We start from the raw sequence: 230686 nt of genomic DNA, 5'->3' as shown, positions 1-230686 counted from the left end.
GTAGCCGGTGAATGGCACTCGCCCATCCGCATTTTGAATAATATTAAATTCGGAGTGGCGCATACCGACTATGAACACGTCGAACTGGAAGGCGGTATGACCGGCACCCGGTTTACCAATGAAAGTACTAATCTGCGCGTAACTGCTGATCACATAAAAGTTGATGGCTGGCATGGAGTAGTGGGCGTGCAGGGCAGTACCAGTGACTATTCTGCCGTGGGCGCGGAAGCTTTCACTCCGCCCACGGAAACCGACACCCTGGCGCTGTTTCTCGTTGAGCAAAAGCGTTTTGGTAACCTGACCGTGGAAGCAGGTGCCCGAGTCGAAAAAACACAATATTCAGCCGCCGATACGCAGCTTGATCTGAATACCGGACATGCCGAAGAAACGCATCATGATGAACATGAGGCTGACCATGAAGAACACGCTGAAGAGCATAACGAAGTGGCTATGCAATCATTCTCTTTTGACGATTATGATTTTACCTCAACGTCGTTTTCTGCAGGTTTCAACTGGGAATACGAAGACGGTTATGCTGTAGCATTTACTGCTTCGCGAAACGAACGCGCGCCCAGCTTGCAGGAACTGTTTGCCGGCGGTCAGCATCTGGCGACCCAAACCTATGAGGTTGGGCTGGTATACGACCTGGAAGAGGATGGCGACATCGCTAATCAGCTTCAGCCGGTAGCCGAAGAAGTAAGTAATAATCTGGATCTAACGTTCCGCAAATACACCGGTGAGTGGGGGTATACGGTATCGTTTTTCTATAATCAGGCCGACGACTATATTTATCAAAGCGCCACCGGGTTGGTAGCCGGAGCAGGACACGCCGAGCATGAAGAGGAGCATGGCCCGGCAGATGAGCACGGTGACGATCATGACGCTGGTCACGAAGAAGATAGTGAAGGCCATGAAGAAGGTCTGCCGGTATTCAGTTTCAGACAAGCCGATGCCGATATCTACGGTATGGAAGCGCAAATGTACGTCAATCTGGATACCCAGTGGCGCCTGGAAGTATTCGGAGACATGATCCGGGCCAAGCTGGATAATCAGGACTTACCACGAATTCCTCCGCTGCGGGTCGGCTCTACATTGTCTTATGAGCATCAGCAGTTGCGGGCAGACGTCGGATTTACATTTAACGACGAGCAGGACCAGGTGGCACCCTTTGAAACCGTTACTGACAGCTACACGATGGTTAATGCCAGCGTAGAATACGAGATCCTGGGCAACGGTACTGATTGGGTATTTTTCGCCAATGCCGACAATCTGTTTGATGAAGAAGCCAGAGTACATACCTCTTTTTTAAAGGATCAGGCGCCGTTACCTGGCCGTAACCTAACGGTAGGCGTTCGCGCCAGTTTTTAATCGTTAACATGACGCGACACATCCTTTGCAAAACCAATGGGGATGAGTCGCGTCCTCTGGCCTGATACACTAGGCGTAATTGCCATATTTATCAGGAGATTGTCAGTTTGACTCTGGCGCAACTTAAAAACTGGTTTGCTTCGTTCGATTACCCGCATCTTGTATTGGGCTATGGCTCACTGATGAACGCCGACAGCCGCCAACGCTTTTCAGCAATAGAGCACCAGGGGGTAATGGTTACAGTCAATAACTTTTATCGTGCCTGGGTGACACGCAGCTGGCAAGAGCGGCAAACCTATGTGGGGGCGTTGCCAGAAAACGGGGCGAGTCTTAACGCACAGCTTATTCCCACACCACTGAGTCCGGCTCTGGCTGAGCGCGAAAAGGACTATACTTTTACCGACGTTCCCGCTGACACCATTTCCACGGACTTTGACGATGACGCACATGATTATCTTATATCCAGGCTGGCAGATAAGCAGCTTTGGATATGTCAGACCTTTGATGTGCATGTGGCTGACCCGCAGTTTCCTGTATCCCAGACTTACATTGATACCTGTCTGGCAGGTTGCCTGAGTCACGGTGGATTGGCGCAGGCTGAAGCATTTATCCGCCTGACCCGCCACTGGCCGACGGATATACGCGCTGATCGCAGCGAACCTTTTTACCCACGGCCCGGACGCCTGAGTAAGGAGGAACTGCGCCAGATCGATACGTTGCTGGCGGAGTGGACAAATGGGTGAAATGACACTGTTCTGCGGTCGTCTCAAGCTCCGGCTGGCTGACCAGCACGATGTGCGCTGGGTGTATGAGTTAAACAATGATCCGCTATGGGTACGCTATATCGGAAACCGCTCAGTACATTCGATAGCGGACGCCCGACGCTATATCGACAATGCGCTTAGTCATTTTGAGCGATGGGGATACGGGCTGTGGGTAATAGAACGTCGTGATACCGGTAAAGCACAGGGCATGTGCGGATTGATCAACCGGGGCATATTTAGTTCGCCGGATCTTGGTTTTGCGCTGCTCAAAGATGCCCGCGGTAAAGGCTATGCGCAGGAAGCGTCAGCGGCAGTACTGGATTGGGCCGCCAGACATCATCGGTTTCCCTATATCACAGCTATGGCGCACCCTGATAATAACAGTTCACAAAAATTATTAGGCCGGCTGGGGTTCAACCGGCAGGGGATGATCTTTATGCCAAACGTGGCGCGCCAGATTTTATTCCGACGCGATTAATTATCTCAGGAGGCCGGTAACACAGTGGCTTTTTCCAGAACAATAGGTTCAATGGGGCTGTTGGGCTCGCGCAGTCGAAGCTGATATTCGGTTTCCACCTCCATCATCTTATCGACCACTTCCTGACCTTCCACAATCATGCCAAATACGGCGTAGCCCCATTCTTTGCCCGGATCAAGGCTGGGGTTATCATTCACATTGAAAAAGAACTGGCGAGTGGCTGAATGCGGCTCGTTCTGGCGAGCCATAGCAATAGTATAAAGCTCGTTTTTCATGCCATTGCCCGACTCATTGAAGATCTCAGGATAACTAGGCTTCTGATCAAAATCGGTGTTGTATCCGCCCCCCTGAACCACAAAACCGGGTACTACACGGTGAAAAATAGTGCCGTTGTAGCCATTTTTACTCACATAGCGCAGAAAGTTGTTAGTGGTAATTGGAGCGCGGCGGCGGTCCAGTTCGACCACAATTTCACCCATAGTGGTTTCCATTTTAACCCGCGGGTAATAGTTATCCGGCTGAACATTTGAACCATCGTCTTTGCCTTTAGCCAGAGAATGGGTGGTGACAAGCACCAGAAGAAAGAGTAAATAGCGAAACATATCAGCTCCCAGGTTTATCGCTTAGCTGCGCTTAAAATAACGAATTTACGATTACTTGCAAGTACATTCACACCGCCAAAGAGGCGCTTGAGTCTGACATGGTAATCAAGATGGCGGTTCGCTACCACAATCAGATGGCCACCACGGGTGAGCAAATCACGGCTGTCGTGGAACATTTGCCAGGCGATGTGATCAGTAACGGCGTTTTGTTGATGAAATGGCGGGTTGCATAATACTTTGTCTGCGCTGTTGGTTTCATTATTTTGCAGCAGGGTTTCCAGACAGTTACTGGCCACAAAGCGACAGTTTTCCATGGCCTGTGGAAAGCTCGCCTGAACACTGTCATGGGCGCTATCCAATGCCATGAAGGATTCGTCAATAAAGGTGATATTGGCCTGCGGCGCCAGAGCCAGTGCGTTGAGTCCCAGGACGCCATTACCACAGCCTAAATCTACAACGCGTTCATTATTGGTTACATGCATGTGTTCCAGCATCAGTCGGGCCCCGATATCCAGGGACTGGCGGGAAAACACATTAGCGTGGTTAACCAGCGTCAGGGCTTTGCCGTTACTCGCCTTTTCATACCATACTGTTGGATAGGGTGATGTTGGATGTCTGGCCAGCGTCTGGGAATCGGGCTGACAGAATATCAAACGGGATTTTTTCTGTGCCAGGGAAGTCGTGGGCGGACCGATGTATTTTTCAAACAGTGCCAGCACTGAACGAGTGATGGTTTTCACCTTGGCACCGGCGATAATTTGTGTGGCAGGCGAAACCAGCGCACTAAGCTGAATAAGCTGCTCTTCCAAAAGCGCCAGAGTCCGGGGAATTTTCAGTATTACCAGTTCCGGATTGACTGGCAAGGTTTGTAAGCGCTGGTGTGCTCTGACTGGAATAGTTATCAGGTTATCGTTATCGTGTTGTGTAGCAATATTGTTCGCGCTTAAATTGGCAGATAATGAGCAGTGAGAAATCCAGGAGTCACTGAACCAGGCGGGTTGCTGGTCGGCAAACCAACTACCCAGCGCTCCGAAATCATCATTGAGAATGGTACATTTTCCTGTGCAGATGGGTCCGTAAGACTGCTCCACATGCTCAATAATCAGCTCGTCAGCACTGTCCCATGCCTGCAGACTTTTGTGCTGGTGTTTAACCGGATATCTGGCCAGATATAACTGACGATCCAACATTGAAAAGGTGGTGTTCATAACATCTAATTCTGTTGAAGTGGAGAAAGACTGATGCAACCTGATTTGTTTAATAACAGCGGCGGCGCACAGCCACAGGTCCTGCCCCTGCCTGATGCCGATGTGACCTATTACCCGCAATGGCTGGAGGCAGAAAAGGCAAGCGTTATCGAGCAACAGTTAAAGGACGAATTACACTGGCATCAGGATACCATCAAAATTTATGGCAGGCTGGTAAAAATTCCCAGATTGCAGGCGTGGCACGGTGATCATCGGGCAACATATTCTTACTCTGGTCTGGCCATGACGCCACAGCCATGGACATCTGCGCTGGGTGAGCTTAAAGACCAGCTTGCCGGGCATTGCCATACTTCATTTAACAGCGTGTTGGCTAACTGGTACAGGGACGGGCAGGACAGCATGGGTATGCACGCTGACGATGAGCCGGAACTCGGGCCTGAGCCGGTTATTGCCTCGTTAACGTTTGGTCAGGCTCGGCCTTTTATATTTAAGCATCAAACCACCAGAGCACGCAGTAAAGTAGTGCTAGAACACGGCAGTCTTCTGGTGATGCGTGGTCGGACTCAGCAGCATTACCACCACGGGATTGCAAAGACGACACAGCAGATCGGTGATAGAATTAATCTGACATTCCGGCATATTTTTTTTGACACAGGCAATCAATAATGCAAGTGAAATCTTTTATAGAGCAACAACTAACCGATAATCTGACGCCGGTTTTTCTTGAGGTGTTGGATGAAAGTCATATGCACAATGTTCCGGCCGGGGCGCAAAGCCATTTCAAAGTAACCATTGTGAGCGATGCATTTGCCGGAGCGCGTTTGATTGGACGTCACCGCAAAGTCAATGCATTGTTAGCTGAGGCGCTGGAAGGGCCGGTGCATGCGCTGGCACTGCACACCTTTACCCCTGAAGAATGGGAAAAGCGGGGCGGCACCATTACTGCTTCACCGCAATGCCTGGGCGGCGGAAAACAGGACTGATGGCTGCGACACCGAGAGGGTAATGCGGACAATTACTCAACTTGCTTGCGCTGCAGAGATCGTTGCAAGTTCCTGCGCTTATCCATTTTATCTTGATCTTCTGAACGGCACTTGCGCCAGTAATTATTGATATAAAGCTGCTTGTGAGGTACCGCATCATCCCTTTTGAACTGCCGGGTCCCGTGATGGCTATGTTGTCTTTCGTGTGCGCATCGCCATTAGCGACCATATCAATACGTGTAATGCAGCTTCGCCACCGTGAAAGGTAACGCGGTGTGTCACCGGCATCAGTGCGCAGTTATTTATGGCCGTCTTTTTGGGTTGTGCACCCGGCAATTGATACATCAAAGCACGTTAGCGACGGGGAAAGGAGCTGTGTGGCAGTAAGGTTTCTATAGAAGACGGACGCTATCTGTAGTAGTCTATTTCTCAATGACAGATTATTGGTGATAATCTGAGTATTTTCAACGGATTGAAAAGTCGCAGTTTCCCCGCCAAGCAGTTAACTGCTTGGCGGGGAAACTGCGCAGCGGCATAAAATATGGAAAACATCATAAAACATTCTTCCGAACCGGCCCCTTCTACCGGCGAGTCACTGCTTAATACGGGTTACTGGCTGGCATTGTTTCTGTTTATTGTACCCTCTGTTGCCCATTTTTTTGTCGTGCTCGTCGGACTCGCGCTCGTGCCGGCCGATGCACAGTCAACACAAGGGGTAACGCTGGACAAGAGCCCTGTTTACTGGGCAGTTTCAGCGGCAGTAGCTGCAGCGATGCTCTATCCGCTTCTAAAATTTCCTCTGCGAACCAGCGGTTTTGCGACGACTTCCAAGCGTCTGGGATTTACCACAATACGCACCAAACCGCTTTTGCTTTCGCTTCTGGCTACGTGTGTTTATCTGGCAATTGAAACACTGGTCATAACAATTGCGGGCATTGAAGAACCGGCATTTGTTGTTGAGTTAGCCGCGCAGATGGATTCAGTGACGAACATACTGATGCTGTTTCTGGCAACGGTAATAATAGCACCGGTTGTTGAAGAGACTATTTTCAGGGGCGTGGCATTTTACCGGCTCAAACATACGCGGTTGGGTGTCAGTGGCGCGATAATTGTACCGAGTGTTATTTTTGCACTTGTGCATTTACAGTATGAACAACTCAGCGTCTTTGTCCTTCTTTTTCTTTCGGCCATTATGCTTGGTGTGATCAGACACGTTACCAATAATTTGTGGTATTGCATCTGGGTACACATGCTGATGAATTTGGTTGTGTTTAGCGAGCTGGTAACCAGTATATAAGCCAGAGGGTAACTCACAGGCTTATAACAACCCCAGTGCAGTGAGCACGCTAAATGTCACGGCGGTAACAGGCAGTGAAACCAGTGTGGTGACTGCAATAATACTGGCTGCCAGGCGCGGATCGCCGCCAAGATTACGTGCCATGATGTAGCTGGCCGCAGCAGTGGGAGCAATACTTAACAGCATCACAATGCCCAGCTCCATTTGTCGAAATCCCATCAGGTACCCGGCACCGGTAAGAAATGCCGGATAAAGTAAGCATTTACTCACAGTGGTGATGAGAAGATTTTTGCTGTCACCGGAAAAAGAGCGAAATTCCAGGGTGGCACCGGTGCAAATAAGCGCCAGTGGCAGGGTAAGCTGCGCGAAATACTCACCGGTCGATTGCACTACCGCGGGCAGTGGCACCTGAAAGTAAGATAATGGCAACGAGCAGGCAATTGCGACAATTAGCGGGTTTGTCAGTATGCCGCGGATATGCTGGCTTACCGAACGCTGGCCCTCGAGATAAAAATTCAGTACAAACACAGATAGCACATTAAACAAAACGGTGACCCCGCCAAGATACACAGAGGCCACAGCCAGGCCCTGGGAGCCATAGGTATTGGCGCAATATGCCAGACCAATAATACCCATGTTAGCGCGAAATCCGCCTTGTACAACTACACCTCTGGCACTGGCAGGGAAAACAAACATGTGACTGAAGGCCATCAGGGCAAGAAAGTAAACAAACGTACACGCCACGCCCAGCAAAATAAGTCGGGGGTTTGCCGCCTGAGAAAAGTCAGCCTGGGCAATGGCAAGAAACAAAAGCGCGGGCAGAGCCAGATTAAACACCAGCTTTGAACCGGCTTCGATAAAGGCATCATTTAGCATTCGCCGCTGATAAAGAAAATATCCCATCATCAGTAGAATAAGAACCGGGCCAAGGGTATTGGTGATAAATCCGTACATAAAGTGCTGACCAGAAAAAATGCGTAGTCTATCAGATAGATTACGGTAACGGGCTAATCTCTCTGCGGCAGATTATAGTATCCAACTGTAATAAAACAGCAAATGACTTAGAGCATGAAAGCCTATGACGCATAAATTATCATTCAGAAAGCCAAGCACCACGCAATTACTGGGCACAGGGATTGTCTCACTGGCAGCGTTTATTCTGCTTGCTATCTGGGTGTCAGTGGACAATACACCGGCAATAGATAACCTCATCATCACCGGGCTTCGGGTCGATGGGGATCTTAGCGATCCATTGGGTCCTGGCTGGCTGGAAGAAGGTATGCGCGATATTACCGCCATGGGCAGTAACTGGGTACTGTTATATCTTACCGGGTTAGGGGCGCTGCTCCTGTATCTGGTTGGATATAGTAAACTGGCTATCCAGATGGTAGGTGGGATTTTATTAGCGTTAGCCCTGGCGTTTGCCCTAAAATACGGCTTCACGCGACCGCGCCCGGATTTGGTTGGGCACGGCACACGAGTCTTTACCAGTAGTTTCCCCTCCGCTCATGCGATGATGTCCACGGTAACTTACTTTACACTGGCATCCGCCAGTTTACAGATTGTAAGTCTGACGAATGTGCGTCGTTTGTTTTTCATCGTTGCGGGGATTACGACATTCTTAATTGGATTTAGCAGAGTCTATCTGGGTGTACACTGGCCTACTGATATTCTGGCTGGATGGCTGGCTGGTGCTGTCTGGGTGATTATCTGGTATAGGCTTACACTGCACAAAAGTGAGCCGGAAGAGGGCCAGTAAGTCCGGCCATTTTCAATGTATCCGGCGGTGTTAGCGGCGAACAACGTTCAAAAACCAGCCGACAAAAATCGAAATAAGTAGTCCAAAAAATGTAACCAGCCCGGTAACTGCCAACATCGAATCAGCGATATCGGCAATTTTGCCAGTTTTTTCGCTTACCAGCATGCCGGAAGACTGAAAAATAAACAGGGCTGCGACAGAAAGTAATAGTATCGTTGCCGTGGAAGTGAGTGTTGCTCGCCAGAATGCGCGTGGAGCGTGCCAGTGAATGACACCTGCAACCAATACTGATAAGCCTGTGAGTAAGTAAGGTACCACGGGAATTCCCCCCAAATATGCGTAGCGAATTGCGCTGAGAACACCTCAGTGCAACAAACAGACGCCGGCTGTTTAAAGGCATTAGTGTGCCCGCTTGACGCAACGTATGCAACATTTCCAACCTTTCCATAGTGTCATGCAGCCACCGCTTGACGCAGGTTTTGAGGTATCCACTTTGCAGCCTCGGCTTTAACATTCTGTTAAAAGACTTTAATAAAAACGGGTGCTAAAATTCCGGCTGTTTTTTTAATCACTTACTTCATGGACAGTCATGTTTGATCTTATCAATAACCAGGATAGCAACGTGAAAAACGATGTGCTTTCGGGGATCACAGTGGCATTGGCACTGGTGCCCGAAGCCGTTGCTTTTGCGTTTGTTGCCGGCGTTGAGCCAATGATAGGCCTGTATGCCGCCTTTATGATGGGGCTGATTACTTCAGCCATAGGCGGTCGCCCTGGCATGATCTCTGGTGCTACGGGAGCGATGGCCGTAGTGACCGTTGCGCTGGTGGCAGAGCACGGGGTGCAGTATCTGTTTGCTGCGGTGGTACTGGCTGGAGTGCTACAAATTTTATGCGGTATCTTCCGGCTCGGTAAGTTCATTCGGTTGGTGCCATACCCGGTAATGTTGGGGTTTGTTAACGGTCTGGCCATCGTGATTTTTTTGGCGCAGCTGGGCCAGTTTAAAGTACAAAATGCTGTAGGCGAGTGGCAATGGATGGAAGGCACCATGCTTTATATAATGCTGGGTTTGGTCGGCCTTACCATGGCGATTATTTATCTGCTGCCTAAACTGACAAAAGCTGTACCCGCTTCCCTCGTCGCCATTATCACTGTGACAGTATTGGTGCATTCGCTGGGTCTTGAGGCGCGGACTGTGATTGATTTTGTGCGCGATATTTTACCTGCCGACCAGAAAGCGGGCGCCACACTGGCCGGTGAGCTGCCCAGTTTTGCTATTCCCATGGTGCCGCTTAGCTGGGAAACCCTGATGATTGTTCTGCCGACCTCGGTCATTCTTTGTCTGGTGGGGTTAATTGAGTCTCTGCTTACATTAACGCTGATAGATGAAATGACAGACACCCGCGGCCGCGGCAACCGTGAGTGCGTGGGGCAGGGTGTGGCCAACAGTGTTAATGGCTTTTTTGGCGGCATGGGAGGCTGCGCGATGATTGGTCAGAGCATGATTAATATCAACTCCGGCGGGCGCGGCCGCTTGTCCGGTATTACCGCCGCGCTGGTCTTACTTGGCTTTATTCTGTTTGCCGCCCCCCTGATTGAAATGATCCCGTTGGCTGCCCTGGTCGGTGTTATGTTCGTTGTAGTCATCGCCACTTTTGAATGGGCCTCATTTCGAATTGTCCGCGGTGTAAACAAAGAGGATGCCTTTGTGTTGTTTCTGGTCACGGCGGTTACCGTGATCGCTGACCTGGCAGTAGCAGTGGTCGTGGGAGTGATCGTTTCTGCATTGGTTTTTGCATGGAAACATGCCCGCCATATCGCTGCGAATACCCACATCGATAACGACGGCTGGAAGGTGTATGAATTGGATGGCCCGCTCTTTTTCGGTTCAATCAGTCATTTTAAAGATCTGTTTGATGTAACCGGCGACCCGCAGGATGTTGTGATTGATTTCAACCAGAGCCGTATCTGGGATTCCTCCGGTATTGATGCTTTAGATACGCTGGCTGATAAATACGAGCAGCAGGGCAAAAAGCTGCATATTCGCCATATCAGCAGCGACTGTCGGGGCTTGCTGAAAAAAGCCAATAAGTTTGTTGAAATCAATGTGGTGGAAGACCCACGCTACAAGGTGGCTGCTGACGAGCTGGGTTAAACGCCCGGTATATATCAGGCCCGTTCCGATAATATCGGCACGGGCTTTTTTCTATCTGTTTAAGCAGGGTAACTGCTGCTAAAGTGGTTATTTGTTCTGCCTGAGAATAAGTGTGCATCATGTCCGACATCTTTAGTCAGTATATTAAAATTATCGGTAAAGGTCAGAAAGGGGGCCGCAGTCTGACCCGGGACGAAGCGTATGCCGCCATGAAAATGGTACTCGCCGGCAAGGTCACCGGCGAGCAACGCGGTGCTTTTCTGATGCTGCTGCGAACACGCGAAGAGACCCCGGATGAAATTGCAGGGTTTCTGGATGCCTGTCGAGAGCTTATTACGCCAGCGGTGAAACATCTGCCAGCAGCTATTGACGTGGGATGTTATGCCGGCAAACGGCGACAGTTACCCTGGTATCTGTTGAGCCTGGCCTGCCTGTGCAAAGCTGGCTATCCTGTATTCATGCATGGCGCCCACGAACCGGGTTCAGGGCGCCTCTACGCCAGTTACGTATTGGAAGCGTTGGGCCTGCCGACGGCAAAAAGTGTGTCGGCGGCATCGGCACAACTGCAGAAGCAGCAGGCTACTTATCTTGATCTTAGTTATGTGCTTAAGCCACTGGACGATATCATCAAGCTGCGTGAGGTCTTCGGTTTGCGTTCCTGCGCCAATACGCTGGGTCGGCTGTTAAACCCGACTTTAAGCAAATACAGCGTTCAGGGCGTATTTCACACGGGTCTTGATACTAAACATGCGCGGGTTAATGAAGCATTTACCAGTTACGACTCGTTGTGCTTTCGCGGGGACGGTGGCGACCCGGAAGTCAATCGCGAGCGCGACACCGTATTACATATTACCCGAGCAGGCGCTACCGAGGCGACTACACTGGTTGCTCATGATGACCGCTGGGCGTTAAAAGAGCGGCATATGTCAGCTCAGACCATGCTGTCAGTGTGGGCCAAGAAGCAAGCGCATCGCTATGCTGAACAGTCGGTGGTCGGCACCCTGACCGCGTTGCTGATGCTTTGTGAAAGCATTGAGGAAGACGCTGCCCGGGAGCAGGCTCAGACACTCTGGCAACATCGCGATTCACGTATGTTGCCTTTTCAATGACCCAGATTGATTCTGATCTTGGCTTCGTGTGTTTACTTATCAAGCTTAACAGGGTGGTAGTGTCGATTATTTTTCAGACCTGCCCTTCAGCTTTATCTGAACCAGGAGAACGCGATGCAAAATATACATTTAAGAGATGGTCGATCCATTCCGCAGGTAGGGTTTGGAACGGCGGCCATCGGGGAAATGCACCAGGATGATGGTTATGTAAAAGACACCATTTTAAAAGCCATTGACGCCGGTTACCGGCATATTGATACCGCATCCTTTTATGGCAATGAACGAAGTGTCGGGCAGGCCATTGCTGAATCAAAATTGCAAAGGGAGCAGTTTTTTATTACAACCAAGGTGTGGGACACCCAGCAGGGGTATCAATCCACGCTTACCGCAATGGAGGAAAGTCTGGAGCGTCTGCAAATGGACTATGTCGATTTATATCTGGTGCACTGGCCCTATCCTGAAAAAACCCGTCCCACCTGGCAGGCGATGGAGAAGTTACACGCCGAAGGTCTGGCTAAATCGCTGGGGTTATCCAACTTCAGAAAGCAGGACATACAGCAGCTTTTTGAGTTCGCAGAGATAAAGCCTGTGTACAATCAGATTGAATTGCATCCGTACCTGACCCAAAAAACGCTGGTGGAATACTGCGAAAGCAAGGGGATAGCTGTTTCCTGCTGGTCGCCGCTAGGCTCAGGTTCATGGAGCGGCGTAAAAACAGAAGATAAACCTGTGGCTGAACAGGCGATTAAAGAGATGGCAGAAAAGTACGCGGTATCTACCGGGCAGATTATTCTCAAATGGGACATTCAGCAGGGAAGAATTGTTATCCCCAAGTCTGAAAGCGAAAAGCATATTGCCGCAAACCTTGCCCTGGACGGGTTCTCTTTATCCGACGATGAACTCAATACCATCGACAGCCTGAACCGGGACGCCCGCTTTGGTGACGATCCGGATAATGCATGGCAGGCAAATCTCGATCGCCCGGTTCCGTGATAACAGAGGGTCAGCCGCCGGGACTAGTGCGCGGCTGACAACTTTTTTGTTACTTATCTGAGCACCAGTAAGGCGCCACCAATTACCAGCCAGAGTATACACCCGCCTACCAGTATCAGGTTTACCCACTCGCCCAGTGAACGTTTGCTTTTTGAACTGCCGTGATCATGATGGTGGTGATGATTACCCTGTTTAGCCGCCCGCCAGAAATAAATCAGCACACCACTTAAGGTTAGAAAGACCAGGTTCAGAACAAAGCCATAATCAAAGGCAAACATATCGCGCTCACTGATAGCCCCAGAAGAAGACGTATCAGGCAGCATACCAGCAAAGCTAAAACCATAGTGCAGGGTGAGAGAGGTGACCACAAGCGCGGCAAGTAACAGTCCGACGATATAAAAAGCCATTTTCCAGCCGTAATAACGGGCATTGATTCGCAACACGGGGTACACCACAAGATCTGAGAAGATAAAGGCCATCACGCCGGCAAAACTTACGCCTTTATCGAACAGTAACGCGGCCAGGGGAATATTACCCATCGACCCTATGAAGGTAAAAAACGCAGCGAGCGGCCCCACCAGCGTCTGCAGTAAAATCTGCCAGAAGGATAACGGCTCCCCGCTGCCGGTGCCCACAAACAATGACTCAAAAAACGCATTGGGCACAAACGAGGCAATCAGGCCTGCCACTGTGAAGCCGATGAGTACATCTTTCCAAATCATCTGCCATTCCATGACATACTTCATGCCCAGCTTCTGCCAGCCACTTTTCGAGGTGATAAGGCTTTTGAACGATGGTGGGTTGTTGTTCTCGTCACTGCTGTCAGATGATAATTTGTCACGAACCTTTTTAATAAGCTGTTGCGGGCGGGTAAGCCAGACAAATAACCAGACAAAGAGGATTAACAACACCCCGCCAATATATTCTGCCACGACGAACTGCCAACCAAGAAAGATAGCAATAACAAAGCCCAGTTCTATCACCAGGTTGGTGGAGGCGAGCAAAAATGCCATGGCCGGAATAAATCCGGCGCCTTTGGCAAACAGAGCCCTGGTGGTAGCCAGCGCCGCAAAACTGCATGAGCTGGAAATAAACCCGAAAAACGCCCCTAACGAAACGCTTTTAGGGTCACCGCCTTGCATCACTTTTTGCATTTTTTCTCGGGTGACTAAAAGCTGAATCAGGCTGGAAATCACATAACCCAGCGCAAAGGCCCATAGCGCCATCCAGAAAAAACCCAGACTGATTTTCGCGGCCTCAGCCCAGCCAGCTAAAAAGTTATCCATTTCGACACCCAGTCTGTAAAAGTGAAAATAAAATTGCCTGCTATCTGGTTGCTTTTGATTAAGCACATAGCAGGCTGGTTATTATTATTGCTACCGATAAAACAAACAGATAGTTCAGCACTGCCTCGCAGGACGATCTGTCAGTGTTTACACACCACTGGTGGTAACGGGAGTCAGGGGCGTCTTTTTGGGCGTTAGAAAAGACAGTGGGCCATAAATAATTAGCGTATTTATCGTCCACTGCCGGGTGCCACTGGCTGTCCGACGTGACTGATGATAATGCTGTGATTTATGCTGGCGTCAGCCAGCCTTTTTCCTGTGCCAGCTCCAATTGCTGGTTAACATAATCCCAAAGACGCGGTGCGGCGCTGGCCAGAAGGCGATTGCGGTTTAAGATCTTCTCTTTACTTACGCCGTGCCGGGCCCAGCTTCCACCTTTATTTTGCATGTTCTGAAACAGCGGTAGCATTCTGTCCATCGCCTTTGCAAAGCAGGCATCGTGGGTTTCAGCCGCCTCAAATTCCAGCCAGAGGGTCAGGTATTCCTGCGCCTGAGGTTCATCCAGTAGCCCAAACAAACGTTTGGCCGCGGCAAGTTCCTTTAGCTCCTGCTCTGCATGATCCGCCTCATCAGCAAATGCGAACATATCACCGGCATCAATTTCCACCAGATCATGTAACAACAGCATCGTTATAACCCTATCAATATTCACTGGGTGCTCTGCGTAATCTTTCAGCATCAGTGCTGTTACCGCCACATGCCAGGAATGCTCAGCACTATTTTCACGACGGTCTTCTTCATGGGCAAGCAGCATTTGTCGTTTCACTGCTTTTAGTTTATCCAGTTCGTTGATGAACGCTAATTGGGGAAGCGAGATAGACATGACAGACTCCAAACAAAAAACGCGCCCGATGGGCGCGTTACAACTCAAAATAAGGTTAATTTATTTTTGTTCACTTAACCATACAATCAAATCCACGATGTCATCTTCTGACATATCTGAAGTGAACTGCGCCTGATAGCGGCCATTGACAATAAAGTTAGGCACACCGCGTACATATTCACGGTAATTTTCCAGCTCTTTATTATTGCGCTTCATCATGTTGTTAACGCCAAAGCTGTTGGCCAGCTTATCAAATTCAGCGTTATCAACGCCGTTAACTACAAAAATATTGCGCAAGTCTTTGATACCGGTAACGCTGGCACGTTGTTTGTGAATGTAATCAAAAATTGCTGCGTTCATTTCGTCGGGCTGCTTAACAGCACGACCTATCATCATCGCCCGGGTCGCATCGTCCTGCACCGACTTATCAGCAAAACCCATGAAGTTCACGTGAATTTTCTTAAAGTCAGTGTTATCAGAAACCTTAGACTTAATGTCTTTTACCAAAGGTTCAAAATTGTAACAGTGGGGACACCAGAAAGAGAAAAACTCCAGAATTTCCGGTTCATCAGTGGCCGGTTCATCCAGCACTCTGTAATGCTTTCCTTCTTCCCATTTTGCATCTTCTGCGGCACATGCCTGCAACGGAAGCAAAATCGCCATTACAAAAAACAACGCAATTTTTTTCATGCCATATTTCCTTTAAACGTGTCTGTTAGGAAGGTTACCACAGCATTTTGCGTTCGCCTAGTCGGTATCCTTAGCGCTGGTCGCATCATTATGCCTGCCAACTGGCAGGCGCTTTAACCGATGTCATATCACCTACCTTTTGGATAGCTGCCAGACACTGGTTATCATCGTAAATGGGAAATGACAATATGAGTTCGTCAACCCCGGTGCTCTCTACAAAATTCTGTAGCTGGCTTTCAACCTTGTCAGGTGTGCCATTAACGGCATAGCGCAACGTTCGGTTTATGGTTTGCACTTCAGCTTCAGACAAGTGTGCATAAATGTCCTCCACAGGAGCCGGCATAGGCGCGTTAGCACCACGACGCAGATTTGCAAATTGTTGTTGCACTGAGCTGAAATGATAAGCTGCCTGTTCCTCCGTGTCCGCCACCACGGCCATCACCCCTGCTATGATGTACGGTTTGTCTAATTGATCAGAGGGGCGAAAGTTCGTCTTGTAGATATTGATGGCATCAAACAGCGCCTCGGGTGCAAAATGCGATGCAAAGGTAAAGGGCAGGCCGAGTTGCCCGGCCAGCTGGGCTGAATAGAGACTGGAGCCCAGAAGATACAGCGGCACATGGCTACCTGCACCCGGCACGGCGAGAACCTGCGCATCGCCGCTGTCATTACTAAAATAGTGTTGTAACAGCTGAATGTCGGCCGGATAATCACTCACATTGCTGTGCAAGTCCCGCCGCAATGCTTTCGAGGTTTTCTGATCTGTACCCGGGGCTCGCCCCAGCCCCAGATCAATCCGCCCCGGATACAGCGCATCCAGGGTGCCGTATTGCTCCGCTACAACTAAAGGCGAGTGATTAGGCAACATCACCCCGCCAGCCCCTAAACGAATTTTGCTGGTAATGGCACCGAGGTTAGCCAGCAGCGTTGAGGTGGCTGCACTTGCCACACCACGCATGCCATGATGTTCTGCCAGCCATAAGCGCTCGTAGCCACTGTTTTCAGCCAGCGCAGCAATGGCCTGACTTTTAGCCATTGCTTGCTGAACACTTTGGTTGTCGCCTATATGGGCAAGATCTAAAATAGAAAATGGAACGGGGATGGACATTGAGGCCTCCGACAATTCTTCTGGATACAGAACACGGTTGGGGCGCCGGGGCCTTTATACAAGAGTCAGCGACGCCGGATGGTCGCTCAGACACGATGAGTTGTTGCGCGATTAAACCGCTGTGGGCTGAGTTGCAATACGCGGTGCAAGTTGCGACGCTGGCGGCGTCATGGTTCCGGCAATGTCGTATTGTTCATGACAGACAAACTGCCAGGTGTTGTTTGATTGCGTAAAGGTGAAAACCGTTAAGTGAAAAGAGGTTTCAATTTCAATCAGTACGTTGTGGTCTGTATCCACATACCCGTAACCAACAGTGTCATCGCTGAAAGTGACTTTAAGGTAACCCTGTTTTGAAATTGTATCTATTTGCTGAACACGACGTTCGAATTTTTCACAGAATATCGACAGTACTGTGGTAACTTCCTGATTGAGTACAGCAGGACTGTCTGACAACATTTCCAGATCGGCCAGTAAGCGTTTCATGAAAGTACCTCCGGTAAGCGGATGGATATCACTTGCTGACTATAACAAGCGCACATAGCGCATAAAAACAACGTGCCAGATACACGTTTCCTGTAAGGCTATGGGTATACGGTAACATGAACGGCGCACTTTATCAGTGAGTAAGCACTACAAAGTGATTTATCTTTCTTATGTGAGGCCAGTTTAAACGCTACAGTTCACGGCAGCCACGGCATGTAGCGTTATTTAGTGACTAAGTAATTTTACATAGACGTATTTATCCGTAAGCGCCGCGCGAGTTTTTGCCATTTTCACCTAATGTATCCTGCAAAGGGCAAAAGGCCCACTGATCTCTGCCTGCTTGTTTAGCCTCGTACAACGCCTTGTCAGCATGACTGATGAGCATGGGAAAGTCTGTGGCATACTTGTTGTCGGTGACTCCGATACTTACCGTAATCCGGTCATTGTCGGGAGCTGCTGAATAAGGAATGTTGAGCTCACGAATTGCCTGAAGAATGTTGCGGGCAATGTCTGAGGCACTATGTTGCGAGGTTGCTGGCAGGATAACCGCAAATTCTTCACCGCCATAACGGGCGGACAGCCCATCGTGCATTGTAGCGATACGGTCCAGCGCGCCGGCAATGACTTTAAGCGCCATATCGCCAGCCTGATGGCCGTAGGTATCGTTATAATATTTAAAATGATCGACATCTATTAACAGCAGGCTGAGCGGCGTCTGTGACTGGCAGCTTTGCTCCCACAGGGTTAGCAAATAACTATCAAAATACCGCCGGTTGGCAATGTGTGTCAGCCCATCAAGATTGACCAGAGTTTCCAGCCGCTGGTTCGCCTCTATTAACGCCTGCTGTACCTTTTCCAGGGCGCGGCGGGTACTGATACTGGCCAGGGTTTCGCTCACCATTTCGCCAATAAGTCGCATCGATTTGATTTCGTGCTGCGTCCAGGTTCGGGTTGCTGACAAGCAATCGCAGCCAATAAATCCAAATAGCTCATCGTTAACATGTACCGCTACGCAGAGAACCGCGCGGATGCCCTCCCGGATAAACTCTTCGCGCTCTCTCCAGGCCGCTGCTGGTAATTGGGTTACATCGTTAACAATAAAAACGTGTTCCCGCTTAATCATGTTTGCAAAGTACGGTAACTGTTTCAGTGGTACGTGGTGCAATTCCTCCTTAAACGGTGTCACCCCGGCCGCCACCCACTCGTGAGAATTGTCCATAAACATTTTATCTGTTGAGAAACGAAAAATATAACAACGCTGCGCACTGAAGTAATCGCCGAAGGTACCCAGGCTTTGTTCAATTAAGGAGTGAACCTCGTTATCTTTAACATTAATCAGTCGGGTAGATATGGCAGAGAGCATCATGCTAAAGGACGTACTGTCTTCGTTCATGCCTAGAGGCTTACAACTTGGAAGCTGATTCAGGGTAAGCTGCATAACCAGCCATTGTCGGAAACCAAAATTAATCAGTTTGCTTTGCACCTGGCAGTCGAAGCGATAGTTTCCCGTCTGCAGTGTGATGCGCTGACAAATGTTATTAAAGCTTGTCGCAACCTCCAGGGGGCAATGCTTGTAAGTCAGTGCGCCGCCGCTATGAGAGTCATAAAAAAGAAGCGGGCAGGCTGCCCGGCTTGGATAAGAGGTCTGGCTTAACCCTAAATGCTGTTTACATGCCTGAGAAAAATAAATCGTCTCAGCATCAGTTGCCTTGTAGATCAGGCAACCGGGCAGTTGATACAGCATATCTTTATATAAATCTTCCATTAAGCCTGCCAGTCCTTGCCGACAACAGAAATAAGCCCGGCAGTTATAATGATTATTTTGACCGTGGCTAAACTATAGTCAGAAATCTGCGACTTTACCAACACAGGAACGTGCAGCATGACGCTCCTGTGTTTTTGGTGGTGGGGGATGCTGGTAGATTAAAGTTGCCAGTTTACTGACAATACCGCACGTCTTTCCTGTGCAGAGAAACCAACAATATCCTGATAGGTTTCATCCAGCAGGTTATCTACCCGCAATGTTGCCGACCAGCTGTCACTGATGGGATAGGTCAGGTTCACATCCACTATCGTGTAGGCTGACAAATTGACAGTTTGCGCCGTCGCCGGATAAGGCGGATAAAAAATATCCTTACGGGTACCGGTATAGGCTACTTTGGCGTAAAACGACAAGCCGCTGATGGGTAGAGGAGCCAGCACGCTCACCGCTGCCTGGTGATTTGCCCGTCTTAGTTCATCATCGCCAGCCTGCTGTGTATCGATATAACTATAGCTGGAACGCACGGTGAGATCGTTGTGCTGATAAGTAAATTCAGCTTCGACCCCCTCACGTTCACTGTCAGTCTGGCGATTTTCAGCGGTGGTTATGAAGGTTTCAGGGTTGTAAACATAGCCGTTTATTTCATCCTCCAGTTGCGTACTAAAGAAACTCAGCTGCCCTTGCAGTGCAGAAGTGAAAACGGCTCTGGCACCGGCTTCCCATTGCTGACTGGTTTCTGGCTTGAGGTCAGGATTACCCACAAAGGTTTGCGGGTAATAGCCGAACCGCTCTGTGAACGAAGGGGTTTTGACCGCCTGGCTAACACTGGTGAAAACCGAATAAGCATCATTCACCGCCCAATTGACGCCGGCGCGATAACTAAAGGCATTATCAAATTCGGTGTTATTATCAAAGCGTCCGGAAAGTGACAGCACGACGTCGCTGACCAGGGGGCCTCCGATTTCGGCAAACACGCTGGAGGTATGATCCTGTTGCTGTTGATTGGGATCACCAAAATCTGCCAGACCGCGCTGGCTGAATTGACGTGTCAGATACTCAAGCCCTCCGGCAATTTGCCAGTCATGATAGGTATAACGGTTTAGCCAGGTAAGCTGAAAACGCTCGCCGGTGGTGCCGCCGTCGTACCGCTTTGCAGCGACGCTGTCATTTTCATCTTTTCTGTAGCTGCCATGTACAGTGCTGCTATAAGCGCTCTTTTGTGGCGAAAAAATCCAGCCCAGTAACGCATTTATCTGTTTTCCATCGGTCACATTGTCCGCATCAATGGGTAAACCGGTGGTGATTGCGTCAATAGCGTCAAAATCGCTGGCATAATCCACCAGTCTGACATTGGCAGAAACCGTATGGGCATCATCTGCTTGCCAGCGCAAAGAACCGCCGGTGGTGATATTGCGATAACCATCATCTTCGTTGCCGGTGAGGGCAATATTGTCGCCATCAGTATTAAGCCAGTTTGCATAGGCATTAAATTGAAGCGCCCCATCCTGGCCGCCCGCTGATGCTGAGCCGGTAGTGGTGCCCTGTGTACCTGCTCCGACTTTGGCCTGAACACGACTGCCATTATTGAGTGCCGCGGTGGTTGTGATATTTAAAACCCCGGCGACTGCACCGCTTCCCCACAATGCACTTTGGGCGCCGCGCAACAATTCAATGCGGGCAATATTGGCGGCACTTAAATGGGCCAGGTCAATAGTGCTGCCCTGACCGATGTCATTGGCAATGACGCCATCGATCACCACAAGCAGATGATTGGTTTCACTGCCTCTTAAGCGGATTTCAGTGAGCGCGCCACTGCCCCCGGACTGCGCAATGGTGACACCCGGCAACGCCCGCAGCAAATCAGTAAGCTGGAGCGCACCGGAGCGGGCAATCTCCTGCTGTGCAATAACGGTTGAGACGGCGGCCAGTTCAGCGCGGCCCAGGGCCAGGCGTGAACCGGTGACTGTCAGACGTTCTACGTCAGTGGTGGTTGTTTGCGCCGTTGCGCTGGAGAATATGCCGGTCATAGTGAATGCCACCGACACTGAAGTCAGAGTAAGTAAATGTTTTTTCATAGGAGGATTCCGTAACAGCACTCCGCCCGAGTGCAGCTAATCGAGAAACTGGGTCTTAACCAGTTGGCGTATCAGGCCGGTATCCGGGCTTGCTCGCTTTGTATGTACAAAGTCATTTAACGTCTTCCCATGATGAATCACAGTGACTGATCAGCATATGCTGTGTAAATGAAGGTCGTTGACCAGAGCTTACCGTTGCGGGGGCAGCGTCAGAGTTGCACTGACTTCCCGTTTAACCTGTTTAAAAAAACAAGCACCTGAATAACGGCGAAGTATACGCGACAAGCTTATAAAAACAATATAGCGAAGAAAAAACATCAGGCTAACAAAGAGATAGCAATATATCGGGCTGCTTTTCCAATAGTAACCAGAAACAGAAACCAGCCGGGATGAACGCGAATGAGACCGGCAATCAGGGTAAGGGGATCGCCAATAACCGGTACCCACGCAAGACACAGCGACCAGCGTCCCCAGGTGCGAAAACGTTGCTCCGCACGAAAAAGGCTGTCATCGGTGACTTTCAAAAAGCGCTTTATGCCCGGACGGCCCCAATGTCGGCCAATCCAGTAGTTTATCCATGAGCCCGCCACATTGCCGGTTGTCGCCACAATAAGTAAGGGCAGCATGGGGTAATCTGCATAAAGCAGGGCCAGCAAGACCGCTTCTGAGCCTAACGGAAGAATGGTCGCGGCCAGCAATGCACTTAAGAACATGCCGGCAAGACCTGCTCCAGCAAACACTGCTAAATGCCCAGACTAAGCGGTGGCTCCTGCAGCGATGACATTTGCTCTTTGAGCGCTAAAATTTGACCCTCCCAGTATTTATCATCGGCAAACCATGGGAACGCCCGGGGAAACGCCGGATCCTGCCAGCGTCGTGACAGCCACGCCATATACTGGATCATGCGCATTGCGCGTAGCGGCTCAATAAGTGCCAGTTCCCGCTTATCCAGTGAATGAAACTCTTCGTACGCTTCCACCATGACATCCAGCTGAAGCAGCTGCTGCTGACGGTCACCATATAACATCATCCATAAATCCTGAATAGCCGGGCCACTGCGGCAATCGTCCAGATCCACAAACATAGGCCCGTCTCGCCATAAGATGTTGCCCGGATGACAGTCCCCGTGGAGCCTGATTTGACCCACGGGCTTATACAACTTTTCAGTCTGTGCAATCAGGGGCTCAGCAATCGCAAAAAACGCAGATTTAAGATGCTCGGGCAACAGGGCACTTTGCTGTAACTCTTTATAAGGGGTATGTAAAAACGCCTCTGTACTGATGGCAGGACGATAGCTAAATGGCTGAGCCTGACCTACCCGATGCATTCTGCCGATAAAACGACCCATCCACTCGAGCTGGTCAAGATTATCAATTTCGAACTGGCGGCCTCCGACAGAGGGAAATACGGTAAAGCGGAACCCTTTATAAAAATGCAGTGTTTTACCGTCAATTTTAAGAGGGGCCACCAACGGAATATCGGCATCATTTATTTGCCAGGAAAAATCATGTTCTTCCTGAATTTGTTCATTAGTCCAGCGGTCAGGCCGATAAAATTTAACCACAAAACGGCGGTTATCATCAGCCTGAAACTGATAAACCCGGTTTTCATAACTGTTAAGTGCCAGCAGGCCGGATTGCGGGTAAATACCACATGCTTCCAGCGCATCCAGAACCACATCAGGCGTCAGCCCGGTGAAGGTGAAGTCGGTCATACATTCCTATCGGTAAAGAAATTTAGACGGCTCGGTAACCTGAATCTCTTCGCCCTGCGAAGTGATGGTTGAGACGTTAAAACGTATTTCTGTGACCGCATCTTCCAGATTATAGGCATCAGTAGCAACCGAAATCGGTAGTGTCGCCACTTCGCCACCGTCCACCTGCACAGCTTTATTGCCAATCAACTCGTAGGAAGGCAGTCCTTCCACACTTATCTGGTAGGTCCGGGGTTGCTGCGATTTATTCAAAATCTTGAGGGTATAAACATTTTCAATCAGACCCTGATTGGTCTCACGGTACAATGAGTTGCGGTCGCGGATGATATCCACTTCCAGCGGTACCCGATACAACAGATTGGCGGCGAATACCGCGATCATGATGACTAAAACCGCAAAATAGCCGATAAGTTTGGGACGAAAGACTTTTGTGGTGCCACCTGCCAGAGAATCTTCTGAGGCAAAGCGAATCAACCCTTTAGGATAATTCATTTTTTCCATAACGCCATTACAGGCATCTACGCAGGCGCCACAGTTAATACACTCGTATTGCAGGCCATTGCGAATATCAATACCCGTAGGGCAGACCTGCACGCACAGGTTACAATCAATACAATCACCGAGGCCTTTTTCGGCTAACTCTTCATGGGGAATTTTTCGCGGGCGGGGCCCTCTGGCCTCACCCCGTCGCGCATCGTAGGCAACGGTGATAGTGTCCTGATCGAACATGGCAGACTGAAAGCGCGCGTAGGGGCAGATGTGCGTGCACATAATCTCGCGCATGTAGCCTGCATTGCCCCAGGTACAAACAGCAAAAAATAAAATTGAAAATGTTGCCCAGAACCCGGTCTGAAAAGTGAAAAAGTCCATAAACAGTGGCCGTACGGGAGTAAAGTAGCCCACAAATAATATGGCAGTGAGAATCGAGACCGTCCACCAGCTAAACTGTTTCAGTGTCTTTCGCCAGAACTTGTCAACGTCCATGGGGCGCTCGTCGAGTTTCATCCGTTTATTACGGCTGCCTTCAATTTTTTCCTCAAACCAGGTGAAGATATACACCCAGGTGGTCTGCGGACACATAAACCCGCACCAGACTCGGCCGGCAAATGTGGTCACAAAAAACAGGGCAAAGGCTGAAATGATAAAAATGTAGGCAAACAGTGTTAAATCCTGCGGCCACAATGTAAGGGCAAAGAATGAGAACCGCTGCTCTGTAATATCGAGCAAAATCGCCTGACGACCGTTGTACTGAATAAATGGCAATACAGCAAATAGGGCCAGAAAGAACAGACCAAAAAATCGGCGGAATGTCTCCAGTGGTCCTTTCACCGCTCTGACATAAATACGACTGCGCGAAGGGTGGCGTTTTTTATTGGCGCTGTTAGGTTGATGCACTTCAACGCCAGACACATTCTTCACCGGAATTCGATCACTCATGCAAAACCCTTTAACGAAAATTAGCGCGCTTATCATAACAGGGGTTCAAGATAATAGTTTAATGCAGATCAAACAATCAGTGCGAAGAAACTTGCGTTTTTATGCGATGAATGACTTAGCACTGAGAGAGTCGCCGATATTACTGCACGTATAAAAAGTCGACTCATAGGTATGAAAAAACTTATTTTCCCTGACACCAGTTTGTTCTAGGCTTTGGCTGTACTAAGGAGAACTGTATAGTTTATGTTTCGCAAGCTGGTTATCTTCATTGAAATTGCTGCACTGATTCTGATACTGCGTATGAACGCGGTACAAAATCTGTTGAGTGATGTGCAAGAGACTGTCACACAGTGGTTTACCACCATTGAAAAAATACCGGATAATCTGGCACTGCGTGATTTGCGTAAGCAGTCTGATGATATGTACAACACAATGCGTCCATTCCAGCAGACCTACCTCAATGAGATTTTATCCAGTCGTAGTAACGTACAACATTTTTATCAAACGTACTGCCTTAGCGACGATAAAAATCCTTTTATAGAGGGGCAGAACCGCACACGATTTTGCCATCAGCTGACGGATTCTGACTTGCTGAAAAATCAGACTGCCAGAGTCAATAAGCCTTAGCCGCGTCTGCCATACGTCTTTTTGCGCTGCGCTTGATGTAGCCATATCTTTACAGACTGCTAGTGCCGTAAAATCTGATCAATAAATGAACTTGCTAGGTGAATATGGCTCTAACAAACACAATCTCTTTTTGTGTCAATCTGTGTGAGGTATTCACGATGGCAAAGTTTGCAATAGCGATTCTTGGTCTTGCCGGACTGTTTTCAGGCGCTTCTGGTGCAGCGGCGGATGTAAAAGTGACGTGGCAGGAGCCTGAGTCCTATCAGGATATTCGTCCTTCCAATCAGTCGAGATCATCGTTCCGGGAAATGGTTTTTTCCGATATGGAAGCGTTCATTAATGAGCTGGCAACAGCGTTGCCTGATGATCAAACATTTTCAATTACTGTGACGGATATGGACCTGGCCGGTGAAGTATGGCCGGCCAGTTTTCTGGGCGGAGTAGGTGCCGCTGATGTTCGTCTGGTTAAACCCCTGTACATTCCCCGGATGCAGTTTAGTTATGCACTGACCGACGCGCAGGGCGATACGCTGCAAAGCGGTGATGTTAAACTCAAGGATATGGCGTTTATGAATCGGGGAACACGGATAAACCGCCGAACTGAAAACCTGACCTATGAAAAAGCCATGTTCCGCGACTGGTTCGAAAAGACGGTGGAGCAAACCGCTGCAGTGAAGTAAGTCCCAGATATTTTTGTGAATGACATTATCAGTCTGAAATAAGCTTCCGCCTAGTATCCGCGCGGATTTACCCGCCATTTACAGATGCCAAGGTCAAAAAACCGACGTTAATTGTCGGTTTTTTGTCACTTTTTTGTAGCAAATCTTTTATAGTCTTCCTGTACCAAAGGATAGTTTTCACACCAAGCAGGAATGACAATAATGAAAAAATCTACTCTGCTGCCCCTCGTATTGGGCTTATCAGCGCCGGTCAGCGCTGATGTGCTAATTTCACAATACGTCGAAGGTAGCAGCTTTAATAAAGCACTCGAACTTTATAATCACACCTCTGACTCACTTTCTCTGGACGGCTACACCATATCGGTGTATTCCAACGGCAACGCTGATGCCAGTGCGATCATCGACTTGTCTGGCACCGTTGATGCCAACGGGACCTGGGTAGTGGCCAGCAACAAAAGCGATCCAGCCCTTAGCCAGCTTGCCCAGCAACTAACCGGCCAGAACCTGTTTAATGGTGATGATGCCGTGGTACTGACTAAAGATGGTGTCATCATAGACAGCCTCGGTCAGGTCGGATTTCGACCCGATGGCCAATGGGGTACAGATCCGGTCAGTACTAAAGATAATACGCTGATACGTAAAGCGTCAGTGACTACGGGCGATACAAACCCTTACGATGTATTTGTTCCGGCGCAGGAATTCGAAGGGCTGCCTAAAGATGACTATAGTGGACTAGGCGCTCATACCATCGATGCTGATGCAACGCCAGGTGAGGGCGACGATGAGGGCATTCCAGAAGGTGTATGCACCAATTGTCCGGCTCTGGACAAAGTCGCTGACGCAGCTGAATTTGATGCCAGCCAGTACTACGAGCAAGTGCAGGCACAGATTGATGCCGGTTATGATCTGGCCAGTATTCGCGCTACCTTAAGTGAAGTCATAGCCAGCGGGCACCGCCAGCTTACTTACTCACAGGTATGGTCCGCCCTGACCGCTACCGATGAAGACCCGGCAAATCCTGATAATGTTATTTTATTTTATTCTAACCGGTCGATTCCCAAGGCATCGAATGGTTCCGGCGCGGCCTCCAATAATCCGGATAACTGGAATCGGGAACACAGCTGGCCAAAAAGCCATGGATTTAAAAGCTCAGCAAATGAAGCTTATTCAGATATTCAGCATTTACGGCCTACAGATATTTCAGTGAATGCCAGCCGGGGCAATCTGGACTTTGATTTTTCCGATTCTCCGTTAGCTGAAGCGCCGGCCAATCGTGTCGATGGTGATTCTTTTGAGCCACGTGACGGCGTTAAAGGCGATGTCGCGCGGATGATGATGTATATGGATGTGCGCTATGAAGGCATGGGTAACGATGTAACGCCTGACCTGATGCTGGTCAACCGCCTTACCAGTACCGATACGCCGGAACTGGGTAAGCTATGTACATTAATAGAATGGCATAATGCTGATCCGGTGGATGCTACTGAGCTTAACCGCCAGGCTGCTATCTATGAGTATCAGGGTAACCGAAATCCTTTTGTGGATAACCCTGCATGGGTGAGCGACTTCTACGATGCCAGCAGCTGTGATGACAGTGCACCAGAAGAGCCTGTGGAACCCACCCCCCCGGCTGCAGCACCGCTGGTGTTGAGTGCTGTATTCGATGGCCCGTTAAGCGGTGGTGTACCTAAAGGCATTGAGCTTTACGTGGCCCGGGACATGTCTGATCTGAGTGTCTGTGGCGTTGGTTCTGCCAATAATGGCAATGGCAGTAGCGGCGAAGAGTTTATCTTCCCCGCCGTCAGCGCCAATGCTGGTGATTATCTCTATATTGCCAGTGAAACTGATGGTTTCACCAGCTTTTTTGGTTTTGCGCCTGATTACACGTCCGGTGCCATGTCCATCAATGGTGATGATGCAATTGAAGTATTTTGTAACGGCGATCGGGTCGATCTGTACGGCCAAACCGATGTCGATGGCACGGGTCAGGTGTGGGAATATGCCGACAGCTTTGCGTATCGTACCGGTGGTGTACCTGATGGCGAGTTCACTGCTACCGACTGGATGATACCGGGCAAGGACACATTAGATGGTCAGGCCGACAATGCATCAGCTGTAACACCCATACCTGTAGGCTCCTATAGCCTGATGCCGGCGCAGCCATTCTTTTCTGAATATATTGAAGGCAGCAGCTTCAATAAAGCGCTGGAAATTGTGAATACCGGCTCAACCAGTCTATCGCTGACTGACTACGCGGTGCAGATATTTGCCAACGGCAGTGAGACCGGCAATGGTCCTATATCGCTAAGTGGTGACCTGGCACCTGGCGATGTTTTTGTGCTGGCCAATAATCAGGCCGATCCGGCGATAACCGGCGAATCTGATATGCTCTCATCACAGGTGAGCTTCAATGGTGATGATGCAGTCGTGCTGTTACATAACGGCGAAATTATTGATTCGATTGGTCAGATCGGTGTAAAAACTGAATGGGGCAGTGGCGACACCAGCACTAAGGATAATACGCTGCGCCGCATGTTGTCGGTGACAAAAGGTGATGCCAACGCTTACGACGAATTCGATCCTGCACAGCAATGGAACGGGTTCGCCAAAGACACTTTTGACGGGCTGGGTGAATATCAGCAGTCAGACAATGGCGGTAATCCGGGCGAGCCCGGCGAGCCGACTGCCTGCTTTGCGCCAGCAACCATGATTCACACTGTTCAGGGACAAAGCTATGAGTCGCCTCTGGCCGGTCAGGATGTTGAAGTGGAAGCGGTGATTACCCATATCACGCCAGCGTTAAGTGGCTTTTTCATTCAGGAAGAAGATCAGGACGCTGATAACAACCCGGCCACATCTGAAGGTATCTTTGTCTATGCACCGGGTGACAACAGTGACTTGATGGCAGGGGATGTAGTGCGCATTACCGGCAGTGTGTCAGAGCGTTACGGCCGCACGCAACTAAGTGCACAAACGACACCCAAAGTCTGCGGTACCGACACGGTAACACCGGTTGCGCTGACCTTGCCTGTTGCTGATGAAGCAGAGCTGGAAGCTGTTGAAGGTATGCTTATTACCAACCGCGACGAGTGGGTTATCAACAATGTATACAGCTACAGCCAGTACGGTGAAATTACAGTATCCTCAAAACGTCTGTATATCCCCACTCAGCTGTTTTCGCCAGACTCAGAACAAGCCAGCGAACTGGCGACAGCCAACGCGCGCAACAGCCTGATTATTGATGATAACGCTGATGGCAGCAACGCCGCGCAATATCTGATAGGTGGCGTGGGTATTGATCCATACAACCCAATTCGTCTGGGCGATAAAGTAACTCAGGTCCTGGGCGTTATGGATTATGGCTTTTCCAACTATCGGGTGCGGCCATTGCAAAATGTCGATCTCATCCGGGAAAATTTCCGCACGGATTCACCCCAGCTGGATCGTGGCAACCTGACATTGGGTAGCTTCAATGTACTGAACCTGTTTAATGGTAATGGCCAGGGCGAGGGCTTTCCAACATCGCGTGGTGCTGACAATACAGAAGAATATCAGCGTCAACTGGAAAAGATTGTTGCGGCTATGGTGGAAATGGACGCCGATGTGATTGGTCTGATGGAGATTGAAAATGACGGTTTCGGCCCACTGAGTATGATTGCCCAGCTTACCGATGCGTTGAATCAAGCCATGGGGGCTGAGGTTTACACCTATGTGGATGCCGGCGTTGACACTATCGGTACAGACGAAATTACCACTGGCATGTTATATCGCACAGATCGGGTTAAACCAGAAGGGGCGGCGCGGATTCTGACACCACAAAACAGTATCAGCGATGCTGATGGCCCTCTGTTTGCTTCGCGAAACCGTCCATCTTTGGCCCAGAAGTTCAGCCATATTGACTCCACGCGCAGCTTTGTGGTCAGTGTGAATCACCTTAAATCAAAAGGTTCGTCTTGTGGTGCAGGTGATGATGATCCACTGGCAGGCAACTGTGACCTGACTCGCAGCCGTGCAGCTATTGCATTAAATACCTGGCTTGAGGAGCAGTTCCCGGGTGAGTCAAAAGTCATTATGGGGGATCTGAATGCGTACGCTAAAGAAGACCCGATTATGTATTTGACCAATTCAGGTTATATCAACGCACTGGCCAAAGTAGATGGTGATAAGGCGTATACTTACACATTCCGTGGCGAATCCGGCACGCTGGATTATCAATTGATAAGCGGGCCACTGGCCGATGCAATGATTGACGCGACAGCCTGGGCTATAAACGCTGATGAAATGCCGGCTTTCGACTATAACGATGAGTACAAGCCTGAAGCATGGTTAAACACGCTGTTATTCCGTGCTTCTGACCACGATCCGGTTATTACCAGCTTTAACCTTTCGATTATTGGCGATCTTGATGGTGATAACGATGTAGATAATGCTGACTACGCAGCCTTTATTCGTGCCATCATATTTAACCAGCCGCTAAGTCCAGAGCTGGATCTGAATGGCGATGGACGAATCAACTCCCGAGACATCCGTTACTTCCGCAGCCTTTGCACCCGCAAAGCCTGTGCAAAAGAAGATAACGGACCGACTCGTCGCGAGCGCTTCAGTCTGCGTTCTTTATTTAGATAACTCTGCTTTATGTAAAAAGCCAGCCGGTCCCAGACCCGCTGGCTTTTTTATTTCTGCAGCGCTTAGACCATACTATCGAAGGCACCTGTAAGCGCATGCAGATGTGATCTCCATCTGAGCTAACCCGCTAATATTAATACTGAATGATATTTTTGAAACCCGATGCATTAATCATCAGGATAACGAGGTAAAACATGCGATATTTTACTTTAGCACTGGGCATGGTTGCCATATCGGCACAGGCTCAGGATATTTCGGTCAAGTCCCCTGACGGTGATGTAGCGTTGACATTTTCTGATGCCAACGAGTTGGCTGAGTACAAATTGCAGTTTAAAGGCCAGACTTTAATTGATAACAGTAAGCTGGGCTTTACCTTTGAACATGCAAAGCCTATGTATCGTGATTTCACCGTCAGCGAGGTGAGTCGGGATAAACACAATGCCAGTTGGGAGCAACCATGGGGCGAACAGCGGATTATCGACAACCACTACAATGAGCTGGCCGTCAAGTTTACACACATGAACGATGAGCAGCGAACGTTCGTGGTACGTGCTCGTGTCTTCAATGACGGCATCGGATTTAGATATGAGGTTGAAGGCGAAGGCAAGCGCAACATTACTCGTGAGCTTACGCAATTTAATCTGAGCGACCCGGACAATGCGACTGCTTATTGGATTCCCGGACAGGGCAGAGAGCGTTATGAGTATCTTTACCGTGAGACGCCATTACAGGATGTGGATCTGGCGCATACGCCTTTCACTGTAACGTACGAAAATGGCACGCACCTGGCGATCCATGAAGCGGCACTTGTGGACTATGCAGGGATGAGCCTGCAACGTCAGGAACAAGGCCGGATGGAGGCCAGGCTGGCGCCGCGTGCCGACGGAACCCTGGTGCATAAAGACGGTCGTTTTACGAGCCCATGGCGCACCGTAACAGTGGGAGAAGAGGCGGTTGATCTGATCAACTCTTACATCGCACTGAACTTAAATGAGCCAAATAAATTAGGCAGTGTTGACTGGGTCAACCCCGGCAAATACATCGGTATCTGGTGGGGTATGCACATCGGGAAATATTCATGGGGGTCAGGTGACAAGCATGGCGCCACCACTGAGCGGGTCAAGGAGTATATGGATTTTGCCGCCGAGTATGGCTTTGATGGGGTGCTGGTTGAAGGCTGGAATCAGGGTTGGGATGGTAACTGGATTGAAAACTCGCAAATTTTCAGCTTTACCGAAAGTTATCCGGATTTTGACCTTAAAGCTGTAACTGAATATGGCGAACAAAAAGGTGTAAAGCTTATCGGGCACCATGAAACGTCCGGCGGCATTACCAATTATGAAAAACAGATGGAAGAAGGATTCAGGCTGTACCAGGAGCATGGCGTGGAGCAAATTAAAACCGGCTATGTTGCGTTTGGTCAAAATCTCAAACGCCGGGATGATAATGGCGTCATGCGCTATGAATTTACAGACAGCCAGCCTGTAGTAAACCACTTTTTGAAGAATGTGCGCACAGCGGCTGACTATAAGCTGGCGATAAATACCCACGAATCAGTGAAAGATACCGGCCTGCGCCGTACTTATCCCAACTGGATTTCCCGGGAAAGTGCGCGCGGCCAGGAATATAATTCCGGCGTAGGCGCGCCGAATCCGGCAAGTCATATTCCCACATTGTCTTTTACCCGTATGCTGGCAGGTCCTATGGACTTTACGCCGGGTATCTTTAATTTTGATTACACCCGGCCCGATGTGCCGGACAACGATACTGCAGACTTTGTGCGTCGTCCTAAATCGACTCTGACCCGCCAGCTTGCTCAATATGTGGTTCTTTATAGCCCTATACAAATGGCCGCTGATCTGCCTGAAAATTATCTGCAGCACAAAAAAGCGTTCCGGTTTATCCAGGATGTTCCTACAGACTGGGAGCGCACTGAAGCGTTGCAGGGAGAAGTGGGTGATTATGTGGTTATTGCCAGACAGGCAAAACAATACCGTAATTATTCAGGCGATGACTGGTATCTGGGAGCTATTACTAACGAGGAACCCAGAAAGGTGTCGGTAAAGCTGGACTTTCTGACGCCAGGTCAACGGTATGAAGCACAAATTTATGAGGATAGCGCCAAGACCCATTGGAACGATAACCCCTATGCTATGAATATCGAAACCAAAACGGTTACAGCTAAGGATAATCTCACGCTGAATCTGGCAGCTGCCGGAGGCGCCGCGGTTCGATTTAAAGCATTGGATAAGTAGCTTTTAACCCGCAGATATCTGCTCGCAGGCTATGTTGGGCCAGTAGGCAGATATAAAAACACCGCAAAAAAAGCCCCGGTCAGTGTGATGAGCGGGGCTTTTTTTACGACCATGCCGGGTTATTCATTAACTAACCCGGTTTTCATTATTACAGATAATCAAACTCACTGTCTGCTATAGCTAATACTGAAGCTTTGCCGGCCTTCATTGCTATCTTATGGGCATCACGACGGGGTAAAATCCGGGCGATATAAAAGTCGCGGGACTTTCCTTTGGCACTGGCAATAGTCTGATTTTCACTGCGGGTGGCAGTATCTGCCATGCTGTACCACAGTACTCCAATCAGTGAGTACGCAGTATAGGCCAGGTAATCACAGGCTGCACTGGCCACATCGGTAGGGTCAAGACGCAGACAATCTGCAGAGCTGGCCCGCCAATCGTCCAACAGGGCCTGTGCCTGAGACTGCATATCCGTATTCTGAATTGCGCTGACCAGCTTGCCGAATTCAACGTAGGTGGTTTCCATCATTTCACCTTTGTCCCGGGTCAGCTTGCGACCAATTAAGTCCAGCGCCTGAATGCCATTGGTTCCTTCGTAAAGTTGCGCAATGCGGACATCTCGCGTTAGCTGCTCCATGCCCCATTCACGAATATAGCCGTGGCCACCCAGCACCTGCACTCCCAGGTTACTGGCTTCAAGACCCATGTCTGTCATAAAGGCTTTACATACCGGCGTTAAAAACTGGAGTACCTGCGCGGCCATCGCTTTGTCTTCGTCACTGCCAAGTCGCTCTATATCCATGTATTTCGCATATAGCGCCGCTAATGCCCGACATCCTTCTGTCTGGGTTTTCTGGGTTAGCAGCATGCGCGCCACATCCGGCTGAAAAACAATTGGATCAGCTTTTCCGTCAGGGTTTTGTATACCCTGCGGAGCGCGAGACTGCACACGCTCACGGGCATAGTCCAGCGCCCCCTGAAAAGATGCTTCGGCGGCTCCCAAGCCTTCCAGACCAACTTGGAAGCGCGCATCGTTCATCATGGTGAACATACAGGCGAGGCCTTTATTAGCTTCACCAACCAGCCAACCAGTGGCGCCGTCGTAATTCATCACGCAGGTAGGGCTGCCTTTTATGCCCATTTTGTGTTCAATACTGCCCACCGAAAGTGCGTTTGCTTCACCCGGTTCATTGTTTTCATCCAACAAAAACTTAGGAACCAGAAACAGGCTAATGCCTTTCACACCAGAAGGTGCGTCGGGTAATCTGGCCAGTACCATATGAATGATATTACTGGTCCACTCATGATCGCCGCCGGTAATGAAGATCTTATTCCCGGTAATTTTATAACTGCCATCTTCCTGGGGTTCTGCTTTAGTATTTAACAACGCCAGATCAGTACCGGCGTGAGGTTCGGTGAGGTTCATGGTACCGGTCCATTCCCCGCTGATCAGCTTAGCCAGATATTTTGATTTGAGATCGTCAGTGGCATGACGTGTTACAGCAAGCACTGCGCTTTCAGTCAGCATACTGGTTAATCGCCAACTCAGGTTTGCCGAATGCAGCATTTCATGTACCGGCACGGCCATCGTGTAAGGTAATTCCTGGCCGCCGTATTCTGCCGCGCCAAGCATACTGTTCCACCCGTTAGCAATGTATTCCTGATAGGCCTGGGCAAATCCGTCGGGGGTAGTAACTTTTCCATTTTCCAGCTTACAACCCTGTTCGTCGCCGGTACGATTAAGCGGGGCGATCACATCTTCAGCAAACTTTGCACCCTGCGCAATTACCTCATTGGCCAGTTCAAAATCAAAGTCACTGATACCTAATTGTTGATAATGGCTGTCTAACGCAAGCCATTCTTTAAGCAGAAACTGATAATCTGCCATCGGGGCCCGATACTGAGGCATACCCCCTCCTATTAATTTAAACGGGTGTTTGAATTTTTATTATACGCAGAAAAAAGACAGCGCCAAGCAGTGCATAAGGATTTGTAAAAAATTTAACCTGATGTAAGCATCGTAAGTGAATAGTGAGGTGTGCCCTAAAACACCGTCATGCCCCAGCTACGCCTACACAATTACCGGCTTAATTTTGCATGGGGATATCGGATTCCCAGCGAAAACCTACACCGCCACTTTGCCAGATACCATCGCCACCCGGGTGGGGGCCATATATATCCACGTCCACCGGCAGCCCCAGCCGTGGCTTGAGCACATCACGGCCTTTCACTGTGCTGCGGTGCATAATTCTTAGTCCCTGTTGGTCAGCTGGTAAGTGGGCTTCAGGTGCCGCTCGATGGGCCACGGCAAGATTATCGATGAACAGACAATCCCCTTGCTGATATTCATAGGTTACAGCAAAGTCCTGGCTGAACCCGGCGTTAAGTAATTGATTATAAGCCCTGCACAATGCGGTAAGTTCCTGGGCATTCAACAAGCGAAAACCGTCCGTCTCTGAAACCTGCTCAAGAACGGCGCCTGTCATGCCCAGATGCAGCCATACGCATTCTCTGCCTGTTAATGGATGCTGGTGCACCAGAGGATGCACAACACCACTACTGGAGTTAACCGAGGCCAGGCGCCGCCAGTATTGTTTAGTTTCTTCAGGCAGCGTAGCAAAGGCTGCCCCCTGATGAGCAAAACTGGTGCCGCCGCCGCGTTCTGCAGGACGGATGATATGGTAACCGGAATGCGAAAAGGTTTCGGGAATGAAGCTGCCATCATTATGCCACTGGGGACCTACACCGGGAATGCCGATTTTTGGGTCGTTAGATAAGCGAAAAATATCGCGGTTTTGGCCCGGTGTAGCCGGATGCACACCGTGGGTGCTATGGATTTCTTTACCGCCCCACCAACAACTGGCTGCTAAAAATTCTTCAGGCTGTAAATCCTGTTGCTGTTTGAACACCACAAAGCCGCGTTCAGCCATGATAGTTTCCAGTACTTCAATGACCTGGTTACCGGGCGGCGAGGCGGCTAAATCAATGCCGCAAACTTCTGCGCCTATGGGTTCGAGTAGGTTTAGCTGGACACCAGTATCTGTAAGTATTTTGAGACTGGCGGCATCCGGGGTCCAAAGAGCAGTGGAGGCCATGATGTTCTCCTGATGAGCTTGACATTAACTGTCACCCTACCATGCAATTACGGCGTGAAAAAAGCGCAGAGAGTATGTCGGGGCCGAACTCTAAGTATGGCAGTTATCATCACAATTACAGCGTGAACAGTCATTGGTTAATCTGAAAATCAGACATCGAAACGAACCGGTATGGACTATGACGGCGTCATAGCAAGGCATACTCACGCTATTGCTGCTGGAAATTAAAGGTGCCCGAAGGGACACAGGTAAGGTTGAGGATGCTTATAAAAAAAATTTGTACTTTTTTTGGGGGGAGTGTACAGCGATACCTTTGCAAAAAACTGTCAGGGTGCAGGGCGGACAATGGGATGTTCGTATTATTGTCCTTTAAAACATTCATGCAGGGCCTTGCATCCTAGTTTCAATACCTGATGTTGCAATTCACATAAAGGAAGTAGTAAATATTTAGTATGTAGCTGGCACGCGTCGTGCTTCATATTAATTATATTGAATTACTCTTTAAGCAAACAACGGAGTTGATAATGCGTAACTTAACTAAACTATTTGCCATTTCCAGTATCGCTTTAGCACTGACCGCCTGCGATGTGGACAAAACAGAAGAAGGCGAAATGCCGGATGTGGATGTTGATGGTGGTGAAATGCCTGAATACGAAGTGGTAAAAGAAGAAGAGGGCGAGATGCCTGATGTCGACGTGGAAGGTGGTGAAGCGCCTGAATATGACGTAGACACTGCTGATGTCGAGGTAGGAACTGAAGAGGAAGAAGTGTCCGTACCCGATGTCGATGTGGATGTTGATACAGAAACTGAGGAAGTTACCGTACCAAGCGTTGATGTAGAGATGCCTGAAGACGATGATGATAAATAAGATATTTTAATTAAAAAAACAGCCCACGGGCTGTTTTTTTATGTACGTATTTACGTTAAGAGCCTGTAAATTTTTCTGCCAGCTGTAAATTGCTCACGTTTTAAGCTTTATGCAAAACACCTAACAACTGGCTTTTTTAGTAACTATTTCCGACCTGTCCTGGTAAATTTCTGTATTTTACTGCTTCTTTTGCCGCGAAAATAGTCTGACAGATCAGGGGCAACTTCCGCTGGCCCAACTTTCACCGTCAATGGAAAACAGAGTGCTGGTTCCCCATGTCGAACCACTTAATGCTTCATCTGATCCTGTGGCGAAATAATCGGGAGAATAATAATAGCCAGTACTGTAAGCGCGACCGGCTACCTTGTGATAGTAATTTGCCGTGGTGTAGGTTGCGCACGCATCATTATCACCATCGCTGTCAGAACCGCCCGAGCCACTGCCTGAACCACTACACGCCTGGACCGGACCGGCGCAGCTGTTATCGTCGTCCTGCCACTGGCATTGAGCACCTGATGCAGTAACTTCATTAAGCTTAAATGCAGAGGAGTTATATTCTAAATAGCAGTTAGCATAGTTGGTATAGTTTAGCCGTCCAGCTGTGATGTGGGCATCCAGAGTAGCTGTGACCCCGGCATCAACGGTAAAGGTCAAAACCTCTTCAGAGGTCAGGTCAGTAGCGTCCCTGGCGGTGATGGTGACACTTTGTTGGCCACCAGGAAGCTCACAGGCCGATGCTGAAAGTAATGTACCTGATATTTCAGCAGAAACTGTGCCTGTACTGAAAGCAGCGTCCACCGCAATCGCATTCTGGTTCACATCAACAACCTCGCCCTCAATGACCGCGCACTGGCCGCTGACGACCACCTGGATATTACGCAATTGCGGAGGGGTATCGGGTGGAGCCGGACCAATTCGTACTGAATCTGAGACAGTTGGTGATGTTGCTCCTTCATTGTCTGTTGCACTGATCTTTACAAAGTAAAGCGCATCAGGCAACACAGTCGAGGTGAGGGTGAACATATTGTTGTTGATGGCTTGCGTCTCATACTGATAAATATTGTCGGCATCGTCGCGCAGCTGCACGAACACGGTATCTACGCTGCCGTCAGCATCACTGACCTGTCCTGAGACTGTAATTTGCCCGTTATTTGCCGATAACCCGACATCACTAATTACTGGCGCATTGTTACGATTTACCCGGGCATTGTTATTAGCAAAATAGTCACCCAAATACATCGCATAGTTAATTCCGCTGCCATTGATATAAGATCCCGAAGCGCCCTGACCGCCTGACCATGCATGGTCAACCCCGTTTAGCCACAGCATCGAAACACGCCCGTTTTGCCACAAATACTCCTGTGCCGTGCGTGCACCATTGCCAATGGTGGTTGAGCCGGTTAACTCACCTACATTGTAAACACTGGCCATGCCTTCAGCATTTTGTCGGTTATAACACTGGTCAACGGTGGTATCTGCATCGCCATGGGCGATGGAAGCAATTTGCGTGGTAAGATCCCCACTATAGCTGCCCGCGTATTGCTGACAGCGCTGAGCAACATTTGCATACTCACAGCTGCCTATAGCACCACTGGAACTGGTTCCGATACTTGGCCCGGCGCTTACCCCCATGCCGGCAAAGATATCCGGCGCAAGACAAGCGGTTGTGTTGGCAAAAGCAGCGCCCGAGGACAACCCGGCAATATAGACCTGACTGTCGTCGATGCTATAACTACTGTCAGTACGCAAAGCAGTGGCCAGAGAAATCAGGTTTTTATAATCACCGGCACTGCGGGATTTGCTACCCTGCCAGTATGACCAACAGCTAAATCCTGCTTTGTTCATGGCATCGGGCACAGCGACCACCATGCCGTGAGCTTCTGCAGCTTCTTCCAGATTTGCCGTCAGATAAGCGTCAATTGACTGGGTACACCCATGCAGAACAATGAGTAATGAGCGGCCGTCGCCCACCGGCGACTCGCTATCCGGTGTGTAAATATGAACTCGGTTGAATCCACCTAGCGACTGGTTGTTTTGCCAGCTGCCAGCATGGGTTAAGGGTGTCATAAGCGCAAGACTGATTAAAAGCAAAAAGCGGAGGGAACATTTCATCAGACATTCTCATTGTTTAAAAAATGTTAAATTATTGTTCATTATTTAGTCTGATCTGGCTGTAGTACTTTCGTACTGTGGCTGCGGCCTGAATATCAATAAGGCAGGTAACGCGCAATGCTTTTGATAATTCCCCGCTGGTTGTCACCGGTCAGCGGGGACTATGATACCGGCTGAGTCCGGCGCCGGGCTTGCGCAATACTAATTGGAAGAGCTGTAGATTCCGGCTTCTGAAAGCACCGGCGCAGCATTGCAGGTAATATCGCCACATTCGGTAGAACCGTTCGTTGTAAGTATCTTTTAATGAGGGCCAGGCTTTAGTGAAAGCATCAAGCCAGCTCATCAGTGTTCGATCGTAATCTGGTCCAAAGTTATGTACATCCTCAATGACAAAGTAAGGTTCGCAAGCCTGACTGATTTGGGTAAGTGAAGGAATGGCACCGTTGGGGAAAATATATTTGTGGATCCAGGGGTCGGTACCCAGTCTTGATGCCATTTTGCCAATAGTATGGAGCACAAATACGCCCTCAGTAGGCATAAGAGCGTGGGCCTGTTTCAGGTACGTGTCATAATTTTTCTGGCCAACATGTTCAAACATGCCGATAGACACCAGTTTGTCGAACTGGCCCTGTAAACTGCGATAGTCCTGAAGCCGAATGTCTACAGGCAACCCATCGCAGCGCGTCCGCGCAAGCTTCTGCTGCTCTTTGGAAATCGTAACACCGGTGACATGAGCCTGATATTCCCGAGCCGCATACTGCGCGAAGCTGCCCCAGCCGCAACCTATATCGAGGACTTTGTCCCCGGGCTGAAGGTCTATTTTACGACATACCAGACCCAGCTTATTCAGCTGAGCCTGGTGCAGATTGTCGGTGTTGTGCCAGTAACCACATGAATAACACATGGTGGGGTCCAACATTGCCCGATATAATTCGTTCCCCGCATCATAATGACGTTCTCCTACCTCAAAAGCCCGACTCACTGACTGCAGGTTAAGCAGCCTGGCCATCAGCCAGTGCTTTAGCGCAACCCACCGGCCGTTAAATTGTTTTTCTACCTGCTGGTCCATTAGCTTGGCAAAAAACACATCTAACTGCTCACAATCCCACCAACCATCCATATAGCTTTCGCCGGCACCAAGAGACCCCTCAATGCGAATACGCTCGTAAAATGCGGTGTTGTGGACTTGCGGATCCCAGAGGTTGGGTCCGTTCACCGTTATGCCGGCAGTCTGCAGGTGTCGGTTGAGCCACGACGGCACAGCAGCAGTAGAAGATGAACAAGAAGCCGCAGTACGTGAATGTTTTTCAAATTTATTATCGGCCTGAATAGACTCTGGCATAACCCGCTCCCGTGTTGAAATTCAAAGTAAAAATGAACAACTACACCGCTTAAAAAAGGCTAGGACAGTGTTGGAAGAAAAGCAATCCGACCGCCCACCTCTCTGCCCACGATGTCGAGTATGAAAACAGGGCGTAAGGAGCCGTATGAAAATTGAGTGCAAGTGTGTTAGCAGATGGTTTGGCGGCGATAGCCGTTGCTTGCATTTTAATAGAGGGTTGGTCATCCTTGAAACATATTTACTATTTGAAGGTTTACACATGTCATATGTATCACCTGTTTGCGTAGTAACTGGCGGCAGCCAGGGCATTGGCCTGGCGGTGAGTGAAAAAATGTCAGCCAATGGCTATCAGGTTTTTAATCTTGATTTGGAAGACTTTGCGCGGCCGGTGGAAAATGGTCAGTGGCTCAAATGTGATGTGGCGCAGGTGGAGCAGGTCAGACAAAGTATTACTTTGATACGAGAACAAACCTCACGTATAGATGCGCTGATATCTAATGCCGGAATTCACTTTTCCGGGACTATCGAGCAAACCAGTGAAGCTGATCTTGACCGGGTTTTTGCCATTAACGTCAAAGGCGCTTATGCGATAGTGCAGGCGGTATTACCCGTAATGCGGGCACAGCAAAGCGGATCTATTGTAATAATGGGGTCAGATCAGTCGCTGGTGGGAAAGCCAGGCTCCTTTGCTTATAATTTGTCTAAAGCTGCTCTGGCCTCGATGGTCAAAACCACGGCGCTGGACTATGCCGGCGATAATATTCGCGCCAATGCGGTATGCCCCGGCACTATAGAAACGCCATTGTTTCACAAAGCCATTGATCGCTACGTACAGAAATCCGGGGCTGACAAAGCAGAGGTCTATGCTGATGAAGCGGCTCAGCAGCCGCTCGGGCGACTTGGTCAACCAGAAGAAGTGGCTGAACTGGTGTTGTTTCTGGCTGGCGATAAGGCATCGTTTATTACTGGCAGTCTGCAAGTTATTGATGGCGGGTACACCGCACGCTGATGCCTAAGTTGATTGATACCCATGTGCATCTGTTTGATACCGAACGCGGCCAATATGAGTGGTTACAGCCAAACAATCCGCCGCACTGGCCTGATAAACATTTAATCAATCGTTCCTTTTCACCACACGATCTGGCATTGCCCACGTCCATTTCACTAAACGGGATTGTTCATATTGAAGCGGGGTTTGATAACCAAAAACCGTGGCGGGAGATTGAGTTAGTTGAACAAACAGTGAGATTGCCGCTTCGGACCGTGGCCGGCGGTGATATTACCGCCGACGACTTTTCTCACACCCTGGATAAACTGGCCAGATTCAACAGCGTTTGCGGTATACGCCATATTCTGGATGAGCAGGCGGTCGCTGTTCTTAGTCATCCACGTGCGTTGACAAATATGCAGCTGCTGACCAGCAAAAACTGGCATTTTGAGGCCCAGTTTTCGGTTAGTGACAGTCAGGCAACACAGTGTTTGCTCAGACTGCTAAATAAAACCGGGGCGAGATGTATAATTAATCACGCTGGCTTTATGCCCGGCGAGACGGTTAACGCCTCTGTCTGGCGCAAGAATCTGCTGTGTCTGGCAGAAAATCCGAATGTGGCAATCAAAGCATCCGGGTGGGAAATGATGGGTGCATCGCGGGCATGGCAAAGCGAGCAGGTAGTCGGCATCATCGAAAAACTTATGCTTATTTTTGGTACCCAGCGCGTCATGCTGGGAAGTAATTTCCCGCTGTGTTTGTTTGAGGCCGACTATAACACGTACTGGCAGTGCCTGGAGGACGCTATACCCGCCTTAGATAAACAGGCTCTAATGTTCGACAATGCTCTGCAATGGTATGGATTTACGTTGAACAGCGCCGATTAAAATCCTGTAACAACCAAAAACTGTCTTCTGCGTAATAATTGTATTATCAGCAGAGGCAGCATTATGTACAAACGTGGTTTACTTACTTTGATCCTGGGGCTTTTTCTTACCGGCTGTTCCAGTGGCGACTGGCGCACCGCAAGTCGGGAACCGGCCGGTATTGCCCCGGATCCATCGCAGACCTCAGAAGCTGTGATTGAAGTGTATGCCGCTGATGCCTTTAGCTGGAAAGGCTGGTTTGCGGTGCATACCTGGATCGCCACCAAAGCGCCTGACGCAAAGGAATATACCGTATACGAAGTGGTGGGCTGGCGCACCGATCGCGGCTTGCCAGCGCTTAAGTCCTATCGCACTGCCACACCTGACCGGTTTTGGTACGGTGCAAAGCCTGAAAAAATATTGTCTTTGAACGGTGAAAAAGCGGCGTCGCTTATTCCTGATATCGAGCAGGCAGTGAATAACTATCCATGGGCCGATGAGTATAACGTGTTTCCCGGTCCTAACAGCAATACGTTCCCGGCGTGGGTGGCCCGTAAAGTGCCCGAACTGGGACTGGAAATGCCGTTTCGGGCTATTGGCAGCGGCTATGCAGAGAAATAACAAAGGGAGCAATCACTCCCTTTATTAGCCGGAAAACCGTCATTTCAGTGACGTAATAGTCATATGTGGTGAGCGATAAACGATGTCATCGTTAAGCTCGATGCCCAAACCGGGTTCATCTGAGACACTGATATACCCGTTTTTAGGCTGGGGATCCTGAACACACAACTCGCGGTTCCAGCTCTTGGTGGCGTAGGTGTGATGTTCATGTATCAGAAAGTTCGGGATCGCTGTTTCCAGATGCAGACTGGCAGCGGTTGCCACAGGGCCGCCACACACATGAGCCTGAATTCTCACATCATAAATATCCGCATAATCGCAGACCTTTTTGGTTTCAGTGAACCCGCCGCAAAGACCAATATCTGGCTGCAACACATCGAGCGACTGATCTTCCAGGTAAGGCCGAATATCCCAGCGGTTATACAATCTTTCACCACCGGCAATAGGCACATTAACGCGTTTGGCAACCTTATCGTGAAGCTTTGCATTGAGATAATTGACCGGCTCTTCATAAAACAGGCAGCCAATCTCCTCAACAATATCAGCCAGTTGAATAGCGGTAGAAGCGCCAAGCAGGCTATGACATTCAAAGATGATATCGCCTTCGTCGCCCATGGCATCACGTATCGCCTGTAAGCGGGCGCGAAACAGTTTCATTTCAGCTTTAGTGAACAGCTTGGTGCGATCAAAGTGTGTATTGCCATCTTTATCGTACACAATAGGATCGACTTTGACCGCGTTGTAACCTTCAGCCATGGCTTTTTCTGCTGCAAGACCATAGGCTTCGGGCGCATTAAGCTTGGTTATTTCTTTATCCCAGTCAAATTGTAACTGGCTGGCATAACAACGCAGTTTGTCATTGGTTTTGCCTCCCAGCAGCTGATACACCGGAACGCCCAGAGCCCTGGCGCGGATATCCCAAAGCGCTGTATCTATTGCACTCATCGCAGCATAGATAACCGGGCCGCCGCCCAACCCCCAGAAGCTCTCGCGCAGCATTCTGCTCCACAGATGTTCGGTATTAAAGGGGTTCCAGCCGATGAGCATCGCTTCGGCAATTTCCTTTATCATATGTGCTGCAGCGCTATGACCTAAATCATAAGCGAGCCCAGCTTCGCCCACACCCGTGATGCCCTCGTCAGTGTAAATTCTGACAAAAACGGGGTTCCACGGTGGACGTTCGGGACATTCAATATCAAAAATTTCTACTTTAGTTATCTTCATTTATTTCCCTGTTTATTTGTATCTTACTCGCAAAACCCCGGATCCAGGCGCCATACTTTGCGTAGCATGGCCGGCCAGGCTTTCTGCCCGCCAGTCTGGCCTGAGTGAACCTTACTGGCCTGTTCGTAGATTCCGTCAACGATGGATTGTGGAATAGAAATAATATTCCGGCCTGAATTCATCAGCTCTATTTGTATTTCACAGGCGCGTTGCAAGTCATAGAATCGCATAAATGCATCACCTACCGTACTGCCAAGCGTTAGCCCGCCATGATTGGGCAGTAACATATGATTGGTATTTCCCAGATTGGACTGCAACCGCGCTCTTTCATCGTCATTCACCGCCAGTCCCTCGTAATCGTGATAGCTCAAAGAGGGTAATGAGAACAGCGAATACTGGCTCCACGGCTGTAAGCCATCTTCCAGGGAGGCTACCGTGATCGTGGCTTTGGTGTGCAGATGTATGATGCATTTCGCATCACTGCGCGCTTCGTGAATGGCACTGTGAATAGTAAAGCCTGCCGGATTAATCGCATGGGGCGTGTCATCATGAATGTTGCCGTGTAAATCGACTTTAACCAGATTGGATGCCGTCACCTCTTCAAAAGTAAGCCCGAAGGCGTTAACCAGATAAAATTCTGTGTCTGGCACTTTCGCTGAAATGTGAGTGTAAATTAAATCACCCCATCCCATATCGGCAACCAGACGATAACAGGCGGCGAGATCAACACGGGTTTGCCATTCGGCATCGCTGACTTTGCCCTTGAGGCTGAATGACTCTAGCTCAAACACTTGTGCACTCTCTCTTTCAAAATAGCAGGCGTTTAAAACTACCAGACCGGCTTCTGCTTCACAATGAAGGAATATTTACTTATGGGCAAGGGGGCATGCAGGGCATGAATAATGAGCGGTATGCGAGGCGAAAAAATAGCATAAAAGAAAAGGGCGCAGTAATAGCTGCGCCCTGTAAGGTATTATTTTGCTTGTGCTTCTGTGGTAATACGCAATGTCACCTCATCAGAAACGTTAGGTACATATTTGTCGATGCCAAACTCCGAGCGCATTATCGTGGTCGTCGCATCAAAACCAATGGCTTGTTTCTCAGTCATCGGGTGTTGACCCTGTTTATTTAACGTAACGTCAAAAGTCGCCGGCTTGGTGGTGCCTTTGATGGTCAGGTCGCCATGAACCTTAAATTGGTCTGTGCCGGTTTCTTCTACTTTTGTGCTTTTAAAGGTAGCTTCAGGATACTCATCAACATTGAAATATTCTTCATTCATAAATTCGTTGGTGAGCTTTTTCACATAAGAATCGACAGTTTCTACCGGAATTGTCACATTGATGCTGGATGCGCTGACATTTTCATCGTCAAATGTAATCATGCCAGATGCATCGTCAAATGTGGCAGTAGGATTGGAAAACCCAAAATGGCTCCAGGAAGCAATAACACTGGTATGATCGGGATCAATTTTATAGGTAACAGGTTCAGCAATTGCAGCTGGCGCGACTAGCGCTGTAAAAACAACAGCAGACAAAATGGGTTTGTTTAAACGTTTCATTCAAATGGTTCCTTATCGGTGTTTGACACATATCATCTATTGATAGGGATAGAGTAGCGTTAAAGTTCAGCTACACCTGTCTCATCATTTGAAACGAAGCGTTTGATTTAAACGAACTTAATCAGCACTTTTCAGTAACCAGACATTGATTCTGGCAGAATCGACGCTTTTGAGACCGCCGTCAATATTGCTGTCCTGCACACAATCCAGCGCATAACTTGCCCTGTACAGGCTTTTGACTTCCTCAGCGGGCACGCTAAACGGCGGCCCGTCCATTTGCGACTGGTCATAATCGAAGGTAATGAGAAGTTGCGGCGCTTGTTGGGTAAGGTTCATAAGATGCTGAGCATATCTGATACGTACTTCATAAGGCAGCGCGACAAGTGCCGCACGGTCATAAATACCGTCGATTCTGCCTGTGTGATGCGAGGTCACACTAAAAATATCACCGACAAACACTTGAATGCCTGGGGCAGTATAGGTTTTCCCCAGATCGGTATCTTCCACAGCGGGGCTATAATCCAGCGCTTCGAACAGTTGTTTAACGGCCAGTTCACTTAACTCTGCGCCTACTACTTTATAGCCCTGGGTGAGCAGCCAGTGAATATCGCGGGTTTTGCCACACAACGGGACAAGAATGCGACTGCCTTTGGGCAGACCTAAGCCATGGAAGTGTCGGGTTAATCCGGGATTATAATCAGCTTCGTGAAAACCAATTTCATTGTCTTTCCACTTCTGATGCCAAAACTGTGCGTCCATGATGCGCTCCTGTATCACAACAAATAACGAGCATACCGCGATTTGCATTCCGGCAGAAGGGGGCGTTTAACAGGAAAATAACTTATAGATAAATTGCAGGTACTGCCTTTAAACCTGCAATGCAAAGAGCAGAAAAAGACTTATTTGTTACGGGGTTTCATCTCCTGTAACAGCATGGTGCCCATAACGGTTCGGTATTCAGCCCGATCTCCGCTTTCACTTTCCATTTTTTCCATGCTTTTCTTGGCCCATTCCATATACTCGCCGCGGCGTTTTTCATTTTCGTCTTCAGACGCCCACTCTGTAAATTCCTGAACGATATAAATATCAGGTTCATCGGAACGTGCATGCATGTTGTAAAGTACAGTATAGCTTTGCAGCCATTCTTTGGAGACCGCAAACTCCATATTTTTGCGCCATTCACTGGCTAACCATTTACTGTATTTGAGGCTTGCCCCATCAGCTGTTTTTATCCCCGTAACTTCCCAGTAGTTACCGCCAATGAAAGGGGGTTCGTGGTCATCAGCATAGGTATTTTGAATAGTTAAAAAACTAAAGACACAAAATAATACACCTCCAATCAATTGTTTTTTCATCGTGTTGCCCTCGTTGGTATCTGCAAAATAGCAGGTTGCTTTAGAACCCTAGACGCAGAACACTGAATTGTCTATTTTTTAATCAGGTGTAAAGTTATTTAAATAGAAAGGGAATGGCAAGACAGATGCCCAGTAATACAAAACTCCAGCAAACCAACCCACCAAGGACAGTGTTGCTGGCGCCTTTTATACTTGGCAAGACGGTGGTGGAGGAGCCTGGTTTCACGGCTGTTATGCTTAGCGCCACCAGAACCGTAACGCTAAACCCAATGGCATTCCACCAGAACCAGAACAAGGGCGCATCCAGTAACCACAGCAAAACATTGGTCAATACGCCAGTGGTCAGGCCGATATTTACCGCCAATGCAGAAGTGCTGCGAGTATGTATTCCCAGCAAAAACGTGGCTAGCACAGGGCCATAAAACACCGAGCCAATTTTGTTTATAGCTTCAATAACAGTAGGCGCGATATCGCCTGCATAAGCTGACAACAGCAGCGTTACAATACCCCAGCCAATACCTGCCAATCGCGCCTGACGTACATATTCCTGGTCAGATAAACGGCGTCCCTTCAGTCTGTTTATATCTTCTACTGAAACTGCAGCCAGACTGTTAATTGCAGAACTCAGGGATGACATAGCTGCAGCCATTATGGCGACCACCAAAAAACCCACCAGCCCACTGGGCAGATATTCCACAATAAATATCGGCATCATCCAGTCAGGTTTTCCTTCAGGAATCTGATTCATCAACTGTTGGTTGTTTAGGAAGAGGGTACCGATGACCAGACCAGTGGCGCAGTACAACAGGGTTATAGGGAAGCGTAAAAGCGCTACCGCCGCCAGCATTTTTCGCAGGTCGGTAAGACTACGTGTTGATAGTGACCGTTGAGCCTCCGACTGATCGCAGCCATAATAGGAGGCATAAAGAATTACCCCGCCAAATAGCATAGGCAGTAAGCCAAAATCAGCACCGCCAAGGCCTGCAGAGTCAGTGTTTATCGCAAGCAACCTGTCAGGTTGTACAGCAGCCATCACGTTACTGATGCCTCCGGCAGCATCCAGCGCCACAAATAAACACAGTGCCGCGCCGCTGACAATAAGCAACATCTGCAGAGCGTCGCCATATACAACGGCTTTCATGCCACCCATGGCGGAATAAATGAGTGTAATTACGCCAATCAGAGCAATCGCATGAAATTGTTCAAGGCCAATGGTCCCTTGTAAAATCAGGGAAATAGCGTAAATCATGATGGCGGTGGCAAATGAGCGGCTGAGCTGGAATACAAAACTGATAAGAAGACGGGTGGAGCGTGTGAAACGGCGCTCAAGGTAATCATACACGCTGACTACCCCTGCCTTGTGGAGTGATGGTAATAAGCGCCATAACATAAGCGCAACCGCGGCAGGCAACGCCAATTCATAAGAAAGCCAGATCAGTCCGCCGCTATCACGCAAACCTACAAATGCGGGTGCAGAAATAAAGCTGATAGCAGATAGTTGGGTAGCCATCACGGACAAAGCAATCGCGGGCCAGGACAACGTGCGCCCGGCTAAAAAATAATCCTTACCATCACCATGTCGGCGATATGCGGCGCCCAATAAAAGCATTCCCGCTAAATACGCCGCAATTATAATGTAGTCAAGTGTGGTCACACCCAATCATCCCTGAAGAGTTAGCGGCCTGTACCCCACAATAAATTGTCAGGCCGCTTCATAATACCGTTTTCAATAACGAACCCATTTGCCCGGTCACTGGCAACCAACACCGGGCCGTCCAGGTCCACAAATTGCGCGCTGCCAGCGAGCAGGTAAGCCGGTGCCATAGCAAGTGACGAGGCCACCATACAACCAACCATAATATCCAACTCATGATGTCTGGCGGCTTTTAACAATGAGCACGCCTCGGTAAGCCCCCCGGTTTTATCCAGTTTAATATTAATGGCCTGATACTTACCCACTAACGCTTTTAACGACGCGGTGGTATGGCATGATTCGTCAGCGCAAAGTGGCACCGGACACTGATAAGTGGCCAGGGCATCGTCTTCGCCAGCGGGTAAGGGTTGCTCAATCAATGCCACATTTAGTCTGGCCAGGGCAGGGGCTACCTGCTCAAGCAGTGGCATTGTCCAGCCTTCATTGGCATCAATTATAAAATGACTGTCTGGGCATACTTCGCTGATAGCGGTAACTTTGTCAATGACATCTTCCGGGTCAAGTTTGATTTTAATCAGCTCAGTCTTGCTAAAAGCTTTAGCATCCTGACACATCTTTTGCGTGGAACCCACACTCACAGTCTGAGCGGTGACACATGATTTTATTTCCTGCAGACCAATCAGTTTAGCCACAGGCTGGCTTTCAATCTTTGCTTTGAGATCCCACAATGCACAATCAAGTGCGTTACGTGCAGCACATGCTGGTAGTGTGGCATTGAGCCTGCGATGATCATCAATATGTTTGATTGCTGAGCGGGCACACTGAATTTTTTTCAATGTATCTTCAATACTCTGGCCATACCTTGCGTAAGGTACCGACTCGCCCCAACCGGTATATTCGCCATTGGTAACAGATACAACCACCACATCGGCCTGACTTTTGGCGCCTCTGGAGATGGCAAATTCCTGCGCTAAAGGCAGCGATTCATGATGGGCTTCAATCGTTAATTTCATAATTGGCGTACCAGTTCGTCAACACCATGCCTGACCGGATCCACGCACGGCAGATTAAATTGGGCGCTGGTTTGCTGGCACCAGGCGGTTGCTTCAGCATCAGTTACCGCACTGGTGTTCACCGCAATTCCAATAACCTGTGCTGCAGGATTAGTGAGCCGGGCAGCGCTAACATTCAGGTTTATGGTTTCTTCGATAGATGGCTGCGGCACGTGGGGTAACCCGCGCATGTGGCTGCGCTTTAATGCATGACATATGACCAGCGCATCTGGTTGTGAGCCATGCAGCAATCCCAGACTGACTCCTGCAAATGCAGGGTGCGATAAAGACCCCTGTCCCTCGATAATATCCCAGTGTTCAGGTGTATTATCCGGACTCAGCACTTCTGCGGCACCTGAAATAAAATCGGCAATGACGCAGTCTATAGGAATGCCTTCTCCGGCTACCAGAATGCCACTTTGTCCGGTGGCCCGAAAGGTCGCCGAAATATCATTTTGTTGCAGCGCCCGGGTCAGGCTCAAAGAAGTATACATTTTTCCTACTGAGCAATCTGTGCCAACGGTAAGCAAGCGTTTACCGCTACGTTTTTTACCCGTTCCAGTTTTCAGTTTCAGGCTAGGGTGGCGAATATCCACAAGCCTGACATCGGCATCCTGTGCTTGTTTCACCAGTTCTGGATAGTTGCTTAGCTTATCGTGTAAACCGCTAACTATATCCATTCCAGCGTCAATGGCTTTGAGGATATGTTCAAGGTAGCGTTCGTCCAGATGGCCACCACTGTTGGCAAAGCCCAGAATAAAACTTTTTGCCCCGCGTTCCGCGGCCTGATCGATATCCAGTGCCGGACAACCTGTGGTCACCTCACACCCGGGCAGCGCATATTCGCCCAGGCATTTTTCGGCACGCCAGTCAGCCACGCTACGGGCCATTTTAATACTCAATGGGTCGGTAGCATCGCCTATAAAGAGCAGGTAGGGAGACTGAATCACATCATTTCCTTGGATTGTAGGGATTGAAAATACCGGGCAAGCTTTGATACGCACAGCCGGCAGCTTGGATTATTTACCTGTCAGGGTTCTTTTGTGGCTCGAAACATCTCAATATGTGGGATACCGTCTTCATCATAAGCCTCCCCTTCACAGATAAATCCGAAGCTTTCGTAAAAGGCGCGCAGATGTAGTTGCGCAGAAATACGCATCGCCCGGGTGCCAAACGTTGCTTCACTGCATGCAAGTGCTTTCGCCACGAGTTGGCGTCCGAGTTGACGGCCGCGCATAGTCGGAGCCGTTACGACACGACCCATAGCAGGCTCTGAGTATTTAATTCCAGGTTCAAATAGCCGGGCGTAGGCGACTAGCGTCTGTGCCTGCCAACCCAGTAGGTGCCAGGCCTGTAAATCCAGCGCATCAATATCTGGGTATAAACAGGTTTGCTCCAGCACAAAAACCGCCTGACGGAGCTGGTACATCCCATGAACATCCCGCGCGCTAAGCGAGTCAATCTTCGCCCACTGCCATTGCATAAAGTCTCCTTTGCTGGTTTAGCTAAACCAGTAACCTAGCGGGAATCATGCCGAAGGTAAATGAATTGGAGACAAAAAAACCCGCTTAAAGCGGGCTTTTTTAATTTTTACTTTTCGATCTCACTCATCAAGAAAGCTACGCAGCTGCTCAGAGCGGCTGGGGTGGCGAAGTTTTCTCAACGCTTTAGCTTCGATCTGACGGATCCGCTCACGGGTAACATCAAATTGCTTACCCACTTCTTCCAGCGTATGGTCAGTGTTCATATCTATACCAAAGCGCATTCTCAATACTTTTGCTTCACGGGCTGTCAAACCAGCCAAAACTTCCTGGGTAGCGCCTTTCAGACTACCACCAGTCGCTGAATCCAGTGGCTGAATAATGGTACTGTCTTCAATAAAGTCGCCCAGATGTGAATCTTCATCATCGCCAATCGGCGTTTCCATGGAAATCGGCTCTTTAGCGATTTTCAGCACCTTACGAATCTTATCTTCAGGCATTAACATGCGTTCGGATAATTCTTCAGGGCTTGGCTCACGTCCCATTTCCTGCAGCATCTGACGTGATATACGATTCAGTTTGTTGATAGTTTCAATCATATGCACAGGGATACGTATGGTGCGCGCCTGGTCAGCTATAGACCGGGTAATTGCCTGGCGTATCCACCATGTAGCATACGTAGAGAACTTGTAACCGCGGCGGTATTCGAACTTATCAACCGCCTTCATCAGACCAATGTTACCTTCCTGGATAAGATCTAGGAATTGCAGCCCTCGGTTGGTGTACTTCTTAGCAATAGAAATAACCAAACGCAGGTTGGCTTCCACCATCTCTTTTTTCGCGCGGCGGGCTTTGGCCTCACCGATAGACATCCGGCGGTTGATATCTTTAATGTCAGCAATGACCAGGCCGGTCTCCTGCTCAACCTGCGTCATTTTTGACACACTACGTTCTATATCTTCTTTATGCTGGGTCAGCGCATCACTGTAGCTACGGTTCGCTTTGATAGCTTCGTGCAGCCATTTTGTCGATGTCTCGTTGCCCGCAAATGCCTTGATAAAGTCTTTCTTAGGCATTTTGGCGTTAATGACACTGTACTTCATGACCAGGCGTTCCTGGATCCGTACTTTGTCCATCATGCCACGCATGTTTTTAACCATACGATCGAATTGCTTGGGCACCAGGCGGAATTCTTTGAAAATTTCGCTCAGGGCAACAATTTCTTTTCGGGCATCAGGATGCGAACGCCCCTGCGCTTCAATAACGTCCCGTGCTTTACCGTACTGATCCCTCAGTTCAGCGAACTTCTCCCGAGCCTGCTCAGGATCAACACCGCTATCATCTTCTTCTTCAGCATCCTCATCATCGTCGTCCTTTTTGTCATCGTCTTCATCTTCAAGCTCTTCTTCTGAAAGCTCTGAACCGATGTGAGTCGCCGTCGGTGCTAAATCCCGATCATCGTCGGGGTCAACAAATCCGGAAATGATATCGCTAAGACGAATCTCTTCAGCCTCATACAAATCCCATTGTTCAAGCAGATAAGTAATGGCTTCAGGATACTCTGCCACAGACGATTGCACCTGATTGATGCCATCTTCTATGCGCTTGGCAATTTCAATTTCACCTTCGCGGGTCAAAAGTTCAACCGTTCCCATTTCCCGCATATACATGCGAACCGGATCGGTGGTGCGGCCTATCTCACTTTCAACTGTTGCCAATGCCTGGGCAGCAGCCTCAGCTGCATCCTCATCGGCGGTGGTTTCCTGCATAAGCAATTCGTCAGAATCCGGAGCGGCTTCTGACACCTGAATGCCCATGTCATTAATCATGCGAACAATATCTTCGATCTGATCAGAGTCGACTATGTCTTGCGGCAGGTGGTCGTTTATTTCTGCAAAAGTTAAGTAACCTTGCTCTTTACCTTTTGCAATCAGGAGTTTAATCTGAGATTGCTTGCTTTGCGCCATAGAACCTACACTTCTCACAATTATTAATTAAGCAAAAAAGCACATTCAAGCTGACGTTTTGTCCGTTGCTCGTCCATGCTTGCTGTCGTTTTGTCACCGCACCTGTCAGAGCGCGCTGCCCTGTTTTCGGTTGAAAATTGTTCCGCAAATAAGTACGTAAACTTGCAGCGAATTGACCAGTATAGCAGACAAATGCCCATTTATACTAGGCTACAGGCATGTTTTTCAAACAAAAATAATATCTGCTAATGCATCGATTGACGTTCTTTCATCAGCATAGTCAGCTCTTCTTTTTCCGCTCGGCTAAGTGGTTGGATCCGCGAGCGTGAAAGTAAGGTTTCAATACGACTATCAAAATGCCAATCCAGCAACCGCGCGAAACTATCTTTGAAAACCCGTTCCTGTTCTGTCTCGCTGACCAGGTGTTCCTGTTGCAGTAACTTAGCGATAGCAGAAGAATGGGGATGATCGCGGAAGTTTTCAATAAGCTGGGCCGTGGTTGTTCGCGGATGCTGTATACAGTAATGGTGAATATCTGTAAGCAGGTCAATGCCCGCAATGCCGCTGCCTCCCAACAGCTGCGGCATCACCTCATCGCAACGCGCCGCCAGGGAGGGCGTGTCCAGCAACAGGCGAACCAGGGTGCGCACCGGTGACAGACGGGTTTTCTGCACGGTGTGGCGACTGGCTCCGCCGCCCGGCCGGGATGCGTGCTGATTGGCCTGCGCAATATCCTGTTGGAGCCTGAAACGATCGTACTCGCCAGTATGTTTGGCCAGTTCTTCGGCTAACATTGCGCGTTGATTTTCACCTGCAACACTATCAATAAGAGGCTGCGCCGCTGTCTTTAACGCCAGTTTACCTTCTGGTGTGCCCGCCTCATGAGTCTTTAACAGGGTTTCAAAGAAGAAACGGGACAGGGGCAGCGCCTCCTTATCAAGCATGGTTAATAATGGTTCTGCACCCACACTTCTTACCATTGTGTCAGGATCCTCGCCATCGGGTAAAAACATAAAGGTGAGCTTCACGCCATCCTTTAAGACCGGCAGCGCATTTTCCAGTGCACGCCACGCGGCCTGGCGACCGGCATTATCACCATCGTAACAGCATACAATATGGTTGGTGGAGCGCATTAACAGGCTCAAATGATCAGGCGTTGTGGCAGTACCCAGGGCAGCGGTAGCGATATTGATATCAAACTGACTGAGCGCCACCACATCCATATAGCCTTCCACCACCATAATTTTGTCGAGATGGCGATTATTCTGACGGACCTGATAGTAGCCAAACAGCTCTTGCCCTTTATGAAAAATGCGGGTTTCTGGCGAATTGAGGTATTTCGGGCCGTTATCACTTTCCAGCACGCGGCCACCAAATCCGACTACCCGCCCTCGACGATCCCGAATAGGAAACATGATGCGATCGCGGAAAAAGTCATACTGCTTGCCGTTATCATTTTGATTAACCAGCTTAAGCTCGATAAGCTGATTAACTCGCTGCGAGGTCGTGCCGAATGTTTTAAGGACACCATCCCATTCGCTGGGGGCGTAACCAATGTCCCACTGTTTAACTATATCGCCGGACAAGCCACGACCTTTCAGATAGGTGATAGCTTTTGAGCTGTTTGGGTGACTGCGTAGCTGATGCCGGTAGTATCTGGCTACCTGTTCCATCAAGCTATAGTCGTCTTCCTGCTGCAGTTTTTTGGCCTGACTCATTGCCGGCGTGGTGCCTTGCTCCCGCGGAACTTCAAGACCGTGTAACTTGGCCAGCTCTTCAATTGCCTCGACAAACTCCAGTCGATCAAATTCCATCAAAAAGGAAATAGCATTCCCGTGGGCGCCACAACCAAAGCAATGATAGAACTGCTTATCCTGACTTACAGTGAAAGAGGGGGTTTTTTCATTATGAAACGGGCAGCAAGCCTGATAATTTTTACCGGCTTTTTTAAGTTTGACCCGGGTGTCAACAATATCGACAACGTCGGTTCTGGACAGGACATCATCGATGAAATCCCGAGGTATTTTTCCGGCCATGAATTTTGTTTTCTAAAAGAAAGCAGTTACTTTAACAAGATGGGAAAATGGCGCAACAGTGAATCGTTGCGCCGAAATCGCTTTAGCTGTTTAAACGGGCTTTGATTTTGCCGCTCAGTGCACCCATATCAGTGCGACCCTGAACATTGGGTTTCAACTGCCCCATGACTTTACCCATATCCTGCATGCCACTGGCACCAGTCTGAGTCATAGCCTCATCAATCAGCGCATCCAGCTCTGCATCAGTCAACGGCTGCGGCATAAAACTTTCAATCACGCTGATTTCAGCACGCTCTGTAGCCGCAAGATCTTCACGTCCGGCATCATCGTACTGCTTTGCAGCATCCTGACGCTGTTTGATCATCTTCGTCAAGACTGCCAGTACATCGGCATCACTTAACGTAATCTGCTCATCAATTTCGCGCTGACGAATAGCAGCGACTGCCATTCGGATGGTGCCCAGACGAACTTTATCTTTAGCTCGCATGGCATCTTTCTGCGCATTTTTTAATTCTTCAATTAAAGCCATGGCAGGACCCTATAAAAAGAAAGCCTTATAAACGACAAAGGTGCCAGCAGGCACCTTTGAGAATAACCACTATCTTAGTAGAGTTTTACGCGACGTGCGTTTTCGCGAGCCAGCTTTTTCAAATGACGTTTCTTCGCTGCAGCTTTCTTGCGCTTACGTTCCCACGTAGGCTTTTCGAAAAATTCACGACGACGAACTTCTGACAGAACGCCTGCTTTTTCACAAGAACGCTTGAAACGACGAAGCGCGACGTCAAACGGCTCGTTTTCTCTAACTTTAACGATAGGCATTAAGTACTCACCTCAAAATTATCACAGTTGAACCGGGCAATTTATGCTCAGAAAATGGCACCCGGGTTAAAAATGGTGCGAAATTCTAATCATTCGCGGACCAAATGTAAAGCCAGAATTGTTAAAAAATAGCCAATTTGCTGCCAAATCTACGATCCACCATTCCCAGCCCTCATCATACGCGGTAAACTCCTGCCGTCTTTTAAGCAGGTATGGGTCAACTTATGCGTATTCTGGGAATCGAAACTTCCTGTGATGAAACCGGTATCGCGGTCTACGATGATCAGCAAGGGTTATTATCTCACGAATTATACAGTCAGGTAAAACTGCATGCTGATTATGGCGGGGTGGTGCCTGAACTAGCCTCCCGGGATCATGTCCGTAAAACCCTGCCTTTAATAGAAAAAGCCATGCAGGACGCTAAAACCTCGCCGCGCGATCTGGATGGCATCGCCTTTACCCAGGGGCCAGGGCTGGTAGGCGCTTTGCTGGTGGGGTCTTCCGTAGGTCGCGCCCTGGCTTTTGCGTGGGATATACCAGCGGTAGGTGTCCATCACATGGAAGGGCATTTACTGGCACCTATGTTAGAAAAGGAAAAGCCCGACTTTCCGTTTGTGGCCTTACTGGTATCCGGCGGCCATTCTATGCTTGTCAAAGTCGCCGGACTGGGGCGATATGAGGTGCTGGGGGAATCCATAGACGATGCGGCCGGGGAAGCGTTTGATAAGACAGCCAAATTGCTGGGGCTGGATTATCCGGGCGGGCCGCTACTGGCCAAATTGGCCGAAAAGGGTGAACCCGGCCACTATCAGTTCCCAAGGCCTATGACCGACCGCCCGGGCCTGGATTTTAGCTTCAGCGGCCTCAAAACATTCGCCGCGAATACCATTCGGGGTGCTAAGAGTGATGAGCAGACCCACGCCAATATTGCCTATGCCTTTGAGGAGGCCGTGGTGGATACATTAATGATCAAATGTCGCCGGGCGCTTAAGCAAACCGGCATGAAGCGGCTAGTGATTGCTGGTGGTGTGAGTGCTAATAAACGGCTACGAGCGGCGATGGAAGGCATGATGAAAAAACTCCACGGCGAGGTGTATTATCCAAGTCTTGCTTATTGCACTGACAACGGCGCAATGATTGCCTATGCCGGGATGCAGCGACTCAAAGCCGGACAAACCGTAGATCTCAGTGCCACCGCTAACCCCCGGTGGCCGCTGGATACCCTGCCGGCCGTTGATTAAGGCTGTGTCATCATTGTGTAAAATGCGCGTCATCAGGCTGACATGGCTAGCCGCGAGACTTTCAAAAAGATGTTAACGGAAGCTATCAATGTTACGATTTTTACTGAGCTTTTGTCTGGGCCTGATAATGCTCAGCATGGAAGCGACTGCCAAACCCACCAACAACCAGCACGTGGTACTTATTTCAGTGGACGGGCTGCGCCATGATTATATAGAAAAATATCAGGCTGAAGCACTGGCCAACATTGCAAAACAGGGAATAAGGTCCGAACGGTTGATACCGGTTTATCCGGCAAATACCTTTCCTAATCATCTCTCGGTCATTACCGGGCGGTATCCGGTCAACCATGGCATTGTGAATAATCGGTTCGCCGATAAGACAAGGCCGAAGGGTAACGGGTTTGCCCATTACGCCATGGGTAAAGGAAACCAAGACAGTACCTGGCTTAACGGAACGCCATTGTGGAATTTAGCAGAGTTAAATGGTGTTAAAGCTGCCACCTATTTCTGGCCTGAGTCTGATGCCCGGATAAACGGGCGCACGCCAACCTACTATTATCATTACTCCAAATATGCAGATTATCAGGCGCGTGTGGACCAAATTATTGACTGGCTCACACTGCCCGCCGAGACTCGCCCACGATTTATCGCTGGTTATTTTTCACTGGTCGATAGTCAGGGACATAACTTCGGGCCTGACGCGAAACAAACAGAAGATGCGGTGACCCGCATAGATGCCCTGTTGGGCCAGCTTTATAAGCGCCTGCAGACTTTTGATTTCCCGGTAAATGTGATTATTGTTTCTGATCACGGTATGCAACAAACCGATGCCAGCAAAAAAATCTTATTAGAAACACTATCCATCGATTCAACGTTGTTTGAGGTGGTCAATCAGCATACTCAGGTGCATATTTACGCCCGGGGAAAAAACGCGTCGCAACAGATAACTAAGCTGGAAGGTCATCTGGAGAGTATTGCAAATCAAGGCTTCAAGGTAATGAACTCCACGCTGCGTAAGAAGTATCATTATCCGGTCACTGCCCGGACCGGCGATATTGTGTTGCAGGCACAGCCCGGGGTTGTCTTTGCTGACAATGAACAAAGTAATATTAAGCCTGGCGCGCATGGATACTGGCCAGAGACACCGGCGATGGGGGCGACCTTCATAGCGGCAGGCCCTGCATTTAAAGTAGATAAGCAGCTACCACCGATGAGTAATCTTGAGATCTATCCGGCCGTTGTCCACATTATGGGTTTGCCTTTACCGGATGATATCGATGGGACGCTGGAAATTATCCGACAAGGCTTAGAGTAGGCGCGTGTTGAATCTTACAGGCGGGCTTAAGGCTGACCATCAGATTTGAGCTTGCCCTGCTTATTCCAGACTCTGGTTTCCTCACCTTTCAACAGACGCTGAATATTAGCCCGGTGACGCAGAATAATCAGCAAAGACAACATCGCCACAGGTAGGGTATATAACGGCTTGATAAACCAAACATATACCGGCGCAAGGGCGACAGTGATGATAGCTGCCAATGATGAATAACCCCAGATAAACAGGGCTACACACCAGGTGAAAATAAGCAGGGCGCCGAATTGCAAGCCGATGGGCAGCATTGCCCCAAAAGCAGTCGCCACCGCTTTGCCGCCTTTGAACCCAAAATAGAGCGGAAAAATATGGCCCAAACAAGCGGCAATACCGATCAGCCCCAGCGCCACCGCATCAATACCTATCCAATAGCTGATGTATACCGGCACGGTGCCTTTCAATATATCCATGACCAAAACTAAAATAGCGGGAATTCTACCGCCCAGGCGATAAACATTAGTTGCCCCCGGATTCTGTGAGCCCGCCTGTCGTGGGTCGGGTAGCCGGTATAACTGGCAGATGACGACAGCACTGGAAAGTGAGCCGCACAGGTAAGCAATGCTCACCATCAAAATTATCGTTGCAATCATGTTATACGGCCGATGTTCAGGTTACACTTGCTTCACACTACTAAAAAGCGCGTAAATGCGCCAGTCACATACGCATGTCAGCGACTGAGCGATAGTGCGCCAGCTAACCAAATTGGCTGCAATTTATGGATCAGATACATATTCAGGAACTGGGTGTTGATGCGCTTATCGGCGTTTATGACTGGGAACGAAAGCAAAAAACACATTTGCTGATTGACCTGACCATCCAGGCTGACTTGCTTCGGGCCCGGCACAGTGACGATGTAGCCGATACTATCGACTACGCTGTGCTAGCTGAGTTTATTCAATCCGAGGCTACCTCTACTCAGTTTGAGCTGCTGGAAGCCCTGGGGCATTTTCTGTGTAATGCGGTACTTCGCGCATTTCCCATCGCCGCTATTTCCCTGGCCATTACCAAACCAAATATTCTGCCTGACGCAAAAGCGGTTACGGTGACTATTTCAGCAGCGCGTGATCAATGATAAACAGAATTCTTATAAGTGTTGGCTCGAACATTGAAAGGACCGAGCATATCAGGGCGGGCGTAGCGGCGCTAAAGCAACATTTCAGCCATGTGATTTGCTCTTCGGTTTACGAAAGTGAAGCCGTAGGCTTTGATGGGGCCACCTTTTACAATTTGGTGGTATGTGCTTGTACAGGGCTGGATGTGGCGCAAGTCAACGACAGGTTAAAGCAAATTGAAAAAGAGAATGGAAGGACACACACGGAAAAAAAGTTTTGTTCCCGTACTCTTGATCTGGATCTTTTGACCTTTAACGACGTAGTGACTGCGCACCCGATACCCCTGCCCAGAGAGGAAATTCTTTACAATGCCTTTGTGCTGCGGCCGCTGGCTGAACTGGTGCCAGAAGATATTCATCCACAGGTTCAAACAACCTATCGGGTGTTATGGCAAACATTTGAAGACAATAACCAGCCTTTGTGGCCAATAGCTTTTGACTGGAGCGATGTATAAGCAATGACGCTTTTTGAAATTATTGTGTTGGCAATTATTCAGGGAATCACTGAATTTTTGCCCATTAGTAGTTCTGCACATTTGATTTTACCTGCCGAACTGTTGGGGTGGGTGAATCAGGGGCTGGCATTTGATGTTGCTGTTCATGTGGGTAGCTTGCTCGCAGTTATGATTTATTTTCGAAACGATATTTATTGTATGGCAGGTGCCTGGTTGACCCGGGGGTTTACAAAACATCAGACCCAGGATAGCAAGCTTGCCTGGTATGTTATTCTGGCCACCATTCCGGCGGTGGTCGCAGGCTTTTTGCTAAAAGACTGGATTGCTGTTAACGCACGCAGCGCACTGGTTATTGCCTGTACTACCATCGTCTTTGGCTTGTTACTGTGGTACGCCGACAGGGCTGCCCGCCACACCAGAGACTTATCGAATATGGGTCTGAAAGGGGCAATTATTATTGGTCTGGCCCAGGCTATTGCATTGATTCCCGGCACCTCCCGCTCAGGAATTACCATGACGGCAGCGCTAATGCTGGGGTTCAATCGGGAAAGTGCCGCCAGATTTTCGTTTTTGCTATCTGTACCCGTTATTCTTGGCGCTGGTACGCTGGCCGTTCTGGAATTAGTACAGTCTGGCGAAGCAGTAGACTGGGGCGCTCTGTTGTATGGCGCGGCCTTTTCGTTTGTCAGTGCCTATCTGTGTATTTATCTGTTTTTAAGCTGGATCTCCCGTATCGGCATGCTGCCGTTTGTAATATACAGGCTGGTGCTGGGTGCAGTGTTACTGTGGTTTGTCTTCGCGTAAAATGCGTATAAAACGTCAGGCCACTATTTGAAAATAAAAGGATATAGCATGTCTGAGACTATTTTTACTAAGATCATAAATCGCGATATCGAGGCGGAGATTCTGTACGAGGATGAACAGTCGCTGGCGTTTAAAGATATTAACCCCCAGGCTCCGGTACACTTTCTGGTAATCCCAAAAAAAGCCATCGCCACCATTAACGATATTACCGAGGCAGATGAGGCACTGGTAGGTCACTTGTCAGTTGTGGCGGCAAAGGTGGCTGATGAGCTGGGTATCGCTGATGAGGGTTATCGTACGGTGATGAACTGTAATGAATTTGGTGGGCAGAGCGTTTATCACATTCATTTGCATGTAATGGGTGGAAAGCTATTAGGCTGGCCTCCATACACTGACAAACCCAAAAATTTAGAATAAAAAAGGGAGGCTAAGCCTCCCTTTTTCTCGCTGAAGATAAGTTACAGGCCAAGCTGCGCTTTGCCCTGGTTAAAATGAATATCTACCGGGATATCAGCTTTTTCCAGTTTAGCCAAATCACTGGCCAGTTCAGGTTTTATTACGCCCATTTTTTCTACCAGCTGAGTCACCCCCTGATAGTCGCCGTCGCCTTGTAAAATAAGGATTTTTTGCGACAGCGTTTTTACAGCATCCTGCATTTTTTCCATATTTACCCGATAAAAGCCGTCTTCGGTTTTTTCGAATGCACCTTCCTGGGCAAAATAATTAAAGCGGATCATGTTAGCTTTACCGTGCGCACTGGAAGCGCCAAAGCGCACTGAGCGGAAAATTCCAGCCATAAAGGTCACATAGTAGTCCTCTAACGCGCCCTCTGTTATCTCACCTTTTTCCAACAGGCTTTGAACCATATATAGCCCCAGAATGTCCGCTTTGCCTTCTTCAAGTGCCGAAGCATGTTCTTTCAGTGCCGACCGCACTGTACCTTTGCCATCCAGCGTATTTTTTATGCCCAGACCGTGGGCAACTTCATGAAACATGGTATTGGCAAAAAAAGCATCAAAAGTGATGTGTTCACGTTGTGAAGGAACAATCAATTGTTTGGATATCGGCATCAGGATATGCTCAAATTTTGCCTGCATGGCATTTTTCAGCTGTAGTCGGCGAGTACCTTTTTCCAGCTGTACACGCTCATCATTGGGCAGATTGATGGCTATGGTTTTGCTGCCAGCATTGGAGTGTCCAGCATAATAAATAACGTCATAGGCGCCTAAATCGGCGTCTGACCCGGGCATTTCAGCTTTATATTTATCAGGAACAGGTAAGCCGCGCTGAAGCTCTGGTAGAAACTGAGCATATTTCGATAGTTTTTCGCTCCAGTCTTTGTCCTTCAACAACACATAGGCTTCAAATGCTGCCCGATAACCAAATAGCTGGTCTTCATAGGTTTCAATGGGCCCGATCACTAGTTCAACCGGATTGCTCTTCATATCCATCCAGGCCATATCTGAATCAAGATATTCATTGCTCAGCAACGCCTCTGCCCGCAGCCTGAGGTATTTAGCAAAGTCTTTGTCGTCAGCCAGTTTGGCAGCCTCTTTCAATAATTGTGAGGCCTCCGTTAACTGTGCCTGGTAAGCTTTAGAATAAGGGATTGTATAGAGGTCGCCGTTATTATTGCGCCTGACCAGAGAGTAAAGGCCTTTTTTATCTTCAAACTCGGCATGTTCGAACTCTTCTTTGGTCATATCTTCAGGATAGAACTGCGCCCCTTCAGGTTTGCTGTCAAACGTTGATAAAAAGGCCGCGTCGCCGTTCAGTCTATCCCACGGACCATAATTAATTTGTGCAAAATGGGCGATATCCTCATTGGTCAGGCTGTTTAAGAATGCTGATTTTTCACTCCCAAAAGCCTGCTCCCAAAACAGGTCATCCATGACTATTGCAGCATCAATTAATTTCGCCACCATTTGTTTTTGGTTATCGCTCAATCGGCTAAGATCGGCATCCAAAGCCACAGGCTGGTAAATGAACAGGCGTTCTTTGTCGATAGTGAGTTGTTGTTCTTGCTGACTGTTATTGTCAGTGGTTGTAACAGGCTGTTGTTCGGCGCTTTGCGCTGTCGCTGTATGTTCAGGTGAATCGCTGCACCCGGCAGCAAGCAATGTTGAAGCCGCCAGCGCAAGTGCGGTTTTTTTTAATTGAATGTTAGCCATGATTCTCATTTCTATTCGTTATTTTATATTGGGCAAACAGAGGCCCTGTAATTGTTACTTAGCCGCCAGCAATCTGCCAGCCGGGTAATGTTACCAAGCATAACCATTGTTGCCGGGCAAGGCTATAGTATCTGATACGCTGGACTCTATTTGCACATGTGCGCAGTATGATATTGACTGCTATATTAATTTTGAAGGGAAGGGTGCATGCCATGTTGAAACTAATAAGCAGCTTTCGTTTCCCCATATTTTGAAAATAAAAATTATCATGCCGTAATAAGGACGATGTATGTCTACAGAAAATGCATTACTTTCGATACTGGTGGAAAAAGTCAATAACGATACCCTGGTCTTACCCACGCTACCGGCTATCGCTCTACAGGTCCGCCGGGCTGCTGATGACCCGAATATCAATCTTGGCCGGATGGGCGAGGTTATCAGTAAAGATCCATCGTTAGCGGCAAGAATCATAAAAATTGCCAACAGTGCTTATTTAGGACGTACCGTCAAAGTAAATTCAGTCAGCCAGGCGGTTACCAGAATTGGTTTACAACAAATCAAAAATGTTGCTACTGCACTGGCGATGGAGCAGTTGTTCGTATCAAAAAATACCTTAGTAGGTGAATACCTGAAAAAGGAGTGGACAGATACTATCGAAGTGGTTGCTAATGCACTGGCCGCGTTGCAGATTTATGCGAATAAGTCGAATAAACGGGAAATCAGCGTAGATACTATGACGCTCACAGCGCTGGTGCATAATATTGGTGTTTTACCGATTTTGACCGAAGCCGAACGCAACGAAGATGTATTCGCGAACCCAACCTTTCTGGACGAGGCTATTCAAAAAGTTTCCGGCCCGATTGGCGGCAGTATTATGCGTGAGTGGGGCTTTGGTAATAGCTTTGTTAATTCAGCTGAACACTGGAGAAATATCGCGATGGTACCTAAAACACTGGGTTACCTAGATTTTGTTCGGGTAGGTGCTGCTCTGGCCGGACGTATGGACGAGCAAAAAGAGGTCGTGCTGACCCGAGCGGTAGAACGGGGCGCGCTAACCAGCCTGGAAGACGTAAAGACCGATGAATTTACAGAGTTACGCGATAATGCCAGGCAGATATTTGCCTGATTAACGTAGCGGCGCCGTATGTGCTGAAAGGCTGCGGCGTTTTTCCAGCGCGACCATTGTCAGCCCCAGCCCCAGCCCCCATACTGGCGCACCCAGCTGAAACAAGCTCATGCCGGATGCTGTGCAAACCAGGGTCATAAGCGCTGCCTTTCGATAGCGCTCCTGCACCATGCTGTTAAGCAGTGCACTTTGCAGGGTACCCAGCAGTGCCAGGCCAGCTAACAGATGGATCACCACGTCGGGCATATGGGTAAATAAGGTCACCACAAGACCCGCCGCCAGTCCTAACAGAATATAAGCGATGCCGGCGATCACTGCAGCCAGATATCGATACTCGCGTTGGCGGCCTGCATCCTCACCCATACAAATCGCTGCAGTAATCGCTGCATAATTAAATGTAAATCCGCCCATGGGCCCAAGCCCCATCTGCAACGCGCCCAGACCCGCTAAAACCGTTCTGTGATCAGGTTGGTAGTCGTAGCTTTTCAGAATTGCCATACCAGGAACATTCTGTGAGAGCATAGTGATCACAAACAACGGGAGAGCCAGACTAATACATGCTGTTACAGAGAACTCCGGGGTGATCCACACTGGTAAAGCAAGGTCTGCCTGCCAGTCCAGCTGCGTGAGATTCCCCGCCCAAATACTACATGCCACACCCAGTGCCAGCAGTAACATCATCAGGAAGCGCGGAAATAATTGACCGGCAATAATATAAGTGATTACAAACAGCGCGGTGATAAGAGGGGCCTGACTGACATCAACAAACACGTTCAGACAAATAGGCAGTACTATCCCGGCCAGAAGTGCCGATGCGATATTCGACGGGATTGCAGTGATGAATCGCATCAGCGGACGATTAAGTGCACATAAAAAAGTCAGTGCCCCTGCTATTACAAATGCGCCAATGACTTCAGCCAGCGGAAAAACCGCTGCCGCACTAATCAAAAATGCTGCCCCCGGGGTGGACCAGGCCGTGACCACAGGCATTTTGTACCAAAGTGAAAAAACAATACAGCTTACGCCCATTCCAATCCCCAGGGCAAACAGCCAACTGACAACCATGGAGCCAGATGAGCCGGCAGCTCTGGCCGCTTCTATCACCAGCACTACAGCACTGCTATAGCCAACAACAACAGCTGTCAGTCCGGCAGCAATATGGGATACAGAAAGAGCTTTGGTCATGGTGCACTCCTTTACGCGAGGGTCGTAGCTGGTAGACTGTGCGTTAAAGCGCACATGCAGTAATTTATCACCGTGCGTTATAACGCACAAGGGCGGGATGATGAAAAAAGATTCTACTGAAATTACCCGGCAAATAGCTTGTCAGCTGAAAAAGCAGAGACAACAAAAACGCTGGTCTTTGGATAGAACGGCTCAGGCTACGGGTGTTTCCAAGGCCATGCTGGGTCAGATCGAGCGCGAAGAGTCAAGCCCAACAATTGCAACATTATGGAAAATAGCTACCGGCCTGCAATGCTCGTTCTCTTCATTTATCACATCTGAAGACAGTGTGGCTAATACGTTTAGCGAGCAGAAACTCGCTACATTTCGCCATGATCCGCATATGCAGGTGGCCACTTTATTTACGTTTAATCCTATGACTCGAATGGAAGCATTTGAAATTACGCTGACCAACCAACATGAGCAGATATCTACCGCCCATGCCAGCGGTGTACTGGAGCACATCCACGTGTTACAGGGAGCGCTGTCCGTGTGGCAGGGAGAAAGCTGGCAGCAAATAGATGAAGGAAAGCAGTGCATTTTGCAGGCAGACAAGGAGCACGGTTATCGTGACGAGGCGGGCCAAACTACATTTATAGATATCATCTGCTATCCGTAATAATGCTGTTGACAGCATCCGGTTTGAGGGGAGCATTGTCGATATGTTGAGTTATAAATGAGTTGCAGTGTGGACATAACCGGGTGATAAAATAGGACCGGCAAAAAAGACGAGCAGTCAGCATGCTTTTTTGCCGGCTTACACGCTACGCTTCGTTCAGTTTCAGGGTTTTTCGCATTTCATCCAAAAATACGCAAAGCTCCGAAGACATTAGCGTAAACTCTGCATCCAGTCGGGCAGGAGCCTGATCTTTTGGAATATCTTCCATTTCCTCTTTAATCCGATCGGTGAACTTAATTCGTTTGAAAGAGCCATCCTCGGCGATTAATGCAGTCAGAGAATCCTGCCACGCAAAGCCAATTTTTTGCACCAGCTTGCCAGAGTCCAGGTGGAGCTGAATTTCCTCACTGTCCAGCGGCTGGTTTTTGCATCGGATAACGCTTTCTAAGTCATCGGTAGACTTAAGTTCTGCTTCTTCCAATAGTTCAATATTGTCCGGCGCACCGTCCGTTAGCCAATGGGTTAATTCAGACTGCAGGCTATGACGGGCCAGCGGTACGACGGGTAACGAGGTAATGGCTTTACGAACCATAGCCAAAAACCCTTCGGCTTTCCCATCTGAAGAGCTATCGATAACTACCAGGCTATCAGGAAGCGATATAAATCCATGGGTGTAGCTGTTTTTTGTAAAGGCCCGGGGCATCAGCTGAGTGATGATCTCCTGCTTAAGATCAGCCTGCGCTTTTTTCCCCACCGGCGAACCGGTTTCCGCTTCAATCTTGGCTACTTTTTCAGCCAGTTCAGCGTTAACAACTGTCGAGGGAAGAATACGTTCCTGTTTTTTTATGGTGATCCAGTACCGTTCCTGTACTTTGTGAAACATCATCGTATCCTGTCCCACCTGTGAAAACGGTGAAACAAAACCACTGGTGGCCAGATCCTGGCTACCACAGGGACGAAACGCGAATTCGCGCAATGCATTTTGCAAATCGTCGTCATCTAACGATAACGGTTGGGTTATTTGATAGGCTTTTATATTTTTAAACCACATTACCACACGCTACTTTGAAAATTACGGGCGGCAAGCGTATCAACCGGCTCCCCTTCGCGCAACGGCCTTAAGTGTAAATTTCAGGCCCGCTGTCGAGGAAAGCGGATATGGTAACGTAGTCCTTTTCCAGGTGTACTGAAGGGAGTTATGCTACCATTCAGTGCCTGAGTCACCAGATTGTACATAATGTGCGTGCCCAGGCCAGAGCCGCCCCGGCCCTGGCGGGTAGTGAAAAAGGCATCAAAAAGTTTATCCAGTTGATCGTCCGTAAGCCCCTTACCATTGTCCGTGTAATCCATGACTACTTCATCTTCGTCCAAAGACACGGTGAGGACGATACGACCATTATGTTTATCTTCAAATCCATGCAGCAGCGAATTCATGACCATATTAGTAATAATCTGCGCGATAACGCCTGGTGCACAACGAATATACAACCCCTCCGGACATTCAATATGAAATTTGTGGGTGGTATGCTTGAAGCTGGGCTTAAGTGATTGCATGACTTCGTCAATATACTCGCCCAAGTTAAATTTACGTTCGGCGTTGCTGGTCTGATCCACCGAGACTTGTTTAAATGATGCGATAAGCTCACAGGCACGCTGCAGATTTTTCATTAACAACGTTGTGGTTTGATGAGACTCATCCAGAAAGTTATGCATCTGCCCGGCAGTCAGCGTTTTCTCTTCAAAGCCTTTTTCCAGTTTCTCGAGTCTGTCTTCCAGAAAACTGGCCGCAGTAATACTTACCCCGATAGGCGTATTTACATCGTGGGTAATCCCAGCCACCAATCCGCCCAGTGTTGCCATTCGCTCTGATTCAAGCAACTGATCTTTAGCCTGGTTCAGTGTTTCCATGGAGCTGGCCAGTTCGGCGTTGCGCTTTCGTAGTTCGTCCTCTACTCGCTGACGATTTTCAATTTCAGCCCGTAACTCTCGCTGATTGGCAATTAATTCATCTTTCTGCTGCTCCAAATCCAGCATGATTTGAGACAATGACGCGGTTTTTTTCGCAACTTCCTGTTCAAGCAAGAGGTTCTGCTCATCAATTTGCTGGTAGCTGCGTTCGAGTTTTTGCTGCGTCCCCTGCAACCTGTCCTGCGACACAATTAAATCGTCAATTACCTGATTATAACAATTCTGCAAATGGCGCAGTTCATTTTCATCTTCAATAAACACAGCGATTTTTGAGTCTTTGGGGTGGTCGGGATCAAAGGCGCTCATCTGTTTGGTAATACTGGTAAGGGGGTCCGAAAGCAGGCGCTGAAACGCGGTCATGAAAAGAAACACCAGAAAGGTAGTTTTAACGATGGCATTACCAATCAGGAAAAACACACCCACTTCAATACGACTGAAAATAATATCAAAGCTGGAATAAAGGGTAACGTCACCGACATGGGATGCGCGGCCAGAAAATTCAAAGATAAGCGGAAAGCTATAACCAAAAACGCCGCCTGGATGGTCACGCATGATGCCACTGTTTACAGGTTGTCGCGACTGTTCCTTTGTATTACCCAAATCCGCAATGTATTCACCGGTTTCGTCCCGAATCTGAACACCTTCAACAATAGGCAGCTCCATCAACCCTTTGGCGATAGATAACGCCTGAGGCGTATTTAATTCCCAGATGGCACGGGTAAGACTGGTGGAAAAGGTGTTTTTGAGGGTTTTTAATTCACTTTCTATATTTTGTTTAGTACTCAGGTACTCGGTAAAAATCTGGCCTGCGGTTACGATGAAGGTCAATATAAAATAAACCGACAGCACGCGAGTCAGCAGTTTTTTAGACAAGCCGCTTTTCACCGGGGTCATGTGAAACCCATACCTAAATCTGATTTATCCATAATACGCCCAGAATATGCACAAATACGGGTTTTAACAAGCACATTAATCAAAAGGCGCAATTACCTAAGTTTGCTCAAAAACTTGACATATAAGTGTAACCCATTTAATAAAACTGTCACAGATACGATGAATAATGGCGGCGTTTAATTATGAGCAGGAAAACCTCTATGTCTCGAACAGTGTTATTGGTTGAGGACGAAGCGCCAATCCGTGAGATGCTTAAGTTTGTGCTTGAGCAGTCAGGTTTCGATACCATTGAAGCGGAAGATTATGATATCGCAAAGGACAAAATGTGTGAGCCATATCCAGACCTTATTTTGCTCGACTGGATGCTACCCGGCGGCAGCGGTGTACAACTGGCCAAACATTTAAAGCAGCATGAATTTACCCGGGACATTCCGGTGATAATGCTGACCGCCCGGGGCGAAGAGGATGATAAAATCCGCGGGCTGGATGCCGGCGCGGATGACTATATTACTAAGCCGTTTTCACCTAAAGAGCTGGTGGCACGAATCAAGGCTGTGATGCGTCGGGTTACGCCTACCTCCAACGAAGAGCCCATTGAGTTTAACGGCCTGAAGCTTGAGCCTACGTCGCATCGCGTGTCAGTTAATGATAAAGCGCTGGACATGGGGCCGACTGAATTCAAGTTACTGCACTTTTTCATGACCCACCCAGAGCGGGTTTACTCAAGAGAGCAGTTGCTGGACAACGTATGGGGCACCAATGTGTATGTAGAGGATCGCACGGTTGACGTGCATATCCGCCGGCTGCGCAAGGCCATTGCCGCAGAGAATCATGATGCGATGATTCAAACCGTACGTGGCGCAGGATATCGCTTTTCAACAAAATAGCTTTTCTTACAGGCACAGTTCTCTAAACTGTGCCTGATACCACGCCAATTTAAAACCCAAGGTCAAATTCGCCACTATGTACTATCCCTTTTCCTGGATGAAAAGCCTGCTTCGCTTATTCGGCTATTTGCTGATATTTGCTGTGGCGGGATGGTATCTGGACGATATGATGTTCGCCATTACATTAGGCGCAGTAACCCTGCTGGCACTTAATTACTGGCAGTTGTTAAAACTCAACCGCTGGTTGTGGCATAGTCGAAAAATGTCGCCGCCCACCGTCAAAGGAGTGTGGGAACATATTTATGAGGGAATATATTATCTTCAGCGGCGTAACCGAAATAAACGTAAAGAGTTAGGTGAGCTGGTTAAACGATTTCGGGAAGGCTCTGAAGCATTGCCCGACGCCGCTGTGGTGGTGGATGCTAAGGCCAATATCATCTGGTGCAACCGCCTGGCGCGGCTGGATTTAGGCCTCAAATGGCCGGCCGATGCAGGTCGCCGGCTTGATAATCTTATTCGACATCCTGAATTTATCGCCTATTTTCATGCCGGGAACTTTGATCACCCCATTGAGGTTCCGGCGCCGACTAATCCCGGTAAAACCTTCGAATACCGGATTATGCCTTACGGCGACGCGCACTTGTTACTTATCGCACGGGATATCACCCGGGTTTCACAACTGGAAGAAATGCGAAAAGATTTTGTGGCGAATGTCTCCCATGAATTGCGTACGCCACTGACGGTGCTGCAGGGGTATCTTGAACTGTTGCCTGTAGATGCCATGGAAGATCCGTTTCAGGCTAAAGCAATTAATGAAATGAGTGCGCAGACGCAGCGTATGCAAAATTTGGTAGAAGATCTGCTAGTCCTCTCCCGCATTGAGGCCAGCTCAGAACGTATTTATGAAAATGTCGTCAATATGCCAGCGATGTTTAAACAAATGGAAGCGGAAGCTCAGGCCCTGAATAAAGAAAAGCAACATACCATCAATTTTCATGTGGATGCTGCACTTAAAGTTTTTGGCGTGGAGACAGAGTTACGCAGTGCCTGCTCCAACCTGGTGTTTAATGCCGTTCACTATACCCCGGCGGGGGGCCAGATTGATGTTTACTGGCAGGCCCGGGATGACGGCGCCCGCTTTGCAGTCGTGGATAATGGCGAAGGCATTGCGCAAAATCATCTGGCCCGGCTCACCGAACGCTTTTACCGGGTAGATAAAGCCCGCTCGCGCAAGACCGGTGGTTCCGGGCTGGGTTTATCAATCGTCAAGCATGTCCTTTCCCATCATAACGCCAGGCTGGAGATCACCAGCAAAGTAGGTGAGGGCAGTGAGTTTTCATTTTTGCTCAGCCAGGAGTTAGTAGCAGGGACATAATGCGAGCCATTTTATCGATTATTTTCTTGTGCCTCATAGCAGGCAACGCATTTGCTGAACGCGAAACAAAAGCCGATCGCGTGCCCGAATATACCCGCCAGCCTGGCGTCGCCGGCAAAATCACGTCAGTGGGTTCAGACACGCTGGCTAATTTGATGGCTTTCTGGTCGCAGGAATTTAAAACCCTCTATCCGCAGGTAAAGTTTCAGATACAGGCCTCCGGGTCCTCTACCGCGCCGCCCGCTCTTACTGAAGGTACCGCTACGCTTGGGCCTATGAGCCGGGCACTTAAACCCAGCGAAATTCGTGAGTTTGTGCGCGAGCATGGCTATCCTCCTACGGTGTTGCGGGTGGCGATGGATGCAATCGCGATCTTTGTCGAACGCAGAAACCCATTGCATGGGCTTACGTTACAGCAAGTGGATGCTATTTTTTCACATACCCGCTTTTGTGGTGGGGCTGAGCCCATCACAAAATGGCATCAACTGGGGGTCAACACCGGCATTAGCGATTCACCGATACGCTTGTTTGGGCGTAACTCTGTGTCAGGTACCTATGGATTGTTCAAAGTGATGGCGTTGTGCGACGGTGACTTCAGGGCGACGGTGAACGAACAGCCTGGCTCGGCTTCGGTGGTCCTGTCTGTGGCGACCAGCCGCAATGGCATGGGATACGCAGCCTACGGCTATAAAACAGCGGGCGTGCGTGCTCTGCCGATTGGCAGCTCAACAGATACTCTGATTCCGCTTACCCTGGACACGGTCCGTGACGAGACATACCCCTACGCCCGTTTTTTGTATCTGGTGATTAATAAAGCCCCCGGCGAGCCTTTACCAAAGTTAGAACGAGAATTTCTACGGTTTATTCTATCCAAACAAGGCCAGCAACAGGTTCAGAAAGACGGCTATTTTCCGGTTCGCGACGATGTACTGCTGCGCCAGCGAAGGTTAATCGGGGGGGCGCAATATGACTAAACTGCCTGGTAACTGGAAGCGTTGGATCGTTGAAAACCTCTTACGCGGCGTGCCCGCGACGACACTTCATCACACGCTTATAAAAGAAGGCTTTTCAGATTCGCTGATTCGCCCCTTGCTGGCCGGAAACTTGCCGGACGATTTTGCTTACCCATACGACAGCCGCTATTTTTCGGCGCTGGCCCGACCATCTGTAATACAGCATCCTCAGAGTTCACTGGTCAGTTTCAGTACCCCGACACTTCAGCTGTATCAGATGGATGAGGTGTTTAGCCAGGATGAATGCGCGCAGCTATGTTCTGTAATCAAACAACATCTTCGTCCGTCAGACATTTCAACTGTCAGTTCAGGAACTTCACAGTCATTTCGAACCTCTTCCACCTGTGATCTGTCCCAGGTTGATCAGGCCTTAACAGATTTGGCAGATAAACGGATCCAGAGTTTATTTGGTCCGGATTTTGGGGTGGGTGAGCCGATTCAGGCCCAACATTATGCCCCGGGGCAAGCGTTTAAGGCGCACACCGATTATTTCGAGCCTGCCACTTCTGAATACAGACGTTTTGCTGCAGAGTCAGGTCAGCGCACCTGGACCTGCATGGTGTATCTCAATGTCGTTGAAGAAGGCGGGGATACTGAATTTTTGCATATTGGTAAGCGCTTTTCGCCGCAGCCGGGCCGGGCGCTGTTTTGGAACAATCTGGATCTGGACGGGAATGTGAATACCGCCACGCTTCATCAGGCGCATCCTGTCATAAATGGCGAGAAAACGGTTATTACCAAGTGGTTCAGAACGCCCTGCTAACGTCTCTTCTATCTTATTTGAAAAACCTTAAAGCACTGATTTATAAAAAGAAAAATACACCTCCTAAAAAGTTCACTGCCAAATATAAAACTTTTGTTACACCAAAACTAATGTAACAAAAATGTCATCAAGCGCATGTAGGCTTCTCCTGTCTTTTTACAAATACATAGTCTTTACGGAGAAACGAATGGCTATCAAGCATCTATTCAAAGCATCTGCGATTGCCAGTGCCCTGGTATTAGCAGGCTGTGGCGGCGATATTAATATAAGTGAAGGTGACGTAACCAATGAAGGCGACACAATAAATAATCCTTCTCCGACACCAACGCCAACTCCTTCTCCAACACCCACACCGACACCGACGGGCCCCGAGTCTGCATTTACTCAGGGACTGGCAACCGATGTATCGGCTGACTTTCCTGCCATCACGGACAAACCGGTTTATCAGCTTCAGGAAGATATTGAGTTCAATGAAGATGCGACTCTGACTTCTGATGCGCACTGGGTATTAAGCGGTCGAACAGCCGTTGGCGGTGACAACGAAAATTCTGCGACTTTGTATATCGAAGCGGGAACCACCATTTTTGGTCAGGCCGGGGAAGACTTCCTGGTGGTGCGTCGCGGCTCACAAATTGAAGCAACAGGTACAGCCGAAGCGCCTATCATTATGACATCAGTACAGGATGTTACCGGCCAGGAAACAGACATCGGTCAATGGGGTGGGGTAGTATTACTCGGCCGTGCACCGGCTAACTCGTGCGGTGACCAGGTGGGTGAAACCACCGAAGACGAGCTGAATAACTGTGGTGTTTCTGCCGAAGGCGATGCGGGTCAATTTGGTGGCAACATGCCAGAAGACAACTCAGGTACCCTGCAATATGTTGTGGTTAAACATGCGGGCCGTACCCTGGGCAACGGTGATGAGCTAAACGGTATCAGCTTTGCCGGTGTGGGTTCAGGCACCACAGTTGACCACATCCAGGTTCACCAGAATCTTGATGACGGTATTGAGTTCTTTGGGGGTACCGTGGATGTGAGCCACGTTGTATTAACAGAAATTGGCGATGACTCTTTAGACTGGTCATTTGGCTGGACCGGTGCTGCCCAGTATGTGTATATCGAACAAAGCAGCGAAGATGGTGACAATGCTATTGAAGCGGATAACAGCGAATTTGATGCTGCAGCGACACCGCTAACCAAGCCGCAGATTGCTAACGTTACAATTGTAGGTGCAGAAGATGCCAACGGTGTACGTCTGCGTGCCGGCACGGCCGGTAATATCATCAACCTGGTTGTTACCGGCCCTGAATCCTACGCAAACTGTCTGCGGGTCAACGGTGATGAGTCCCGTGCCAATGCGGATGCCGGTGAGCTGAGCATGACCCACTCAGTGGTTGCATGTACTGATGGCAATAACTTCAGCGATGACGAGGGTAGTGAGGGTTTCACACAGGCCTGGTTTGAAGGACAGGATGGCAACCAGACTGTAGCACCTGCTGATCTTGGCTTGAGTGAAGATGGCTACACGCCAGCTTCCGGCTCGGTTCTTTTAAGTAGTGGTGGCGATGCTTCTGCGCTTAACGACAGCTTTGACGCAGCGCAGTATGTCGGTGCATTTGACGGTACAAATAACTGGATGGAAGGCTGGACGTTCGGCGTTGGTGATGGTTTCCCTACAGATATTGATAATGCCCTTGAGCAGAACCTGGCAACAGATGTTTCGGCGGACTTCCCGTCGATAACTGACAAGCCGGTGTATCAGATTGCTGAAGATACGACCTTTACGTCAGATGTAACACTGACCAACGATGCCCATTGGGTGCTGACAGGCCGTACGGCAGTAGGTGGTGATAATGAAAACTCTGCCACTATGTATATTCAAAAAGGCACGACGTTAATAGGTCAGGCCGGAGAGGACTTCCTGGTTATACGTCGCGGCTCTCAGCTACATGCACTGGGTAGTCGTTCAATGCCTATCGTAATGACCTCAGTTCAGGATGTTACGGGCCAGGAAACCGGTATTGGCCAATGGGGCGGTCTGGTACTGCTTGGTCGTGCACCAGCTAACTCATGTGGTGACCAGGTGGGTGAAACTACCGAAGATGAGCTGAGTAACTGTGGAGTTTCTGCAGAAGGTGATGCGGGTCAGTTCGGCGGGGACATGCCAGAAGATAATTCCGGTGTGCTTAACTACGTAGCAGTTAAACATGCAGGCCGTACACTGGGCAACGGTGATGAGCTCAATGGAATCAGCTTTGCAGGTGTCGGTTCAGGGACTGAAGTTGACTATATCCACGTTCACCAGAACCTTGACGATGGCATTGAGTTTTTCGGTGGCACAGTCAGTGTGAAACACGTTGTTCTGACCGATAACGGTGATGACTCTTTTGACTGGTCATTCGGTTGGACTGGTAACGCACAGTATGTCCTTATCAAACAGGATGCTGCCGACGGCGACAATGCGTTTGAGTCTGATAACAGTGAATTTGACGCAGCAGCAACCCCGTTGACGAATCCTACAGTGGCTAACGTGACCATCATTGGTGCTGCTGATGCCAACGGCGTGCGTTTGCGGGCAGGTACAGCCGGAACCCTGGCTAACTTTGTTATCACCGGGCCAGATGGCTATGCCAACTGTCTGCGTGTTAATGGTGATGAGTCTCGTGCTAATGCTGATGCCGGTGAGCTGAGCATGACCCACTCAGTGGTTGCATGTGCCGAAGGTAATAACTTTAGCGATGACGAAGGCAGTGAAGGCTTTACCCAAGCCTGGTTCGAAGGACAAGAGGGTAATACTGTTCTGGCCCAGGACGGCCTGGGTCTGGCAGACAATGGCTATCAACCTGCTGAAGGCTCTGTGCTACTGAATGGCGGTGCGGATTTGTCAGGTGAAGGCAGCTACTTTGAAGCTACTGACTTCATTGGCGCAATGGATGCTGAAGACGACTGGACAGAAGGCTGGGTAACTGTCGGTCTGGAATAAGACTTGGCGTAGCCACTTAGTAATAAAGCTTAGGCGCCTGATTCGGCGCCTAAGCTATTAGAAGCACTCTATTCCAGATAAAGCCCTAACGGAGTTTTTTTAGCATGATTTATAAAAGCCGTTCGATGCCATCGAAATCGAAGCTATGCACAGCGGTTAGCATAGCCTTAATGGCGGGCACACTTACCTCTGCGGCAGCACTTGCTCAGGAAGGCCAGACTCAGGCCGACGAACAGGAGGTCATTGAGGAAGTTGTTGCCACAGGAACTCGCCTTAAAGGTACTGCTGCTGCGGTTTTGCAGGAGCGTCAGAATCAGGCGTTTGTGGCTGATATACTAGGCGCTGACCAGATCGCCCGTACCGGCGACGGTGATGCGGCTGCAGCACTGCGCCGGGTAACCGGCCTAACACTGGTAGACGGTAAATTTATTTACGTACGTGGTCTGGGTGAGCGTTATTCCAGCACCCAGCTGAACGGGATGGGCGTGCCCAGCCCCGATCCGACACGGTCAGTTGTGCCACTGGATTTATTTCCTTCGGATATCATTGAAAGCTTAAACGTTCAGAAATCGTTCTCGCCGGATATGCCGGCTCATTTCGGTGGCGGCAACGTTAACATCCGGACTAAATCTATACCTTCAGAATTTGTATTTAAGGTATCAGGCGGCGTTGACTACAACACCAATAACTCCACTGAAGGATTCTTCTACGGTGGTGGTGGTGATGACTGGACCGGCCGTGATGACGGTACTCGTGCGCTGCCGGCGATTATTAGTAGCAATCTGGAGCAGGCGCAGTCAGATGACGGTATCGAGGGTTCTGGCTCCTATCCGCTTACCCTTGAACAACGCAAAGAAATGCTCGGTTCAATGTTCTGGGATATCGGCCCGGACGCTAAAGATGTCGATCCTGATTTTGATATTGGCGCCACCCTGGGAAACCGGTTTGTTACTGATATTGGTGAATTCGGGTTTCTGTCTACTATCTCTTACGAAAATGAATGGGATGTGGGGCGTGAGCGACAGGGAACTAACCTGGGGACCAATGGCTGTTCATCGTTGTCCGACAGAGATACGTCTGACGGAAAATGCTTTGGTCAGTCCTACGACGGTATCGAAACCGAGCAGAGTGTAAGCTGGAGCGGAATGTTCAACGTGGGTTATGAATACAACAGTAACCATCGCCTTGAAATTACCAATGTTATTTTGCACGACATGAACGATCGCGTCCGGGTACGTGACTTTATCGATGTAAACGAAACTATTATCGGCACGCGGGAACTTGAGCGTGTGGATATGCTGTTTGAAGAACGCCGCATGACCTCAAGTCAGATTAAAGGTACCCATAATTTTCCGGAACTGGATTTTATGTACTTTGACTGGTATGCCGGTAGCAGTCGCGCGGGCCGTGAAGCGCCAGGCGGACTCTCGCTGACTTATCAGCAGAACCTCGAAGATGGCGAATTTCTGTCACAGCAACTGCAGGATGTTTCGGCTACCAATGTCGATCGACAGTATCAGGACTTGCGTGATGCGTCTGAGACCTGGGGCTGGAACCTTGGCTATCCAGTAATGTTCGATGGCGTAGATCTTGAGATTAAAGCCGGCGCGGACTTTTTTGAAAAAGCCCGTAAAGCAGAAAATATTACTATTCAGGTTCCTCACCGTGCTATTGCTGATGATGCACAGTTTGGAGATCAGATAGACGACATTTTCTCACCCGAACAACTGGCCAGTGATGAATTTTATGACAGTGCCACTGGAGCGGGAATCTTGCAGTCCAATATGGCTGATGGTGACGAGTATGCCGCCGGCACTAAAATAGATGCGTACTATCTGATGGCAGATGCCTTTATTAATAATAAATGGCGGTTCTCTGGTGGTGTGCGCTATGAAGATTTTCGTCAAATCTCAGTACCCTTTGAGGCACATGCCAACTCGTTCTCCGTAAATAGCGAGGAAATTGCGCAGTTAGCATTTCAGGAAGATGATTTCTTCCCTTCTCTGGCTATGACTTACATCATGGACGATGAGATGCAGTTCAGGTTTAACATCAGTGAATCCACTATTCGACCGGATTTACGGGATATCAGTACCACCTTCTTTATTGATCCGCTAACTGAGTTTTTGGTGCGGGGATCGCCGCTGCTGAGAAGCTCTAAACTGCGCAATGCGGATTTTCGCTGGGAGTGGTATCGCGAAGCGGGTAATAACCTGTCCGCTGCTATCTTCTACAAAGATATTGAAAACCCCATTGAGCTGGTTGAGCTTGGTACAGTGGGTGGCGCTGCGCCCAACCTCCTGACAGCCAATGGTGACACTGGCGAACTTTATGGTGTGGAGTTTGAGTTTCTGCAGGACCTGAGCTTTGTCGATTCGCGTCTGGTCGACTTTTTTGTCACCGGTAACGTGACTGTATCTGACTCAGAAGTAGTCATTGGCGCCGCCGATGATGATCGCACCAGTTTGTTCGAGCGTCAGTTACTTGATGCGCTTGATGCCACCAGTGCATCAAATATCGTGACTAATAATGTTCGTCGTCTGGTAGGGCATTCTGAGTGGGTACTCAACCTGCAGATGGGCTATGACTCTCCTAACGGTGAGCATTCAGCGACACTGGTTTACAATGCGTTTGGTCCGCGGATTATCGTGCCGGGTACCCGGGGTAATGAAGATGCAGAGGAACAAACATTCCATTCTGTGGACTTTACCTACTCCTATTATCCTGACTTTAATTCACAGATTAAATTTAGCGTGAAAAACCTGCTGGATCAGGAAAAACGCATAGACCAGGAAGGTCTTGATTTGTTACGAGAAGAACGCGGTGTTGAGTTTGGACTCAGCTACAGTTACACCTTCTAAATCCTTTTTTGAGCCGCTAAATGCGGCTCTTTTTTTATCCGCTAAACGAATATAAATCCACTTATATATATGGCAGGCATGTAATAAAACTGTCACAGAAAACTCCTATCCTACGCGCAGTTTCTATTCTGGTCGGTGCGTACCGATTTCTAAATTAAAAGGTTTGAGTGTATGAAGCTTTTCAACTCCTTGCTACTGGCAAGTGCCATGCTGGCATCCAGTGCGTTGGCGCAAGATGATGAAGTCTTGAAACCCGTGGTGGACGAGGCTGCAAAGATCAATGAATCGGCAGCACAGTCCCAGGAACAGATCAATAAAATCACCAACCAGATCGACAGCAAGCTGCAGCAGTTCAAAACGCTGAATAAGGAAATTGAGGGCCTGGAAGTTTATAACGCCCAGCTGCGCAAACAAATCGAAAACCAAAAGCAGGAAATGACTGATCTGAATGATTCAATCGACGAAGTATCGGTGATTGAGCGGCAGATTACACCGCTGATGATTCGCATGATTGAAGGGCTTGAGCAGTTTATCGAGCTCGATGTGCCGTTTCTTGCTGAAGAACGTGCAAATCGTGTAACAGACCTGAAAAATCTGATGGACCGGGCTGATGTTGCCGCCTCGGAAAAGTTCCGCCGGGTTATGGAAGCCTATCAGGTAGAGATGGAGTACGGCCGGACAATGGAAGCGTACAACGGCATTCTCGAAATAGATGGCGCAGAGCGCGATGTTGAATTTTTACGTCTGGGTCGCACAGCGCTGATATACCAGACCCGGGATGCCAGTAAGCAGGGCGTTTGGAATAAGCAAACCCGTCAGTGGGAAGAGCTGGATAGCAGCTATCGCACCCAGGTAACCAAAGGCCTGAGAATGGCTAAGAAACAACTGGCGCCGGATATGCTGATGCTGCCAGTGGCAATGACAGAGTAAGAGGTAGATGACCATGTTTAAACAAATGAAAAAACTTGTAGTTGGTCTGACTGCCGTTGGCCTGAGCTTCGGTGCCATGGCCCAGAGTGACCGCGCCCTGGATTTGGATGCACTGCTTAAACAGCTGGAAGAAGGCCAGTTTGCCCAGAGCCAGCAGAATGAACAGCGTGAACAGCGCTTCATGGAGCGCCGCGCTGAGCAGGATCAGATTCTTGAGGAAGCCCGCGCCAAACGAGACCAGCTATTACAGCAATCAGAGCAACTTGAAACGCGCTTTGAGGAAAATGAATTTAAGCTCGCCGATTTAAATGGTGCGCTGGACAATCGCATGGGGTCATTGAAAGAACTGTTTGGTGTACTGCAGCAAGTGGCTGGAGATACGAAGAGCAAGTTTCAGAATTCTGTTATCTCAGCGCAGATTCCCGGCCGTTCGGAATTTCTGGACAATATGGCCCAGGAAATGGGTAAAAGCTCTAAACTGGCGTCGATTGAGGAAATTGAGCGTGTCTGGTTTGAAATTCAGCGTGAGATGACTGAGTCAGGTGATGTCGAGACATTTGAAACCTCCGTGGTGGAAGCTGGTGGCGAGAAGGTAACCAAGGAAGTGCTTCGTGTCGGCCCCTTTGCGCTGGTTTCAGATGGGATGTATTTAGACTACAACGGCGTAACTGGCACGGTGGCCGAACTGGTACGTCAGCCCGCGGATCGTTATCAGGATTCTGCTGAGTCATTACAGAATTCAGATGGTGAACTGGTTGAATTTGGTATCGACCCAACAGGTGGCTCAATTCTGGGCTTGTTGGTGCAGGCACCGACCCTGAAAGAGCGTGTAGAGCAAGGCGGCGTAGTGGGCTATATCATATTGATCGTAGGTGCGTTCGGACTGGCTTTAGCTATCTGGCGCCTGGTGGCACTGACTATCACCAAAACCAAGGTTGATAAGCAGCTTAAATCCAAGAAAATCAAGACCACCAACCCTCTTGGCCGGGTCATGAGTGTGCGCGATAAATACCCTAATGCTGATACCGAAGCGCTGGAGCTGCACCTAACTGAGGCCATTCTTGGTGAAGTGCCCAAACTTAGCCGTAATCTGACCATCATTAAGATTATCTCGGTAGTGGCTCCCCTGATGGGTCTGCTGGGAACGGTAACCGGTATGATTAATACGTTCCAGGCTATCACGCTGTTTGGTACCGGCGACCCGAAATTGATGGCCGGTGGTATTTCCACAGCGCTGGTTACCACAGTATTAGGTTTGGTTGTAGCGATTCCGATGACACTGCTCTACGCCATACTCAATACCCGTAGCAAAAATATCGTATACATTCTGCAGGAACAGGCTGCAGGGGTTATCGCAGAGCGCGCTGAGCGGAGCTAATCATGTTTGAGTTTCTCGAAGCAATCCGCGATTTCACAGAAACAGGTGGCCAGGTTCTCCTGGTCATCGGTCTGCTGATATTCGTAATGTGGCTTTTGATCCTTGAACGTGCGATGTACATCATGGTTTGGCATAAAGGTAAGAAGAAGCAGGCGATAAAAGACTGGCAAGCCCGTTCCGATCGCTCTTCATGGTATGCCGCTCAGGTCAGACAGAAGAAAATTTCATCCCTGTCCATTCAGTTAAATGGCAGTATCCCGATTATTCAGTCACTGGTCGCACTTTGCCCGTTGCTGGGATTATTGGGGACGGTAACGGGCATGATTGAAGTCTTTGACGTGATGGCCATTTCAGGTTCAGGTAACGCACGATCAATGGCCTCGGGAGTGTCCAAAGCGACAATCCCAACCATGGCGGGGATGGTCGGCGCCCTGTCAGGCGTATTTGCCTCGACCTGGTTAAACCGTAAAGCGAAGTCTGAACGCACGCATCTTGAGGATGCAATCATTATTGAACGTAATGCCAGTTAGGGCGTTAAGTTAAGGTAGCAAATTATGAAGCAGCATTTTCAAAATCTGGTGGACGAAGAAGAAGCACAAATTGATATGACGCCCATGCTGGACGTGGTCTTTATCATGCTTATCTTCTTCATTGTAACAGCGTCTTTTGTTAAGGAGGCGGGTATTGATGTTAATCGACCTGAAGCTTCCACCGCCGTGAAAAAAGATCGGGCTAATGTTTTGATTGCCATATCTGATACCGGTGAGATATGGATCAACAAACGCCGTGTTGATGAGCGCGCTATTCAGGCCAATATTGAGCGTCTGCATGCAGAGAATCCGCAGGGTACCGTGGTCATTCAGGCCGATAAAAAGGCGACGACTGAAACGCTGATTAAAGTAATGGATGCTTCTCGGGCCGCAGGTGTTTACGACGTTTCAATTGCAGCGCAAGAGCAATAAGTCATGGTACGATTTATTATCGCATTTTTTGTTTCTCTGGCGATTACCCTGGGCCTGTTCTTTTTGATGCAGTCACTGATCAAAATGGGAGGCAGCGCTATGACAGAGCCGCCTAAGGGAAGCGTGCTTGATTTTGTCAGAGTTAAGCAAGAGGAAACGGTAGAGCAAAAAGATCGTAAACCTCGTAAGCCGCCCAAGCCGGAGCAGCCACCGCCGCAAATGCAGCCACAACAGATGGACTCGCCTTCGCCAGATGCAGAAGGCACATCTATGGATTTTAGTACGGAGGTGGGTGCCGACGGTGGGCTTGAAGGTGGTCTGGCACTGGACTCTGGTGATGGTGAATACTTACCCATTGTTAAGGTCTCCCCAGTCTATCCGCGCCGTGCACTGCAACGGGGTATTGAAGGCTTCGTTATTGTCGAGTTTACAGTGAGTAAGCAGGGAGCAGTGCGGGATCCTATTGTGGTTGAAGCAAACCCAGAGGGTATTTTTGAACAGGCTGCTATCGATGCAGCAATGAAATTCAAATATAAACCACGGGTTGTTAATGGTGAAGCCACCGCAGTATCCGGCGTGCAAAACCGCATTACATTCCAGATTGACGGGTAATTCGATATGCAGAAATTACTATCAAAGCGCCTGTTAGTGGCGACTGTCGTAGCCTCGGTGTACGGTGCAGCCATTCCGGCTGCGCTGGTATCTTCAGATGCGTCAGCGCAACAGAAAGCCAGTGAAAAGCAAACGCGCAAGGTGCCTACCTTACGCTCGAAAGTCTATGATCAGCTCTCCCGTGCGCAGACAGCCGCCGACGAAGGCAATGTCGGTGAAGCGATTGACATCCTGGATGTTGTAAAAAGCAAAACCAGCTCAATGAACAGTTATGAGCAGGCGATGATGTATAACTTCTACGGATTTATCTACTACAACGATGAGCAGTACGATAAAGCGTTGGATGCCTTTGCCAGTGTGGTCGAACAACAGCCAATTCCGCGTAAGTTCGAAATGTCGACACTGTTTTCGTTGGCTCAGTTGCACCTGATGCAGGGCAATTACGAAAATGTAGTAAAATACCTGGAACGCTGGGAAACGTTGAATAACGGTGAGATACCGCCTAAAAACAAAGTGCTTAAAGCGCAGGCACTTTATCAGAACAAGCAGTATGAAGGCGCGGCCGGGTATATTGATCAGGCGGTGGCGGAGCATGAAGCGCAGGGCATGATTCCTGATGAAGGCTGGCTGGTATTGCAACGGGCGGTCTATTACGAGCTTAAACGCCCTGAGAAAGTCAAAGATATTCTGGTCAAGATGGTTAAGCTCTATAACGAGCCTAAATACTGGATCCAGCTAGCCGGAATGTATGGTGAGTTGGGCGAGGAGCGCAAACAGCTCGCTATAATGGAGACTGCCTACCAGCAGGGCTATGTGCAAAGTGCGGCGGATATTTTTAACCTGGCACAGTTGTATTATTATCACAGGGCACCGTTTAAAGGGGCTAAGCTTATGGAGCAGGCGCTGGCCGATGGCACGCTGGAGAAAAACCTGCGGAACTGGCGCTTTTTGGGTCAGACCTGGCAACTGGCCAAGGAAAATGACAAAGCCATTCCGGCATTGACCGAAGCAGCCGCATTGTCAGAAGACGGCGAACTGGATTCTCAGCTGGCACAAATTTACCTAAATACCGAGAAATGGGACAAAGCCATTGCAGCGGCAGAGCGTGCACTGGAAAAAGGCCAGCTTCGTAACGAGGGCACTCCCCATCTGGTAAAAGGAATGGCCCTGTATAATACCGGGCAGTACGCCAGAGCACTCGATCAGTTAGCTGAAGCGGAGAAGCATCCTAAAAGCCGCGGAATCGCCCAGCAATGGAAGAAGTTTGTTGAAGCAGAAAAAAGTAGCCAGGAACGTCGGGAAATAGAACTTTCCTCTTAAAGTACGCACAAAAAACGCCGCATAATGCGGCGTTTTTTGTGCTACGCGTGCTGGGTTTTTTCAGTCTGAAAGTAAACCAGCAAACCAGCAAATAGCCATCCGCCGACAGCGCCAGCCAGACATTGCAGTGCCACTCCCACCGGCTCCCTGGCCCCGGCTATTAGGGTAACGTTCATAATCGGTTGCATTGCCAATAACATCACTAGCATACCGGTCGCTCCGGCCAGGGCACTAATTACCGCGGTGTGGCGAAAACGCCGGGTGATAATGACAGCGACCAACAAGCTGATTAACATAGCCAGAGCAATACCACTGCCATATTTAGGCAGTAGTCCGATAATGTCGTCAACAGTCATAGTTAAGCGGGACTGTAGGCCTATCGCCACATCCACATCGGTCAGTGCATGTAAAACACGCTGGGTATGAAAAAAGCTTGCCAGCAAATAGGTTACCAGCCAGGAAAGCCCATAGGCTTTGAAAAATGGCAGGGCGCTGTGTAATTGCATAGAGATAAGCAGATTGAAAATACGGTGGTAGAGGCAGTGTAAAACCTATCAGCTGAATAATCCAACAGTTGTTTAGAACGTTAAGTCGCTGTAACTTAATCAACAATGGCAAAAAGACTATCAGGAAATACTTATGAGAGGCTGGTACATATTTTTATTTCTGCTTAGTGCGAGCGTTGCTGCTGACGTGCAACAATATCGCGTTGAGCAGCCTTATGAGATCAGTCTCAGGCAGCCCTGGGCGCTCGTCGCATTGCCCGATGATAGCTTCGTTGTCACCGAGAAACACGGCGCACTGGTTTGGTTGCAAGACGATAAAAAAGCAATCAGACAGCAGGTTGCGCTCCCGGACTTGTATAGTGAGGGACAGGGCGGTTTTCTGGATATCGCACTGACTCAGGACTTTGCGCTGTCAAATAAAGTAATGCTCACCTATACCAGGGGAACAGCTGATAACAATCAGCTGGTTATTGCCAGCGCAAAGTTGTCAAATGGTCAGCTTAGCGACATTACGCAAATACTGGCAGTAACACCCACAAAAGATACCCCTGTGCATTTTGGTGGCCGGCTGGCTGTGCTTGACGATGGAACGTGGCTGGTTAGCACCGGCGATGGCTTCGACTATCGTGAACAGGCCCAGAAGCTGACCAGTCAGTTGGGCAAAATTTTGCATTTTCGCGAGGATGGGAGTGCAGTACAGGCGCCACCATTTTCTAACGCACCGTTCATTTATTCGCTGGGTCACCGCAATACTCAGGGGCTGGTAACAGTAAATGGTAAGGTCATTGCCCATGAGCATGGACCGGCTGGCGGTGACGAGATAAACGTAATTAAAGCCGGCTACAATTATGGCTGGCCGGTGGTCACCCTGGGAGATGATTATTCAGGCGCCCGCATCAGTCCGTTTCGTGAGTATCCGGGAATGACACCACCACTACATAACTGGACACCTTCAGTGGCACCTTCAGGTATGATTCACTACACCGCCTCGCGGTTTACGCAGTTAACCGGGCAACTTCTTATTACAACGTTAAAAGAAAAAACATTGCTTAGCGCTGATATAAGTAAGGCTCCCCCTCAGGTTACACCAGTTTTTACCCGGATATCCCAGCGGCTGCGCGATGTGAATGTCAGCAGTGACGGGGCCATTATGCTGTTAACCGATGGTGCTAAGGCTACAGTCCTTAGCGTCGTACCCTCTTCTTCTGATAGTCCTTAATTATACTAATTATTGCTCGCATAGGCTGGCTGAATACCGGCCATAAAAGATTGAAAGCCCTGAGTCATTCAAAAAAGCACAGTAAACCGCTATAATCGCGGCGTTTAATAAGTCACGTCCTGCCCGCCAAGACCGTTAATGAGAAAAGGCAGGATTAACCATGAGGAAGAAATCGTGTTAGAAGAGTATCGTAAACACGTAGAAGAACGTGCTGAACAAGGTATCCCTCCCAAAGCACTGAATGCCGAACAGGTCGCCAGCCTGATTGAGTTACTAAAAAATCCACCGGCCGGCGAGGAAGAGTTCTTGCTGACGCTTATTTCAGAGCGCGTTCCTCCGGGTGTTGATGAAGCCGCCTATGTTAAAGCCGGTTTTTTAAGCGCTATCGCAAAAGGCGAAGAAACCTGCCCGCTGATTGGTCGGGAAAAATCCGTTGAGCTATTGGGTAATATGCAGGGCGGTTACAACATTGTTACCCTGATTGAACTGCTGGACGATGATAAGCTTGCTCCGCTGGCAGTTAAAGAACTTAAACACACACTGCTGATGTTTGATGCATTTCACGATGTAGAAGAGAAGCATAAAGCTGGCAATAAGTTCGCCACCGAGGTTATTGAGTCCTGGGCAAATGCGGAATGGTTTACTTCTCGTCCAAAAATGGACGACAAAATGACTTACTCTGTCTTCAAGGTAACCGGTGAAACCAATACCGATGACTTGTCGCCTGCACCTGATGCCTGGTCGCGTCCTGATATTCCGCTGCACGCTCTGGCAGCCTACAAGATGACTCGTGATGGTCTGGAGCCTGAAGAGCATGGTGTTACCGGCCCAATGAAACAAATTGACGAGGTGAAAAACCAGGGCTACCCGGTTGCTTTCGTGGGTGATGTTGTCGGCACGGGATCATCACGTAAGTCAGCCACTAACTCTGTGTTGTGGTTTTTCGGCGAAGATTTGCCCGGCGTTCCCAACAAGCGTGGCGGCGGTGTGTGTATAGGTAGCAAGGTCGCCCCTATTTTCTTCAACACAATGGAAGATGCCGGCGCCCTGGTATTTGAAGCCGATGTAGAAAAAATGAATATGGGCGATATCATCGATATCCACCCGTACGAAGGTAAAATCACCAATCACGAAACAGGTGAAGTCCTGGCTGAATATAAGTACAAATCCAAGGTCATTCTGGATGAAGTACGTGCTGGTGGCCGGATTAATCTTATTATTGGCCGTGGCCTTACAGATAAAGCCCGTGAAGCGCTGGGCCTTGGTCCTACGGATCTGTTCCGTACACCTGAGCAGCCTGTCGACAGTGGCAAAGGCTTCTCACTGGCACAAAAAATGGTTGGTAAAGCGTGTGGCGTAGAAGGTATTCGTCCAGGCACCTACTGTGAGCCTAAAATGACCACTGTGGGCTCGCAGGACACCACTGGTCCGATGACCCGTGATGAGCTGAAAGATTTAGCCTGCCTGGGTTTTACTGCCGATCTTACCATGCAGTCTTTCTGTCACACTGCAGCTTATCCAAAGCCGGTCGATATTGAAACTCAGCACACGTTGCCTGACTTTATTATGAACCGTGGGGGGGTTTCCCTGCGTCCTGGCGACGGCATTATTCACAGCTGGCTCAACCGTATGTTGCTACCTGACACGGTAGGAACAGGGGGTGACTCACACACCCGTTTCCCTTTAGGTATTTCATTCCCTGCAGGATCTGGTCTGGTCGCGTTCGCAGCAGCAACCGGTGTAATGCCGCTGGATATGCCTGAATCTATTCTGGTCCGCTTTAAAGGAAAGCGTCAGCCTGGTATCACTTTGCGCGACCTGGTCCACGCGATCCCGTTATATGGTATCAAGCAAGGCCTGTTGACCGTTGAGAAAAAAGGCAAAATTAACCAGTTCTCGGGTCGAATCCTTGAAATTGAAGGGTTGGAAGATTTAACGGTAGAACAAGCGTTTGAGTTGTCTGATGCATCTGCTGAGCGCTCTGCTGCAGGTTGTACTATCAATCTGTCTGAAGAGTCCATTTCAGAATATCTGCGTTCAAACATCACTATGCTGCGCTGGATGATAAACGAAGGCTACGGCGATCCGCGTACGCTTGAACGTCGTGCTCAGAAAATGGAAGAGTGGCTGGCCAACCCAGAGCTTATGCGTGCCGATAAAGACGCCGAGTACTCATCTGTGATAGAAATTGACCTGGATGAGATCAAAGAGCCGATTGTTTGTTGCCCGAATGATCCGGACGATGCCAAAACGCTATCAGACGTCGCTGGCGACCATGTAGATGAGGTTTTCATCGGCTCTTGTATGACGAATATCGGTCATTTCCGTGCCGCTGGTAAATTACTGGACAACTACGGTAAGACCCTGCCTACTCGTCTGTGGATCTCTCCACCAACGAAGATGGATAAAGCGCAGCTCATGGAAGAAGGCTACTACAACATCTATGGTCGCGTAGGTGTACGTACTGAAATGCCAGGCTGTTCCTTGTGTATGGGTAACCAGGCACGGGTTGATGCTGGAGCAACCGTTTTGTCGACGTCTACCCGTAATTTCCCCAATCGCTTAGGCGATGGTGCTAATGTTTACCTGACGTCTGCTGAACTGGCTGCAGTAGGGGCTATCGTGGGGCGTATTCCAACGGCCGAAGAGTACATGGAATATGCCGGCAAGATAGACTCAATGGCTGCTGATGTGTATCGCTATCTGAACTTTGACAAGATGGAAAGCTTCAAAAAGGCAGAAGACGATGCAAAAGCGAACATTATTCCTGCGCTGAATATTGCCTGATAGTTTATTATAAGACGAAAAGCCGGGCTGATCAGCCCGGTTTTTTTTTGCCTGGTAGATAATCAAACACGGCACAGGTAGACTGCAGATAGTCTAAACCGATGAATCCTCCTACAGAGCAATATATGAAAAAGTCCTTATCACTGCCGCTGTTAACGGCGATTTGGTTACTGTTGGCCGGCTGCGTGAACGCTGCAGATACGCCGGATGTCGATTTTGACAACGTTACCGTGCGTATAGCAGGGCAGGCCTATCAGTTAGAATATGCACAAACTTTCCGTCAACGAGCAACAGGACTCATGTACCGGCGTACGCTCTGCGAAGATTGCGGCATGCTGTTCCGGTTTTCACCGCCCAAACAGGCCAGCATGTGGATGAAAAATACCTATATTCCGCTGGATGTGGCGTTTATTGACAAAAACGGAGTTATTACAGATATCAAGGCCCTTAAGCCCCATGATTTAACGTCTAAAGGGGCATCAAAAGTCATTACCTATGCGTTGGAAATGAATCAGGGGTGGTTTGCCGCTCATGATATTGCAGTAGGCGACAAAATTACGATTACCCCAGAAACTGATAACCAGGACTAAATGGAGACAAGCGTGACTCAAGCATTAACTATCGCAAAATTTGGCGGTACCAGTGTGGCTACTTACGAGGCCATGCAAAAGTGTGCCCGGATTGTACTGGCCAATGAGGCCACACGCATCGTCGTGGTCAGCGCATCTGCTGGCGTTACTAATCACCTTGTGAGCCTGGCCCATACACCAATGACACAGCAGCAGACGCTGGAAGTCTGTCAGGCGGTTGAGGATATTGAAAACGCGATACTTACCCAGTTAACGCATCCGGAAACGGTAAAGGCAAAATTGGATGATTTACTGGCAGAAATGCGCGACCTTGCACTGCATGAGGAAGTTGTCCACCGTGATGATTTAAAAGATCAGTTACTATCCATGGGCGAACGGATGTCATCATTGCTATTTAGCGCTGTGGTTGGCGAGCAGCATGAGCATGTGATTAACTTTGATGTTCGCAAAGTTTTGCGCACAGACAGTGAATTTGGAGAGGCAACGCCTCAGATTGAAAAAATTGAAGAGTTAGCCGGTTCACTATTGCGGCCGGAAATTGAGCATTCTATGGTCATCACCCAGGGCTTCGTCGGTGCTGATGAGCAAGGACGAACGACTACCCTGGGCCGCGGTGGATCCGACTTTACAGCAGCACTGCTGGCCGAAGCACTACGCGCGCAGGTCTGTGAAATCTGGACTGACGTCACTGGCGTGTACACGACTGATCCGCGGATAGCGCCAAATGCCCACCCACTGCCCGAGCTGAGCTTCGAAGAGGCAGCAGAAATGGCAACGTTCGGGGCTAAAGTGTTGCATCCGGCTACAATGGAACCTGCTTTAAGGCAAGATATCAAAGTGTTTGTGGGCTCCAGCAAAGAACCGGAAAAAGGGGGCACCTGGATCATGCGTAACTGTGAGCATGAACCGTCTTATCGTGCCATCACCCGGCGCAAAGAACAGGTCATGGTTACTGTTAAGACGCCGCAAATGATGTATGCGCAGGGCTTTTTGCAACAGGTCTTTGGAATTATTGCTAAACACCGGCTTAGTGTTGACCTGGTAACCACATCAGAAATTTCAGTATCTTTTACCTTAGATAACCCGGCAAATTCAGTCGCCCAGCGTTTAAATAAAGAAACTATTGCCGAGCTGGAAACAATCTGTGATGTAAAAGTAGAAAGTGGCTTTGATCTGGTGACCGTGGTGGGCAATCATATGCAAAGTGCCAAAGGAGTCTCAAGCAAGATTTTCGCTGCGGTAGCGGACTACAATCTTAGAATGATTTGTTTTGGGGCGAACCCGCATAATATGTCATTTTTGGTAAACGAAAGCGACAGCACGGAAATTGTGCAGGGGCTTCATAAGTCATTGTTTGAATAAAAAGCAGGGCCACAGAGCCCTGATTTTTAGTCTCTGGCTTTAGATAGTTCACTGTGCAGCTTTAGCACTTTATCGCCATCATCCTGCTCAATCAGATAAGCAGGGTTATCGTTATCCGGTTTACGGGTGACTTCTTCGCCCTGCAAGGTGCGGGTCACGTCCTCCCAGAAGACTTCACGCACTTTCCCCTGGCCTTTGCCATTCCCCCACTGCCATTCAACCTTGCTGTTAGTTTGATATGCTTTACTCATGCATTGCGCTCCTGTTATGGCGATTTGTCCCACAGCCGAAATGATAAATAATAAAAAGCAGATAAAGGCATAGGCCTTTATCTGCTTAACATGACACGCTTAACTGACTACTTATTGCCTGGCTTAAACAAATTTGTGTCAGCGCCGGGCTGAACCCGCTGTGCGTGCAAAAAGTGCATGTGCCGCTCGAACTGGTTCAGCATGTCTTCAATGACCTGACCTTTATTGTAGCCCATCAGATCATATCCCTGTCCGCCTTCCGCAAGTAAGGGTTCTACTCTGTAGTAGGTCGACCCGCTTTTGGCTGAACGAGTGGCGAATGACGGCATAGAATACTGGCTTGGACGTAACTCATAATAGAAGTCCTGTGCACTGTGCAAATCTACCCGTAATGAGACAGACTCGTTATCCTTTTCTTGCGAATGAATAATGTTGACATCCAAATCCCGCTCCTGGAGCGCTTTCTTCACCTCTTCCATCGCCGGTTTTGCTACGTCTTCAAGAAACTCCCGGCACTGCTGCTGATTCGGGAAGCTGATGAAACGCTGTAACCGTTGCGTCCAGTTTTGACCCGACTCCCCGGCACGACTCACGTTGGGCAGGGTAGCATCGGCGGTTTGCTGTTTGAGCCCTTCTACCCGCAATGCCTTAAACAGCCCCACCATCATAAGACATAAGACTATTGCAAAGGGCAGGCCAGTAACTACCACCGCACTTTGAAGGGCGGTCAGTCCATCTGCCAGTAACAGCGCGATAGTCAACAAACCAATAATGGCAGCCCACATAATCCGCATCCAGGCAGGTGCGTCAGAGTAAGGGTCTTTTAGTACCGAAGTTAGGTTGGACAATACCAGCGAACCGGAATCTCCAGAGGTAATAAAAAATACAAACGCCAGTATGCTGACCAGTACCGTAGTCAGGCCGGCCCACGGAATGCGCTCAAGGAACATATAAATGGCTGACCCGGGACTATCAATGGCCTGTTGACCAAATTCCTGTGCTCCGGACATCACCATGTCGATGGCACTGTTGCCCATGACCGACATCCAGACAATCATGAACGATAGTGGCAGCAAGAGTGTTCCTGCAACAAATTCGGCGATGGTACGGCCACGGGAGATACGGGCAAGGAACATTCCCACAAACGGACCCCAGGCAATCCACCAGGCCCAGAAGAACAGGGTCCAGGCGTTGAGCCATTCGGTAGGCTGGTCAAAGGCGTAAGTATTAAAGGACATGCCGACAAAGCTGGTAACATAATCACCAATGTTAAGTACCAGTGCGTTAAGTAAAAACCGCGTGTCACCCACAAACAATACAAACAGCATCAGTAGTAGTGCCATCAGCATATTAAATTCAGACAGCCGTCGGATGCCTTTTTCTACACCCGTGACTGCCGAAATTGCAGCAAATATGATGACCACCAACGCCAACACAACTTGTGTGGTCAGCCCTTCAGGTATACCGAACACATGATTAAGCCCATAATTTAGCTGTATTAGCCCAATCCCAAGGCTGGTGGCTATACCAAAAACTGTCCCCAGCACAGCAGCAATATCTACAGTGTGACCGATACCACCGTAAATCCGTTTGCCGAAAATAGGGTACAAAGAGGACCGAATTGACAGTGGCAGACCATGGCGATAACTGAAAAAAGCCAATGACATACCGACTAATGTGTAAACACCCCAACCGGAGAGGCCCCAGTGAAACAGGGTAAGCTGAATCGCATTACGAGCAGCATCACCGTCCGCGCCGACATCCACAGGCGGCGTCATGAACTGGGTAACAGGTTCAACAATACAGAAAAAGATAAGATCGATACCGATGCCAGCTGCGAATAGCATGGCTGCCCATGTTATTACATTAAACTCGGGGCGGGTGTGCTCCTGGCCAAGGCGGATTTTACCCCAGGGAGACACAGCGATGAGAATAACAAAAACCAAATATACAAATATTGCCAGAAAATAAAACCAGCCAAAGGTTGATGAAATCCAGGTCAGTGCTTTACCAATTATTGCACTTGCTGAATCCGTAGACGCAATGGCCCACAAAGCAAATGCGATAATGCCGATGACTGAACCGAAGAAGGGAATTTTATTGACGCGGACCTTATCTTCAGACTCCGCGTCATTATCTTTATTATTACCCTGCGACATTGCGTGTTCCTCTTGTAAACAGATGCCAGAGCATCACTGATTATGCTGAAGTTCTGCGCTATGTAATAGTAGCGTTCCTATGTTATCCAATGCCTGAGCCAGTGCCTTGAACATGGTTCTCTATGGCATTGTTAGCCTCATCTGGTCGGAACAATTTACGCACCAATGACGGTAAGTTTTCGGGTAAGGCGTACTGCAAATTTGCCTCTATCGGCTGAACTGCCAGTGAGCACTGAGTAAAGCGTCCTTATTAGAATAATTTCAGGCCATAACATATTGTTATAAGCACTATATGAGCCTTTCGATCATGCTTTATTTGTTAACAGCTATGCAGATAAACCTTCGACATGCTAATCATGCAGCAGGTTATTCACTAAAAAGGATTGAGTGTATATCCTTGCTGCTGGAGCTGAGCATGGGCCGTCATGGCCGACAGACTTACTTCTACCCCATCTACAAACTGATCGGGGCTTAGATCATGAGCGCTCATTGACTGTCCGCACACAATAATCTTCACACCTTCATCCAGTAATGCGTTAACGATAGCGATATTTGGATTCGGCGCATTATGCTTTGTCTGGTAAGTTTTGTTCGTCAGTAAGTCCAATGTCGCGCTCCCGTGAACGACTATGGCCAGCTTGATGTTCTTCTGCGCTACTCCGCTGGCTACATGCATGTTCATGAAACGGGCGACACTGTCGAAATTGCGGTTTATCTTATCTTCTGCGCTCTTTGAAGCGACATCGAAAGCCACGTTAAATTGCGCAGAGTTATCCAGAGAAACGCCTTCTATCAGTGTTTTTCTACCGTATTTTTCAAATACAGGACCCGTCGAGAAAGCAGCAAATACCGGAATTGCCACCATAAATAACAAAGCAGTGGTAGAAATATATGAAAACTTGCGCATTGTTGTTCCCTGAAAATAAACAAGTCTAAAAAGATACTATGCCAATGGCGCTGAGGTTCAGTAAAAAGTAAGCAAACAAATTTTTGATGGGAATACAAACAGGGCGTGGATAATGGAAGATTCAACCAGAGCGCTCAAAAGAGAGCGTTCCGGTTGCGGTAGAGAGCTGTTTAAGCCATTGCAGTGGCTTAAAAAAGCAACATCCTGGATTACTTGAACTGCGACAGCGTGCTTTGCAATTTTGAATTGGAAGCGGTTGATTCAGCCAGAAGCGATACATTGTCCATGGCGCTGGAAAGACGCAGCGAGAAAACGGTAGTGCCCTGATTGACGAATATTTCGACGCTGTGGCAGTCCGCTAAAATACTGATATCCATCATACTGGTAAGGCTAAGGTAAGGTGCCTCATAGTCAGTATTTGCTGCCTCGAAAAAATCACCGGTATGGCGTGAAATGCGCATGGTCTTCTCGTCACTGTCGATAACAATGGTAACAAGTGATAGCTCAGCATCAACAATGCTCAGACTTAGCTGACCCTGATCGAAGTTGTGTATTTCGGCTTCCCACAAAAATGTTCCTGGTATCTCACTGAACAGCGCTTGTTGTGAATACAAACCTGACACTGTCTGCGTGGATGATTCGCTCACCTTCGCCTGGCTTAACGCCGGATGTTGTGAAAGCAGGTAACACTGGTCATCAACTTTCACCAGGCCAAGTTCCCGGGGCATAGACTGCATCATGGGTAGTGACTGCGCCGGCATTTCTTTGGCATAAAGCCAGCTGTTCAGCCATCCCAGCATCAGTGGTTTGGATAACTGGCCATTGTGAAAAAAAGATTGAGGGGCAAAAAAATCAGGGCCGTGATCGAGCCTTACGTACGCATTGCCGCCCATATAAGCCGTATTGATAACAAATGCTTTATCAACCAGGTTGCCAAGCATGTAAATGACCCCTGAGCCGTTATTCGCAAACCCGCGATCCACGCTCAACATCAGGCACCAAATATTTTCTTGCGGACACAGAAGAATCAGGTCCGGGCACTCCCACGCACCTTTTTGGAAAGGACATTGGGTAAATGTGCTGGTGAGTGTCCAGCTAAGCAGATCTTCTGAGTAGTAAAAATCAATTTTATGATCCAGCGAGCGCGCCACCAGCATTAACCATTCACCGTCAGCAAGTTGTTGAACTTTCGGGTCGCGAAACTCCGTGCTGCCAATGTCGATAAGCGGGTTATTCCTGTACTCGTTCCAGGTTATGCCATTATCATCTGAAAGGGCCAGGTGCTGGCGTTGATTTTGAATGTCCAGAACATTGTCGCTTTGTAAGCGTTGCGGGTCGTAGTCACAGACCGTATAAAACGCATAAAGACTGGCTTTTTCGCTACCTTTGGAATGTGCATCGTCGGGCGCCGCAATACTGCCGGAAAATATCATTGCGCCGGGCTTGGCAGGCAGCGCATGGGGTTGTTCTGTCCAGGTAATAAGATCCTCTGAGGTGGCATGGCCCCAGCCAATATTACCCCAGTATTTCGAGTTAGGATTACACTGATAGTACAAATGATAAATGCCATTATGAAATATCAGACCATTGGGGTCATTCATCCATTTATCATATTGAAAGTAATGTAATTTTGGATTTTTTGCCGCCATAGTCGATAGCCTCAAAGGGTGCTGAATGTAAAATAATGGTAGCTTTTCACTCAGGTAAATTCAAATTTAATCACAAACTGTTATTAAATAATTGACAAACTGTTTACCTTGTATAACCTTGAACGTCAGCAGTTCAGTAGCAGCATGTTTTGCCAGTCACTTCTGCCCACTTAGTAAAAATGCTATACCGGTCAGTGACCTAACATGTATTTTATTGCCTAAATCAATTCTAATCAGGACACATTATGGGCCAGCAATCAGGTTCGAATCCCTCTGGCGTTCGCCGGTTTAATGAGCGTTTAATTTTATCAATGCTGAGCAAGCATGGGCCGCTGTCCAAAACAGAGCTGGCTCAACTGACAAATTTAACCAAACAGGCGGTTGTCAGAATTGTGGATGGGCTCGCAGAGCAAGGCTTGTTGCTCATGGAGAGCAAACGGATAAGCGGTAAAGGCCGTCCTTCTGAGCTTTATGTGCTCAATCCCAAAGGCGCTTATTCCATCGGTGTGAAAGTTGGCCGCCGTGAAATCAAAATGGTACTGATGGATATTACCGGCAATATAATTGGTAAAGTAGTTGATGCTTATAGCTACCCAGAGCCAGGGAAAGTCATCGATATTGTGAAAAGCAATTTGACCGATCTGATGAATATGGTTCAACCTGACGAACAAACACGGGTTAAGGGGCTGGGCGTTGCTATGCCCTGGCTATTGGGTGGCTGGAGTGATGGTCACGAAATGCCTGATAGTATCGCCCGGCAATGGAAAGAATTTGATATACAGGAGGCCCTGCAGGCCTGTACCGAACTTCCCGTCCTGGTTGGGAATGATTGTACGTCTGCTGCGGCTGCTGAACTGCTCTTTGGCCGCGGTAAAAAGTATAATAACTATCTGTATGTTTACATCGACAGCTTCATCGGCGGCGGCCTCGTTCTCAACGGCAATGTTGAAATGGGCGTAAATGCCAATAGTGCTGCGATAGCCTCTTACCCGGTTTCCCACTCCCGCGCAACACACCTACCCAGGCCTCAGCGCACTTTTGAGGTATTGCTTAACCGGGCTTCATTAATGAGCCTGACCGATTATTTAGTTGATAAAGGTTACGAAGTTGAAAATCTGGCTCAGCTTCAGCGCGGCATTGACAGCGGAGCGTATGCCATGGATGACTGGGTCGATGATTGTGCTCATGCACTGGCCGAACTTGTGGTGGGATCAAATGTATTACTGGATTACAACGCCGTTATCCTGGATATCAATCTTGATGGTGCGCTGATGAAAACTATCATTTCTAAAACCAGCGATTATGTTGATGAGCTTCTTGAACGGGATATTTATAAGCCTGAACTGGTAGAGGGGTTATTAGGCCAAGATGCCATGATGGTCGGCGCGGCGATTTTACCTTTCTATTCACACTTCGCGGCAGATAAATCAGTACTTTTCAAAACAGGTAGTTAAATGACAATGACTGAAAAGACACTACCTGGAAAAGAAATTATTGGGTAAGCAGTGCTTATTTGTTCAGCCTTTTTGGTGGCTATGCACTGGTCTTTTCGATGTATGCAATCTGGTTGAGCCAGACCGTCGGTCTGAATGGAAAAGAAATTGGTATCATTTTTTCTGTCAATTCAATTGCCGCTATTTCACTACAACCCTTGATCGGCTTTATTCAGGATAAAATTCATACCTAACAATATCTTATCTGGGCGAATGCGGGTTTTTTGCTGCTTAGTGGGCCATTTTTTTCATTTGTTTACGAGCCCCTGTTTCAGTCAAATTTTTATCTGGGTATCCTGGTTGGTGCTATTTATATCGCGCTGGTTTTTCTGGCAATGGCCGGGGTGGTGGAAACTTATCTCGAACGCCTTTCTCGCTATTCCGATTTTGAATATGGGCGGGTCAGGTTATGGGGGTCGTTGGGCTGGGCCAGCACGGCCTTGTTCGGTGGTCTGCTTATTAATATGGGTGGTGAAGTGATTTTCTGGGTAGCGTCGGCCATCGCTATGATTCCGATGAGTATATTGTTCATCGTTAAAATAGACACCTCTGAACAAAGCGCTCCCTCAGGTAGCTCGACGCCGCGTCTTAGCGATATTGTGACCGTACTTAAGCTTCCTAAGTTTTATTTTCTGGCCTTGTTTGTGTTGGGCGTTGCGACAATCTATACCGTTTATGACCAACAGTTTCCGGTGTTCTATGCTGCTCTGTTTGTGGTTAAAACCGGCAATGAAATGTACGGATATCTCAATTTATTACAAATCTTTCTGGAAGCCGCAGGTTTTCTTGTGGCGCCAACGATTGTTAACCGAATAGGCGTCAAAGCGGGGTTGTTACTGGCCGGGGCGATTATGGTTTTGCGTATCTTTTGCTCTGCAGTACTGCACGATGAAGTGCTTTTATCGTTAGTCAAATTGCTGCACGCAGTGGAATTGCCTATTTTAATGGTCTCAGTATTTAAATACCTCAATATGCATTTTGACAGTAAGCTCTCCTCAACCCTTTATCTGATTAGCTTTATGTTTGTTATGCAGCTAGGAGCAGGGGCCATGGCGCCTGTCTTTGGCGAACTGTACGACGTATATTCTTTTCAGTATGTGTATCTTATTATGAGCGGTATCGCCATCGCATGTTTAATATTGTCGGCGGTGTTGTTGGAAAAAGACAATCACAGAAAGCATCAAATGCCAGCAGTATAACCAGACCGTTTTTTATGTATTTTCACCCAATGCATGTCGCCGTTTTTATTATCGTTATAAAGGCGGCGTTTTTACACGCAATCTAGTCGTTATAGTGAGCGTTACTAACGTTTTGCCTTCTTCGTCTATTAACTATGCTTCTTAAACGCCCGCTCGGCGTATCAGAACCTCAGTAACTATGGTTCTGCCGCAGCAAAATCTCACACGCAAATAATAACTATTGAAACCCTGTGGTTGCCTCAATGCGAACCTGTTAAAAAGCAACCTGGTGTCCACCCGCCCGATTTCAGCTGCAGAAATAAGGGGAGCTAACTAACGTGAGAGCCTGCATAACTGCTAAAGCCTTAGCGTGGCATCGCTTCAATTCTCTGGTGCAACTTTGTTTGCCTTGTCGCTATAGCAAAAAGATCAGCAGAGTTATTTCGGCAATCACGATTAAGTAAGCAGATTCTGAGTAATGTTCTGTAAAAGCATTGAGCGTAGCCAACGTTTAAGATAATGGGTGGTTAAGGCGAGGGAGAGCGAAAAGGGCAGGGGGAGTGTAGTGGGGGAGGGACAACGTGAGAAAAAGCTGCGCAGCTTACCTGCGCAGCAATAAGGATTAAAAGGTATACCGCAGTTCCAGCGAAGTGGAGCGTCCCAGAATAGATCGAGCCCGGATAATATCTAATCCATTCACCGTCTGAAAGCCTCCTTCAGCCTCTGTCAGCGCAAGCTCATCAGTGAGATTGTTGACGGCAAGGCGTACTGATAAATCATCGGCGATGAAGTAATTCGCAAAGGCATTGAATGTCAGGTAACCGTCCAGTTCATTGGTATTGTCATCGCTGACATAGGAGTCGGTACGGCCGAAAAAGCTAAGTCCGACTACATGTTCATCAATAGCATAAGACGCCGTACCTGAATAAACCAAATCAGGCTGACGGCGAGGTACATTGCCAACCACCTCTGGATTATTCGCCCCTTTTATTTCTGCATCGGTGTAGGTTATGCCGCCAAAAAAGTTGAACATACCAATATTGGCAGTGGCTTCTATTTCAATCCCGTTTGATTCAAATTCACGAATTCGTGCCGGGTTATCCAGTCCCCTGGCAGACTCGGAGTTGGCATCATCGGTATTAACATTAAATGCTGTAGCGAAAATGCCGAATCTGTCAGCCTGATATTTTATGCCTGCCTCGAGCATGCGTAACTCGTTGACCACGGAGCCTGGCTGCGCCTGGCCCTGTACAATGAAGCCGGCATCGGCCAGTCGGTCGCCAAAACTTGCCCGGGCGCCATCACTGTAGTTTCCGAACACAGCCAGACCGTCGTCGATAATATAGTTAAAGCCCAGAGCAAATGATGTGTAATCCCAGTCGTAGCCAAACAGCGCCTTATTGGACTCAGCAAACGACGCCTGAGTAAAGGTTTCTGTATTCATTTCAGCAAAGCTAAGTTCACCATTATTGTCTACATCAACCGGGCTGACAGTTGCCTGAAGCCAGCTGCCGGTGAGTTCACCGCTGTCTCGTCTGACACTGGCACTGACCGAAAGTGAATCGGTTACTTCGCTGTCGATAGCAAGATAATAGGCATCAATGCTGGAATCAAAATACGTGTCTCGCGTACAACAATTACCCCACTGCGGCGAGCCATACGCAATCTGGCCGTTAGCGGTGACTGCCTCGCCTTCCTCATTATACAGGTTCATTAAACGAGGAATGTTTTGTACATCGGCAATATGACTTTGCCAGAACCAATCTATATCCGCTTCCTGGTTTGCCACATAATAACCAACGGTGACATTGGTGTATCCGCCTAACATTTCTAAAGATTTGGTCAGGCTAAGGTCGTTAGTAAAATTATCCAGGCTATTGATATCATTATCAAAGGTGCGGATATCCTGAATCAGGCCATTGCCATTTAGTGTCGATAATGTCTCTTGTGACAGAGGCTGGTTACCATCAACACCATGGGCATAGCCAAGGGTCAGGTTTTCCGCATTGGGAACACCAATCGACTCAGGCGATACGGCCGCGCCTACACCGGCACTGAATGCACCGAAGAACTGCCCGGAGTTTCTGGCTACACGGAATTTTTCTGTTACGGTCAGGCTGTCGTCAAAATCAAATTGCAACTCACCGCCGATGACACTGGAGCGTACAGAGTTGCCATCTTTAATACTGGATTCTCTGATTCCGCCAGAGCCATCGGTAGTTTGATTATTAATAAGTCCTACAGGGATATTTGTTGCTTCCCGGGGATCCAGACCTGGAATGCCTTTGTTATTTAGCAACACGGGCATGGGTAAGATAGTCGCAGTTTGATCGTCCAGGTGTTTATAATACAGACGGGCTTTACCGTTATCGAAAAAACGCGTGACGCTTAGTTTAATCTGGCCGCCATCCTCAGCATTGAAACCAGCATCTCTGACGCCTTCACCGGTTCGGTAAAAGCCACCGATATGCATTGCCCAGTCATTGCCTACTGGTGTGCCGTAGGCAAAATCAAGACGATCCTGATCATAATCCAGGCCGGTTTTATAGATTAAAGTACCTTCTTCAACTTCGCCTGTTTTGCTGACAAAGTTGACGATCCCCGAGGGAGAGTTACTGGCCAGTGTGGCGGCGGTACCACCTTTTATGGCCTCGACCACATTGATGGTCTGGTCGTAAGAAAAATAGTTATCAGCATTGCCTACAATGATATCGCCAAACTGCAGAACTGGCAGACCGTCTTCATGTAGCTGCAAAAAACGTGAGCCACCGCCGCCTAGCGGAACGCCACGTACGGTTATATTACCGTTACTGTCGCCACCCGTGGATTCCGCTCTGATTCCCGGAATAGAACGAAGAACATCTACCGTCCCCTGAGGTACAAAGCTTTCCGCCCGTTCCTGGGACACGGTAGTTACAGACAAAGTACTGTTGAGCTTAGTGGTACCTTTAACGGAACCGGTAACAACAATTGTTTCGAGATTAAGCGATTCAGCGCTTTTCTTCTCATCCTCTTCCTGTGCGTATGCTGCGTTGCTACAAACTACAGCGGCGCCAACGGCCAGGCTTATAAAATTTCGGCGAAAAATGTTATTTGGGTTGCTCTGTATTTTCTTCATGGGGCTGTGTCCTGTATTAATCACGGGTAGTAATAAACCGACCTTTAGTAACAGTTTGTGATTAAATATTAACGCAGTATTAACCTGTGTCAATGCTATTTTTAACATTGTGTTACTTAATTATTAATTTGAGGTGTGTGAATAATCTGAAAGGTATAGTTTGGGTAAACGTTAGAACCTTGATAAATATGCAGTAAAGTGGGTTATTCCCTGGCTTAGAGCGTGGTAAGTAAAAAACAATGCTGCATCTGGGGAAAGCATTATTGATTGCCAGTGCTGTTACAAGTCAGTAACAGGAAGTGTGCCAGCAGCGGTGAGATTCAGCAGAATCACGATAATATTAAATTGAGTAGTTGAGTTGAGTCGGTGAAAAGTGGCGGACTGGCCGCCACTCGTTCTGCCTAGAAACTTACTGTGGCACTGGCCCAGAAATTTCTGGTTTTATCTTTAATATTATAATCGTCAGTAAATGCCACTTCACTGACCACACCCCGTCCGGTCAGATATTCGTAAACTCCATCGCCATTAAGATCATTATAATCCACTGAGTAGGTGGTGAAATCTCTGTCCAGTAAGTTATTTACCCGTAAGTTCAGAGTCACATTATCGTTCAGGTGCCAGCGGGCCCCTAAATTGAGTATCGCGTAATCTTCGAAGTACCTTTCACGCTCGAACACCGCATCGTAGCCCCGGTATCGGTCAGAGCGAACTTCGCCCTGTAGATACACGTTAAGTTGTTCGGTTGCCGCCCATTCCAGATTAATGTTGGCCATGTGCTCGGCAGTATTAGTCAAAGGTAAGCCTTGCTCGGACCCACTTTTCTGCTCACTGTCGGTCCATGTATAATTGGCATACAGTGACCAGTCTAGAGATATTGCATAGCGGCCGGCAAGCTCAACGCCCTGGATATCCACCTCATCGATATTTATCTTCTGGCTGTAGGTGTCATACCCTAACTGATCGTAGTCGCCGAGATTCACACAAGGACGACGCCCTTCAGTGGCTTCACAGCTAAATACTGTGTCACCGCGAGCAATTTTATCCTCGAAGCGGGTATCAAAATAGGTGATGTTGAAGCTATGATTGTGGTTGCTCCAGTAAAGTGCAATTTCGGAATTAACACTGGTTTCTGGCTCTAACTCCGGGTTGCCGGCAAACGGGCTGGTGCCTTGACCGCCAAACCCGGTGATGCCGTCGTAGAGATCAGTGGTTTGCGGTGTTTTATAGCCGGTGCTTACACCGCCTTTCAAAGTCCAGTAATCGTTAATGTTGTAAACCCCATAGACCCGTGGTGATGTCTGACTCCCGAAGACGTCGTGATCGTCGTAGCGGATACCGGCTGTTAACGTAAACGCATCAGTCATCAGCCAGTTGTCCTCGACAAAAACAGAGTACATTTGCTGCTCCTGAATGGCTCCTGCGTTACCTGACTCAAGACCAAATACACCATCCTGCAGTTCTCCGTCGATTACCTGAGCGCCCACGACCAGATTGTGATCGCCAGCCAAGTCTCTGACAGGAATATCAAAGCGCAAATCGAAGGTATACTGGCTGCTATCCAACGGACGAGCCGGTCGGGGCAAAAATGTATCTTCAGCGATGTTGCGACGTTCTTCTTCCGGTAATCCTGCATACTGACCGGTACCATCATATATCTGCTGCAACAACAATCGCTCTGCCACGCTCAACGGAAGAGTACGTCCATTATTCTGGGTATCTACATAAGACAAGGCTGCCATCACTGAGCCAAAACTATATTGACCGTCATAAGCTAAAGACCACCATGAGCGGTCAAATTCCTGATCCGCTGCATAGCCGGCCCGTGGATTAACCTGACCCCGACGGTCCTGCCAGATACTGTCGATATTGTCGCGCGTACCCAGCGGATAAATAATGTCCCCGGTCTCTAAATTGTATTCTGGCGTATTATCATACTCCTGATGTGAGTTGTCGTAATCAAAGGTCAGTTCATGCCCTTTGGCGACGGTATAATTCAGACTGAAACCATAGTGTTCATTGGTGTTATTAACTGTTCGTCCGCCGCTGCCAAACCCAAGAGAACGTAAGTGAACAAGGCCATTAGGGTCAATGGCAGGGGCTATCTGGGGCGATGAGGCTTGTTGCTCGTAAAGGCTACCACGCAACCCGATGCTTAGTGTGTCGGCAATGAGCGGCCCGTTCAGTGAAACATCTGTGGTGATATCATCGCCAAAGTCATCGTCGGTTTGAAGACTTCGGCCAAAAGTGAGTGAACCGCTCCACTGATCAGTGTGGGGTTTAGTAATGACATTGATTACACCGCCTAGTGCATCGGCGCCGTAGAGTGTTGAAGCAGGACCGCGAATAACCTCAATTCTCTCAATTGTTTCGACCGGAGGAATATGGTTAAAAGCATTGCCGCCAAAATTATTCGGATAAATATCGCCATGGTTATTCTGGCGTCTGCCATCAATAAGCACTAGCGTGTATTCACCGGTTAACCCCCGCATACTGATACTGCCCTGACCGGTTTTATCTCGGGTTGAGCCGACGTCAATACCTTCCTGGTATTTAACTGCGTCAAGCAGTGAGGTAAAAGAACGTGTCTTTATATCCTCTGCGGTTATTACTGAAATACTTGCCGGTGCCTGGGATAACTTTTGCTCAAAGCCGGTGGCAGTAACCACAAGGTGCTCAATCTCATCGTCGTTGGGCACAGCAGGAGCAGCTGCTGCGAGGCATAGGCCGGAATGAACAGATAATGCGATACTGGCTAATGTGTGATGTGTCTTCATCATTTTCTCTAAGTCCCCTGAGTGGTTACACATTCCAAATGTGGTAAACAAGGGCGCTTATATTAGGCTGAAAATGAACAGTGTCAACGCAAATGAGTATAATTCTCATTTGCGTTAAATGTGGCTTATGACTCCTTTAATTATCCCTTAATTTAATCTAAAGCGAGCACTGTTTAGCCTTGGTGGCTGTGGGGAGGAGCTCCATAAAAAGCTTGAGATAGAAAAGGGTTTATAGCAAACGCTTTCACGGTGGTGTCTGAAATTTTGTTAAGACACTTTTTAAGTTTACTGACAGCAGATGCCGCAATAATTAATGTGTCAGTTATAAAAATTTTTGAACAAAAAAAAGCGGCCGAAAGGACCGCTTTGATAACCAGTTTAGGGTAGCTAAACCTTGAACTGACGGATTGATTGCTGCAGCTCTTCTGCTAAGCGTGCCACTTCCTGACTTGATTCGGAGGTTTGCTGTGCACCCACCGTGGTTTCTTCTGCAATGCCCACAATTGTTTCCAGTTTTTCACTGATTTCCTGCGAGACCACATTTTGCTCCCTGGCTGATTGCTCAATCTGAGAGCTGACATCATGAGCCTGACGCACAGCTGTGGAGATAAGATCCAGCGCCTGTGTAGCGGCGTCGGTTTGCTCGACACATACTGCGGTTTGCTCTTTACCCTGGTTCATCACATCCACCGCTCGTTCTGCCCCCGATTGCAGTACTTCAATCATAGCATTAATTTCCTGGGTGGATTTTTGGGTGCGGCTGGCCAGTGTGCGCACTTCATCGGCTACTACCGCAAAGCCGCGACCTTGTTCGCCGGCACGCGCTGCTTCGATGGCTGCATTAAGGGCCAACAGGTTAGTTTGATCCGCCACCCCGCGGATCACATCCAGAATCCCGCCGATACTGGCGCTATCCTGATGTAATTTATTAATGACGTCAGCGGCTTCCTGTACATCTTTGGCCAAGACTTCAATGGTACGCTTATTTTCCAGAGAGATTTGACGAACCTTTTCAGCTTCGCTGTCAGCATGGCGAATCTGGCTCAATGTGTCCTCAGCATTTTGCACCACCAGTTGAGAGGTTGAATGCATCTCTGTAGTAGCCGTGGCGACCTGTGAAATCTGGGATTTCTGATCCTGAATAGAGTGCGTAGTCTGAGACGTTACCGTAGAGGTTTGTTCAGACGCGGCCGCTAACTGCTCAGCACGATTATTGATACCGTTTATTAGTGTTTTGAGGTTAGCGATAAGCTGATTACAGTTACGTGCAAGCTGACCAAATTCATCTTCAGCAGAGTCGTCCAGACGTCTGGTCAAATCACCTGACGAAGCGACCTGCAGTAATTCATTTACCCGATTAAGCGGACGGGTAATTGCTCTTACTGTCAACGTACCGATAATTGCTGCTGCGATTAGCGAGGCGATGACCACGATGATGACAATTAAGTTCCCGCTGGCAACTTTTTCAGTCACCTGATCATCAATAGCATCAGCGCGTTGATTGGTTAGGGTAAGGAGTTTTTCCAGCTCGCCCATTGCAGTATCAATATTTGAATCAGAGGCATTGAGTGCTTGTTCTGCCGCGTTTCGGAACGACAGTCGGTTCTGGTGCAACTGCACGACACCATCATTACCAGTGATAGCGTCCAGCGCTTCACTGACCATTTCACTGATTTCCTCAAGGCTGCCTGATGCATCCTGACCATCCGCCGCTTCCAACATTGCTGACAGTTTCTCTGACACATTTTCGACAACCAATGCCACCTCATTACTCAGCGTTTCAGCACGCAGCAGAGTTCCGGTTTTCAGATACTCGTTGGACACCGTAAGCATGGATAACAACGCGCTTTCCAGCTCGCCGCCAATTTTTGCAGCTTCCTGTAAAGCAGGGTTTGATTTAACTTCCGGAAGATACGAAAAATCCAGCAGGTACATGGAAGCATCATCGGCATTATCTTCGGCAACCATAAGCTGGTCGCTAATAGTGTTTCGCATGCTCAGATAACGACGATGCGTAGCGTACATATTTTCTGTATTTCCAATATATTCGCTATAGCTGGCGTGCACTTTATCAAGTGAAGATTTCAAGGCAGGATCATCGCTGACAATGGTGTTCAGTCTGGCGTATGTATTAGTGAAGTTGTCCTGGCTTGTTTTGAAGCTGGCCTCTTTTTCATTCAGCCCTTGAAGCTCTTCTTCGATGTAGGACTCAAAGGTCAGACGCCCCATATTTAAAAATGTCGCTTTTAACTCATTACTGCCGGAAATCGTAGGAATGGCGGTATTATTTACCTCGTCTGTAGCTGCGCCGATGGAATTAAGATTATATAAAGAAGAAACACTGATCAGTATCAGCAAAAGGCTGATGGTAAGAAAACCACCAATAATACGTTTAGCCACCGTGATTTTCATCGAAACTCCTGCTACTACAATTTTATCGTTATGATATGTGACGAATAATGCTAAATAATTGCAAATTGTACTCAAAAGTTCACATTAAATATGACTTTTTGAGTAGCCGAACCTTAATTTGCACTCTGAGACTTATTATATCGACGATAATGTAGTGAACTTAAGTTATTTTCTGATACAAGCGTATGGAGTCTGGAGAAAAATATCAGCAGTGAAAAACAGGCTTGAATGTAAGACCCTCGACTACCCGGCTGAAACCGCAATTATTTCACCTGTTTCAACACGATAAGCAGACATTGTGTTGCCCCATACGTACCCGGTATCAAGGCCGATAACCTGTTTTTTATCAGTTACTCCGGTTAAGGCAGCCCAATGTCCGAATATTATCTTTTCATGTCCGCCGAGGTGTTCGTTATCCAGCTCAAACCAGGGTTTAAGGTGCGGCGGGGCGGCTGACGGCTTGCCTTTTTCGGCAACATTCAGTCGATAATCGGTGGATAAAAAGCGCATACGGGTGCATGCGTTGATGATAAATCTAAGGCGCGCAAATCCGTCCAGGCTTTCCCGCCAGTTTTGTGGCTCATTAGCATACATATTATTAAGTAGTTCTAGATAGCGCGTACTACTTAACGCTTGACTCACTTCATCGCTTAACGCCAACAGTTGTGACGTACTCCATAGGGGAAAAAGACCAGCGTGAACCACCGTATGCTGCGCATCCAGTTTCATGGCAAGCGGGAAGCGACGTAGCCAGTAACTTATTTCTGCCAGTCTGCTACTGGCCAGCAGGTTATCCAGATTATCTTTCGGATTGGGCGCTTTAATGCCTTCTATGACAGACAACAGATGCAAATCATGATTACCCAGCACCGTGCGAAAACTGCCGTTAAGACTCATTAAATACTCAACGGTGGCCAAAGAGTCCTCACCCCGGGCGACCAGATCGCCCACTGCAATCAACTGGTCTCTGGAGGATTCAAACTCGCATTTATCCAGAAGTTGTCTTAAACCTTTATAACAACCCTGAATATCGCCCACGATGAGCGTTTGACGTGACGTCATTAATAACCTTTTAAAGTCGGAGAATTAATTGATGATGTTAGGAACAGCTAGCGTAAACACATCGATGGGCACCCTGAATTTGTCACCATCATCGGTTAACATGTGATAATGGCCTTCCATTGTCCCCACCGGTGTGTCTAATACAGCGCCGCTGGTGTACTCAAAACTGCTGCCTGGTTCGATGGTTGGCTGTTTGCCTATCACGCCATCGCCCTGGACCTCAGACTTTTTACCCGACCCATCAGTTATCAGCCAGTAACGACTTACCAGTTGGACTGGCACATCCGATTTATTTGCGATAGTAATCTGGTAAGCAAAAGCGTATTTCTCATCGGTATTTGCCGGATGCTCTGGCAAATGCCGGGTTTTAACATTGACTTTGATTAATGATTCTTTCATTCCTGCGATACCTCTTGCGCAGTAATGTAATTAGCAATAGACGCAAAATCCTGCAACGAGAGCGTTTCAGCACGCGTGCCAGGGTCGAGCCCCAAACTGTCAAGCGCCTGTTCACTGATACAGTCTTTAAGGCTATTGCGGATTGTTTTACGCCGCTGATTAAACGCCTGTGCACAAACCCGTTCCAGTGTATTGAGTGACGCCACTTCTACCGGCGGGGTGGCATGGGGGATGAGCCGCACCACCGCTGACTCTACTTTAGGCGGTGGTTTAAAAGCTTCAGGGGGAACATTTAGAACTGGCATAACCGAACAGTAATACTGGGTCATGACAGACAGGCGGCCATAGCTTTTTGAACCTGGCTGAGCAGCTAGACGGTTTACCACCTCTTTTTGCAACATGAAGTGCATGTCACTAATGCTGTCAGTAAAGTAGAACAGATGAAACATAAGTGGCGTTGAGATATTGTAAGGCAAATTGCCAAACACCCTGAGACGCTTCTGCGTATCATCGCGGGCGGCCAGCACTGAGGCAAAATCCAGCGTCAGGGCATCCTGTTCAATAATATTCAGCTTATGGCCGTGAAACGGGTGGTGGTGCAAACGTTTTGCCAGATCACGGTCGAGTTCCACGACAGTAAGCGCATCAACGCGCTCGCAAACTGGATCGGTTAGCGCACCAAGACCGGGGCCAATTTCCACCAGGTTCTCGCCATTCCGGGGATTGATAGCATTGACGATTTGCTCAATGACATAGTCATCGTGCAAAAAGTTCTGACCAAACCGCTTTCGTGCAGTATGGCCTAAATGGGTTTTACTCATAGGTGACTGTTCGCAAGTTCTATGGCTTTTTCCAGGGCTTTTCTGAAGCTACCTGCATCCGCTTTCCCAGTGCCGGCTAAATCTGTTGCTGTGCCGTGGTCCACTGAGGTGCGGATAAATGGCAGGCCTAATGTGATGTTCACAGCAGCCCCAAAGCCTTTAAATTTTAATACCGGTAAGCCTTGGTCGTGATACATCGCAAGTACTACGTCGGCATCTTCAAGATACTTAGGTTGAAAGATTGTATCAGCCGGTAGCGGCCCGGTCAGGTTAATTCCTTCAGTGCGCAAGGCGTCAAGAGCCGGGATAATGGTCTGTATTTCCTCTTTTCCGATATGTCCATTCTCGCCGGCATGAGGATTAAGCCCACAGACAAAGATATGTGGCTCAGCAATCCCGAATTTTTGTTTCAAGTCTGTATCGATAATTTTTATTACCCGATGCAGTCTTTCTTCAGTGATGGCTTTGGCTACATACTCCAGTGGTATGTGAGTGGTTGCCAACGCTACATTCAACCCTTCGGTGGCGAGCAACATTACTACATCAATAGTATTGGACTGATGCGCAAAATATTCAGTGTGACCGGAAAATGACACGCCCGCTTCGTTGATAATGCCTTTATGCACAGGCCCGGTGACGACAGCTGCGAATCCTTCCTGCATATTAGCCTGACAGGCCTGACGAAGTGTTTCTACCACGTACTGGCCATTACCACTATCCAGCTTACCGGGTTGCACCGGAACATCCGTATCAATTTGCCGAATGAACAGTTCTCCGGCAGCCTGAACCCGACTTATAGACGGCTCAAAAGTCGTGAGCGTCAACGGAAGGTCAAGCAGTGCCGCGCGTTCGGATAACACTTTTGCGTCTGCGAATACGACCAACTGAGCCGTCCACTGAAGTTGCGCCAGCTGAATGATGAGGTCCGGTCCGATACCGGCCGGTTCACCCGGCGTGACAGCAATTTTCAATGGCGGGTTTGCTTGCATAGTAATCGGCATTAAAGCACTTCAATATAGGCAGCATCGCGCATTTCACGCAGCCAGGTTTCTGTTTCTTCTTTAAACTTCCGGCTGAAGATAAGCTGACGGGCTTTATCCTCTTTGCGTTTTTCAGTGGCATCGTCAAAACGACGGTCCTGCAGCTGAATAAGGTGCCAGCCATGGGTTGAACGAATAGGTTGGCTATACTCGCCCGGTTCAAGGTTTGATAACGCCTTCTGGAACGCCGGTACGTACATGGTAGGATCAGCCCACCCAAGATTACCGCCTTTTAGTGCTGAGCCTGGATCTTCTGAATGCTCTTTTGCCAGTTCGGCAAAATCCGCTTCATCATTGATGACCTGTTGGCGGAATTTTTCAAGACGCTCTCGGGCTTTATCTTCGCTTAAGATAATTGATGGGGTAATCAGGATATGGCGTGCATTAACTTCTTCCACAGTGACTTTCTCGATACCACGGGTTTCTTTAATTTTCAAAATGTGGAAACCCGCGCCGCTGCGGATGGGGCCAATTAGCTCACCTTCATCTTTACCCTGTACAGCTTCAGCAAATAATGTAGGCATCGAGTTGATGTTCAGCCAACCCATGTTACCGCCCTCCAGTGCATTAGAACCGGAAGATGATGTTATTGCAATTTTAGTGAAGTCAGAACCATCCCGTAGCAGTTGCAATACTTTGGTGGCGCGGCTTCGTGCTTCTTCAACTTCTTCTTCAGAAGGCTCTGAAGGCAACCCGATAAGAATATGACCCAGGTTATATTCTGCCTGCTCAGCACCTTGTTCGTTCATTACCTCCAGTAATGAATCAACTTCCTGGGGCGTTATGTAAATACGACGACGAACATTAGCCCGGCGGACCTCGCCAACAATCAACTCTTCACGAACCGACTCGCGATAATCATCATAGCTTAGCCCTTCTTGCGCTACGCCCTGCCGTAACTGCGCCACGGTCAGGTTTTGATTTTGTGCAATATTGGCAATGGTTTGCTCCAACTGCGGATCACTTACCTGAATCCCCATGCGCTCAGCGCGCTGCATTTGGAGGTTTTTTAGAATCAGTCGCTCTATAGCCTGAGTGCGAAGCACACGGTCTGAGGGCAGCTCCTGACTTTCTGACTGGGCGCTCCGTTTTACCTCAGCGATCAGCTTTTCAATTTCGCTTTCCAGAATCACGCCCTGGTCAACGATTACCGCCACGCGGTCCAGTGAAACTTGCTGTGCCCAGCATGTAACAGTAAGCAAGGCACTTAAACACATAGCCCGGATAATGAACTTCATAATTACTCTTTATTGTCGTTAATGTGGTCGGCAATACTTATCGCCGACAGGGTAAATTAATTCAAATTATAAGGTTGTCGATAACCAAACATACCATCTTCAAGCATGCGTCGACTGGATTTGGCCGATCCTAGTCCTTTAAAGATAAACTGCAAGCTTACGCCAGAGTCATATTCATCGGTAGACTGCTGACCATCGATGCCAAACCGGTTACTTAACTGACGTTGAGCAACCACTTGTATGGCCCAGCAACAGGATTCATATTCTAGTCCGATATAGGTTTCGATACTGCGATGACGCTCGAGATCACGAAAGGATCTGCCTACCCAGTGCCAGTTTCTGCTGATGGGCCAGCTTACCGACAGTCCCACCTGATCGATGGTTTCTCCGCTAAGCTCACGGACGTAACGATGGGTCAGCTGAACCAGACTTTCACTGTCACGACGATACTCCAACCCTAAGCTGCTTCTTTCTACCTTATCGGTTTGTGTCGTGATTTGTATATCAGAATAGAAATTCCAGTGAGAGTCAAATCGCCAGTCGAGTTCTGCGGCAAGGGCAGAGCGATCTCGGTCCCCGTTACTACCGGGCGTCATGATGCGATTGTCTTCTAAGTAAAATATCTGACCCAGACTTACTGCAAATTGTTCCCGATTTTGTGCATCCATAATACGCGAAGTGGCACCCAGGGTAATCTGGTTATTATCTACAATTCTATCCAGCCCGGTGAACTCACGGCCTCTGAACAGGCCTTCTACGTCGGTCAGCAGATTCGTTGTATCGTAGAGCCCGATGTTGGTCTGGTCTTCAAAACTGGTATACAGGTACTGGACTTTGGGCTCAAATGTCATCGTATCTGTGGCATTAAACCAACTGCCGTCGCGTTCAAAATATAAGGTGCCGTATAACCGACCGCGCCCCAGCAGACGATTCACATTTTCATCTAATGCTGTGTTTTCAACATTGTCTTGTTTATAGGTTGTATTCATCACTGTCGCTTCGGCAGTTAACTCGCCCCAGTGACGCTGAAAAGGCAGCGCAATAGATGGTGCCACGTGTAAGCGCATTGCGGTGGGCCTGGACTCATCCACATTATCAAAATAGGCCAGCTCAGAGTCCAGGCGGAATTCCAGTAAGCTGCCAAGAGGCTGATTTAGCTTGAGCCTGGCTTCAGGAAATGCGCGATAGGTGTCGGGACGATCGCCAATAGTTTCAAAATCACGCACGTGGAAATCCAGCGTCATATTTTCTGAAAAATAGTTCAGTCCGACCGTTCTAAGAAGATGGGTATCTGCGCGATTGTAATCATCCGTGCCTACATCAACAATATAGTTATCATCGCTTATGCCATTGATGTCAACGCCTACTGTCCAGTTCTCGCCTAGAACACCATCATGCTTGATACGATAAAAATAGCGGTGTTCATTGGTTGGGGTATCGCTGTCTGAGGGCAAATATTCAACATCTACTACGCTGTAACCCTGTTCACTGAGATAGCGAAACTCCGTTTGCAGTTGGACGCCACGTTTAGACATCACCCGGGGTGTGATTGTCATGTCATAGTTGGGTGCCATATTCCAGTAAAATGGTTGCTGATAATCAACACCGGTATTGGAGGAGCTGCCTATTTCAGGAAAGAGCAGACCGGTCTGACGCTGATTACTAACTGGAAAAGCAAAATAAGGCAGATAGAATACCGGTACATCTGCTACATAGAAGCGTGTATTTTTTGCCTCGCCCCATAACGAGCCCCGCTCAATATTAATTTCCGATGCCCGGATTGCCCAGTCCTCGTCACCGGCGGGGCAGGTAGTAAAGTGCACATCTTGTAACGAAAGGCCTTCAGAAGAGGACAAATCAATCACACGGGCTGTGCCGCGACCGCTGGTGCCATTGAAAAGATACTCTGTGTTTTGCATTTCCAATGTTTCGCGTGTGGAATCAAGGGCTACATTGTCGCTGCTAACCTGAAGCTGCGCATCCTTGTAAAGCACATCACCGGAGGCTTCTAATTGTTGACCATTATTACGGATTTTGGCCTGATCAGCATGAATTCGTGCTGTGTCCGAGGTTATATCCACATCACCGCTGAAATTGGCTTCCCGTTGGGAAAATACTTCGGTGCGACGGGCTTCCACCATCACTTCGCCCGGCGGCATCAGTTTGTCAGAAGAAAACTGAACTGGTGAAACGGGGCAGAGTAATGATGTGTCCGGGTCGTCATTGTTGCGTTGAGCAGCACCAGACTGAGCACAAGCCTGCCAGCTGAAAACACACAATAATAACGAAGCGCAGGTTTTTTTCATGCGATGACGGATAGCCTGTAATAATAAATAATTTTTGTGGTTCGGTGCCTTTGCACACCGAATACGAATACATTTGCTGTGTTTGGCTTTGACCCGCTGAAGCGAAGAAGCGCAAAGTAACCGCTAATTCTAAGCATTTCTTTACCAATAACCAACCAGTGAACCAAAAAAATCACGCCCGATGATAATTTAAGGCCCCATTTTGCGTACCCAACGACAATAATTGGTGTCGGGCGTAATGAGGTTGTCCGACATCGGGATATTTTCTATTTTGTTTTTTGAGTTATAGTGCCACTGACCACGTAAGAGAAGAGTGGTTCACAGCACGATGATAATGACGGGAGAGCAGCATGCCATTTTGGGGCAAATTACTGGGTTTGATTTTTGGTTTTATGTTTTTGAAGATACCCGGTGCAATTTTGGGCCTCATTGTCGGCCATCTGTTTGACCGCGCATACAGTCAGGATTTTAATAAGGTGGGTGGATTTGGCCGTTTCTTTACCGACCAGTCAGGCTTACAACAGCAAGCGGTTTTTTTTCATAGTCTGTTTGCCTCTCTGGGTCACCTGGCAAAATCCGACGGGCAGGTAACAGAAAGAGAAATTCAGCTGGCCAGTGCATTGATGGATGAAATGCAGTTGCAGGGCGATGCCCGCAAAGAAGCACAGCAAGCTTATCGTGAGGGGAAGGCGGCGGATTACCCCATAACGGATACACTAAAAACCCTTTATGAAAATTGTCATGGCCGGCGGGATATATTGCAGGTTTTTCTTGAAATACTCATTCAGGCTGCCTTCGCGGACGGCAATGTCACACTGGCGGAAAAACGTGTACTGGATAAGGTAACCAAAGCGCTTGGTTTCAAGAAAAGCGATCTGGATTATTTACTCTCTGCCTACGATGCGCAGCGACGATTCCGTCAACGAGGTGGAAATGGACAACAGCGCCATCAGTATGATGAGACGCACTCACTGGAAGATGCGTACAAGATTCTGGGGGTCAGTGAACAGGATGACGATAAAACAATCAAGCGCGCTTATCGTAAGCGCATGAGTGAGCATCATCCTGACAAACTGGCAGCCAAAGGCCTGCCGGAACAGGCACTGGAGATGGCAAAAAATAAAACGCAGGATATTCAGTCTGCCTACGAGATTATTAAAACACATCGAGGTATGTAAAAACGATGGAACCGGTGCAGTTAACCGATGCAAACCGAGCCCTTATTGATGGGTTTGTGCAAATGCTCTGGCTGGAAAAAGGGTTAAGCGAACACACCCAACAAAGCTACCGCAGTGATTTAGCCAAGCTGGCACTGTTTTACCAGCAGCAATCATTAAGCGATATCAGTCGACTCACCACTGAAATGATTCAGGATTACTTGTGGCACCGGCATCAGCTTGGGTTGTCTACCCGCAGCACACAACGAAGCATGAGCGCCATGCGGGCTTTTTTTAATTATCTTATCGCCACCCACGTTCGCCCGGATAATCCGGTTTCGATATTGAATAATCCTAAAACCCCTCAAAGTCTGCCGTCATCGTTAAGTGAAGCTCAGGTTGAGGCACTTCTCACTGCCCCGGATATCGAAGATGCTGTGGAACTTCGAGACCGCTGTATGCTCGAAGTACTTTATGCTACCGGATTGCGAGTGAGCGAACTTATTGGTCTTACCCTGGCGCAAGTCAGTCTGGTGCAGGGCGTAGTCAGGGTCACCGGCAAGGGCAATAAGGAGCGGCTGGTACCTCTGGGGGAAGACGCCATGGACTGGATAGACACGTATTTACGTCATGGCCGGCCTGCATTGACAAAAGCCACCGTCGATACATTGTTTTTAAGTCGTCGCGGGCAGCAGATGACACGCCAGACCTTCTGGCATCGCATCAAGCACTACGCGGTGCGTGCGGGCATCGAGCAGGATTTGTCGCCCCATACGTTACGCCATGCTTTTGCCACGCATTTGCTTAATCATGGCGCTGATTTGCGGGTAGTGCAGATGCTGCTGGGCCACAGTGACTTATCCACCACGCAAATTTACACCCATGTGGCAACTGAACGATTACAGAATCTGATACATACTCACCACCCCCGGGGCTGATTGATTGGTCCATGGCCAACCTGTGGTAGTATGCAAAAAACTTGAAAGTTTTAGCCGATGTTGCCGGTCAACTAATTAATGACCGAGTAAGGAGAAAATGTGATTAAACAACTATTAGCGGTGCTGGCCCTTGCCACCACCTCACTGACAGGACATGCAGCCGAACCGGATTCTGCAGCATTAAAAGACAAACTGGAGTCAACCCTGGGCATGAGCGTTTCTGCCATTGCCGATTCACCGGTTCCGGGTTTAAAGCAGGCAACCACTGATCGAGGCCTGTTTTATATCAGCGATGAAGGCCGTTATTTTATGCAGGCGCGAATTTTTGATCTGCAAAATGGGATGAAAAACATCACCGAAACCGCACTTGCTGATATGCGCCTGGAAGGTATTAAGCAGTTTAAAAAGGATGCGATTCAGTTTAAGGCGAAAAAAGAAAAACATGAGATTACCGTCTTCACTGACACCACCTGTGGCTATTGTCGCAAGATGCACAAAGAAATTGAGCAGCTAAATGCGTTGGGTATCACGGTCAATTATCTGGCATTTCCCCGCAATGGCCTTAGCTCACCCACTTATGATGAGATGGTTTCTGTATGGTGTGCTGAGGATCCCGCCAAAGCGCTGACCAATGCAAAGCTTGATAAAGATGTATCATCAGCTCAGTGTGAAAATACGGTGGCAAAACAATATGAGTTCGGTCAGTCGGTGGGCGTTAGCGGCACTCCCAATATTATTTTGGAAAACGGTACCCTTATTCCTGGGTATCAGCCCGCCGGGATGCTTGCTCAGGCCCTGGATGCTGAATAGCTTAGTTTTTTTCTGGTAACTTCAGGCCGGCTTCTCGCCGGCCTTTTTGCAAGGTAGGCCACAACAGTGATTCAGGTTATTATAGTGGCCTGAATATTCCACTTCCTGAAGTAAAAGGTCACGGTGTCATGGGACTTCCAATTTTTCGACGCGAATTAACCTCCACTCCACTATGTGACAGCCTACATCCTGTACTGGACAGAGTCTACCGGGGGCGGCGTGTTGATTCTCTTGATGAGCTGGATACCGCAGTAAAATCGCTGTGTCATTATCAACAGCTTAAAGGTATCGGGCAGGCCGCTGCGATTTTGTGCGATGCTATCGCCCGCCAACAGCGGGTTGTTATTGTCGGTGACTTTGATGCAGATGGCGCAACCAGTACAGCAGTTTGTATGCTGGGGTTACGACAAATGGGCTTGCAGCAGGTTTCATATCTTGTTCCTAATCGTTTTGACTTCGGCTATGGACTGAGCCCGGAGATTGTTGATGTTGCCTGCGATGACGGGGCTGAGGTGATTGTGACCGTAGATAACGGTATTGCCTGCTTAGAAGGAGTCGCCCGGGCGAAGGCGCGTGGGGCAACGGTGGTGGTCACCGACCACCACCTGCCCGGCGGTACGCTGCCCGAGGCTGATGCCATTGTGAATCCGAACCAGCCAGACTGTCCGTTTTCATCAAAAAATCTGGCCGGGGTTGGGGTTGCCTTTTACCTGATGCTGGCTATACGCGCGCAATTACAAAAAAATCAGTGGTTCAAAGAACAACAGCTGATGGCACCTAATTTAGCGGATTTACTGGATATTGTGGCTGTGGGCACAGTAGCCGATGTGGTGGTGTTAGACAAAAATAACCGAATTCTGGTCCATCAGGGGCTTCAGCGAATCCGGGCCGGACGGTGCCGGCCGGGTATCACTGCACTTCTGGATGTTGCCGGTCGCGCACCATCTGGTATTGGTGCTTCTGACCTGGGATTTGTAGTGGGGCCGCGGCTCAATGCCGCCGGACGGTTAGAGGACATGGCCCTGGGCATTGAATGCTTGCTTTGCGACGATCCTATGCAAGCGCGTTATATGGCCACTGAGCTGGATCGGCTCAATCAACAGCGACGCACCATCGAAACCGAAATGAAACAAGAGGCCGAAGCGGCCATTGCGGCGTTAAGTGTAAATGAAGATAGCCTGCCCGCGGGTCTGGTCCTGTATCAGAAGGATTTTCATCAGGGCGTTATTGGCATTGTAGCGGGGCGGATTAAAGATAAGTACAAGCGCCCGACGATTGCCTTTGCTCATCAGGATGATGAAACGATAAAAGGGTCAGCCCGTTCTGTGCCGGGAGTGCATATTCGGGATGTGCTTGAAGAGGTTAATCTGCGCAAGCCAGGTCTTATCCCTAAGTTTGGTGGCCATGCGATGGCTGCGGGGCTGAGCTTGCCAATGGACGCGTTGGCGCTTTTTTCAACGTTGTTTGATGAAGTGGTAGCGGTGCATCTGGCCAAAGCCGGCGATTTGGATCGCATCATTACCGATGGTGAATTACAGGTTGATGAAGTCTCTCTGTCGGTGGCCAGGGTGTTAAAACAAGCCGTGCCATTCGGACAGGGATTTGAAGCGCCATTGTTTGATGGTGTATTTGAAGTGGTCAATCAGCGCTTGCTTAAAGAAAAACACCTCAAACTGGCATTGCGCCTTGATTCAGGTGAAGAAGTTGACGGTATTGCGTTTAATGTAGACCCAGCCCGGTGGCCGAATAACCGTTGTCGGTACGTTCAGCTGGTGTATCAGTTGGAGGTAAATGTGTTCCGTGGTCGCGAGACGGTGCAGCTATTGATTCAGGAGCTAATACCTTATGCAAACTGATGCTGACAGTCTTACTGCCAGGCATGGCAGCCTGATCCACAGTGAAGGACTTAAAGTTGATTCGCATGTGCAAAGAGATGAAGGAGAGTGGGTAAGGCATACATTAATGCTCACCGGCTATGACGTCCCCTTCGTTTTTCGCCGCAAAGGACAGTACAAATCACTCAAAGGTGCCAGCGTGAACCTGACTTATTATCGCCATATCGAAGCTGTGGCCGGCATTGAGTTTGAACAAATGAAAGTTGTGCGTATTAAGCGGGCCTGAGCTGATGAATCGTGGCCACTGGCTAAGTGCTTATATACTTCATCGCCGTCCCTATCGGGAAACCAGTTATCTGGTGGATTTCTTTACACTTGAAACGGGACGTATATCGGCCGTAGCCAAAGGCGTTAAAAACAGTAAATCAGACCGTAAAAGTCTGTTGCAGCCGTTTTCGCCGGTTAAGGTCCAGCTTGCCGGTAAAGCAGAACTTAAAAACCTTAATCAAATTGAAAGTGACGGGCGTTCGCATCAGTTAACGGGAAATGCGCTATTTTGCGCCATGTATCTTAACGAGCTGATAAATCGCACTATGCCGGTGGGCCTGGCCAGTGAGATGTTATTTGGTCATTATCAGCAGGTATTAAGTATACTACCGGCTAGTGACACGCCGGATATTTTGTTACGCGGTTTTGAGTTCGCTTTACTTGAGGAAATGGGACAGTTGCCCGACTGGCTGACAGACGCAGTAAGTGAACAGCCTGTAGACAGTGAGCAATGGTATATTTTTGTTGCAGAGCAGGGTGTTACCCAGGCACCGGCGCATATTCAGCGTGGCCGTTTTCCAGGTTACGGTCTCCTGGAGATGGCAAATGGCGAGTGGACCCCGGCAGCCAGAAAGACCGCTAAAATTATCACCCGGCAGGCCTTACGAAATTTGTTGGGCGATAAGCCGCTCAAAAGCCGCGAATTATTTCGTTAGCCTCTGCCGTATGACCGCTTTTTTCGATACACTGCCCTTATTAATGGGGTCACTTAGAAGGCTTGCTTATGAACGAAATATTGCTTGGTGTAAATATTGACCATATTGCGACCATCAGAAATGCACGGGGAACTAATTATCCGGATCCTGTTCATGCTGCAGATGTTGCTGAGCGTGCCGGCGCTGATGGCATAACCGTGCACCTGCGTGAAGATCGGCGTCATATCAAAGACAGGGATGTTGAGTTACTGGCTCAGACCATCAATAGTCGACTCAATCTGGAAATGGCGATTACAGAAGAAATGCTGAGCATCGCAGAGCGTCTGCGCCCGACATTTTGTTGTCTGGTTCCCGAAAAACGTGAGGAACTGACCACCGAGGGCGGTTTGGATGTGGCCGGTAACTTAGAGCAGACCAAAGCTGCCTGTGAGCGACTCGCTGCAGCGGGCATCGCAGTGTCGTTATTTATCGATGCTGATCAGGCACAGATTGATGCCGCATTAGCGTGTAAAGCACCTTATATTGAAATTCATACCGGTCAGTACGCCGAGGCCGATAACGAAAGCCAGGCTCAGCAAGAACTGCAGCGGCTTAAAAAAGGCATCAGCTATGCCCATAATGCAGGTATCAAAGTCAACGCCGGACACGGCCTGCACTATCATAATGTAAAACCCATTGCGGCCATTCCGGAAATTGTCGAACTGAACATCGGCCACGCCATTATTGCCCGTGCCGCGTTTGACGGTCTGCATACGGCGGTTGCCGATATGCGGGCGCTGATGCAGGAAGCGCGGCTTGCAGCGTTGATTTGCCGTTAATGGCAATAATTGGAATGGGCACAGATATCATAGAGATATCTCGAATAGCGCAGGCCGCTGAAAAAAATACACGCTTTGCGCGGCGTATTCTTACTGAGACAGAGTGGGATATATTTAACCAGCAGGCTGATCCGGTGCGTTATCTGGCCAAACGCTTTGCCGCCAAAGAGGCTGCCGCCAAAGCCTTGCAAACCGGCATCGGGCGGGGAATATCCTGGCACCATTTGGAAGTTGCGAATCATGACAGCGGCGCTCCGTTTCTCATTTTAAGCCAGGGCGCTTTGCAGGTCTTCAAAAACCGGGGAGGACGGTCTTCCCATCTGTCTATTTCCGATGAGGCCCGCTTTGCGGTCGCTACCGTTATTTTTGAAAATTAATCAGGCAAGATATGTATGGTGAGCTTTTACAAGACTCCTAAAAAACCACGCCAGGCCGGGGCCCGAAAGCGTACCGGCGTAATGGTGGATAGCCTGGATATCCATGGGGTCGGGGTGAGCCGTTCCCAAAAACCAGTGATGTTTATTGAGGGTGCGCTGCCCGGCGAATGTGTGGATGTAAGCATCCAGCAGACCCAAAAGCAGGTCGTAAAGGCCTCCACAATAAAAGTTGTTCAGGCCAGTGAAAAACGTCAGCAACCCTTTTGCCCTGTGTATTCTCAATGTGGCGGGTGTCAGCTGCAACATATTGATGCTGACGATGCATTAACCGAACGCCAGCACGCCATGCAAACATACTGGGTGCATCACCTTGGAGTGGCTAACCTGCCATGGCAAGCGCCGCTTACCGGAGAGCGGCCGGCCTATCGCAGAAAAGCACGGCTTGCTGTGGATGCCAGGAACCCGGCTTCGATAAAATTAGGGTTCAGGCAACAAAGCAGTAAAGCCATTGTTGATGTCAAATCCTGCCCGGTGCTGGTACCTGCCCTGCAGGCATTAATGCCGCTATTAAGGGATATTGTTTTTTCTTATCCAGCGAGTCGTCACATTGGTCATATACAGGTTCTTGCTGGCGATGACGTCTGCGAAGTGACAGTAAAAGCCACGAGAGACCTTCCGGCAGCGATGCGCGACGAACTGGCGGCATTTGGTCAACAGACGAACACTAATGTTGTACTGGAAAATGCCACTGGGGCTTATGAGACGCTGCACCATTTTGCCCAGCTTCGCTGCCAGACCATTGACGATTTATATGTAACGCCCTCACCTGAGGATTTTGTACAGGTTAACGCCGTAGTAAATAAAAAGATGGTCACCCAGGCTATCGACTGGCTGGCGCCGGAAAAAGATGATGTGATTGCAGACTGGTTTGCCGGACTGGGCAATTTTAGCTTCGGGCTGGCGCGCAAAGTACAGCGTCTTTACGCCGTGGAAGGCGTGGCATCAATGGTGCAAAAGGGGCAGGCCGCTGCACAGGCGCAAGGCATTGATAATATTGTCTGGCAGCATCTGGATTTGAATGAACCGGCCAGTGTGCAGGATGCAATTAATCACGGGTTTACCAAGATGCTGTTGGATCCTTCCCGGGAAGGGGCCGCGCAGGTCTGCCAGCATATCGCGGGATCGGGAATTAAGCAGGTCGTGTACGTTTCTTGCAATCCCAGTACCTTTACCAGAGATGCGCAGATTCTTCTTAAGGCGGGCTACAATATTGAAAAAATCGGGTTAGTCGAGATGTTCCCTTATACACGCCACCTTGAAGTGATGGCGTTATTTTCATTGCGATCAGAATAGTCATAAAGCGAGTTGGTAAGCCATGGTATCAACACGGAAAGTACATGAACCCAGTCGTCCTCCCTTTGAGGTGTGGCTGGACAGCCTTGAGCTGAGTAAACAAACCAAACAAAAGCTGCGGGATATATCCAGCGACCCGGAACGGCTGTTGATCGGTCAGGAAATGGTCGAGATACTGGCTCAGCTAAATATGGATGACAGTACATTGCAGACCGCGCTGGTATTGCCCTACTGTGAACAACACCAGTTGGATGAAGCGCAGGTAGAGAGCGAATTTGGCCCTGGCGTTGCGCAACTGCTTACCGGCGTAAGAAAAATGGAAGCTATTAAAGCCCTTCACTCCCGCCGCTCGGGGTTGAAACAGGTACCGGATGAACAGCATATCGACAGTATTCGTCGCATGTTACTGGCGATGGTGGAAGATGTACGCGCTGTGGTTATCAAAATGGCCGAACGCATTTGTGCGTTACAGCAGGTGAAAAAAGCCGACGAGGAAACCCGGGTTATGGTAGCCAGAGAGTGCGCGACGATTTATGCGCCACTGGCAAATCGCCTGGGTATTGGCCAGTTAAAATGGGAGTTGGAAGATCTCGCTTTTCGTTATCTGCACCCGGTGACTTACAAGCAAATAGCCCGGCAGCTGGATGGTAAGCGAAAAGAACGTGCCCAGTATATTGATAATATCGTGGCTGACTTGCAAAATCTGGTAGACGAGCAGGGGATTAAAGCGCAAGTCTATGGTCGTCCCAAACATATCTTTTCCATCTGGAAGAAAATGCAGAAAAAACGCCTGTCGTTCGAGCAGCTGTTTGACCTGCGCGCCCTGCGAATTATTGCCGATCGTCTGCAAGACTGCTATGCCGCACTGGGCGTGGTGCATGCAACATATAAACATATTCCAAAAGAATTTGATGATTATATTGCCACACCAAAAGCCAACGGGTACCAATCTATTCATACAGTGATAGTAGGGCCAGGTGGCAAGCCCGTTGAAATCCAGATTCGCACGCAACAAATGCATCAGGATGCAGAGCTGGGTGTCGCCGCTCACTGGAAGTATAAAGAAGGTACCAGCGGTAAGGCGAACAGTTCTGAGGATCGCGTAAACTGGCTACGTAAAATCCTGCAGTGGCAGGAAGAAGTGGCTGAGTCGGGCGATCTGGTTGAGGAACTGCGCAGTCAGGTTTTTGATGACCGGGTATATGTTTTTACCCCCAAAGGTGACGTCATTGATTTACCCCAGGGCTCCACGCCGCTGGACTTTGCCTACTATATCCACAGTAATGTGGGCCATCGTTGTATCGGCGCTAAAGCCAATGGTCGTATTGTACCTTTTACTTACCAGTTGCAAAGTGGCGATCAGGTCGAGGTGCATACCGGTAAAGCGCTTAACCCAAGTCGCGACTGGATGCATCCCGGGTTAGGATATGTCCATTCTTCAAGGGCGCGGGCTACGATCCATTCCTTTTTTAAAAAGCAGGATAAAGAAAAGAATCAGCAAGCGGGCAAAGAGTTGCTTGAGCGAGAGCTGAACCGGGCAGGGATTCCGGCAAAAATGGCCGTTAAGGCGCCGGAAAAATTCAACTTTCAGCAGGTAGAAGATCTTCACGCCGCCATTGGCGCCGGCGATGTCAGAGTGATGTCGGTAGTGCACTATCTGCAGCAACTGATGGCACCTGCACCTGAGCCTGAGATCAGCCCGAAGTTAAAAACCCGACGCAACGCCGGCTCTAGCGGCAAGAGTGATACGGTGGTAGTAGACGGCGTCGGGCATCTGATGAGTCAGCTGGCCAACTGTTGTAAACCTGTACCAGGCGACACTATTTTAGGGTATATCACTCAGGGACGCGGTGTAAGTGTACATAAAACATCGTGTGAACAACTTCAGAATCTCAGTGACCAGCATCCGGAAAGGCTAATTGAGGTCAACTGGTCAGACGCTTTAGAAGTGGGTTTTGAAGCTATGCTAATGGTCTTTTGCGCAGACCGTGACGGGCTGCTGCGGGATGTTACCACCGTTCTTGCCAATGAGAACGTCGCTTTATTAGGGGTAAGCAGCGCCAGCGACAAGCCGCGTCGCACTGCCGTAATTGATCTTTCTGTGGAAGTGAAGACACTGGACGCACTGAATAGGGTAATGACAAGGCTCAGACAGTTAAAAGGGGTGACCGATGTCAAACGAAAAACCCAGTGAGTCAGCGAACCAAAATTTGAACCGTCTGTTGCAGATAATGACGCGTCTGCGTGGCCCCAATGGTTGTCCGTGGGATCAAAAACAGACAATGGCGTCACTAACGCGTTACACCGTAGAAGAAGCATATGAAGTGGCCGATGCCATTGCGGGTGGCGAGCCTGATAACATCCGCGAAGAGCTGGGTGACTTATTATTTCAGATAGTTTTTTACAGTGAACTGGCGCAGGAGAAAGGCTGGTTTACCTTTGAAGATGTTGCAGCAGACATCGCTGACAAAATGGTCCGCCGCCACCCCCACGTGTTTGAAAATCATCAGGTTGACGAAAGCGCATTGTCGCAACAATGGGAAGCCATCAAAGCAAGCGAAAAACGGCTGGCGCAGGACGCTGATAAAAAAAGTATTTTCGACGCAGTACCCTCAGGCTTGCCGGCGCTGATGTACGCTCAAAAATTACAAAAGGTGTGCGCCAGAGTCGGCTTCGACTGGACCTCCACTGCACCGGTTATTGACAAGGTGCGTGAAGAAGTCGAAGAAATCAACGTTGAAATTACTACTCAGTCACCTGACCAGGCACGTATTGAAGAGGAAATTGGTGATGCATTGTTTGCCATGGTCAATCTTTCAAGACATTGCAATGTCGATGCAGATACAGCGCTGCGGCGGGCCAGTCATAAGTTTACCCAGCGATTTGAGCAAATCGAGCATCAGGTGCTGGAACAGGGGCTGGCACTAGAGGATATGTCCTTAACTGAACTTGAATCCATCTGGCAGCGTGTTAAAAGCGTGGAAAAGTCAGGGGAATAAGTGACAGTGATTGCATTTACCATTCTGACCAGCCCAATTGGCACGCGCTGTACAGGCAGTGATAAGCGTTTCAATACGTTCGGCCGGATTTTTTCTACATTACCTGATAATTTTCTCATTTAAGGGTTCGCTTTTTACGCAGATTCTGTATAATTCGCGCCCTGCCCAGTTACACCCACCTTTGGGAAGGTGGAAGGATCAATAGACTCGAAGGGGTCCGGAGATTGATTTTAGGTGATTTCAAGCAGAAATCAGTAACGACGAAATTATTCGGGTGAATTTAAATGAAAACTTTTGTTGCTAAGCCAGAAACGGTACAACGTGACTGGTATGTGGTAGACGCCACAGACAAAACTTTAGGCCGCTTGGCTTCTGAAATTGCGCGCCGTCTGCGTGGTAAACATAAGCCAGAGTATACGCCTCACGTAGACACTGGTGATTACATCATCGTTATCAATGCTGAAAAAGTTGCTGTTACCGGCAATAAAGCACTGAAGAAGATGTATTACTCTCATACAGGTTACCCAGGTGGTCTGAAAGAAACAAACTTTGAGAAACTGATTGCTCACAAGCCAGAAATGGTAATTGAGAAAGCGGTTAAAGGAATGCTGCCAAAAGGTCCTCTGGGTCGTGCAATGTTCCGTAAAATGAAAGTTTACGCTGGTGGCGAACACGCTCACGCAGCACAGCAACCACAAGTTTTGGACATCTAAGGAGCAACTGACATGGCAGATACTCAATACTACGGCACTGGCCGCCGCAAAAGTTCTACTGCTCGTGTGTTCCTGCGTCCAGGTACAGGTAACATCACAGTAAACAAACGTGCTCTTGATGAGTACTTTGGTCGTGAAACCGAGTGCATGGTTGTTCGTCAACCATTAGAACTTGTAGAAATGACTGAAAAATTCGACGTTTACATCACCGTTGCTGGTGGTGGTTCAAACGGTCAGGCTGGCGCAATCCGCCACGGTCTGACTCGTGCACTTATGGACTACGATGAGGCATTACGCCCGTCACTTCGTAAAGCTGGCTTCGTTACTCGTGACGATCGCCGTGTTGAACGTAAGAAAGTTGGTCTGCATAAAGCACGTAAGCGTCCACAGTTTTCAAAGCGTTAATTTTCGCTTACTGCAAAAAAACCCGGCTACTGCCGGGTTTTTTATTGTCTGCTGCTATTTCGAGCAGACAGAATGTATCTCTTACGATTTCTTAATCTTACCTATTCTCACAGTCTGCTAAAGAAAAATGCTTTCCTGCCGATGGAGAACGCGCGCCACAGTAGAGTGTGTAAGGCAAAGTCTACTGACCCCCCCGACTTTTTTGCAGGGTAAAGAAAGTAAAACCTTGTAAACAGAAAGGCTTTTCCCGTATGATTTTGTACGAAAAATAACATATTATAGAGAAATGTATTTATGTGTCGTTGACGCAACTGCAGTTGCGTTGATGACCAGCAGTTATGGCCATCCAAAGTTGTCAGTAGCGACTGACTCTTATGCCATAGCAATCCCAACCTGGAGAAATGTGGATGAGCGATGTATCTGTAGATGCAAAAAAGTCTGCGCCTGATAAGGGGCCGGGTGATAACACCCGACGCCGTTTTCTGACTGTTGCAACCTCAGTGGTAGGTGCTGTAGGTGTGGCAGGAGCGGCAGTTCCTTTCATTGCGTCATGGAACCCCAGTGCCAAAGCAAAGGCAGCCGGGGCTGATGTAGAAGTTGATATCAGTAACATTGAGCCGGGCCAGCTTATACGCGTAATGTGGCGCAGCAAGCCCGTATGGATTGTACGGCGGCCCCCTGAGATGCTGGATTCTCTGTCAGATCATGCAGAGCTGCTTAAAGATCCTGAATCTGAGGCAGAACAGCAACCGCCCTTTGCAAAAAATCCATACCGCTCCTTAAAAGAAGAATATCTGGTATTGGTAGGTATCTGTACCCACCTTGGCTGCTCTCCACAGTATCTTAAAAATGGTGCCTTCGAAGAAATTGTACAAGGCGTGGAGAATGGCTTCTTCTGTCCTTGTCACGGTTCCAAATTTGATATGGCTGGCCGGGTTTTCCAAAATGTGCCCGCACCGTTGAACCTGGTGGTGCCTCCTTATCAGTATGTTAATGATAATACGATTATCATTGGCTCAACCGCTCAGGAGGCTTAAATGAACGGTTTTCTTTCCTGGATTGAAGCTCGCATTCCATTGATGCGGGTAGCTAACATGCATGCGATTCAGTATCCCGCACCGCGGAATATGAATTTCTGGTATGTATTTGGTTTTCTGGCGACTATCGTACTGGTGAATCAGATTATCACCGGTATCTGGCTGACCATGAACTATGTGCCGACCGCAGAAGGGGCGTTTGCCTCGGTGGAATACATCATGCGGGAAATTGATTATGGCTGGATCATCCGATACATGCACAGTACCGGCGCATCTGCTTTCTTCATTGTTGTATACATGCATATGTTCCGCGGCATGATTTATGGTTCTTACCAAAAGCCCAGAGAGTTATTATGGGTGTTCGGTATGTTCATCTATCTGGCGCTGATGGCTGAGGCCTTCATGGGTTATGTATTGCCCTGGGGACAAATGTCCTATTGGGGGGCCCAGGTTATCGTGTCATTGTTTGGCGCGATACCGGTAATTGGACCTGACCTGGTTATCTGGTTGCAGGGTGACTATGTGATTTCAGGGGCAACATTGAACCGGTTCTTTGCATTGCATGTTATTGCCCTGCCACTGGTTATTGTAATTCTGGTCTTCCTGCATATCATCGCGTTGCACGAAGTCGGGTCAAATAACCCTGATGGGGTGGCTATCAAACACAAAAAAGGGTCATTATCAGAAAGTGAAAAGACGCCTTATAAAATCCATGAATATTACACTGAAAAGTATGATATTGCTGATGACGTTGTGCCGTTCTTCCCACACATAGTGCTTAAAGATTTAGTCGCATTCTGTATATTTTTGGCAGCCTTTACCTACATTATGTTCTTTGCACCAGAAATGGGTGGTAAGTTCCTTGAACACCCTAACTTTGAAATCGCAAACCAGTTGAAAACACCAGAGCATATTTTCCCGGTATGGTATTTCACACCGTTTTACGCGATTCTCAAGGCAGTTCCTGACAAACTGTTTGGCGTATTAGCCATGTTTGGCGCAATCGCGGCGTTGTTTGCGATGCCCTGGATAGATCGCGGACGCGTTAGATCCTGGCGTTATCGTTGTGGGCTGCACAAAGTCAACCTACTATTGTTTGCTGTTGTGTTTGTTTTCCTGGGTTATCTAGGTGGAACGCCGCAGGAAAACTGGAAAATTATCGCGTCGCAAATTGCTACTGTACTTTATTTCGGCTTCTTTATTGCGCTGTTCTTATACAGCAAAAATGAGAACACTAAACCTGTACCAGCGAGGATTCCGAGATGAAGAGACTAATTACGTTGATGGCGTTTTTTGTTCCTTTGTGGGCCGCTGCTGCGGGTAGCAAGGTACCATTGGATGAAGCGCCGATAGATTTAACCGATAAAGCCTCGTTACAAAGAGGCGCCAAGATATATATGAACTATTGTTCTGGCTGCCACTCTATGAAGTATCAGCGCTATTCCAGGACGTTCAATGATTTAGGGATTCCTGAAGAACTTGGTGAAGAGTATCTGCAGTTTACCGGTGATAAAGTCACTGATTATATGAAACGGGCGATGCCCACAGAAAGTGCGTCAACCTGGTTTGGCGCCGCGCCTCCTGATTTGACACTGGTTGCCAGGGTTAGGGGCGTTGACTGGTTATATACGTACTTGCGAACGTTTTATGTCGATAAAGAGCGTCCTTTTGGGGTCAACAACAAAGTCTTTCCGGATGTAGGTATGCCGCACGCTTTGCAGGCTCTGCAAGGCACACCGCGTGAAACTTACGAAGAGGTAATGGTCGACGGCGAGATGGTTGAAAGGTATGCGGGGATCCAGTCAGACGGCGATGGCGCTTTATCACCCGAAGAGTATGATGAAGCTGTGGCTGATCTGGTTAACTTTTTAGAATATACTGGTGAGCCCTTCAGGCTGCAGTCAGAACAGATTGGAAAATGGGTATTGGTGTTCATCCTGGTACTTTTTGTATTTGTATTTCTGCTGAAAAAAGATTACTGGCGAGAAGTACACTAAACCTGTCAACTTCTGTATAATACCTAAGGGGGCGAACAGCCCCCTTTTTCAGCTTAAGCATACTGTCGCCTGAAGACAGTGTGAAAGTCTCTCGACGGAGGAAAATTAATGGCCGTAGCCGCGAATAAACGCTCTATCATGACGTTGTTCTCAGATAGTATCGATATTTATAGTCACCAGGTACGGATTGTTCTTGCCGAAAAAGGCGTGGGCGTAGAAATCAGTTATACCGATCCCAGCAATCTGCCAGAAGACCTGCTCGATCTGAATCCCTACGGAACTGTTCCAACACTCGTGGACCGAGAGCTTGTTTTGTATAAGTCCCATATCATCATGGAATATCTGGATGAGCGTTTTCCTCACCCGCCCCTGATGCCGGTTTATCCAGTTTCACGAGGTCAAAGTCGTCTGATGATGCATCGGGTTGAGCAGGACTGGTACTCGCTGGCCGCCCGTATATTTCGCGGTGAGGGAGATGTTGAGTCAGCTCGTAATGAACTGCGTGAAGCGTTGTTATCACTGGCGCCGGTATTTTCAGAAATGCCTTACTTTATGAGCGAAGAGTTCAGCCTGGTGGATTGTTACCTGGCACCCTTGCTGTGGCGCCTTCCGGCACTGGGTATCGAACTCAAAGGTGCAGGAGCAAAGGAAATCAACGCTTACATGAAACGCATTTTCGATCGCGGTTCCTTCAAAGCGTCTCTGACCGATCAGGAACGCGAAATCCATAATCCTTTATGAGTAATATGACCCCTAATCAACCCTATCTTCTGCGCGCCTTTTTCGATTGGATAGTCGATAATGAAATGACGCCTTATATTGTCGTTGATGCGATGAATCAGTTGTCTGAAGTTCCGCAGGAATTTGTAAAAGACGGGCAGATTGTACTTAATATTTCGCCTTCAGCCTGCGTAAACTTTGTTATGGATCTTGAATTCGTGGCTTTTCAGGCACGTTTTGGCGGCCAACCTCGCCAAATCCGGATCCCCTGTCAGGCGATCATGGCTATCTACGCGCGTGAAAACGGTGCAGGAACGGTTTTTGCGGTTGAAGAGGAGTTAGGTGGTAGCTCACCCGAAGCGCCTCATAGCGTGCCCGATAGTGAAGGGGAAAGCACCAGTAAGCCTTCAGCGGATACCAATGAGGCGGATGCGGACAGCGCACCAGTGCCGCCAAAGAAAGGCAAGCCCAACCTTAAAATCATAAAATGATTTCGTACTAAAAAAGCTCCTTCAGGAGCTTTTTTTATGCTCACCGGAATCTGAAGCGATACGGCGCATACATGAGCTTCCGCTACAGTATTACACCAGGAAAAGCGTCGCAGTACCCAAAAACGCAAAGATACCCACCACATCGGTGATTGTGGTTAAGATAACGCTCCCCGCCAGCGCCGGATCTATTTTCAGCTTTTTCATAATAATGGGCAATGTTGCGCCAGCCAGAGCGGCTGCCAGCAAATTAACCATCATCGCAAAGGCGATTATCACGCCCAACATCATATTTTGCTTCCACAGCGCTATGACAGTGGCAATCAGCACGGCCCATATCACGCCGTTCAAAAAGCCTATGGCTAATTCTTTGCTGACCAGCCAGCGTGAGTTGCTGGGATTGACATGACCAAGTGCCATACCCCGAATAACCAGGGTTAATGTCTGGTTTCCTGCAACGCCCCCCATACTTGGTACAATAGTGTTCAAAATAGCCAAGACAGCCAGCTGACTGAGAGTGGCTTCGAATAGATCGCTGACCGCAGCTGCCATCAGGGCAGTAACCAGGTTAACACCCAGCCAGACAGAACGACGTTGTGTACTTTGCCAAACCGGGGCAAAGGTATCCTCCTCATCATCCAGACCGGCCATACTCATCATTGAGTGCTCGGCATCTTCTCGAATAATATCGACCACATCATCGATGGTGATTCGCCCTGCTAACCGATTTCTTTCATCTACAACAGGAGCGGACAACCAGTTGTATCGTTCAAACAGGCTGGCTACTTCATCGTCGGGCATATTTACCGGGATTGCCTCGGCATCTTCATCCATGATTTCCGCTACGGTATCTTCTGGTGCGGCTGTTAGTAATCGCGCTACCGGGACCAGTCCGATTAAATTATCTGTCCGATTAACAACGTACAGCGTATCGGTGTTTTTAGGTAGCTCGCCTTTAAGTCGGATATAACGCAGCACCACATCCACCGTAACATCCGGGCGAAGGGTGATGGTATCCGTGTTCATGATAAAACCGGCAGTTTCTTCGCCGTAAGAAAGCGCCTGCTCAGCTCGCAGTCTGTCTTGTGTGTCCATGGACTGCAGAATATCCTGCAATACCTCTTCTGGCAGACTGCTGAGTGTTTCTGCCAGATCGTCGGTGTCCATTTCTTCCAGTGCATCTACTACATGCAGTGGTGTCATTTTGGAAATAATACCGTTTCTGACATCTTCAGACAGTTCTTCTAAAATGTCACCGTGAAACTCGCCATCAATAAGTTCCCAAAGCTCATCACGGGTTTTGGTAGGACTGGACTCAAGCACCAGTGCAACATCGGATGGTGGCAGTTCGTGCAGTATTTTGCGAACAGAGACAAAGCGGCCGTTTGCCAGCGCAGCGTTAAGTGTACGCAGTTGACCCTGTGCAAATTTTGATTCTAAAGCTTCTGCCACTGCCAGTCCTTTGTAGATAAAGGGGATAGGGAAAGACTGTGAGCAAAGCCAGCCTTTCTCGTTATTTATATTTTTTGGATTTTACCAATAATCGCCGCTAAGCCAATCACTCGGCTTCGTTAAATCGCCCTGCTATTAATGTTTCGATAGCGTCCATTGCCGCCTGAGCATCGGGTCCTTCGCTGATAACCGTAACCGTCTCGCCCTGATGACTCTCTAACATCATCAAGCCCAGGACACTGTCAGCATCGGCAGACTTATCACCCTTAACAAGGGTTATTCTGGCATTAAACTGTGTGGCCAGCTCAACAAGTTGAGTGGCAGCCCGGGCGTGCAGGCCAAGCTTATTTTCGATAGTCAGCTGTTTCTCAATGTTCATTTTTCAGCAAGCTCCCGGTGCCGAATTTGCACGTCAGGGTGGGTATCTTTAAAGGTCTTAGCCAGAGTCTCAGCTACAAAAACTGATCGGTGCTGGCCCCCGGTGCAACCAATAGCAACAGTAACGTAACTGCGGTTATTGCGCTCAAGATGGGGAAGCCATGTGGTAATGAGATTCTGTATCTGCCAGATAAATTTGGTAACGATAGGCTGTGAGCCTAAAAAAACCTCAACGGGTGTGTCAAGGCCGGTAAAATGTCTTAAATCCGGCTCCCAGTGGGGATTAGGCAGGAAGCGGGCGTCAAAAACATAATCTGCATCCTTGGGAATGCCATGTTTGAAACCGAACGATTCAAATACCAGTACCAGCCTCGAGCTTTTTTTACCTAAAATACGCTCGCGAATTAGCTCCGCCAATTGGTGAATAGACATGGAGTCGGTATCAATGTAGAGATCAGCACGCTCGGCGATGGGTGCCAAAAGTTCTCGTTCGGTGAGAATAGCATCTGATAATGATTTATTTAATTTCGCCAGCGGATGTAATCGTCGCGTCTCGCTGAATCGCTTAACCAGGATGTCGTCACTGGCATCAATGTAAACAACAGTAACGCCCCATGATTCGGGCAGGTAATCCAATATTTCTACAAGTTCGGAAGGATCTTTAGGAAGGTTTCGAACATCAATACTCACCGCCACCTGATCGTATTCTTCAGACACCGAATGAGTAAGCGCTGGTAAGAGGTTAACCGGGATATTATCAACACAATAATAACCAAGGTCTTCCAGCGCTCTCAAAGCAACTGACTTACCGGAACCCGAACGACCACTGATAATAATAAGCTTCAAAACATTTCTCCGGTATCACACGCGAAGGGCGCAGAAGTTATTTCAATGCTTCAACTATATCATCACTGGTTGTCGCCCGACGAATAGCTTTTACTGTTTCTTTGTTACTTAATTTGCCCGCTACCAAGGCCAGTGTTTGTAAATGACCATCTGTCTGCTCTTCCGGTACCAGCAGGGTGAAAAAGATGTCTACCGGTTTGTTATCAATAGCGTCAAAATCAATGGCCGGGTCACTGGTAACTACAATGGCGATGACATTGTCTAACCCGGGTAAACGGCCATGAGGGAGCGCGATACCGTTACCAATACCGGTACTGCCCATACGCTCACGTGACATGAGCGCACTTAACACAGTTTCTTCTTCCACCTCGGCATTGTTTTGCGCAGCAATACCGCTGATGATTTCCAGAATTCGTTTTTTGCTGTTGCACTGAACCGCACATTTAGTGCGGTCCAGGCTAACAATGGCTTGAATATCCATACCAGACATTAGTGTTTTTTCAGCTTTTCCTTATGCTTGATAACCTGTCTGTCGAGCTTATCAACCATACTATCAATTGCTGCATACATATCTGTATCTTCTGACGATGCAAAAACCTCCGCGCCGCTAAGGTGAACCGTGGCCTCGGCTTTTTGATTCAATTTTTCAACATTTAAAATCACGTGCACATTTGAAATATGGTCAAAGTGACGCTCCAGCTTGCTGAACTTGGTGTCGACATAATTACGCAAAGAATCTGTGATATCAATGTGATGACCAGTAAGGTTTATTTGCATATTTCGTCTTCCTTATTGTGAGCTCGCCTGTTTATACTAAATCAGGCTTTTGCGTTGGTTCGACGGGGGAATCGACAATGATTCCCGGTATTTTGCTATCGTTCGCCGTGCAACCTTAATACCTTGCTCGGCCAACAACGAAGCAATCTTACTATCACTGAGTGGCTTGCTGGGTGTCTCAGAAGCAACCAGCTTTTTAATCAACGCGCGAATCGCTGTAGATGAGCACTCACCGCCTGACTCAGTTGCCACATGGCTGGAGAAAAAATATTTCAGCTCATAAATACCACGTGGTGTATGCATGTATTTCTGGGTGGTAACCCGGGAAATGGTAGACTCATGCATATCTACCATTTCTGCGACATCATTGAGCACCATAGGTTTCATCATTTCCGGACCATGCTCGAAAAAACCCATTTGTTGCTGAACAATACAGTTGGCAACCTTAAGTAACGTATCATTTCGTGACTCAAGGCTTTTGATAAACCACTTGGCTTCCTGCATGTGTGAGCGGATAAACTGAGAATCACTGCTATTTCGCGAGCGCCTGCTCATTGCCGCATATTGTTGATTAACGCTTAACTTTGGCAGACTATCGGGGTTAAGCTCTACTGACCAACGGCCATTCTTCTTAGCTACGGAAACGTCTGGTATAACGTATTCAGGTTCTTTGGTAACCAACGCACTACCGGGGCGGGGATTAAGCGTTTGCAATAAGCGCATTGCCTCACGTAACTGATCTTCTTTAAGGCGCGATTTACGCATCAGCGTGCGATAGTCTTTACTGCCCAGCAATTCAGAATAATCTTCCAGCAACATTTTCGCTTCTGCGACCCACGGCGTTTCCGGCGCAAACTGACGAAGCTGAACAAGCAGGCATTCCTGAGGGGAACGTGACCCGGAACCTATCGGATCAAATAGTTGGATCCGCTTGAGCACACATTCCACCTCGTCCTCTTCAATCGGCTCTTCCATACCTTCGTCGTTAAGACTTTGTAGAATGTCTTCGACGGTTGCCTTCAGATATCCGGCTTCGTCAATTGAATCGATAATCGCGGTAGCAATTGCTCTGTCGTTGTCAGAAAAATGCGTCAGATTCATTTGCCAGGTAAGATGGTCCTGGATATTTTCAGTGGTTTCCCCCTGAAATACCTGATCGTCATCATTGCTCGGGCCAGGCGCTGGCGCAGAGGACGCTGAATAATATTCATCCCAAGTGCTATCAATTGGTAACTCGTCAGGTAAATCATTCTTTTCCAGAGCCTCGCCGGAATCCATGCTATCAGATGCACTTGCGGTGGCATCAGCACTGTCTGACTCGTTATTTTTATCCGCTGGATCAGTATCACCGCCTTCCTCAACCTCTAACAGAGGATTGGAGTCTAGCGCTTCCTGAATCTCTTGCTGGAGATCGAGCGTAGACAGCTGCAACAGCTTTATCGCCTGTTGCAACTGTGGCGTCATGGTAAGTTGTTGGCTAAATTTTAGCTGTAAAGATGGTTTCATCTACGTCTTATTTTTAACTGTGTACGCGTTTATGTGATGGTGATGCTCAGGCATTTCAGATTTGCCATTATGCTAACTATAGCCTGAATTGTTCACCTAGGTATACTTCTCGTACTTTCTGGTTGCTTAATACTTCTTCAGCGCTCCCCTGAGCAATAAGCTCACCATGACTGACGATATAAGCTTCTTCACACACGTCAAGGGTTTCCCGAACATTGTGGTCTGTTATAAGAATACCTATGCCTCTGTCACGTAAATGCTGAATAATTTTTTTTATGTCGTTTACAGATATAGGGTCAACACCGGCAAAGGGTTCATCAAGTAAAATAAACTGTGGGTTTGCAGCCAGTGCCCTGGCAATCTCTACCCGCCGCCGTTCTCCCCCTGAAAGACTCATACCTGTACTATTACGTATATGGCTGATATTGAATTCATCAAGTAGCCCATCAGCTTCTTCTTCCCTTTTTTCTGCAGAAAGGTTTTTGCGGGTTTGCAGAATCGCCATGATATTTTCATAAACGGTCAGTTTGCGAAAGATAGAAGCTTCCTGAGGCAAATAGCCGATCCCCTGACGTGCCCGCTCATGCATCGGCAGGTGCGTCAGTTCATTATCATCAATAACAATTTTACCTTTGTCCAGCGGAACCAGCCCAACAATCATGTAAAATGTGGTTGTTTTTCCAGCCCCGTTAGGACCTAGCAAGCCTACAATCTGGCCAGTTGACACCGCCAGACTCACATCGGTTACGACTTTTCTGGATTTATACGATTTTGCCAGGTTATGCGCCGACAACGTTGCCATAATTACTGTTCGTCCTTACTGCTTGTACCTGTCGGTTTTTGCTGCTCAGATTTTTCCTGACCATCGACGGCTTTTATGGCCTCAGGACTAAATACCGTTTTCACCCGGCTGTTCTCATTATCATCACTACTGGTAGCCAGAAGCTGCTCTTTCATCATGTCGTACGTGATGCTATCACCCTGAACTAAACTGGTATTTTGTTTTATCTGCGCGTTACCTGTCATTGAGATTGTACGCTTGGCCACTTCGTAGCGTAATTCCCGGGCTTTTGCCTCGACTTTACTACCATCGTCCATGGTTTGCGAGTAGCGCGCCGGATTGCCCCGGGCGATCATAATCTCACGTCCTTCACCGTCTTTTGCACTGACCTCAACTTCATCGGCCTCAATGACCAACGATCCCTGGGTGATTTTGACGTTGTCCTTGAAGCGCGTAATTTTATTTTTACCATCCATTGACTGGGTGCGCGCATCTACCGTAATCGGTTTTTGAAAGTCAGATGAGCTGGCCAGCAGGTCAGGGCTGAACATTATCAGTGCCAGCAGGCTGGCGGTCAGGCGAATAAACTGTTTGTACATGATTGTTTAACTCGTATTCTTGCGAGCTAAGATTTCCCTTTAGCCCGTTACTGTTAACGACAAAGTCCACGCCACGAACCCGCACGGGTTGTTCGGTAGACACTGTTTTATCTTCCAGGTTAATCCGAATAAATTCAGTGGTGATACTTTTTATAAACTCACTTTGTTCAGCGGTAACCGTAACATCGGCTTCCAGTTCTATCAGATTATTATTGTAAAGCGTGCCTTCTTTAGCGGTAACTTGCCAGGGGGACTCGCCGCCGTTCATATAAACGGTGTATTCAGGTTGCTCAAACAATACGAAATCTAATTGGTCATAATGTTCCATGTGTTTAGCAAAGACTTTGTGGTTCAGCTGTCCCTGGCCATCATACAAAGTGGTAGTAAGATTTTTGGCGGTATAAGCAGGCTTCAGCGCACTGTTGCCGCTATCAGTCACGGCATCGCCAGGCTCGGATATCCACACCGGCAAATAAACCAGTAACGCCAGTACAAATAATGCAGCAATACTCAGCCGAAGTCTGCTCACAGGCTGACGCCACCTGTTTCATCACCCAGGCCTTTTGCCTGTAAAATAATATCGCACAACTCGCGGATTGCACCGAATCCGCCTGGTTTGGTCAATACCCAGTTTGCAGCGCCGGTAACCCTGGGATGCGCATCTTTAACCGCAACTTTAGTGTCGGCAAAGGGATACATCGCTAAATCGGGCACGTCGTCGCCGATTGCGGCTACCTCTCGGGGGGCAAGTCCGCGTTTCTCACACAGCGACTGCATCGCTTTAGCCTTGTCATCAACGCCCTGAATGATGTGCTCTACACCAAGATGTTGCATACGATTTTCTACAATTTTTGAAGACCGTCCGGTGATTACAGCAACCATTGTGCCGCTATTGATCAGCGCTTTGATTCCAAAGCCATCCCGAGTATGAAACGCTTTCAGTTCTTCGCCCTCATTGCCCAGATAAATCCGGCCATCTGAGAATACGCCGTCCACATCACATACCAGCAGTTTGAGCGCCTTGAGGCGTTCAAATGTTTTTTCTTCTATCATTCCATAATGGGTTACGATGTGGGGCATTATAGGACTCCGGCTTTCAGCAACATATGCATATTGAATGCACCGACGGGGCGGCGCTCGTTATCAACGACCATCAACGCAGTAATCTTACAGTTTTCCATGGTGTTGAGTGCTTCTACGGCGAGATCCTGCGCAAAGACTGTTTTACCGCCTCGGGTCATAACCTGCTCAATGGTGGTCGCGTGGATATCAGCTTTATCATCTAAAATCCGACGCAAATCACCATCGGTGAAGATACCGGCTAAAAAGCCGTCATTGTCCACTACACCGGTCATGCCTAAGCCTTTGCTGGATATTTCCAGCAATGCCTGACTCACCGATGCATCAGTAGTCACCAGAGGCAGGTTATCACCCTGGAGCATAATATCCTGTACTTTTAATAACAGCTTACGGCCCAGACTACCCCCAGGGTGCGATAAGGCAAAATCATCTGAAGTGAATCCGCGCACATCTAATAACGCAATGGCTAATGCATCACCCAAGACCAGTGTCGCGGTGGTACTTGCAGTCGGAGCCAAACCCAGTGAACAGGCTTCTTTGGTGACGCTGATATCCAGAACAACATCCGCATGCTGGCCAAGGGTACTGGCTGCGTTGTTAGTCATAGCAATAATGGGTACGCTCATGCGCTTGACTACCGGGAGTAAGTTAATCAGCTCTCCGGTTTCTCCTGAGTTTGAGATAACCAGTAAAACATCACCTTTACTCAGCATCCCCAAATCACCGTGATTGGCTTCACCCGGATGCATAAAAAAGGAGGGAGTGCCGGTACTTGCCAGCGTCGCCGCAATCTTATTACCAACGTGGCCCGATTTTCCCATCCCACTTACTACTACCTTTCCCTGGCAGTTGTATAGTAACTGACAGGCATCACTAAAATGACTGTCGAGACGGGCTCCCATTCGCTGGATAGCATCCGCTTCTATTTCGATAACGCGTCTGGCTGACGCAAGAAAGGTTTCGTGCATAATAAATCACCCAAACAACCAGAATTGGTACCCTATAAATGCAGCCAGCAATAAGCTGCCTTCCAGTCGGCCAATCTGTTTTTTACCGATAATACTGAAACTGAAGAAAAACAGCATAACTGTTAGACCGAGCATGACATACATATCGCGGTTGTACGCGTCTGGGTCGATAATCCCCGGCGCAATCAGTCCGGGCATACTTAATACAGCCAGCAAGTTAAAGATATTGGAACCGATAATATTACCCAGCGCGAGATCGTCTTCGCCCTTGCGCACGCCAGCGATACTTGCAGCAAGTTCTGGTAAACTGGTACCCAGCGCAATAATGGTCAGGCCAATAACCAGCTCAGAGAGCCCAAAGTAACGGGCAATATGCACTGCTGAATCCACAATGTAATGGGCGCTTAAGGGCAGCAGTACAAGCCCTACACCTATCCAGACTACCGCTCTGCCGGTGTTTTCACCACTGGGTACTTCACCGACGGTGTCTGCCATTAAGGGGTCACCTTTTTCCACATGCAGCGACAACCAGGCCATGCCCGCTAAAACAAAGATGAAAAGTCCAAACAGAATAAGTCCTTCAAAGTGAGCCAGCTTGCCGTTGTACAAAAAGCCCATCGCCAACAGCGTAATAACTAACAATGCGGGCATTTCCCGCTTCAATGTGGTTGACGAAACCACCAGCGGTTTAACCAGAGCGGTAACTGCCAGAACTAATCCGATGTTGGTGATATTGGAGCCTAGCGCATTGCCTACGGCAGTATCCGGCGCGCCGTTGACAGAAGCGATCGCTGAAACCACAATTTCCGGTGCTGACGATCCCATTGCAACAATGGTTAAGCCGATCATCATAGGCGAAATACCAATATTTCTGGCCAACGCTGATGCACCATAAACAAACCTGTCAGCAGCCCAGCTCAGCACAATTAAGCCTAAAACAAAAATGAGAACCTGTACCAGCACGCGATTATCTATGTTTATGAGTTTGCATCGATTGTCGCAGAATCAACCTCTTTTGCCTATGGCTATTATTACGTTGCAGTAGCCATCAGTAAGCTTTTACCTCATTTTTAATCCTGATCGGGTAAATATTGAACATGTTTCAGCATACCGTCCTGCCTATTTGATGCATTTTTCAACCCTGCAGCCAGATCATAATCAGCAACGCATGATATTGAACGCAATTGCTGTGGTACTCATCGCGTCATCAGGGGCGGTAAAATGAAAGGATTTTCATACTGTTAACATTGGCTAATTGTGGCTCAGAGCTTGCTAATGCAGAGGAGCGAGACTTATCCAAATCGGTGAGTAAAACCAATAGCGCGGGTTGCAGAGCAAGGTGCTTAGATACCCCTAGCGCACAGGGAAAATCTCGTCAGCCGAAATTTACAACAGTTTGTAAAAAATTACGGTTTCATTCGGCATTTTAGAACATAACTTGTAACTAATTCCTTTTGGTAGGGCTGATGAAAAGCAAGTACAATAGCTGCAGTTCCAGGTAAATGATTACTTTGCATTTATTTTCGAAAATTTCATGGGGCAGGTTTATCGACCGCCCATCACCAGCAAGGAATAGTCAAATTCTGATATGGATAATTTAGTCACAGTTGATAATCTCACGTTTAGCCGGGGTGACAGGCTCATCTATGACGGGATTTCGCTGAGTGTACCTAAGGGTAAGATCACGGCGGTAATGGGCCCAAGCGGTATCGGTAAAACCACGTTGCTTAAACTTATTGGCGGGCAATTGGAGCCTGCTAAAGGTGATATCCTGTTCGATGGTGATTCGATTGTATCGATGAATCGGTCGCGGCTTTACAAAACACGTCGGCGTATGAGTATGCTGTTTCAAAGCGGCGCATTGTTTACCGATATGAGTGTACATGACAATGTTGCCTTTCCGCTAAAAGAACACACCAACCTCGACAGCGATATTATCGACACCATCGTTAGCCTGAAATTGCAAGCGGTTGGATTGCGTGGTGCAAGCAGGCTGATGCCCAGCGAGTTATCCGGTGGGATGGCCCGACGGGCGGCACTGGCTCGTGCTATCGCGCTGGATCCTGATCTTATCATGTACGATGAACCATTTGCCGGACAGGATCCCATTTCCATGGGGGTGCTGGTAAAACTTATTCGTCAGTTAAATGATGCTCTTGACCTGACCAGTATTGTGGTCACGCATGATGTGAATGAGGTACTGACCATCGCTGACCATATTTACATACTGGCTGATAAAAAGGTCATTGGAGAGGGTACCGCAGATGAAATCAGAAACAGCGACTCTGAGTTAGTCCAGCAGTTTTTGAAAGGACAGGCTGATGGCCCGGTGCCTTTTCATTATCCATCTGATGAGCTCGAAGCATCGCTGTTTGGGGAGAAGTCATGAATCCATTACAGTCGCTGGGGGCCGGAACTATCGATAAGATTGCTGCTGTTGGACGCGCTGGTGTCATGTTGTTCGGGGCAATATTCGCGCTGCCCAAGCTTAAAAATGTGGCTCTTACCATTAAGCAAATTCATGTGGTAGGTGTTCAGTCTTTATTAATTATCATTGTGTCAGGTTTGTTTATCGGCATGGTGATGGCGCTGCAGGGGTTTACCATTTTGGTCGACTACGGCGCAGAGGGAAGTCTGGGGCCGATGGTCGCCTTGTCGTTATTACGAGAGTTGGGGCCGGTGGTCACAGCATTGTTATTTGCCGGACGAGCCGGTTCGGCACTGACTGCTGAAATAGGGCTGATGAAAACCACCGAGCAGTTGAGCAGCATGGAAATGATGGCTGTTGATCCGCTGCGTCGCGTTATAGCGCCCAGATTCTGGGCGGGTTTTATAGCTATGCCCATGTTGGCAGTCATTTTCAGTGCGGTAGGTATTCTGGGTGGACATCTTGTCGGCGTAGACTGGTTAGGTGTAGATGCCGGAAGTTACTGGTCATTAATGCAATCATCGGTTGAGTTAGGCAGTGATATTGGCAACGGTGTCCTTAAAAGCCTCGTTTTTGCCGTAGTTGTTACCTGGATTGCCATATTTAAGGGGTATGATTCAACGCCTACCTCAGAGGGCATTAGCAAAGCCACCACTGAAACGGTGGTATTTTCATCTTTAGCAGTACTGGGGCTGGATTTCGTGCTAACCGCCCTGATGTTCGGAATTGAGTAGGGGAAAAACATGAATAAATATAAAGCGGAACTTATGGTGGGAGTGTTTATCGCACTGACAATCGGGGCGGTGTTATTACTGGCGCTGAAGGTTGCGAATCAAAGTATGACCACCGAGGGTGATACTTACACGCTTTATGCGAAGTTTGACAATATTGGCGGACTAAAAGAGCGCTCAGCGGTCAAAGTGGGGGGCGTGACCATTGGCCGGGTGACTTCCATAAGTTTGGATAAGCAGGATTATACCCCGGTGGTAGAGTTAAGCATTATGCGCCAATACGCTGAATTTCCGGAAACCAGTTCAGTCTCTATCTTAACGTCAGGGCTATTGGGTGAACAATATGTCGGGTTTCAACCCGGGTTTGCGTTTGATGGTATCGCCAATTTAAAAGATGGCGATTATTTACAGGATACAAAGTCAGCGCTGGTGCTGGAAGACTTGATTGGACAGTTTTTGTTTAATCGTGGCGAAAGTGATAGCGGTGAATAATTTTTTAGTGAGGAGAAAAGCAGTGAAAAAAATACTGTCTACATTGGGTATAGCGTTGATGCTGACGACCGGCACCGTTCATGCTCAGGAAGTTAATCAGAAAAATCCGTATGAGATGATTCAGGATGTTGCAATGCGCACCTTTGATCGGATTAAAGAAAATCAGGCGTCAATAAAAAATGACCCCGAACAAATGCGCACCATTATGCAGGAAGAACTACTGCCGTATGTGGACTACAAGTTTGCGGCATATAAAGTGTTGGGAAAATATGCATCTAAGGTTGATCGCGATGAGTTGCAGGAATTCGTAAAGGTATTTCGTGAATATCTGATTACAACTTATGCTGTGGCAATGAATTATTATGACGATCAGGAAGTGATCTTTGAGCCTGCATCCGATGTGGGTGATTCAAGTTATGTAGTGGTTCGCGCTATTGTCAAAGATCCCAACCGACCTGAAATCAAAGTTGCGTTTAAATTGCGCAAAGATTCCAGAACCAATGAATGGGGCGCCTTTGATATGGTCGCTGAAGGAATCAGCCTGCTGGATAGCAAGCGCAGCGAGTTTGAATCAATTATACGTCAGGATGGTATTCAAAAGGTGATTGAGCTGATGCAAAGTAAAATCAGTAACCCTGTTGAATTGGAAGAAGAAATGGACCTGAAGGAAAAAGCGTGAGTCTTTTTCAGGTAAATGAAAAGGGTGTGGTTCGGGTGCATGGGCATCTGGACCGTGACACCCTTGCAAAAAACTGGTGGGCTTCGTTGTCTTCTTCTGAAAAATCCATGTTGGAGAAAAACAACCAGTGCACCTTTGATTTAGCGGAAGTCGAGCGTGTTGACAGCGCGGGCTTAGCGTGGCTAATCAATGCTATACGTGATGGGCGACAGCACGGCGTGAAGGTTAAGCTAACAGATGTACCGGAGAAACTGATGAAGCTTGCTAAAATCAGCGACGTGGACACCCTTTTACCTGTAGAATAAAGTCAAAGTCACAACAATAGAGCAGAATTTTTTATGGATGTAGCAGAAATCGAAACGTTGCTCAAAGATTCATTGAATCTTGCTGAAGTTCACGTGAAGAGCGAAGGGTCGCATTATACTATCATCGCTGTGAGCGATGAATTGGCGGAGCTCAACAGAGTTAAGCGACAACAAGCTATTTATGCGCCTCTGTCTGACAAGATTGCCGACGGCACCATGCACGCCATCTCTATCAAAACGTTTAGCGAAGCTGATTGGCAGCGTGAACGTCAGTTCAATATTCCTCAATAGTCTGAGCAAGCCCTGTGGATAAACTTGTAATAAGAAAATCGCCCGCCCTTAACGGTGAGGTAAAAATATCGGGTGCAAAAAACGCAGCCTTGCCACTGTTAATGACCAGCCTGTTGACCGAACAGCGTTGTCGCTACACCAATGTACCGGCACTACGTGATATCAGTACCACCACTGCGCTGCTGGAAGAACTCGGTGTAGGCGTAGAGAACAACGGTGAGGGTGAAATTTGCCTGACAGCCGGTCAGCTCAGTAGTGTTACAGCGTCTTATGAGCTGGTTAAAACGATGCGTGCGTCGATTTTAGTTCTTGGCCCATTGCTGGCAAAATTTGGTAAAGCAAATGTATCACTGCCCGGGGGCTGCGCAATAGGCGCCCGGCCGGTTAATTTACATTTAGCGGGCCTTGAACAAATGGGCGCAAAAATAGATGTTGAAGAAGGTTATATTCGGGCTTATGTCGAGGGCCGGTTGAAAGGCGCTCGAATTTTCATGGATATGGTGAGCGTGGGCGCGACAGAAAATCTGATGATGGCAGCGGCGCTGGCCGATGGCGACACCGTGTTAGAAAATGCGGCAAGAGAACCGGAAATTGTCGATCTCGCCAATTGTCTGAAGCAGATGGGTGCCAAAATCACCGGCGCAGGTACCGACAGCATCCACATCACGGGAGTAGAAACCCTTTCAGGGTGTGATTACCGGGTATTGCCGGATCGCATAGAAACAGGCACGTTTTTGGTTGCAGCAGCGGTATCCGGCGGACGGATACGGTGCACCAATGCCGCACCTGAGACGCTGGAGGCGGTATTGAATAAGTTACAGCAAGCTGGTGCAACTATCACTTGCGGCAGTGACTGGATCGAACTGGACATGAAAGGTAAAACGCCTCAGGCGGTCCAGGTTAAAACAGCACCACATCCGGCTTTTCCCACAGATATGCAGGCACAGTTTGTAACTCTTAACTGTGTTGCACAAGGTACCGGTGTGGTTACGGAGACTATTTTCGAAAATCGTTTCATGCATGTTCCTGAGTTACAGCGAATGGGCGCTGAAATTGCGTTAGAGGCTAACAGTGCCGTTTCAAAGGGCGCATCAAAACTAAAAGGTGCCCCTGTGATGGCGACCGATCTGAGGGCCTCTGCAAGTCTGGTCATTGCAGGGCTTATCGCCGAAGGGGAAACTCATGTGACGCGTATTTATCACCTTGATCGGGGCTATGAAGCGATTGAGAAAAAGCTTAGCGCTCTGGGCGCCAATATTGAGCGGGTGAAAGAGCACTGATGCTGACTTTCAGAAAAGCGCTGCGGGTCAGCGCTTTTTTTATGCTTAGCCGATTATCCCCTTCGTGACAAAAGGTTTGAAAAACCATACCCGCTAAGTTTGTAGCATACCTGTGGGTTGGCAAATTTCGACAAAATACCATCAAGTCATGATGCATTGCTGTAAAAATCCAGTATACTCATGCTTAATCTTCAATCTGTTCTACTTTAGTTGAAAACGGTGGAATGCGATTTGTTGAAGTGACTGGCAGGAAGCCAGTGTTTCAACGAAATCCTGGGTTGTAGAGACGAATAAGAAAAAAGGTTAACGAACGTATGCAGGGAAAAGTTGTTTTGAAATACGTTATTCTTTGGCTTCGTCCATACTTAGAGCTTCGCCACTCCATACCTACTGTACTTTTCGCAATGATGGTTATGACTATGCTATTCATTGGTGAACCGCCTTATGCGCTGGCGGATGAAAAGCAGGAAGATGGGGTGAAAACTGCGCAACGTGATAATGCAGCGCACGTTGAAAAGTTAATAATTCCAGGCAAGCACAATAATAGTTAGTGGGCGTTGAGCCGCGTTGGCGGCTCAACCTCCTAATTCTGTTACTGTTACATTCATATCCAGCAACTCACCGTTGCGACTAATCTGAAGTTTCAGCTGAGTACCTGGTTTTGTCTCGGCAATCATATCCAGTGTTTTTGCCGCGCTTTCAAGCTTTGTATCGTCAATAGCAAGAATAATATCACCGCGTCGCAGCCCTGCCTCTGCTGCCGGACTCTGCTTGGCCACGGCGGTCACTTCGACCCCGGAACGATTGATGATTTCCCGTCCGATAAAACCTAGTTGTCCGCGTGTTACCCGACCATCGGTAACAATCTCATCCATAACGCGCCTGGCCAGTTCATACGGAACGGCAAAGTTGATCCCATCTACATTGCGTACGCCATTTCTGCCATCTCTGACCTGAAAGTTCGCATTTGTAATTCCCACCAGTACACCATTACTATCCACCAGCGCCCCGCCGGAATTGCCCTGGTTTAGGACGGCATCAGTTTGAATAAAATCGACAAAGTTTGACAATCCGGTCCGCCCTGCGCGACTGACAATGCCGTGAGTTACTGTCTGGCCAAGGTCAAAAGGATTACCAATAGCCATGACCATATCGCCCACCGCCACATCCGGATTTTCCGTTTGTGGAATCGCGTGCAGATTGTCACCTTTAATCTTAAGTACAGCTAAGTCGGTGTAGGGATCGTAGCCTACGATTTGCGCCTCGAGAATCTGACCATCCTGAACCGCCACAACAATACTATCTGCGTTTTGAACAACATGATTGTTAGTAAGTATGTAGCCGGATTCGGTCATAATAACGCCCGAGCCGAGACTGGTGCGTTCTCTGGGCCTGTTGCGGTAAAAGCCCACATCGTTTTCAATACTGACACTATAGATATTGACAACTGCAGGCCCAGCGCGATTTACAGCATCTTGGTAGGAGATTCTGTCAGAGGAATCGTGGGCACCACTGAAGACATTTTCTGCAAAACCACCGCCCTGACGAAGGTCCGGGACCAGAAAAAGCATTAGTACGGCAACGATGATGCCCAGAAGAACAGATTTGAAAAGAAAACTTAAAAATTGCCTGCTTGCCACGATTTCTACTTATATTTACGCCTCCCCATAACTGAGGAGGGAGGCAATTTTATACTTGCCTCAAGAATAACATCGTTAAAATATAATACCAAAAGAAAGTATTATTTCCTGATAGTCCAGTAACTTACCGACTAGAAGGTCTAGCGTGTCAAAGACAATACTGACTGGATGAATCCGTAATGAAGCATAAAAAAGGCCACCCGAGGGCAGCCTTTTGATGTCTGTGAATGTGACTACTGACGTATGACAAGGTAGCGTGTAGAAGCGCCACGTTTAATATTCAGCGCTATAACGCCCTGAGATGTATCCATTGCTTCACGTAACTCGGAAATGCTGGTTACACGTGTGCGGTTTACACTGACAATAACATCTTCTGGTTGTAGCCCGATCCGCGCAGCAGGACTGCCCCGGTCTAATTCTACAACCTCCACACCCTGGTTTCCTGACTCATCTTCGCCATTGGCAAGTTCAGCACCCTCAAGTGCCGGGTGCAACTGGGCCGCCGTTACCTGCGTATCACCGGCATCATCCAAAGTGACTTCTACTGTTTGCTGCTTACCATCTCTTAGCAGCGTTAATTCTACTTCCGCGCCAGCACCCATACTTGAAATTCGTGCAGCAAGCTCACGAAAGCCGCTAAGTTTTCTGCCATTTACAGCGGTGATGATATCACCGGCCTTCAGCCCAGCTTCTTCCGCGGCAGTTTCTGGTTGCACTTCACGAATAAATGCGCCTTTGTTGACCGGTACATTCATGGCTTTGGCCAAATCCGCATCCACATCGTTACCTAAAATACCCAGCAACCCACGACGGACCTCACCAAATTCGGCAATTTGATCCACCAGACTTTTCATCATATTGCTGGGTATGGCAAAGCCGATACCGACATTGCCGCCATTAGGACCAAAGATTGCGGTGTTGATGCCAACCAGCTCGCCGTTAAGATTAACCAGCGCCCCTCCGGAGTTACCTCGGTTTATCGCAGCATCCGTCTGGATGAAATCCTCGTAACCACCAATATTAAGGCCTGAGCGGCCCAGCGCACTGATAATACCCGAGGTTACGGTTTGAGAAAGCCCAAAGGGATTACCGATAGCAACCACAAAGTCACCGACGCGACTGCTGTCTGAGTCCGCCAGAGGCAAAGCTTTAAGCTTGTCAGATTTAATTTTCAATAAGGCAATATCGCTTTGTTCATCCTCACCGAGTTTTTTTGCTGTCAGCTCGCGGCCATCTTTTAATTTAACGGTTATTTCATCGGCATTGGCAACCACATGGCTATTGGTCACCACATACCCTTTATCTGCATCAATAATTACCCCGGAGCCTAAGCCACGAAACGGTCGTTCCTGAACTTGCTCCGGCGGGGCATTAAAAAAGTAGCGAAACATTTCAGGCACCTGACGACGAGCCGACTGGGTACCTTCAACAGAAATACTCACCACAGCAGGGGTGGCTTCCTCAAGCATAGGTGCAAGAGAAGGGACTTCCTGCTTTTTACTGTCACTAAAAAAAGGTAAACCCGCCTGCACCGACACCGACAAGGTAATCGAGCTGACGATAACGCCGGAGATTACGGCGACGCGGCGAAAAGACATTTTCATATTCGCTTACACTCCTCATGATTATTGCGAAATATCTGTGCTTTCAGACAGACACAAAAAAAGTATGAAAAGTTCCTATTTTTCTTTTTCCGGAGCGGAAGAAGAGGATTCAGTGCCAACAAATAACCCAGAGCTTGCGCCGGCAAAATCTCGCGGCTGGCTGCTGCCAGATACTGTCTTCACCTTGCTTTTTTCCCGACCGTGCAAATTATTGCGCAGATATGCTGAGGCCTGCTCTCCGTAAAAAGGAACACTGTCATCATCAGACTCATTCTTGAGTAGCCCTTCGTATTCTTCCAGTTGCATACGCAATGACTGACACTGGTTCTCGAGCGAGTCCACAATCTGACGGGTTTGATGAAAATGATGTTCAGCCTGCTGTCCCATAATTTCTTTGACATTTTTTTCAGCTTGTTTAACTGACTTGTCGCTGCCATCACGGGTGTATACATAGCGGGCGACAAAAAAACCGATAATCAGTCCAACTACCAGCAGGGCAAGAGGAATTAAGACTTCCATTTATTTCTCCGAAAAGTTGAAACAGAGTTTACGAACAAGTATGTAATCTCTTACTTCTTTATTACTTAAGAGCAGTATACCAAGTTCACGCTTACATTACTGTTCAGTCAGTTGAGCGCAACCTGATATAATACCTCAGGCATGTTAGGGGGTATCTATTAGTCAACCAACAAGGAATGACACTTATATGAACCCCCGGTAGAGTTGGCTTGTACCATAGGCGCACGGAACGTGATCCCGGCGAATGCTGCAAGCGTTTGTTATTCTACCTGTATTTTGCATCAAAATAAGTCTGCACGCGCGTTTTTTCAACCAGGTCGGTGCAGCGCGTGAAAGTCACCGGCAGTATATTCAGGAGCAGTAATTTACATGACACCATGGGAAACCTATCGCGAGGATCTGAAACAGCCCGACTTTCACCACGATCCGGCCCAGGAAAATGCGGTTAAGGCATTGCAACGGTTATATGACGATTTGGTAAAAGCGCCGGAATCAACCAGTGGCGTTCGCAATACGCTAAAAAAATGGCTGGGCAAAACAGAGGGCCCTGAGCCGGCGAAAGGTATTTATTTTTACGGCGGAGTAGGTCGCGGAAAAACCTATCTGGTAGACACCTTCTACGAGTGTTTACCTTTCAGTGACAAAATGCGGGTGCATTTTCATCGCTTTATGCATCGCATCCATGATGAGCTAAAGCAGTTACCCCAGTCGCAAGATCCGCTGAAAATTATTGCTGCCAAACTCGCTAAAGAAACCCGCATCATATGTTTTGATGAGTTTTTTGTATCGGATATCACCGATGCCATGATACTGGGCACATTAATGAGAGAGTTATTTGGTCATGGTATTACGCTGGTTGCCACTTCAAATATCATACCGGATGATTTGTACAAAAATGGTCTGCAACGAGAACGCTTTATTCCTGCCATCGAGTTGATTAACAAACATACCGAGGTTATCAGTGTCGATAGTGGGATAGATTATCGGCTGCGAACGCTGGAACAGGCAGAGCTTTATCATTATCCGCTGGACGAGGCGGCAACCACCAATTTGCATGAATATTTCGCGAAATTAGCACCCGAGAAAGGCAACGAAAATCAAACCATAGACATTAATAACCGTAAAATTAAAACGTGTCTTAATGCTGACGGCGTAATAATGGTTGATTTTAAAGAGTTGTGCGACGGACCCAGAAGCCAGAGCGATTATATTGAGATCAGTCGTTGCTATCACTCGGTTCTGGTCGCCAATGTCAAACCTATGGGGCAGAATAATGATGATGTCGCCCGCCGCTTTATCGCTATGGTTGACGAATTTTATGAGCGCCATGTTAAGCTCATAATGTCAGCAGAGGTGCCAATGAACGAACTTTATTCCCAGGGCAGGCTCAGTTTTGAATTTCAACGGTGTATGAGTCGTTTGAAAGAAATGCAGTCACATGACTATCTGGCAACCGAGCATCTGCCATAAAGCCCTGTTCAGGGCTGATGATAGTGGGTAAACTTAGCTGCAATATCGAACTAAGTGGCGCAGCGCTCGCCACTCTCAATAGAAGCAAGAGACGAGAATAATGGGTAGAGCATTTGAAGTAAGAAAAGCCGCCATGGCCAAAACCGCCGGGGCAAAAACAAAAGTTTATTCCAAATATGGGAAAGAAATTTATGTTTGTGCAAAAAATGGCGGTGCAGATCCCGAAACTAATTTGTCGCTACGCCGGCTTATGGACAAAGCAAAAAAAGACCAGGTGCCAAGCCATGTGATTGATAAAGCGATTGATAAGGCCGCGGGTGGTACGGGCGAAAATTATGAAGCTGCCCGGTACGAAGGTTTCGGCCCCGGCAACTGTATGGTAATTGTTGACTGCCTGACAGATAATGCTAATCGTACCATCACAGACGTGCGCAACTGTTTTACCAAAACGAATGCTAAAATTGGCGCGCCGGGTGCAGTAAGCCATATGTTCGATCACCAGGCTGTATTCCAGTTCGCCGGTGAAGATGAAGATGCAGTATTGGAAACGCTGATGGAAGCGGATGTTGATGTGTCAGAGGTAGAGCAGGAAGACGGTAAAATTACAGTTTATGCGCCGCACACAGAATTTAACAATGTGCGCACAGCGCTTACAGAAGCCTACCCTGACTTGACTCTGGATACTGAGGAAATTACGTTCATTCCTCAGACGGAGACAGAGATCAGCGAAGAAGATCGGCCGATGTTTGAAAAATTCATGGATATGCTGAATGATTGTGATGACGTGCAGGATGTTTATCACAATGCAATTCTGCCCGATTAAAAGTTGGCTCTGTTTTCGCAACACAGTTTTTCAATATCTTAAAGCCCTCCAGCGAGGGCTTTTTTTGTAATTAAGGCTATGTTTAAAAACTTTTATTAAATTTTCAGCTGGTCCGCGATTTAACTGGGATTATTTTTTCTCAACGCTAAAATTAAGTTGCATATATACCATCCTCCCATCGCCGCGAAATATCAAATATACAAATATGAATAACATCAATTCAGTATCAGAAATTGAAACGCAAAATGTTATCGATGTTCTGAAAAATAACCGTAAGCCGCTTATCAATTCCTGGGTTTGTAAGGTAAAAGAAGAATTCGGCGATGAGGTAACCCTGACAGATGACGAGTTCGCTGATCACATGATTTATATCATTGATGCACTAATAGACGAATTTTCGGAATTTGATGAGTCAGAAGATAAAACCCAGCACCACCTTCCCGGGGATATGACCTACAACGAGGGGCAAATCTCAGATAGTAAGCGAGGCGGTAAAAAACACGGGAAGCAGCGGGCCAATATAAATGCATATAATGCCGATAAAGTTTACTGGGAGTATGTACTGTTGAGAAAAGTACTGGTGGACTTTTTGCAGCAGCACCACTTACTGGATATCGATCATCTTGAAATCGTTACCAATGTAATAGAAAGATGTACCCGTGAGTCTATGGCGGTCTTTACGGATACCCTTCATTCCACACAGCGAAAACTACTGGGCACGGTGGTTCACGATATTCGCTCACCGCTATACGTAATTTCAATGCTGGGTGAATTAGCTGTTGAGCAGCATGACATCGTTAAAACGCCCGATTACGGTAAACGAATTAATTCTGCAGCTGCGCGCATAGCAGTAATGCTGGAAGATATGCTGCAAACATTGTCCATAGAGTCTGGCCAGGGCATTGAGCTTAACTTCAAACAGGCAAGCTTAAATGGCTTGCTCTCCTCTGTCGCTGAGGAAGCGATAAATATGTATGGTGACAAGCTTAAGGTCAATTTACCTACCGAGGAAATTGCTGCCGTCTTCGATGAGATAATGCTGAAGCGTATTTTCGAAAATCTGATTTCAAATGCGTTCAAATACGGTGATCAACAAAGTGATGTAACCATCAGCGCAGTAAAAAAAGACGGAAATGTTGTGGTAGAGGTGCACAATTTTGGTAATCCTATTGCAGAAAATGAGTGGGATGAAATTTTTCGATATCTCAAAAGTCATGAATCTCGCGACAACAAGCACGCAAAAAGCTGGGGTATAGGGCTGGCATTTGTAAAGTCAGCTGTAGAAGGGCATGGCGGCACCGTATCGTTATCCAGTGACAAAGAACAAGGCACACGCTTTAAAATTGAATTACCTGAAGATACCAATGTCAGTGGACAAACAAAAATTGTGAAAATCGAGTAATTCGGCCCCTCTAAAGACCTTAAGTCAGAAGCTAACGCAGAGCTTCACCTTTGCTAAAGGTAGATATTCGCACCGCCGCTGGCGCTAAAAAAATCCCAAAAATAATGCTCAAACGCCTTCTGCGGGTGAGTTTGGCTTATTAGCAAATAAGTTTATTCAGTAGCCTGCAATCCCGAAAACTCAGATGTGCAGCTATTTACTGTCGTGGTTTTGTCATCAGCCTTTCTGCTAACAGGATTTGTATTGCCTCCCCGACAATTCTCTTTTATTTTTATCGTATTCAGTTTCCGTCTCGGGTAGAATGCGCCTCGGAGTCGGCCAGGCAATCGCCGCTTTTTGTTAAGAAAAGGGGAGGAAAGTCCGGGCTCCACAGGGCAGGGTGCCAGATAACGTCTGGGCGGCGTGAGCCGACGACCAGTGCAGCAGAGAGTAAACCGCCTAAGCACGCAAGTGCCGGTAAGGGTGAAAGGGTGCGGTAAGAGCGCACCGCGCAGCTGGCAACAGTTTGTGGCACGGTAAACTCCACCCGGAGCAAGACCAAATAGGATCCCGTTACGTGCGGCCCGCATGGGGATCGGGTAGGTTGCTTGAGCCAGTGAGCAATCGCTGGCCTAGAGGAATGATTGCCCACGACAGAACCCGGCTTATCGGCCGACTCCAACTTTTACATCATTTCATTATGTAAGACAAAGCGGCGGCGCCGCTTAGCCTTTATTTCCGAGCGGAAAGACGGCTGTTTTTACGCTCAATTAAAGAATAGATATGGGCGTGAGACGCTAGCATGGTATACGCTGGCGCCAGAAAACCCCGCTCATGTAAAATACCAACCGTTTCACCATATAAACCCGCTAGCCGATCTTCATCGATGGTGTATATACCCTCAACTTTTTTCGAAGAACCATCGATAAACGAAATATCCAGAGAAATCGGCGTGAGTAACTCTAGTTCGACCAATGCTTTGATAAACGCTTTTGTATGTTGTTTACCTTCCAAAAGCAGCGCCAGTAATTCCTGTTTATCAGTCATCAGGGGCGTGGGCTGGCCATTTTCATCGAATAAAGGCTCGCCGCTGTCCTCACTAACAGCGTCACTTTCCGTATCGATACAGACAAGATGATTTTCACCATCTTCATTTTCTTGCTGACCAATATAAAACGGCCGACGCTGGACCTGAGCGGGAATATACAATCCCTCCCAACGATCATTCTGCCAAAACAGGTTCTCACCTTTCTCAAACCCCAGTAATGCTGAACAAACAAATTGCCCTGAGTCTGCATCTTTAGTAAATACAATAGGGTATTGCACGATAAGGTCGGTAAACTCACTTAACACCACTGACACGGTATGACTGTTTCTGCCGGTTTGTGCCACTTTGTCGGGAAGCACCTTCAGGTTCTTATGCTGGTGAGGATTTAGCGCAACAAAGTGTGACATCTCGTTCTCCTGTATGAGCCTGATTTAGGTTGATGAAGAATCTGCAAATTTACAGAATGACCATACATACGCACGGACTGTCAGATCCCGTTCATGTTACGGCAAAAAAAGTGTTTTGCGCTATGCGTATCTCTGCCACAAAGACGAATGAATACGTACGCCGGGACCAGAAAATTAGCAGATTTGTTGGCGTGATTGCCGGACAATATTCCAGCCGGTACCAAGTAGCAAAATAAACAGCACTGGCAGCAAAAAAACACCGGCATTAACATCAAACGCCGCCTGTATCAGATAAGCCAGAATCGCAGCCTGACAGCCCATTAATAATCCAGCGCTGGTGGCGGTTAAAGAGGTACTCAATAGCGTAATGGTCAACAGAAAAAGTGGTAATAAAAGTAATGCAGCGCCGAGCACGCCATGGGTTGCCAGCGTTTCTAAGTAATCATTATGAGCGCGTTTTGACATTTGAGAATTGCCCAGTAATAACGGTTTGTATTGATGCTGAATGTAGGGATATGTGCCCGGCCCTGATCCTGTTACCGGATAATCGACGAGCACATCGGCAGCAGTTTGCCAGAGCATTGCCCGCCCATTATCTGCCATCTTTTCACTGGTAAACCGCTCGTAAATAGATGATTGGGTGAAACCGGCGGTCGCAACCACCAAAGCTACTACACTAGCTGCTATAACTTTTTTATTAAACAGCCGCGTCGTAAGGGAACGATTACGGCGTACAAGCAGCAAACCCGTCATGCCGCCTCCCAGTAGCAATGAAAGCAGGGCGCCGCGCGAGCTGGTATTTAACAGCGTAATCAATAAAAGACCCAATACAATTACCAGTATGGCCACTGGTGTCCATGAGATGTTGCGATGTTTGCGTCTCTGCAACAAGGCGTCAGCCAGTAAGCCGACTGTAATGCATATATTCATTACCAGGTATAGCGCATATTGATTCTTATAACTGAATGTTCCCCGAATACCCTCCTGCCAGCTAAAGTCCCAGGGCGGAATAGCTGAAACAATTTCAAACTGCCCGTGGGTTAGAAAATTAAGCTGCGAGTAGACGGCGGTTGCCCCTGAACTTGTCACCAACACCCAGGCAAGTTGGCGCATTCTGTCAGAACCCTGAAAAACGGTAATCACCACGATAAACAACGCCACTAATGCGCTGTACTTGCACAGTGCTAAGAATGACGCTTGCCAGTATACGGTCAGATGTGTCCTAACAGGGGAGGCTGAGTCAGTAATACCGGAATTTGCAGGGGAGAGGGCAGCTATCAGGTCTAAGGGAAGGGGCAGCAAGTAGAAAGCGCAATAAACCAGCCACAGTCCAAACAAGCCGATAATCCAGACCGCCTGCTTTCCGGGTAACAGAGATGGTCGTTTCCCTGCCAAAACCAGCACTACAGCCATAAATATGACAGCGCTACAGAACAACTGTTCCCAGGTTTGTTCCGCGCCATGCAGCCAGGGCGCCAGGAAGATGACTGTATAAATGCAATAGCGGGCCGCGGTGTCAAAAATATTACTGGTAGGTCGCATTGTCTGCCTCCGCCTCTAACGCACGTAATCTGGCGGATGTCTCACGGTTGGGCGAGCAGCACCTGAAGGGCGCGACGATTTTATACGTGCCCATGGCAGATAACATCGTCTCGCGGGTAGAAGGCTCCCGCAGCGCGCTGGTGATTAACGGCTTTGCGAATTCCTGTACCGCTGCTGGCAATTCATACCATCGTTTAATTAAAATTGGACCGGCGAGCATCTGAACCTGGGTTTCAAACGGTGCTATTTGCAATAATTGCTGTAAAGATGACACCGCTTTACAATCATTCTGGTTGCGGTAATCGTCTAGAAAAACCTGTAGTGCCAATGCTTCAAAATGCGTGGGGCGCAGCGCTTGTGCTTCACTGATATAGCGCTGTACGGCGTCAAGGTAAATGTCGCCGGTTTTCTTGCGGGCCCGCACGATATTAACTTTCGCCAGCGAAATTTTTATATCAGCATCGTTGAATAATATGCTATCAGCATTAGCTAATGTCTGCTGAGCAGTGCGCAGCTGTGAATGAGTGGGCTCCACCTTGCCGTTAAACCACGCATCAACCGAGGCCTGGGTACGCGCAGCAGACAAGTAGACGGTCCCCGCATGCACGCAAAAAAGTGCTGCGGCCAGCGCCGCCAATAATAGACACGTCCGTGCAACAACGCCGATATTCATCGCTGGATGGCGGTCCTTTGCTTGCTCGCGCAGAAGAATTTATTAAACGAGAAACAGGTCATGGAAGGTCATTGACAGTTGGTGAGAGTATCTGGGTCAGATTATGCCAGAACGAAGGAGCGTTAACATCACTATCTTTGGAAACTCAACGCTGGCTGTTGGTTGGGCTCACTGAGTGATGGCCGATAAAACCCGGTTTATATCACTGTCGTTAAATGGCTTTGAGATAAAATCGTTCATTCCGGCAGCCAGGCACGCTTCTTTATCGCCTTTCATGGCATTGGCCGTCAGGGCGATAACGGGCACTGCCTGATGCTGTTCACCGGCAGCGCCTGCGCGGATGCGGCGGGTTGCTTCATACCCATCCATTTCTGGCATCTGGCAATCCATCAAAATCAAATCAAACGGTTTTTTCACTTGCTGCAGCGCCCGAATGGCCGACTTGCCGTTAGCTGCCACCATTACCTTGTGGGGTTTAAGATTTTCCCGGGCAATGACCTGATTGATTTCATTATCTTCGACCAACAGAATCCGCAGGGCTGGTATCTTCCCGGGAGCCTCTTTCGCTGGAGTACTTTCAGGCGCATCCTGATAACCGTTGGCTTTTTCAAAAAACACAGTAAAAGCAAAGGTACTGCCCTGACCTTTGGTACTTTCAACCGTGACTGTCCCGCCCAGCAGTTGGCATAATTGCCGTGTAATCGCCAGCCCCAGACCTGTGCCGCCAAAACGACGGGTGGTGCTGCTATCTTCCTGTGTGAAGACATCAAAGATTGTACTCAGTTTATTACTCTCGATACCGATACCTGTATCGGCAATGGTGCCTGTGAACTTCCACTTCCCGGCGAATTCGGATAGTGCAAAATGCAAAGAAATCTCCCCGTGCTGAGTAAATTTCACTGCGTTGCTCAACAAATTTCCTAATATCTGGCGTAGCCGAATTGAATCACCACATACCTCAGATACATCGTTAAACACCGTGGTTACTGAAAGGGCGATACCTTTTTGGTCGCAACCGGTCTGATATTGTTCAGTAGTAGTGGAAATAAGCAGCGGTAAATTGAAGTTTGCATACTCAATATTAAGCTGCCCGGCTTCAATTTTGGAGAAGTCCAGAATGTCATCGACAATATACTGCAGGTTCAACAAGCTCTGGCGGGCCAGCGATAGATAATGGGCCTGCGTGTCATCCAACGGTGTTTTATCAATAAGCTGTAATGCGCCGGACACACCATGCAAAGGCGTCCTGACCTCGTGACTCATACTGGCAAGAAAGCTCGATTTCAGACGGGCAGACTCTTCTGCTTTTGCTTTAGCTTCGAGCAAATATTGGTGGGTTTGCTCCTGTTCGGTAATATCCTGACAAAAAGCGACGTAATGTGTCACCGTTTGATTGTAAGTCACCGGTGTCAAAATAAGTCTGGCATAAAACAAGACGCCGGACTTTTTATGCAGAGTAATGGTTTCATCAACCGATTCGCCGGCCAGTAATTTATGGTTTATCGCGTCGACCTTTTTCATATCTGTTCTGGGGCCCGCCAGCTTCACCAACGGTTGATTGTTCACGTCGGCTAATGAATAACCGGTCAGCCGGGTAAAAAAATCATTTACAAACATAATAAGTAGACGTTTTTCATAGAGCCTGGCGATCCCGATGGCGACTGTCGCGCTTTGCATAGCATGACTGAACAAACGGTTTCTGTTTTCCAGTTCACGTCGTTCGGTAACATTATTACCCACCAGAATAGAGCCGATTCGGTTTTTATGCTGATCAAAGAAGGGCAATAAGTCCCATTTTATCGTGACAAATTTATCATTTTCGCGTTGATAACTTTTATCAACAAAGGAACCGGATTTACGAATTTCCTCTGTAATAATTTTAAGCGTATGCTGATCAAAGTTCAGTACATCAGCGCAGTCTTTATAGGGGCGATTAGCGATGAGTAATTGATCGTTGTTATCCATCACCACCAGCAATTCCTCTAAAGAATCGATAACATTAGAAAACTGACGGTTGGAAAGGGTAATACTGAGCAGGTTATCGATCAGCTGGTCAAAATCTTTTCTGATAAGTGACAATTCGTCAGCTTCATTGGGAGGGGCTGATGACATCGTTGGTTGTTGCTGGCGCATACTGGTAGTTATTGAGCGGTGCAATGCAACAAGTGTTTCTGCTGTGAGTTGTGCTGCACGCTGTACCGCATAGACGCTTATCAGAACGGTGGCGATGATGCAGCAAAGCAGTACGGGTAATAGCCAGAACACAGACTGATAAACCGTTTCCAGCGGCACCATACTTCTGATGATAAGGTTGTTCCAGGTGGTGGCGTGAGTGATCCAACTGTCAAACGCGCCATCGCTAAAGGGTTGTCCGGATGCAGACAGTGGTTCGCTGGTGTACAAAACGATATCGTTATCGTCAGTGACCACCTGGATGGCGTCATTGCTACGTGAGTAAATTAAATCTGTCAGACTGCCAACGTATAAAACTAGTGCTCCTTCCACACTGTTAGCCATAACAACAGGCACCGCCAGCATGACGCCGTCTTTGGATACTGAAACCGTTTGCCTGCCTTGTTTGAGTGTTCGCGTCTGCCATCTTTGCTGCAGGTTCGGCGGGAGTGGCTTTTTCCAGTTTTTTTCAATAATGGGTTGGCCGGCATAATCATACAAAGCCAGACTGAACGAGGTGGTTCGGGTAAGGCGCAGGGTACGAAAAAACAGCGGCAGGTAAGAATCACGTTGCTGATAATCTACTAGGCTGTTAACAATAATATCGTTGTCTGCCACGCTTTGCAGCAAGACCATCGTGTCTTGCAGACTGTTTTGAATGTCGTCCTTTAAAATAGCGGCATGGGCATTCTGTCTTTCGCTGACTTGCTGGTGAGCAAAATACAACACTGCGATACAAATCAGTGTGCTAACTACCAGTAAGGCGGCAAACAGTCGGGGCAACAGTGCACGCTGGATAATGCCAGCCAAAGACGACGATTTTGTCATTAACTATCTCTTCACAGGAATTAAGTTTCCTGCACCGTTAAAGCGCGCCATAAAGTAATCCTGCGCCCACAATGCGTCATGTCGGGTTGGGGTGAAAGGCGGCGCATAAGTTTTAACTGCACCTTCATAGGATGGCAGGTTTTCCAGCGCATCGCGAAGCGCATCAGTATTGAGATTTTCAGCCGACTGCGCTGCACGGGCCAGAAGATGTGTCAGGTCGTAACCATGCGCTACGCCGACTGCGGCTGGCACCGCCGATGCGTCAATATCTGCAGCAAAGCGAGCGCGGTAACGGTGTAACAGTTTTTGTGCCTGTGGGGAGGTCTGATAAAGAAAGCTGAAGGTTTGTATAACGCTGATATCCATCGCTGTTAACAATGGTTTGCCCACTAAAGTAGTAAAATCACCACTGACCAGCCCCCAATGGGCGATGATAGGCAAAGCATCACCAAGTTGAGCGTGGATAGCCCGCGTCATTACCGCCGCTTCAGGAGCATTAGCTACCATGATGATTGCCTCGGCCTCACTGTCCGCGATAGACGCAGCGTCGAGAGCGAAGGTCACCTGCTGCCAGTTGACCCACGCAGTTTTCACAATGTCGATTCCCAGCTTGCTCGCGGCCTGGTCTAGCGAGGCGAAGTTTGAGCGTCCCCACGCAGTGCGTTCCAGTGCTAAAGCCACTTTAGTCAGCCCTCGCGACTTGGCATAGTTGAGCAAGACCGTCGCCGCTTCGCTGTCTCGTACGGACACCCTGAATACATTGTTGGGCGTGTAATTATTGTCCACCACGGCGGTCCCTGCCGCCCAGGCGCCCAGGTACAGGATGTTTTCGTCATGAATAGCATCAAGCTGCGCTATGGCAACAGGGGTATGGACCCCGCCTACCACGGCAAGCAGGTTTTTTTGTTGCGCCAGCTGTTTAATGTTAGCCACACCTCTGGCAGGATTACCATGGTGATCTGATTTGATCACATGCAAAGGGCGACCGGCAATACCCCCAGTTTCGTTAATTTCTTCTATCGCTAATTCAACACCGTAGTACATAGCCTGACCACCTGTGGCAGAAACTGTGCTAAAATCTGCGTCCACCGCGATGACAAGCGGCGGTTGTTTTGCGAGTACCGATCCTGCGCCTGATAAGCAGAGTAATAAGCAAAGAAGACGAAAACTGTTATGCGCGTTCATAATAAGTTGACTGGATGGGCTAAACTTCATAGTTATAGAATAACCGGTACCAGCGCGTTCGCAATTAGACAAATGTTGTGATTGTTCCAAAAGATTAGATGTCGATTATTTATTTGTTGGTAAATTTGCTGCAGGTCTGTAGCTCAGCCATACTCACGCCTGTGTGTGTGAATTTTTCAGTTTCAGCGAAGGAGAATGCGCACATATGCCCAAGTTACCCCCCACTATTATTGATGTTGAGGCATCCGGCTTCGGCGCGCAAAGTTACCCGGTTGAAGTGGGCTTGATTCGCTGTGACGGAGAACGCTTTTGTAGTTTGATAAAACCTGCAGATGACTGGCAGCACTGGGATGAGCAAGCGCAGCAACTGCATGGCATTAGTCGCGATGACCTGGCGACATACGGGCAGTCGCCCACTGATGTGTGTTTGCAACTTAACAAATTTGTGGGCTCTTCTACAGTTTATTGTGACGGCTGGGTGGTGGACTACCCGTGGCTGATTAAATTGTTCAATACAGCCGGCGTTCCAATGGAGTTTCGAGTTTCTTCACTGGATTTTCTGCTAAAAGAGCATCAGATGGATGTATGGGACGCGGTCAAAGAAGGTTTGCTGGCTGAATTCAACGACCGTCGGCACCGGGCCAGCTCAGATGCTGAACTGATTCAGCTGACCTATATGGAGTCTCTTAACCAAAGTGGATAGCTGAACACGTTATCAACCAGATATTTATATCTGGCTTAGCACTTGGCTGTGAACAATATCCACAGCTTTGGAAAGGTCAAAAAGCCTCAGCAATTTTGGCTGATTTTCACACCATCAGGCCGATGCATTTAAATATTGTCAGGGGCTTCAAAGCTAAAGCGAAGCCAGTTTGACTGCCCTTCAAAAGTGATATTTGACACCCAGTTCAATACTGGAAATGTCCAACTCACCAACAGCGCGATATTCATATTCGACTGCCATATTAAAACGATTTACATCGCCCAATTCCCAACCCAGACTGGCAGCCACACCAGCGTTTTCAGGAATGTAAACCTGCTGAAGAGAACTGAAATTCTGATTATTACTGGTTTGCACCGCAGCGAATATACGTTGCGATTTTGTCGTAGGCAGGGCCCGACGGGCCAGCAGCCGAATGGAGTCCACCGGCCGGTAGGTATCGATAGCATCGATCCACAATGGATGGTATGGCATCTCACGCTCGTACTTCAGGCCGAACGACCATTGTGGTAAATGATAATTTTTGTAATACACATCCGCCTGATGCTGCGCTTTGTCAATCTCAATCTGGGAGGATACAGGCGTAAAATCAAATTCCTCAGCAACTACCAGTGAAGGTACGATGCCCCAAAGCGCAAATAAACTATATTTAGCTTTCATGTAATGACATCCGCATGTTGAGTGAGCGCTCTGCCCGAGATAAACGGTATATTTCTTATAATAGTAAGAAGTGCCGGAATGACGATATATTAGCTGTATATAATTTTATGATTGCGTACATTTGGCAACAAAAAAATGAAACTGTGTTCGTTTTTTCGACAATGCAAACCATACCAATATTGACGCAGTGAGACAACCACCGGCCTGAGGGTAAGCGCAGAAAAGAAAAGCCGGCTTTTTGCTAGCCGGCTCTGCGGGTTAAACTGAATCTTTCAGCGCCTGCGCCTTATCAGTATTTTCCCATGGAAACGCATCGCGACCAAAATGACCATAAGCTGCTGTCTGCCGGAATATAGGCCGTTCGAGATCCAACATTTTTATGAGGCCGTAAGGACGCAGATCAAAGTGTTCACGAACCAGATTTACCAGCGTGCGCTCATCAACGTTGCCCGTACCGAACGTCTCAATGCTGATTGAGGTAGGTTCGGCGACACCGATGGCATAAGAGATCTGAATTTCACAACGATCAGCAAGCCCCGCCGCCACAATGTTTTTTGCTACATAGCGACCTGCGTAAGCCGCCGAACGATCTACCTTGGAAGGGTCTTTACCCGAAAATGCACCGCCACCATGACGGGCCATCCCGCCATAAGTATCGACAATTATCTTACGGCCGGTAAGGCCACAGTCGCCCATAGGACCACCAATCACAAAGCGACCGGTGGGGTTAATATGAAAACGAGTGCGATCGGTTAGCCAGTGTTCAGGTAATACCGGTTTGATGATTTCTTCCATCACGGCTTCACGAACCTGTTCGGTGGAGACACTGTCGCAATGCTGGGTAGACAGCACAACTGCGTCCACACCTACCGGCTGATTATTTTCATAAACAAAAGTCACCTGGCTTTTGGCGTCCGGGCGCAAGAAATCTAGCTTGCCAGACTTGCGAACTTCGGCTTGTTTCTGAACGAGCCGATGCGCATAGGTAATGGGCGCTGGCATAAGCACATCGGTCTCATTGCTGGCGTAGCCAAACATCAGTCCCTGGTCGCCAGCACCCTGTTCTTCCGGCGCCGCGCGATCAACACCCTGATTGATATCCGGTGACTGTTTGCCAATTGCATTGAGAATGGCGCACGACTCAGCGTCAAAGCCCATATCAGAATGGGTATAGCCGATATCTTTGATCGTCTGTCGACTCAATTCTTCGATGTCGACCCATGCAGAGGTAGTAATTTCACCGCCAACCAGTACCATACCCGTTTTGACATACGTTTCGCATGCAACCCGAGCGCGGGGATCCTGGTCTAAAATAGCATCCAGAACCGCGTCAGAGATTTGATCAGCAATCTTATCCGGGTGGCCTTCAGAAACCGATTCGGAGGTAAATAACTGCGTTGCCATAATGTCTCCGTTAATATGTGACACTTTTAAAGACATCAATTGTACGCAATCTGACTAAAATTGCCAGTCTTTACTTCTGGACGTCTAAATGTCTAATTGTTACGTTTGGTTGACAAAATTGATGTTTTTTATTCAACCGGTTATCAAATTTGCATAAACCGTCCCACCTGGGCAAAACACATTGCAGTAGGCAGATGGTTAGGTAAAAATAGTTTTCAATGTAAAATAGCGGTCACAACATTTCTGTGAGCTAAAAAAGATTGCTTACGTATGTTTTTGGCCGTAGGAACAAAACCAGGAGATAACATGCCCACTCGTCGAGAACTCGCCAATGCAGTTCGTGCGCTAAGTATGGACGCGGTACAACAAGCAAAGTCAGGTCACCCCGGTGCCCCAATGGGGATGGCCGATATTGCGCAGGTTCTGTGGTGTGATTATATGTCGCACAATCCTACCAACCCTGAATGGGCTAACCGGGATCGGTTCGTGCTGTCCAATGGTCACGGGTCGATGTTGCTATATTCACTATTGCATCTCACAGGCTATGACTTGCCTATTGAAGAGTTAAAGAATTTCCGTCAGCTGCATTCTAAAACGCCCGGTCACCCTGAATACGGCTATACGCCGGGTGTTGAAACGACAACCGGGCCATTAGGTCAGGGGCTGAGTAATGCGGTCGGCATGGCGCTTGCTGAAAAAGTGCTGGCGGCACAGTTTAATAAAGAAAACCATGCGATTGTTGATCATCATACCTACACCTTTTTAGGTGATGGCTGCCTGATGGAAGGTATCTCTCATGAGAGCTGCTCACTGGCAGGCACACTTGGTCTGGGTAAGCTGATTGCATTTTACGATGATAACGGCATCTCCATTGATGGTGAGGTTGAAGGCTGGTTCACCGACGATACCGCTGGCCGATTTAAAGCCTATAACTGGCAGGTTATTGAAAATGTGGATGGCCATGATGCCGCTCAGGTTCGACAAGCCATTGAGCAGGCGCAGGCAAATACAGACCAGCCCACACTGATTATTTGTAAAACAATTATTGGTTTTGGCTCACCGAATAAGCAGGGCAAAGAAAGTTCTCATGGTGCTGCTCTGGGTGAAGATGAGATTGAACTAACCCGTAAAGAACTGGGCTGGACTGCATCTGCCTTTGAAGTGCCATCAGATGTTTATGCTGAATGGGATGCCAAAGAGCGCGGCCAAAAGGCACAGGCCGATTGGGAAGCGTCATTTGCCGAGTATAAAAAAGCCTATCCGGAACTTGCTGCAGAATTTGAACGCCGTGTAGCCAACAAGACCCCAGATGACTTTGTTGCAAAAGCAGACGCGTATATTGCTAAACTACAGGCTAATCCGGAAACTGTGGCGACCCGCAAAGCATCACAGGCAACCCTTAATGCATACGGACCGGCACTACCCGAATTACTCGGCGGTTCCGCTGATTTGGCAGCCTCAAACCTGACCTTATGGGAAGGGAGTAAGGGCGTAGTTAATGATGATGCCAGTGGAAATTATATTTTTTACGGCGTACGTGAATTTGCCATGTCAGCCATGATGAACGGCATCAGTTTGCATGGTGGCTTCAAAGCTTATGGCGCAACCTTTCTGATGTTCATGGAATATGCGCGCAATGCAGTGCGTATGGCAGCATTGATGAAGTCACCGGCCATTTTTGTGTATACCCATGATTCTATCGGCCTTGGTGAAGACGGTCCTACCCATCAGCCGGTTGAACAGATGGTTGCCCTTCGCTCTACGCCGAATCTGATGAACTGGCGCCCGTGCGATCAAGTGGAATCAGCAGTGGCCTGGAAGCAGGCAATTTTGCGCCATGATGGCCCCACAACTCTGGTATTCACGCGCCAGGGCGTACCTCAGCAGGAGCGGTCCGCTGAGCAGGTAAAACTTATCGAAAAGGGCGGGTACATTCTTAAAGACTGTGACGGCACGCCGGACGTAATTCTTATCGGCACGGGGTCTGAAGTGCAGCTTGCTGTAGAAGCTGCGCAAACGTTGACTGACAGTGGCACTAAAGTTCGCGTTGTGTCCATGCCGTCTACCGACGTCTTTGACAGCCAGCCTGCTGATTATCGAGAGAGTGTGCTCCCCACATCAGTCAGTCGTCGTGTGGCGGTGGAAGCACTGTCTAAAGACAGCTGGTACAAGTATGTTGGCTACACCGGTGTGGTTGTAGGCATGGAAACTTTCGGTGAATCAGCGCCTGCCGGTGATTTGTTCAAGCACTTTAATATTACTACCGAAGCGGTGGTTGAGGCTGCACAGTCTCTGCTAAAGTAATGCAGGACACTTCATGGTAAGAATTGCCATCAATGGCTTCGGCCGCATCGGCCGGAATGTGTTGCGCGCTCTGTATGAAACAGGGCGCAATCAACATATTCGGGTCGTGGCCATTAATGAAATCGCAAAACCCGAGGGCATCGCCCACCTTTTGAAATATGATACCGCCCATGGGCGGTTTCCCTTTGAAGTAAAACTCCAGAATAATGCACTGCAGGTGGCCGGAGACAGCATCGCGCTGACCGCTCATTCGCACATTGAAGCACTTCCCTGGCAGGAGCTGGCGGTTGATATTGTGCTCGAATGCACCGGAGTGTACTTCAACCGTTCTGCGGGTGAAAAGCATCTTAAGGCCGGTGCGGGGAAAGTATTATTTTCCCAGCCCGGCACCAATGATCTTGATAACACCGTCATATTTGGCAGCAATGAGGAAACTCTGGCGCCTGAGCACCGTCTGGTATCCAATGGCTCCTGCACCACGAATTGCATCGTCCCCGTGATACAGGTTCTGGATAAACATTTCGGTGTACAAAGCGGAACGATTACCACCATTCATTCTTCGATGCATGATCAGATGGTTATTGATGCATACCACGATGATTTACGCCGGACCCGGGCTGCCAGTCAATCGATTATTCCGGTAGACACACGTCTGGCCCGCGGTATTGAGCGTATATTGCCTAAATTCGCCGGGAAATTTGAAGCCATCGCGGTGCGCGTACCTACCATCAATGTTACAGCAATGGATTTGAGCGTGACATTGGCTGAAAAAGTCTGTATCAACGAGGTCAACGCAATCTTCAAACAAGCCCAGCAGGGGCGTTTATCCGGCATTCTGGATTATACCGAAGAGCCGCTGGTTTCAGTGGACTTTAATCATGATGCCCATTCCTGCATTGTAGACGGGACGCAGACTCGGGTAAGTCATGGACAACTGGTTAAAACACTGGTTTGGTGTGACAACGAGTGGGGGTTTGCAAATCGCATGATAGATACCGCCCAGGCGATGTATCATGCAGGTAGTACTGAATAAATTTTCGGTGCCACGTGACAACATGTGGCCCACAACTTAATGAGGGAGAGAGTATGGCTATTCCAACTATGCAGGACTTTTCATTACAGGGCCAACGCGTTCTGATCCGTCAGGATCTCAATGTCCCTGTGAAAGATGGCAAAGTGATTTCCGATGCCCGTATAAAGGCATCTATTCCGACCATTAAAGCTGCATTGAATGATGGCGCTGCGGTGATGGTAATGTCTCATTTGGGCCGCCCGACCGAAGGCGAACCTGAAAGTGCTTTTTCACTGCAGCCCGTCGTGGATTATCTCAACGACGCCCTCGATGCAGAGGTCAAGCTTGTCAAAGATTATCTGGATGGGGTAGATATTCAGCCTGGTCAGTTGGTGATCCTTGAAAATGTCCGTTTTAATACCGGCGAAAAGAGCGATGATGAAACCCTGGCTAAACAGTATGCTGCGTTGTGTGATCTGTTTGTGATGGACGCTTTTGGTACTGCCCATCGCGCGCAGGCGTCGACCCATGGCGTGGCCAAATTTGCGCCCAGAGCATGTGCGGGACCATTGCTGGCAGCAGAGCTCGATGCGTTGGGTAAAGCGTTAGATAATCCGAAGCGGCCCATGGTGGCGATAGTGGGTGGCTCCAAAGTTTCTACCAAGCTTACGGTGCTTAAATCACTGGCAGAAAAAGTGGATCAGCTTATCGTCGGTGGTGGTATTGCCAATACCTTTATCGCTGCAAATGGACACAATGTCGGTAAATCGCTGGTGGAAAAAGACTTAGTGGATGAAGCCAAATCATTGATGCAGGAAGCGCGCGATAACGGCGGGGACATTCCCGTCCCAACCGATGTTGTGGTCGGTAAGCAGTTTGCTGAAGATGAACCTGCTCACCTGAAAACAGTTTCAGAAGTCCTTGATGATGATATGATTTTTGACATTGGTCCGGAATCCACAGACGCATTGAAAGCTATTCTTAAAAATGCCGGTACGATTGTCTGGAACGGCCCCGTGGGCGTATTTGAATTCGACCAGTTTGGGGCCGGGACCAAAGGCATTGCCGAGGCTATCGCCGAAAGTGATGCTTTTTCCATAGCGGGTGGCGGTGATACGCTGGCGGCAGTAGATAAATATGATATCGCTGATAAAATATCGTATATCTCTACCGGTGGCGGGGCCTTTCTGGAGTTTCTGGAAGGTAAAACCTTACCGGCAGTGGCAGTGCTTGAAGAAAAAAACCAATAACTTGCACTGTTATTTAAAATAAGTATGCAACAGTCGGCGGACAGTGAAGTCCGCCGAAAAAAATATAAACCCTACACCTGCTAATTTCAGCAGTTACAATAAGGAGTGTTGCCCATGGCATCACAAGCACAGCACGATATGCTCGATAAAATCAAAACAGCTGACGGTTTTATAGCGGCGCTGGACCAAAGTGGCGGTAGTACGCCTAAAGCACTTCGACTATATGGCGTGGATGAGTCGCAGTATAGCAATGATGAAGAAATGTTCGACATGGTTCATCAAATGCGTACGCGTATTATTACCAGCCAGCCTTTCAACGGTGACCGTGTTCTTGGCGCTATTCTGTTCGAAAACACCCTGGATCGTGAAATTGAAGGAAAATCCACTGCCTGTTATCTGTGGGAAGAAAAAAAGATTGTTCCTTTTTTAAAAGTCGACAAAGGCCTAAACGAAGAAGCCGATGGGGTTCAGACAATGAAACCTATTTCTTCACTGGTTTCATTACTGGAAAAGGCTAATAATCAACACGTCTTTGGGACCAAAATGCGTTCGGTAATAAAACTGGCGAACGAAGCTGGAATCAAAGCAGTGGTTAAGCAACAATTTGAAATCGGCCGTCAAATCATCGCCGGCGGATTGGTGCCAATTATCGAGCCGGAAGTAGATATTCACAGCCCTGAAAAAGCAGACGCTGAAGCAATGCTTAAAACGCAAATACTTGAGCAACTGGAGTCTTTAGGTGACGGTGAATACGTCATGCTTAAGCTGACACTTCCTGAAACAGCCAATTTTTACAAAGCGCTTATTGATCATCCTAAAGTGATAAAGGTGGTTGCACTGTCAGGAGGCTATAGCCGCAATGACGCCAATAAGAAGCTCACTGAAAACAACGGAATGATTGCCAGCTTTTCCCGGGCTTTGACAGAAAGTATCAGCGCCGATCAATCTCAGGATGAGTTTGACAAAACGCTGGATGAAGCCATCGAATCTATTTATCAGGCTTCAAAAAGCTAATTACGATTTTATTTAAAAGACATTGCCTGTGCTGCTCCGGTGACCGATTTTTCAGTTGCCGGGTCGGCATTTACCACCATACTTTTCCGCTTCATCCACTTTATTCAGCCTTGCTTTTCTTCACAGCTTTTGTGCTAAGTGTCTTGATAGATCATTCGCGTCATACAACTAATTAACAATATTTAAATAGGACATAGCAGCCTACACTCATACTCTGCTAACCGACCATCGTGGTTTTTTAAAGGCTAACCCCTGGTAGGGCCGTGAGCAGGACAGCGTAGAGGTGAGGTACTTTGGAAGACATTACACTTATATTTATTCAGATTGCTATGCTGGGTGTTTTTACTCTGGCTGCGATAATTTTTACCTATGCATTACCGACGCCTTCGCACCCGCAAAAAGCATTATCCGGGTATTACGCCAGACTGTTCTTGCTCTTTCTCTGGGTGGGGTTCGTTTTTTTATGCATGCGCGCATTGTCGTTCAATACACTTCATGTAACTGGCTGTAGCGTCATATTCACGCTGGCTGGGTATATGGTGCTGATGACTGTAATAAAACGTCATGGACAGCAACTCAGTAAAGGTCAACTAACCGGAATTGTGGCGCATTTGGTATGGGTGCAAATGTGGTCTCTGGTGGTCTACTTAAACGATATTTCACGTCCAGTTATTGATGCAATGTTGGCCCTGAATGCTGCTGTGCCTTTGCTGGCATCAGCCTTTTTACAGAAACGACTGATGGACCAACGTAATGCCGGCGACAGGTTACTTTCACGATTATTACTCTTGTGCTGTCTGGCGGTCGTAGCATGTTTTCCTCTGTATCTTGTTAGTTCAGAGGTCTCAGAGCTCAGAAAAATATTTTATATGTTCGGATTCATTGTGCTGCTGATGCTCAATATAATGCTTGGGTTGGTAGCGTCGGTAGTACATTCTTTAGTGGTTCGCCTGCAAGAGCAGGTTTACAGTGATTCGTTGACCAAGTGCCATAATCGAAAATACCTGCAGGATTACTCGAATAACTTTAGCAACATTATGCAGCAGTCCGGTGAGAAGGTTTGTGTGGTGCTTAGCGACATAGATCGATTTAAACATATTAATGATACATTCGGTCATTTGGCGGGGGACAAAGCGCTGCGCCACTTTACCAGTCAGCTGCGGGCGGAATTGAAAAATGACGATGTGTTGGTTCGACTAGGGGGCGAAGAGTTTGTGATTATACTTCCCGGATGCGACCTGGGCGATGCCGTCGCTCTGGCTGAACGATTAAGATTAAATATTTTGCATAACCCCCTTCTGACAGAGTCAGAAACAGTAGCTTTGAGTGCCTCGTTTGGCGTGGCAGCAGTGCACCAGGACTATGATATTTTTGCGGCTATAAGTCGGGCGGACGCTGCACTTTACGAGGCTAAATTTTCAGGCCGTAACCAGGTTAAAGTAAAACAAACGCCTTACTTTACCGTCAGCTCCACGTCAATGGCTTTCCAGTAATCCTGCTCCTGCATAAGATCAGCCGACAAGATGGGGCGCTGGGCCAGCCAGTCTTCGGGAAAGATCATGGTCAGACTGGACTTGGTTACTTCAGCAGTAAATTCTGGCAGGAACATCTGCTGCCGCTTGATATTTAACAAAACAGCCAGTCTCAGTAAGCCTATCAGGCGGCGTACGCTTTTAGCATCATACTGGTTGAACTCAGGGATTTCTGCCGTTTTTATTTTTTTGCGATAAAAACGCACCAGGGTCGCCAGCAATTGTTGCTGCTCTTGAGTAAAACCTGGCATGTCCACATTGGCTAAGATATAGGCAGAGTGGCGCTGGACACCGTGCGAATTAATCTGCAACCCCACTTCGTGCAACGTTGCCGCCCAGCTTAGCATGCTGCGAAAATCACGATGTTTCAGTTTCCATACTTTGGCACACTGATGAAACAAATAGCGCGAGGTGCCCAATACCATGTTCGCCTGTTCAGTATCAATATCATAGCGTGTAGCCAGACTGGCAGCAGTACGCCCGCGAATATCAGCATTGTGCAGTTCGTCTTCCATCTGATAAAGCACGCCTTCACGAAGGGCGGCGGGGGAATAATGCAGACCTTTTATTTTCAGTATTTTGAAAACCCCGGTCAGTATGGCAAGCCCGCCAGCAACCACTGTACGCCGGTCTTCGCTGATTTCCGGCATGGTAAGGTTGTCAATGTGGCCAGCTGCTACAAACTCTTTTACAAGGGATTTAAGACTCTTTAGAGTAATAGGCACTGCGTGACCATTGCTGCGGTCACGCTGGGCCAGGTTGAACAGCGTTTTTATGGTGCCGGAAGTACCTATGCAATCTTGCCAGCCAAGTGAAGTCAGCCGTGGTTGCATGGTAGCGAGCGCCTGTTGAGCAGCAGTTGTGGCCCGGTTAAATGCGGCGGTAGTAAGTTTACCGTCAGCGAAAAAACGTTCAGTATACGATACACAGCCCATCTGGAGGCTACAGCAAATGGCCGGGTCAAAAGCCTTGCCAATGACAAATTCCGTCGACCCGCCGCCGATATCAATAATTAGCCTCCGCCCCTCGGTATGACTGGTATGGGCCACGCCGGAATATATCAGTCTGGCTTCTTCTTCACCTGAGATAATTTCAATGGGATAGGGAAAGACCTCCATGGCCTCTCTGATAAAACGCCGGGCATTTTTAGCCCGGCGCAGAGTGTGTGTTGCCACAACCCTGACGGAGTCCGGTTCAAATCCTTCGAGGCTTGCGCCAATCACCTTTAACATCGACAAACCACGCTCGATCGCGTCATCGCTGAGCATGTTGTCAGCATCAAGACCGCTTGCAAGTCTAACTTTTTGTTTGACCCGATGCAGAATTTGCACAGAGCCGGCATTGATACGTGCCACTACCAGGTGAAAACTGTTAGATCCAATATCCAACGCTGCCACTTTACTGACGTCTCGACCCTCTACGCTGACCAGCGCCGACTCTTGTTGTGTCATTTAACTACTCACTGTTCCAGTTTTTTCAGGTAGCTATAGATTTCTACCTGCGAGCGCAGTTTTTTACGGTTGCCACGGCGTACGTAATGGTTGCGCTGATCCTTGTCGATTTGTCTGGCTTTTAGTGTATCGCAAAATTGTAACTCAATAATATCAATAATACGTTGCTGTAAGCGATTATCATAAATAGGACAGCCTACCTCAATGCGGTTATCCATATTCCGGGTCATCCAGTCTGCCGAGGAAATAAATACTTTACGATCACCGCCGCCGCCAAAAATCATAACTCTGGGATGTTCCAAAAAGCGGTCAACAATTGAAATGAGCTCAATATTGTCGCTGATACCTGGTAACCCGGGAATCAGTGAGCACATGCCACGCACCAGACCACGAATTTTGACGCCCGCCTGACTGGCGCGGTACAAATCGTCGATGAGTTCTTTGTCGACAAGATTATTCAGCTTGAAGGTTATTTGTGCATCGTGACCCTCTTTAAGGTGCTGAATTTCCTGACGAATCAAAGACTGGATTTTGGTCCGGGCATTAAGCGGGGAGATTTGCAGATGCTGGAATTTATAACGCCGATAGGGATATTGGATTAAATCAAAGACGTTAACCGCTTCCTCGGCCAGGTCCTGGTTGCGGGTAAATAAGCTAAAGTCGGTGTAGATTTTTGCCGTTTTTTCATTGAAGTTACCCGTACCGAAATGGGCGTAATGAATCAGTGACCCCTTTTCCTCCCGGGATACCAGGCAGAGTTTGCTGTGAATTTTGAGCGTCGGTACACCCAGAACCACGCGAATACCGGCATCTGTCATTCGCTTGGACCACTCAATATTGGCCTCTTCATCAAAACGTGCCCGTAGTTCCACCACTACCGTCACTTTTTTACCGTTGTCTACAGCATCAATTAACGAGTTAATAATGCGTGAGTTACTGGCCACTCGGTAAATGTTGATGCGGATGGATTTTACATTGGGGTCAAACGCTGCCTGACGGACAAATTCGGTAAAATGCAGAAAGCGATGATACGGATAATAAAGCAAAATATCATGGGCAGAAATGGCGTCGAATACCGTGTTGTATTTAGAAAACTCCCGCGTATCAATTGCCGGAAGTTTTGGATGCTCCAGATAGTCTCGACCAACATTAGGAAAACCAATAAAGTCTTTAAAATTGCGATAATGCCCTGCCGCGTGCATCGTATCCAGCGAGGTGATTTTCAGACGCTTGCGTAAATCTTTAACCATATCGCTGGGCATTTGATTGTCGTGGATAACCCGGACCGGCTCCGCAATCAAACGCTGCTTCATGCTTTCAGACATTTTTTCAACGTAGCTCTCATCAATCTCATCATTGATTGAATATTCACTATCCCGGGTCATTTTGAACGAGTAAGCTTCCAGCGAATCATACTTGATAAATCCGCGAAAAATATCTTCCAGGCACAACTGAATAATATCGTCCAGCAAAACAATGTGCTTTTTCTTGCGGCTTTTTTGCGGCGGGATCTGAACAAAGCGTGACATTTCCTGAGTGGGTACCTGCAAAGCAGCATAGCGAGTATTGCGGTCTTTACGGCGAATCGCCACATAAAGGTAAACCGCAGTGCCATTTAACCGGCTTAACAAATCGGTCTTTTTATCAATAAGAATGGGCGCGATATGCCGTAGTATTTTGTTGACAAAAAAGTCACGTACCCAGGTACGCTGATATTCATCAAGATCATCTTTACGCAAAATAAAGATATTGTATCGCGAAAGATTTTTAACCACGTCTTTATGAATCTGATTAAACTTTTCAGACAAGGCGACAACCTTGTGCTGGATTTGCTCCATCAACGCGATTTTTTCAGCCGCCTCTCGCTCGCTACCGTCGTTTTGAGCAATTGTGATCAGGCGTTTAACTTCTGCCGCCCGTACCCGATAGAATTCGTCAAGGTTGTTAGAATAAATACCTAAAAACCGAATGCGCTCAACCGCCGGGTTGTTTTCATCTGCAGCCTCTTGCAATACCCGCTCGTTAAACGCCAGCCAGCTTAGTTCTTTAGAATAGTAAAGGGTCTGCGATTCCATATTCTCTTCTGTGATTTTCAGTAAAATAGCGCAAGGGTGCCAATCAATCATGACACCCTGATGACATGGCCTGCGGGTTACAGCTGGGTGGAAATATCCACCACTAAATCGTTGGCTAGCTCTTCCAGAGCGGATTGCAAGCGCACTTCGTCAAATTCTTCGGGGACTCTGACTACGGCTGTTGCTTTGAACATGAGACTGCCCCAGTTTGGCGCGCTTTCACAGCCAGAATCGAAAGTTACGATATTCAAATTAAACTGATTAAGGGTCGTGGTGAGTTCCTGCACAATGCCAGGCTTGTCATTCCCCATGACCTCTACAGTCAGTGTTTGTGACCGGTTATCCTGTGTATTTTTAAGCGAAACAGCCTGTACCGACAAATCAGTGATGCCGTTTAGCGCGGCCACCAGTTCTTCATGGCGATCTTCTGGCACCTGCACTTCTACGAAGCCGGTGAACATACCCGCCATATGTGCAAAACTACTGCTTTGCCAGTTGCCGCCATGTTGGTATACGCTTTTGGCCACGGCATCTACGATCCCTTTCTTATCTTTTCCCATAATTGAAATGACGACGGGCTGCATAAATACTCCGGTTGTTGAGGGTTAATACACAATGTCGGCGAACACCGTCTTGTTTGCGGTTGCTGCCAGACAACTTTCGCTTGATAATAGCGATTAAAATACCACATCATGGGCGGCTAACCACCGCAATTTGCATCAAAAAAAGCGCCGTTAACAGCATGAATTCCACAACTGAATCCAAAACCCGACAGCGCATGCGCAAAGATACGCAAATGCGCATAGCGGTGAAAGCCTTTGGTGGTTTGGTGCTGCTGACGATGCTCGTGCTTATTGCTCACCTTATTAGCCAGGCTCTGCCACTGGCACTGACCCCACAACTTACTGCACAGGTTACCCTCAAAGCCCCTGATAATACCCGGATTATCGGCGGCGGCGATTTGGCAGAAGGGCAACCAGCGATGCTTATGACTCAGCAATGCTCTGTGGCCCTGGCGCAACTGCAGCACAATCAACTGGCCATATCGCGGACTTTGCGCCGGCCCTGTGATCACGAAGCTGACGTTGTTACTCTGGCTGGGGAGCATTATCTGGTAACCGTTTCGGCATCAGGTCTGTTACGGCTCTCCGCAGTAAGAGGATTGCACAGTCAGGCAGATGATCAGGCGGTGGCGACCATGTCAGGCTGGCAAGACAAGTTAGGCCTGTCTTTTGCTCTGCCAAAAACGCAATGGCAGCAGCGCTCCGACTGGCGAGTGAGCTTATCTGATAAATGGGTAGTGGCGATAATTGATTCACCTGAGGCAACATTAGTGCGCTGGATTGAGCAGGATCATCCCACTCGCTTTTATGACCAGCGGTTTCCACCTAAAACGCGATTATTACCTCTGCCTAACATTGGCCAGCTGGCAGTGCTCACCGATCAGGCGCTTTCATTTGTCGATGTGAAGGGCAATACGCTGAACCGGATTAAGCTGCCAGAGCCAATAGTCTGGTGGCAGACCATTGCCAAAAACCGTACTTTGTTTACTGCCAGCAAAGACGCCAGTGTTACCCGCTGGGTGCTGCATAACGATAAAGGAATGTTGTCATTTGTACCCACTTATACCTTTGCTTCTAAAGGCCCTCCCTTAGCAGTGGCTGCACACCCCAGCAGTAATGCCATGGCCCTTTCAACCGAAAGTGGGCACTTACTGCTTCTTAATCGCGTGAGTGGTGAGGTGGTTTCCGAGACACCAATAAATGTGCCTGCGCCGATGATGAGCTGGTATGCCGATCGTCTTTATTTATTTTCCTCTTCACAGTTAACACACTATCAAATCGACCACTTGTCTGGTATTACGACGTGGGCTTCACTATTCGTGCCTCAGCAGTATGAAGGCTACATTGCGCCCAGGCCCATCTGGCAAACGTCGAGCGCATCTGATTTTCAGGAACAAAAGTTTGGCCTTACGCCGCTCATCATCGGCAGTCTCAAGGCTTCTTTGCTGGCTTTGCTGGTGGCTATCCCGCTTTCCTTGGGCGCTGCAATTTATACTGGTTTTTTTGCCCGTAGCCGTTTACGGCAGGCGGTGAAACCGGCTATCGAACTTCTGGAGGCAATTCCCTCTGTGTTGATTGGTTTTATTGCTGCCATCTGGCTTTCACCCCTGGCGGCCAAGCTGTTATTTGGTATTGCGTTTTTCCTAGTCACCGTGCCATTTATTCTGGTTATGGCTGCGATTATTCAGCAATACGTCGCTTTGCGCTGGGCAAGCTGGCGGCCGGGCCTGGAGCTACTGGTAGCGATAGCGGGTATTTTACTGCTTGGATATATCAGTATGGTATGGGCGCCCGGCTGGGTTTTAAGCGTGATGGGCGAGTCTGACATTGCGGCGTTGTCGACTCACACCCACAGTCCGGTTGGCAAAACAGCGATCGTTGTTGCCATTGCATTGGGGATCGCTATTTCCCCCAGTATTTATTCATTAACCGAAGATGCCATTGCCGGTGTACCTGATGATCTGAAACGCGCCTCTTTTGCACTGGGTGCCACACGGCTACAAACATTAAGGCGGGTAGTTCTGCATGTGGCTATGCCCGGGATGATGGCGGCTACTATGTTCGGTTTCGGCCGGGCATTTGGCGAGACAATGATTGTGTTGATGGTGACCGGGAATACGCCCATCGCCTCCTGGGACTTACTCGAGGGACTGCGCGCACTTACCGCCAACCTTACAATAGAATTACCGGAAGCAGACGTAGGAAGTACTCACTATCAGATATTGTTTTTTACCGCCTGTATTTTGTTTACCTTTACTTTCGTAGTGAACACCGTGGCGGAGCTTTTGCGACAACGACTACGCAGGCGTCTTGGCGATGATTAGTAACCTTTTAAAGCGCTTATTGTCATCAGGTCAGCGTCAGGCATTTTTTATCGGGGCAGGGGCTTTTTTCACCGGGGTATTGCTACTGGCAATGGTCAGCATTGTAATGCTTATTGCTGCTCGCGGCGGTGGCTACTTCTGGCCCAAAGAAGTACAGCGGGTAGAATATATTTCGCCGCAGGGGCAGGCCAGAGTGGTCTTTGGTCAAATTGAAAGCGAATATCAGCAGGAGGATACGAGGGTATACTGGCTGTATTATTCAGATGCTGCCTCGCCCTTTGCACACCAGAGTCTGATCGAAGAAAGCTGGATGCAATCAGCGCGTCCGGCCAAAAATGCTGCGCGCATTGCCCTTAAAGATGGGCGAGTGATGCTGGCTGAGCCTGTATCGGTAATGCTGCCAGATGATGCTCCGGTCAGTATACTAAGGCTTGATGCAGTGCGTGACAAAGTCGCGACGATTGAGCAGCGTATCGCGGAGCTGCGCGAAAATGTTCTTAGTGACATTCATCTTCAGCTCACTGAACTGGACAGTCGGCAGGTCAGTGACGCGGCGCCGGCGCGGGCGCGCTTAAATCAGGCATTTGATAAATGGCATGCCCAGGTGCTGGCACTGGAATCACAACGAGACAGTTATCGGATGCAAGTGCGTCTGGCTGACGGCTATGAAACAACATTACCCCTGAATACGTTGTACAGTATCGATTATACCAGCCGCTTGTCATTTGCAGAAAAACTGACTGTGGCTGTTAAACGGGTAGGACGCTTTTTATCCGAGTCACCGAAGCAGGCAAATACGGCGGGCGGGGTCTTTCCTGCGCTGTTTGGTACTGTGCTAATGGTGTTTTTAATGACCATTATTGTGGCCCCGTTTGGTGTCATGGCAGCGGTATATCTCAATGAATATGCGGCAGATACAACGTTAACGTCAGTTATCCGCATTTGTGTCAGCAATATGGCAGGTGTACCTTCAATTGTGTATGGCGTATTCGGACTGGGATTTTTTATATATGGTGTGGGCGGAAGTCTTGATGCACTTTTTTTCCGCGACACATTGCCCGCGCCCACAATGGGTACGCCAGGGGTGTTCTGGGCGGCGCTTACTATGGCAATATTGACACTGCCGGTAGTTATAGTGGCTACTGAAGAGGGGCTTCGTAATGTCCCGCAGGATCTGAAAGCCGGTAGCTATGCGTTGGGCGCGACCAAGGCCGAAACGGTATGGCATACCATTTTACCTATGGCATCACCGGGAATTATGACAGGGGTCATTCTGGCCATCGCCCGTGCTGCCGGCGAAGTTGCGCCGCTGATGCTGGTAGGCGCGGTTAAGTTTGCGCCCAATTTGCCAATTGATGGTGAGTTTCCATACTTGCACCTGGAGCGCCAGTTTATGCATCTTGGAGTGTTAATCTACGATGGGGCGTTTCACAGTCAAACCGATGCAAAAAGTGCCTCCATGATGTTTGCCGCCTGTTTACTACTGCTGGTGGTGGTTTTTATTCTCAATATTCTGGCAGTATTGTTACGGTCCAGGCTACGCAGACGCTACGAAAAAAGGTAAGGCATGTTAACCCTATTTGATCATGAATATCTGGATTTAGACAATCTCTCTGATGACCTTACCGCTATTCGGGTTGAAAATCTCAGCCTGCAATTTGGCACCAAACACGTGCTGGAAAATATCAGCATGCGGGTCCCAAAAAACCGGGTTACCGCCTTTATAGGGCAAAGCGGCTGCGGCAAGTCGACCCTTATCAGTGCATTTAACCGCATGAATGATTTGAATCCCCACTGTCGGTACCAGGGACAGATATTCATAGGCCAGCGGGATATTACTCATAAAAAACAAAATGTTTCCGAGCTGCGCACCCAGGTCGGCATGGTGTTTCAGCGGCCCAACCCCTTTCCGATGAGTATTTATGACAATGTCTGTTATGGCCTCAAGCTGCAGGGCATAAAGGTTCGTCGTCAATTAGATGATGCAGTGGAAAGTGCATTAAAAGACGCCGCATTGTGGAAAGAAGTGAAAGATCGCTTGTTTGATTCTGCTGCAATTTTGTCCGGTGGCCAGCAGCAAAGGTTAGTAATCGCCAGAGCACTGGCACTTAAGCCCGATATTCTCTTACTCGACGAGCCAACATCAGCCCTCGACCCACTCACCACCCTGTACATCGAAGAGCTTATTGCTGAATTAAAAAGTCGCTGCACCATCATTATTGTTACCCACAATATGCAGCAGGCCGCGCGGGTATCTGACTATACTGCGTTTTTACATCAGGGCCGGTTAATTGAATACAGTGACAGTGATACGCTATTCACCACGCCACAACAGAAACAGACCGAAGACTATATTACCGGCCGGTACGGCTAGGAGTAATAACAATGAGACAGGTTGCATTTAACACCCATATATCGGGCAAATTTAACACTGAGCTGGAGAACCTGCGTAACTCCGTAATGACCATGGGCGGCGAAGTCGAGCAGCAGCTTATCGATACGCTCAAAGCCATTCGTCTGAACCATAGCGGACTTGCCGAAAAAGTCGCCCTGAATGACCTGCGAATTAACTCTATGGAAATTCAGATCGATCAGGAATGTATGCGTATCATTGCCAAGCGTCATCCGACAGCTTCCGATTTACGTTTGGTCATGATTATTTCAAAAGCTATCACCGATATTGAACGCATGGGTGACGAAATTGAGCGCATGGCCAGACTGGTGACCAAACAAAAAATACCCCAATCAGAATCTGTTAAAAGCAGCATGCTGTCTATCGGTGAGAAAGTGGTCGCGATGATGCGAGGAACCTTTGATGCGTTCGCCAGACAGGACGACAATGCTGCACTGGAGGTTTATGACCAGGACAATCGAATAGACAGTGAGTATAAGCTACTGCTGGCTTACATTGTGAAGGAAATGGAAAACAGTTCCGAGTCAATGCAAGACTGGCTTGAAATTCTCTGGGCCCTCCGCTCACTGGAACGAGTCGGCGATCGCTGCAAAAATATTTGTGAATATGTGGTCACGCTGGCCCGAGGTGAAGATATTCGACACACGCCGTTGGAGAATCTTAGTCAGACACTGGAAAATCTTGAGTAATCAGATAGCCGGAATGTCATAAAAGTGAAACAATTGCGTCTAAAATCGACAAGTGACGAAACTTTTTCCTAAATTTCGCTATTTACTCATTACGGGACTATGGCATCGGTAATGATTACGTTATCATGCGCGCTGCCAAAACGAGATCAGTTTAATTATTGACCTATGCGTAAAGATAATACTAGTTCGTACCAAAGCATTTTTCGCTTGCCCGCTGAGGCAAAAAATTTACTTCCTGCGCCAATCGCAAACTGGCGTCAGCCATAAATAATTCAGGAGCACTTACCTGTGGAACTTCTGCAAAATTATGGAACGACTCTTATTCTGCTGGCAGCTGCCGTAGGATTTATCATGGCGTGGGGAATTGGCGCCAATGATGTAGCCAATGCGATGGGAACCTCTGTTGGTTCGAAAGCATTAACCATTAAGCAAGCCATCGTTATTGCGATGATTTTCGAGTTTGCCGGCGCTTATCTGGCTGGTGGTGAGGTGACCTCTACTATTCGAAAAGGCATTATTGACACCGCTTACTTCGTGGATAAACCCGATTATCTCGTCCTGGGGATGATTGCTTCACTGTTCGCCGCCGGTATATGGCTTGCCCTGGCGTCCTGGCTGGGCTGGCCGGTTTCAACAACACACTCAATTATCGGTGCCATCGTTGGCTTTACAGCCACCGGTGTTAGCATGGATGCAGTGTCATGGGCCAAAGTCGGTGGAATAGTGGGGAGCTGGGTAGTGACGCCGGCAATTTCCGGTATCATTGCTTACTTAATCTTCATGAGTGCCCAGAAGCTTATTTTCAGCACAGATAAACCGCTGGAAAATGCCAAACGCTATGTACCTTTTTACATGGCTCTGGCGGGTTTTGTTATGTCTTTGGTCACTATCAAGAAAGGCCTTAAGCACGTCGGCCTTGAGTTGTCTACGCTAAACGGCTATTTGCTGGCCATTGCCGTGGGTATTTTGTTGGCGATGCTGGGCAAATATTGGATTAAAAAAGTGCACTATAGTGAGTCCCATGATGCGGACCTGCAAACTGCCAACGTAGAAAAAGTATTTGCTATTCTTATGGTGGTTACTGCCTGTTGCATGGCTTTTGCTCACGGCTCAAATGATGTGGCCAATGCGATTGGACCGCTGGCCGCAGTGGTCAGTGTGGTTAGTGCTGGTGGTGAGATTAATTCAAACTCGACGCTGGCTCCATGGATATTACCGTTAGGCGGTTTAGGTATCGTAGCCGGTCTGGCATTGTTTGGTCATCGGGTAATTAAAACTATTGGGCAGGGCATCACGCACCTTACTCCAAGCCGCGGCTTTGCCGCCGAGCTTGCGGCGGCATGTACCGTGGTTATTGCGTCAGGGACAGGATTGCCTATTTCAACCACCCAGACATTGGTGGGTGCGGTGCTGGGTGTAGGTATGGCACGTGGCGTATCGGCTCTTAATCTGGGCATTGTCAGAAACATCGTGGTGTCATGGATTATCACGTTACCGGCAGGCGCGATTTTATCAATTATTTTCTTCTATCTGCTTAAAGGTGTATTTAACGTCGCGTAAATATGGCTGAGCACAAAAAAGCCCCGGTATTACACCGGGGCTTTTTTAATTGAGAGTCTGGTCAGGATGATTCATTTACTGGAGAAATGAAGCCTTCAGGCTTGATTCCAAGTACCGCGCAATCCAGCTGACCAATGGTTTCTTCGGCAGTGCCGCCCATGATGAAACCGGGCACGCCAATTCGCGCTACCGTACCCATTATTACAGCCTTTGCCCCTAATGAGCGTGCTGTGGCAGCAATTTCTCGCCGGGGATAGCCGTGAATAATATGCCGCTGTGGCGCCAGATACTCCAGTGCACCTTCGTCGAGCTCTTCATCTAATTGGTTAAGTAGCCGCTCTAATTCGGTATCTCGCTCAGCGTAGATATCATGCAGATCACTAGTCAGGTGATTATCATCAACGGATATAAATCCTCCCCGGGCGATATTTTCCGGCACCGCGTCGTAGACATGCACGATATGAAGCTGGGCAAACTCCATTAATGCGACCTGCGCTGCGTAGCGCAGGATATCGAGGTTCAGGCTCCTACGTACTGATATTTCATGCTCCGGATAATGATAGTTAAGGTCCAGACAAGCTACCACTGTGTCGTATTGACGGCTATTGCCCCGATGAACGACCCAGATGGGGCAGGGGCATTTTCTAAGCAAATTCATATCATCACTGCCGAACAGCCGTTCAAGAAAATCAGCTTCGGACAACTTGATAACCAGATCAAACCCGGTTTCAACCACATAACGGATGAAGTCGTTTGTGTTTTCGCCAATCCTTACTTCAGTGTCCAGGGGATATTTTTCCCGCCAGCTCTCTGCTTTATCATTTAGCCAAACACCGGCTGAGCTCTCAATGCTGGTTTGCGTTTCCAGATAGGCGAAAGACTGCATCACCATCTTTGCATTTGGGGGCAGGGCATCAAGTTTTAGCACAACTGTCAGCTTCGCCTGATGACGCTTGGCAACGTGTATCGCCTGCGCGACAACTTCATCCTGTTTGTGTGTATCGTTAAGCACACAAACAATGTTGGTAAAATGTCCCTTCATAATTTCCTCATGAGTGCTTATTCAACGAATTCATCAACTTGCTTCATATAAAAATGGGTACGAGTGACCCAAATGCTTTAGATTAATTATACATCCAAACTGCCCAAAGACTGCACATGCACTATGAATAATTAGTGAAAGTCACACCTGATCCGGAATGTACTTTTAATGTAACCACCCATTTACCTTGCGATGATACTTATGCTAGATTGAAAAAAGGATTCTTAATCTAAAAGACGATTTATGAAGTGGCCTAATTTAAAGCATTTGCACTACCTGGTGACACTGCATCAGGAACAGCATTTTCACCGTGCAGCGCACCGGTGTAACGTCAGTCAGTCAACGCTCAGTACAGCAATCCAGAATCTGGAAGAACACTTTGGCTCTCAGTTATTAGAGCGTGAACACAAAACCTTCGTTTTTACATCGTTAGGCCTGGATGTGGTTGAGCGCAGCAAGCTTATCCTGCAGGAAGCAGGTGAGTTAGTTGAGTATGCGCAAAATGCCGGTAACTGGCAAAGTGGCAAGCTAAAACTTGGGGTGATTCCTACTATCGCCCCGTTTTTGTTTGAAGGCCTTATCGGCGCGTTTAATGCGTTTTTGCCGGATATATCCCTCGAGTTACAAGAAGATACCACGGACAATTTGCTAGAGCAGCTTAAGGACGGCGAACTGGATTTGCTGGTGCTGGCATTACCGATGGAAACGCCCGGCTGCAAGCAAATGATATTGGGTCACGATCCCTTTCACCTGGTGGCGCATAGAGAGCTCACTGATGCGCTTCCGGATCCATTGGATATTTCGTCACTCCCTAAAAAAAGCATATTCCTTTTGCAGCAGGAGCATTGTATGACGGGACATGCCGTCAGCGCCTGTGGCCTCCAGCATCGCGAGCAGGTGAGCAGCCTGGCTGCCAGTAGCCTGTATACATTAGTACAGCTTGCCAACAGTCGTCTCGGTTATACCTTCATACCTGAGCTGGCCATTAATCAGGATATTTTAAAAAATACAGAGCTGACAGCATTGCCGGCAGAAGAAGATGCATTCCGGGAAATTGGTCTGGTCTGGCGATCGGGCACTACCAGAATGCGATTATTTCGTCGCATTGGGGAAATACTGGCACCTCTGTTACCGCAACCGACACTTAAGTAACATAAGCACCTTTACAATGGATAAATAACGCTTGTGTTTGTTGTTATTTTTCTACAAAAAATATTACCGGAAGGTACAGGTTGGTACGCTGACTTAGTTGAAAATCAGTTTGTCAGAATTTTTGGCAAAAATTACAGCGATGGCTGATAAGTTCTGGTATAAAAAAGCCCGCTAAGTGCGGGCTTTGTTTAGTCTCAGTAAACATTATTCCCGGAAAAGCCGCCGAGCACAGTTTTGATGATTATTTTCAGATCAAACCAAACAGACCAGCGATGCATATATTCCAAATCAAACTCTACCCGCTTAGCCATCTTATTAACGGTTTCAGTTTCACCTCGCAGCCCGTTGACCTGCGCCCAGCCCGTTATCCCCGGTCGAATTTTGTGCCGCAACATATAGCCGGTTATTAGTTTTCGATACTGCTCGTTGTGCGCCACCGCATGAGGTCGTGGCCCTACGATGGACATTCGTCCCTGTAGAACATTAATGAACTGAGGCAATTCATCCAGTGACGTTTTTCTTAAAAATGCGCCAAGAGGCGTAACCCGGGGGTCATTCTTTGTTGCCTGTCTGACTTCCGTACCGTTATCCTGAGTGCTCATAGATCGAAATTTGTAGACTTTGATCTCTTTACCATCCAGACCATAACGCTTTTGTTTAAAAATGGCAGGGCCGGGAGAAGAAAGTTTCACAGCCGCCGCTATACATAACATTGGAATTGCCAGAAAGGTCAGAATAATACTACTGACGACCACATCTTCAATACGTTTAAAGACATCACTGGCACCCTGAAACGGCGTGTCGTAAATGCTCAGTGCCTGAACGTTGCCAACTGTCTGCCAGCGCGAATTAAGCAGTGAATACATAAAGAAGTTGGGGATAAGGTAAACATTAGCAGTGGTATCACTGCATTTTTCCAGAATATTTCTAATTCTATCTTCTGCCGCAGTAGGTAGTGCGATATAGATATAGTCGACCTGGTGAAGACGCGCCATTTCAATGGCATCATCAATAGTGCCTTTTATATCGTGGCGCTGCTCGGCGGTAAGCCTGTCTGAAGGGCGATCATCATACATTCCCTTGAACTGAATACCTAAGTGCTCATTTTGAGCCATCTGTTCGGCCATATCATAACCCACCTGCGTAGCACCGACAATAATCGCAGACCGGCTATTCATTCCACTGCGTCGAACTCTGAATAAAAGCTGTCGCATGATTACCCGCCAGACAGTTAACGCTACAAACGATGTGGCAAACCAGAACATAACCATTGAGGGCGACAGAGTTACACTATGGGAAAACAGGAAACCCAGAGTCAGCGTGACGACAAAACTCAGCAGCCAGGTACCCGTGGCGCTCTTGAGCATGGAGCTGGTACGGCTACTGCGCCAGGAACGATACAAATCACACGCCTCGGCTGCCATCTGGAAAGATACAACGTTGATGAACAGCAAAATCATGCCTGTGGTGGTAACCGTCAAATCATAGTAGAAAATTGCCGCATAAAAACAGACGGTAATCAGCGACAGATCGATAAGTCTGTACAGTGTTGAAAAGCTGCTCTGATAGTGACCTGTAATACCACTTCTTCTTTCGTCTCTGGAAGAACTGTTGCTATTTAGCGCCTGACTTTGCAGTAGATTGAATTTCATAACTCATTCACTCCAGTAAGTGGTAAATCAGGAAAAACGAAGGCTCCACCGAATTCACACATGCTTTTTAAGATAATAAAAATCTGAATACTAGATTCTATTAAGCACAAATTGTTCCACTTTTTGAACGGCGCTAATTCAATGATTTAGAGGCAGGATTAAGCGATTGTGTAATTTTATTACTACATTATTTTTCTTCTGCCGAGGGTTAATCATTACCAATAGCCAGACAGAGCGGCGACTAATCAATGAACGCTATCGTTGCTTTCCATCTTTATTTTGTCCATCCAGGGCGCTTTATTATCACGTTTGAATACCTGGCATAGATTTAGCTTGTGCTCACGCCACAAGATGTTGATTGAATCCCGTTCCTTATGGCGAAGGTCTATATGCCTTTTGGAAGGTGCTCGTTTAGCAACGTCACAGCTATGGAGCTTACCGTTAACGGCTAATTCTGTTGTGACAGTTCACTACTTCCCGATTCTAATGACAAAGCAGGCAGCATTAACTTTAGTGATCGCCAACTTATTAATGGAGAGAACATGATAAAGCAAACTTCAGGCGCGATGGCGCTGTGTTTTATGGTCGCTGGCGCAAGCCAGGCACAGAACGCAGGTCGTATCGGCATGGGCAGTGTTGATCTTATTCCTGTTCTGGATACCGATTTTTTACACATTGATAATGTGGCCTACGCAAGCGATGAAGACGCAGCGATTACCAGTTGGGTTGGCGTGGTTTCGCCACAGATTCGCGCAGTCACCGAGATTAGCGGCAATGAGGTTGAGCTGGGCTACCGACTGGAGCGTGGCGAATACTTTTCCAGTTCAGCCGACAACTATACCGACCATTACCTGCACGCTGATGGAGACTTTGTATTTTCCGAGCGCAGTAAATTCACAGCCAGGGCCAATTTTGTGGATGGCCATGATGATCGCGGGCGTGTCTACTCTAACGGTTTTGGCAATGCATTAGCGGAACCCGACACCTTCAGGAATGCAAATATTGATGGCACCCTCTCGTACGGCAATGTTTCCTCGACGGGGCGAATAGCACTATCAGGCGGTTACGAAGTAATGAATTATGATGACAGGTCGGAGGTGTTGGAATTCCGCGACAGTGCTTTTTTGCGGTTTCGGGATCGAGAATACTTCCGTTATGGCGCGGCGTTTTACTATCGGGTGGCACCGAGCACCAACCTGGTGGTTGATGCCAATCGCCAGGAAATTACTTACGATGAAACGCAAAACCCGCTGAACTCTCTGGATTCCGACGAGAATAGCATCCTTGCCGGCCTGACGTGGCAAACTAACGATTATACCCGAAGCTTTGCGAAGGTTGGGTACAAACAGAAAAAATTTGATTCAGTTGGCCGGGACGATTTTTCCGGTGTAGCGTGGGAAGTCGGCATGGCCTATCAGCCGGTATCTTATTCTGAAGTAAAAGTTGAAACCAGTGCGGATACCCGCGAAACAAACAGCGATGCTGACTATATTCGCAGCCGGGACTATAGTGTGAGCTGGAAACACGCCTGGGTAGAGCGGTTCACCACCACTGCTCGAATAGCCTATGCCACCGATGATTTTGAAGGCCAGGCTGGCACGCAGCGTCAGGATGAAACCACCAAAGTAACGTTGGGTGCTGATTACAATTTTCGACGTTGGTTGCAGTTAGGTATTTTTTATCAAATAAATGAACGAGATAGCAACCGCGACACTATAGATTACGATCGGGACGTAATTGGACTGTCAGCGAAGGTAACCCTGTAATGAAGAAAAGCCTGAAGTATGTGCTTGCAGCGGTGCTCATGCTGTTTGTTTTTAATGCAGCTGCCCAGCAGGGCAATGTGAATATGAGCCAGTATAGGCTTGGGGTAGGCGATAAAATACTGATAAAGGTGTTTGGTCAGAGCGATTTATCGATGGAAACCCGCATTCCTGATGTCGGGAAAATAAATTATCCGTTCCTCGGCGAACTTAAGTTGGTGGGCCTGACACTTTCACAGGTTGAAAGTCTGGTTTACGACGGCCTTGAAGGCGATTATTTGGTTAACCCTTCAATCGCTGTGTCTATTGTAGAATACCGACCGTTCTTCATTGACGGGGAAGTTAAAGATCCCGGCGGTTATCCCTATCAGCCCGGTTTGTCAGTGAACAAAGCGGCAGCGCTGGCAGGAGGGTATACCGAACGCGCTTCGCGCTCAGATATTCAGATTATACGGCAGATGGGCAAAGAGCAACGCGCTATTGAAGTTGATGTCGGCCACCTTATTCAGCCCGGCGATATTATTACCGTACCACAGCGTTTCTTTTAAAGAGACGTGTCCGTTTTACTCAGATTTCGAAGGAAAATCTATGTCCAGTAAAATGAGGGATCAGCTTCAGGCTAATATCCTCGATGATGAAACCATCGATTTTGCCCATTATTGGCAGGTGTTCAGACGTTACGCTGGTCGCATCATCGTTCTTGCGGTGTTGTCCACAATTCTTGTGGCATTAATCGTTATGAAGATGACCCCCGTTTATTCGGCCACAGCCAGCCTGCTGATTGAATCGCAACCGGCTAACCTGATGTCGATTGAGGAAGTGTACAAATCTGATACTACGCGCAAAGACTATATGCAGACGCAGTATGAAATTATTCAGTCACGGCAGGTTGCAGCTCGGGCAGTCGATGAATTGGATTTATCTAACGATCCGGTATTTATGCCCAAATCTACCGATAACTTTTCCCTTATCAAAGATGTCAAAAAGTGGATAAAGTCAAAACTGACATTTATCCCCGAGCAAGAGAAAAAAGCACTGACTCAAACGCAGCAGGCGCAAAAGCGCCGTCAGTCAGCGATTAACAAACTCATGGGCTCAATTTCCGTTAATTTGGTTAACAATACGCAAATTATTGAGGTCACAGCCGTGAGTGACTCGCCGGAGCTGGCGGCCCGCATTGCTAATGCTATGGGTGATGTGTACGTTGAAAACTACTTGCAGGCAAAAGTGGATATGACCACCAAAGCGACGTCCTTTCTGACTGAAAGTATGGAACGTATGAAAGATAAGCTTGAAGATGCAGAGCGTAAACTTACTGACTTCTATGAGGAAAATCAGTTGGTTAATTTAAGCGGTGGCGTGGTTGGTTTAGCCGCCGAAGAACTGGAAGAACTCAGTGATCAGTTGCTCAGCGCACAGTCCACACTCAAGCAGAATCGAACTATTTATGAGCAAACCCAGCGTAATGGTGCCGACATTGATGCCTTATCCCGTTTGCCGGAGGTGCTTAATCATCCCAGTATACAAAGTGTCCGCCGACAGCAGGCTGAAGCGCAGAGTCGGGTGAGTGAACTTAGCAAAGTGTTTGGTCCAAAACATCCTAAAATGGTTGCTGCCCAGGCAGAGCTGACCTCCGTGCGAAGTACGTTGCAAACTCAAATTCGTGACCTGATCTCCAGTATCACAACGCAATATCGGGCTGCGCAGGAGCGTGTGGTAAATCTTCAGGACGAGGTGACAGGCGCTAAGTCAGAGTATCGCAAACTTTCAAAACTGGAAAATCAGCGTCGCGCGTTGCAGCGGGAAGTTGATATTAATCAGCAGCTCTACAGTTCTATGTTTACCCGGCTTAAGGAAACCAGTGAAGTTGGTGGTTTTAAGTCGGCTAATGCCCGAGTCCTGGATCCGGCGGTTGTGCCCAACAACCCGTCGAAACCAAATCGCAGCCTGTTGATTGGTGCGGCATTTGTAGTGAGCTTTGGGTTTGGCGTCTTTCTGGCGTTTGTACTTGAGGCGCTAAACAGTGGCGTGCGCTCGGTGGAGGATGTTGAGAAAAAGCTGGGCCAGAGAATGCTTGGGCTCATTCCGCTGATCCCGCAAAAACGCAAGGCGACCATGCCGCTTCGGGCATTTTTTGATAATCAGTATCATCAGTTCAGTGAAGCGGTGCGTACTTTACGAACCAGTTTATCGCTGACCAATCTGGAAAAAGAGAATCAGGCTATTTTGGTGACATCCAGCGTACCCAAGGAAGGTAAGTCTACGGTTGCCACAAATTTAGCGTTTGCCCTCGGCCAGCTGGATAAAACGATCCTGGTGGATGCCGATTTACGCCGCCCTTCTATCGGCAAGCGGTTTAACGTACCTAACTATCAGCCCGGCTTATCAAATCTGACGATGAAGACTCACTCTCTGGATGAATGTCTGGTGCATGATGAACAGTCAGGAATCGACTTAATCTGTGCCGGTAGTATTCCTTCAAATCCGCAGGAGCTGTTAGCCGGTGAAGGCTTCAATGCGCTGATTACATACTTGAGGAAACACTACAAATATGTAGTGGTGGATACAGCGCCAACCCAGGCGGTAAGCGATGCGATGGTGGTTTCCAAAGCCTGCGATTCAGTTATATACGTGGTTCGCGCTGACAGCACAAGTGAAAAAATGATTCAAAATGGATTGGGACGGTTTTTACAGGTAGGGCACCGGGTTGATGGTGTTGTTTTAAACCAGGTAGATTTACGCCGCTCCGATGTGTCTGAACGATATGGCGGATTTTATGACCAGTATGGTTACACTGCCAACTAACCGATGAAGCGGGCCTGTTTATGATAGATGTGCACAGCCATATTATTCCGGGTATTGATGACGGTGCCAGAACCATGGAAATGGCGCTGGATATGGCGCGTCAGACCGTAGATAGTGGTGTTACCCATCTGGTATGTACACCACATATGCACTGGGGCACCTTTGATAATACCAAAGCCATTATCCGCGAGGGTTATGCTGCGTTATTAGAAAGTATCAATGCGGCCGGCATACCACTTACGCTATCCTGGGCCGGTGAAATACGTATAAACGAAATGGTGCCCGTGTGGTTTAAAGACGATAAGTTGCCGTTTCTGGGCCAGATTAACAACCAACAGGTGTTACTGCTTGAGATGCCCCACAGTAATATGCCTGCAGGTCTGGATCAGTTGTTCCGCTGGTTCCGAAACGCGGGGGTACAGCCATTAATTCCGCACCCCGAGCGCAATCGCGATATCTGGAAGCAGCCGGAAAAGATTCAATGGTTACGTAATCAGGGTTGCATGTTGCAGGTGACAGCCGGGGCCTTCACTGGTCGCTTCGGTGATCATGTGCAAAAAATTGCTGAAGAAATGCTCATTAAGAATCAGATAGACGTGGTGGCTTCCGATACCCACGATACCCTGCGTCGGCCGAATGAAATGGGGGCTGCCTTTGAACGGGTGTCGGTACTACATTCAGCGCAAAGAGCCAAACAGTTGTTTGTGCAAACCCCCGCAGAGATCGTAGCAGCAAACAGTGTTGCAACATGATTGTGGGACACTAACCACGCTTACCACAGCCCTAGCGAGAAAGCAGAAAATAAATCAACACCCAGCGCGGACTTGACGACATAAAGCCCGGTCAACCCCAGCAGCATACACAGCATCATAAAAACCATTACCGCCAACGCCAGCCACAGACGGCCTAACCGGTATTGCAGACGGGAAAGCGCGCGCCGATTACGCCCGCCCAACAGCACCAGATAGTAACGATAGCGCCATAATCTAAAGGTAAATCGCAAATCCAGAGAGTGTGAACATTGCTGCCAATGAGCAGATGTCAGTGATCGGTTTATACTATCAAGCTGTTCTTCAGTAAAACTGTCTGCAACATCAGGGGGCATTGATGCCAGCAGGCGTTCAAGATGAGAGGGACGCGCTGCATCATGTTTAATTCTGTACACATCAGGCCTTTTGATATTTACGACACTGCAAGGATACCAGCGAAACGCCCATCAGCACAGTAACATACGCGGTTATAACAGGTGTTTGAAGCGATGTACTCACCACCGCCAGGTAGACTGTGCCGGTAAATACCCCCGTACAGCATAATGCGACAGCGCGAAATACCAGATGTCGGCGGTGGGCCATGGCTTTTAAGGCACTCATAAAACAATACAAAAACACGCCAAGGTAAAGCAGACTGGCAATCAGACCATATTCCTGAATAAATTGAAAAACAGCTGTGTGTTGAGCCGGTAGGGTGCCTGTTACGTGTATGAAATGCGCATCTCTATTTGTATTTTTCACCGTACCTGGTCCACTACCGAGTAACCAATGATCAAACCGACCTGGTGTCATCGGTGCCCATTGCTTGTCTTCCAGGGTTACAAATAAATCAGAGGAGGGAAGCGGATGGCGTTCAGCCAGATAGGAAGCGGCTAAAATCATAAGGATGTTGGCCGTCAGAAGACTTATCATGAAAGTGCTCAGACGTCGTGGTCGTGGTGAAAACAGACAAAATGCAGCCATCACTGAAAGTACCGTCGAGACAACAGTAGCCCATATAACATCAGGCAGGATTGTCATTACCAGACCGGCAAAAATCAGTAAAGCAGCCACTCGCAGCACCGTTTTTTTGCCAAAAAAATAATTTACCAGCCGACGCATGCGTTGACGCTGATTGCCCGTCACCGAAGGTTTAATACGGATAATCAGCAATGCCAGTACCGCAAATAATGCTATGAGCAACAGATGACCGTAGGCAAATGCATCTAACAATGTACCGGTGGCGGCGGGCCCGGTTTTTATATCTAAAAATAAGCTTTTGGGCGCCCCTGAAAACAAATGGAGGGAGGCGTATAGCATTTCGAAAAGCCCGACTACCAGCAGGCATCGGAGAAGTAATTTCAGTCGATGCGCTGTGCGAAATAATAGCAGCGCGAGTGTAAACATACAGCCATACGTGAGCGTGCGGAAAAACGATATTATGGTGTCGGTGGTGCTGTAAGTCAGCGCCAGCCAGTGATTATGCTGTTTCAGTGATAAAAAGGTTCGCTGAGGGCGGACCATGTCCATTACACTTTCAGGTAAAGGAATGAGTAAAACCAGATGCCACAACAGCAGACAAAGCCACAGTATGAGTAAATAGCGGTTTTGCCAAAGCACGGGTAAGGCTGTTACCGGAAACTGGCGAATGTAACACAGGGTCATCAGCAGCACCCCCGCGCTAAGCACTGGCCAGCCCCACGCAGAAACAGCCCCAAGTGGTACTGGTAACCAGAGTAATACTGCTAAGAACAAGACCAGGTAATATCTGCCCGGAATACGCAGTGATGATGCAGCGAACAGATGTGGAATGACCCTGATGGTAAAGTCTCCGGCATTAGTAGGTACAATGAAACCGCTCAGCGGCGTTGCAGGTTGCAATACCCTGAGCGATTGATAAGTGCTTCGAAAAGTGAACACTTAAGCAAAGATCCAGCCATATTTTATTTCAAAACCATGGCATTTTTGCAGGCCGGCAAATCTCTGTCAGCATCTTCCAAACAGGCACTAAGAGCTTCAATAAACTCATAATAGCTGATTGTATTGTCGGCAGAGGGTAAAAAAGTACCACCGCAGAGTAATTGTTGCCGGAAAGGTACAGCTGGTACAGCCCGAAAAAAATTATCAGCAATTTTGCGTTCTAACGTTGTGATAGCGCAGCGTGGCATCGCATCAAAACGCGGGGGGCACCAGCAGTTTTAACAGACATAGTCTCAGCAATACAGTGGCTTAAGTGATTCACACTAACGAATAAGAAGGTAATGCTCATTAATAAGTGTGATTGGCACAAAAGATGAATGATTCATATAGAAAAAACAATAATACGATACCGTAATTACCATTTAACGATATATATTATTGAAAAGCCGCCTTGAAATCTTCGCATTACAGGCGCCGACATTTATAACAAAACACCTGATGCCCATCAATAAAATAGTCAGGGAAGGTTTTGCTTCTTAGCTCAAGGATATTCTCAAGGATTTGGCTATGCCTCAGCAGACTCGCAGTATTGCTTTTATCATCAACTCGCTGGAAGGCGGCGGCGCCGAACGGGTGATGTGCAGACTGCTGAGCATTATGCAAGCGTATTTTACTCAGCAGGCAATTTCAATACATTTATTATTACTGGACGACCTTCCAGAGTCACACCGCTGTCCCGACTATGTAACCAAAACCACCTTGAATACTTCGGGTAATTTGCTCCAGGGTTATCGCCAGTTAAAAACCGCGCTTGAAAAAATCAAACCCGATACGTGCATGAGCTTTCTGACCCGCAGTAATATGCTTAATGTCGTGCTGGCACATCAGTTGGGTTATCAGTCTGTAATCAGCGAAAGAGTGAATACAAGCAGTCATTTTCCGGGAGGCCTGAAAGACAATATCAGCAAAATGATGATTAAGGCTACCTATCCCAGAGCGCATAAAGTGATGGCCGTATCCGAGGGAGTCAGAGCAGATTTGATCGCAAATTTCAACGTCTCGGCAGCCCAGACAGTGACGGTTTATAACCCTTACGATGCGACAGAAATTCAGCAACTGGCAGCAGAACCAGTGACTGATTTGCCAGAAAATGCTTATATCGTTGGCACCGGCCGGCTGGTAAAAAATAAAAATTTTGCTTTGTTAATTGACGCCTATGCGCAAAGTAATATGGATGAGGATTTGGTCATTCTGGGCCAGGGCGATCAGGCGGAGGCACTCAGTGCTCAAGCCGCCCGTCTTGGCGTTGCAGACAAGGTGCATTTTCTTGGATTTAAATCCAATCCTTACCCTTATCTGAAACAAGCCAGATATTTTATATCTACCTCTAATGCCGAAGGTTTTCCAAACGCTATTGTTGAGGCGATGTGTCTAGGTAAAGCCGTTGTGGCGACAAACTGTGCATCCGGCCCGGCTGAGATTTTATCCGGCGAGTATCCGGCGCACACGGCGACATTTACGCCGGCAAACTACGGGTGTTTATGTCCGGTAAATGACGTGGATGCCGTGCGCAAAGCGATGGATTATCTCAACGATCCAGAGAAGTTGGAGTATTTTGCAGCCCGAAGCGCTGAACGCGCTAAAAGCTTCAGTGACGCCATTTTTGCACAGCGAATTATTGAGTGTCTGAATTTGCCATCGCCTGTCCAGGATACCCCTTATGTTCCTGCTGGTTAAACTGGCCTTCGGGCTGGTCAGCGGTTATCTGGTTTATCGCGCTATATCTCGCCGCTGTAATAAATATCTGGCGTTTGCGGTAATGGCGCTGTGGCTACGGTTTTTTCTGTCTGCATTTCACCAGATTACGTATGAGCCCCTTGTCGCGGGTTTTTCTATTAATGCCCTTTCATCTATCGGGATTACAGCCGTAGGCCTTTTACTGCTCCCTACCACCATGCTGACACTGAGAAAGCTGGGGTTACTCTATTTATTTTTCGCCATTATTGTTGTCAGTGGCCTGTTAAACGGAACGTTTAGCGGGTTGATTAACGTAATGGTGAAGTGGTTGTTTTTTCTTACTGTGGCGGGCGCTATTTTTATGGCAACCCGTATCACGGGTAAAGATGAGGTTCTGCGAAAATTACTGGTCGCATTTTTTCTCCCGGTCGGCTTGCAGATTATGTCTATTTTACTGGGTGAAGCCAAGGCGACTGAATCTGATGGATCGGTAAGTTATATCGGTGGCTATAATCACGAGGCAGCATTTTCCATGATTATCGCCAGTTTTACGCTGGTGGTGGGGCTAATCTCTACCGGGTATATTCGTTTTCGAACTTTACTGTTTTCTTTAGGCTGTATTTTGCTGGTCATAGCGAATTACCGAACTTCGGTGCTGGCTATTTTGCCTCTTGCTGCAATATTTGCTTTCAACACCATGGAGGCCAGAATCGCTTCCAGATATAAGCCTGTATTTTTTATCGCCGCCTTTTTTGGTATGGGATTGGCATTTTTACTGTTGACTTATTCGATGCAGGACCGGTTTGCTGATGTGTTTGTTTTTCTCGGTTCGCTGGACGAGCTAATGAAGGCGCCCATGTACTATTCAGAGGCTGAAAAAGATATCTTTTCAGCCCGGGTATACATCTGGAGTCAGTACATTTACACCTATTGGCAGGGTAGTTGGATTCATCAACTGGTGGGGTGGGGCCCGGAGTCCTGGAGTGGCCGATTCCCCAAATACGCACACAATACGTATGTGTCTTTTCTATTCGAGTATGGTGCGCTGGGATTATTTAGCTTTCTTTTGGCGGTAGCCGGATTTTTAAAACAATCGCTGCGGATAAAAAATCGGCGGTTTTCACTTATGCTGTTTTCTTCAATGGTGGGCTTTCTGATTATGTGTTTCGCCACTATGCCATTGTGGAATATTGAAGGACTCATTCTGTACGCCATTCTGATCGGCAGTACACTGGCACCAGTGCGGTTACTTAACGATAGCGAGAGCCATGCACCTGCCTTCCTCACCCGATTTATTCGCTTACAAAAATAGCTGTGGATACAGCTGTTACTGGAGAAAAATATGAAGCTTTGTGCTGTAGGATTGCGCGGTATTCCCAATGTAATGGGTGGAATAGAGTCGCATTGTCAGCAACTTTATCCGCGCATGGCTGAAGCTGACATAGATATTACTGTGATCTGCCGCTCGCCTTACGTCGATAAACATGTCCGCAATTACAAAGGGGTCAGGCTGCGTTCAGTATGGACGCTGAAACATAAATTTTTTGAGACATTTTTGCACACCTTTCTGGCGATCATTTATGCACGCATTGTGGTTCGCCCGGATGTATTGCATATACATGCTATCGGCCCGGCGCTTTTTGCACCGCTGGCCAGACTGCTGGGTATGAAAGTGGTAGTGACTCATCACGGCGCAGATTACGATCGACAAAAGTGGAACAGCTTCGCGAAAACATTATTAAAGCTGGGTGAAACTCTCGGTATCAAATTCGCGAATAAAATTATTGTAGTAGGTCAGTCGCTGACAACCCGTTTGCAGAATGAGCACCCCGCACAGGCCGCGAAAATTTGTTACGTCCCCAATGGCGCGTTAACTGATGTTGATGCGTCTCTGGGCGCTGACAAACTACCCGGAGATCTGGATATCAAGCCTGGCGGGTTCATTCTTACAGTAGGCCGCCTGGTGCCGGAAAAAGGCTTTCACGATTTGGCTGAGGCTTACCGAAAAAGTCAGTCAGAACTGAAGCTGGTTATTGTAGGCAGTGCCGATCATGAAGACGATTATTCCCGCGCGCTAATTAATCAGGCATCAGAGAATATTATGATTGCAGGGCGCAGAAGCGGCGATGAACTGCATGCTCTGTATAAATTTGCCCGGGTATTTTGTCTGCCTTCCTATCATGAAGGATTACCGATTGTCGCTTTGGAAGCTATTGCCGCCGGTACACAGGTGATTTTAAGTGATATTACGCCAAATGCGGATATCGGGCTGCCCGATGATTGTTATTTTGAGGTAGGCAATACCGATGCACTGGCAGAAAAACTCACCGAACTGTCTGCGCTTAATCTGCAAATCGACAAAGCGCGTTTTTTGGAAACCTTCAACTGGGATAATATCGCGGTTGAAGCAGCGCAAATAATCAAATCATCAGCCGGTTCTGCTACTGGCTCAGCGCGCAGGGCAAATCAATGAAAAGTACCCGCAGGGTCTATCTTTACCCATTTACGCACAGTAACGGATTCATAGAGCGCACCAAGAGCGTGCTGAGCCGACAGGGATTTTCAATATTACCGCTTAAAGAATTGTATTCGCTAAATAATTTTAAGAAACGGGAAAAAAATTCTGTACTGCTGAACTGGTATGAAGACCAGCCTTTCAGACAAGGACTTTCGGGTATTCGGCGCATCTTGTTTATTATCGGTTTTCTGCTGAGTCTGCTGGCGATGCGTCTTTTTAGTTATCGGATAATCTGGCTACGGCACAATTTCAAGCCGCATAATCTGCAAAAAACAAATAGGTTGTACCGGCTGATCATCTGGCTGATGCATAAAATATCACACGAAATAGTGACGCTGGAGCGGGTTACGGCGATAAGCACACAGACCGTCAGGCATCCGTTGTATAAGTCAGATATTGCATTACAAGAATTCAAAGAGGACTCGGCCAGTCATCCACGTAACACAGAATTTCTGTATTTTGGTGTTATCAAGCCCTACAAACGGCTTGATGCATTACTTAACGCCTGGCCAGAAATGCAACCTTTAAAGATAATGGGCAAATGTGCAGATGCTGACCACACCCGTTTACTGCACGAAATTATAGCGCGTCGCGGCCTTGCGGTAAGCTGGCAAAACGCGTTTATTGAACAGGACGCGCTGGAAAGCGCAGTCGCGGATAGCCGCTTCGTCATTATTCCCCACGAAGACGGGGCCATGATTTCTTCCGGCACATTTTATATGGCACTGAGTCTGGGAGCTAATGTATTGTGTTTTGATTCTGCATTTGGCCGCGCCAAATCGAAAGAATTCAACTTTGTTCATGTGTTGAACGCAGATAACCTGCAAGAACAGCTTTCTGAACTTAACTATACAGACAGTGAGCAGGTCATTAATCAGGCCATGCAACGTTATGGTGAGCGGGAAGTGTTATTGTCCTGGCAGAAGGTTTTGTAGGGAACGCGCAAATCGTGTTTTTCACTTTTTGCGCTGTTTTTCTTATGCGGCTGCGTTGCTGGCCTTGAGCTGCTGATAAATCTGGCTATCTGCTTCACACCGCTGGCGAATTTTTGTCATGATGGCAGCGTCGTTAGTAATATCACTAAAGGCATGCTGGTTGGGGCTTTTATTTTTGCTATCAATATTGATTTTGGTTTTAAAACGTTGATTAAACTGAGCGATCCAGCCTGGCATATCGTCAAGGGTACCGGCCACTGCAAACCGTCTTAAATTTGCAACAGCAGCTTCCACCGCGGTCTCAGGATCTGCAAGAATAGCATCGCTGTCGGTTATGCCTGAAAAATAGCGGGCATAGGTTACACCGGCACTGATGCCCTTCGGCGAATCGATATAACTGTCGATATCATCATTATGCTTTAACCACTCAGATTCTTTATATCTGTTATACACAAACTCTGAAATAAAGCGGTCTACCGGATCACGCAAAATGGTAAGAAAGTGCCAGTGTGGGGAGTATTTGCTTACTACGTCCGGCCGGGCAATACAATGACCGTTAGTGTATAACATTCCTGGCGTCTCCAGGTGCGAGACGAGCTGGCACTCCCTGGCAGTCATCATATCAATACCCAATAATTCCGCGTTCGACCGGCTGCTTTTTAAGTCAATGTGGGCCGTAAACTTAGTGGCTTTGAGAACACTGGGATATACAGATGCATAAATAGCTTTGGATAAAGAGACGCCGGCACACTTGGGGACATGACAGAAAAAAATTCTGGGGTATCGCGATAAATATTTGCGTGACTGTTGCTTTAAAATTTCTTGCACGATTCTTGCTCCTAAAAAATCACTTATGGAAATGCTTCTGACATCTCCTCAGGCAACGATGCTTTTTCTTAACTTTTCGCAGGGAATTTATGAGCCATACCGTCAGTGTTGTCATTACGACGTTTAATCGACCGGATGAATTGAAAGAAGCGCTGGATGGCGTTTATGCTCAAATTGTTAAACCGCTGGAAGTTATTGTGGTCAATGATGCATCTTCAGTGCCATATGACCAGGTTATTGAAGAATTCAGCCATCATGACAACTTTATCTATAAACCATTGGCGACCTCGTCAGGCGCTAATAAAGCCCGCAACGTAGGTGTAGACAGCGCGCGCGGGGATATCATTGCGTTTTTAGATGATGATGATATCTGGATGCCCGATTATCTACTGGAGCATCTTCAGGCTTATGATGAGGGAGCGGATGCTGTTGTTAGTGGGTATCAGAACCTGGGCAAGGAAGATGAAATTTTTGTACAGCTGTCACCTCATGTCGAGCCGGATATTCTCAAGACCGGTAATCAGTACTGCGGTATGAGCGGCTTTAGTATGAAACGTTCGCTGGCCATTGAAGAGCGTTTTGATGAAACCCTGCCCAATGGTCAGGACTGGGATATGTATGTCCGACTGCTGCAAAAAGGCTACAAACTGGTGAATATTCCCCGAGCAATATTCATGTATCGCTTTATGAACATGGATGGCATAGGCGCCAAAGTTGCCAAAATGACGCCTGAGCAGGCCATTGTGCGTCTGCGCTCTGCCGATAAGCACAGAGCTTTTTTAGGTGAGGAGAATTATCGAAAACGCGTGGCTGCGCAGCTTCTCGTTTATCTACCGCTTAAGCAACAAAAAGCACAGTGGATTATGCAATCTGTCAAACGCGCCGGTTTGCGCGTGACATTGCAACATATCACCGCTGTTTCTCTGAAAAAACTGCGCCAGCGCGTTTAGCCCGGTTAAGAATGACAATGGAACTTTACGAAGATCAGTTCGCTGATGAACACGACTATTCGGTACAAACTGCTACTGAAAAAACCCTTATTATCGCCTCCACAGTGCGCTCAGGCAGTCATATGTTGGGGCATGCATTGCATCAGACAGATGCGTTTGGTTTTCCTCTGGAATATGCCAATACGAATAATCTGCACCACTGGAAACAAAAATTTGGCCTTACTGATACGCATGCAGTGATGCGTGAACTTATGCGCCGTCGCACTTCTCCCAACGGTGTATTCGGTATCAAGCTTCATTATAGCCACTTACAGACACTCGGTGGCTTTGCCAGTGTGAGAGCCCTTTTTCCCAATCCTCATTTTGTCTTTCTCAGTCGAGAAGATGTGATGTCCCAGGCTGTATCGCTGGCCGTGGCCAGGCAGACGGGCGCATGGATTTCCAAACAGCAGGCGCAGCAACAACCAGTTTATCGGTTTGACGACATAGACGATGGGTTACGTCGGATCCTGTTTGAAAACAGCTCATGGAAATACACACTCAGTGCTTCGGGCGCTGCTTACATGGATCTACGATTTGAAGATGTAAAGAGCGATACCGCTCACGCCATCACCCGTATCGCTCAGCTAATGAAGGTTACTGTTGAAAGTGAACGGATACCGTCGGCACCGGTGACAAAAAAGCAGAGTGATACGACTAATCAGCAGTGGACCCGTCGCTTTATCAGTGAATTTAACCAAAACGATGAGCTGATGCGGTTCAATCGGGAAAGCCCGTTACGACGTGTAAAGAAGCGTCTGCTTCGCCGCCGTACCGCGAAATAATCGTATTTAGAAGGTCAACAGAACAAAGGACGAATGATGTTTTATAATTGGGCCGAAAAACAAAAATATGCAAAAGAAAAGTCCCTGATATTCTGGTGGCAGTCGAAAAAAGATCCCCGGCCTAACATTGGCGACTACGTGGCGTATGATTTGGTAAACCGGATCATCGCCATGAAAGGCAGAAAAATTACCGATAAACTTAACCATGACAATAAATTGGTAAGCGTTGGTTCGGTTCTGCACTTTGCAAATACCAATGACACTATTTGGGGGACAGGCCTCAATAAAAAAATGGACGATAAGGTAAATCGTTTCGACAAGTTGGATGTGCGGGCAGTACGCGGGCCTTTAACGCGGGACTATTTGATGAAGCGCGGCATTGAGGTACCACAGATCTACGGCGATCCGGCTATTTTGTTGCCGTATTTTTATCCTAAATCTCTTATGCAGACATCGGATGCAAACGCGTACATTGTGATTAATCATATGAATGATGATATGTCACATTACGACGACTATAAGGATGCGTTGGTGACACCGATGCAATATCCGGGTAGCTTCATCGAATCAATTGTTAACAGTAAACGGGTTATTTCCAGCTCCCTGCATGGCGTAATTATCGCCGAAGCCTACGGTATTCCCGCTGTTTTCTTTGACTCTGGCAGCGGAGAGTCGATGTTTAAATATGAAGATTATTTTCAGGGCACGGGCCGTCGGGATATTCCTAAAGTTACCTCAGTAAAAGAGGGACTAACGATAGATATTCCCACCCCCCCTGATTTCACACCGATTGCCCGTAAACTTTACCAGGCGTTTCCGTTTGATTTGTGGGGCGTGTAGTGAATGGGCCCGGATAGAAGATTATCCGGGCCGGTAACGCAAATCAGAGAATTTCGTAACAGATAGGTTTGTAACTGAAGTTGTTTGACTCTCCGGCCGAGCAAGCGGTAAGCCCTACAATCATATCCATCTTTGCTTCAAATACTGTGTAATCGCCAGCTTTACTCTTGGGCGGTAACACAGAAAGCTTGCCTGATTCATCGATAGCCACATTCATAAAGGTGTTGAAGGTGGTATTTATAAGGTGCTCAGGAATACCATATGCTGAAAAGGCGTTGGCGAGATTGCCGTGACAACCGGGAACCGGTTCTTCATCAGGATAAAAGTGTCGAAAAGTCGCTTTGCTGCACGGGGTCAGTAAGAAGTCATGATCTTCAACGGTATCTTCGATAATTTCAAACATCTCCCGACTCGCGTTGGAATACAACTTAGCGCCCTGACCAAAATTAACGCTTTCGTTATAGTCTAAAGAGCGGCCTGACGACAGATATTCATTATGATTTTCACTGTTAAAAGCGTAGAGATCAGCAACCTGTTCGCCTTCCGGGTCAATAACCTTAAGTTTTTGACCGGCTTGCAATTCAAACGCTGTACCACTACGTGGTGCTATTTTTTCCATCTTTTACATGCTCCCTGGTAGGGTGAAAAGGGCACTGCCAGTTTTGTTCTAACTGGCGCCCACTGTATTGTTTTGCCTCAGAATCACTACCGTGGTTATCCAACATTGGATTATCGGAGCCGCTAAAAAGTGTATCGCGTTTGCGAATATGGTCGCGAAATTCAACAAATTTCCCTTCGTCACGGAGCTGGTCAAACTGTTGGTGAAGATTAAACACTATCGTTGGAGACTCGAAGCGACGGCTTTTACGGCGGCTCACCGGATTCAGACACACGATAAAGAAAGCATGGCCTCCGAGACTGAAACTGAAATTATCGTGTTCCGGATTCTGGCTTACCCGTGAGTCCCATCCGTGAAGACGACAATCAACATCGTGGAGCTGTTGCAGCTTGTCCCACAATAATCGTTCAAACTGACGTTCGCTATGATGCCATGGTCCCTCAAAAGTACATACAAATGAGGAAAACATATGTTTGCTGATATCAAACCGTTCAATGAAAGCGTACAGGTCGCTGAGGATATCGGTATTGTCGGCGCTGTCATCCAGCGAACCATAATGATGATGATGGATTTGTTCTTTATGCAGCGCTGTTTTGGCGCCGACACAGGGAAAACCTTTTTGCGCAATAAATGCTTTTAAATTTTCATCCTGCTGAGATAAGTAAGTTTGCATGAATGGGTCTCTGTGGTTGCTGCATGAAAACACGGGCACTGCACAGACAGGTTGCTCAATACCAACATGGAGCGATCAAGCGGGTGCTCTCATTGTCATACCCGCAAATTGTGTGCGGCGAAGAATCAACACACATTGGTAAGCAAACGCTAGTGCACAAAGAGTTTCCATGGTCTGTCTCCAGAACGATAATTTTTTTATAATTACTATTGGTTAAGCATCTTTTGTGCCTACTTTTGTAGGTTTTTATCACGCTGAAAAATAAGAGATTTTTTCGTTATTTAATTAATGTTTATAGGATGTTTGAAAAAGTGAGGTGGGGGTTGTGAACGCTTTACCTGATGATAGTTGCTCAGGTAAAGCGTAGTAAGCGGTGAACCAAAGCCCCTATTCGGGGCGCGGAGTGTGGGGTGGTTGGTCAGGTTTTACTGGTTGTTTTTTCGTACGTTTAAGCTCTGCCATTACCGAAAAGCTCTTACGCCGGAAGAATAGCAACAGTATGCCAGAGTAAATAACAGCCCCAGTGCCAGCGAGCGCTGCAATATTGAGAAAGATATTTTCCAGCCCGTAAATGGCAAACCGTTCCAGCCAAAGCACAACAGCGTACATTATGATAGCGGCAGCCGAAAACATCCAGGTGTGACGGAGTGCATCTACAAGGCCGATTCCTAAGTGTTTTTTCACCAGCGCAAATTTCAAAAACAATGTGATGTAATTTGCCACTACCAGAGCGACCACAACCCCGTACAGTCCCCACGGCACCGCAAGCAGTGGCAATACCATATTTACAACCAGGTTAATCATATTGAGGCTGAACGCCTGGCGTGGCATACCACGGGAAATAAGCAAGTTGGGCAGATAATATGCCATCACCTGGGTTGGCGCCATAACAGCCATTATCGAAAGCAGGTAAGCGCTGGTGGTCCACTTATCGCCAAATACCAGCTCTACGAAAGGATGGGCTATCGCGCCCACACCAAAATAGACCGGCGATACAAATATAGCGGTCATACCCACCATGCGGCCAAAGGTATTATTCAAATTATCTGTACTGACCCGGGATAGTCCGGCCAGTGCAATTCGGTTCAATGGCTGAAAAGTCAGATTATTAATCACCGAAAAGCCCTGGCGAGCGACGGAAGCAAAAGCAAATGTGGATGCACCGAGAAAAAACGCGATGATTATGTTAGAGGCCTTTTGCGAGAAGAAATTAACAAAAGACATAGCAATAAGCGGCTTGGCAAACGTGATAATTTCAGGCAGATGAGACCGATCGGCGACTTTCTCAGGCCGAAAGTCGGAGCGCACGCACGTGAGTATGGTGGATATCACCGCCTGAACTATTTTACCAAAGATGATTGCCCAGGCCCCATACCCGTCCAGTGCAGTAACCACCGACACGATGCCGCCGATGAGCACACCAACCGTGTCGTACACGGCTAGCTTTTTGTTTTCAAAATTGCGTTCAAGTTTTGCTTTATGCACCAGCCGGAACCCATTGGCTACCGGAATAATAGCCAGTGCAGCGATAAGCTGAGCCGCCAGCTCTGAGTAGGTAAACCAGGCGATAGGAACTGCCACAGCAAAAATCAGTATTGCTATTACACAGGATACGCCAATCAACACCCAGAATGAGAGGCTGGCGAACTGATTGTCCCAGGTTTTTCGCTGGATCAGGTTCTGACTTATGCCCACGGTGACAAACAGGTTGCAAAATTCAACCACCATCAGGCAAATGGCCACCAGTCCAAAGGCTTCTACCTCAAGAATTCGGGCCATTATGGCGTAGACAGCGAAATTGACTATCTGTGCAAAGCCATTTGCTGAAAGGTTAAAAAATGCACCCGCGATAGATTTAGCTTTTAATGACATGTACTGCGTTACTTTCCATGTTTAAGAAAAAATGCCTGAACCAGGCCGCCTGATGACTTATTTGATCACCCCATTTAACCAACCATCGTGGTCAGCGCCTGTCAGGGTAAAGTTAGGTATTGCATGTATATCATCGATGGGAAACAGCGCCTGTCCGTCTGTATCCAGCCACTTTTGTGCATGGCGGGTATTTACCTCAGAAGGATACGCATAAGGCACGGTGATGGTTCCTTCGAGTTTTGGCTCACCCTTTTTAGTGTTAAACAAAAAGTTGTTGATATAGCGGGTTTCTGCGAACTGCTCAGGGTCGAATATGGCCAGGCCAACTTTATTGGCATCCTTTTGGGTGATTACAATATTATTTTGCGCATGCGTATAGAAACTATCATCGTCCTGAAACCGAGATGCAGCGATGCCATTACGCCCCACCGTTATCAGATTATGAAAAACGTGGGTTTTACCGAACGAACCGGTGTACAGGCCGCCCAGTTTGATCGCTGCCCATTGTTTTCCGGTCTGGTCCCCCAGGTCATGAATATAGTTATTGAAAATATAAGCCGGGCCAACACGGGTAGGGATTGCAGAGACACCAGTATAACTGTGACCAATATCGTTGTTGTACACCATTACATTATACTGGCCACCATCAATCTCAATACCGTCGTCATTGGCGTATCTCAAAGTATTATTGTAAATGGCCGAATCCCGCACAAAGCCGCCCAATGGCTCTGCGTTTTTGCGTCCTTCAATAACGTCATTAAAGCGATGCTCCGGAGACCCTTCAAATCGGTTATTACGTAGTATCACCTGACCTTTAAAGGCTGGATCCGGATGGTTCGCATGAGCAAAAAATGCATTTGGTCCTTTAGGATGGCCGAAACGCCAGTCGTTGGCTTTAGCGCGCGGATCATGAACATGACAGTTTTCTATTGTGATAACGCCACTTCGGCGCAGATAAATCGCTGAGTCATAATTGATAGGTTGCGCATCTTCCAGTTCGTACGCTATTCCGTCTTTCATAATATTCGGTGCCCGGCCCCAGCCAGCAATATCACACTGGTTAATCCAGATGTGATGCGCTTTTTCGGCATACACACTATGCGTACGGCCACCACGCACTGTGATGTTTTCAAAATAGATATAACTGTTGTTTCCCATATCGATAGCATGTTTTTCACCTGCTTCGGCGGTAATGGGAAGCTCCGGGTTTCCGACAATTTTCGCCCAGGCTCCTGGCTTTCCCTGAATATCCAGCGCTTCAATATCAAGGGTTCCGCCACTGTAGATATCTGCTAACTGATAAACTTTCTGCGGATCAATCGGGGGCGCAGATGCTCTGGTAGTAACCTGTCGCTTTAAAATCTGACGAGGTGCATCGGCGCGATCAAGGTCAATACGAACAGTGTATGTTGTATCAGGGCGCAAATAGACCACCGGCCCGGTGAGATTTCCCGTCACCGGCTCCCAATGCAGATCACGGGCTTGCTGCCATGTATTATCAGACCCATCAGCCTGGCGATAAGAAATCGAAGCGGTGGTCTGCGCATCCTGACCGGTTATAGTGATGCTTAGTGATTCGATTAACGGCTCAATATTTACACCTGCCTCATCAAACGCCTCTGCCGGATATAGCGGAGTGGTTAAAACCCCGGTGGATGATGACCAGGACTTCACCTGGCTGTCACTTAATAGACTAGCCTGGAGTAACTGGTGATAAAGCGGGTAGCGATCGATGGGAAATAGCAGCATCGCAGCTCGGACAAACTGCCGGGCTTGTTCCGGGTAACGGCCGATTAAGGTTGTGGTGGCCTCGTAAAGCGACGAACCCTTTTGCAGCGTAGTAAGCAGTTGTGCTGCAGCGCTGATTTCCTCGTCTTTCAGCTTTTGCAGCATTCTCTTGAATTGCTTATCATCCTTCATTGACTCTACAAGCACTCTGACCTCATCGTCGGTCAGGGGGCTTTCATTCATAGCGGAAAGCGCCTTCACTCCGGGCTGGCCGGGAACAAATGATGATGAGGCAAAGGCCGGGAATGGACCCAGTAGCGATGCGGTTACAGATAAATATAAGAGCAGGCGGGAGAAGGAAAAGTCATAGCGCATCGAAAAAGTCCTCTGAAGTGCACGTTTGAGTGGCTTTGATAGAATGACATGTCCCCATCAAGGTCATTACTATTGATGGAAGACGAGTGTTTGTTCTAACTATGTAAGTAGTACATAAGTGACAAAAAGAATTGATAAAGCAATTTGCGTGCTAATGTGGCGGGACAAAAAAGTAAGAAATTAAAACTGGTACTGCACAGAGCCACCCAGGTCGGCCGCCCAGGCAAAATTGTGACGGGAGAGGGTGCTCGTATCGCCACCAGACAGGTCGTGTAGGGCTGAATAACTGCTAGCTGAGGGCATACCAAGATGATGACACAAAGCGATAAACATTAAATGGCAACGAAGCCCGGATTCATCGCAATGCAAATAAATGTGACCGCCTTTGGTAAGAATCTGACGTAATTCTGCAACATACTGTTGAAGCATGGCGATTTCAGCCTGACTACTTTCCTGCAAATGCACAATAGGAAGCCACACCCACTCAATATTTTGCGCCCGGCATTGTTGTTTAAGTGTTAGCACATCCTCTTCAGATGTCTGGAATGACGCAACATGGGATACACCCTGTACATGAAATTCTTCTAGCAAAGCAATGTCAGGACGTGGACCAAAAGTAACTTTGCCCGCCGGCGTATGAAACCAGTTCAAAAAATGTTGAGGCGACCCCTTAGCGGGTTGAGGGCTCTGAGATTCTTCGGGCTGTTTCATATCGCTAATAGCCTTAAACAACATAATAATAGATGGAAAGATAGTGACAGCTGCACCCGGCTATAACAAAAAGATGCCAGATAGCGTGAGTATATTTTACCTTTTTTGCGACATAGAAGATAACCCCAATACTGAAGCAGAGTCCACCGGCGACGATAAGCCACAATCCGGGCTCTGGCAATGCTGTATATAGCGGGTAGATGATCGCTAGTGCAATCCACCCCAGCAACAGATAAGTGGCTACTGAAATACGGGGAAACCGGTGCTGAGCGACCAATTTAAACGCTACGCCCCCAAGGGCCAGCGACCAGACCACAATGGTCATTGAGATACCCAGCCAGCCGCCAATAGAAATAAGCAGTAAGGGCGTATAAGTGCCCGCAATGAGCAGATAGATGGCACTGTGATCAAACAACTTCAACCACCCTTTGGTTCGCTGATGGGTAATTCCATGATACAGCGTGGAACTTAAGAACATGAGGATGAGCGAAACACCGTATATCACTGACACGGTGACTGCTAACACACTGTCTGCCCGCAGCAGCATTAAGACCAGGCCTGCAATAGCGCCTACCAGCCCTACGCCGTGACTCAGACTGTTAATCCATTCTTCTTTAACAGTATAACCCGCAGAGGGTACTGACGACATAACCAATCACCTTTTGAGCGTACACGTGTAAACTCAACCTTATACGCATCAACCTCAAAATTCGATGAACGCGTGTCAAATCAAGGTTGAGCACATACTTATCATCCTGGAATAACTGAGGAGATACTACAGATATGCCAGGTTTTTATCACTATCTCCCGCCTGATGACAGGCGCAGCAGCACGCTCCTCTTGTATCATGTGCTGGCGGGGGGAGTGCATGAGAAAAAAATTACATGCTCTTGGTAAACTATAAGTGAGAAACCAGTCACCAACGCAATGTAGAATGACAGACAGCTGGTGCTTCATCTAACGAAATAAAACGGATTTACCGCGGGATTGTTTTGGGTTACCTCTGCTTCAAAACTCATAGCTCAGTGATACACCATAATCTACGTCGGTCTTTTTCACGTCTGAAAACGGTATTGAGTTATGTTTCACCTCAATATCAAATCCTACGCTCAAAGAGGGGCGGATGGGAAAGTTAATACTGCCCACACCCAGTAGTCGCAGGTCACTCAGGTCATCGACAGCCGGCTGGATATACGTAGAAGCCGACGCGACATACGGAAAATCGCCGGTATGCCGATATACCAGATTGGTGTAAATATTGGCTCTTATAGTGTCGTCTGTTACCGACGTCTGCTCAGAGGTTTCTGACTCATAAAACAGTCCTGTGCCGACAATAAACTGGCGTTCAGAAGTTAAGTTTTTTTCTTCATTGCGCCATCTTACATTGGCACCAGCCAATCGCCGGCCTGAGATGTCGGCAAAGTCATCATACTGATACTGAACAAAAAGTTCAGAGTCGACTGACTCTCCAAATTGATCCTGACGAACCCATCTGCCATGTAAAAACAGTTCATCTTCGTCTGTGACATCGTTGGTTTCTGAGTAGCTGTAGTCACCTAATAAAACAAATAAATCGGTGTTTTTCTTAAACCGCACTAAGCCGTTTACACTATATTCCTGCTCATCCTTATTCCCGGACTGGCCATTAATACTCACACTGGTTTCGCCACTGATACCTTCTGGCGGTATGATTGTTACATTGATTGGCACAATTGCATGAGCAGCCTGACTCAGGCCACAGCACATTAACCCGGCTACAAGATACCGCACAGGCTGTACTGTATTACAGTGGGGACTAAGGTCTGGCATAAAAATATCCTTATCGAAGCGGATTGCAGGAGAACCTTCACGCCTGCTTTTTCAAAAAGGCAGGTAATCTAGCACTGACCTCTTCAACAGACAAAATTATAATGATGGGAACGGGTAGGGCGCGTCTGGCAGTGGGCAACACTGTAAAAGGGTTATCCGGCTAGTTAGATTACTCACAGCGCATCATCTTGCTAAACCAATGCTTTTCCCTACCTGATGCTACTTACTCATCTTCCAGTTCTGCATTTAGCTTATCCATTAAAAGGAGCAGCGTTGAGGCCTCCGCCTGGGTAATGTTTTTCAGCTTACATCGCATCTGCTCAGGTATACCCTCTGCCCGTGCTTTTTGCTGATGACCGAATGGGGTCAGCAAAACCCGTCTTATGCGACGATCTTTTTCATCTGCAGAAAAAGTAATAAAGCCTTTTTTTTCCAGCTTCTTTAGGATAAGGCTCATGGCACCGCCATCGATGCGGGTATGTCCAACCAGTTCTGAAATCGGTACATCGTCGCGTTCCCACAGGCTCATCAGAACTACGTACTGCGGATAAGTTATCCCCAATTGGCTGAGCAGGGGACGGTAAGCCCGGCTGAAAGCATTGGACAGGGTATAAAACCGATGGCAAAGCTGATTGTTTAAACTAAGGGGGGTTGTCATAAATCACCTCTGAGACAATTTTGCATGCAAACTACTTGAACAGCAACACTATATGGGTTAATTTGCTTTGCATGCAAAGTAAATTAACAGCAGGAGAAGCTCATGCATAAACTGGATAGCGTTATATATACAGGCAAAGCCACTGCCACAGGTGGCAGAGATGGCCGCGCTGAATCAAGTGATGGACGTCTTAAAACCAAACTTTCCGTACCACAAGCCATGGGTGGCGATGATGGTGATGGCACTAACCCTGAGCAGCTGTTTGCTGCCGGTTACTCTGCCTGTTTTATCGGCGCCCTGAAGCATGTCGCAGGTACGCAAAATCTTAAGCTGAGCAATGATGTTTCAGTTACAGGTGAAGCGGCTATCGGACCTATCGACAAAGGGTTTGCCATTGCAGTGACACTGACGGTGGATTTAGGTGATATGCCTGAAGCTGATGCCCGCAAGCTGGTTGACGCAGCACATGAAGTTTGTCCTTACTCAAACGCAACCCGCGGCAATATTGAAGTTGATTTGAAGCTGGCCTAACGTCCCGCAGACTGTCCGATCTCGACCGTAAAGCCCATGCTGTCACCTAATGAGGTAAAGGTTTCTACAGCCTGGTCGGGCAGCAACATAGCGATAGTCACCGCAGTATGATATTGAGTCTCGTTAATGCTGCCCGAATGCTGTTGAGCAAAATGACGAACAAATTGTTCGTGTTTGAAATCGGCAGTAACCCTCAAACTGGTTTGCTTAACCAATTGATGGGTGGGCAGTGATTCCAGGGTCATTTGAGCCGATGATGAATATGCCCGTACCAACCCTCCGGCCCCCAGCTTTATCCCACCGAAATAACGCACTACCACAATAATAATGTCGCCAATGTCATTATGTTGTAAAACATTCAGTATAGGTTTTCCGGCAGTGCCACTGGGTTCACCATCGTCACTCATAGCAATGCTTTCAGGAGCGGCAGGCGAGCCCAGTAAGTATGCCCAGCAATGATGGCCGGCATCGGGATATTTTGCTTTGAGACTTGCCACAAACGCCATTGCGTCTTCTCTGCAAGGGGCATGTGCAGCGTAGCCGATAAACTGGCTTTTCTTTATCTCATAACGAGTATGATAAGTAGTTTTGGGAATTTGATATGGCATAGGGTAGCAGTATACCTGTGAATATAACGCTTAGCACGTCGCTGTTACTGCATTTTATTTGGTTTAAATTGCGTAACAGTGTCGCTTGCCACCTGCTGTAAAAACCTGGCCTGCTGTGGCGATAACCCCCCATAATAGCGGCTTTGTGAAGATGGAATATCAAACAGCCATTGGTAAACCACACAGGCAGCAAGATAAGTCCCCGCTGTATTAGGATGCTTGTTGTCGCTGTACAGGTTGAGCTGAGGCTGCCTTTGGACTGCAAGGGCAAAAGCGGCGCCGGCAGGGATAGCCCGGGTCGCCGTATTACGGGCCGCCCGTTCATAGGCACGTTGCAGTTTTTCAGTCATAGCCGGCTGCTTACGATAAGCCCACGTCATCAGCAAATGTACGGTAGCGCCCGCGTCGCGTGCTTCATTAGTCAGTCTTAAGGCGTATTTTTCAAACCGGGCATAATCCGTTATTGGTTCGTTACTATAACCCTGCAGAATAACATGATCCCAATTATGCTTAGCGATCACCTCAACGGTATCTCGACGAGTGACATGGCCCTTTAATGTTTCTCCACCAAAGGCATTGCGTTGTGTAAATAACTCTTGCGAGGGGGTGACGTGACGGGCAAGCGCAGCCACGTGATGATCGATACCCTGGTTAAAAAACGTGAAACTGTTACCGATAAATAGCAGCTTCTGAGAATGTTGAGCGACCGTCAGGCCGCTGAAAAGTAGGCTGACTAAAAAGATAACGGGAACAAATGCAGGGTGCATACGCTTTAACCATTGCGATGAAGTAACGGCTACTTTATCGAATTTTGGGGCATAAATAAAAAGCCGCCCCTGGGGCGGCTTTATCAGGCTCTGAGACCTGTATATCTGCATTGCAACGTAGTGATTAAGACTTAAGGTCAAACCTGTCGTTGGTCATTACCTTCGTCCAGGCAGCGACAAAGTCATCCACAAACTTCTGTTTTGCGTTATCAGATGCATAAACTTCCGCAATAGCACGCAATTCAGAATTTGAACCATAGATCAGGTCAACCGGCGTGGCGGTCCACTTCTGCTCACCGGTCTTGCGGTCTTTGCCTACATAAATTGTCTCGTCATCCGACGATTTTTCCCACTGCGTAGACATGTCCAACAGATTCACAAAAAATGCATTATTCAACTGTCCGGGAGTGGTAGTAAGCACACCATGCTGCATTTGGTCGTGGTTTGCATCCAGACTCCGCATGCCTCCTAACAATACTGTCATCTCTGGTACCGTTAAGGACAACAGATCAGCACGTTCAACCATCATTTCTGCCGGCGATTTCCAGGCGTCCTCAGAATAATAGTTTCTAAAGGCATCAGCTTTGGGCTCTAAGTAGGCAAAAGAGTCGACATCGGTCATCTCTGCACTGGCATCAGCACGACCTGGCTTAAACGGAACACTGATATCATAACCGGCATCACTGGCGGCTTTTTCGATGGCAGCAGCCCCTGCCAGAACAATCGTGTCCGCCAGAGAAATTTGCACCTCAGATGAGCCTTCGTTGAAGTTCTTTTGAACTTGCTGAAGTTCATTCAGTACCTTGTCCAGTTCGTCCGGGTTATTCACCGGCCAGCTGTTTTGCGGAGCCAGTCGGATCCGCGCGCCGTTTGCGCCGCCACGCATATCGGTATCGCGATAGCTTGCAGCAGAGGCCCATGCCGTTCTCACTAACTCTGGGATCGTTAATCCGGTCTCTAAAATCTGCGCTTTTAACTGGGAAATCTGTTTGTCATTTACCAGTTTATAATCGACTTCGGGAATCGGATCCTGCCATTTCAATACTTCCTCAGGCACTTCATCGCCAAGATAGCGAGCACGGGGGCCGAGATCTCGGTGATTTAGCTTGAACCAGGCTTTAGCAAAGGCTTTCTCGTATTCTTCCGGGTTATCTTTAAAGCGCAATGCGATTTTACGGAATTCAGGATCTTCTTTTAACGCCAGGTCAGTGGTGAACATTATTGGTGCATGGCGCTTTGACTTGTCGTGGGCATCCGGAACCATATTCGCAGCAGATTCTGATTTAGGAATCCATTGAGTGGCTCCTGCCGGACTCTTCGTTTTTTTCCACTCAAAGGCAAACAGGTTATCCAGATAGTTAGTCGTCCATTTCGTGGGCGTAACTGTCCATGCACCTTCAAGGCCGCTGGTCATGGTATCTTCTGCGTTACCTTTACCACATTTATTTTTCCAGCCCATACCTTGTTCTTCAACACCTGCTGCAGCCGGTTCTTTGTCCAGACAATCTGCTTTTTTAGCGCCGTGGGCTTTACCAAATGTGTGACCACCGGCAATCAAAGCAACAATTTCTTCATCATCCATTGCCATGCGACCAAAGGACATACGAATATCTTTTGCTGACGCGATAGGGTCTGGGTTGCCGTGAGGCCCTTCAGGGTTAACATAAATAAGCCCCATTTCCACCGCAGCTAAAGGTCCTTTAAGTTTGCCTTTTTTATCCCGGCGCTCGTCGGTTAAAAACTTGCTTTCCGGTCCCCAGTAAACCAAATCGGGTTCCCAGTCATCAACACGCCCACCGGCATAGCCGAATGTTTTAAAGCCCATGTCCTCTAACGCTACATTCCCGGTAAGCGCCATCAAATCCGCCCACGAAATACTGCGGCCGTACTTTTGCTTTATTGGCCAGAGCAGGCGTCGCGCCTTATCCAGATTAGCATTATCAGGCCAGCTGTTTAGCGGGTCGAAGCGTTGTTGGCCACCACCAGCACCGCCACGTCCGTCGTGCACACGGTAGGTTCCCGCAGCATGCCATGCCATACGAATGAAGAACGGACCATAGTGACCATAGTCAGCCGGCCACCAATCCTGTGAGTCGGTCAGTACTGCACGTATATCTTTTTTTACAGCTTGTAGGTCAAGCTGCTCGAAAGCCTCAGCATAATCAAAATCTTCACCATAAGGATTTGATTCCGGGCCATGCGCCCGCAATGGGCCAAGGTTCAGCTGTTCCGGCCACCAGAATGCGTTGCTGCGCACTTCTTGTGACTGCGCCTGTTGTTCGGCAGCCATTGTTACCGGCGACAGTGCGATGGACACTGCCGCTGCCACTGTCATTACGCGCTTTAACATAATTTATTCCTCTTAGTACAATGTCATTAACATAAGCTACCCACTAAGCATCGTCTAAAAGTGGGCTTCTGGGAAATAAGTAAATTAGATTATGCTAATCGGATTTTTTAAGAGAAATCAACGTACTGAATAATCAGCCCCCGGGCTCACCGTTAACTGCGTTTTGACGTAACTTTTTTCAATAACGTTTTAACAGCTTCACGTCGGCCGCTATCAGCCAGCGGTCTATTCGGACGAGGATCAGCTTGCAATGCTTGCTGCAAATATCTGTAGGCCGACTCATAATTGCCCTCTTCGTATAAATACTCGGCATAAAAATAGTTAGGGTCGATACCTTTCGGGTGGATGGCGAGAGCGTCTTTAAAAAGTTTCTCGGCTTTATCAACGTCGCCAAAACTCACTGGCCAACCGGGGACTTTATAATACAGCGCGGCCAGACTGAATAGCGCTGTGCCGTTTAGCGACGACGGTTCAATCTCTATGGCTTTTTCAAAATTTTCACGGGCGTTTTCAGCAAAATCAAGTGCGCCCAGTCCGCCTTTTGCTCTGGCAGCACTGGCCTGTGCGATACCGAGCCAGGTTAGGGCTGCGGCGTTATTGGGTGATGCTGCTACAAGTTCCCGAGCTTGTTCAATCAAAGATTCAAACTGACCAAGCTGCTTTGCATTGTCAATGCCATAGTTTACTTTCGCCCACTTATGCTGGATATCTAATAACGAGGATTTCTCCTGAGCCAGAGCAGGTAAAGAGAAGCAAAGCGCAGTCACTAGTGCGGTTGTTCGTAAAATTTGCATAAAGACTCCGAATTTTTGCCAACAATTGTACTTCAAAGATCTCATACGCTTATCCATTTTTATGAAAAATATCTACACCCTGGTACAGGTGAAACCAATGCTCACACTTTATAAGATGATGGGGTGCTATGATAAAAGTAGTGACAATTTGCTATTTATTGGTTTTCGAGGTTTCTTTTCGCCCTGCTTACTTATGTAGTTTACTTTAGTCATTTTAAAGTAAACCACTACATATACTGAAGTGCTGTTCGCTTTAAATAATGTGTAGATTGATAAAACGACAATTTGTTCAGTATTTATTTTTAAAATGGCTTGTTACTATTCAACATGCCGTTAGACAAAAGTAGATATTCGATACGAATATTTGTAATTTTCATAAAAGTTAAATAAGGATATTTATGAAAGACACATTTGAAACCTTAAATGAAAACAAAATAAGATATATTTCAGGTGGAACTCCGCTACATTATTACGCTGGAGCAGTAGCATTTGGTGCTTATTTATCAGTACTTGATGTGGCCTGGTCTTTTGGAGAAGGATTAGGTAATGGGCTTTACGACGCGTTACATAAACAACCTTAATGGACACTAAGAATGATTAAATAGATTGATTTTCAGGAAATAAATCAGGTAACTGGAGGCGGCAAAGGCGCTGAAGCAGCTGGCTATGGAATGGGCTGGTTGGTAGGCGGAGCTATTCGGTCACTTAACAATTTTGGAACATGGTTAGGAGGCGCGACATACGATGCGCTGCATAAACATCCATAGAACTTTCATTTTCGCCAATTCAAATACAAGCGTTGCTACAGTTTTTAAGTGATTACTTAGTAACGCAAAATGTGTGTGAATAAAAAATATATTTAAGGGGATGGCGCACCCCTTACTTGCAATAAATCACGAGGGCAACAATGATTACTAAAACTATAATTTTTGATATCTCTGTTATTTCAATAGCAGTAATATTTCTGATTATAGCAGTGTTTGAGCGATTAAGTGCCGGTGTGGCAATCACCTCAAACCCCTGGTTTTTAAGTGGTATGGTTCTCACCGTAGTAGGTTACTTCTTTAGAAAAAAGTATTGAATTAAAGTTTTTTCCGGTTTAATAAAGTAGCTTAATTTTTATAAAGTTAACTTGGGAAATATTAAATTATCGATGCTTACTATTATTAACTTTATGAGCACTCAATGTAATGAAATTTTACGAATGGCCATTATATAAAATTGTACTTTTCGCGAGCGTCGTGGTGATTACGCTCTGTGTATTGGCAGACGAATTAACAATTTTCATAGCTTTTATTATCTCAGTTATACCAATAACCATCCGCCATACAACAAAAACCTATGGAAAAATCATTAGCAATAATATTAATTATGCCGGATGGTATGTACTCACTCATCCCACTTTGCTCTTTGCAATCACACTGCTTATTTTAAGATGAGCTGTAAGGTATTCTTATGCAGCAGAGTGCGCTACAAATTCCTCATAAGTGCCTTCAAAATTATTAATTTTATTGTCTTTTATTTCGATAACCTGCGTGGCCAGTGATGATACAAACTCGCGGTCGTGACTAACAAAAATTACGGTGCCGTCAAATTTGTACAATGCATTATTTAGCGCCTCAATAGACTCCATATCGAGGTGGTTAGTGGGCTCGTCCATCACCAGCACGTTAATATCCTGCAGCATCAGTTTGCCGAAAAGCAGGCGGTTTTTTTCTCCCCCGGAGCAAACGCGTACTTTTTTATTGAAATCTTCAGAGTTGAACAATAATCTGCCCAGCATGCCTTTGACCTGTAAGTCATCATGCTTGGGACCACGCCATTGCGACATCCACTCAAACAACGTGAGGTCACAGTCAAAGTCTTTTGAGCTATCCTGGGGGATGTAACCTAAGGAGGCATTCTCCGCCCATTTAACAACACCTTCGCTGGCATCAAGATCATTTACCAGACACTTTAGTAAGGTGGTTTTACCGGCACCATTTTCACCAATGATCGCAAGACGTGAGCCTGCTTCCAGCAGCAGGTTTGCATTATTAAACAAAGGCTCATCAGAATAACTATGACCCAGGTCCTCCAGAGTAATGGCCAGACGGTGCAACTTTTTGTGCTGTTTAAACTGAATAAATGGTTTTCGGCGACTTGACGCTTTGATATCGGCTAACTCAATTTTTTCAAGACGTTTCGCGCGGGACGTGGCCTGCTTTGCCTTTGATGCATTGGCGGAAAAGCGTGCCACAAAACCCTGCAACTCTTCTATCTCTGCGGATTTTTTAGCATTTTCCAGGTGAAGCTGTTCTTGAGCCAGCGCCGCCGCTTCGGCATATGCGTCATAGTTGCCCGGGTAGATGCGCAGCTCGCCATAATCAATGTCTGCCATGTGGGTACACACAGAGTTTAAAAAGTGTCGATCGTGCGAGATGATGATCATTGTGGCTTTACGCTTACTCAATTCTTCGGCCAGCCAGTGAATGGTATAGATATCCAGGTTGTTAGTAGGCTCGTCCAGTAACAGAATATCGGGGTCGGCAAACAAGGCCTGAGCCAGAAGTACTCTTACTTTTTTACCCGGTGCAACTTCTTTCATAAGCCCGAAATGGTAGCTTTCATCGATACCGGCAGAACTAAGAATATCACCCGCTCTGGCTTCAGCTGTGTACCCGTCCATCTCGGCGAAGCGTGTTTCCAGGTCGGCGACGCGCATGCCATCCTCTTCACTCATATCCGGCTTGCTGTAGATTTCATCACGTTCCTGTTTGACTTCCCACAGTTCGCGATCGCCCACAATAACAGCATCCACTACCGTCATATCTTCAAAAGCAAATTGGTCCTGACTTAAAATACCGAGTTTAGTACCCGGCGTCATCGACACATTGCCGGCTGACGGCGTAAGTTCGCCGCTCATAATTTTCATCAGGGTGGATTTACCGCAACCATTGGCGCCAATAAGGCCGTAGCGGTTGCCGTTTCCAAATTTTGCGGAGATATTTTCAAACAATGGCTCAGAGCCAAATTGCATAGTGACGTTGGCAGTGGTAATCAAATCAGGTGTCCAGCGGATAGAAAAAGAAGAATGTGATGCTTCGCCTCAGGAAGCTGCGGGCGCGCAATATAAATAATACGCTGGCTGCTGTCGAGTAAATTTTGTGCTTTTTTTCTAATTTCACTAAATAGTAAGCCCTAAGGTTGGCTGGAAATCAGGTGCTGCTGTCTTTACCATGAAATAATGGATCATCTGCTGAACACATGACATGGCGAAACCGAACAAAAAAGGCCCACGGCGTACCGTTCAAATCTCATGCCTGCAATGTAAAGCGCCAATTTTCAAATATCGAAAAGGTGGCAAGGGCGCGCTAGTCAAATGCTTTGTTGAACGTATTGTCGAAGACTACACCAACACCCCGTGCATATGTCCGGGATGTGGCCAGCAGTTCGCCCGGGAAACAATGATACGCGGCGCTCCGGCTTATAAAATGGTGGGCGGTAAAGTGCATATGAAATGATGCAGCCGCGCAAACTAAGGTGAAAAAATGACCGTCACATCATGGCAAAAACAACGTTATGCGCAGCTACTGAGCCAAAGCAAAGCGATAATTCATCGAAGCGCTCAGCCAACCATAAAAGATGAGCTGCTCCTCTTAAGCCAGTACGCACAGGCAGATGATATCCGGGACTCGTACGGTCAGGGTGGCAGCGTTCACGCGTTTGAACAAGAGCTTGCCTGGCTGTTCGATAAACCGGCCGCATTATTTTTGCCGACCGGCACCCTGGCGCAAAACGCTGCTTTGAAATGCTACAGCGAGCGTACTCAAAAGCCTGGTATTGCGCTGCATCCTACATCTCACTTATTGCTTCACGAACATCAAGCTGTTGAAACACTATGGCAGTAACGGGTTAAAACCGTTGGACAGGCAGATGCGGTAATTACCGCAAAGGACATTGATACACTGGATGCTTCAGAGATTTGTGCCATAGTCATCGAAACCCCTATGCGCGAACTTGGTGGGATTATGCCAGACTGGCAATCGTTAGTCGCCATTCGTCAGTGGTGTAACAATAACCAGGTTGCTATGCACATGGATGGGGCCAGAGTGTGGCAAACAACGTTGTATTACCAGCGGAGCCTGAAGGAAATTGCAGCGCTTTTTGACAGTGTCTATGCGAGTTTTTACAAAGATTTAAATGGCATTTTTGGTGCTGCGTTGCTGGGAGAGCAGGCGTTGGTAGAGGAGGCCCGAATTTGGGCACGAAGAGCAGGTGGGAATCCTGTTACGCTTTATCCTGAAGCGCTGGCTGCCAGGCGAGGCATAGCCCTTATGAATAAAAAAATGCCGCAGTTTATTAGCTATGCAATCACGCTGGGCCAGAAGTTAGCGGCAGAATCATTTGAGATTATCCCCGAATCTCCGCAAGCGGCCATGTTTCACATCAAGATCAATTCTGATAGCCAGTCTCTGGTTAATAAACTACTTGATTGTGCGCAGCGCACAGGTGTGATGGCTTTACCGTTACCCCGCGCGGAGACCGAAAAGCATTGTATCTGCGAAATTAGTATCGGTGACCAAGCTGTTCAATATTCACCTGAGTTTTGGGCTGAGCACCTGAAAGCCTGTTTAGGTGAGTGATAATTGTTATGCTCATGTCGTATTCACTAGAGCAAGAAAGGAGAATAGGTCCACATTAAGGCCCCTACGCAAAGACCAACGCTGCTGCCATCATTGCCACTATTACTGCATTGTGAATGGCATGGGAAAAAAAAATAATTTTCCAGGCTCTGTCAGGAAGTTGGTCTCGCGTGCTTGCGTAAAAATAGGTCCAGATAAAAAACGGTAGTGTCACAATCAGGCCATGTGCTGTGTCTTCGGCATGCAGGCAGGCCATACCTAAGGCGAAAAGCGCTGCTATGGTGAGGGCCCCTAATTGCACATACTGACCCACTTTCACAAACATCACAAGTAACGCTGTCTCAAGGGCCGGAGCAAGGACTACGACAATAAAAAACAGTGTCAGGATTGGTACCGGTCTCATCCAGTTTGGCCCATCTTCAAAATCAAACGCTATATTAATTATTCCCAATGCGGCTGCCGAAACGCCGAGCGTCATCAAAGTCATATATAGCGCTGCTTTCAACATGTTTATTTCGGCCGTGCGAGTTAGCAGGAGGTAATACCTGCAAAAATTAACTGCGCGCATGCTATTACCTTCTTATTAACGCGTTGGCAAGCCACTATATATTTTTACCAAGAATGAAAAACCGGACCATGGTTCGGTTTTTCATGAGCGGGTAAGAAAATCAAAGCGTGCGGGTGCAAGAGCTTCACGATTAAATGTTAAAAAGATGAAAATGCCTATAAAACGTGAAATGATAGCGCTTACATAATTTCAGGTAAACAAGGGTCATCATCGATGAAAAACCGGTATTGTTGGTCAGCAATAGTGGCTGCGCTAGTATTAACTGCGTGTACTGCTCACACCCCTTTAGAGGCTGCTAAAGCACCAGCCCCAGGTGGTGATGCACATCAGGCAATTAAAACTGAACTGGTAAAAACAAAACAGGGGTATACGATTTTAAGAGGTGGCGACCCTTATTTCATCAAAGGCGCCGGTGGCCGTACCCGACTTGCGAAGCTGGCCGAAGCAGGGGCCAATTCATTACGCACCTGGGGAACCGATAATGCAGAAGCTGTATTAGATGAAGCATATAAAAACGGTCTGACGGTGATGATGGGTCTGCGCCTTGGGCATGAGCGACATGGCTTTGACTATAGCGACAAAGCGGCCGTCGCTGCACAAAAAGAACGAGTCCGTGAGCGCGTTTTGGCGCTAAAAGATCACCCTGCGTTGCTGGTTTGGGGTATTGGTAACGAAGTTGATTTGTTTTACACCAATACCGATGTCTGGTATGCCGTACAAGATATTGCGGCCATGATTAAAGAACTGGATCCCAATCATTTGGTTACGACAGTGACAGCAGGCATCGATAAAGAGAAGCTGGATCTTATCCTCGCCCGCGTGCCTGATATTGATTATCTGAGTATCAACATTTATGGCGGGCTGGAATCCTTACCCCAGGACTTACTTGATATGGGGTATGAAGGCCCTTATGTGGTGACTGAGTGGGGCCCAACAGGGCACTGGCAGGTAGCACGTACTGACTGGGATGTGCCCATTGAGCAGACCAGTACACAAAAAGCGGCGTCTTACCGCAGCCGGTATGAAGGCGGCATTCTGGCTGCGCCAGGCCGCGCGCTGGGATCTTATGCGTTTTTATGGGGTCAGAAACAGGAAACCACGCCCACCTGGTATGGCGTATTTACTGAAGCCGGCTACCCAAATGAAGTCGTAGACTCGCTGTATTACAACTGGAATGGTGAGTGGCCGGCAGTACGAGCGCCTGCCATAAACGCACTGACGATTAACGGGAAAAACGCTTCTGATAGTATCCACACGGTTTCGGGCAAAGAACTTACAGCGACGCTTGATTACAAAACCTGGCAGGATGATGGCGCCACTGTGCGGTGGGAAATTCTGCCGGAGAGCACAGATATCAAAGCGGGCGGCGATCCGGAAGCGCGTCCACAGCCCGTAGCAGGGTTGTTCAAAGAAGAAGATAACGGACAGTTAGTTTTTAAGGCACCCAAAAAACCAGGGGGTTACCGGCTGTTTGCTTATGTGCTCAGTGGCAGTGACAAAGTCGCCACAGCGAATATTCCGTTTTATGTTGATAAGAAATAAATAAGTGGCAGAGAGCCAGCCCGCGCACGATAGCTGAAGACGGGTATAGCAATGTAAGTGACACCGATTGACGGTGTCACTTACTACTATTTTATTTACGCTTACGACGAAGCCTTAACGATGCCAGGCCAGCGGTTAATAGCAGTGCCAGAGGACCGGGTTCAGAAACACTGACAGGGTCACCAACTTGCGCAGTAATTTGAACAGAATTTAACAGCGTGCCCTGTTCGCCATTATCGTTCAGATTGAATGCAGAAAGACTGATATCGTAAAGCCCAGCGCCAGGTGCGCCGCCAAAGTCATTGCCTAACAGAAAGTTCCACTTAGGTTTCCAGGAATTGGTCACCACATAGTCGGGCAAGACATCGAAGTTGCCACTAGTATCTGCAAACTCGACAAGACCCGTATTGTTACGAGAGGTAACCCCATCAACTGAATACGAGTCTCCACCAGACCAAAACTCTGAAATAGTGCCTTCTAAAAGCGCTCCCGACCAGTCGACACCAGCTGTTGGGTCGTTATCAACTTTCAGCTGTACAAAATAATCATTATCAGGAAGCGTTGCTCCGGCTGCGGGGGTAAACTGAAATTCAAACGAAAAGTCATCAGAAGCGTTACCACTAAACTCGTTTAAGAAAAACGTATTGCCGTTTCTGAATATATCATTGGTGCCGGAGTTACGGGCACGGAGCCATACCGAGACACCATTATCAAAACCACCTGCGAAATTTTGGGTGCCTAAGCCGCCATTGCTTGACATAAACTGATTGTCGATAGTGCCGTTGGCATTAACAATATCGATCTGGCCAGCTGATACAGACATGGACAGTACACAGGCAAGCGCCCCAACTACTTTGAACTTCATTGAAATCTCCGTTTTATTTAAATCATCACGTTTTAGTAATACTACTACAGCAGCTAGTCAGCAAAAGCTAAGCCAAAAGTACTAATAAAATGTTAGATAGTTGTTTTTAATTGATTTTTTTGGTCAGGGGCGATGATTGGTCAGGGTCTTACATTTTTTCATGTGTTAAATAAGCTGACACCGTAATTTTGCTCATCAAATTTAGGGTTGTGAATTGAAGCTTTTCAGTTTCGTCCCTTACGTTGCGAAGGTAGACCGCCAAAGTCTTACGGTTTTTTCTAGTGAGAGCCAGCTACCAGATATACGCCATATCTTCACTTATAAGTGCGTTCTGATAAGCATGAATTGGTGGAGTTGTGAAAGACAAACGGATGAAGCATTAATAGACGCTTAGGTCTTTGCTTTAGGTTTAATAAAATGGGCTAGAAAAAGTAACAAGCGCGTTTACAATTGAATGCAAAATTCGTAAAGCCTATCTGGGTAAGGCAATGTCGGAAGTCTACTTGCGGAGGGTCTCGAAGGTCTTAAAACCGTCTTTAGTCAGAGACTTCTTTTGACGCATTTGGATTGCCGTTTTATTCCGCGGGAAAAACCAATTTTTCGGTGAGTTACGAAAATCACCTGCATGCTTGTTGTATTTCGGTCCCTAGCGCTTTTGCGTCAACAAGCTGTTCGTACAAAGTATCAATTGGCGCTCCTTCAACAAGCCCCATGATGGTTCCAAGTACAAAGCCACGGTGGACATTATCACCGCCTACATTTGTATTGGCAGTCAACGCTCTTTTCGCATCATCGGCATAGCGGTAGGCAAAATACAACACAGCAGGCCAGGCGTCTGAAATGTAGCAAGCCGAAGAAAATCGTCGCCCGACAATCTCTATATCACTGCGCTGCTTTGCCACCAGTTCTGATAATGAAAGTTTATTTGAGCGCATGGCGATATCCGACAATATTTCCTGTGGTGAGTCTTCTGTTCGGTGTAATAATCGATGTAGCAGCTCTACGTAGAAATCACAGATTAGCGCAAGTTCTTCACTGGGGTGTGTTAGTGCTAAGTGACGTCTTGATAACTGCTGGATATCCTCAAGACTTTCACCTTTTGCACTGCGGACCAGGGCGAGAGGTCCAATCATAACCAGGCCGCCTATGGATGGCGTATCATGAGTAACAGCGCCACATTGACGGGCCGGCTTACCCTGTTCGAGATTGGCGAAAAAGCCCCGGTGAAATGATTCAGCATAGGTATCTGGATGGGCCGGTTCTTGTGAGCATAGTAACGCAATATAACCATCTAAAAATTTATCCCGCGCATAACCATCCGCTAAGCATCGTAGAACAACTCTGGCGCAGTGGGCGTTTAGCGTATTTTCACCGGCCTTCATGCCTTGATGATAATGTTGATGAGCGCCTGTCCAGTACTGGCGCTTGCCTTTTAATATCACATCTCCCACAATTTCTTTTTCCGGTGATTTCGACATTTTCGACCGTCCCCCCTGACGGGTAGAGTGAAGAGACATAATTGAAGAAGGATGATACGTCGGCGCATCTTCAAATTGCTGAATGCCACCTGGGAAATCTTTCAAAATGTCAGCAGGGTTGTAATACCAGTGAACAGGCATTGCCAGAGCGTCGGCCACAAATGCGTTTTTAAGTGCTGCTGTCACTCGAATTTCATGTAGGTCAGCCATTAACGACTATTCCTTTTTATTACTAATGCGTGGCGTATTTGCGCTCCAGGCTTGCTGAATTGCAAATATATCCGGATTTACTCGCTGGAATATATACGGGCATTAATTGCAGAGTGATCGCAGGAAACTCGTGCAGCTGTGAAAGCCGGGCCCAATTTTATAACTGTACGTGCAGGTAATTTACAACCAGGAACATACCGGCTTTGGTGATACGCGTTGTTTATTGTTTTAAACGCATCTGTTCTTTGTTCAATGGCGTATGCAACTTTTACTGTCGGTAACAGTATCGTCCACTCACTTAATTAGCCGTTTCTTGTTAAAAAACACTGTTGGGGTACTGAGCATAAATTTGTCAAGCAAGCTTAACGATATCGCTTTTTAAAACGGCCCTTGCTGTGTACCAAAGTCTATAATTAGCAGAAGTGAGTGCAGGCTTGATAACAGGTGCTCCTATTTACCATTAATATCGACAGTTTTAGTAGTCTTTCGACTGTATTGCTAACGTAGGCTAACTGTATTCAACCATTCGCCATTTACCTGGTAAGGATTAATATGCAAAGTACCGCTCGCCGATGGGTTCATCGACTGGAAAGGCGCTTAGACAGGCTAAGGCATCGCTATAAGCGGTGGTATGGCTACTCGCCGGTGATTGTGCAGCCTTATATGACTTATGGGACGACAAGCGAACTGTGGGTTGCCGGCAGGCTACTAGAGGCAAAGGGCGTTGAGGGAGGACTTGATGATAGTCGCTGGAAAAATCTGGTACACATGCTACGTCGTTATCGAAGCGATGAAATTCCGTTTACGGACATTACCCTGAAGCTGGGTGAAGAAGTGCGCACTGTGACCACAGATGCTGACGGTTATTTTCACTATCAGTGGAAAACGCCCACTGCCGAAAATGTGCAGCAGCCCTGGACCGAGCTAACACTGGAGGCTGCCGATTCAGCGTTACCCAAAGCCGAAGAGCACAGTGTTGCAGAAATATCTGTACCAGCTGATGGCGCCGAGTTTGCCGTGATCAGCGATGTCGACGACACTATCATGCGTACCGGAGCCAATAATTTTTTTCGGCACACAAAAACGGTACTGCTAAATAATGCTCATAGCCGTGAATTGTTTCCGGGTACCTCAGAATTTTATAACGCGTTACAACAAGGTGCATCGGGAAGTGCCGGTAATCCTTTCTTTTATGTATCGAGCAGCCCCTGGAATATTTACGACCTTATTGCCGCGTTTATTGCGATCCATGACTTGCCCAAAGGCCCTGTATTATTAAAAGATTTTGGCCTTCGCGAAGACCGCTGGTTTAAAAGTGGTCACGAAAGTTACAAAAAAGACCGCATAGAGGCCATTTTGAAAACCTACCCGCAACTGAACGTAGTGTTGATAGGTGATTCAGGTCAACATGATGTTTACGCGTATCTAGAAGTGGTTAAAGCGCATCCGCAGAGAGTTTCAGCCGTCTATATTCGTGACTTAAAGCCCGCCTCGCGGTCGAAAAAAATCACTGCTGCGGCCGAAAAGTTTGCAGACTATGATGTGCCTTTCAAGTTTATTAAAGATGCCGCAGAAGCGGCAAGTCATGCGCTGACCCAAAACCTCGTGACAGAAGATGCCGCGCGGGAGGTAAAACAGGATGTGGCTATAGCCCGGACAAAAGATGACAAAGAGTAAACCGGTTTGCTGAAGTTATAGGTAGTCAGGCATAGCGGCACAAAGCCCCCCAATAAGGGCTAATGTTTTTATCAGTATCTTCGCAAAAACCACAGATGCCTTACATCTGGTTCGACCGGAAGACGAACAGGCTACGCGTTTCCTTCATATGTTTATCTAACAAGATCGCAAACCGGTCTAAATACAATCGGTCATAAGCTAGTAATTCCCTGGCCCGTCGTTTTAATACAAAAACCTGTTAAGTTGTACCAGCTTAGCAAATTCAAGCAGGCTGCACTAAGGATTGGGTTTGTAAAAGCATGTAAGCATGTTTCATGGGGGTAGCGCTGACGATATTACAGAATATGTGTGCTGAACGGCGGTATGTAAATTTCGTTTTCAATTCTATTCCTATGATCAGCTTTCAAAAACTGACGATAAGTCATAATTATCAGACACGATAAACGTGTATTTAAGCAGCTAAAAGGAATTATTTTCATGCAAACATTACTGTTAAGAGATATTGAGCAAGTCAGTGCTGGCGTCTAAAACGAAATGGGCTATGCCGTATCGGTAGCGTCTGCGGGTGGTTTTCTAGCCATGAGTCTGGCGGGAGCCGCGATGTTCACGCCATTGGGTGTGGGTATACTGCCTGGCGCGTCAATTTTTAGTTCAGGCATGGCTATCCGCTACGCAATCCCATAACAAATAAAAACACTTGAACATAATCAAGCGTGCAATGAATATGGTTATTTCAAAAAAACTTATTGCTATCGGCCTCCCAGTAGCATTTTCAGCTGTAGAGGTTTCACTATTAACGTTGTCAGTTCCTGTTGATGCTATTGGGATGGCTTTAATGTTTATTACTAGCATGCTGTTATTCAGTATATACGGGAAGCTGTTTGTCAGGTTGTGAAGTGTTTAGTATTTCGCTCTAAAAATTAGAGATGAGAGACTAAAACAACTACCGGCTATCCGTGCGTAATAAAGTGTTGTGTTGTCACTAATTCTTAAAGTTCAAAATATACATTGTCTAGACCGGAAGGTTTTGCTCGGGCGAAAGTTTAACACGGCAAGAAAAGTAGCAGCTAAGTACATCGTAGAGTGCCATAACAAGGGAAGCCAGTACTTGTAATTGGTGCGACGCTCTTTGGTCTGGTAAAGGAAGGTGCTCAGTGGGATATTAGCGCTTGAACTAACAGTACGGCGTGTCCGGTTCGATTTTGCCGGGGTTTATTGTAGCGTGAGAGCCTTTTTTTTAGTTAACTTCAGGTGATGTTATGGCAACAGGTATTGGTGGTAAAACAGCGGATGAGGCGTTGGATAGTCTGATTGACATGACAACAGATATCGCGCCTATTGACGCGGCAGAGTACCAGAGCCGCATAGCCAAAGCGCAGGTGTATATGCAGGCAAATGATATTGGTGCGTTGTATCTAAATGCAGGCACTAATATGACCTATTTTACTGGTATGCAATGGTATCCCAGCGAACGGCTGGTTGGCGCAATTCTGCCCGCTGCGGGCGAGGTTGTCTATATTGCCCCCACGTTTGAAATTGACTCACTGAATGAGCGCAAAATTACCGCGGGCGATATAGTCGGATGGCAGGAGCATGAGAGCCCCTATGCACTTTTTGCCTGCTTACTTGAGCGTATTGATAAAGCAGGTGGCAATAAAATTGCGCTTGACGAGTCGACCGCGTTCTTCATGGTTGATGGATTTAACAAAGCCTTAAGTAACACCCGCTTTATCAACGGCAGCGAGGTAACCGCACACTGTCGTATGTATAAATCGGCTGCTGAAATTGCGCTGATTCAACGTGCAATGGATATGACACTTGCCGTGCATAAAGCCACAGCCAGTATGCTGTGTGAGGGGATAACAACGAGCGAAGTGGAAGCGTTTATTAATCGAGCTCATCAAAAGGTTGGGAGCAGCGGCAGTTTTTTCTGTATTGTTTTATTTGACCAGGCAACATCTTATCCGCATGGGGTAAAGGATCCGCAGGTGCTGCAAGCCGATGATTTGGTGCTGATAGATACTGGCTGCCGGCTTCACGGTTACCTTTCAGATATTACCCGCACCTACTGCTATGGTCAGGCGACAGACAAACAAAAAGCGATATGGGAAAGTGAAAAACGCGCACAAATCGCAGCCTTTGAAGCGGCAAAAATTGGTTCTACGTGTGGCGATGTAGATGCCGCCGCCCGGCTGAGTCTGGAACAAGATGCGCTGGGGCCAGACTACCAGTTGCCGGGTCTGCCGCACAGAACGGGTCACGGCATTGGCATGGATATTCACGAATGGCCGTACTTGGTAAAAGATAATCCGCAACAGCTGGCTAAGGGGATGTGCTTTAGCAATGAACCAATGATTGTGGTTCCGGGTGAGTTTGGTGTTCGACTTGAAGATCATTTTTATATGACTGACACAGGCCCTCGCTGGTTTACCAAACCCTGCAAGTCGATTGAGGATCCCTTTGGATAACGAGGCGAAAAAGCTCTTTTTTGTTTCTACCTGGTGTTTAATAGCTTTTAGTCACTAGCGCGAATCAAACTATAAAACCGGTTTTGCGTCCCGTTCCTGCGCGGCAGGCGAGTACGTTTGTGCAACCCACTATTGGTTAACTGTTAATCGTGAGACGTTCCCGTTACACTCGATTTTTTATGGTGTTCCCGCAAAGGCCAAAGTATTGAAATACCTTAATGAAACCTTGCTGTTTACCGCATTGATGGTGCTAAGCCACGCCGGTCTTGCGCAAACGGAAGAGGCGACAACTGATACGTCTCCCAATCGTAACTTAACCGGGTTTGAAGCTTTGAACGAACGGCAGCCGCTCTGGGAAGTGGGGGTAGGGGGCGGTGCAATTGAAGTGCCCAATTATCCTGCATCAGGCGAGCGAAATGTGGTGGCCTTAGCCTTACCATATGCAATATATCGAGGGGATATCTTCCGCGTGGGCGGCCAAGGCGGCGCAAGAGCCGTTTTTGTTGAAAATAACACCCTTGAACTTGATGTCAGTTTCAGTGGTGCTTTTGCCGCAGATAGCGACGATGATACGGTGCGCGAAGGGATGCCTGAACTGGAGTACTTATTTGAGGTAGGTCCACAGTTAATCTACAAAATAAAGGAATTTTCCTTTGACGCTGGTGGTAACGCACGCCTGAATGCACAAATGCAGACAAGGGCCGTATTGTCTTCGGATTTCGGTGGAATAGATGCCAGAGGGTATGTTTTTGAACCGACATTAAGATATCAACAGCGCGGTGTATTTACCCCCGACACTGGCTTTACTCTTGCTGCTCGCATGACCTGGGCAACCGAAAAGTTACACGATTATTTTTACCAGGTTGCGCCAGAATACCAGACTGATTTCAGGTCAGCTTACAACGCGACGGGCGGCTACCTGGGCGCTGAAATCTCTGCCAGCTTGGCTTTTCCAATTATTGACAACCTGCGCGGCTTTTTTGGCGCATCCATGCAGTTTAACGGCGGTTCGGCAAATGAAGACAGCCCATTGTACGAAAAAGACATTACGTACAGCCTTGGGGTAGGATTTGTCTGGCGCGGCTACCAGAGCGAAGCCAAAGCGAATTGGTAACAGAATAAGCAATTCACGACAATCGGGTGTTAATGGCAATATACTGCTCTGATTATGAGTCATATTTGCCACAGCACCCACCAAATCAGATTAGTAGTAACTATCGTTGAAGCGTAGGAAAAAGTGGTGGCCCCACCCTTCTTAGAAGTACGTCCCTTTAGGCATTTTTAATGGGGTGAGGGCCACCCGAACCTCCGTTTTATCAGTCTTTATTCCACTCTGTTCCACCTTAATTTAAATAATCGAAGTGGAACAAAGGTGGAACATGCCAGAAATAATTAAGAACCTAACCGATAAATTTTTAGGTGATATCAAGCCGAAGTCATCGAGCCAAATTTTTCGCGACAAGCACAGAACCTATTTGAAATTTGTTGTGCGGCCCAGCGGCTCTAAAAGTTTTTACTACAGAGCAAAAAAGAATGGGAAAGACCTAAAGCGGAAGATAGGCGATGCTTCGACCATGAGTTTAGCAACAGCAAGGTTAATTGCAGATAGTCAGCATTCTGGATTCAAAAACGAGAGCCAAAAAGGCGTTTCAGTACCGAGCAGTCTTAAAAGTCTTACTGTTAACTGTATGTTTGAGTTGTATCGAGAGAATGAACTTAAACATAGAGGAACGGTTGCTGGCAGAAAACATGGTTTTGAAGTTGCGTATAATCTTCATGTCAAAGCCAGTCTCGGCCATCGTGTTGTTGCACAGCTGGATAGAAAAGAAGTTCGTTCGTTCTTCCGAGAACTCGAAGATAAGGGATATTGCGCTCACAACAAAGCAGTATCAGTGTTAAAAGCAGCGTGTAATTATGTCATCGACTTTGAAGATGCAGGATTAATACTTAATCCATTTGAGCGTATTAAAAAGATGCCAGGTGTAACGAGAAGCCGATATCTTACTCATCAAGAGGCTGGACAGTTGATGAAAGCATTGGAACACGCCTCAAATCAAGACGTAGCTGATATATATCGTATGGCTCTTTTCACTGGTGCTAGGCTGACAAATGTGAAGACTATGGAATGGAAAGATATCAACTTAAGTAACGCTGTTTGGTTGATACCTGCGACTCGGACAAAAACCAATCAGATTTACGAAATTCCGCTTCACCCGCTGGCAGTTTCTCTTCTACGAAGACGTCAAAAAGCCTATTCAGGTAACCATTTTGTGTTTCCATCCAAGCAGAAATCAAAATACGGCTACATAACAGGTGGCGATTCGGTGTGGAAGGCGGCGATTAAACGAGCAGGCCTGTATCATGATAACCCTAATATTCGCCCCAGACCACACGACCTCCGAAGAACATTTGCTACTTGGCAAATTCAATCGGGGGCTGATGTTAGTGTGGTTTCGAAGGCTCTTTGCCATACATCGTTAAAGCATACAATGGTTTATGCATATGCCAATATCGACCAAGTTAGAAACTCAATTGTCGGAGCGTTTGACAATCTCGATGTAAATTAACATAGCTGCTAGTGCCCGAAAGTAACGTTAGAAAATAGCACGTTTTCGTGATCAATTTTGTCAGCTTCGGGCACTAGACACCTTATATAAAAATCTGTAATCTTCGTCGAAAATAATAAAGTGCGTAGAGAAAAACTAGATTTTTACCAGCGCTAACAAGAACAAGGAAGTAGTATGAGCAATGAAGCTTTGAAAACGCATCTAGCAAAACTGGAAGACTTGCGAATATCTGCAAAGTCCAGGGATGATATACCGAGTATTGTGGAAGAAATAAAAGAATATTCCAAATCAGGTTCGTATACCTTTCAACAACCGTTTGTTATATATCTATTATTTATCTCCTTTTTCCTTACCCTAATTATTTATGCGAATTCGTCCTCTGATGAAGGGCTTATGCTTGCAGGTGCTTCATTTATAGTATTCATAGGTAGTGTTTTTGCGTTTTTATCAAAGAAAAAGCAAGTAAAAAACGTGGGAAGAAACCTAGGGCATACGGCTTTAGCTTTAGCAAATAATTTAGTTCCTAATGAAGCTTTTAACGGACGAGAATTATGGAAAGATTTAAAAAGACAATTCCGCGTGTTTAGAGCTGGCGATGAAAGCCAGGAGATTACAGCCTTGTACGACGGAAAGACACAAGACGGAGCATTCTTCCAATTGTTTGAATTCAAGTACGTAGATGTTACAGAGGAAGAGGACGAAGATTCAGACGGAAACAAAACAACCACCGAAAGAAGAACTACGCATTATGAATATGGTGTCCTTAGCCATATGCCATCTTTGCCTTTGATGACTATTAATACGAGAAGTCAGTTCAAAGAAAAATGGGATTCGGCGAGCAAAGAGTTTAACAAAAAGTTTAAGATAAGGTGCTCCAATCCTGTAGAAACAGCAAAGTTTTTCAATCCCGCTTGTGTACTTAAATTTGAAGAGTCATTTAAGAATATACGTTACCTAGATATGACTTCTTCTTCTTATGTATGTATACCCGAATTCAGATAATAAGTGCACCACTCATGGTTAAACGGTGAGGAGAGATCAACTGCCTGTTGGTGGTACTCTGTAATCGCCAAAAAACAAGAGTAGTTACCATGAGTTACAAGCAGTTGATCGAGGGACAACGATACCAGATCGAGGCCTACTTACGCGAGGGTTTCAGTTATCGGAAGATAGGAAAGCGTCTGAACGTGAGCCACAGCACCATCAGTAGAGAAGTAAATCGTAATCGAATTCGGGATAGCCACTATTTGCCGGAAGTCGCTCAGGTGAAG

203 protein-coding genes, 1 other RNA gene, 2 pseudogenes and 1 riboswitch (1 of these 207 cut by a window edge) are annotated in these 230686 nt (G+C 47.9%); of the genes and pseudogenes, 110 read left to right on the top strand and 96 right to left on the bottom strand.

The features are described 5' to 3' along the window. From F458_RS0107910 to F458_RS0107900, 3 genes are all read left to right on the top strand, one after another. Positions 1-1368 carry the 3' portion of a TonB-dependent receptor gene (locus tag F458_RS0107910; RefSeq protein ID WP_018982866.1) on the top strand. Its footprint begins 1155 nt before the window's first position, so only the last 1368 of its 2523 coding nucleotides appear in the window; the start codon falls outside the window, past its left edge; the stop codon is at positions 1366-1368. 107 nt (positions 1369-1475) lie between these two features. Further along, complete coding sequence (locus tag F458_RS19250; RefSeq protein WP_018982865.1) at positions 1476-2111, top strand: hypothetical protein; 636 nt, start codon at positions 1476-1478, stop codon at positions 2109-2111. Further along, on the top strand, positions 2104-2610 hold the full coding sequence (locus F458_RS0107900; protein ID WP_018982864.1) for a GNAT family N-acetyltransferase: 507 nt from the start codon (positions 2104-2106) through the stop codon (positions 2608-2610). The genes F458_RS19250 and F458_RS0107900 overlap by 8 nt, the downstream gene beginning before the upstream one ends. Before the next feature lie 5 nt (positions 2611-2615). Here the strand turns inward: F458_RS0107900 and F458_RS0107895 are convergent, their stop codons facing one another. Both F458_RS0107895 and F458_RS0107890 read right to left on the bottom strand, forming a co-directional pair. Then, positions 2616-3212, bottom strand: a complete 597-nt coding sequence (locus F458_RS0107895; protein WP_018982863.1) for a peptidylprolyl isomerase — start codon at positions 3210-3212, stop codon at positions 2616-2618. A 14-nt stretch (positions 3213-3226) separates the two neighbouring features. Next, positions 3227-4420, bottom strand: coding sequence for a methyltransferase (locus tag F458_RS0107890; protein WP_018982862.1), 1194 nt, complete (start codon positions 4418-4420; stop codon positions 3227-3229). A 33-nt stretch (positions 4421-4453) separates the two neighbouring features. Here F458_RS0107890 and F458_RS0107885 point away from each other — a divergent pair, with 33 nt between their 5' ends. From F458_RS0107885 to F458_RS20080, 3 genes are all read left to right on the top strand, one after another. Then, complete coding sequence (locus F458_RS0107885) at positions 4454-5086, top strand: alpha-ketoglutarate-dependent dioxygenase AlkB family protein (RefSeq protein ID WP_018982861.1); 633 nt, start codon at positions 4454-4456, stop codon at positions 5084-5086. Next, a complete protein-coding gene (locus tag F458_RS0107880) occupies positions 5086-5403 on the top strand; it encodes a BolA family protein (RefSeq protein ID WP_018982860.1) in 318 nt (105 codons plus the stop codon). Before F458_RS0107885 ends, F458_RS0107880 begins: the two co-directional genes overlap by 1 nt. Positions 5404-5944: 541 nt before the next feature. Continuing rightward, complete coding sequence (locus F458_RS20080) at positions 5945-6700, top strand: CPBP family intramembrane glutamic endopeptidase (protein ID WP_018982859.1); 756 nt, start codon at positions 5945-5947, stop codon at positions 6698-6700. Between the two features lie 21 nt (positions 6701-6721). Here F458_RS20080 and F458_RS0107870 read toward each other — a convergent pair whose 3' ends face one another. Next, on the bottom strand, positions 6722-7654 hold the full coding sequence (locus F458_RS0107870) for an AEC family transporter (RefSeq protein WP_018982858.1): 933 nt from the start codon (positions 7652-7654) through the stop codon (positions 6722-6724). A gap of 124 nt (positions 7655-7778) precedes the next feature. Between F458_RS0107870 and F458_RS19240 the strand changes: the two genes are divergently transcribed. After that, positions 7779-8459, top strand: coding sequence for a phosphatase PAP2 family protein (locus tag F458_RS19240; protein ID WP_018982857.1), 681 nt, complete (start codon positions 7779-7781; stop codon positions 8457-8459). 30 nt (positions 8460-8489) lie between these two features. On the opposite strand, the gene F458_RS0107860 is transcribed toward F458_RS19240, so the two are convergent. Continuing rightward, positions 8490-8777, bottom strand: a complete 288-nt coding sequence (locus F458_RS0107860; RefSeq protein WP_026294572.1) for a hypothetical protein — start codon at positions 8775-8777, stop codon at positions 8490-8492. 271 nt (positions 8778-9048) lie between these two features. On the opposite strand from F458_RS0107860, the gene F458_RS0107855 reads away from it, so the two are divergent. From F458_RS0107855 to F458_RS0107845, 3 genes are all read left to right on the top strand, one after another. Further along, on the top strand, positions 9049-10614 hold the full coding sequence (locus F458_RS0107855; RefSeq protein WP_018982855.1) for a SulP family inorganic anion transporter: 1566 nt from the start codon (positions 9049-9051) through the stop codon (positions 10612-10614). 119 nt (positions 10615-10733) lie between these two features. Continuing rightward, positions 10734-11723, top strand: a complete 990-nt coding sequence (locus F458_RS0107850; RefSeq protein WP_018982854.1) for a glycosyl transferase family protein — start codon at positions 10734-10736, stop codon at positions 11721-11723. A gap of 114 nt (positions 11724-11837) precedes the next feature. Continuing rightward, positions 11838-12716: an aldo/keto reductase gene (locus F458_RS0107845; RefSeq protein WP_018982853.1), complete on the top strand. Its 879-nt coding sequence runs from the start codon at positions 11838-11840 to the stop codon at positions 12714-12716. A gap of 53 nt (positions 12717-12769) precedes the next feature. Here F458_RS0107845 and F458_RS0107840 read toward each other — a convergent pair whose 3' ends face one another. From F458_RS0107840 to ccoG, 10 genes are all read right to left on the bottom strand, one after another. Further along, positions 12770-14002 (bottom strand): permease, encoded by a 1233-nt coding sequence (locus F458_RS0107840; RefSeq protein ID WP_026294571.1) that lies wholly within the window; start codon positions 14000-14002, stop codon positions 12770-12772. Between the two features lie 289 nt (positions 14003-14291). Then, on the bottom strand, positions 14292-14885 hold the full coding sequence (locus F458_RS0107835; protein ID WP_018982851.1) for an HD domain-containing protein: 594 nt from the start codon (positions 14883-14885) through the stop codon (positions 14292-14294). Between the two features lie 60 nt (positions 14886-14945). Continuing rightward, on the bottom strand, positions 14946-15575 hold the full coding sequence (locus tag F458_RS0107830) for a thiol:disulfide interchange protein DsbA/DsbL (protein WP_018982850.1): 630 nt from the start codon (positions 15573-15575) through the stop codon (positions 14946-14948). An 88-nt stretch (positions 15576-15663) separates the two neighbouring features. Then, complete coding sequence (locus tag F458_RS0107825) at positions 15664-16683, bottom strand: LLM class flavin-dependent oxidoreductase (RefSeq protein ID WP_018982849.1); 1020 nt, start codon at positions 16681-16683, stop codon at positions 15664-15666. 111 nt (positions 16684-16794) lie between these two features. Then, complete coding sequence (locus tag F458_RS0107820) at positions 16795-17166, bottom strand: hypothetical protein (protein ID WP_018982848.1); 372 nt, start codon at positions 17164-17166, stop codon at positions 16795-16797. A 256-nt stretch (positions 17167-17422) separates the two neighbouring features. Further along, the gene (locus F458_RS19235) at positions 17423-18931 is read right to left on the bottom strand and encodes a GGDEF domain-containing protein (RefSeq protein ID WP_018982847.1); all 1509 of its coding nucleotides are present in this window, start codon (positions 18929-18931) and stop codon (positions 17423-17425) included. Positions 18932-19089: 158 nt separating this feature from the next. Then, positions 19090-21003 carry a TonB-dependent receptor plug domain-containing protein gene (locus F458_RS0107805; protein ID WP_018982845.1) on the bottom strand — a complete coding sequence of 638 codons (1914 nt, stop codon included), beginning with the start codon at positions 21001-21003 and terminating at the stop codon, positions 19090-19092. Between the two features lie 57 nt (positions 21004-21060). Continuing rightward, positions 21061-21279: riboswitch (cobalamin riboswitch) on the bottom strand. 41 nt (positions 21280-21320) lie between these two features. Next, the gene (locus tag F458_RS0107795) at positions 21321-21743 is read right to left on the bottom strand and encodes a YqaA family protein (protein WP_018982843.1); all 423 of its coding nucleotides are present in this window, start codon (positions 21741-21743) and stop codon (positions 21321-21323) included. A gap of 2 nt (positions 21744-21745) precedes the next feature. After that, positions 21746-22717, bottom strand: a complete 972-nt coding sequence (locus F458_RS0107790) for a serine/threonine protein kinase (protein ID WP_018982842.1) — start codon at positions 22715-22717, stop codon at positions 21746-21748. Positions 22718-22723: 6 nt separating this feature from the next. Beyond that, a complete protein-coding gene (gene ccoG, locus F458_RS0107785) occupies positions 22724-24154 on the bottom strand; it encodes a cytochrome c oxidase accessory protein CcoG (protein ID WP_018982841.1) in 1431 nt (476 codons plus the stop codon). A gap of 243 nt (positions 24155-24397) precedes the next feature. Here ccoG and F458_RS0107780 point away from each other — a divergent pair, with 243 nt between their 5' ends. The 4 genes from F458_RS0107780 to F458_RS0107765 all read left to right on the top strand — a co-directional run bounded on the left by F458_RS0107780 (position 24398) and on the right by F458_RS0107765 (position 32342). Further along, complete coding sequence (locus F458_RS0107780) at positions 24398-24781, top strand: hypothetical protein (RefSeq protein ID WP_018982840.1); 384 nt, start codon at positions 24398-24400, stop codon at positions 24779-24781. Between the two features lie 158 nt (positions 24782-24939). After that, on the top strand, positions 24940-25461 hold the full coding sequence (locus F458_RS0107775) for a DUF3016 domain-containing protein (RefSeq protein ID WP_018982839.1): 522 nt from the start codon (positions 24940-24942) through the stop codon (positions 25459-25461). 201 nt (positions 25462-25662) lie between these two features. Then, positions 25663-30087, top strand: coding sequence for an ExeM/NucH family extracellular endonuclease (locus tag F458_RS19230; RefSeq protein ID WP_018982838.1), 4425 nt, complete (start codon positions 25663-25665; stop codon positions 30085-30087). A 194-nt stretch (positions 30088-30281) separates the two neighbouring features. After that, positions 30282-32342 carry a glycoside hydrolase family 97 protein gene (locus F458_RS0107765; RefSeq protein ID WP_018982837.1) on the top strand — a complete coding sequence of 687 codons (2061 nt, stop codon included), beginning with the start codon at positions 30282-30284 and terminating at the stop codon, positions 32340-32342. A gap of 148 nt (positions 32343-32490) precedes the next feature. On the opposite strand, the gene F458_RS0107760 is transcribed toward F458_RS0107765, so the two are convergent. Beyond that, a complete protein-coding gene (locus tag F458_RS0107760) occupies positions 32491-34251 on the bottom strand; it encodes an acyl-CoA dehydrogenase family protein (protein ID WP_018982836.1) in 1761 nt (586 codons plus the stop codon). A 178-nt stretch (positions 34252-34429) separates the two neighbouring features. Continuing rightward, entirely contained in the window at positions 34430-35437 is a 1008-nt protein-coding gene (locus tag F458_RS0107755; RefSeq protein ID WP_018982835.1) for a TauD/TfdA dioxygenase family protein, read from the bottom strand. Between the two features lie 524 nt (positions 35438-35961). On the opposite strand from F458_RS0107755, the gene F458_RS0107745 reads away from it, so the two are divergent. Next, complete coding sequence (locus tag F458_RS0107745; RefSeq protein WP_051085005.1) at positions 35962-36306, top strand: hypothetical protein; 345 nt, start codon at positions 35962-35964, stop codon at positions 36304-36306. A 213-nt stretch (positions 36307-36519) separates the two neighbouring features. On the opposite strand, the gene F458_RS0107740 is transcribed toward F458_RS0107745, so the two are convergent. Next, complete coding sequence (locus F458_RS0107740; protein WP_018982832.1) at positions 36520-38418, bottom strand: extracellular catalytic domain type 1 short-chain-length polyhydroxyalkanoate depolymerase; 1899 nt, start codon at positions 38416-38418, stop codon at positions 36520-36522. Between the two features lie 151 nt (positions 38419-38569). Then, positions 38570-39760 carry a cyclopropane fatty acyl phospholipid synthase gene (gene cfa, locus F458_RS0107735; protein WP_018982831.1) on the bottom strand — a complete coding sequence of 397 codons (1191 nt, stop codon included), beginning with the start codon at positions 39758-39760 and terminating at the stop codon, positions 38570-38572. Positions 39761-40019: 259 nt separating this feature from the next. Here cfa and F458_RS0107730 point away from each other — a divergent pair, with 259 nt between their 5' ends. From F458_RS0107730 to F458_RS0107720, 3 genes are all read left to right on the top strand, one after another. Next, entirely contained in the window at positions 40020-40769 is a 750-nt protein-coding gene (locus F458_RS0107730; protein ID WP_026294569.1) for an SDR family NAD(P)-dependent oxidoreductase, read from the top strand. Next, positions 40769-41635: an amidohydrolase family protein gene (locus tag F458_RS0107725; RefSeq protein ID WP_018982829.1), complete on the top strand. Its 867-nt coding sequence runs from the start codon at positions 40769-40771 to the stop codon at positions 41633-41635. Before F458_RS0107730 ends, F458_RS0107725 begins: the two co-directional genes overlap by 1 nt. Before the next feature lie 63 nt (positions 41636-41698). Continuing rightward, positions 41699-42235: a DUF3750 domain-containing protein gene (locus F458_RS0107720; protein ID WP_018982828.1), complete on the top strand. Its 537-nt coding sequence runs from the start codon at positions 41699-41701 to the stop codon at positions 42233-42235. A gap of 39 nt (positions 42236-42274) precedes the next feature. On the opposite strand, the gene F458_RS0107715 is transcribed toward F458_RS0107720, so the two are convergent. The 13 genes from F458_RS0107715 to rpsU form a co-directional block, all read right to left on the bottom strand. Continuing rightward, positions 42275-43459, bottom strand: coding sequence for a mandelate racemase/muconate lactonizing enzyme family protein (locus F458_RS0107715; protein WP_018982827.1), 1185 nt, complete (start codon positions 43457-43459; stop codon positions 42275-42277). Between the two features lie 23 nt (positions 43460-43482). Next, positions 43483-44250, bottom strand: coding sequence for a class II aldolase/adducin family protein (locus tag F458_RS0107710; RefSeq protein ID WP_018982826.1), 768 nt, complete (start codon positions 44248-44250; stop codon positions 43483-43485). A 182-nt stretch (positions 44251-44432) separates the two neighbouring features. After that, positions 44433-45017, bottom strand: a complete 585-nt coding sequence (locus F458_RS0107705; RefSeq protein ID WP_018982825.1) for a YceI family protein — start codon at positions 45015-45017, stop codon at positions 44433-44435. Between the two features lie 117 nt (positions 45018-45134). After that, on the bottom strand, positions 45135-45776 hold the full coding sequence (gene tmpT / locus F458_RS0107700) for a thiopurine S-methyltransferase (RefSeq protein ID WP_018982824.1): 642 nt from the start codon (positions 45774-45776) through the stop codon (positions 45135-45137). 140 nt (positions 45777-45916) lie between these two features. Continuing rightward, positions 45917-46372 carry a hypothetical protein gene (locus F458_RS0107695; protein WP_018982823.1) on the bottom strand — a complete coding sequence of 152 codons (456 nt, stop codon included), beginning with the start codon at positions 46370-46372 and terminating at the stop codon, positions 45917-45919. Positions 46373-46466: 94 nt separating this feature from the next. Next, entirely contained in the window at positions 46467-48026 is a 1560-nt protein-coding gene (locus tag F458_RS0107690; protein WP_018982822.1) for a sodium:solute symporter family transporter, read from the bottom strand. A 20-nt stretch (positions 48027-48046) separates the two neighbouring features. Further along, complete coding sequence (gene dgcA, locus F458_RS0107685; RefSeq protein ID WP_018982821.1) at positions 48047-49039, bottom strand: N-acetyl-D-Glu racemase DgcA; 993 nt, start codon at positions 49037-49039, stop codon at positions 48047-48049. Further along, positions 49036-50028: an N-acetyltransferase DgcN gene (dgcN, locus tag F458_RS0107680; RefSeq protein WP_018982820.1), complete on the bottom strand. Its 993-nt coding sequence runs from the start codon at positions 50026-50028 to the stop codon at positions 49036-49038. The genes dgcA and dgcN overlap by 4 nt, the downstream gene beginning before the upstream one ends. An 80-nt stretch (positions 50029-50108) precedes the next feature. Beyond that, the gene (locus F458_RS0107675) at positions 50109-50561 is read right to left on the bottom strand and encodes a GNAT family N-acetyltransferase (RefSeq protein WP_018982819.1); all 453 of its coding nucleotides are present in this window, start codon (positions 50559-50561) and stop codon (positions 50109-50111) included. A 120-nt stretch (positions 50562-50681) separates the two neighbouring features. Further along, positions 50682-52526, bottom strand: coding sequence for an RNA polymerase sigma factor RpoD (gene rpoD, locus F458_RS0107670; RefSeq protein WP_018982818.1), 1845 nt, complete (start codon positions 52524-52526; stop codon positions 50682-50684). A gap of 245 nt (positions 52527-52771) precedes the next feature. Continuing rightward, the gene (gene dnaG, locus F458_RS0107665) at positions 52772-54562 is read right to left on the bottom strand and encodes a DNA primase (RefSeq protein WP_018982817.1); all 1791 of its coding nucleotides are present in this window, start codon (positions 54560-54562) and stop codon (positions 52772-52774) included. An 82-nt stretch (positions 54563-54644) separates the two neighbouring features. Next, a complete protein-coding gene (locus F458_RS0107660; protein WP_018982816.1) occupies positions 54645-55091 on the bottom strand; it encodes a GatB/YqeY domain-containing protein in 447 nt (148 codons plus the stop codon). Between the two features lie 74 nt (positions 55092-55165). Further along, positions 55166-55381: a 30S ribosomal protein S21 gene (gene rpsU / locus F458_RS0107655; RefSeq protein ID WP_012517258.1), complete on the bottom strand. Its 216-nt coding sequence runs from the start codon at positions 55379-55381 to the stop codon at positions 55166-55168. 224 nt (positions 55382-55605) lie between these two features. On the opposite strand from rpsU, the gene tsaD reads away from it, so the two are divergent. Then, the gene (gene tsaD, locus F458_RS0107650) at positions 55606-56622 is read left to right on the top strand and encodes a tRNA (adenosine(37)-N6)-threonylcarbamoyltransferase complex transferase subunit TsaD (RefSeq protein ID WP_026294568.1); all 1017 of its coding nucleotides are present in this window, start codon (positions 55606-55608) and stop codon (positions 56620-56622) included. Between the two features lie 88 nt (positions 56623-56710). Then, positions 56711-57937 carry an alkaline phosphatase family protein gene (locus F458_RS0107645; protein ID WP_018982814.1) on the top strand — a complete coding sequence of 409 codons (1227 nt, stop codon included), beginning with the start codon at positions 56711-56713 and terminating at the stop codon, positions 57935-57937. Positions 57938-57963: 26 nt separating this feature from the next. On the opposite strand, the gene plsY is transcribed toward F458_RS0107645, so the two are convergent. Continuing rightward, positions 57964-58581 carry a glycerol-3-phosphate 1-O-acyltransferase PlsY gene (plsY, locus tag F458_RS0107640; protein WP_018982813.1) on the bottom strand — a complete coding sequence of 206 codons (618 nt, stop codon included), beginning with the start codon at positions 58579-58581 and terminating at the stop codon, positions 57964-57966. Between the two features lie 125 nt (positions 58582-58706). Here plsY and folB point away from each other — a divergent pair, with 125 nt between their 5' ends. From folB to F458_RS0107620, 4 genes are read left to right on the top strand one after another with little or no spacing between them, the layout of a single operon-like run. After that, complete coding sequence (folB, locus tag F458_RS0107635) at positions 58707-59063, top strand: dihydroneopterin aldolase (RefSeq protein ID WP_018982812.1); 357 nt, start codon at positions 58707-58709, stop codon at positions 59061-59063. Further along, on the top strand, positions 59060-59557 hold the full coding sequence (folK, locus tag F458_RS0107630; protein ID WP_018982811.1) for a 2-amino-4-hydroxy-6-hydroxymethyldihydropteridine diphosphokinase: 498 nt from the start codon (positions 59060-59062) through the stop codon (positions 59555-59557). The genes folB and folK overlap by 4 nt, the downstream gene beginning before the upstream one ends. 3 nt (positions 59558-59560) lie before the next feature. Continuing rightward, entirely contained in the window at positions 59561-60361 is an 801-nt protein-coding gene (locus tag F458_RS0107625; protein WP_018982810.1) for an undecaprenyl-diphosphate phosphatase, read from the top strand. Between the two features lie 48 nt (positions 60362-60409). Beyond that, on the top strand, positions 60410-60778 hold the full coding sequence (locus tag F458_RS0107620) for a histidine triad nucleotide-binding protein (protein WP_018982809.1): 369 nt from the start codon (positions 60410-60412) through the stop codon (positions 60776-60778). A gap of 41 nt (positions 60779-60819) precedes the next feature. Here the strand turns inward: F458_RS0107620 and F458_RS0107615 are convergent, their stop codons facing one another. After that, positions 60820-62541 (bottom strand): dipeptidyl-peptidase 3 family protein, encoded by a 1722-nt coding sequence (locus F458_RS0107615; RefSeq protein WP_018982808.1) that lies wholly within the window; start codon positions 62539-62541, stop codon positions 60820-60822. Between the two features lie 280 nt (positions 62542-62821). Here F458_RS0107615 and F458_RS0107605 point away from each other — a divergent pair, with 280 nt between their 5' ends. Next, positions 62822-63658 carry an HDOD domain-containing protein gene (locus F458_RS0107605; RefSeq protein ID WP_018982806.1) on the top strand — a complete coding sequence of 279 codons (837 nt, stop codon included), beginning with the start codon at positions 62822-62824 and terminating at the stop codon, positions 63656-63658. Here F458_RS0107605 and F458_RS0107600 read toward each other — a convergent pair whose 3' ends face one another. Next, a complete protein-coding gene (locus tag F458_RS0107600; protein ID WP_018982805.1) occupies positions 63659-64843 on the bottom strand; it encodes a benzoate/H(+) symporter BenE family transporter in 1185 nt (394 codons plus the stop codon). Positions 64844-64943: 100 nt separating this feature from the next. On the opposite strand from F458_RS0107600, the gene F458_RS0107595 reads away from it, so the two are divergent. Beyond that, on the top strand, positions 64944-65501 hold the full coding sequence (locus tag F458_RS0107595; RefSeq protein WP_018982804.1) for an XRE family transcriptional regulator: 558 nt from the start codon (positions 64944-64946) through the stop codon (positions 65499-65501). A gap of 145 nt (positions 65502-65646) precedes the next feature. On the opposite strand, the gene rdgC is transcribed toward F458_RS0107595, so the two are convergent. Continuing rightward, the gene (gene rdgC, locus F458_RS0107590) at positions 65647-66552 is read right to left on the bottom strand and encodes a recombination-associated protein RdgC (protein ID WP_018982803.1); all 906 of its coding nucleotides are present in this window, start codon (positions 66550-66552) and stop codon (positions 65647-65649) included. Between the two features lie 80 nt (positions 66553-66632). Further along, a complete protein-coding gene (locus F458_RS0107585; protein WP_018982802.1) occupies positions 66633-68363 on the bottom strand; it encodes a sensor histidine kinase in 1731 nt (576 codons plus the stop codon). A gap of 200 nt (positions 68364-68563) precedes the next feature. On the opposite strand from F458_RS0107585, the gene phoB reads away from it, so the two are divergent. The 12 genes from phoB (at position 68564) to F458_RS0107525 (ending at position 83447) form a co-directional block, all read left to right on the top strand. After that, positions 68564-69250 (top strand): phosphate regulon transcriptional regulator PhoB, encoded by a 687-nt coding sequence (phoB, locus tag F458_RS0107580; protein WP_018982801.1) that lies wholly within the window; start codon positions 68564-68566, stop codon positions 69248-69250. 76 nt (positions 69251-69326) lie between these two features. Further along, positions 69327-70625: a phosphate regulon sensor histidine kinase PhoR gene (gene phoR, locus F458_RS0107575; RefSeq protein WP_026294565.1), complete on the top strand. Its 1299-nt coding sequence runs from the start codon at positions 69327-69329 to the stop codon at positions 70623-70625. Next, positions 70625-71599: a PstS family phosphate ABC transporter substrate-binding protein gene (locus tag F458_RS0107570; RefSeq protein WP_018982799.1), complete on the top strand. Its 975-nt coding sequence runs from the start codon at positions 70625-70627 to the stop codon at positions 71597-71599. Before phoR ends, F458_RS0107570 begins: the two co-directional genes overlap by 1 nt. Continuing rightward, positions 71592-72401 carry a prolyl hydroxylase family protein gene (locus F458_RS0107565; protein ID WP_018982798.1) on the top strand — a complete coding sequence of 270 codons (810 nt, stop codon included), beginning with the start codon at positions 71592-71594 and terminating at the stop codon, positions 72399-72401. The genes F458_RS0107570 and F458_RS0107565 overlap by 8 nt, the downstream gene beginning before the upstream one ends. A 187-nt stretch (positions 72402-72588) precedes the next feature. Then, the gene (locus F458_RS0107560) at positions 72589-75384 is read left to right on the top strand and encodes an aldehyde dehydrogenase family protein (protein WP_018982797.1); all 2796 of its coding nucleotides are present in this window, start codon (positions 72589-72591) and stop codon (positions 75382-75384) included. A 170-nt stretch (positions 75385-75554) separates the two neighbouring features. Next, positions 75555-78245, top strand: a complete 2691-nt coding sequence (locus tag F458_RS0107555) for a TonB-dependent receptor domain-containing protein (RefSeq protein ID WP_018982796.1) — start codon at positions 75555-75557, stop codon at positions 78243-78245. 171 nt (positions 78246-78416) lie between these two features. Continuing rightward, on the top strand, positions 78417-79175 hold the full coding sequence (locus F458_RS0107550; protein WP_018982795.1) for a DUF3450 domain-containing protein: 759 nt from the start codon (positions 78417-78419) through the stop codon (positions 79173-79175). A 13-nt stretch (positions 79176-79188) separates the two neighbouring features. Next, a complete protein-coding gene (locus tag F458_RS0107545; RefSeq protein WP_018982794.1) occupies positions 79189-80553 on the top strand; it encodes a MotA/TolQ/ExbB proton channel family protein in 1365 nt (454 codons plus the stop codon). Positions 80554-80555: 2 nt separating this feature from the next. After that, entirely contained in the window at positions 80556-81083 is a 528-nt protein-coding gene (locus F458_RS0107540) for a MotA/TolQ/ExbB proton channel family protein (RefSeq protein WP_018982793.1), read from the top strand. Positions 81084-81107: 24 nt separating this feature from the next. Beyond that, positions 81108-81515 carry an ExbD/TolR family protein gene (locus F458_RS0107535; protein ID WP_018982792.1) on the top strand — a complete coding sequence of 136 codons (408 nt, stop codon included), beginning with the start codon at positions 81108-81110 and terminating at the stop codon, positions 81513-81515. A 3-nt stretch (positions 81516-81518) separates the two neighbouring features. After that, positions 81519-82127 carry an energy transducer TonB gene (locus F458_RS0107530; RefSeq protein ID WP_018982791.1) on the top strand — a complete coding sequence of 203 codons (609 nt, stop codon included), beginning with the start codon at positions 81519-81521 and terminating at the stop codon, positions 82125-82127. Positions 82128-82133: 6 nt separating this feature from the next. Beyond that, positions 82134-83447, top strand: coding sequence for a tetratricopeptide repeat protein (locus tag F458_RS0107525; RefSeq protein WP_018982790.1), 1314 nt, complete (start codon positions 82134-82136; stop codon positions 83445-83447). A 41-nt stretch (positions 83448-83488) separates the two neighbouring features. Here the strand turns inward: F458_RS0107525 and F458_RS0107520 are convergent, their stop codons facing one another. Beyond that, positions 83489-83953 carry a hypothetical protein gene (locus tag F458_RS0107520; RefSeq protein ID WP_018982789.1) on the bottom strand — a complete coding sequence of 155 codons (465 nt, stop codon included), beginning with the start codon at positions 83951-83953 and terminating at the stop codon, positions 83489-83491. A 133-nt stretch (positions 83954-84086) separates the two neighbouring features. Here F458_RS0107520 and F458_RS19225 point away from each other — a divergent pair, with 133 nt between their 5' ends. The 4 genes from F458_RS19225 (at position 84087) to lysC (ending at position 89911) form a co-directional block, all read left to right on the top strand. Beyond that, on the top strand, positions 84087-85172 hold the full coding sequence (locus F458_RS19225) for a PQQ-dependent sugar dehydrogenase (protein WP_018982788.1): 1086 nt from the start codon (positions 84087-84089) through the stop codon (positions 85170-85172). Between the two features lie 174 nt (positions 85173-85346). Further along, on the top strand, positions 85347-87959 hold the full coding sequence (acnB, locus tag F458_RS0107510; protein ID WP_018982787.1) for a bifunctional aconitate hydratase 2/2-methylisocitrate dehydratase: 2613 nt from the start codon (positions 85347-85349) through the stop codon (positions 87957-87959). 125 nt (positions 87960-88084) lie between these two features. Next, a complete protein-coding gene (locus F458_RS0107505) occupies positions 88085-88549 on the top strand; it encodes a DUF192 domain-containing protein (RefSeq protein WP_040610188.1) in 465 nt (154 codons plus the stop codon). Between the two features lie 12 nt (positions 88550-88561). Then, positions 88562-89911, top strand: a complete 1350-nt coding sequence (gene lysC, locus F458_RS0107500) for a lysine-sensitive aspartokinase 3 (protein WP_026294562.1) — start codon at positions 88562-88564, stop codon at positions 89909-89911. Between the two features lie 26 nt (positions 89912-89937). On the opposite strand, the gene F458_RS0107495 is transcribed toward lysC, so the two are convergent. The 4 genes from F458_RS0107495 to F458_RS0107480 all read right to left on the bottom strand — a co-directional run bounded on the left by F458_RS0107495 (position 89938) and on the right by F458_RS0107480 (position 94877). Then, positions 89938-90162, bottom strand: coding sequence for a hypervirulence associated TUDOR domain-containing protein (locus tag F458_RS0107495; protein WP_018982784.1), 225 nt, complete (start codon positions 90160-90162; stop codon positions 89938-89940). 107 nt (positions 90163-90269) lie between these two features. Further along, positions 90270-92321: a choline BCCT transporter BetT gene (betT, locus tag F458_RS0107490; protein WP_018982783.1), complete on the bottom strand. Its 2052-nt coding sequence runs from the start codon at positions 92319-92321 to the stop codon at positions 90270-90272. Between the two features lie 373 nt (positions 92322-92694). Beyond that, positions 92695-93228, bottom strand: a complete 534-nt coding sequence (locus F458_RS0107485) for a DsrE family protein (RefSeq protein WP_018982782.1) — start codon at positions 93226-93228, stop codon at positions 92695-92697. A 209-nt stretch (positions 93229-93437) separates the two neighbouring features. Continuing rightward, positions 93438-94877, bottom strand: a complete 1440-nt coding sequence (locus F458_RS0107480) for a glycoside hydrolase family 32 protein (protein WP_018982781.1) — start codon at positions 94875-94877, stop codon at positions 93438-93440. A gap of 245 nt (positions 94878-95122) precedes the next feature. Here F458_RS0107480 and F458_RS0107475 point away from each other — a divergent pair, with 245 nt between their 5' ends. Both F458_RS0107475 and F458_RS19220 read left to right on the top strand, forming a co-directional pair. Further along, on the top strand, positions 95123-96331 hold the full coding sequence (locus F458_RS0107475; protein WP_018982780.1) for an ROK family transcriptional regulator: 1209 nt from the start codon (positions 95123-95125) through the stop codon (positions 96329-96331). A 41-nt stretch (positions 96332-96372) separates the two neighbouring features. Continuing rightward, positions 96373-97569, top strand: a pseudogene (locus tag F458_RS19220) (oligosaccharide MFS transporter); the annotation flags it as partial. A gap of 601 nt (positions 97570-98170) precedes the next feature. On the opposite strand, the gene F458_RS0107465 reads toward F458_RS19220, so the two are convergent. The 9 genes from F458_RS0107465 to F458_RS0107420 form a co-directional block, all read right to left on the bottom strand. Further along, on the bottom strand, positions 98171-100666 hold the full coding sequence (locus F458_RS0107465; RefSeq protein WP_040610186.1) for a TonB-dependent receptor domain-containing protein: 2496 nt from the start codon (positions 100664-100666) through the stop codon (positions 98171-98173). Between the two features lie 401 nt (positions 100667-101067). After that, positions 101068-103443 (bottom strand): TonB-dependent receptor domain-containing protein, encoded by a 2376-nt coding sequence (locus tag F458_RS0107460; protein WP_018982776.1) that lies wholly within the window; start codon positions 103441-103443, stop codon positions 101068-101070. Between the two features lie 384 nt (positions 103444-103827). After that, positions 103828-105852: a methyl-accepting chemotaxis protein gene (locus F458_RS0107450; RefSeq protein ID WP_018982774.1), complete on the bottom strand. Its 2025-nt coding sequence runs from the start codon at positions 105850-105852 to the stop codon at positions 103828-103830. 243 nt (positions 105853-106095) lie between these two features. Next, a complete protein-coding gene (locus tag F458_RS0107445; RefSeq protein WP_018982773.1) occupies positions 106096-106914 on the bottom strand; it encodes a symmetrical bis(5'-nucleosyl)-tetraphosphatase in 819 nt (272 codons plus the stop codon). 24 nt (positions 106915-106938) lie between these two features. Next, complete coding sequence (gene apaG, locus F458_RS0107440; RefSeq protein WP_018982772.1) at positions 106939-107313, bottom strand: Co2+/Mg2+ efflux protein ApaG; 375 nt, start codon at positions 107311-107313, stop codon at positions 106939-106941. Continuing rightward, positions 107310-108134 carry a 16S rRNA (adenine(1518)-N(6)/adenine(1519)-N(6))-dimethyltransferase RsmA gene (rsmA, locus tag F458_RS0107435; protein ID WP_018982771.1) on the bottom strand — a complete coding sequence of 275 codons (825 nt, stop codon included), beginning with the start codon at positions 108132-108134 and terminating at the stop codon, positions 107310-107312. The genes apaG and rsmA overlap by 4 nt, the downstream gene beginning before the upstream one ends. Then, a complete protein-coding gene (gene pdxA / locus F458_RS0107430) occupies positions 108131-109135 on the bottom strand; it encodes a 4-hydroxythreonine-4-phosphate dehydrogenase PdxA (protein ID WP_018982770.1) in 1005 nt (334 codons plus the stop codon). The genes rsmA and pdxA overlap by 4 nt, the downstream gene beginning before the upstream one ends. Then, positions 109135-110412 carry a peptidylprolyl isomerase SurA gene (surA, locus tag F458_RS0107425; protein ID WP_018982769.1) on the bottom strand — a complete coding sequence of 426 codons (1278 nt, stop codon included), beginning with the start codon at positions 110410-110412 and terminating at the stop codon, positions 109135-109137. Before surA ends, pdxA begins: the two co-directional genes overlap by 1 nt. A 56-nt stretch (positions 110413-110468) precedes the next feature. Continuing rightward, a complete protein-coding gene (locus F458_RS0107420; RefSeq protein WP_018982768.1) occupies positions 110469-112718 on the bottom strand; it encodes an LPS-assembly protein LptD in 2250 nt (749 codons plus the stop codon). A gap of 350 nt (positions 112719-113068) precedes the next feature. Between F458_RS0107420 and djlA the strand changes: the two genes are divergently transcribed. The 19 genes from djlA to F458_RS0107325 all read left to right on the top strand — a co-directional run bounded on the left by djlA (position 113069) and on the right by F458_RS0107325 (position 129351). Further along, complete coding sequence (gene djlA, locus F458_RS0107415) at positions 113069-113896, top strand: co-chaperone DjlA (protein ID WP_018982767.1); 828 nt, start codon at positions 113069-113071, stop codon at positions 113894-113896. Positions 113897-113901: 5 nt separating this feature from the next. Further along, positions 113902-114813, top strand: a complete 912-nt coding sequence (gene xerD / locus F458_RS0107410) for a site-specific tyrosine recombinase XerD (protein ID WP_018982766.1) — start codon at positions 113902-113904, stop codon at positions 114811-114813. A gap of 99 nt (positions 114814-114912) precedes the next feature. Next, positions 114913-115623, top strand: a complete 711-nt coding sequence (dsbC, locus tag F458_RS0107405) for a bifunctional protein-disulfide isomerase/oxidoreductase DsbC (RefSeq protein ID WP_018982765.1) — start codon at positions 114913-114915, stop codon at positions 115621-115623. Between the two features lie 128 nt (positions 115624-115751). After that, a complete protein-coding gene (recJ, locus tag F458_RS0107400; RefSeq protein ID WP_018982764.1) occupies positions 115752-117479 on the top strand; it encodes a single-stranded-DNA-specific exonuclease RecJ in 1728 nt (575 codons plus the stop codon). Then, a complete protein-coding gene (locus F458_RS0107395; RefSeq protein ID WP_018982763.1) occupies positions 117469-117744 on the top strand; it encodes a hypothetical protein in 276 nt (91 codons plus the stop codon). The genes recJ and F458_RS0107395 overlap by 11 nt, the downstream gene beginning before the upstream one ends. A 4-nt stretch (positions 117745-117748) precedes the next feature. After that, positions 117749-118441 (top strand): DNA repair protein RecO, encoded by a 693-nt coding sequence (gene recO / locus F458_RS0107390; RefSeq protein ID WP_018982762.1) that lies wholly within the window; start codon positions 117749-117751, stop codon positions 118439-118441. Positions 118442-118509: 68 nt separating this feature from the next. Next, positions 118510-119259: a pyridoxine 5'-phosphate synthase gene (pdxJ, locus tag F458_RS0107385; RefSeq protein WP_018982761.1), complete on the top strand. Its 750-nt coding sequence runs from the start codon at positions 118510-118512 to the stop codon at positions 119257-119259. Continuing rightward, on the top strand, positions 119259-119636 hold the full coding sequence (acpS, locus tag F458_RS0107380) for a holo-ACP synthase (protein WP_018982760.1): 378 nt from the start codon (positions 119259-119261) through the stop codon (positions 119634-119636). Before pdxJ ends, acpS begins: the two co-directional genes overlap by 1 nt. A 15-nt stretch (positions 119637-119651) precedes the next feature. Further along, positions 119652-120989: a 23S rRNA (uracil(1939)-C(5))-methyltransferase RlmD gene (rlmD, locus tag F458_RS19215; RefSeq protein ID WP_018982759.1), complete on the top strand. Its 1338-nt coding sequence runs from the start codon at positions 119652-119654 to the stop codon at positions 120987-120989. A 22-nt stretch (positions 120990-121011) separates the two neighbouring features. Further along, positions 121012-123183: a GTP diphosphokinase gene (relA, locus tag F458_RS0107370; protein ID WP_018982758.1), complete on the top strand. Its 2172-nt coding sequence runs from the start codon at positions 121012-121014 to the stop codon at positions 123181-123183. Next, positions 123161-123988, top strand: a complete 828-nt coding sequence (gene mazG, locus F458_RS0107365) for a nucleoside triphosphate pyrophosphohydrolase (RefSeq protein WP_018982757.1) — start codon at positions 123161-123163, stop codon at positions 123986-123988. The genes relA and mazG overlap by 23 nt, the downstream gene beginning before the upstream one ends. Next, on the top strand, positions 123989-124111 hold the full coding sequence (locus F458_RS21155; protein WP_018982756.1) for a hypothetical protein: 123 nt from the start codon (positions 123989-123991) through the stop codon (positions 124109-124111). It abuts the gene before it with no gap. A 161-nt stretch (positions 124112-124272) separates the two neighbouring features. Next, the gene (rplM, locus tag F458_RS0107355) at positions 124273-124701 is read left to right on the top strand and encodes a 50S ribosomal protein L13 (RefSeq protein ID WP_018982755.1); all 429 of its coding nucleotides are present in this window, start codon (positions 124273-124275) and stop codon (positions 124699-124701) included. 12 nt (positions 124702-124713) lie between these two features. Further along, positions 124714-125106 (top strand): 30S ribosomal protein S9, encoded by a 393-nt coding sequence (gene rpsI / locus F458_RS0107350; RefSeq protein WP_018982754.1) that lies wholly within the window; start codon positions 124714-124716, stop codon positions 125104-125106. Between the two features lie 407 nt (positions 125107-125513). Continuing rightward, complete coding sequence (petA, locus tag F458_RS0107345; protein ID WP_018982753.1) at positions 125514-126143, top strand: ubiquinol-cytochrome c reductase iron-sulfur subunit; 630 nt, start codon at positions 125514-125516, stop codon at positions 126141-126143. Continuing rightward, positions 126144-127409, top strand: a complete 1266-nt coding sequence (locus tag F458_RS0107340) for a cytochrome b (RefSeq protein WP_018982752.1) — start codon at positions 126144-126146, stop codon at positions 127407-127409. Next, on the top strand, positions 127406-128140 hold the full coding sequence (locus tag F458_RS0107335; RefSeq protein WP_018982751.1) for a cytochrome c1: 735 nt from the start codon (positions 127406-127408) through the stop codon (positions 128138-128140). Before F458_RS0107340 ends, F458_RS0107335 begins: the two co-directional genes overlap by 4 nt. 108 nt (positions 128141-128248) lie before the next feature. Continuing rightward, entirely contained in the window at positions 128249-128881 is a 633-nt protein-coding gene (gene sspA, locus F458_RS0107330) for a stringent starvation protein SspA (protein WP_018982750.1), read from the top strand. Beyond that, positions 128878-129351: a ClpXP protease specificity-enhancing factor gene (locus tag F458_RS0107325; RefSeq protein WP_018982749.1), complete on the top strand. Its 474-nt coding sequence runs from the start codon at positions 128878-128880 to the stop codon at positions 129349-129351. The genes sspA and F458_RS0107325 overlap by 4 nt, the downstream gene beginning before the upstream one ends. Before the next feature lie 90 nt (positions 129352-129441). On the opposite strand, the gene mgtE is transcribed toward F458_RS0107325, so the two are convergent. The 12 genes from mgtE to F458_RS0107265 all read right to left on the bottom strand — a co-directional run bounded on the left by mgtE (position 129442) and on the right by F458_RS0107265 (position 138698). Continuing rightward, a complete protein-coding gene (gene mgtE, locus F458_RS0107320; RefSeq protein WP_018982748.1) occupies positions 129442-130800 on the bottom strand; it encodes a magnesium transporter in 1359 nt (452 codons plus the stop codon). A gap of 106 nt (positions 130801-130906) precedes the next feature. Next, positions 130907-131179, bottom strand: a complete 273-nt coding sequence (locus tag F458_RS0107315) for an HPr family phosphocarrier protein (protein WP_018982747.1) — start codon at positions 131177-131179, stop codon at positions 130907-130909. Then, positions 131176-132024, bottom strand: a complete 849-nt coding sequence (rapZ, locus tag F458_RS0107310; protein WP_018982746.1) for an RNase adapter RapZ — start codon at positions 132022-132024, stop codon at positions 131176-131178. The genes F458_RS0107315 and rapZ overlap by 4 nt, the downstream gene beginning before the upstream one ends. Before the next feature lie 37 nt (positions 132025-132061). Next, positions 132062-132505 carry a PTS IIA-like nitrogen regulatory protein PtsN gene (ptsN, locus tag F458_RS0107305; protein WP_026294558.1) on the bottom strand — a complete coding sequence of 148 codons (444 nt, stop codon included), beginning with the start codon at positions 132503-132505 and terminating at the stop codon, positions 132062-132064. A gap of 8 nt (positions 132506-132513) precedes the next feature. Next, positions 132514-132801, bottom strand: coding sequence for a ribosome hibernation promoting factor (hpf, locus tag F458_RS0107300; protein ID WP_018982744.1), 288 nt, complete (start codon positions 132799-132801; stop codon positions 132514-132516). A gap of 36 nt (positions 132802-132837) precedes the next feature. Further along, positions 132838-134307 (bottom strand): RNA polymerase factor sigma-54, encoded by a 1470-nt coding sequence (locus F458_RS0107295; RefSeq protein WP_018982743.1) that lies wholly within the window; start codon positions 134305-134307, stop codon positions 132838-132840. A gap of 76 nt (positions 134308-134383) precedes the next feature. After that, positions 134384-135109: an LPS export ABC transporter ATP-binding protein gene (gene lptB / locus F458_RS0107290; RefSeq protein ID WP_018982742.1), complete on the bottom strand. Its 726-nt coding sequence runs from the start codon at positions 135107-135109 to the stop codon at positions 134384-134386. A 2-nt stretch (positions 135110-135111) separates the two neighbouring features. Continuing rightward, positions 135112-135687, bottom strand: coding sequence for a lipopolysaccharide transport periplasmic protein LptA (gene lptA, locus F458_RS0107285; RefSeq protein ID WP_026294557.1), 576 nt, complete (start codon positions 135685-135687; stop codon positions 135112-135114). Continuing rightward, positions 135626-136216 carry an LPS export ABC transporter periplasmic protein LptC gene (gene lptC, locus F458_RS0107280; RefSeq protein ID WP_018982740.1) on the bottom strand — a complete coding sequence of 197 codons (591 nt, stop codon included), beginning with the start codon at positions 136214-136216 and terminating at the stop codon, positions 135626-135628. The genes lptA and lptC overlap by 62 nt, the downstream gene beginning before the upstream one ends. Continuing rightward, positions 136213-136767, bottom strand: coding sequence for a 3-deoxy-manno-octulosonate-8-phosphatase KdsC (kdsC, locus tag F458_RS0107275; RefSeq protein ID WP_018982739.1), 555 nt, complete (start codon positions 136765-136767; stop codon positions 136213-136215). The genes lptC and kdsC overlap by 4 nt, the downstream gene beginning before the upstream one ends. Next, positions 136767-137735 (bottom strand): KpsF/GutQ family sugar-phosphate isomerase, encoded by a 969-nt coding sequence (locus tag F458_RS0107270; protein WP_018982738.1) that lies wholly within the window; start codon positions 137733-137735, stop codon positions 136767-136769. The genes kdsC and F458_RS0107270 overlap by 1 nt, the downstream gene beginning before the upstream one ends. Before the next feature lie 6 nt (positions 137736-137741). Further along, complete coding sequence (locus F458_RS0107265; RefSeq protein WP_018982737.1) at positions 137742-138698, bottom strand: calcium/sodium antiporter; 957 nt, start codon at positions 138696-138698, stop codon at positions 137742-137744. Positions 138699-139323: 625 nt separating this feature from the next. On the opposite strand from F458_RS0107265, the gene F458_RS0107260 reads away from it, so the two are divergent. From F458_RS0107260 to F458_RS0107225, 8 genes are all read left to right on the top strand, one after another. After that, positions 139324-140124 carry an ATP-binding cassette domain-containing protein gene (locus F458_RS0107260; RefSeq protein WP_018982736.1) on the top strand — a complete coding sequence of 267 codons (801 nt, stop codon included), beginning with the start codon at positions 139324-139326 and terminating at the stop codon, positions 140122-140124. Then, positions 140121-140897 (top strand): lipid asymmetry maintenance ABC transporter permease subunit MlaE, encoded by a 777-nt coding sequence (mlaE, locus tag F458_RS0107255; protein ID WP_018982735.1) that lies wholly within the window; start codon positions 140121-140123, stop codon positions 140895-140897. Before F458_RS0107260 ends, mlaE begins: the two co-directional genes overlap by 4 nt. Positions 140898-140906: 9 nt before the next feature. After that, complete coding sequence (gene mlaD, locus F458_RS0107250; RefSeq protein WP_018982734.1) at positions 140907-141386, top strand: outer membrane lipid asymmetry maintenance protein MlaD; 480 nt, start codon at positions 140907-140909, stop codon at positions 141384-141386. Between the two features lie 58 nt (positions 141387-141444). After that, positions 141445-142065 (top strand): MlaC/ttg2D family ABC transporter substrate-binding protein, encoded by a 621-nt coding sequence (locus F458_RS0107245; RefSeq protein ID WP_408640334.1) that lies wholly within the window; start codon positions 141445-141447, stop codon positions 142063-142065. Then, positions 142062-142370, top strand: coding sequence for an STAS domain-containing protein (locus F458_RS0107240; RefSeq protein WP_018982732.1), 309 nt, complete (start codon positions 142062-142064; stop codon positions 142368-142370). Before F458_RS0107245 ends, F458_RS0107240 begins: the two co-directional genes overlap by 4 nt. 33 nt (positions 142371-142403) lie before the next feature. After that, positions 142404-142661, top strand: coding sequence for a BolA family protein (locus tag F458_RS0107235; protein ID WP_018982731.1), 258 nt, complete (start codon positions 142404-142406; stop codon positions 142659-142661). 14 nt (positions 142662-142675) lie between these two features. Continuing rightward, positions 142676-143941, top strand: a complete 1266-nt coding sequence (gene murA, locus F458_RS0107230) for a UDP-N-acetylglucosamine 1-carboxyvinyltransferase (RefSeq protein ID WP_018982730.1) — start codon at positions 142676-142678, stop codon at positions 143939-143941. Between the two features lie 332 nt (positions 143942-144273). Beyond that, positions 144274-144492 (top strand): hypothetical protein, encoded by a 219-nt coding sequence (locus tag F458_RS0107225; RefSeq protein ID WP_156824197.1) that lies wholly within the window; start codon positions 144274-144276, stop codon positions 144490-144492. A 24-nt stretch (positions 144493-144516) separates the two neighbouring features. On the opposite strand, the gene F458_RS0107220 is transcribed toward F458_RS0107225, so the two are convergent. The 3 genes from F458_RS0107220 to F458_RS0107210 form a co-directional block, all read right to left on the bottom strand. Then, on the bottom strand, positions 144517-145581 hold the full coding sequence (locus tag F458_RS0107220) for a trypsin-like peptidase domain-containing protein (protein WP_018982728.1): 1065 nt from the start codon (positions 145579-145581) through the stop codon (positions 144517-144519). A gap of 233 nt (positions 145582-145814) precedes the next feature. Continuing rightward, positions 145815-147185 carry a DegQ family serine endoprotease gene (locus F458_RS0107215; RefSeq protein WP_018982727.1) on the bottom strand — a complete coding sequence of 457 codons (1371 nt, stop codon included), beginning with the start codon at positions 147183-147185 and terminating at the stop codon, positions 145815-145817. A gap of 75 nt (positions 147186-147260) precedes the next feature. Next, positions 147261-147704 carry a ZapG family protein gene (locus F458_RS0107210; protein WP_018982726.1) on the bottom strand — a complete coding sequence of 148 codons (444 nt, stop codon included), beginning with the start codon at positions 147702-147704 and terminating at the stop codon, positions 147261-147263. A 369-nt stretch (positions 147705-148073) separates the two neighbouring features. Between F458_RS0107210 and zapE the strand changes: the two genes are divergently transcribed. The 4 genes from zapE (at position 148074) to rnpB (ending at position 152062) form a co-directional block, all read left to right on the top strand. Continuing rightward, on the top strand, positions 148074-149174 hold the full coding sequence (gene zapE, locus F458_RS0107200; protein ID WP_018982724.1) for a cell division protein ZapE: 1101 nt from the start codon (positions 148074-148076) through the stop codon (positions 149172-149174). A gap of 100 nt (positions 149175-149274) precedes the next feature. Further along, on the top strand, positions 149275-149997 hold the full coding sequence (locus F458_RS0107195) for a YebC/PmpR family DNA-binding transcriptional regulator (RefSeq protein WP_018982723.1): 723 nt from the start codon (positions 149275-149277) through the stop codon (positions 149995-149997). 205 nt (positions 149998-150202) lie between these two features. After that, positions 150203-151399 (top strand): sensor histidine kinase, encoded by a 1197-nt coding sequence (locus F458_RS0107190; RefSeq protein ID WP_018982722.1) that lies wholly within the window; start codon positions 150203-150205, stop codon positions 151397-151399. A 310-nt stretch (positions 151400-151709) separates the two neighbouring features. Further along, an RNA gene (gene rnpB / locus F458_RS20105) (RNase P RNA component class A) lies at positions 151710-152062 on the top strand. 48 nt (positions 152063-152110) lie between these two features. Here rnpB and F458_RS0107185 read toward each other — a convergent pair. The 5 genes from F458_RS0107185 to F458_RS0107165 all read right to left on the bottom strand — a co-directional run bounded on the left by F458_RS0107185 (position 152111) and on the right by F458_RS0107165 (position 159233). After that, positions 152111-152833, bottom strand: coding sequence for a SapC family protein (locus F458_RS0107185; RefSeq protein WP_018982721.1), 723 nt, complete (start codon positions 152831-152833; stop codon positions 152111-152113). A gap of 174 nt (positions 152834-153007) precedes the next feature. Next, positions 153008-154375 carry an O-antigen ligase family protein gene (locus F458_RS0107180; RefSeq protein WP_018982720.1) on the bottom strand — a complete coding sequence of 456 codons (1368 nt, stop codon included), beginning with the start codon at positions 154373-154375 and terminating at the stop codon, positions 153008-153010. Beyond that, entirely contained in the window at positions 154359-155048 is a 690-nt protein-coding gene (locus F458_RS0107175) for a hypothetical protein (RefSeq protein WP_018982719.1), read from the bottom strand. Before F458_RS0107175 ends, F458_RS0107180 begins: the two co-directional genes overlap by 17 nt. Positions 155049-155216: 168 nt before the next feature. Beyond that, positions 155217-158048, bottom strand: a complete 2832-nt coding sequence (locus F458_RS0107170) for an ATP-binding protein (RefSeq protein WP_018982718.1) — start codon at positions 158046-158048, stop codon at positions 155217-155219. 3 nt (positions 158049-158051) lie between these two features. After that, the gene (locus tag F458_RS0107165; RefSeq protein WP_026294556.1) at positions 158052-159233 is read right to left on the bottom strand and encodes an ABC transporter substrate-binding protein; all 1182 of its coding nucleotides are present in this window, start codon (positions 159231-159233) and stop codon (positions 158052-158054) included. Positions 159234-159438: 205 nt separating this feature from the next. On the opposite strand from F458_RS0107165, the gene F458_RS0107160 reads away from it, so the two are divergent. Then, on the top strand, positions 159439-159936 hold the full coding sequence (locus tag F458_RS0107160; RefSeq protein ID WP_018982716.1) for a 3'-5' exonuclease: 498 nt from the start codon (positions 159439-159441) through the stop codon (positions 159934-159936). A gap of 180 nt (positions 159937-160116) precedes the next feature. Here F458_RS0107160 and F458_RS0107155 read toward each other — a convergent pair whose 3' ends face one another. Together F458_RS0107155 and metK are read right to left on the bottom strand one after the other, a co-directional pair. Continuing rightward, entirely contained in the window at positions 160117-160614 is a 498-nt protein-coding gene (locus tag F458_RS0107155; protein WP_018982715.1) for a hypothetical protein, read from the bottom strand. A 258-nt stretch (positions 160615-160872) separates the two neighbouring features. After that, complete coding sequence (gene metK / locus F458_RS0107150; protein WP_018982714.1) at positions 160873-162018, bottom strand: methionine adenosyltransferase; 1146 nt, start codon at positions 162016-162018, stop codon at positions 160873-160875. 306 nt (positions 162019-162324) lie between these two features. On the opposite strand from metK, the gene tkt reads away from it, so the two are divergent. The 5 genes from tkt (at position 162325) to F458_RS20075 (ending at position 169091) form a co-directional block, all read left to right on the top strand. Continuing rightward, positions 162325-164322 (top strand): transketolase, encoded by a 1998-nt coding sequence (gene tkt, locus F458_RS0107145; RefSeq protein WP_018982713.1) that lies wholly within the window; start codon positions 162325-162327, stop codon positions 164320-164322. A 13-nt stretch (positions 164323-164335) separates the two neighbouring features. Further along, positions 164336-165355: an erythrose-4-phosphate dehydrogenase gene (epd, locus tag F458_RS0107140; RefSeq protein WP_018982712.1), complete on the top strand. Its 1020-nt coding sequence runs from the start codon at positions 164336-164338 to the stop codon at positions 165353-165355. Positions 165356-165408: 53 nt separating this feature from the next. Next, complete coding sequence (locus F458_RS0107135; RefSeq protein WP_018982711.1) at positions 165409-166584, top strand: phosphoglycerate kinase; 1176 nt, start codon at positions 165409-165411, stop codon at positions 166582-166584. A 114-nt stretch (positions 166585-166698) separates the two neighbouring features. Beyond that, entirely contained in the window at positions 166699-167598 is a 900-nt protein-coding gene (locus tag F458_RS0107130) for a fructose bisphosphate aldolase (RefSeq protein ID WP_018982710.1), read from the top strand. A 293-nt stretch (positions 167599-167891) separates the two neighbouring features. Then, a complete protein-coding gene (locus F458_RS20075) occupies positions 167892-169091 on the top strand; it encodes a GGDEF domain-containing protein (protein ID WP_018982709.1) in 1200 nt (399 codons plus the stop codon). Here the strand turns inward: F458_RS20075 and ppx are convergent. The 3 genes from ppx to F458_RS0107105 all read right to left on the bottom strand — a co-directional run bounded on the left by ppx (position 169052) and on the right by F458_RS0107105 (position 173240). Further along, positions 169052-170581, bottom strand: coding sequence for an exopolyphosphatase (gene ppx / locus F458_RS0107115; protein WP_018982708.1), 1530 nt, complete (start codon positions 170579-170581; stop codon positions 169052-169054). The two genes, F458_RS20075 and ppx, sit on opposite strands and share 40 nt — an antisense overlap. 8 nt (positions 170582-170589) lie before the next feature. Next, the gene (ppk1, locus tag F458_RS0107110) at positions 170590-172656 is read right to left on the bottom strand and encodes a polyphosphate kinase 1 (protein WP_026294555.1); all 2067 of its coding nucleotides are present in this window, start codon (positions 172654-172656) and stop codon (positions 170590-170592) included. 77 nt (positions 172657-172733) lie between these two features. After that, positions 172734-173240 carry a glycine cleavage system protein R gene (locus tag F458_RS0107105; protein ID WP_018982706.1) on the bottom strand — a complete coding sequence of 169 codons (507 nt, stop codon included), beginning with the start codon at positions 173238-173240 and terminating at the stop codon, positions 172734-172736. A 158-nt stretch (positions 173241-173398) separates the two neighbouring features. On the opposite strand from F458_RS0107105, the gene F458_RS0107100 reads away from it, so the two are divergent. The 5 genes from F458_RS0107100 (at position 173399) to F458_RS0107080 (ending at position 180205) form a co-directional block, all read left to right on the top strand. After that, the gene (locus tag F458_RS0107100; RefSeq protein WP_026294554.1) at positions 173399-175543 is read left to right on the top strand and encodes an ABC transporter permease subunit; all 2145 of its coding nucleotides are present in this window, start codon (positions 173399-173401) and stop codon (positions 175541-175543) included. Then, on the top strand, positions 175536-177107 hold the full coding sequence (gene pstA, locus F458_RS0107095; RefSeq protein WP_018982703.1) for a phosphate ABC transporter permease PstA: 1572 nt from the start codon (positions 175536-175538) through the stop codon (positions 177105-177107). The genes F458_RS0107100 and pstA overlap by 8 nt, the downstream gene beginning before the upstream one ends. A gap of 3 nt (positions 177108-177110) precedes the next feature. Then, on the top strand, positions 177111-177917 hold the full coding sequence (gene pstB, locus F458_RS0107090; protein WP_018982702.1) for a phosphate ABC transporter ATP-binding protein PstB: 807 nt from the start codon (positions 177111-177113) through the stop codon (positions 177915-177917). Positions 177918-177928: 11 nt separating this feature from the next. Beyond that, a complete protein-coding gene (gene phoU, locus F458_RS0107085; RefSeq protein WP_018982701.1) occupies positions 177929-178645 on the top strand; it encodes a phosphate signaling complex protein PhoU in 717 nt (238 codons plus the stop codon). A gap of 288 nt (positions 178646-178933) precedes the next feature. Beyond that, the gene (locus F458_RS0107080; protein WP_018982700.1) at positions 178934-180205 is read left to right on the top strand and encodes an inorganic phosphate transporter; all 1272 of its coding nucleotides are present in this window, start codon (positions 178934-178936) and stop codon (positions 180203-180205) included. A 61-nt stretch (positions 180206-180266) separates the two neighbouring features. Here the strand turns inward: F458_RS0107080 and F458_RS0107075 are convergent, their stop codons facing one another. Then, positions 180267-181247: a universal stress protein gene (locus F458_RS0107075; RefSeq protein ID WP_018982699.1), complete on the bottom strand. Its 981-nt coding sequence runs from the start codon at positions 181245-181247 to the stop codon at positions 180267-180269. Between the two features lie 243 nt (positions 181248-181490). Between F458_RS0107075 and F458_RS0107070 the strand changes: the two genes are divergently transcribed. Then, the gene (locus tag F458_RS0107070; RefSeq protein WP_018982698.1) at positions 181491-182399 is read left to right on the top strand and encodes a hydrogen peroxide-inducible genes activator; all 909 of its coding nucleotides are present in this window, start codon (positions 181491-181493) and stop codon (positions 182397-182399) included. A 194-nt stretch (positions 182400-182593) separates the two neighbouring features. On the opposite strand, the gene F458_RS0107060 is transcribed toward F458_RS0107070, so the two are convergent. Beyond that, entirely contained in the window at positions 182594-184051 is a 1458-nt protein-coding gene (locus F458_RS0107060; RefSeq protein ID WP_018982696.1) for an undecaprenyl-phosphate glucose phosphotransferase, read from the bottom strand. Positions 184052-184593: 542 nt separating this feature from the next. On the opposite strand from F458_RS0107060, the gene F458_RS0107055 reads away from it, so the two are divergent. The 4 genes from F458_RS0107055 to F458_RS0107040 are packed head-to-tail and all read left to right on the top strand — an operon-like array spanning position 184594 to position 189371. Continuing rightward, positions 184594-185817: an outer membrane beta-barrel protein gene (locus F458_RS0107055; RefSeq protein WP_018982695.1), complete on the top strand. Its 1224-nt coding sequence runs from the start codon at positions 184594-184596 to the stop codon at positions 185815-185817. Further along, complete coding sequence (locus F458_RS0107050; RefSeq protein ID WP_018982694.1) at positions 185817-186362, top strand: polysaccharide biosynthesis/export family protein; 546 nt, start codon at positions 185817-185819, stop codon at positions 186360-186362. Before F458_RS0107055 ends, F458_RS0107050 begins: the two co-directional genes overlap by 1 nt. A 40-nt stretch (positions 186363-186402) precedes the next feature. Beyond that, positions 186403-188619, top strand: coding sequence for a GumC family protein (locus F458_RS0107045; protein ID WP_018982693.1), 2217 nt, complete (start codon positions 186403-186405; stop codon positions 188617-188619). Positions 188620-188639: 20 nt separating this feature from the next. Then, a complete protein-coding gene (locus tag F458_RS0107040) occupies positions 188640-189371 on the top strand; it encodes a tyrosine-protein phosphatase (protein ID WP_018982692.1) in 732 nt (243 codons plus the stop codon). A gap of 20 nt (positions 189372-189391) precedes the next feature. Here F458_RS0107040 and F458_RS0107035 read toward each other — a convergent pair whose 3' ends face one another. Both F458_RS0107035 and F458_RS0107030 read right to left on the bottom strand, forming a co-directional pair. Then, positions 189392-189784: a hypothetical protein gene (locus F458_RS0107035; RefSeq protein ID WP_018982691.1), complete on the bottom strand. Its 393-nt coding sequence runs from the start codon at positions 189782-189784 to the stop codon at positions 189392-189394. A 1-nt stretch (position 189785) separates the two neighbouring features. Further along, on the bottom strand, positions 189786-191288 hold the full coding sequence (locus F458_RS0107030; protein ID WP_156824196.1) for a hypothetical protein: 1503 nt from the start codon (positions 191286-191288) through the stop codon (positions 189786-189788). Between the two features lie 567 nt (positions 191289-191855). Here F458_RS0107030 and F458_RS0107020 point away from each other — a divergent pair. From F458_RS0107020 to F458_RS0107005, 4 genes are read left to right on the top strand one after another with little or no spacing between them, the layout of a single operon-like run. Further along, positions 191856-193025 (top strand): glycosyltransferase, encoded by a 1170-nt coding sequence (locus tag F458_RS0107020; RefSeq protein WP_018982688.1) that lies wholly within the window; start codon positions 191856-191858, stop codon positions 193023-193025. Beyond that, a complete protein-coding gene (locus F458_RS0107015; protein ID WP_018982687.1) occupies positions 193009-194337 on the top strand; it encodes an O-antigen ligase family protein in 1329 nt (442 codons plus the stop codon). Before F458_RS0107020 ends, F458_RS0107015 begins: the two co-directional genes overlap by 17 nt. A 30-nt stretch (positions 194338-194367) precedes the next feature. Next, entirely contained in the window at positions 194368-195498 is a 1131-nt protein-coding gene (locus tag F458_RS0107010) for a glycosyltransferase family 4 protein (RefSeq protein ID WP_018982686.1), read from the top strand. After that, the gene (locus tag F458_RS0107005) at positions 195495-196478 is read left to right on the top strand and encodes a glycosyltransferase family protein (protein WP_018982685.1); all 984 of its coding nucleotides are present in this window, start codon (positions 195495-195497) and stop codon (positions 196476-196478) included. Before F458_RS0107010 ends, F458_RS0107005 begins: the two co-directional genes overlap by 4 nt. Positions 196479-196520: 42 nt before the next feature. On the opposite strand, the gene F458_RS0107000 is transcribed toward F458_RS0107005, so the two are convergent. Then, the gene (locus tag F458_RS0107000) at positions 196521-197306 is read right to left on the bottom strand and encodes a sulfotransferase family 2 domain-containing protein (RefSeq protein WP_018982684.1); all 786 of its coding nucleotides are present in this window, start codon (positions 197304-197306) and stop codon (positions 196521-196523) included. Between the two features lie 89 nt (positions 197307-197395). On the opposite strand from F458_RS0107000, the gene F458_RS0106995 reads away from it, so the two are divergent. The 3 genes from F458_RS0106995 to F458_RS0106985 are packed head-to-tail and all read left to right on the top strand — an operon-like array spanning position 197396 to position 199920. After that, positions 197396-198256: a glycosyltransferase family 2 protein gene (locus tag F458_RS0106995; RefSeq protein ID WP_018982683.1), complete on the top strand. Its 861-nt coding sequence runs from the start codon at positions 197396-197398 to the stop codon at positions 198254-198256. 17 nt (positions 198257-198273) lie between these two features. Next, the gene (locus F458_RS0106990; RefSeq protein WP_018982682.1) at positions 198274-199080 is read left to right on the top strand and encodes a Stf0 family sulfotransferase; all 807 of its coding nucleotides are present in this window, start codon (positions 198274-198276) and stop codon (positions 199078-199080) included. A gap of 33 nt (positions 199081-199113) precedes the next feature. Further along, positions 199114-199920: a polysaccharide pyruvyl transferase family protein gene (locus F458_RS0106985; protein WP_026294550.1), complete on the top strand. Its 807-nt coding sequence runs from the start codon at positions 199114-199116 to the stop codon at positions 199918-199920. A gap of 43 nt (positions 199921-199963) precedes the next feature. On the opposite strand, the gene F458_RS0106980 is transcribed toward F458_RS0106985, so the two are convergent. The 8 genes from F458_RS0106980 to F458_RS0106945 all read right to left on the bottom strand — a co-directional run bounded on the left by F458_RS0106980 (position 199964) and on the right by F458_RS0106945 (position 208365). Beyond that, positions 199964-200539: a DUF1989 domain-containing protein gene (locus tag F458_RS0106980; RefSeq protein ID WP_018982680.1), complete on the bottom strand. Its 576-nt coding sequence runs from the start codon at positions 200537-200539 to the stop codon at positions 199964-199966. Then, on the bottom strand, positions 200517-201212 hold the full coding sequence (gene gntA / locus F458_RS0106975) for a guanitoxin biosynthesis heme-dependent pre-guanitoxin N-hydroxylase GntA (RefSeq protein ID WP_018982679.1): 696 nt from the start codon (positions 201210-201212) through the stop codon (positions 200517-200519). Before gntA ends, F458_RS0106980 begins: the two co-directional genes overlap by 23 nt. A gap of 387 nt (positions 201213-201599) precedes the next feature. Then, positions 201600-203084, bottom strand: a complete 1485-nt coding sequence (locus F458_RS0106970; protein WP_018982678.1) for a lipopolysaccharide biosynthesis protein — start codon at positions 203082-203084, stop codon at positions 201600-201602. Positions 203085-203141: 57 nt separating this feature from the next. Continuing rightward, positions 203142-205187 carry a right-handed parallel beta-helix repeat-containing protein gene (locus F458_RS19205; RefSeq protein ID WP_018982677.1) on the bottom strand — a complete coding sequence of 682 codons (2046 nt, stop codon included), beginning with the start codon at positions 205185-205187 and terminating at the stop codon, positions 203142-203144. A 180-nt stretch (positions 205188-205367) separates the two neighbouring features. After that, positions 205368-205898: a protein-tyrosine phosphatase family protein gene (locus tag F458_RS0106960; RefSeq protein WP_040610166.1), complete on the bottom strand. Its 531-nt coding sequence runs from the start codon at positions 205896-205898 to the stop codon at positions 205368-205370. Between the two features lie 13 nt (positions 205899-205911). Further along, positions 205912-206547 carry a PAQR family membrane homeostasis protein TrhA gene (trhA, locus tag F458_RS0106955; protein ID WP_018982675.1) on the bottom strand — a complete coding sequence of 212 codons (636 nt, stop codon included), beginning with the start codon at positions 206545-206547 and terminating at the stop codon, positions 205912-205914. A 359-nt stretch (positions 206548-206906) separates the two neighbouring features. Then, on the bottom strand, positions 206907-207707 hold the full coding sequence (locus F458_RS0106950) for a DUF481 domain-containing protein (protein ID WP_018982674.1): 801 nt from the start codon (positions 207705-207707) through the stop codon (positions 206907-206909). A gap of 223 nt (positions 207708-207930) precedes the next feature. Further along, the gene (locus tag F458_RS0106945; RefSeq protein ID WP_018982673.1) at positions 207931-208365 is read right to left on the bottom strand and encodes a MarR family winged helix-turn-helix transcriptional regulator; all 435 of its coding nucleotides are present in this window, start codon (positions 208363-208365) and stop codon (positions 207931-207933) included. Between the two features lie 102 nt (positions 208366-208467). On the opposite strand from F458_RS0106945, the gene F458_RS0106940 reads away from it, so the two are divergent. Then, on the top strand, positions 208468-208896 hold the full coding sequence (locus F458_RS0106940; RefSeq protein ID WP_018982672.1) for an organic hydroperoxide resistance protein: 429 nt from the start codon (positions 208468-208470) through the stop codon (positions 208894-208896). Here F458_RS0106940 and F458_RS0106935 read toward each other — a convergent pair. The 4 genes from F458_RS0106935 to F458_RS0106920 form a co-directional block, all read right to left on the bottom strand. Further along, the gene (locus F458_RS0106935; protein ID WP_018982671.1) at positions 208893-209504 is read right to left on the bottom strand and encodes a YigZ family protein; all 612 of its coding nucleotides are present in this window, start codon (positions 209502-209504) and stop codon (positions 208893-208895) included. The two genes, F458_RS0106940 and F458_RS0106935, sit on opposite strands and share 4 nt — an antisense overlap. Positions 209505-209548: 44 nt before the next feature. Next, a complete protein-coding gene (locus F458_RS20070) occupies positions 209549-210271 on the bottom strand; it encodes an SGNH/GDSL hydrolase family protein (RefSeq protein WP_156824195.1) in 723 nt (240 codons plus the stop codon). 124 nt (positions 210272-210395) lie between these two features. Further along, positions 210396-212621, bottom strand: coding sequence for a catalase/peroxidase HPI (katG, locus tag F458_RS0106925; RefSeq protein WP_018982669.1), 2226 nt, complete (start codon positions 212619-212621; stop codon positions 210396-210398). A 152-nt stretch (positions 212622-212773) separates the two neighbouring features. Continuing rightward, positions 212774-213415, bottom strand: coding sequence for a tetratricopeptide repeat protein (locus F458_RS0106920; protein WP_018982668.1), 642 nt, complete (start codon positions 213413-213415; stop codon positions 212774-212776). Between the two features lie 398 nt (positions 213416-213813). Here F458_RS0106920 and F458_RS0106915 point away from each other — a divergent pair, with 398 nt between their 5' ends. Beyond that, complete coding sequence (locus F458_RS0106915; protein WP_018982667.1) at positions 213814-213996, top strand: hypothetical protein; 183 nt, start codon at positions 213814-213816, stop codon at positions 213994-213996. An 872-nt stretch (positions 213997-214868) separates the two neighbouring features. On the opposite strand, the gene F458_RS0106905 is transcribed toward F458_RS0106915, so the two are convergent. Next, positions 214869-216458, bottom strand: coding sequence for an ABC-F family ATPase (locus F458_RS0106905; protein ID WP_018982665.1), 1590 nt, complete (start codon positions 216456-216458; stop codon positions 214869-214871). A gap of 208 nt (positions 216459-216666) precedes the next feature. On the opposite strand from F458_RS0106905, the gene F458_RS0106900 reads away from it, so the two are divergent. Next, the gene (locus F458_RS0106900; protein WP_018982664.1) at positions 216667-216918 is read left to right on the top strand and encodes a hypothetical protein; all 252 of its coding nucleotides are present in this window, start codon (positions 216667-216669) and stop codon (positions 216916-216918) included. Between the two features lie 27 nt (positions 216919-216945). Then, positions 216946-218040: pseudogene (locus tag F458_RS21020) on the top strand (threonine aldolase family protein). Between the two features lie 64 nt (positions 218041-218104). On the opposite strand, the gene F458_RS0106890 reads toward F458_RS21020, so the two are convergent. Further along, a complete protein-coding gene (locus F458_RS0106890; protein WP_018982661.1) occupies positions 218105-218548 on the bottom strand; it encodes a hypothetical protein in 444 nt (147 codons plus the stop codon). A gap of 273 nt (positions 218549-218821) precedes the next feature. Here F458_RS0106890 and F458_RS0106885 point away from each other — a divergent pair, with 273 nt between their 5' ends. Beyond that, the gene (locus F458_RS0106885; protein ID WP_018982660.1) at positions 218822-220150 is read left to right on the top strand and encodes a glycoside hydrolase family 2 TIM barrel-domain containing protein; all 1329 of its coding nucleotides are present in this window, start codon (positions 218822-218824) and stop codon (positions 220148-220150) included. Between the two features lie 91 nt (positions 220151-220241). On the opposite strand, the gene F458_RS0106880 is transcribed toward F458_RS0106885, so the two are convergent. After that, positions 220242-221015 (bottom strand): PEP-CTERM sorting domain-containing protein, encoded by a 774-nt coding sequence (locus tag F458_RS0106880; protein ID WP_018982659.1) that lies wholly within the window; start codon positions 221013-221015, stop codon positions 220242-220244. A 617-nt stretch (positions 221016-221632) separates the two neighbouring features. Continuing rightward, entirely contained in the window at positions 221633-222703 is a 1071-nt protein-coding gene (locus tag F458_RS0106875; protein ID WP_018982658.1) for an ADP-ribosylglycohydrolase family protein, read from the bottom strand. 552 nt (positions 222704-223255) lie between these two features. Here F458_RS0106875 and F458_RS19190 point away from each other — a divergent pair. The 7 genes from F458_RS19190 to F458_RS20425 all read left to right on the top strand — a co-directional run. Further along, a complete protein-coding gene (locus F458_RS19190) occupies positions 223256-224380 on the top strand; it encodes an App1 family protein (RefSeq protein ID WP_018982657.1) in 1125 nt (374 codons plus the stop codon). Between the two features lie 534 nt (positions 224381-224914). Then, entirely contained in the window at positions 224915-225064 is a 150-nt protein-coding gene (locus F458_RS20660; RefSeq protein WP_018982656.1) for a hypothetical protein, read from the top strand. Positions 225065-225639: 575 nt separating this feature from the next. Further along, positions 225640-226848 carry a M24 family metallopeptidase gene (locus F458_RS0106855; protein ID WP_018982654.1) on the top strand — a complete coding sequence of 403 codons (1209 nt, stop codon included), beginning with the start codon at positions 225640-225642 and terminating at the stop codon, positions 226846-226848. 205 nt (positions 226849-227053) lie between these two features. Further along, positions 227054-227962: a MipA/OmpV family protein gene (locus F458_RS0106850; protein WP_018982653.1), complete on the top strand. Its 909-nt coding sequence runs from the start codon at positions 227054-227056 to the stop codon at positions 227960-227962. A 265-nt stretch (positions 227963-228227) separates the two neighbouring features. Then, positions 228228-229415: a tyrosine-type recombinase/integrase gene (locus F458_RS0106845; RefSeq protein WP_018982652.1), complete on the top strand. Its 1188-nt coding sequence runs from the start codon at positions 228228-228230 to the stop codon at positions 229413-229415. A gap of 174 nt (positions 229416-229589) precedes the next feature. After that, on the top strand, positions 229590-230417 hold the full coding sequence (locus F458_RS0106840; protein WP_018982651.1) for a hypothetical protein: 828 nt from the start codon (positions 229590-229592) through the stop codon (positions 230415-230417). A gap of 89 nt (positions 230418-230506) precedes the next feature. Then, positions 230507-230686 (top strand): helix-turn-helix domain-containing protein (locus tag F458_RS20425; RefSeq protein WP_018982650.1); only part of this gene is annotated, 180 nt, incomplete at its 3' end.

This window comes from Salinimonas chungwhensis DSM 16280, from assembly GCF_000378185.1.
In the GTDB taxonomy this organism is placed as follows: domain Bacteria; phylum Pseudomonadota; class Gammaproteobacteria; order Enterobacterales; family Alteromonadaceae; genus Alteromonas; species Alteromonas chungwhensis.
The sequence above is the reverse complement of the archived record's forward strand: the minus strand, read 5'-3'. Positions and strand labels throughout refer to the sequence as shown.

Excerpts from the sequence above, each read along its gene's own strand:
- F458_RS0107900 (WP_018982864.1), top strand. The coding sequence starts at position 2,104 with ATGGGTGAAATGACACTGTTCTGCGGTCGTCTCAAGCTCCGGCTGGCT.
- F458_RS0107895 (WP_018982863.1), bottom strand. The coding sequence starts at position 3,212 with ATGTTTCGCTATTTACTCTTTCTTCTGGTGCTTGTCACCACCCATTCT.
- F458_RS0107890 (WP_018982862.1), bottom strand. The coding sequence starts at position 4,420 with ATGAACACCACCTTTTCAATGTTGGATCGTCAGTTATATCTGGCCAGA.
- F458_RS0107885 (WP_018982861.1), top strand. The coding sequence starts at position 4,454 with ATGCAACCTGATTTGTTTAATAACAGCGGCGGCGCACAGCCACAGGTC.
- F458_RS0107880 (WP_018982860.1), top strand. The coding sequence starts at position 5,086 with ATGCAAGTGAAATCTTTTATAGAGCAACAACTAACCGATAATCTGACG.
- F458_RS20080 (WP_018982859.1), top strand. The coding sequence starts at position 5,945 with ATGGAAAACATCATAAAACATTCTTCCGAACCGGCCCCTTCTACCGGC.
- F458_RS0107870 (WP_018982858.1), bottom strand. The coding sequence starts at position 7,654 with ATGTACGGATTTATCACCAATACCCTTGGCCCGGTTCTTATTCTACTG.
- F458_RS19240 (WP_018982857.1), top strand. The coding sequence starts at position 7,779 with ATGACGCATAAATTATCATTCAGAAAGCCAAGCACCACGCAATTACTG.
- F458_RS0107855 (WP_018982855.1), top strand. The coding sequence starts at position 9,049 with ATGTTTGATCTTATCAATAACCAGGATAGCAACGTGAAAAACGATGTG.
- F458_RS0107850 (WP_018982854.1), top strand. The coding sequence starts at position 10,734 with ATGTCCGACATCTTTAGTCAGTATATTAAAATTATCGGTAAAGGTCAG.
- F458_RS0107845 (WP_018982853.1), top strand. The coding sequence starts at position 11,838 with ATGCAAAATATACATTTAAGAGATGGTCGATCCATTCCGCAGGTAGGG.
- F458_RS0107840 (WP_026294571.1), bottom strand. The coding sequence starts at position 14,002 with ATGGATAACTTTTTAGCTGGCTGGGCTGAGGCCGCGAAAATCAGTCTG.
- F458_RS0107835 (WP_018982851.1), bottom strand. The coding sequence starts at position 14,885 with ATGTCTATCTCGCTTCCCCAATTAGCGTTCATCAACGAACTGGATAAA.
- F458_RS0107830 (WP_018982850.1), bottom strand. The coding sequence starts at position 15,575 with ATGAAAAAAATTGCGTTGTTTTTTGTAATGGCGATTTTGCTTCCGTTG.
- F458_RS0107825 (WP_018982849.1), bottom strand. The coding sequence starts at position 16,683 with ATGTCCATCCCCGTTCCATTTTCTATTTTAGATCTTGCCCATATAGGC.
- F458_RS0107820 (WP_018982848.1), bottom strand. The coding sequence starts at position 17,166 with ATGAAACGCTTACTGGCCGATCTGGAAATGTTGTCAGACAGTCCTGCT.
- F458_RS19235 (WP_018982847.1), bottom strand. The coding sequence starts at position 18,931 with ATGGAAGATTTATATAAAGATATGCTGTATCAACTGCCCGGTTGCCTG.
- F458_RS0107805 (WP_018982845.1), bottom strand. The coding sequence starts at position 21,003 with ATGAAAAAACATTTACTTACTCTGACTTCAGTGTCGGTGGCATTCACT.
- F458_RS0107790 (WP_018982842.1), bottom strand. The coding sequence starts at position 22,717 with ATGACCGACTTCACCTTCACCGGGCTGACGCCTGATGTGGTTCTGGAT.
- ccoG (WP_018982841.1), bottom strand. The coding sequence starts at position 24,154 with ATGAGTGATCGAATTCCGGTGAAGAATGTGTCTGGCGTTGAAGTGCAT.
- F458_RS0107780 (WP_018982840.1), top strand. The coding sequence starts at position 24,398 with ATGTTTCGCAAGCTGGTTATCTTCATTGAAATTGCTGCACTGATTCTG.
- F458_RS0107775 (WP_018982839.1), top strand. The coding sequence starts at position 24,940 with ATGGCAAAGTTTGCAATAGCGATTCTTGGTCTTGCCGGACTGTTTTCA.
- F458_RS19230 (WP_018982838.1), top strand. The coding sequence starts at position 25,663 with ATGAAAAAATCTACTCTGCTGCCCCTCGTATTGGGCTTATCAGCGCCG.
- F458_RS0107765 (WP_018982837.1), top strand. The coding sequence starts at position 30,282 with ATGCGATATTTTACTTTAGCACTGGGCATGGTTGCCATATCGGCACAG.
- F458_RS0107760 (WP_018982836.1), bottom strand. The coding sequence starts at position 34,251 with ATGCCTCAGTATCGGGCCCCGATGGCAGATTATCAGTTTCTGCTTAAA.
- F458_RS0107755 (WP_018982835.1), bottom strand. The coding sequence starts at position 35,437 with ATGGCCTCCACTGCTCTTTGGACCCCGGATGCCGCCAGTCTCAAAATA.
- F458_RS0107745 (WP_051085005.1), top strand. The coding sequence starts at position 35,962 with ATGCGTAACTTAACTAAACTATTTGCCATTTCCAGTATCGCTTTAGCA.
- F458_RS0107740 (WP_018982832.1), bottom strand. The coding sequence starts at position 38,418 with ATGAAATGTTCCCTCCGCTTTTTGCTTTTAATCAGTCTTGCGCTTATG.
- cfa (WP_018982831.1), bottom strand. The coding sequence starts at position 39,760 with ATGCCAGAGTCTATTCAGGCCGATAATAAATTTGAAAAACATTCACGT.
- F458_RS0107730 (WP_026294569.1), top strand. The coding sequence starts at position 40,020 with ATGTCATATGTATCACCTGTTTGCGTAGTAACTGGCGGCAGCCAGGGC.
- F458_RS0107725 (WP_018982829.1), top strand. The coding sequence starts at position 40,769 with ATGCCTAAGTTGATTGATACCCATGTGCATCTGTTTGATACCGAACGC.
- F458_RS0107720 (WP_018982828.1), top strand. The coding sequence starts at position 41,699 with ATGTACAAACGTGGTTTACTTACTTTGATCCTGGGGCTTTTTCTTACC.
- F458_RS0107715 (WP_018982827.1), bottom strand. The coding sequence starts at position 43,459 with ATGAAGATAACTAAAGTAGAAATTTTTGATATTGAATGTCCCGAACGT.
- F458_RS0107705 (WP_018982825.1), bottom strand. The coding sequence starts at position 45,017 with ATGAAACGTTTAAACAAACCCATTTTGTCTGCTGTTGTTTTTACAGCG.
- tmpT (WP_018982824.1), bottom strand. The coding sequence starts at position 45,776 with ATGGACGCACAGTTTTGGCATCAGAAGTGGAAAGACAATGAAATTGGT.
- F458_RS0107695 (WP_018982823.1), bottom strand. The coding sequence starts at position 46,372 with ATGAAAAAACAATTGATTGGAGGTGTATTATTTTGTGTCTTTAGTTTT.
- dgcA (WP_018982821.1), bottom strand. The coding sequence starts at position 49,039 with ATGAAATTAACGATTGAAGCCCATCATGAATCGCTGCCTTTAGCGCAG.
- F458_RS0107675 (WP_018982819.1), bottom strand. The coding sequence starts at position 50,561 with ATGCAATGGCAGTGGGCGAAGATTGACTCGCTTAGCGCGCGGGATGTT.
- rpoD (WP_018982818.1), bottom strand. The coding sequence starts at position 52,526 with ATGGCGCAAAGCAAGCAATCTCAGATTAAACTCCTGATTGCAAAAGGT.
- dnaG (WP_018982817.1), bottom strand. The coding sequence starts at position 54,562 with ATGGCCGGAAAAATACCTCGGGATTTCATCGATGATGTCCTGTCCAGA.
- F458_RS0107660 (WP_018982816.1), bottom strand. The coding sequence starts at position 55,091 with ATGGCTTTAATTGAAGAATTAAAAAATGCGCAGAAAGATGCCATGCGA.
- rpsU (WP_012517258.1), bottom strand. The coding sequence starts at position 55,381 with ATGCCTATCGTTAAAGTTAGAGAAAACGAGCCGTTTGACGTCGCGCTT.
- tsaD (WP_026294568.1), top strand. The coding sequence starts at position 55,606 with ATGCGTATTCTGGGAATCGAAACTTCCTGTGATGAAACCGGTATCGCG.
- F458_RS0107645 (WP_018982814.1), top strand. The coding sequence starts at position 56,711 with ATGTTACGATTTTTACTGAGCTTTTGTCTGGGCCTGATAATGCTCAGC.
- plsY (WP_018982813.1), bottom strand. The coding sequence starts at position 58,581 with ATGATTGCAACGATAATTTTGATGGTGAGCATTGCTTACCTGTGCGGC.
- folB (WP_018982812.1), top strand. The coding sequence starts at position 58,707 with ATGGATCAGATACATATTCAGGAACTGGGTGTTGATGCGCTTATCGGC.
- folK (WP_018982811.1), top strand. The coding sequence starts at position 59,060 with ATGATAAACAGAATTCTTATAAGTGTTGGCTCGAACATTGAAAGGACC.
- F458_RS0107625 (WP_018982810.1), top strand. The coding sequence starts at position 59,561 with ATGACGCTTTTTGAAATTATTGTGTTGGCAATTATTCAGGGAATCACT.
- F458_RS0107620 (WP_018982809.1), top strand. The coding sequence starts at position 60,410 with ATGTCTGAGACTATTTTTACTAAGATCATAAATCGCGATATCGAGGCG.
- F458_RS0107615 (WP_018982808.1), bottom strand. The coding sequence starts at position 62,541 with ATGAGAATCATGGCTAACATTCAATTAAAAAAAACCGCACTTGCGCTG.
- F458_RS0107605 (WP_018982806.1), top strand. The coding sequence starts at position 62,822 with ATGTCTACAGAAAATGCATTACTTTCGATACTGGTGGAAAAAGTCAAT.
- F458_RS0107600 (WP_018982805.1), bottom strand. The coding sequence starts at position 64,843 with ATGACCAAAGCTCTTTCTGTATCCCATATTGCTGCCGGACTGACAGCT.
- F458_RS0107595 (WP_018982804.1), top strand. The coding sequence starts at position 64,944 with ATGAAAAAAGATTCTACTGAAATTACCCGGCAAATAGCTTGTCAGCTG.
- rdgC (WP_018982803.1), bottom strand. The coding sequence starts at position 66,552 with ATGTGGTTTAAAAATATAAAAGCCTATCAAATAACCCAACCGTTATCG.
- F458_RS0107585 (WP_018982802.1), bottom strand. The coding sequence starts at position 68,363 with ATGACCCCGGTGAAAAGCGGCTTGTCTAAAAAACTGCTGACTCGCGTG.
- phoB (WP_018982801.1), top strand. The coding sequence starts at position 68,564 with ATGTCTCGAACAGTGTTATTGGTTGAGGACGAAGCGCCAATCCGTGAG.
- phoR (WP_026294565.1), top strand. The coding sequence starts at position 69,327 with ATGTACTATCCCTTTTCCTGGATGAAAAGCCTGCTTCGCTTATTCGGC.
- F458_RS0107570 (WP_018982799.1), top strand. The coding sequence starts at position 70,625 with ATGCGAGCCATTTTATCGATTATTTTCTTGTGCCTCATAGCAGGCAAC.
- F458_RS0107565 (WP_018982798.1), top strand. The coding sequence starts at position 71,592 with ATGACTAAACTGCCTGGTAACTGGAAGCGTTGGATCGTTGAAAACCTC.
- F458_RS0107560 (WP_018982797.1), top strand. The coding sequence starts at position 72,589 with ATGGCTATCAAGCATCTATTCAAAGCATCTGCGATTGCCAGTGCCCTG.
- F458_RS0107555 (WP_018982796.1), top strand. The coding sequence starts at position 75,555 with ATGGCGGGCACACTTACCTCTGCGGCAGCACTTGCTCAGGAAGGCCAG.
- F458_RS0107550 (WP_018982795.1), top strand. The coding sequence starts at position 78,417 with ATGAAGCTTTTCAACTCCTTGCTACTGGCAAGTGCCATGCTGGCATCC.
- F458_RS0107545 (WP_018982794.1), top strand. The coding sequence starts at position 79,189 with ATGTTTAAACAAATGAAAAAACTTGTAGTTGGTCTGACTGCCGTTGGC.
- F458_RS0107540 (WP_018982793.1), top strand. The coding sequence starts at position 80,556 with ATGTTTGAGTTTCTCGAAGCAATCCGCGATTTCACAGAAACAGGTGGC.
- F458_RS0107535 (WP_018982792.1), top strand. The coding sequence starts at position 81,108 with ATGAAGCAGCATTTTCAAAATCTGGTGGACGAAGAAGAAGCACAAATT.
- F458_RS0107530 (WP_018982791.1), top strand. The coding sequence starts at position 81,519 with ATGGTACGATTTATTATCGCATTTTTTGTTTCTCTGGCGATTACCCTG.
- F458_RS0107525 (WP_018982790.1), top strand. The coding sequence starts at position 82,134 with ATGCAGAAATTACTATCAAAGCGCCTGTTAGTGGCGACTGTCGTAGCC.
- F458_RS0107520 (WP_018982789.1), bottom strand. The coding sequence starts at position 83,953 with ATGCAATTACACAGCGCCCTGCCATTTTTCAAAGCCTATGGGCTTTCC.
- F458_RS19225 (WP_018982788.1), top strand. The coding sequence starts at position 84,087 with ATGAGAGGCTGGTACATATTTTTATTTCTGCTTAGTGCGAGCGTTGCT.
- F458_RS0107505 (WP_040610188.1), top strand. The coding sequence starts at position 88,085 with ATGAAAAAGTCCTTATCACTGCCGCTGTTAACGGCGATTTGGTTACTG.
- F458_RS0107495 (WP_018982784.1), bottom strand. The coding sequence starts at position 90,162 with ATGAGTAAAGCATATCAAACTAACAGCAAGGTTGAATGGCAGTGGGGG.
- betT (WP_018982783.1), bottom strand. The coding sequence starts at position 92,321 with ATGTCGCAGGGTAATAATAAAGATAATGACGCGGAGTCTGAAGATAAG.
- F458_RS0107485 (WP_018982782.1), bottom strand. The coding sequence starts at position 93,228 with ATGCGCAAGTTTTCATATATTTCTACCACTGCTTTGTTATTTATGGTG.
- F458_RS0107480 (WP_018982781.1), bottom strand. The coding sequence starts at position 94,877 with ATGGCGGCAAAAAATCCAAAATTACATTACTTTCAATATGATAAATGG.
- F458_RS0107475 (WP_018982780.1), top strand. The coding sequence starts at position 95,123 with ATGGGCCAGCAATCAGGTTCGAATCCCTCTGGCGTTCGCCGGTTTAAT.
- F458_RS0107465 (WP_040610186.1), bottom strand. The coding sequence starts at position 100,666 with ATGAAGAAAATACAGAGCAACCCAAATAACATTTTTCGCCGAAATTTT.
- F458_RS0107460 (WP_018982776.1), bottom strand. The coding sequence starts at position 103,443 with ATGATGAAGACACATCACACATTAGCCAGTATCGCATTATCTGTTCAT.
- F458_RS0107450 (WP_018982774.1), bottom strand. The coding sequence starts at position 105,852 with ATGAAAATCACGGTGGCTAAACGTATTATTGGTGGTTTTCTTACCATC.
- F458_RS0107445 (WP_018982773.1), bottom strand. The coding sequence starts at position 106,914 with ATGACGTCACGTCAAACGCTCATCGTGGGCGATATTCAGGGTTGTTAT.
- apaG (WP_018982772.1), bottom strand. The coding sequence starts at position 107,313 with ATGAAAGAATCATTAATCAAAGTCAATGTTAAAACCCGGCATTTGCCA.
- rsmA (WP_018982771.1), bottom strand. The coding sequence starts at position 108,134 with ATGAGTAAAACCCATTTAGGCCATACTGCACGAAAGCGGTTTGGTCAG.
- pdxA (WP_018982770.1), bottom strand. The coding sequence starts at position 109,135 with ATGCCGATTACTATGCAAGCAAACCCGCCATTGAAAATTGCTGTCACG.
- surA (WP_018982769.1), bottom strand. The coding sequence starts at position 110,412 with ATGAAGTTCATTATCCGGGCTATGTGTTTAAGTGCCTTGCTTACTGTT.
- F458_RS0107420 (WP_018982768.1), bottom strand. The coding sequence starts at position 112,718 with ATGAAAAAAACCTGCGCTTCGTTATTATTGTGTGTTTTCAGCTGGCAG.
- djlA (WP_018982767.1), top strand. The coding sequence starts at position 113,069 with ATGCCATTTTGGGGCAAATTACTGGGTTTGATTTTTGGTTTTATGTTT.
- xerD (WP_018982766.1), top strand. The coding sequence starts at position 113,902 with ATGGAACCGGTGCAGTTAACCGATGCAAACCGAGCCCTTATTGATGGG.
- recJ (WP_018982764.1), top strand. The coding sequence starts at position 115,752 with ATGGGACTTCCAATTTTTCGACGCGAATTAACCTCCACTCCACTATGT.
- F458_RS0107395 (WP_018982763.1), top strand. The coding sequence starts at position 117,469 with ATGCAAACTGATGCTGACAGTCTTACTGCCAGGCATGGCAGCCTGATC.
- recO (WP_018982762.1), top strand. The coding sequence starts at position 117,749 with ATGAATCGTGGCCACTGGCTAAGTGCTTATATACTTCATCGCCGTCCC.
- pdxJ (WP_018982761.1), top strand. The coding sequence starts at position 118,510 with ATGAACGAAATATTGCTTGGTGTAAATATTGACCATATTGCGACCATC.
- acpS (WP_018982760.1), top strand. The coding sequence starts at position 119,259 with ATGGCAATAATTGGAATGGGCACAGATATCATAGAGATATCTCGAATA.
- rlmD (WP_018982759.1), top strand. The coding sequence starts at position 119,652 with ATGGTGAGCTTTTACAAGACTCCTAAAAAACCACGCCAGGCCGGGGCC.
- relA (WP_018982758.1), top strand. The coding sequence starts at position 121,012 with ATGGTATCAACACGGAAAGTACATGAACCCAGTCGTCCTCCCTTTGAG.
- mazG (WP_018982757.1), top strand. The coding sequence starts at position 123,161 with ATGTCAAACGAAAAACCCAGTGAGTCAGCGAACCAAAATTTGAACCGT.
- rplM (WP_018982755.1), top strand. The coding sequence starts at position 124,273 with ATGAAAACTTTTGTTGCTAAGCCAGAAACGGTACAACGTGACTGGTAT.
- rpsI (WP_018982754.1), top strand. The coding sequence starts at position 124,714 with ATGGCAGATACTCAATACTACGGCACTGGCCGCCGCAAAAGTTCTACT.
- petA (WP_018982753.1), top strand. The coding sequence starts at position 125,514 with ATGAGCGATGTATCTGTAGATGCAAAAAAGTCTGCGCCTGATAAGGGG.
- F458_RS0107340 (WP_018982752.1), top strand. The coding sequence starts at position 126,144 with ATGAACGGTTTTCTTTCCTGGATTGAAGCTCGCATTCCATTGATGCGG.
- F458_RS0107335 (WP_018982751.1), top strand. The coding sequence starts at position 127,406 with ATGAAGAGACTAATTACGTTGATGGCGTTTTTTGTTCCTTTGTGGGCC.
- sspA (WP_018982750.1), top strand. The coding sequence starts at position 128,249 with ATGGCCGTAGCCGCGAATAAACGCTCTATCATGACGTTGTTCTCAGAT.
- F458_RS0107325 (WP_018982749.1), top strand. The coding sequence starts at position 128,878 with ATGAGTAATATGACCCCTAATCAACCCTATCTTCTGCGCGCCTTTTTC.
- F458_RS0107315 (WP_018982747.1), bottom strand. The coding sequence starts at position 131,179 with ATGAACATTGAGAAACAGCTGACTATCGAAAATAAGCTTGGCCTGCAC.
- ptsN (WP_026294558.1), bottom strand. The coding sequence starts at position 132,505 with ATGGATATTCAAGCCATTGTTAGCCTGGACCGCACTAAATGTGCGGTT.
- hpf (WP_018982744.1), bottom strand. The coding sequence starts at position 132,801 with ATGCAAATAAACCTTACTGGTCATCACATTGATATCACAGATTCTTTG.
- F458_RS0107295 (WP_018982743.1), bottom strand. The coding sequence starts at position 134,307 with ATGAAACCATCTTTACAGCTAAAATTTAGCCAACAACTTACCATGACG.
- lptB (WP_018982742.1), bottom strand. The coding sequence starts at position 135,109 with ATGGCAACGTTGTCGGCGCATAACCTGGCAAAATCGTATAAATCCAGA.
- lptA (WP_026294557.1), bottom strand. The coding sequence starts at position 135,687 with ATGTACAAACAGTTTATTCGCCTGACCGCCAGCCTGCTGGCACTGATA.
- kdsC (WP_018982739.1), bottom strand. The coding sequence starts at position 136,767 with ATGCCCCACATCGTAACCCATTATGGAATGATAGAAGAAAAAACATTT.
- F458_RS0107270 (WP_018982738.1), bottom strand. The coding sequence starts at position 137,735 with ATGCACGAAACCTTTCTTGCGTCAGCCAGACGCGTTATCGAAATAGAA.
- F458_RS0107260 (WP_018982736.1), top strand. The coding sequence starts at position 139,324 with ATGGATAATTTAGTCACAGTTGATAATCTCACGTTTAGCCGGGGTGAC.
- mlaE (WP_018982735.1), top strand. The coding sequence starts at position 140,121 with ATGAATCCATTACAGTCGCTGGGGGCCGGAACTATCGATAAGATTGCT.
- mlaD (WP_018982734.1), top strand. The coding sequence starts at position 140,907 with ATGAATAAATATAAAGCGGAACTTATGGTGGGAGTGTTTATCGCACTG.
- F458_RS0107245 (WP_408640334.1), top strand. The coding sequence starts at position 141,445 with ATGCTGACGACCGGCACCGTTCATGCTCAGGAAGTTAATCAGAAAAAT.
- F458_RS0107235 (WP_018982731.1), top strand. The coding sequence starts at position 142,404 with ATGGATGTAGCAGAAATCGAAACGTTGCTCAAAGATTCATTGAATCTT.
- F458_RS0107215 (WP_018982727.1), bottom strand. The coding sequence starts at position 147,185 with ATGAAAATGTCTTTTCGCCGCGTCGCCGTAATCTCCGGCGTTATCGTC.
- F458_RS0107210 (WP_018982726.1), bottom strand. The coding sequence starts at position 147,704 with ATGGAAGTCTTAATTCCTCTTGCCCTGCTGGTAGTTGGACTGATTATC.
- zapE (WP_018982724.1), top strand. The coding sequence starts at position 148,074 with ATGACACCATGGGAAACCTATCGCGAGGATCTGAAACAGCCCGACTTT.
- F458_RS0107195 (WP_018982723.1), top strand. The coding sequence starts at position 149,275 with ATGGGTAGAGCATTTGAAGTAAGAAAAGCCGCCATGGCCAAAACCGCC.
- F458_RS0107190 (WP_018982722.1), top strand. The coding sequence starts at position 150,203 with ATGAATAACATCAATTCAGTATCAGAAATTGAAACGCAAAATGTTATC.
- F458_RS0107185 (WP_018982721.1), bottom strand. The coding sequence starts at position 152,833 with ATGTCACACTTTGTTGCGCTAAATCCTCACCAGCATAAGAACCTGAAG.
- F458_RS0107180 (WP_018982720.1), bottom strand. The coding sequence starts at position 154,375 with ATGCGACCTACCAGTAATATTTTTGACACCGCGGCCCGCTATTGCATT.
- F458_RS0107175 (WP_018982719.1), bottom strand. The coding sequence starts at position 155,048 with ATGAATATCGGCGTTGTTGCACGGACGTGTCTATTATTGGCGGCGCTG.
- F458_RS0107170 (WP_018982718.1), bottom strand. The coding sequence starts at position 158,048 with ATGACAAAATCGTCGTCTTTGGCTGGCATTATCCAGCGTGCACTGTTG.
- F458_RS0107165 (WP_026294556.1), bottom strand. The coding sequence starts at position 159,233 with ATGAACGCGCATAACAGTTTTCGTCTTCTTTGCTTATTACTCTGCTTA.
- F458_RS0107160 (WP_018982716.1), top strand. The coding sequence starts at position 159,439 with ATGCCCAAGTTACCCCCCACTATTATTGATGTTGAGGCATCCGGCTTC.
- F458_RS0107155 (WP_018982715.1), bottom strand. The coding sequence starts at position 160,614 with ATGAAAGCTAAATATAGTTTATTTGCGCTTTGGGGCATCGTACCTTCA.
- metK (WP_018982714.1), bottom strand. The coding sequence starts at position 162,018 with ATGGCAACGCAGTTATTTACCTCCGAATCGGTTTCTGAAGGCCACCCG.
- tkt (WP_018982713.1), top strand. The coding sequence starts at position 162,325 with ATGCCCACTCGTCGAGAACTCGCCAATGCAGTTCGTGCGCTAAGTATG.
- epd (WP_018982712.1), top strand. The coding sequence starts at position 164,336 with ATGGTAAGAATTGCCATCAATGGCTTCGGCCGCATCGGCCGGAATGTG.
- F458_RS0107135 (WP_018982711.1), top strand. The coding sequence starts at position 165,409 with ATGGCTATTCCAACTATGCAGGACTTTTCATTACAGGGCCAACGCGTT.
- F458_RS0107130 (WP_018982710.1), top strand. The coding sequence starts at position 166,699 with ATGGCATCACAAGCACAGCACGATATGCTCGATAAAATCAAAACAGCT.
- ppx (WP_018982708.1), bottom strand. The coding sequence starts at position 170,581 with ATGACACAACAAGAGTCGGCGCTGGTCAGCGTAGAGGGTCGAGACGTC.
- ppk1 (WP_026294555.1), bottom strand. The coding sequence starts at position 172,656 with ATGGAATCGCAGACCCTTTACTATTCTAAAGAACTAAGCTGGCTGGCG.
- F458_RS0107105 (WP_018982706.1), bottom strand. The coding sequence starts at position 173,240 with ATGCAGCCCGTCGTCATTTCAATTATGGGAAAAGATAAGAAAGGGATC.
- F458_RS0107100 (WP_026294554.1), top strand. The coding sequence starts at position 173,399 with ATGAATTCCACAACTGAATCCAAAACCCGACAGCGCATGCGCAAAGAT.
- pstA (WP_018982703.1), top strand. The coding sequence starts at position 175,536 with ATGATTAGTAACCTTTTAAAGCGCTTATTGTCATCAGGTCAGCGTCAG.
- pstB (WP_018982702.1), top strand. The coding sequence starts at position 177,111 with ATGTTAACCCTATTTGATCATGAATATCTGGATTTAGACAATCTCTCT.
- phoU (WP_018982701.1), top strand. The coding sequence starts at position 177,929 with ATGAGACAGGTTGCATTTAACACCCATATATCGGGCAAATTTAACACT.
- F458_RS0107075 (WP_018982699.1), bottom strand. The coding sequence starts at position 181,247 with ATGAAGGGACATTTTACCAACATTGTTTGTGTGCTTAACGATACACAC.
- F458_RS0107070 (WP_018982698.1), top strand. The coding sequence starts at position 181,491 with ATGAAGTGGCCTAATTTAAAGCATTTGCACTACCTGGTGACACTGCAT.
- F458_RS0107060 (WP_018982696.1), bottom strand. The coding sequence starts at position 184,051 with ATGAAATTCAATCTACTGCAAAGTCAGGCGCTAAATAGCAACAGTTCT.
- F458_RS0107055 (WP_018982695.1), top strand. The coding sequence starts at position 184,594 with ATGATAAAGCAAACTTCAGGCGCGATGGCGCTGTGTTTTATGGTCGCT.
- F458_RS0107050 (WP_018982694.1), top strand. The coding sequence starts at position 185,817 with ATGAAGAAAAGCCTGAAGTATGTGCTTGCAGCGGTGCTCATGCTGTTT.
- F458_RS0107045 (WP_018982693.1), top strand. The coding sequence starts at position 186,403 with ATGTCCAGTAAAATGAGGGATCAGCTTCAGGCTAATATCCTCGATGAT.
- F458_RS0107040 (WP_018982692.1), top strand. The coding sequence starts at position 188,640 with ATGATAGATGTGCACAGCCATATTATTCCGGGTATTGATGACGGTGCC.
- F458_RS0107020 (WP_018982688.1), top strand. The coding sequence starts at position 191,856 with ATGCCTCAGCAGACTCGCAGTATTGCTTTTATCATCAACTCGCTGGAA.
- F458_RS0107015 (WP_018982687.1), top strand. The coding sequence starts at position 193,009 with ATGTTCCTGCTGGTTAAACTGGCCTTCGGGCTGGTCAGCGGTTATCTG.
- F458_RS0107010 (WP_018982686.1), top strand. The coding sequence starts at position 194,368 with ATGAAGCTTTGTGCTGTAGGATTGCGCGGTATTCCCAATGTAATGGGT.
- F458_RS0107005 (WP_018982685.1), top strand. The coding sequence starts at position 195,495 with ATGAAAAGTACCCGCAGGGTCTATCTTTACCCATTTACGCACAGTAAC.
- F458_RS0106995 (WP_018982683.1), top strand. The coding sequence starts at position 197,396 with ATGAGCCATACCGTCAGTGTTGTCATTACGACGTTTAATCGACCGGAT.
- F458_RS0106990 (WP_018982682.1), top strand. The coding sequence starts at position 198,274 with ATGGAACTTTACGAAGATCAGTTCGCTGATGAACACGACTATTCGGTA.
- F458_RS0106985 (WP_026294550.1), top strand. The coding sequence starts at position 199,114 with ATGATGTTTTATAATTGGGCCGAAAAACAAAAATATGCAAAAGAAAAG.
- F458_RS0106980 (WP_018982680.1), bottom strand. The coding sequence starts at position 200,539 with ATGGAAAAAATAGCACCACGTAGTGGTACAGCGTTTGAATTGCAAGCC.
- gntA (WP_018982679.1), bottom strand. The coding sequence starts at position 201,212 with ATGCAAACTTACTTATCTCAGCAGGATGAAAATTTAAAAGCATTTATT.
- F458_RS0106970 (WP_018982678.1), bottom strand. The coding sequence starts at position 203,084 with ATGTCATTAAAAGCTAAATCTATCGCGGGTGCATTTTTTAACCTTTCA.
- F458_RS19205 (WP_018982677.1), bottom strand. The coding sequence starts at position 205,187 with ATGCGCTATGACTTTTCCTTCTCCCGCCTGCTCTTATATTTATCTGTA.
- F458_RS0106960 (WP_040610166.1), bottom strand. The coding sequence starts at position 205,898 with ATGAAACAGCCCGAAGAATCTCAGAGCCCTCAACCCGCTAAGGGGTCG.
- trhA (WP_018982675.1), bottom strand. The coding sequence starts at position 206,547 with ATGTCGTCAGTACCCTCTGCGGGTTATACTGTTAAAGAAGAATGGATT.
- F458_RS0106950 (WP_018982674.1), bottom strand. The coding sequence starts at position 207,707 with ATGCCAGACCTTAGTCCCCACTGTAATACAGTACAGCCTGTGCGGTAT.
- F458_RS0106945 (WP_018982673.1), bottom strand. The coding sequence starts at position 208,365 with ATGACAACCCCCCTTAGTTTAAACAATCAGCTTTGCCATCGGTTTTAT.
- F458_RS0106940 (WP_018982672.1), top strand. The coding sequence starts at position 208,468 with ATGCATAAACTGGATAGCGTTATATATACAGGCAAAGCCACTGCCACA.
- F458_RS0106935 (WP_018982671.1), bottom strand. The coding sequence starts at position 209,504 with ATGCCATATCAAATTCCCAAAACTACTTATCATACTCGTTATGAGATA.
- F458_RS20070 (WP_156824195.1), bottom strand. The coding sequence starts at position 210,271 with ATGCACCCTGCATTTGTTCCCGTTATCTTTTTAGTCAGCCTACTTTTC.
- katG (WP_018982669.1), bottom strand. The coding sequence starts at position 212,621 with ATGTTAAAGCGCGTAATGACAGTGGCAGCGGCAGTGTCCATCGCACTG.
- F458_RS0106920 (WP_018982668.1), bottom strand. The coding sequence starts at position 213,415 with ATGCAAATTTTACGAACAACCGCACTAGTGACTGCGCTTTGCTTCTCT.
- F458_RS0106915 (WP_018982667.1), top strand. The coding sequence starts at position 213,814 with ATGAAAGACACATTTGAAACCTTAAATGAAAACAAAATAAGATATATT.
- F458_RS0106900 (WP_018982664.1), top strand. The coding sequence starts at position 216,667 with ATGGCGAAACCGAACAAAAAAGGCCCACGGCGTACCGTTCAAATCTCA.
- F458_RS0106890 (WP_018982661.1), bottom strand. The coding sequence starts at position 218,548 with ATGTTGAAAGCAGCGCTATATATGACTTTGATGACGCTCGGCGTTTCG.
- F458_RS0106885 (WP_018982660.1), top strand. The coding sequence starts at position 218,822 with ATGAAAAACCGGTATTGTTGGTCAGCAATAGTGGCTGCGCTAGTATTA.
- F458_RS0106880 (WP_018982659.1), bottom strand. The coding sequence starts at position 221,015 with ATGAAGTTCAAAGTAGTTGGGGCGCTTGCCTGTGTACTGTCCATGTCT.
- F458_RS0106875 (WP_018982658.1), bottom strand. The coding sequence starts at position 222,703 with ATGGCTGACCTACATGAAATTCGAGTGACAGCAGCACTTAAAAACGCA.
- F458_RS19190 (WP_018982657.1), top strand. The coding sequence starts at position 223,256 with ATGCAAAGTACCGCTCGCCGATGGGTTCATCGACTGGAAAGGCGCTTA.
- F458_RS20660 (WP_018982656.1), top strand. The coding sequence starts at position 224,915 with ATGGGCTATGCCGTATCGGTAGCGTCTGCGGGTGGTTTTCTAGCCATG.
- F458_RS0106855 (WP_018982654.1), top strand. The coding sequence starts at position 225,640 with ATGGCAACAGGTATTGGTGGTAAAACAGCGGATGAGGCGTTGGATAGT.
- F458_RS0106845 (WP_018982652.1), top strand. The coding sequence starts at position 228,228 with ATGCCAGAAATAATTAAGAACCTAACCGATAAATTTTTAGGTGATATC.
- F458_RS0106840 (WP_018982651.1), top strand. The coding sequence starts at position 229,590 with ATGAGCAATGAAGCTTTGAAAACGCATCTAGCAAAACTGGAAGACTTG.